Genomic DNA, 227255 nt, shown 5'->3' with positions numbered 1-227255 from the left:
CGCTAATCTGCGATGAACCTTTTTTTTACCAGCGCGTGCGCCAGAGCGAAAACCGGCTGCGTGAGTACGCGGCCCGCGACGCACTCACCGGCCTGTTCAACCGCCGTTATCTGCTCGAACTCGCCGGGCGCGAACAACGTAGAGCGGAGCGCGAGAACACGGGCCTGTCGCTGGCGATTGCCGATATTGATCACTTCAAGCAAATCAACGACAGCCACGGACACGAAACCGGGGATCAGGTGCTCGTACATGTCGCCGGCATTCTCGAACGATGCTGTCGGGCCGGCGATACCGTGGCCCGCTGGGGCGGCGAAGAATTTCTGTTCCTGCTGCCCAATACCAACGCCGACGAAGCCGCCCTGTTCGCCACGCGCGTGTGCGAAACGGTGGCCGGGCAGCCGCTGCCACGCAACGGCCAGCCGCCGCTGGCATCCACTCTGTCGCTGGGCGTGGCCTGCCTGAGCACCGATGAAACGCTCACCGAAGCCCTGGCCCGCGCCGATGCCGCGCTCTATCAAAGCAAGGCGGCCGGTCGAAACCGGGTGACCGCCCACGGCCCCGCAAACGCGCAGCCAGCCCGACGGGTATAGTGGGTCGCCGTCGTCCCCGTACCTTGGCGGCGCAAGACTGCGGCTTGCAATAGCCTTCTCCCAGCCGGCCAGTACAACGCCGCGCCTGCACCCGCCCCGGCACACGCCCCGGCATGTCGCGGCGCGGCGCCGCTGCCGATCTTCAACCTAAGGCAAGCGCCCGTCCGACGCCCAGGCGCGTTGGCTGCCGCGCGATACCCGATGGTTTATATTCGCGGGCGCTCTCGCCGGCTGCTTACCGCCATGACCGTCTCATTGCCTGCCCTGACCCGCACCGTCGTCGCCGGATTTCTCGCGCCCGCGGCCTGTATCGTGCTTGGCATCATGGCCTGGCTGTACGCGGCGCCGGCGCCCGACGTCACCCCGGCTGTGGCCGCGAACGGTTTGCACTACGTCCAGGCCGTGGCGGCTGTCTCGATGACGCTATTTGCCGTTTTCTGGCTGGTATGCAGCCTGTATCTGCTGGTCGCCGGGCACCGGCGTGCCCTGCAGGCGATGCGTGATCCGGCCCGTCTGATCCCCGCTGCCCGCTGGCTGCGCCAACAGCTGCCCGCCATCCTGATCACCACCACCACAGCGCTGGCGGCCACGCTGGCGTCGGCCGCCGTCTGGCTGGCCATCGCGCTGGGTGTGGCTGGCCCGTTGCACGGCGATATGCCCATGTTGCATCACGCCGCGGTCATGGCCTGTGGCGGCCTGGCGCTGTTCGCCGGCGTCGACCTGTTCCGATTCGTCGCCGGCACCCGTGCGCTGCGCCGAACGCTGGCCGGGCAACCCGTCACCCAGCTGCCCGGACAGCTGCTCACGGCGTCGGCCGCGCCAGCACTATGGCAGTTGGTGCGTGATATCGCCAAGGCACAGGACGCACGTGTGCCGGACCAGATCGTCCTCGGTTTCGTAGAAGGCGCATTCGTTACCGCCGCCCCGGTACAGGTACAACCGGCGGGTACCGAACTACAGGGCTGCACGCTGCATCTGCCGCTGCTTACGCTGGCCCATCTAGACGAAGCCGAGTGCACAGCGCTGATAGCCCACGAGCTGTCCCATGTCGCCAACGCCGACATCGAACAGGCGCTGACGCTGGCCGCCGACCAACGCGCCATCGGCCGCGGCCATGCTGTGCTCGAGCACAGCAGCGCCCGCGCCCAGCTGGAGGGCCTGCTTACACGCCCGGTCGCCTGTATTGCCGAGAGCGTGATGGCCGCCCTGGATCGCGCCGTGGCCCGGGATCGACGCGCGGCGGAATACCGCGCCGACCGGGCCGCCGCCGATGCCAGTTCCGCACAGGTCGCCGCCGCGACCGTGCTGCGCGCGGCGGCCACCCAGAACGTGGCCCAGCAGGCGATTGCGGCGTTTCAGAATGGCGGGATCACGCACCCGCAGCGGCCGTTCACCGCCGCCGATGCCTGGTTGAGGGCGAATGCCATGCCGGCCGTGGCACAGGATGCCGCCGCGGCCGATCCGCATGCACGCCATCCCGGCTTCAACGAACGACTGGCCGCACTCGACGTCGCCAACGATCGCCGCGTATACGCCCGCGCTGAACGCATCATCACGCCGGGCCAGAACGCGCTGGCAGGTTATATCGGCCCGGATGCGCCGGTGATCGAACAGGTCGATCGCGACCTCGCCAATCTGCTCACCGACGACTACGCCCGCTGGCTGCACACGCTGGTACGAGACAAACAGAACACGCCCACCGACAACATCTACTACGCCGATATGCGGTCCGTGATCGCGGTCTGTGTCGTGGTCGGTATCGCCTGCCTGCTGGGCGGGCTGTTCCTGTTCGTCTCCGGTTATGCCACCCACGATCTGTTGCTGCCCGCCATCGTTGCCCCCTGCGTCGGTGTGTTCAGCCTGGGCCTCGCGGCATGGCGACTGCTAGGCAGGCCGCCGGCCGTGGTGCAGGTCACCGACAGCGCGATCCTCAGCCGGGCTCTGTGTGACCCCATTCCGATCGATGCCGTGGACAACGTCAGCTTCGACCGGCGCAATGGCCAGCTCAGCGTTTATCTGCAGCTGCACGAACAGGCGCCGCTGCCGCACTGTGCACGCATCACGCTCGGGGCCGCCCAGTGCCATGCGTCCTCGCAGCACGTGGTGCTGAGGTTCGGGCCGCTGCGTACGAGTGCCGAACGCCTCACACACGAGCGCTTCGTCGAACGGTTCACCGCCGCTCTGCAGGGCCGGGCCGCAGGCTCCGTGCTCGACGAGCTCGGGGCTGAGGGGCAACAACGGTAATTCGCGACCGGCGCGCGACGATAGTCCGGCGTGCATGGCTCCGTGCCGCGCCCCTGCGTCCAGTCCATGAGCGCAATATCGCGGATTCAGGTTTGCGTGGCGTCGCATACCGTTGGCAACGACGGCCGGCAGACATCGGATCAGTCGTTGTACAGGCGCGGTACCGGCAAGTGCCAGCCGCGCCGCATGGCCATGTAACGCACGAAAAAACACAGCGCGGCCGCGCCGATCACGGTGGGCGCGAACGGCCAGTTGAGGGTAACGCCGGTCACGGCGACGCCCGAGCCCAGCAGCGCGGCCGTGGCATACAGTTCGGTCGGCGCCAGCACCATGGGCAGCCGGTCGATGAGCACGTCGCGCATGATGCCGCCACCAATGCCCGTGATCATGCCCATCACTGCCGCCATCACCGGCGAGATGCCGAACTCCAGCGCCCGTATCGAGCCGCCGACGGCGAACAGCGACAGCCCCGCGGCGTCGAAGACGCCCACCGGCCGGCCGATACGATCCACCCACCGATAACCGAAGAACACCACGAGCGCGGCAAGCATCGTCATCAGCCCGTAGCGCACGTCTGCAATCGCCAGCGGGGGCGTGGCGCCGATAAGCAGGTCGCGGGTGATGCCGCCTACCGTACCGGTGGCGAACGCCAGTACCGCCAGCCCGAAGATATCGAGCCGCTTCTGTGCCGCCGCCATCGCGCCGCTCAGGGCGAAAACGAACGTGCCTGCCAGTTCCAGCACGGAAAGTAACAGGTGCATAGCAGTCCAGCCGATCGGTGCATGGCGGGTGTGCAATCCCCTATGGTAATCGGCCGGCCCCGCCGAACGCTACGCCGCGGCAATATCCGGCCCGCCCTGCCGCTGGCCGGGGTGTTCAAACAAACGCAGGGCCCACCAGCAATGGTCGTGCGCGCAGCTCAGGCTAGATACGTAACAGCAGCCCGAATAACAGCGCCGCCGTAAGGCTTGCCGCCGCGGTACGCACGATGTTCCAGCCGTTCCAACGCGACTCGAAGGCATGCCGCGCCGCACGCAGCCGCTCTGGCGTCATCGTCTCTAAATCACAGGCCTGGATACGATTGTTCAACGGGATATTGATCAGGCCCGTGGGTAGCTGCACGCCGACGAGATACAGCACGGCCGCAGCCGCCAACAAGGCCAGATCTGCGCCGCCTGGCACGGCGAATCCCAACGCCAGGGCTGCCAACAGCGCCACGACCGAACCGACCCACATCAGCATGAACAACAGCGCACGGGCCTGGATCACCCCGTCGATCGCACGAAACGTTTCGAGAAAACTGCGATCGGGTAAGCAGCGAATGCCCGGCATCACCACCACGGCAAACGCAAACAAAAACCCCGCGACGAGCGAACACAGCAAAGTTGAGAGCAATACCGCCGCCGTAAAAACCGCCGACCCCATCGTGACCTCCCGTGACGCCAAGCGCACCTGATTTATAGCACGCGCTCTTTTAAGGGCCAGAGGGTGAACGCCGCGCAAGAGCACTCGGCAGTCGGAAGATCACGATAACGGAGACGTTGCTATCCGCGGGCCCGCGCAGACCGGCATGGCGCCTGGCCTCGCCGCCGCGGTCGCCGAACGCCGCGGCGGCATCCAAGACGTCTGTTGCTGCGGCCCAGATCGCCGCCGTTGGCAGTACGTGACGGGGTTAAGAACGGTCGCCTGGTTCGGCGACACGCGCACGCTGCCCAGCCAGATGCCCGCGACTCAGCGGGCTAGAGCACGCGGGCTCAGGAGGCGTCTTCAGCGCTTTGTGCGCCGAGCGGGTTGCGCAGGATGCCAGTGGTGCCGCTGTTCATGGGCGACGCGAAGGCATGGCCTTCGCTGAAAGAGCCGACGCTGTAGAACTGCGGCTCCAAGACCATGCGCCCGTGGGTATCCATGAATCCCCAGCCGAGGCGTTCGAAGTCCTTGCCCTCGTTCAGGCCACGCGCCAGCTCGACGCCAAGCAAGCCTTCGTGGAATACGTGTTTCGCATCGATCATGAACCGTCCCTCGTCATCCAGAAACGGAATCCGTGCGATGCGTTCGCCGTCGCGATCCAGCACCTCGATATACCCATCGCTGTTATCGCTGCGTTCGCCGTCCACGGCAAACATCGTCACGCGGTCGCCGTAGCCGCGGGGTTTGTGTTCATAGCGCGCCGGCACCACCACCTCGCCGCTGTCGTCGATAATGCCCCAGCGGCCATCGCGATAGAATTTCGCCCGCCCGGCGATGAACGGGCCGACGCGTTCCATATCGTCGGGAAGTGCGAAACGGATATCGCCCTCGGTATCGATGACGGCCCACTGGTAGGTCTTGGGCGTGGGCCCCGGCAGGCTGTCGTAGAGACGACTGAGTTTGTTGTCGCCCTTGGGTTCGGATACGGGCGTGGCCTGGGTGGATACCACCGCGAGCCCGTCGGAGAACGGCCCGGCCGCCGGATAGGGCGTGTCGCGCAGTTTGTGCCCGTTGCGGTCGACGAAGTTGCTGCCGCCGCGTTCATCGACGATACGAAGCCAACCGTCGTGAAAATCCCCCAACGGGTGATGCAGGTTCGGATTGTCGGCATCCACGCCGTGCCAGCGCGGATCGACCTCAAGCACGGGCTGGCCGTCGGTATCGATGAATTGCCAGTCGCCGCCCGGGGTCTTGACCGCGGCCAGACCCTCGGAGAATTCGCGGGCCTCGGCATATTGCAGATCGATCACGCGCTTGCCGTGACGATCGACATAGCCCCAGCGCATGCCGACTTCGCTGCGGTTGAAGTCGCCGACCGGTGCAAGCCCGTCATGAAAATCGCCGGCCTTGTCGTACTGCGGCTCGACGACGTATTCGCCCTGCAGGTCGAGAAAGCCGTAGCCGCCCGTGCCCCGTACGCGCGCCAGCCCCTCGGAGAAGCCGTGCGTTTCGCTCAGGCCGGTACGTGGCGCCACCGCGTAGTCCGGCTCGGCCACCACAGGCGACGTGATCGCGGCGCAAACGAGTACGAACGTAAACAGGAATAAACGGCGGGTGGCTGGCATGCGATCTTCACAGGGCAATGGCACAGGCAACGCCCTCTTACCCGAACACAGGTCAGGCAGGGGCACGCAGACCGACATTATGCCCATTCATCCACGGCCTCGCCCCGGGTCACGGCGCCGCCCGCACGCTGGGCCGGCTCCGCAAGCCCGGCGGCGCGCCGGGCGAAACCCGATCACCGCCTTGTCGGTTAGTCGTCTGCCCTTGGCTGGGGCGCTCGGTCGCGGTCGGCGTGGGTGCGTGCCTCGGCTTTCCAACGCGGTTCGGTGGGCCGCTCAGGATCGACCGGCCAGCCTTCGCGCTGGGCGCTGCGATCCCCCTCGCCCGCTTCGGTCTGGTCGTGCCAGAGCGCAACACGGGTTTCGTAGGGCATATCGATATGGGCTGCATCGAGCGCCTGCTTGATTGCCCGCACCGCCTGGGCACGCACGCGCACCACGTCCGCCCGACGGCTGTCGGTCCACCAGCGGGCGCGAATGGTCACCCAGCTGGCGGCCAGATCCCAGGTGAACGCTTCGGGCGCCGGCTCGGCCTGAATCTCGTCGACTCCGGCCAGCGCCTCGCGAATGAGTTCGCAGGCCTTGTCCATGTCGTCGCCGTAACCGATGCCGATATCGTACTGGCTACGCCGCTTGGCATGGGCGGTCTTGACCAGCACCGCGTTGGTATAGATATCGCTGTTGGGCATCACCACGTTCTGGCCGTCGTAGGTGCGGATGATCGTGGCACGCGTTTCGATGCGTTCCACCGTGCCCTCGTAGCCGTTGATCTCGATCTGATCGTTGATGTTGAACGGCTGGCGCAAAAGGATGAGCAGGCCCGCCAACCAGTTCTGCAGAATGTCCTTGAAGGCGAAACCGATCGCGATCGAGCTCACGCCCAGGCCTGCAATGAGATCGCCCGGGTGCAACGTGGGCATGACAATGGTGGCCGACAACATGAAGCCGATCACCAACGTCGTCCACTTCAAGAAGCCACCCAACACCTCGCCCAGATTCTCGCGCGAGCGGCGTACGCCCTGTCGAACCACCAGGCGCCGTGCAACCGAGGCCAGCACCATGAAAAGCAGGAACACGATGACCGCGACCACGATATTCGGCAGCAACCGTATGGCCCCGTCGAGCCAGGTATCGAGCCGCTCCACGAGCATGCCCGGGTCGATATCCAGCGTCTGCGGCTGATCGTTCGAGGAAACTTCGGGCGTTGCCATAGGCGACTCGGTTGAAAAATAAGGAAAGGCGACAAGGACGGACGCGACCCAGTGCGTCCGCGCTCGCCGTATAGATAACAGAACAGGCCGGACAGCCCCATACGACGCTTGGACCCGCGTATACCCGCTGCATGGGATTGCGTCATCGACGCCCGCAGCCGAGCCTACCCGTGGATCGATCGCACGGCCATTAAGCCCGGCTGGCTAGCACAAACGGCTTGGGTTGCCGTTCGGATGCAGACAGCACCGGCGCTAGGGCACAACGCCCCGCATAGGCCGGTCATTACGCAGCGGCCACATTGCTCTCCCCGCAATTTGAAACGTCCGTCTCGTTTCCAACAGCGCGCTATAAATTCGCCCGAAACTCGGCAACTATCGCGTTTTGAAGATATGAGCGGCGTTCAAATTTCATGCTCGACGCGCAACCGGAAGCGGCCACCCGCTGTGTTCAACTACGCAGCAACAATATCCGCGTCCCCTACCCGGATCTGGCAGATATACGCAGACAGACTGGCCTTTGATTATCTGCTTTATTAACGTGCGTGGGGCGTCGCCGCCTGCCTTGCCGTTCGGGCGGAAATACCAGACCCGAGCCGGTTGTTTCCGGAATAGCGCCGACACCGCGTAAACGTGATCATCAGCGTATCCGCAGGCGTCCTACCCGGCCTGGCATCTAGCGCACGTTTTGACACGCCCACGCCGGGTCCATAGGCTCGGTCGGCTAACACCCGCGACTACCGCATCTTGAGCCCATGCCCGAAGGCGTGTGGATCGGTGCCGTCGCGGCCATCTGTTTTATTGGGGAAAGCATGGATAAGAGCGAACGGGTCGACGAGCTCGAAGAGCGCTATGATTTCGATTACGAGATAGGTGAAGACAATATCCACCCCTGGGGGCTGGAACTGCACAACCCGGTCTTCATCTGGAGTGCCTTGCTGATACTGGTCTTCGTGATCGGCTCGATGCTCTATCCCGATATCGCCAAGAGCGGGCTATCCGGGGCCAAAAACTGGGTCATCAACAGCTTCGACTGGCTCTTTCTCAGCGCCGGTAACGTCTTCGTTCTGTTCGCGCTGGTATTGATCGTTCTTCCGCACGGGCGCATCCGGCTGGGCGGCGAAGACGCCGTACCATCTTTTTCGCGTTTATCCTGGTTCGCGATGCTTTTCGCGGCCGGCATGGGCATCGGGCTGATGTTCTGGAGCGTGGCCGAACCGGTCGGCTACTTCACGGAATGGTCCGGCACGCCGCTTAATACACCCGGCGGCGATCAGGCCTCCAAGACGGCCGCCATGGGTGCTGTGATGTACCACTGGGCGCTACACCCCTGGGCGATCTACGGCGTGGTCGCACTTTCGCTGGCATTCTTCGCCTATAACAAGGATATGCCGCTGTCGATCCGCTCGACCTTCTATCCCCTGTTCGGCGAGCGCGTCTGGGGCACCCTGGGCGACGTCATCGACACGCTGGCCGTCGTGGCCACCATCTTCGGGCTGGCCACGTCGCTGGGCTTTGGTGCCCAACAGGCCGCCGGCGGCATCGAGTTCCTTTTCGATATTCCGGCCAACCTGCCGCTGGAGATCGGCATCGTCGCCGGCGTGACCGCAGTCGCGCTGGTGTCAGTCATCCGGGGTATCGACGGCGGCGTAAAGCTACTCAGCAATATCAACATGGGCCTGGCAGGCCTGCTGTTGCTGTTCGTTATCGTCGCCGGCTCGATCGTCGCGTTCGCCGGCAACCTGCTCACCACCTATACCGGCTACGGCGAATATCTGCTGCCGCTGAGCAACCCGTTCGGCCGCGACGACGAAACCTTCTACCACTCCTGGACCATCTTCTACTGGGCCTGGTGGATTTCCTGGTCGCCGTTCGTGGGCATGTTCATCGCCCGCGTCTCGCGTGGCCGTACCGTGCGCGAATTCCTCACCGCCGTACTGATCGTGCCCACCGTGGTTACCGGCATCTGGATGAGCGCATTCGGCGGCGTCGGCGTGGACCAGGCCCTGAACGGCGTCGGCTCGCTGGCCGGCGGTATTCAGGACTCCTCGCTCACCCTGTTCCGCATGCTGGAGAACCTGCCGCTCACCAGCATCACCTCGTTCCTGGCGATCGTGCTGGTTCTGGTGTTCTTCGTGACCTCGTCCGACTCCGGCTCGCTGGTCATCGACACGATCACCGCCGGCGGCAAGACCGAAGCCCCCACCTCCCAGCGCGTCTTCTGGTGTGCTGCCGAAGGCTTCATCGCCGCTGCCCTGCTGATGGTCGGCGGCGCCGACGCACTCAGCGCGCTCCAGTCCGCCGCCGTCACAACCGGCCTGCCCTTCACGCTCATCCTGCTGCTGATGTGCTATTCGGTATTCAAAGGCCTGAACCACGAGTACAAGCTGCTCAAGCTCAAGGATGCGGAAGCGGCGACCGGCTAAGCCTTGCGCGCTAGCGCGGCAAAAACATACGGGGCGGGTGCTGTCGCATTCGCCCCGTTTTTTTAACGTGCGACATGTTGCTACAACGCAAACCGATAGAACGAGTCCAACGCTTTTTAGCCGCGCGCGGCACACAGTCGAGTGGCAGGAATAAGACGGCGACTTGGCTAACTCGCCTGCATATTACGGCGGCAGGCGGGGTGTGTTACCGGTTGATTACCGCGACCAGGACATCGTGTCGCGTGCGACAGGCGTACTGGTTGGGCGGCGAAAACGACCAATCAATCGCACATAAACGCGACGACCCGGGCGGGCGCCGCCGAAGCATCCTCAAGCCGTAACGGGAACACCGTCACGTCGAATCCATGGGACGGAAACTGGTCCAACCCACGTCATTGCCCCATTTGCCAGTAGGGCTTCTCGCGACCCACCAAGCGGCCCTCTGCCGGAACAGCGACGTATCGTTATCTTTGCGCGCCTTGGCGATCTGCATGTGAAAAGGCGGCTCCCAGCCCCATTGGTCGACGCCGATGACCTGAACGCCCTGGCCGGGAATAGCTCGTTTTTCGGTCAAGTTTCTCGCCTATTGTGTGCGTCGATAAACCTCGAAGACGTCAACTCAACTGGTCTTGCCCACCCATGGGGTTTCGGCTAGATTTGATCCTAGAAGGGGGGCGAGATGGCAAAGAAACTGTTCGTTTCGATAGGGGTCTCGCAGCCGCAGGATTTGCGGCCGCTGCCTGGCGCCATCTCCGCGGCAAAGCGAATGGCTGACTGGGCACGCGCACAAGACTATCGGACGGTGATCATCACCGACGATGGGGGCGCGCCCGTGTCGATCGCTCGTCTGCGCGAAGATGTCACTGCGGCCATCGACGAAATTCTGGAAAATGACTCAATCAGCCGGATTGTCTGGTTCTTTGCAGGTCATGGCTGCCTGATCCCACCCGAACAGCGTTTCTGGTTGCTCAGCGAATGGCGCAGCGACCCTTCAGAGTCGATCAATGTAAACAGGCTCAAGCGGGTGCTCCGATATTATGGCATCGACCAGATATCGATGATCGCCGACGCTTGCGCTGAAATCCATAATAACTTCAAGGAAGTTACCGGACATCAGGTACTAAAGCAGCCCGACGAGGCCGACCGCGAGCCGGAGTACGACCAGTTTTTCGCCTCAGCCGCCGGTGAAAAGGCGTTCATGGTCAAAGGCGAGAACGGGACCGACAATTTCTGCATTTTCTCCGAAATCGTCCTCGCGGCACTGACTGGGCAGGATGTCGGCGCGTTCGACGACCCGAACGACAGGCCCCTGAAAGTCACCAGCCAGTCCTTGGCCGCCCATATCAAAGGCGCTTTGCCACTGGCTGCAAGTACCCATTCGGTGAAGATGGAGCCGAGCCTGCTACCCGCTTTTTACACCGACCGACTTTATGCTCAGTTCGATGGCCGCGGCTCGAGGCCACCCCCTGCCGTTGACGACATCTTTCCCGTAGGACCACCCGAACTCGATTTCAGCCAGCGGATGACGCGCATCGAAGCGCCGTCGGATTCCGACTTCATGAGCGAAGACGCCGAGGGTTTTGCGGTCGAGCCATCCATCTGGCGGTTAAGCGACGAGGTGGAGGCGCGAATCGACGAAGCCGAACGCGAGCGCAACGACATTATCGATCATTTCGTCGAAGATATCGGTGCCCGCGTCCGGACGATCGGGGCCGGCGATGCGCCGGAATCGAACGTTTTCATCCAGGGCAGCGAAATATCCGACATTATCCGCTCGACCAGCAAAGAGCGATTAGCCGGGGCGCGCGAATTGCAGCTGCCGGGCACGGAGACGGAGATTCTCGTCGTTAACGGACACGGGTGCGGCTATTACCTGCCGGTCTTCCCAAAGCTGAAAAGCGTCCTGCTGCTCTACGAGAACGGCAATTCGAGCGTTTACATGACGCCCAATGCGCGATTGGTGGATTTAAACGCCGTGGAAATTCTGGGGCGGCTAGAGGCCGGTCTGCTGAGCTCAGCCGATAGCGCGTCGATGGCGGCGGTGGTGCGCGAGGGCAAGCATAGCGATCCCGTGCGCGGCTGCATCGCGGCCTATCTCTATGATGCGATCGGCGATGTACGGAACATCCGCCGGGTGGCCTCCTACTACGCACACAATAGCCAACCGGTGCCGCTCGATGTCGCCCTGTTGTGCGATGAGCAGATCTACACGGGCGAGCACGGCGAGCTGCTAGTCGATATTCCAGAGATCGAAGCAAGCAAGCCGCGAACACGAGACGAGGCGAAGCGCGGCTTCACTCACAACGCCATGGCCGCCGCGCCGCGTGTTCCGGTCGCCGGCAATGTCCCGTGGATGGCAGCCGGCTGGAGCCGGCTTGCAGACGCCCCGCTGTCCGAAACGCTGGAATCTTGGCGCGAGCAGACCACGGCGGTACGCGGGCATCTGCGCGACAGCCCGTTCACGGCAGTTGATCCGTCGGGCGTAGCGCTGCTCACCGGGGTACTGCGTCGCCGGAGCGGGATGGTCAGAGCGTAACCGTCAACAACGAAGGGGATGGCCGATGAAACTCGTGCTCGTTCACGGAATCAATCAGCAGGGCAAATCGGAAAACGTGATCCGTAATCTGTGGATGGCGGCCCTACGCACCAGCGCTGGGCAAGACGCCGGCTGGATCGACGAAAAGGTAACCGAAGTGGCCGCCCCCTTCTACGGCGACCGGCTGTTCGCACTGTCCGAGGTGAAAAAAGACTGGAGCGCTGTCGCCATGGGCAGCGACGACACATCGGACGCCTTCGCCGAATTCGCCGCCGAAGCGATACGCGAAATGGCGCTCGCCGCTGGGGCGAACGACGCGGAGATTGAGGCGGAAGCCGGCGAAACGGCGGTCGCCGCCGGAGCCGGACCGCACAAGAGATGGCTGAAGGCGGCGGCGCGCGTGCTCGAGCGCCACGCCCCGTGGCTCGCGCCGCATGCGCTGAAATTACTCGGCCAAGCGCATGCGTATCTGAAACGCCCGCATATTAACCAGGAGATCAAGGATATCGTCCGCCCCGCGCTTGAGGCCGACGAGCCCATGGTGATCATCTCCCACAGCCTGGGCACGATCGTCACCTACGAGTTGCTGCGCGAGTTCGAGGATGCCGGACGCAGCCGCAGCTGCCCGCTCTATCTGACGCTCGGCTCACCGCTCGGCATCGACGAGGTCCGCAAATCCTTCCCGAGGCCGCGCAAGATACCGGGCGGGGTCGCGCGCTGGGTCAACGGTTCCGATCCGGAAGATTTCGTCGCCCTGCATAGCAGACTCGGCCCGCCCAAATATAATGGTGATATCGAGAATATCGCTGATATCGAAAACGGCTACGACGATCCGCACGATATCCTGCAATATCTGCTAGACCCGCGCATCGTTGCTGCGGTGAAGGCCGGCTTCGCCTAAGCAACCGCGCATCTGCCGCAGTGATTGACCCGACGGGTGCGCCTGCGACGGTACGGGCCACGCGCCCGCAGGGTCGTTGGATTGAGCTTGAGAGTTCTAGTCAGCTTCTGATACCCGAGCCGCCAAGCGCCAACAATGGAGGGCGCCAGTCCGGCTCAACCGGAATCTTTCCGTCGCGGCCGTAGATCGCGCCTGGATGGGTAATATCACGTTAATCGGCTTGCCAATCGCTGGCTCTATCTGGCCTAGCGACAGGTCACACCGAGCATGAGGCGCACAGGCGACTACTCGGGTGATGCGGCCGCCGAAAGCTCCTTCAGTATGCTGAAGAAAGAACTGCTCCGGGGCCGAAGGCTTGAATCGCTATCACAGGCTAAATCAACGATTTTCGACTCCATCAGTCGCCTGGGCGTAATCGGGGCGTAATCGGGGACAGACCAGAATGGCGCTAAGTTAAGGCTGTTTTGCACGATAGCGGCTTCGGTGCGGTATCTCTTCCATTTCGTGCCTTGGCCGGGTGAGCAGTGCAAACGGCTTGGGCCTTCGCTTGACGCATCGAGGCTCTCGTCGGCCGGGTCGAGGTATAACACAGGCGTCGGCGATTGCCTCGATCAACGAGTGATCGCCCATCTTCTGCGGCGCCCACTGCCGCAGCGCTTGTAGCGTCGCCTTGAAGCTCACCCGCGCGGGCGGTGCGTTTTTGCTTTGAGCCGCTTCCCACATCAGTAGTCGTAAGGCGTTATAAACGATCCAGTGCATGCGGATTTCATTGCGCACGCCGGCCGGCGTGCGGCACCGTAAGATGTCCATGCCCATCGTGGTCTTCAGGTCACGGAAGAACAGTTCAACCTGCCAACGGCGGTAATACAGATCGGCCAAATCGGCGGCACTGTAAATCGTGGGATCGGTCAGCGTCGTGATCAGCGTATAGCCCCGTGTCCGAAAGCCAGGCGTGGTGACGTCGACACGGATTTGGCGTAGCGTCAGCTGTGCCGGCATGGCCTGCCACTCGGCTCGGCTATAACTCAGGCGCGGGTTCCAAGGCGGTTTTGGCCATTCGATCAGCAGATCGTTGTCGCCGAGAACGGCTTGGGCGTTGCTCGCGCTGACCGGCGTTCGCCGGGCCAGCGTAAACACGCTATCCACGCCGCGCTGTGCGAGTTGCCAGACATCGTAGTAGCTACAAAAGCCTTTATCGCCTAACAGGATATCGTCGCGCTTGAACGTCGCCCACTGGGCTCGCAGCAATGGCAGCTCTTGCTGTTTTCGATGGCCTAACCGATGGCTGAGCACCGCGCCGGTCGCCAGACAGAAGCATGCGCAGATGCGTGCCTGCGGAAAGCCACAACCTGGCTTCTGACTGGCCGACTGAGGCCACTGCGCTTGATTGGCCGGCGTATCCGGCATGCTAATACCGGTCCCGTCGACCACAATCACACGTCGCTGTTTCCATCGCGCTGCACGTGCGAGGCAATCGAGCCGACTGCCGGTCTGTGTCGCGATGCCTGCCAGCATCGACTCATCGAGTTTGGCTCGCGCCTGACAGTATGCGGAGGTCGATGACGACGGCATCGGCCAACCCTTGGCTACGGCATGCGCCTGGATTTTTCGAACGACTTCTCGACAACCACCGTCGGCGTCTAGAATCTGAGAGAAAAAGGCCCAGAAGGTGTTTTCCTGACTGAAAAAACGCCGCCGGCTAAAGCGCCCGGACGACTGTTGAGACAGTTGCCGCGACGGGATCAAGCGCTCGAAGCGAGCGCCCAGTACGTGCAACGAATGAGCTTTGATCCGGGCTCTTTCGTCGGCCCACTTTTGACGGGCTGAGCGCGGCGTGCGGCGTAGTGTTTGCAGATGAAAGCCGGGCAGATAGAGCGTTGGAGTGGGCATGCGATATTGTCGCTGCCCCGCCCGAAGTGGGCTACCGTTTCACGATGCTGAATGGGCTTAACTTAGCGCCATTCGGGACAGACCACGTTTAGATCGACGCGGATTACTGGCCGCGCTTAATTGCGCAGCGGTCGCACATTTCAGCCGCGATATGCATATCCGCTGGCAGCAGGCCCGTGATTTCATCGGGGGCAACCGGCGGTGCTTCTTTATCCGGAAATCGCATACGCCGCAGATAGCGCTCAATGACTTCGCTCACGCTGAGGCCATTGGCTTTCGCATACCGTTTGACGAAATCCACGTCCTCGATGGGTAAACGAATCGTGAGCTTGGTTGTTTTTATCGCCATCGTCGTGCTGCCAGTGCGCGATACGTTTGCAGTCTCGCAACCCTTACGCCATTAACGCATCCAGTTTACGCGAACGCTCCGCCGACAGGCGACGCGCCTGAATCGCGGTGTTGAGTTCACGAGCGGCGGCACTGATTTCGAGAGTAGCAGCATCCACCACATAGCCACTCTCGGCGAGCCAGGACAACGCATCCGACAAATGCCAAAGCGATGGGTTGCCTTCGTGAATCGCGGCCGGAAATGTGGAGCCGTTTTTCGTAACGATTTTGCGTAGGTTCTGACGGGACATGCCGACGTGCTCGGCAATATCGGTCAGGCCGGCGTAGTCGGGCAGAACTTCGACTAGTTCGGCGTTATCGACCGCTTTGCGTACGTCGGCGATCGCGCTTTCGAGCGCGACCGTCGCGCTGTCGGCCTCGCGCGCGAATTCCAGTGCCAACCGTCCGGATTGTCCGATACCCGGCAGGGCATCGTCGCAACCGGCATCGAACAGCCGGTCGATTAGCGATTCTTTATCACCGTCGTGGTCGTGCAAACGGTATTTGAGCGTGAAGATGTATTCCATGGCCGCCTCCACTTAGCTAGTCCGGCTCGCCTGCCCCGCCCGTGCATTTATCGACGACTCGACGTATCTGGCGCGCATGTGCTTCGGGATTTCTCGGCGTACTCCAAACACTCGTGATACAGAACTCGCCGCAGCGACAATCGCTATCGTTATGCGGACAAAACAGCCGCCCCCAGGCATGGCCGCGGCTTTTCTCGATGCGCCATCCGTGCGCTTCTGCGTGCGCAACGGCCTGCTCTATGGCTTTGTCTGGATGCCTGAAATCGCGGGCCATCCCACGGCTCCAATATCTGACATAGGACAGTAGTTGTCAACTGACAACCATTACCCTACTCCCACTCAATCGTCCCCGGCGGCTTGCCGGTCACGTCGTAGACCACCCGCGATATCCCGCTCACCTCGTTCACGATCCGTGACGAGACATGTTCGAGCAGTTCGTACGGCAGATGCGCCCAGCGGGCGGTCATGAAGTCGATGGTTTCGACGGCGCGCAGGGCGATGACGTGTTCGTAGCGGCGGCCGTCGCCGGTCACGCCGACGCTGGAGACGGGCAGGTAGACGGCGAATGCCTGGCTGACCTTGTCGTACCAGCTGGATTCGCGCAGTTCGTGGATGAAGATGGCGTCCGCCTTGCGAAGCTTGTCGGCGTATTCCTTTTTCACTTCGCCGAGGATGCGCACGCCCAGGCCCGGGCCGGGGAACGGGTGGCGCATGAGCATGTCGCGCGGCAGGCCGAGGGCCAGACCCAGCTCGCGGACTTCATCCTTGAACAGTTCGCGTAGCGGCTCGACAAGACCGAGCTTCATGTCTTCCGGCAGGCCGCCGACGTTGTGGTGGCTCTTGATGACATGCGCCTTGCCGGTGGCGGAGCCGGCGGACTCGATGACGTCCGGGTAGATGGTGCCCTGGGCGAGCCAGTCGATATTGGTGAGTTCGGCAGCGTGGGCATCGAAGACTTCGATGAAGGTGTTGCCGATGATCTTGCGCTTGGCCTCCGGGTCCGCCTCGCCTTCGAGCTTGTCCAGGAACTGGTGTTCGGCATCGGCACGGATGACGTTCAGGCCCATGTGCTCGGCGAAGGTGGCCATGACTTCGTCGCCTTCGTTGAGGCGCAGCAGGCCGTTGTCGACGAACACGCAGATGAGGTTTTTGCCGATCGCTTCGTGGATGAGCGCGGCGGTGACGGAGCTATCCACCCCGCCGGACAGGCCGAGCAGCACGCGCTGGTCACCCACCTGTTCGCGAATGCGCTCGACGAGATCTTCGATGATGTGTTCGCTGGTCCAGAGTTCGCCGCAGCCGCAGATGTCGTGCACGAAGCGCGAGAGGATGCGCTTGCCCTGGGTGGTGTGGGTGACTTCCGGGTGGAACTGGATGCCGTAGTAGCCGCGCTCTTCGTCGGCCATGCCGGCCAGCGGCGCGCCGTCGGTGGTGGCGATCACCTTGAAGCCGTCGGGCAGCGCCTTCACGCGGTCGCCGTGGCTCATCCAGACGTCGAGCAGGCCGTGGCCTTCGTCGTTGACATGGTCCTGGATGTCCGTAAACAGCCTGGAGTGGCCGCGGGCGCGTACGCGCGCATAGCCGAATTCCTTCACCTCGGAGGTTTCCACCTCGCCGCCGAGCTGGGCGGCCATCGTCTGCATGCCGTAGCAGATGCCCAGCACCGGCACGCCCAGTTCCCATACCGCGGCCGGCGCGCGCGGGCCGTCTTCGGCCGTGGCGGACTCCGGCCCGCCGGACATAATCACGCCGTTGGGGTTGAAGTCGCGCACGTAATGATCGGCCACGTCCCAGGCATAGATTTCGCAGTAGACGTTGGCCTCGCGCACGCGGCGGGCGATGAGCTGGGTGTACTGACTGCCGAAGTCTAGGATGAGGATTTTCTCGGCGTGGATATCCTGGGTCATGCGCGGTATCGGGCTCGGCTGATGGGCGGGAGATGCGACCATTGTTTCAAGGTGCGCAGGATACCGAATCGCCGCCCGCTCGGCAGCGCTCGCGCGCCTGCATGGCCGCCGGCTAGAATGACAGCCTGATGACAGGCGGCTTGTGGGCGACGCCTTCGCTGCATGGCTCGACATTCGCGCACCATCGCGCAGCGAGCCGCGCGATCCGACCACAGCATCCGACCACGGCATCCGAGGGTAAACGCGCGCTGCAAGCGGCCCGCCTGCCCCGCCATTCAAAACAAGCCCACGAACTAATCCATGGCCGACTCCGATTCATCCATCGCCGGCGCCCGCGGGCGCAACGGCTTCGATTACCGTGCCTTCCTGCGCTTTGCCATTCCCTCGCTGCTGGGCGTACTGGCGTTCCTCACGCCGTTAGTCGACGACGGCGAGATCACCATCGGCCTGGCCATTCTGTCGAACGCGCTGGCGGCACTGCTGGACGGCTGGCTTGGTCCAATCGCGGGCGTGGTGCTGAGCGTATCGGCCGTGCTGACGCTGGCCACCAGCCTCACTCGCGCCGCGCCCGAAAAGCCGGGGCTGTTCGACCAGCTGTTCAACGTAGGCATCGGCTATGCCCTGCTCCGGCTGGTGGGCGCGGTATTTGCGCTGATGACCCTGTTCGGCATGGGCCCGGAATTCGTGATCAGCGAAGATACCGGCCAGGTGGTGCTCTTTGATGTGATCGCAGCCCTTGTGGCGTTCTTCTTCTTTGCCTCCTTCCTGCTGCCGCTGCTGACGGACTTCGGCGGCATGGAATTCGTGGGCACCCTGCTGCATCGCTTCTTTCGCAAGGTGTTCGACCTGCCAGGCCGGTCGGCCGTGGATGCGACGGCCTCCTGGCTGGGCGATGGCACGGTGGGCGTGATCATCACCTCGCGCCAGTACGAAAACGGCTACTACTCGGCACGGGAATCGGCCGTGATTGCGACGAACTTCTCGATCGTCTCCATCACCTTTGCGCTGCTGGTCGCCAACTTCACCGAAATCGGCCACCTATTCATTCCGTTCTATCTCACGGTGACGGCCGCCGGGCTTATCGCCGCGGTGATCGTGCCGCGCCTGCCGCCGCTGTCGCGCAAGCCGGACAGCTACTGGCCGGCCGAAGGCCGCCAGGCGCCGGTCGACAAACCGCGCGACCTGTCGCTGTTTCGCTGGGGGCTGAACAGCGCCATGCAGCGGGCCGCCCATGCCCCGGGGCCGACCCGGCTTCTGCGCGACGGGGCCACCACCTATGCAGAAATCCTGTTCGGCCTGCTGCCGCTGATCATGGCGATCGGTACCACCGGTATCGCCATCGCCGAATACACGCCCATCTTCAACTGGCTGACGGCCCCGCTCGTGCCCGTGCTGGAAGCCATGCAGGTGCCGGAAGCCGCCAAGGCCGCGCCCGCCCTGCTGGCCGGCTTTGCCGACATGTTCCTGCCCTCGATTCTGGCCAGCTCTATCGAAAGCGAGTTCACCCGTTTCGTGATCGCCGCGCTCTCGGTCACGCAGCTGATTTATATGTCCGAAGTGGGCGCGGTGATCCTCAAATCGAAAGTGCCGCTCAACATCTTCGAACTGGGCGCGATCTTTCTGATCCGCACCGTGGTGACGTTCCCGATTATCGTGGCCATCGCGCACTTGCTGGTGTTCTAGGCGCGGTCGGCGAAGCCTGCGCCAAGCCGGCCTCGGTTGTAGTTTGACCCCACGCCGTGACGGGCCGTCGATCCAAGCTGAGCGGCGGTCGGCCGCTCGCCCGGCTCAGTACGGGGCCCGCCCATGTTTTGACAAAACCCGTACGCTTCGGCCTTATGATGCCGAGGGCCTCTTTTGCAAAGGTTGCCATGCGGTTTCGACGCGCTTTTCCTGCCGCGGTGGCCCACGGCTGGGGCAGGCCATGAACACCAACGCCCGATGCGATGAACAGCCACCCCGCTGGCTCACCGGGCCGGCGCGGCGGCACACCCGCTTTGGCGAAACGCCGGCCTTTCGTGAAGGCCTGTATGCGCTCGGCCGCCACTGCCATGCGTGGATGGTGCCGAACGGTTCCTGGGGCGAAACCAACAGCGGGCTGGTGGTCTGCGGCAACCAGACCGTGCTTATCGATACCTGCTGGGACGTACGCACCACTCAAGCCGTGCTCGACGGTGCAGCCGATCTGCTCGGCAACGCGCCCATCGAGCACGTGATCAACAGCCATGCCGACGGCGATCACTGGTGGGGGAATCAGCTGCTGGCGGGTCGCCATATCATCGCCAGCGATGCCTGTATCGCCCAGATGGACGAACTCAAGCCAAACAGCCTGCGTGCCCTGTCCACGGCCAGCCGCGGCCTTGAATTCGTGCCGGGCCTGGGGCCGTTTTCCCGCTACATGCGCGGCATGTTCGCGCCCTACAATTTTGCCGACGTGCGTCTGACCTACCCCAACGACTCGTTCAGCGGCACGCATACCCTGGACGTGAACGGGGTCACCCTCGAACTGATCGAACTCGGCCCAGCCCATACCGAAGGCGACTGTGCGGTGTTCGTTCCCGACGAGCGCGTGGTGTATGCGGCCGACGTGCTGTTCGTGGGCGCCACGCCGCTGGCCTGGGCGGGGCCGATCGCCAACGTGGTGAGCGCACTCGAACGCCTGCTGGCACTCGAGGCCGATGTGTTCGTGCCGGGCCACGGGGCCATCGCCGGCCGCGCCGACGTACAGCAGACCCTCGATTACTGGGATTTCATCCAGACCGCGCTACACGCGGAAAAAACACGGGGCCGCCCGCCGACACAGGCAGCGCACGCCGTGGCACAAAGCGCGGCCTTCAAGCGCCAGCCGTTCGCGGCCTGGGACTCGCCCGAGCGTATCGTGACCAACGCCTTCACGCTGTATCGGGATTGGGGCGTGTCGCTACGCGACCTGCCCGAGCCGCTGGGGCGGCTGAATATCCTGCGCCGCCAGGCCGATCTCGCCCGCGCCATGCCGGGCGCCTGCCCGGCCTGCATGCACGGCGCCATGAAGGCGGCGACACGAAAGCCGTGACACCGCCCCCAGGATTTTAGTCCACGCGGTAGTTGGGCGCTTCCTTGACGATATGCACGTCGTGGACGTGCGATTCCTTGACGCCGGCCGCAGTGATTTGCACGAAGTTCGGCTGGGTGCGCATTTCGCTGATGTTGTGGCAGCCGGTATAGCCCATGGCGGCACGCAGGCCGCCGATGAGCTGGTGGACGATGCCGCCCACCGGGCCCTTGTAGGGCACCCGGCCTTCGATGCCTTCCGGCACGAGCTTCTGGATTTCTTCGGAGGGGTCCTGGAAGTAGCGGTCGGCCGAGCCGGAATCGCCGCTCATGGCGCCCAGCGAGCCCATGCCGCGATAGGCCTTGTAGGAGCGTCCCTGATAAAGCTCGATATCGCCCGGCGCTTCTTCGGTGCCGGCAAACATGCCGCCGATCATCACCGCATAGGCGCCCGCGGCAATGGCCTTGGCCACATCGCCGGAGTAGCGAATACCGCCATCGGCGATCAGCGGCACGTCGGTGCCTTGCAGCGCCGCGGCCACGTTGGCCACCGCCGAAATCTGCGGCACGCCGATACCGGCCACGATACGGGTGGTGCAGATCGAGCCCGGGCCGATGCCCACCTTCACGGCGTCCACGCCGGCTTCGACCAGCGCCTTGGCGCCTTCTGCCGTGCCGACGTTGCCGCCGATAATCTGCAGATCGCCAAAGCGCTGCTTGAGCTGGCGCACGGTATCCAGCACGCCGGAGGAATGGCCGTGGGCGGTATCCACCACCACCACGTCCACGCCCGCTTCGGCCAGGGCCTGAACACGGGCGAAGGTTTCCGGGCCGGGGCCGACGGCTGCGCCCACGCGCAGACTGCCGTGGGCATCCTTGCAGGCGTTGGGGAAGTCGGAGGACTTCTGGATGTCCTTGACCGTGATCATGCCGCGCAGCTCGAAGTCGTCGTTGACGACCAGAACCTTCTCGATGCGGTGCTGGTGAAACAGCCCCAGGATTTCGTCGCGGTCGGCGCCTTCGCGCACGGTGACGAGTTTTTCCTTGGGCGTCATCACGCTGGTGACCGGGGCGTCGAAACGGGTTTCGAAGCGCAGATCACGGCTGGTGACGATGCCTACCGGCACGCCCTTGTCGACGACCGGCACGCCAGAGATGCGGCTGCGGCGGGTGAGCTCGAGAACCTCACGGATGGTGGCATCGGGGCCGGTCGTGATGGGGTCGGAGATCACCCCGGATTCATATTTCTTGACCGTGCGTACGTGCTGCGCCTGCATTTCCGGCGGCATCGATTTGTGGATGATGCCGATACCGCCTTCCTGCGCCAGCGCGATTGCCAGCCCGGCCTCGGTGACCGTATCCATCGCCGCCGAAATCAGGGGCAGATTCAGCGTGATGTTGCGGGTCAGGCGCGTGGACAGGTCGACGTGGCGCGGCAGTACGTCGGAGTAGGCGGGCTGGAGCAGGACGTCGTCGAACGTCAGGGCTTGCTCGCTGATTCTCAGGGTCATAGGCTCGCCGGCAGTGGGCGGCTTTACGTGACCCGTATCGCCGCCGCAAAGACCGCGGATTATAAAGCAACATCTGCGCCTTTCATATAAGCCGACGTCGATGCGATCGTGGCCGGATCGTGCCGACGCCCGCCGTGCCGGGGTTGGCCACAGGTACAGCCATCGTTGTACCGTCACGTTGAATTGCCCACGAGGAACCCGCGCCGCGCGGCGCGGTCCATGCCCCAACCCGGACCACCTATATTTCATGAGCCGTACCGCCTCCGATTCGCGCATTGTGTTCAGCGTCAGCGAGCTGAATGCCTCGGTACGCCAGCTTCTCGAACACAGCTACGGGCTGCTCTGGGTCGAGGGCGAGATATCCAACCTCGCCCGTCCACGCTCGGGGCATATGTATTTCAGCCTCAAGGACGGCGATGCCCAGGTGCGCGCGGCGCTGTTTCGCGGCAAGGCACGCCTGATGCGTACGCCGCTAGCGGACGGCGATCAGGTACGCGTACGTGCCCGGGTGAGCCTGTATGCCGCGCGCGGCGATTATCAGCTCATCGTCGAGCACGTCGAGCCCGCCGGCGACGGCGCACTACGGCGGGCCTTCGAGCAGCTCAAGGCCAAACTCGACGCCGAGGGCCTGTTCGCCGCGGAGCGCAAGCGTGCCCTGCCCGCGGCCCCGGCACGCATCGGCGTGATCACCTCGGCCACGGGCGCGGCCATTCGCGACGTGCTCAGCGTGGTTTCGCGGCGTTTTCCGCTGGGCGCGGTACGCGTCTATCCGGTGCCGGTCCAGGGCGATGCCGCGCCGCCAGCCATCGTGAAAGCGCTCGCTCGCGCCAGCGAACGCGCCGACTGCGACGTGCTGCTGCTGGTGCGTGGCGGCGGCTCGCTCGAGGATTTATGGGCGTTCAACGACGAAAACGTCGCCCGTGCCATCGTTGCCAGCCGCATCCCCGTGGTGTCGGGCGTCGGCCACGAAGTCGACGTGACCATCGCCGATTTTGCCGCCGACGTACGTGCTGCCACGCCCTCGGCCGCGGCCGAACTGGTCTGTCCGGATCTGGGCGCGCGCGCCCAGGCGCTGCCGCGGCTGGCCGAGCAGCTCAATCGACGCATGGCCCAGCGCCTGCACCACGCCCGACAGCAGCTGGCCGGACTCGACGCACGCCTGGCGCGCCAGCACCCACGGCGCCGCCTGGAAGTGCCCATGCAGCGTCTCGACGTGGCCGAACAGCGCCTGCACCGCGCGCTGCGCCAGCACATCGAGCAGGCCCGGCTACGCCTTGCAACGCTCACGCGGCGCCTGCATCTTGCCTCGCCGCAGCGCCAGCTCACAGCACAGCAGAGTGCGCACGATGCGCGTGAAAGACGCCTGGGCCAAGCCATGCGCAGGCGCCTGGAGCAGGCCGATAGACGGCTCGCCAATGCCGGGCGTGGCCTGCATGCCGTGAGCCCGTTGCAGACGCTCGAACGCGGGTATGCTATCGCACGCGATGACCATAACCATGTCGTTCGTTCGGCCGATACAGTCAATGCGGGCGATTCGATCCAGGTGGTTCTGGCCCGTGGTCGGCTGGATTGCGAGGTCCGCGAAATTCATACCGACTTGGGCGCGGGGATTACCTGAGTCATGCCGCAGTGTGCCGGCGGCGCGTGACGCGAGGGGTACGTGTAGGCCGGCCTTTCATAACGACCCAATACTAAATCAAGGGGTTTTCGATCTATGCTGTTACCTCCGCACGCCGCGATCCGCGGCCGCTCCTTCGCTTTCGCCGTGTGCGTTACGGCGCTGTTACTGCTCGGTGGCTGTGCCGCCGGGCCGCGTATTGTCACCCCGGAACCACCGCCCATACCGGAAGGCGGCGACGCCGTCCCCGAAAGCAACGAGATCGTGTTGGCTGACGGCACGCAGATCGTGGCCGACGCGCCCTGGGGCCGTATCAAGATCGAGGCCGGCCCGGGCCTGCGCCGCGTCTATACCTGGCGTGGCAATCGTCGCGGTGTGATTCTGGAGCCGCGCAAGGAACGCTTCGCCGGCAGCATGGGTATTCAGTACGAAGGCCAGCCGCCAGTCTGGGAAGCCGCCGACGGGATCACGAAGGTGGACGTCGAGGAAGGCCAGCGCCGCTTCGAAACCGTGGACGACGCCATGATCTGGATGCAGATCCGGCGGCTGCGCTATGCCTACACCAACGACGGACTCGTGGTCGGCTGGAAGACCAAGGACGACACGCTCACGGTTGAGGTCTGGCAGTTCTATATCGATGGTCAGAAGCCCACCACCCTGCCCGGTGCCGACAACACCCGCGTGGCCGTAGGCCCGCTCGAGGTCGTACCCCAGCAGATGAAGCCGTATCTGGTATTCGCGGACGGTCATACCGAGCCCTACAACACCGAAACGGCGGCACAGCATTCGGGTGCCCGTGCCGAGAGCAAGGCCAGCACTTCCGTCATCTCCTGTAACTGGTTCCAGCGCACCTTTACGGATTGCAGTGAGCGCGCTGAAGCCGCGGCGAAAGCAAAGGCCCAGGCTGAAGCCGAGGCAAAAGCACAAGCCGAAGCTGCGGCGGCCGCCCAAGCCGAACGCGCTGCCGCCGCCGAGGCGAAGACCCCGGCGGAGCCCGAGTATCCGTCGGCGACTATCAGCGGTAGCACGGTCAATATCCGTGACGGATCGAGCACGAATTCCAAGGTCCTGTTCCAGGCCAAGGAAGGCGACGCGGTCGATATCCTGAAAGAGGATAAAGGCTGGCGTTACGTGAAGTTCGAAGACGACCGTAAAGGCTGGGTGGCTGACTTTTTGCTCAAGAAGTAGCGAGGCAGTCATTGCACCGCCAGCAGGGCGTCAGCCTGGCTGGCAGAAAAACCCGCGTCGCGTGACGCGGGTTTTTTATTGCGGAATGCTCTGCGGGTCGAATCGCGGGAGCATTGACGATTCGAACGCATGCGATGCGCCGCCGTCGCGCTTGCGCGCTGAACAGCCGTGCCCGTGACGCCAAAGCAGAAAAACGCATCGCGGCTATCCTTCGACCGGCGCTTGTCGTCGGTCCGCCAGCGCACGGCATCGCCACGCGCCCACACCGTTCAAACAACGGCTGCGCAGAGTGACAAGGCCGCCCAAGCCGCCCTTGCGAGCACCGTGCCCCGTGCCGATCGCACAAGAAGTTTTTATCCCGGGCTGTGCGCACGCAGAAATGCGCCGATGAGGCTGGACATGGACCGTTCGATCAACCGTGGCGCAGCCGGCTGGCCGCGGGACATCATCCACTCGCGCCGATAATATCGGTCAGGAGCGTTTGCGCTTGCTGCCGCGTTGCACGTAGGGATTATCGCTGTTCTTGAACACCAGATGGATCGGTGTGCCGAACAGGTCGAACTTCTCCCGGAAACGGCGCATGAGATAGCGCTTGTACTCGTCGGATAGCCGCTGGGTCTGGTTACCGTGGATGACGATCGTCGGCGGGTTGCGCCCGCCCTGATGGGCATAGCGCAGCTTGATCCGGCGACCGTGGATCGCCGGCGGCGAGTGGGCTTCCACCGCGTCTTCGAGCGTGCGCGAGAGCGCGTTCGTGCTCAGTTCGGCAAAGGCGGCCCGATGCGAGGCCTGGATGGCGTCCATGAGGTCGCGCAGGCCGGACCCGTGCAGCGCGGAAATGAATAACAGCGGCAGATAGTCGAAGGCGCCGATGCGTTTGACCAGTTCGGCGTGCAGCTTCTCGCGCTGCTTGTCTTCGAGGCCGTCCCATTTGTTCACCGCGATCACCGCCGCACGGCCGCGTTCGACGGCCATGTTCAACAGGCGGATGTCCTGGGTCGACAGGCCGCTGGCCGCGTCGAGCATGACAATGACAACCTGGGCGGCTTCCATGGCCTGCATGGCCTTGACCACGCTCACCTTTTCCACGTCGTCGTCGATACGCGCCCGGCGCCGGATACCGGCGGTATCGACAATCACATAGGGCTTGTCGTCAAAGCTGAATTCGCTGGCCACGGCATCGCGCGTGGTGCCCGGCGCATTCTGGGTGAGCATGCGGGTTTCGCCGAGCAGGCGGTTGACCAGCGTGGACTTGCCCGCATTGGGCCGCCCCAGCAGGGCCAGGCGAATGGCGCCGCGATGATGCGGCAACACCTGCGCACGCGGCGCCGGCAGATGCTCGAAAACGTGGGCGAGCAACAGCGAGATACGATCGCCGTGCGTGGCCGAGACCGCCCAGGGGTCGCCAAAGGCCAGCGCATGGAATTCCGCGACCGCGCTGGCGCCGACCTGCCCTTCGCTCTTGTTCACGACCACATGAACCGGGCGATCGATACGGCGCAGCTGCTCGGCGATGGTCTCGTCGCCGGCCATCAGACCCTGGCGCGAGTCGACCACGAACAGCACCACGTCGGCTTCTTCCAGCGCGGCCCGGGTCTGGGCCAGCGCCTGGGCGTCGATATCCTCGTCGTCCTGGCCGATACCGCCGGTATCCACCACGATGTAACGCTGGCCGTCATAGGTCGCGAAACCGTAGTGGCGATCGCGGGTCACGCCCGGCTGGTCGGCCACCAGCGCATCGCGGGTCCGCGTGAGCCGGTTGAACAGCGTGGACTTGCCGACGTTGGGCCGGCCCACCAGCGCGAGCACCGGCAGCACCGTGGGCGCCGGTGTATCGCTGACGTCTTCGAAATCGGGTTCGTCGGTAGTAATGGCTAGCGCTCGTCGCGGGCGGTGAAGCGTAGTGCAGCGACTTCACCATTGGCGCCGACCACGATCACGCGATCCCCCACCACCAGCGGCTGCGAGCGGATCGGTTCCTTGAACGGACGCCCGCGTGCGATCACGCGGCCGTCGTCGGCCGACAGCCAGTGTACGTAACCGTCGTAGTCGCCAACTACCAGGTCACCGGCCAGAAGCGCGGGGCCGGAGAGCTTGCGATATTCGAGGCCGTCCTGCTGCCAGCGTTCGTTGCCGGTCAGGCGATTGACCGCCCAGACCACGCTGTCACGATCGACGGCGTAGATGTTGCCTTCGTCCAGCGCCAGCGCCTTTTCCGAGGCCAGCTCGTGACGCCAGCGTACGCGCCCCGACGTGGTGGCCAGCGAAGCCAGCTGCCCGCCCGCGCTCACGGCATAGAGTTCGTTGTTGACCACCAGCGGGTCGGCGTCGATATCGACGATACGCTCCAGCTCCGAGCGGCCGCTCGGAAAGGCAATGGTCTGCGACCAGCGTTCTTCGCCGGTGGCCACGTCCAGCGCCAGTACGTTGCCGTTGTCCAGGCCGGCATAGACCGTGTCGCCGACGATGACCGGCGACGACGTGCCGCGCAGGGTCAGCGTCGGCACGTTGCGCTCGATGCTCCAGCGGCGCTTGCCGTCGGCCATGTCGAGTGCCACGAGCCGACCGTCGAGCGTACGCGCTACCGCGGTGTCATCGGTGGCCGCCGGCGCGGAAATGATTTCGCTCGACAGCGCCGCGGTCCATTCGCGCTCTCCGGTCTCGGCCGACAGGGCCACGACCTGACCGTCGCGTGTGCCGAGCAACAGCCGGCCGCCGGCCAGCGACGGCCCGGAGATCAGCCGATCGCCGGTGCGTGAACGCCAGATCTTGCGGCCCGTGGCCAGATCGAGCGCCATGACGTAGCCGTCCTTGTTACCGACATAGAGGCGTTCGCCTTTGACTACCGGCTCGAAGCCGCTGACGTAGTCGCCGGCGCCCTCGCCCGCGTCGGTCTTCCAGACCGTCTGCATGCGATAGGCCGGCGACTCGAGCGTGGCCAGCGGCGTCGGCTCGGCCACGTTCGAACCGCCGCCACAGGCGGTCAGCACTGCGCTGCTCACGGCCAATACGACGGCCGCACCGGTGGTCTTGAGGAACGTATTGTTTCGATGATTCATGATGAAGCGCTGTTCGAGTCGGTCGGCGCGTCGGCGGCATCGGCCGGCGCGTTGTCGGCAATCTTGGTTTCGAGCGCCCGGGTGGCGATATCCGGCGGCAGGCTTTCCAGGGCGATCTGATACGCCTTGTAGGCGCCTTCACGATCGCCCTGGGCGGCCAGAATATCGCCGCGCGTTTCGGCATAGAGCGCATCGAAGGCCGCCGGGTGCTCGCTATCGAGCAGGCTCAATGCCTCGTCCGGCTTGTCCTGGGTCCACAACAGACGGGCCGCGCGAACGCGGGCGATATGCGCCACGCCCTCGTTGGCGGCGTTTTCGCTCACCCAGACCAGCTGCTCGCGGGCCTTGTCGTAGTCCTGCTGTTGTACGTACTGGCTGGCCAGCCGCATGGCGGCATCTGCGGCATACGGCGTGTCCGCATAGTCGTTTTTCAGGCGCTCGACGGTTTCCAGGGCCTTGTCGTCGACGCTGTCACCGGCCAGGGCCGGTTCGATCTGCTGATAGATATCGGCGGCCTTTACGGCCTGGCGATCCTGATACCACTGCCAGCCCTGCCAGCCGATGATCACCACCAGCCCGAGCACGACCCCGATTACCAGCGCCGAACCGTTGCCTGCCCAGAATCTTTTCAGGCGGCTCATCTCGTCGTTATCGAATTCGGCCATGCGTTGCGCTTTGCTTTGTTATTGATTGGAAAACACGAAGATACAGACTGCGAATCGGCGGCGTCGTTCCCGACTAGCCGGCCAGTAGCGTGGCGATACGTTCGGCTGCGGCATCGATGGCCACGCGTTCCTGTTCGCGCGCATCGGTCAGCGGCTTGATCTGGATCTCGTCGGCAGCGGCCTCGTCGTCGCCGAATATCAGCGCCAGCTGCGCGCCGCTCTTGTCGGCCCGCTTGAACTGCGACTTCATGCTGCCGCCGCCGGCGTGCACCCGCAGGCGCAGCTCGGGCAGCGCGTCACGCAGCGCCTCGGCCAGCGCCGGCACGCGTGCAGACGTGCTATCGCCGGTATGGATGAGATAGACCTGCGGCTTGAGGTCGTCCAGGGGCACGTTCTGATCGAGCATGAGCGCAATCAGGCGCTCCACACCGAGGGCGAAGCCCATCGCCGGCGTCGCGCTGCCGCCCAGCTGTTCGACCAGACCGTCGAAGCGCCCACCGGAGCAGACCGCGTCCTGGGCCCCGAGATCGGCGGTGATCCACTCGAACACCGTACGCGTGTAATAGTCCAGGCCGCGTACGAGGCGGGGGTTGATCGTGTAGTCGATACCCAGCGCTTCCAGCCCCTGGCACAGCCCCTCGAAGTGGGCACTCGACTCGGCGCCGAGATATTCGCGCAGCGTGGGTGCTTCGGCCACCAGATCGGCCATGGCCGGGTTCTTGGTATCGAGAATACGCAGCGGATTACGATCCAGGCGGCGCTTGCTGTCTTCATCGAGCCGCTCGTGATGCGCGCTGAAGTAGGCATGCAGCGCGTCGCGATAATCGGCGCGTTCTTCGGGGGTGCCTAGGGTGTTGATCTGCAGGCGCATGCCGGTGACGCCGAGCGCGGCGAACAGGCGTGCGGCCATGGCGATCTGTTCGATATCCACATCCGGCCCGATCTGGCCGAAAGCCTCGACGCCGAACTGATGGAACTGGCGATAGCGGCCCTTCTGTGGTCGCTCGTAGCGAAACATCGGGCCGGTATACCAAAGACGCTGGGTGGCGTTGTGCAACAGGCCGTGCTCGATACCGGCACGCACCGCGCCGGCCGTACCCTCGGGGCGCAGCGACAACGATTCGCCACCGCGATCCTCGAAGGTGTACATCTCTTTTTCGACGATGTCGGTCACTTCGCCCACCGCCCGCTTGAACAGGCCCGTGCGCTCCATGATCGGCAGCCGGATCTGTTCGTAGCCGTAGCCGGCGAACACGCGTGCCGCCACGCGTTCGAGGGTGGCCCAGGCGGCGTTGTCGGCCGGGAGGATGTCGTTCATCCCGCGGATGGACTGAATACGCTGGCTCATGGATCGAACGAACTTCTTTAGCTGTCGCGGGCTTCGACGGTCAGTCGGGCGGTGCTGTTGCTGGTGGTCTGCGACTTGACGTCGACGTCTTCGCCGCCGATCGTCATGGAAACCCCCGGCGCATAGCCGAGCGTGATCCGATACGGCGCTTCGCCATCGAACTCGCGGCTGTCGCCGGCATCGTAAATGCCGGTGAGCAGACGCGACCCGCTGGCATCGCGAATATCCACCCAGGAGCGGTCGGTAAAGGTCACCACCAGATGATTGGCAGCCACCTGCGGCTGCGGCGGCGGCGCCTGCTCGCGCTCACGGCGCTCGGCTTCGCGGTCAATGCCGAGCGTGTCGTTGACGTTGCGCCCGCCCATGCGCTGACCGGTGCTGGCGCCCGCAGACCCGGCGGGCGCATCGCTGCCGGAGCGCATGCCGTTGCCGGAGGCGCCGGTACCCGGCGATACGCGCAGGCTGGTGCCGGAATCACGCGAGCTGCGGGGCATGCCGCCGCCGGTCGCACTGCTGTTGCCGCTGCCCACCGTCGGGCGTTGCGTGCTTTCGGAAATACCGGCGGTGCCGGTGCCGCTGGCGGCGCCGTTTTCGTCGGGCAGATCGGCGTCGGGCATGAAGATAAACACCGCGCCGACCACGGCGAGCAGCACCACCACGCCGATCGCGCCGAAGGCGCGCCAGTTCGGCGGCGTGACGTCCTGCGGCACCACTTCCACCGCGGCCGGCTGTGCCGTGGCCGACGAGGTTTTCTTGCCGCCCCAGGCGGCATAGGCCGCCATCATGCGCTCAGTGTCGATATCCAGCACCTTGGCGCACTGACGATAGTAGCCGCCGGCGAAGATGGGCTGCGAGAGCTCATCGAACTGGTTGTTTTCCAGCGCATGGACGGCTTTCTCGGACAGCTTGGTTTCCGCGCAGAGGTCCTCTACGGACCAGTCGTGGGCAAGCCGTCCTTCGCGCAGAATCTCGCCCGGCGATTGCATGTCCGAACGGCTACGGCCGGCGCGCTCGCCTGCCTGTTCTTCGGAAGACTGTGTCGGTTCGTTCATCAGCGCGATTGCTCCAGTTGGCGCAGCGACAACGTCGCACTTGGTTCGCGGGCATTATGGCGCTCGATATAGGCTGCGGCCGCATCGCGATCGCCGAGCGCGAGTTCTATGCGCGCGGCCAGCAGCAGCTGATCGGCGTCGAGCTGGGCGACGCCGTCGGCGCGTTCGTTGAAGGCCCGGGCACGCAGGAAATCGCCCTGCTCGAACTGCAGCCGGGCCATACCCGTAAGTGCCGTGAGCTGCTCTGAATCCATGGCGAGCGCCTGGCGATAATGCTGCTCGGCGCTCTTCGCCTGCCCCGCTCGGTGCAGGCACAGCCCGGCGTTGGCCATGGCATCCGCACGCCCCGGATAGCGCTCGTCGTTTGCCGAGCGTTCGAAATAGCGAACGGCGCGATCAACGTCGCCCTGCTTGCACAGGAACGCCGCATAGCTGTTGTAGATCGCCGCATTCGGCTGCAGGCCGAGCGTTTTTTCGTAGTAGCGTTTCGCGTCCTCGTCCTCGCCAACGCGCTCGCTGACGATGGCCATGCCCCAGTTCGCGGTCGTATTGCTGCTGTCGTAATCCAGGGCGCGCTTGAAACGCGACAGGGCATTCTCGTTGTCCTGCTTGCGCAGGAAATCGGCGCCCAGGCTGGCATTGGCTTCTGCCGCACGCTGGTTGTCGACGGCGTTTTTGCCACCGGCACAACCGGCCAACGCTACGAGCACGGACAGCAGCGCGATAACCGCCCCCGAACGCAGCCTGCTCATACCGGTGTGGCCCGTTTGCTCTCGACCCGTATCGGCACGTCGCGAAAATGGCGCTTCTGCTTGCTGCGTACGCGCCCGACCAGCTGGCCGCAGGCCGCGTCGATATCGTCGCCGCGGGTGCGCCGCACCGTCGTACGCAGTCCCTTGTTGTGAAGGATGTCCTGAAACTGGCGAATACGGGCTTCGTCGGGCCGGCTGTAGCCGCTGCCTTCAAACGCGTTGAACGGGATGAGGTTGATCTTGGCCGGTCGATCGGCCAGCAGTTTGACCAGCCCGCGCGCCTGCTCGGGGTTGTCGTTCACGCCGTTGAGCAGCACGTATTCGTAGACGACGTGGGCACGACGCTGCTTGCCTTCGACATAGCGATCGCAGGCGCCCATCAGCTCGGCCAGCGGATACTTGCGATTGATCGGCACGAGCTCGTCGCGCAGCGCGTCGGTGGGCGCATGCAGCGACACGGCCAGGGCAACATCGACTTCTTCTCGCAGGCGATCCATAAACGGCACCATACCCGAAGTCGACACCGTAACCCGCCGTTTCGACAGGCCAAAGCCGTAGTCGTCGAGCAGGATGCGAATCGCCGGCACCACCGCTCGGTAGTTGGCCAGCGGCTCGCCCATGCCCATGAACACGATGTTCGAGAGTGCCCGCTCGCCGTGCACCATGCCCTGGGCACGCAGGTCATGCTCGGCCATCCACACCTGACCGACGATTTCGGCGGTGGTCAGGTTGCGGTTGAGCCCCTGCTTGCCCGTGGCACAGAACGAACAATCCAGCGCGCAGCCAATCTGCGACGAAATACACAGCGTCGCGCGATCGGCTTCGGGGATATAGACCGCCTCGATGGCATTGTCCGGGTCCAGATCCTCGGTCACCGCGAGCAGCCATTTGCGGGTGCCATCGCTGGCTTTCTGCTCGCGGATCTTGGCCGGCGGCCGAATCTCGGCGATGTCGGGCAGACGCTCACGCAGCGCCTTGGACAGATCCGTCATCGCCGAAAAGTCGGTCACGCCGCGGGCATAGATCCACTGCATGACCTGCTTGGCCCGAAACGCGGATTCGCCATGTTCACGAAAAAAGGCCGACATGGCCTCGCGATCCAGACCGAACAGGTTCACGCGCGCGGTTTTGGCCGGCGTTGTGGCAGTGTCGGTGGTGTCGCTGACGATCGTACTCATGAGCGAATAGCGCGGTTGCGAACTAGCGCGGGCAGAGGCCGTCCTGCCCGAAGAAGAAAGCGATTTCCTGTTCCGCGGTTTCCGGCGCGTCCGAGCCGTGTACGGCGTTGGCGTCGATGGATTCGGCGAAATCGCCGCGGATGGTGCCGGCTTCGGCTTCCTTGGGGTTGGTCGCGCCCATCAGGTCGCGGTTCTTGGCGATGGCGTTCTCGCCTTCAAGCGCCTGCACCATGACCGGACCGGAGATCATGAACGACACCAGGTCGTTGAAGAAGCCACGCTCGGAGTGCACGGCATAGAATTTTTCTGCGTCCTCTCGGGACAGCTGCACCATACGCGCGCCGATGATGCGCAGGTCGGCCTTCTCGAACCGGCTGAGAATCTCGCCGATTACGTTCTTGGCGACGGCATCGGGCTTGATGATGGACAGGGTGCGCTCAACGGCCATGGGTTCTCCCTAATGGAACTACAAAATCGATTAAAAACGTCGCGCCAGCAGCGCGCTGGTGCGAAAGCTAACCTCCCATTGTAGCGTTTGGAAGCGCGGCTTGTCAGGCGGACCGCGTTCGAGGCGCTATACGGTGAACGACTCGCCGCAACCGCAGGCGTTCTTGGCGTGGGGGTTTTCGAACCGAAACATGCGGTTAAGCCCTTCCGACCGAAAATCCAGCGTGGTGCCCTTGAGGACCGGCAGATGCTTGCGATTGACCACCACTTTGGCACCGTAGCCTTCGAAGACGTCGTCCTCGGCGCCGATTTCGTCGGCGTAGTCCATGGTGTACATATAACCGCTGCAACCGGACTTGCGCACACCCACGCGCAGCCCGATACCGCTGCCGCGCTTGGACAGCTGGTTTTTGATGCGCTCGGCCGCGGCCGGCGTCAGCGTGATCTCTTCGGGTTCGACTAGCGTTTCACTCATGAGCTCATCATCCCAGATAAACCAAGCATTGTTCTAGGGGCCCCAGTCCGCCAGCGCTGCGTTGAGTGCGTCGAGCACCAACAGCGCGGCATAGCGTTCGGCGGGCGCCAGGCACAGGGCCTTGTCAAAATCCTTGCTATTAAGACTTCGTGCCGTCTCGATCGTTCGGCCCTGCAACCATTCGCAGGCCCAGTCCGCGCAGGCAATCGCCACCGGCGGGCCGAACACCGCGAACGCTGCCTGCGCGATATATTCCGAGCCGGCCTCGCCCTGCGCTGCCAGAAAGAGCCGGCAATGCGCGTCCGCTGCCGGCGTATCGGCACGCCCGGAACCTTGCCATTGCATGATGACACAATCCGCCAACGCGTGCTGCGGCCTTAAAAATCGCGCCTGCCAGACCGGCACTGCCGGCTGCCTCATGCCGCGTCCGCGATACGCCGCAGACGCATCACCTCGTCGATGAATCGATTCGCGGCGGCCTCGACCTGTGCCAGCGTGGTCGATACGCCCAGCGTAAAACGAATACTTGCCCCGGCCTGACGCGGCGTACGCCCCATGGCGCGCAGCACGTACGACGACTGACCCTTGGCCGCGCTGCAGGCAGCCCCGGACGATACCGCCAGCGCGGGCGTACCGGCAGTCAGCCCCATGAGCAGCGCATCGCCGTGCACGCCGGCAACGCTGACGTTGAGAAACGCCGCAGCCGTATGGGCCGGCGCGCCGTTTCTTACAACGCCATCAATGCCGGCAAGCGCGTCGGCCAGATGTTCGCGCAGTACCGCGAGGCGCTTTTGTTCGCTATCGCGGATCGCTGCGACATGAGCCGCCGCCGCACCGAACCCGGCGATCTGATGCGTCGCCAGCGTGCCGGAACGCAGCCCGCGCTGCTGGCCGCCGCCGTGCAGCTGGGCCGCCAGGCCGGTGCGGGGGCGCACGTACAGCGCCCCGATGCCCTTGGGCCCGCCGATCTTGTGCGCAGAAAGCGACAGCAGGGCGATATTCATGGCCTTCACGTCGATGACCAGCCGCCCAAGGCTCTGGGCCGCATCCACATGCAGGGCCACGCCGTGTGCGTTGCAGCGCTCGCCCACGGCGGCAATATCCTGAATCACTCCGGTTTCGTTGTTCACGTGCATGATGGAAACCAGCGTCGCGCCGTCTGCGAGCGCTGCCTCGAGCGCGTCGAGATCGATACGCCCATCCGCCTGAACCGCCAGCCGCGTCACCCGCGTGCCGTGTTTCTCCAGCCACGCGAGCGTATCGAGAGTGGCGCTGTGCTCGGTGACCACGCTCACAATATGGGTGTCGGCACCGCCAAACGCGGCCGTGCCCTTGAGCGCGAGGTTGATCGACTCCGTGGCGCCCGAGGTCCAGACCAGATCCTTTACCTGCGCATTGATCAGCCGGGCCAGGTCTTCGGCCGCGGCATCGATCAGCCGCGCGGCGTCGCGACCGGGCCCGTGCGGTGATGCCGGGTTCGCATCCGTGGCCACCAGCGCCTGCTGCATGATTTCGATCACGCCCGGCGACAACGGCGCGGTGGCGGCATGATCGAGATAGATCGTCGAATCCGTCGTAGTCATCCCATCACGGAGGCGCTGATACGCCCCGGCATGGCACCGCCGCCGTCTGCCAGGCGACCCAGAGCGAGCAGAAACTGCTGGATTTCCGCCAGCGTGTTCTGCGGACCGAGGCTGACCCGAATGGCGCCCTGAGCCACATCCGGGGCGATGCCCATGGCCAGCAGTACCGGGCTGGGCTCGCCCGTGCCCGCCGCGCAGGCCGAGCCCGAGGACACCGCGATATCCTCGCGGTCGAGCAGCATGAGCAGCCCCTCGCCGTCGTAGCCGGCCACCGCGAACTGGCAGGTATTCGCCAGCCGTTCGGCTTGCGCCGAAAACCGGGTGATACCGGGCATGGCGTCGAGCCCGATTTCCAGCTGCTCGCGCAGATCGCGCATATGCGCGATTTCCGATGTGCGCTGGTTCATCAGGCGCGCGGCCGCCGCGCCGAAGCCGACGATGCCCGCCACGTTGTAGCTGCCCGAACGCAGGCCCTGCTCGTGGCCGCCGCCATGCACCAGCGGCGCCATGTCCATATGCTTGTCCACGATCAATGCGCCCACGCCTTTGGGGCCCTGGATCTTGTGCGACGACAGGCTCGCGCAGTGCGCGCCGCTGGCGGCAAAATCGAAATCCAGCTTGCCCATCGCCTGTACCGCATCGGTATGCAGCCAGGCACCGGCCGCGCGTACGAGGCGCGCGATCGCAGGCATGTCCTGGAGCACGCCGGTTTCGTTATTGGCGACCATGATCGACACCAGCGCGACGTCGCCGTCGTCGAGCTGATGTTTCAGGTCGGCGAGGTCGACCCGGCCCTGGCCATCGACCGCGACCCGATCGATACGCCAGCCGTCGCGCTCCAGCGCCCCCGCGGCGTCGGTGATGGCCGGATGTTCGATCGGCGAAATCAGCATCCGCCCCGGCGCACGCATGGCGGCAACGCCCTTGAGCGCCATGTTGTCGGCCTCGGTGCCGCCGGCCGTGAAGATGACCTGAGACGGATGCGCGTTGACGCAGTCGGCGACCTGGCCCCGCGCGGCATCGACGGCGGCCCGGGCTTCACGCCCGGCGCGGTGCAGCGACGAGGCATTGCCGTGGCGTTCGGTCAACCACGGGCGCATCGCCTCGAAGACCTCCGGATGTAGCGGTGTGGTCGCGTTGTGATCGAAATAAATCGTCATGACGGCTCGCGGCCTCTGCCGCGCTTTGGTCGGAAAACGCCCGTCGCGCTCAGACCTTGTCGGTCTGGCGCTCGGCCAGCTGCTCGGACAGACGTTTGGTCAGCGATTCCAGTTCGTCCTGGCGGCGCTCGAGCGAATCGATATGGTCGAGCATCGCATCGATGCCGGTGGCGACCGGGTCTGGCATGTCCTGAGATACGCCATAGGTGGAAAAACCGATTCGATCGGCGGTTTCACGGCGCCGGTCGGCCGGCGTGGCGTTCTTGCACTTGACCAGCTTGGCCGGCACGCCGACCGCGGTGCAGCCGGGCGGCACTTCCTTGACCACCACTGCGTTGGAGCCGATGCGAGCGCCGGTGCCCACCGTGAACGGGCCCAGCACTTTCGCGCCGGCGCCGACCACGACATCGTTTTCCAGCGTGGGGTGGCGCTTGCCGGGGTTCCAGCTCGTGCCACCCAGGGTCACGCCCTGATAGAGGGTGACATCGTCGCCGATGATGGTGGTTTCGCCGATGACCACACCAAAGCCGTGGTCGATGAAAAAACGCCGGCCAATGGTCACGCCCGGATGAATCTCGATCCCGGTCAGCCAGCGCGAGATATGCGATACGAAACGGCCCAGCCAGGTCAGCCGATGCGTCCAGCACCAGTGCGCCAGCCGGTGCCACCACAGCGCATGCAGGCCCGGATAAGAAAAGATCACCTCCCACACGCTACGCGCGGCCGGGTCGCGCTCGAAGATGGTGTGGATGTCCTCACGCATGCGCGAGATCATGAGATGCTCCGCGCCTGGAGGCGCCCGTCGTTATTTCGATGTGGATGCATGCCGATATCCTCGTGCCGGTCGAGCATTATTCCTGCGATATGCACTATTTCGGGTTTATACGCTAGGGATCAAGTGCCGAGTCGTCGCGCGTGTCATCGTCATTGCCAATCGCACCGCGCAGCGGGCGTCGGCGCGGATCCAGCGAGCGCAGCGCGCCACGCAGGATATTCACCTCGATACGATCCGGCGCCGCTCGATTGAACAGTCGGCGCAGTCGCCGCATGAGATGGCCGGGATTGGCCGTATCCAGAAAGCCGCTGGCGCCGAGCACGTCCTGCCAGTGGCCGAAAAGCCCTTCCATATCGGCGGTGGTCACCGGCTCGTGCGCCGGCTCGGCTTCGGGCGCGTCACCGGCGGCCATGCGCAGTTCGTACGCCACGACCTGCACCGCCGCAGCGAGATTGAGCGAGCGATACTCGGGGTTGGTCGGCACCTGCAGATGCAGCTGGCACAGATCCAGCTCCGCGTTTTCCAGCCCGCTGCGCTCGCGTCCGAACACCAGCGCCACATTTTGATCCTGGGCAAGCTCTATCGCGCGCACCGCGGCAGTGCGGGCATCCACCAGCGGCCAATGCATATGCCGCCGACGCGCGCTCGCGCCAATGGCCAGCGTGCAGTCACCAATCGCCTCTTCCAGCGTGTCGTACACCTTCGCGGCTTCGAGCACGTCATCCGCGCCCGAGGCGCGTGCCAACGCTTCCGGGTCCGGATAACGCTCGGGCGCGACCAGCGCAAGGTCGTGCAGCCCCATGACTTTCATCGCCCGCGCCGCGGCCCCGATATTGCCCGGATGCTGGGCGCCGACCAGCACGATACGCAGACGGGCCAGACGGGATTCGTCGAAAACGGGGGATTGTTGATCAGCCACCGGCACGCTCATGGTCGGCTCTCGTATCAATACGGCGTGCAGATGGTACGCTACCCGGCTTTTCATGGCTCGCCCGGCCCGATCGCGCCGGGTTCGACAAGGACTGTCCGATGCAACCGTTGACCAATGTCGCCGTTACCGCCGCCCGCCGGGCCGGCGGCGTGATTCTGGAATACTACCGGCGCGGCGATACCGGCGAAGTCACGGCCAAGAGCGGTCGCAACGACTTCGTCACCGAGGCCGACCAGCGCGCCGAGAATACGATTATCGATACCATCAGCCGGGCATATCCCGACCATGCCTTCATGGCCGAGGAATCCGGCGAAACCGGCGGCGAGTCCGATACCGTCTGGATCATCGACCCGATCGACGGCACCGCCAACTTCATGGCCGGCATCCCGCACTTCTGTGTCTCGATCGCCTGCCAGATCAACGGCGTAACCGAACACGCGGTGATCTACGACCCGGTCAAGGACGAGCTGTTCACCGCCGATCGCGGCGCCGGTGCCAGCCTGGACGGCAAGCGGATTCGTGTGACCCGTACCACGCGCCTGCGTCAGGCCCTGCTCGCCACCGGCTTTGCCTATCGCAAGAAGCAGGACATCGCCACCCATATGCCGGTATTCAACCGCCTGCTGTCGTCCAGCGCGGATATCCGTCGTGCCGGTTCGGCGGCGCTCGATCTGGCCTATGTCGCAGCCGGGCGTCTGGACGGCTTCTGGGAAATGGGGCTGTCGCCCTGGGATATGGCCGCCGGCCTGTTGCTGGTACGCGGCGCGGGCGGTATCGCCGGCGATATCAAGGATCAGGACCCGCTGAAAACGGGTAACGTGATCGCCGCCAACCCCAAGCTCTATCCGCAGCTCATCGAAAAGATCGAACGCACCCCGCAGGGCGGCAGCTAGGGCCTGTTAAAACAAGCGACAACGCAGGAGTTGATGTCCGCGTTGCCCCGCCCTGGCTCGAAAGCCGCGACAGGCGCATGATCGAACGCCGTTAAGAACACAGGCGCTAGCCCATGCGTTTCGGCTTTCTCATCTTCGACGGCATAGAAGAACTCGACCTGCTCGGCCCGTGGGAACTCGTCGGCGTGTGCAGTGAGTACTTCGACGGGCCGGACGAGCGGATGCTTGTGTGGCCGCGCAACGCGGCCCGGTGCGTTGCGCCACGGGCCTGGCCCTCGCAGCCGTATTGAGCCGCCGCGCGCTACCTACGCGCTAGAATCCCGAGCCAGGCTCCATGCGTTCTCGGCACGCGCCGTCGTTCCAAGACCATTCTTCCGACGTGATCGCATAGCGTTCGTGGTCGCGCCACTCGCCGCTGATCTTCAGGTAGCGCGGCGAATAGCCTTCCAATCGAAAACCCAGCGACTTGACCAGGCCGATAGAGCGTTCGTTGGCGGGTTGGATATTGGCCTCCAGTCGATGCAGCGCGTGAACGCCAAAGCTGCGCGACACCACGGCGGCCAAGGCGTTCTTCATGAGCCCCTTGCCTTCGTTCGGGCTGAATGCGTAGTACCCGAGGTACGCGGATTGCAAGGCACCGCGCACGATTTCGTTCAGGTTGATACAGCCCACCAGCATGCCGTTGCTGGCCATGGCCAGATAACTGCGATGCGTATCGCCTGCGTAGCGCGCCAGGTACTTCGCATATTTCTCTGGCGTGTCCGGCGGCGACACCCAGCGTTTCAGCTCGGGTTGGCTGCGCCGGACAGCGGCCAGAAACGCCGACTGGTGTTCTTCGCCGGGTGGAAAGACTTCGATATCCATTATCTTCACGATCAGCTACACGCGCATTTGTGGCGTGTTTCGATGGGGCTGGCCGCGGTTTAGGCCAACTCGTGGCGCAATGTACATCGGGCGTAGGGCTCGAAATCTAACGGTTCGGCCCACGAGCCGCGCGGCACTCACGAGTTCATCGAAGCTTTGGGTCCGCGCTGCTGTGCGACCCACTTTCGTTTGCTTGTCCAAACGAACGTAGGCAAAGGGAAAGACACCCGGGTTGCGCGTCGGCGCAATGCGCCGGACACCCTTCGGCCCTGCGCTTCTCGTTCGCTCCACACGGGATTGAATACAGCACGTGACCGTAGGGCCGAGTCGAGGCGGCTACCAACCGAAATCAGGGCACGTGGCTGCGTTCTTGTCGGCTTACGCTCCGCTAAGCCAACCTACAAAAAACCGTGACCTTGAGCGAGCGCCAGCGACGCTTGTCTGTATTCGGCCCCTTGGGCGTAGCGCCGAGCAGCGGAGGCGGCAAGCGGATCAAGCCAGCCGGATGTTTGAGCGTCAGCGAGTTTCCGGCTGGCCCGCTTGGCGCCGGAGCCGCGCAGGGAACCGATGCGCAGCATCGGCGCAAGACAGGGTGTCTTTTCGCTTGGGTACTTCTCTTTGGACAAGCAAAGAGAAGTACCTCGCGCAACAGCGCGAAACCCCAAGCTCAAATTCGCCTGCGAGTTGATTAAGACGACGACGAACGGTTCGGCCAGCGCGTGTTTACCGCACTAGCCGAACGACTAACGCGTAACCCGCGACGCCTTCTCGGCATCCTCTTCCTTGGGCGGGAACAGATCCTGACTGGTGATCTTGAGCCGCAGTGCCAGCGCGCTGGCGACGAAAATCGACGAATAGGTACCGATGAAGATACCGATCAGCAGCGCGGTGGCGAAGCCGTGGATGACCTCGCCGCCGAGGAAGAACAGCGCGAGCAGGGTCAGAATGGTCGTGCCCGAGGTCATCAAGGTGCGCGACAGGGTCTGGTTGATGGAGGCGTTGACCACCTCGGTGGGCGTGGCCTTGCGCATGCGCCGGAAATTCTCGCGAATACGGTCGAACACCACGATGGTGTCGTTGAGCGAATAGCCGATCACGGCCAGCAGTGCGGCCAGCACGGTCAGATCGAAATCCAGATGGAACAGCGAGAACACGCCCAGCGTGATGAGCACGTCATGCACCAGGGCGGCGACTGCGCCGGCAGCGAGCTTCCAGTGGAAACGCACGATGACGTAGATGAGAATCGCGATCACGGTATAGAGCAGCGCCAGCCCGCCCTTGTTGATCAGCTCGTCACCGACCTGGGGACCGACGAATTCCACGCGGCGCAGTTCCGCTGCGCTGTTGTCGGCATGCAGCGAATCCATGACGTGGGTGCTCACTTCCGAGCTGTCGGCGCCCTCTTCGCTGGCCAGCCGGATCATTACCGCGTCCGACGCGCCAAAGTGCTGCACCGTGGCACCGGGGTAGCCGCCTTCATCAAGCGCGCCCCGCACCTCGTCAAGGGCGACCGCGTCCGGATAGCCGACTTCGATGACCACGCCGCCGGTGAAATCGACGCCGAACGACAGCTTTTCCATCGAGAACGATACGAACGACACCAGAATCAGCAACGCCGAAAAGATGATGGCGTACTTGCCGTAGCTGATGAAGTCGATCGATGTGTTGGATTTGATCAGGCGCATTCGAGACTCGACATGGGGCAAAAACGCGGACGGAAAGTCCGCATGCTAGATCGACAATTTCTGTAGACGGCGTTTGCGACCGTAGACGAGATTGGCGATCGCACGGGTACCGACGATGGCCGTGAACATCGACGTGATGATGCCCAGCGACAGGGTTACGGCAAAGCCCTTGATCGGCCCGGTGCCGAAACCGAACAGCACGACCGCCGCGATCAGCGTGGTGACGTTGGCGTCGGCAATCGACGAAAACGCCTTGTCGTAGCCGGATTTGATCGCCGACTGGGGCGTGTTGCCGGCATCGAGCTCTTCACGTATTCGCTCGAAGATCAGCACGTTGGCGTCGACCGCCATACCCACGGTGAGCACGATGCCGGCAATGCCCGGCAGCGTGAGGGTGGCCTGCAGCAGCGACAGCAGCGCCACGATGAGCACGAGATTCATCATCAGCGCGGCGTTGGCGAACAGACCGAAGCCGCGGTAGTAGACGGTCATGAACACGATCACGAGCAGAAAGCCCACGATCACGGCCAGACGCCCCTGGGCGATGTTGTCCGCACCCAGGCTCGGACCGATGGTGCGTTCTTCGACGATGTTCACGGGCGCGGCGAGCGCGCCGGCGCGTAGCAGCAGGGCCAGGTCGTGGGCTTCGCCGCGTTCCAGGCCGGTGGTCTGGAAACGCTTGCCGAAAGCGCTGCGAATATTCGCGACGCTGATGACTTCCTCGACCTTCTTGCGTTCGCGGATCTCCTCGCCGTTCTCGTAGCGCGTGTCGATCCGGTTTTCGATGAACAGCACCGCCATCGGGTCGCCAACATGGGCAGAGGTGGTATCGAACATCTTGCTGGCGGCCTGACCGTCGAGGGTGACGAACACGGCCGGGCTCCCCGACTGCTGATCGAATCCCGAGGAGGCATCCACGAGCTGATCCCCGGAGGCGATCACGTCCTGCTCGAGCAGAATCGGGCGACCGTCGCGGGTGTGATAAAGCTCGGTGCCGGCGGGTATGTTGCCGGTGCGTTCTGCCGCCTGGGCGTCCTGGCCCTGGGCGACGAGACGGTATTCCAGGGTCGCGGTCTTGCCGAGCAGGCGCTTGGCTTCGGCGGTGTCCTGGACGCCCGGCAGTTCGACGACGATACGCGACTCGCCCTGGCGCTGGACCAGCGGTTCGGCCACGCCCAGCTCGTTGACGCGATTACGCAGGGTGGTGAGGTTCTGCTGCAGCGCGAAGTCGGCGATGCGCTTCTGTTCGGTTTCGGTCAGGGTGGCGACGAGCGTGTTGTCGGCGTCCGGGGCCTCGTTGAAGCGCAGCACGTCGAACTCGCTGGCGAGCGCATCGGAGGCCTCGTCCATGACCTGGGCATTGGGGAACTGCAGCCGTACCGAGTCGCCCTCGCGCGATGCGCGGCTGTAGCGAATGGATTCGTCGCGCAGAAAACGCGGAATGTCGCGCGCATAGCGGTCGTAGGTCTCGTTGAAGACCGTTTCCATATCCACTTCAAGCAGGAAATGCACGCCACCGCGCAGGTCCAGGCCCAGGGCCATCGGCTCGGCGCCGACGGCACGCAGCCAGTCGGGCGTGCTCGGCGCCAGGTTCAAGGCCACCGTGTAATCGTTGCCCAGCTGACGCTTGAGCACGCCGGCGGCTCGCAGCTGCGCTTCCGTGCTTTGGTAGAGCGCGAGCAGGCGCCCGTCTTCGAGGGTAATGTCCTCGGGGGCCACGTCGGCATCGGTAAGCGTGCTGCGCACCCGCTGTACCAGGGCCGGGGTCGCGGCCTCACCCTCGGCGTTGGACACCTGAACCGCCGGCTGCTCGCCGTAGAGGTTGGGCAACGCATACAGCACGCCTGCCGCGAGCACGAGCAGCAGCAGGAGATATTTCCATAATGGGTAGCGATTCATAGGGCCCCGATCAACGGTCTACAGCGGGCGACGGCCGCACTGGGCGGGCAGGCGTGCCGATACCGCCGCGAAAATACGCTTACAGCGAGTCCAGCGTGCCTTTGGGTACCACACTGGCCACGGCGTTTTTCTGGATGCGAATCTCCACGCCTTCCGACACTTCCACCACGATGAAGTTTTCACCCACCTGACGGATCTTGCCGGCCACGCCACCCGAGGTGACGACCTCGACGCCCTTGTCCAGGCTTTCGAGCAGCTTCTTGTGTTCTTTCTGGCGCTTCATCTGCGGGCGGATGATCATGAAATACATGAACACGAAGAACAGCCCGACCATGATCAGGGTGGGCATGATGCCGCCCGCCTGGCCGCCCGCCTGCGCATAGGCCGGCGAAATCAGAAAATCCATAATTTACCTCGATTGAAAACGGAGGTTGGCGCGTGCGCGCTCGACCGAGCGGCGTAGTATGCCACAGCAGTCGGGGCCTTCAGGACACGAGTTATACAAAGCCACGCCGGCCAGGGCGTGTCGTCATGAGATATGACGACACACCCTAGACCCCGTAACCGAAATAGGCCGCCTGCGCGGTCCCCGACCCCTCGGGCCCGGTAAAGAACTCGCGCATGAACGCTTCGTAGCGATCCGATTCGATCGCCGTGCGAATACGCTGCATAAGCGTCTGATAGTAATACAGGTTATGCCAGGTATTCAGGCGCGCGGCGAGAATTTCGCCACAGCGATACAGATGATGCAGATAGGCGCGGCTGTAGTTCTGGCAGGTGGGGCAACCGCAGTTGGCGTCGAGCGGCCCCGTATCGTGCTTGTGTACGGCGTTCTTGATCTTGACCACGCCTTGCGAGGTAAACAGGTAGCCGTTGCGGGCGTTGCGGGTGGGCATCACGCAATCGAACATATCGATACCGAACGACACCGCCGCCACCAGATCCGAAGGCGTGCCCACGCCCATGAGATAGCGCGGATAATCGCTAGGCGTGACCGGCAGCACGCCTTCCAGCACGGCGGCCTTGTCGGCCCAGGCCTCGCCTACCGAGACACCGCCGATGGCATAGCCGTCGAAACCGATATCCACCAGCGCGGCCATCGACTCGGCGCGCAGATCCGCGAACACGCTGCCTTGATTGATGCCGAAAAGCAGGTTGGCGCTGTCGCCGTGGGCGGCCCGACAGCGCGCGGCCCAGCGCATGGACAGCTGCATCGAAGCCGCGGCATCCTGCTTGGGCACCGGGTAGTCCGTACACTCGTCCAGGCACATGACGATATCCGAGTTCAGCGCGTGCTGAACTTCGATCGAACGTTCAGGCGACAGATACTGGCGCGAGCCGTCCAGCGGCGAACGAAACGCGACGCCGTCCTCGGTGAGTTTGCGCATTTCCGCCAGGCTCCACACCTGAAACCCACCCGAGTCGGTGAGGATCGGCTTGTCCCAGTGCATGAAGCCGTGCAGGCCATCATGCTGCTCGATAATCTCGGTACCCGGGCGCAGCATTAAATGGTAGGTGTTGCCGAGCACGATTTGCGCGCCGAGGCTTTCGAGTTCCTCTGGCGTCATACCCTTGACCGTCCCGTAGGTGCCCACCGGCATGAAGGTGGGGGTGTCCACCACCCCGTGCGGCAGGGTGAGGCGCGCGCGGCGCGCGGCGCCGGATTGGTTAAGCAGGTTTAGCATGGCCGCGCAGTTTAGACACGCCAACGCATGCCGTCGACGGCTGGGCCTACGGTAATCGTCAAATTGAGTCCGTACCCGCGCTGGCTCTACACTGGCGCCTTTCGTCGCGCGCTCAGGGATAAGATGTTCATCGTTCGTAACTCGGGCCGAAGCCGGTCGTCGTCCGGCCGGGTGGTCGCGACAGCGCTCATGGCCTGCCTGCTCTTCATCGCCCTGCCGGCCAGTGCGGCATCCTATCTCGATTCGTTGCGGTCGCTGTCCAGCCAGGCCCAGGTCAGCGCCATGGTGATCCGCCTCGACGACATGGCGGTCATCGACGAGATCAACGCCGACCAGCGGCTCACGCCGGCGTCGGTCAGCAAGCTCTTCGCCGCGGCCGCGGGGCTCGAGCAGTTCGGCCCGGCCCATCGCTTCACGAGCCGCTTCAAGAGCAGCGGCAGCGTCTCCGGCAATACCCTCAACGGCAACCTGGTGTTCGTGGGCGGCGGCGATCCGGCGCTCGACAATGCCCGCCTGTGGCGGCTGATCAATGGCCTGCGGGAACGCGGGATTACCCGGGTCAACGGCGACCTGGTGGTCGACGACGGTCTGTTCGGCACCGTCCCGTGCCTGACCAAGGATCGCTGCGATGCCCAGCGCGTGGCCTCGCATGCCTACAGCGCGCCGCTGTCGTCGGCAGGGGTGAACTTTGCCACCGTGCAGACCAACGTCTATGCCGGCGAACGCGCCGGCGACCCGGCCCGGGTCGCGTTGTTGCCACGTGGTCTGACCGGCTACCGCATCGCCAATGATGTCAGCACCACTCTGCCCGGTACGCGTCCGAGCCTGAGTGTCTGGCGCAGCTACGACAACGGCATGTCCACCCTGCATCTGCGCGGCTCGGTGCCGATGGGCACCGGCCCGTACAAGATCCATCGCGCAGTCACCGGCCCCGCCGAGGATACCGCGCGAGTGCTCTCGGCCATGCTCGCCGACATGGGCATCACGGTGACCGGCAGCACGCGCGTACAGGGCAATGCCGGCAACGGCGAAACACTCGCACAGGTAGAAAGCGAAACGCTGGCCGAGCAGCTGATTCCGCTCATGGCCTATTCCAACAACTACATGGCGGATGTGCTCACGCTCGATCTCGCTGCCGACAGCGGCTACAACCGGCCGCTCACCCTGCCGCTGGCCTCCCAGTCGCTGGAAGCGCTCGCCGATCGCGCGCTGCGCGAAAGCTTCCCCATGCAGGCCAATGCCGGCAACGGTGCCCTTCTCGACAGCGGCAGCGGTCTGGCGGTGAGTAACAAGCTCTCGGCACGGGACCTGGTGGCCCTGCTGTCGTATATGTACCGGCAGCCGTCGTTGTTCCCGGCGTTCTACGGCAGTATCCCGGTGCCGCTTTCGGCGCCGTCGCGCACGCTCAAGCAGGGCAACTTCGACTGGCTCACGCGTATCAACGCCAAGACCGGCACGCTCAGCGAACCGGTCACCGTGCGCGCGCTGGCCGGCTATTTCCGTCTGCAGAACGGCGGCTACGGCGCCTTCGCCTTCGTCATCAACGGCACCTCGTCGCGGCCGTCGCTGAGCTATCGCCAGACGGTAACCGCGTATCAAACCGATATGGAATCGATTCTCGCCGATTATTGAGCGCGTTCAGCACGGCCATGCATTGGTCACATGCGGCGACAGCGGTATACTGCGCGCCCATCACCTGCCCGGGTGGCGGAACTGGTAGACGCGCCGGACTCAAAATCCGGTTCTGGCAACAGAGTGCGAGTTCGATTCTCGCCCCGGGCACCATCACTCCCGCGCGCACGCCTTCATGTGCGCCGCCCTGATCGGTCGATTTTGCGCGGCGAGCTCCGCGCTGACCTCTAAGCCGCATCACGACTGTCTGCGCCCATGCATTCCGTTTTTCAGCGGACCGGGCACACACCGCATATCCGGCGACACGCACCATGGACATACCGACCGCGATCGCAAGCTTTGCTTTAGCTGCCGGGTTGATGACCCTCACGCCCGGCATCGACACCGCGCTGGTGCTACGCACGGCCGCCGTCGACAATGCCCGCGATGCGCTATGCGCGGCGATCGGCATCGTGGCCGGGGTTTTCGTTTGGGGACTGGTCGCGGCCTGCGGTCTGGGCGCGCTGCTCGCGGTGTCCGATAGCGCGTATCGCCTCGTCAAGTTCGCGGGGGCGGCCTATCTCGTCTGGCTTGGCGTCGGCATGCTGCGTTCGGCCGTGACCGGCCACGAGCGCAGCCGGGGCGATGTCCCTCATGAGCGCCGCCACTCGGCGCGCGGCTGGCTGCTGCGCGGCCTGGGCACGAACCTGCTCAACCCAAGGTGGGCGTGTTCTACGTGAGCTTTCTGCCGCAGTTCATGCCGGCAGGCGTCGACGTCGTGGCTTTCAGCACGCTATTGGCCGCGATCCATGCGGGATTGACCCTGGCTTGTTTCGTACTGCTGATCGCGGCCACGCGCCCCTTTGCCCGTGCGCTGGCAAAGCCGTCGGTCACGCGCTCGCTCGATGGCATCACCGGCACGGTGATTATCGGCTTTGGGCTGCGGCTGGCGCTTTCGCCCTCGGCACGCTGAAGCCCGTTCAGACCGCCAGGTCGGCGCCGCCGCGCGCCGGGGAATCCTTTTCCTCGGCTCTCGGGAACAGGGCCACGCCGACGGTAATCGGCCCCAGGCGGCCGATGAACATCATGGCGATCACGACCCATTTGCCGGCGACGCTGAGTTCGGCCGTGGCGCCCAGGCTTAGACCGACGGTACCGATCGCCGAGGCCGATTCGAACATGAGCATCAGAAAGTCCTGATCCTCGACCAGCATGAGCGCGGCCATGCCGACAACGAGCGCGCCGATATAGAAGCCCGCCGCTGCCACCGCCATATGAATGCGCCGACGGCTGATCGTCTCGCCCAGCAGCCGGATCGAGTCGCGCCCGGCCAGCGCGCCGCGTACCGCGCCGTAGAAGATCGCCACCGTGGTCGACTTGATACCGCCGCCCGTGCCGGACGGTGAGGCGCCCATGACCATGGCGACCAGAAGCAGCAGGATCGATGCCGAGCCCAGGTTCGCGATCGGCACCGTATCGAAGCCGACCGTGGTCATCGCCGTCATCACCTGGAAGAACGCCGCCAGCACCCGCTCATCCCACGGCATTTCGGCCAGATGGGCGTCGGTGATTGCGATCGACACGGTACCGATCAGCGCCAGCCAGAACGTCACGCGCAGGATGATGCCCGAGGTCAGCGACGGACCACGCCGCCGCGTGATCCAGCGCCACCAGTCGCTCATGACGATGAAGCCGATTGCACCCAGATAACTCAGGCTGGCGACCACAATGACGATGCCAGCGTTCGCGCGATAGTCTTCAAGGCTGGTATCGAACAGGCTGAAGCCCGCAGTACAAAACGCCGACACCGCGTGAAAGACCCCGTTCCAGACCGGATCGGGCGTACCTGCCTGCGCGAACAGCGCGGTCAACAGCACCGCACCGATGCATTCGATCGCCAGCGTGAACAGCACCACCGCCCGGATGAAGGCGCCTACGTTCATATCGCGCGGCAATACGAACGCGCTGCGAGCCACGCCTTGATGCATGGCGTCCAGGCGTTGGCGCAATGCCAGGATCACGAACGAGCCCAGCGTCATGTAGCCGATACCGCCGAGCTGGATCAGCCCGAGAATGGTCAGCTCGCCGAAAAAGCTGTAGCTGCCCGACGGACTGATGGACACCAGCCCGGTCGTGGATACGGCCGAGGTCGCCGTGAACAGATGGTCGAGCCAGGACAGGCCGGTACGTTCGTGCGCGAACGGCATGCATAACAGGGCAAAGCCGCAGGCCACGTAGAAGGCGTAACCCCAGAGCACCAGCGTGACCGGGCGGCGACGGCGCACGAACGCGGGAAGACGTAACGACCAGATCTTCAAGTAAGAGACAGGAGACCGATTTGGCGAACGCTAATAATTAAGCACAAACCGCAACGGCGCGCTACCGCGCTAGCGAAGATAAAGCATGTAGTAGGCGCCAAAGCCCGCGGCAACCAGCGCCAGCACGATCCAGAAATACCGGTTCGAAATGAAGGCGAAAATAAACATCACCACCACGACCGCAAAGCCGGCCATCAACAGGCCTGACCAGCCCCCACCCTGAATCACGTCGATCCAGCCCCTGATTGCGTCCATCGTTCCCCCGATTGAAATCTACCGGCCGCCCCTGGCCGGCCGTACCCTGTCGATCTTATACAATGAAGCGCGCGGCGCGGATAGCGCCGATCGTTTTGTACCCAGAGCCCGACCGAATGCACATCGACGAACAACTGCTGACCGACTGCCATGTACTGGGCAGCCTTGAGCGGGCGAGCGTTCTACTCCACCGCAACGCCGCCGTCGGCTGGCTGATACTGGTCGTGGATACCGCCGCCATCGACTGGCACCAGCTCGATGACGACGAACACGCGCGCGTCAGCGCCCAGGTGCGCGCCCTGTCACGCTTCGTGGCCGGCGAATTCGAGGCCGACAAGCTCAACGTGGCGACCCTGGGCAATCAGGTTGCCCAGATGCATATCCACATCATTGCCCGCCACCAGAACGACCCCTGCTGGCCGCGCCCGGTATGGGGGAATCTCGATGAATCCAGCGACTACAGCCCGACCATGATCGCCACGCTGCGCGATCGCCTGGCGGGCGACCTGGGCCTCGATCCCGCGGGGCTGGCATGAGCGCATCGAGCATCGAAACGCTGGAAATGCGTATCGCCTATCAGGACGCCACCATCGAACAGCTCAGCGATCTGGTCTATGCCCAGAGCCGCGAAATCGATCGTCTTAACGCGCGATACGAACAGCTCGAATCGCGTATGGGCGCGCTGGCAGAGTCCGAAGGCGGCGACGTCCCGAACCTGGACGAAACGCCGCCGCACTACTAGGCGTTCGCGATCGCGACTAGAACTGGATACGACCGCCGCCGCCCTGCTGGCCGCCACCAAAGCCGCCCTGGCCACCGCCGTAGCCGCCCTGGCCCGGCACCTGGATCTGCTGGCTTTGCTGGCGCTGCATTTCCTTGAGTTCCTCGATCGCGCGTTCGGCCGCGGCGTTGACCGCATCCGGGAACTGATCGATCGCGCCCGCCAGCGTGTCGGCTTCGAGTTCGAACGACAGCGGCAGGCTGCCGGCCGGCGTCATCAGGCTGGCCGAGCCTTCGTAGCGGGTTTCGCGCGAGCTGTCGTCGTCGCCTTCCTTGGTCACGGGCACCAGGCGGCGGATGCTGCCGACTTTAAGATCTGTGAAAGACTCTTCGCGATAGAGACTGTCGGCATCGACCTGGATCTCGGGCATTTCGTTTTCGGCCATGACGGTTTCCTTGGAACGTCAAAAAACAATAACGCCAAGGATAACAGCGCGCAGCGACAAGGCTAAGCGCCGGCCTCGAACGCGCCGCTACTTGAGCGCCTCTGCGTTCTGAAAGGCAGAGGCGATTCGTGTCTGCAACTCCTGCTTGAACGCCTCGCGCAGCTTTTCGCGGGCACGCGTCACGTCCGGCCCCTGGACCAGCGTCTGTTGCAAGCCGTTGTAGATGGAAAACGTCTGCGGGCCGCCGTCGCCTTCGTTGGCCGTACGCAGCAGCTCGGTCGATGCGGCCACGGCCGCGGTCACGCCGGTGTCGTCTTCCTGCTGATGCACGATATACATGATGCGCAGCACGCGCACGCCGGCAGGCAGGTCCTCGCCGGCCATGCGAATCGTGGCCTGGCGTGCATCGGACAGAGCCTCGCGGGCCAGCGAGGTGACCAGCTCTTCGGGCAGCATGGAGTAGCGCGCATCGGCCACCGGCACGATATCCAGATAGACCGGGCGCTGGGGCGGCGTATCGTCGGCGCTCGCCTGGTCACCGGCGTTCGGGTTTTGGTTCTGGGCAAAGGCGTGCGACGCAAACAGGCACAGGCACACAGCCAGATACGAGACAAGCCGCAAGGCAGGAAAAAATCGGCCGTTCATGGTTTGATTCTCACTATCGATCACGCGAAAAAGCATCAGCCAGTATTGCGCATACCGGCCGCGATCGCGTTGATCGAACGCAACACGGGGTCGAGCCATACGCGATCGCCGCCTTCACGATAACGCGTGAGCGCGGTGATCTGAATATGGTTGAGCGGGTCGAGATAGGGCCGGCGCCGGTCCAGCGAACGTTTGAGCACCGTATCGTCGTCCAGCAGCTCGGCCTCGCCGGTGATTGCGAGTATACGCTCGACGGCACGATCGTATTCGCTGCGGATGGCCTCGAATATCGCGGCCTGCTCGGGCACAAGCTCGGCATAGGTGGCCGCGATGGGCATGTCGGCCTTGGCCAGCGACATCTGCACGCTGTCGATGATGGTGCGGAAATACGCCCAGTCGCGATAGAGCGCCACCAGCTCGTCGTTGTCGATACCGGCCTCGGCCAGGGCCGTGCCCACGCCAAGCCAGCCCGGCAGGGTATGGCGTGACTGTGCCCAGGCAAACACCCAGGAAATGGCGCGAATCGAGGATTTGCCGCGGACCGCCTTGCGATGACCGGGGCGCGAGCCGATGTTCAACGCGCCGATTTCTGCGGTAGGCGTGGCGGCATAGAAATAATCGAAGAAGCCGTCGGTATCCTCGGTCAGGCGCCGATAGAACGCTTCGCCGGTATCCGACAGCGACGCGGCGATACGCGAGTGATCGGTATCGTCGGTAGCAAACCCGCTGGCCTTGAGCGTGCCGGTGATACCAAGGGTGAGCTCGTGGACCGCGGTTTCCGGGTTGCTGTACTTGGCGAAGATCATTTCGCCCTGCTCGGTGAACTTGATACGCGAGCGCACCGTGCCCGGCGGCTGCGACACGATGGCCTGATGGGTGGGCCCGCCGCCACGGCCGACGGTGCCGCCACGACCGTGAAACAGCAGGCTGTCGACGTCGTGCTTGTCGCACACGGCCACCGCCAGCTGCTGGGCTTTGTAGAGCTGCCAGCGCGACGCCATGATGCCGCCATCCTTGCAGGAGTCGGAATAGCCCAGCATGACTTCCTGACGGCGCGTGCCGTCGTGGGCCTGGGCCTCCAGGAAGGCGCGGTAGGCCGGCTGGCCCAGCAGGCCGTCCAGCACCGGCTCGATATGTTCCAGATCGGCCACCGTTTCAAACAGCGGCGCGATCGCCAGCGGCGGCGTGCCGGCGCCCGGCTCATAAACCCCCGTGGCACGCATGAGCCAGAGCAGCGCCAGCATGTCCGAGACATTGTGCGTCATCGAGATCACGTAGCTGCCGAAGGCATCGACGCCCAGCGTGCGGGTGAATTCACGCACCACCGCCAGGCTTTCGAGCGTATGGCCGACGTCCGCCGAGACATCGACCCGGGCCACTTCGGCCACCTCGTCGACGGCGAGCTGGGCGGCGAGCAGCTCGGTACGCGCGCCGTCGTCGAGCGATTCGTAGTCCGCGCAGATATCCAGCGCGGCAAACAGCTCGTGAATACACTGGGTATGCCGGGTGGATTCCTCACGCAGATCGAGCCGGGCCAGATGAAAGCCGAAGGTCTGCACCAGCCGCTGCAGGTCTTTTATCTCGTCGTCTGCGATGGCCTGGTCGCCGTGACCGGCCAGCGATTCGCGCATGATGCGCAGCTCGTCGACCAGCGCCGCTGCGCTGTCGTAGGCCAGCGGACTGCGCTCGCTGCGTTCGGCGCGCAGGCGCAGCTCGGTCTGCAGCTGATCGACCATGGCCGAAATACGCTGGCGCATCAGATAGAGCTTGCGCCGATAGGGTTCGGCCGCGAAACGTTCCGCGCGTACGCCGGTATGTGCGGCAATGCGTTGTTCGTCGTCGGCCAGGCTTTGCCAGAACGTATCGCTGGGCGCGCACCAGCGCGCCGAAAACGACAGCCGGCTGGCCAGATGATCGATCCGGCGCAGGTATTCGGAGAGCACCTCGCGGGCCTGCATGCGCAGCGCGTAGCGGGTTTCGCGCGCGGTGACATAGGGATTGCCGTCGCGATCGCCGCCGATCCAGGAGCCGAAATCCAGCACTGTCGGCGGCTCGACGCGTTCGCCGTAGGCGTTGAACAGCGCGCGTTCCAGGTTGCGATAGATCACCGGCACGCTGGAGAACAGCGACGCCCGGAAATAATAGAGGCCGTTGCGAATCTCGTCGGCCACGGTCGGGCGCGAGCCGCGCAGCTCCTCGGTCTTCCAGAGCACCTGAATGTTCTGGCGGATATGCTCTTCGATTTCGGCATGACGACGCGCGTCGGGGGTATCGAAGGCCAGCTCGCGAAACCATTCGAACAGCCGGCGCAGGGCATCCAGCACGGCGCGCGGCTTGGCTTCGGTGGGATGGGCAGTGAACACCGGCATGAACGACAGCCGCTCGAGGCGCGCGAGCGCCTGTTCCAGGCTCACCCCCTCCGCGGCCAGGTCGGTGAAGCTGCGGTTGAACGAACCGATCCACTGCGGGTTGCCCTCGGCCGCCAGCGCGCGCCGGGTACGGTGCGCATGCAGTTCTTCGAGCAGATTGGCCAGGTTGAAATAGATCGCGAAGGCGCGGGTGACCTCGGTCATGGTTTCGGCCGGCAGCCCGGCCACCAGCGCCTGCAGCTCGGCGCGCTTTTGCGCGTCGTCGTGCTCGCGCAGCGCGATATAGCCGCGCCGCAGCGTTTCCACGGTATCGAACACGCCCTCGCGTGCCTGCGATCGCAGCACGTCGCCCAGCAGCGTGCCGGCGGCGCGTACCTGTGCCCGTAGCGCTTCGTCGTGGGCAGCGACGTCGGTCGCACTCATGGCCGGGTGTTTTTCGTTGATCGACGGATTCATGTTCTCAGCCGTTGCATGGTTCGTGCCGAATCGCAGAATAGCAGCGCACGGATTACCCCTCGTTGTCTGCTAATCTTGCCCGATGCCCAAGCCCATGACGTACTGCCCCAACTGCGGCGCGCCGACCGAATTCAAGATTCCGCCAGGCGACGACCGCAAGCGCAATATCTGCACCGCGACCGGCGAGATCTTCTACGACAACCCGCGCAACGTGGTCGGCTGTATCGTCGAGCACGAAGACAAGATCCTCATGTGCCGCCGCGCGATCGAGCCGCGCCTGGGCTTCTGGACGCTGCCGGCCGGTTTTCTGGAGCTCGGCGAGACCATTTACGAGGGCGCGGCCCGCGAAACCCGCGAAGAAGCCCAGGCCGAGGTGCGCGACGCCGAGCTGTTCGCCATGATCGACGTCACCCATATCGGTCAGGTGCATATCTTCTATCGGGCGCAGCTGTCCGGCAGCCACTACGCGCCTGGCCAGGAAAGCCAGATCGTGACCCTGCAGCGCGAGGACGAAATCGAGTGGTCGCAGCTGGCGTTTCCGACCATTCATCGCGCCCTGTCGCATTATTTCGCCGATCGCGCCCGTGGGCGCTTCGAGCTGCACACCGACAGCCTCGGCGCCGACGACTGGCGCGAAATGAACCTCGATCGCGTGGCGCGCGTACAAGACGGCTCTGCCTGAGGCTGCGCGCGGGTGACCCAGATCAAGGCGCCACGTGGCGTGATCGGCTGCAATATCCGGACGCGATCTCCCGCGTTGGTCAGCGGGCGCTCGCACAGCACGGACAGCTGATAAACTGTCGGGTATCTGAGGTTTTTGTTACGAGGCTCGATCCACGATGACGTTCGTTGTCACCGAGAACTGCATCAAGTGCAAGTACACCGACTGCGTGGAAGTCTGCCCGGTCGACTGTTTCCACGAAGGCCCGAACTTCCTGGCCATCGACCCGGAAGAGTGCATCGATTGCACGCTTTGCGAGCCCGAGTGCCCGGTCGAGGCGATTCTGTCGGAAGACGATCTGCCCGCCGATCAGGCGCATTTCCTTGAGCTCAACGCCGAGCTGGCCGCCAAGTGGCCGGTGATCACCGAGATCAAGGACGCCCCGGCCGACGCCGACGAATGGGCCGACAAGCCGGACAAGCTCAAGCTGCTGGAGCGCTAGTTATCCGCCGGTGGCGCGCTCGCCGGCCTCGATGAGGTCGATATAGGCGCAGTCGACCAGCGCGTTCGGCTCGATTTTAAGCTGCTGCATGAGCTCGCGGGCTTCGGCCTCGCCGATCTCGCTCGCCTCTTCCGGCGCGAGCACTACCTCCAGCTCCATGTAGTCGCCCAGCCCGGCGACATGGTCGAGATGAATGCGCGTGCGCCCGACCCGATAAAGCGTGCGGGTCTTGATGACTTCGCCGCGCAGGCCGTTCGCCCGTTCCAGCACGCGCCGCAGGCTGTTCGGGTCGGCCACCGGACTGCGCTCGTATTCGCTTGCTTTCGGCCCCGCCGTATCCACACGGCGATAGAAGATCAGCTCCCCCTCGCCGTTGTCGAAGCAGCGCAGCTTGAGCCGGCCGTGTGCACAGTTAAAAAAGATATCGTGCTGCTCGATCAGCCAGGGCCCGTCATCGGCGAGCGCGGCGACGCGCTGTCGTAGCGACGTTGGGTCCGTCACCGCAGCCTTGATTTCGATATTGCGTGCCATCAATCAGCCTCGCGGATGGTGTTCGGCGTGCAGCGCCTGCAATCGAGCGCGTGCCACATGGGTATAGATCTGGGTGGTGGACAGATCGGCATGGCCCAGCAGCATCTGCACGGCCCTCAGATCCGCCCCGTGGTTGAGCAGATGCGTGGCAAAGGCATGGCGTAGCGCATGCGGCGATATGTCGCGGCGTACCCCGGCCTGCTCGGCATAGCCGCGAATCCGGTGCCAGACGTTCTGGCGCGTCATGCCACCGCCCCGCCCGGTCACGAACAGCGCATCGCTTTGTTTCGCGCCCAGCAGAATGCCGCGGGCTTCGCGCATGTACTGCTCCAGCCATTCGACCGCCGCCAGGCCCAGCGGCACCAGCCGCTCGCGCCCGCCCTTGCCGGTCACGCGGATCACGCCCTGACGCGTGTTCACCTGGGCGCGGGTGGCGCCTACGAGCTCCGAAACCCGCAGGCCTGCGGCATACATGAGCTCCAGCATGGCGCGGTCGCGCAGGCCGATATCGCTATCGATATCCGGCGCTCGGAGCAACGCCTCCACATCGGCTTCGGTGAGTGTTTTGGGCAGGCGTCGGCCCTGGGTGGGCATATCGATGAGCGCGGTGGGGTCTTCGTCGATCGCGTTCGCGCGCAGCTGGTAACGATAGAACTGGCGCAGACTCGACAACAGCCGTGCTGCGCTGCGGGGGCTTGAGCCCGGCGTGTTGCGCGCGGCCAGATAACTTTGTAGATCGCCGCGCTGCGCCTTCACCAGCGGTGTGCGTCGATCCAGCCACTTGGCGAAATGGGCCAGGTCGTTGCGGTAGGCGCCCAGGGTGGCATCGGAGAGCCCGCGTTCGGCCCAGAGCCCGTCGATAAAGGATTCGATGACCCGGGCGGTGTCGTCGTCGAGCGCGTCGATAGCAGCCATGGCGAGAAGCGTATAATAAACCGGTTTTAAAGCACGAGATGTTGCATGGCTGATACTGGTTTTACGGCCGACCGCGCCGCCGGCCCGCGCGCGCGCTACGACGCCGATCTCGAGCGCGAGGATTTCATCCGCGATCCCGAACAGGAAAAGGCGGTCGACGCGCTGCAATCGATCCACGAGGCGCTGCTCGACAACCCCACCAGCAAACGCCTGTTCGGCAAGGACAAGCGGGAACCGGTCAAGGGCCTCTACCTATGGGGCGGCGTCGGTCGCGGCAAGACCTATCTGATGGACTGCTTCTTCGAGAACCTGCCCTTCGAGGAAAAATCGCGGCTGCATTTTCATCGCTTCATGCAGAAGGTGCACGAGGCGCGAAAGAACTACGCGAACAAGTCCGACCCGCTCAAGCTCATCGCCAAGGAATGGGCGAGCGACCGCGTGCTGTGCTTCGACGAGTTTTTCGTCTCGGACGTGGCCGATGCCATGATCCTCGCCCGCCTGACCGAAGAGCTGTTCGAGCGCGGCGTGACGCTGGTCACCACGTCCAACGTGGACCCGGACGATCTGTACAAGGACGGGCTGCAGCGCGAGCGCTTCAAGCCGGCGATCGAGCGCATCAAAAAGTACTGCACGGTCATGCATCTCGAAGACGGCACCGATTATCGGCTGGATCGTATCGACGAAGCCGCGACCTACCAGACGCCCAGCGGCGACGAAGCCGACGCGGTGCTGGCCAGCCATTTCGAACGCCTGGCCACCGGCCGCGATGTCGAAGGCGGCAACGTGAAGATCCTGGGCCGCAAGATTCCGGTATTGCGTCGCGCCGACAGCGCGGTCTGGTTCGATTTCGAGGATCTGTGCCGCGGCAATCGCTCGGCCAACGACTATATCGAGATGGCACGCGAATACTCGACCATCATGGTTTCGAACGTGCCCGTATTCGACGACAACGAAAACAACGCCGCACGACGCTTCATCAATGCCGTGGACGAGTTCTACGACCGCCGTGTGAACCTGTTCTGTACCGCCGCGGCCGAGCCGGACGACCTGTATCAGGGCACGCGGCTGGAATTCGAGTTCGAACGCACGGCGAGCCGCCTGCACGAAATGAGTTCGAGCGAGTATCTCGGCGAGCCGCACCGCACCTGAGGCACGGCGCGGCCCGCCGGCTGATACGAATCAGCCGGGTTCGCGTCGCGCCAGCATCGAGGTCGACAAGAAGCTCATCACCACCACATCGTCCTGATTACGGGTTTCGACTTCGAACTGCACCAGCCCCATTTCGGGCCGTGATTCGGACAGGCGCTTGCTGGCCACCGTGACCTGCGCGGTGAGCTGGTCGTCCGGGTAGACCGGCTTGCGCCAGCGCAGGTTTTCGAAGCCGGGCGAGCCGAGGCTGGCCAGCGGCTCGTTGCGGCCGGTCATCATCAGCCGCATGGTCAGTGCCGCGGTATGCCAGCCGGAAGCCGCCAGGCGCCCGAAATAGGTCTTCGCCGCGCCCTCGTCGCTCAAATGAAACGGCTGCGGGTCATAGCGTTTGGCAAACGCGATCATCTCATCCGCGCTGGCGCTGGTCGGGCCCAGTTCCACCGTATCGCCTACATCCAGATCTTCGTAATGAATCATGCCGACGCGTCCTCGGCTTCGCGCCGTGCGAACAAACCGTTCGAGGCGATATCGCAGACCACCTCGTCATGCTGGTTGAGCACTTCGAAGCGGTTTTTCACCAGCCCCATCTCCGGGCGGCTTTCCAGCACGCGCTTGGATAGCGCTTGCTGGCGTACCGACAGCGTATCGCCGGCATAGACCGGTTTGAGCCAGCGCACCTGGTCCACGCCGGGCGAGCCCAGCGAGGCCGCGTCCAGCAACAGGTGATCCACCAGCAGGCGCATGAAGATCGAACAGGTCAGAAGTCCGGGCGCGGTCAGCGCGCCGTAGGGGCTGTCCTTGGCCGCTTCGGGGTCGGTATGAAACGGCAGCGGATCGTAGGCCTTGGCGAATTCGATGATCTCGGCTTCGGTCACCTCATAGGCGCCGTAGCGTTCGGTCTCGCCGACCTCGAAGTCCTCCCAGTAACGCATACGCAATCTCTTGCTGGATTATTGCGCAGCACTATACCGCGACGTGTTTGCCGCGCGCGGCTAGCGCACGGCTTTCACCAGCGCGCTGCTCGATATATGCGCGCCGAACACGCCGCCTTCGCGCTCGATACCCGCGAGTGTGGCTTCGTGCAACGCGGGCGTGGCCGCACGACAGGCGTCCGAGATCAGCAGCACGTCATAGCCGCGATCGTTGGCCTCGCGCATGGTCGAAGAGACACAGACATCGGTGGTCACGCCGAGCAACCAGAGGTTGCGGATACCGTTGGCGCGCAGGATCTGGTCGAGGTCGGTGGCATGAAAGGCGCCGTTGCCGCATTTATCGACCACGATCTCGTCGGCGACCGGCGCCATTTCGGCAACCGAGTCCCAGCCCGGCTCGCCGCGTACCAGCAGCCGCCCTAACGGGCCCGCGCTGCCGATCGGCGCGCCCATGGCCTGGGCCCGGGCACGCTTGGTTTCGTTGAGATCGGCCAGGTCGGGGCGATGCCCTTCCCGGGTATGGATCACGCGCATGCCCAGCTCACGGGCCAGCATCAATATCTGCGCGGCGGGCGCCACCGCATCGCGCAGCTCACCTGCGTTCTCGCCCAGCGCGGCGAAATAGCCGTCCGGGTCGAGAAAATCACGCTGCATGTCGATGACCAGCAGCGCGGTATCCGCGGCGCGCCAGTCGCCGCCCACCGGCCAGGCATAGGGGCAGGCGCCGGCCAGCCTCGGCAACGGCCGACTCACGGCGCGCTCTGTTTGGCCGCCTCGTCGAGCCATTCACTGGGAAAACGCAGGCGCACGTTGTCGGCATTGCCGATGATATCGCCGTGCCCGTTTTCGATGCCGATGAAATCGGCGCTCGGCAGCCCGTCGCCGAGCAGACCGTGCTTGAACGCGAACTCGGCGATACGCCGCTGCGTGGCGTCGAAATCCTCGCTTTGGATCAGCTCGATGGCCTCGTCCGGGCTGAAGAAATCGATGGTGGCGAGCTGGCTCTGGACGCTTTCGATATCGGTACTCAGCGTATCCGCGGCGACCGCCAGCAAGCGCTCGTGTTCGGGGTGTGCCGAATCCAGCGCGGCCGTGGCTTCAAACCAGGCGCCGGCCAGCGCGCGCGCAAAATCGGGGTGTTCGGCCAGCTTGTCGGTCGGCGCGATCACCACGTCGACGATCTCGCCGTAGATATCCGACGAGTCGTACACCAGATGGGTATCGTCGTACTGATCGAGAATGGTGGTGAGCTGGGGTTTCCATGTCACCACGGCCTGGGCCGAGGCATCTTCCATGACTGCGCCGATATCGGCGTCCGAGGTGTTGATGACGGTCACGTCCGGCTCGGCGAGGCCGACCGAGTCCAGCGCGCGTGCCAGCAGATAGTGCGAACCGGACAAGGCCACGAGATTGATCTGCTGGCCTTTAAGATCGGTCAGCTGCGGATCGTCGCCGCGCATGATCAGCCCGTCGCTGCCGGCCGAGGTGCTCAACGGCGCGATCACCGTCGTATCCATACCGGAGGCCGCCGGGATGGTAAGCGCATCCAGCGACATGCAGATCACGGCATCGAACTGGCCCAGCGAAAACTGGGTGACCGCTTCGATGTAGTCGTTGATCTGGACGGTTTCGATATGGATGTCGTAGCGATCCGCCCAGCGATCGAGCAGACCGGTCTGCTCGGCATAAACCAGCGGCACGGAACCGGCATAGATCGTCCATGCCACGCGGTAGGTGGGCTCGGCGCGAGCCACGCTCGGCTGACAGAAGATGGCGAGAAGCACGCCCAGCACGATGAAACGGCGCATGGATTCAGTCCGGTTTTCGAGGGTGCGTTTCACGTTAGCGCGCACGCCCAGCGGCTTACATGACGCATTCCGCAGGTTCACGTGTATCGGCCCCGCGTTCGCATAGAAGGGCCAGAAATTCGGTGACGACGGCACGCGAAGTGCTGTCGCGATGGATCGCGGCCTTGAGGGTCGAGCGGCGCGCATAACGGGCCGGATCGATGCGGCACAATGCGCCGCTTTCGACCCACGGCTGGGCATAGTGGGTCGGCATGAAGCCGACGTACTGGCCGGACAGGATCAGCGCCAGCAGCGCTTCCAGGTTGCTCGCGTGGCTGACTCGGGTACGGATATCGAGGCCGAGCAATGCGCGCTCGGCATCGTCCAGAAAACTGCGTGAGGCAAAGCGCGCGGTCGCCAGCACCTCGGCGCGCGCAGGTGCATCGTCGCCGACTGCGCAGGCGGGGTGCCGCGCCGCCGCATAGAGATAATCGGTTTCGCTGTAGAGCGGCGTGTATTCGAGCAGGTCATGCGGTGACTCGAATACGCCCAGCGCCAGATCGATGCGCTTGTCGAGAAGCTGCTTCTCCATAGCCTGGGGCGTGAGTACGTGCAGGCTGTAGTCGATATCGCGACCGGCCTGCGGCTGCATGAAATCGCGTAGCGTGGCCACTAGCGGGCACTGGTTATCGGCGACTATGTTGTCGATGATCGCCAGGCGCAGCGTGCCACCGCCAATGCCGCGCACGCTTTCGACGGTCTGTTCGAAGCCGCGGAGCGACATGAACAGTTCCCGCGCCCGGGTATGTACTGCCCGGCCCTCGGGCGTAAGCGCAAAACCTTGCCGCCCTCGTTCACACAGGCGCAGCTGCAGACGTTCTTCGAGCTGGGTGAGCGCTCGACTGATGGTCGATGCATCCTTGTTGAGCACGCCCTGCGCGTTGGCAATGCCGTTGGCCTGAACGATGGCGAAGAAAACGCGCAGCCGTTCCAGATCGCCGCTGTTGAGATTCATCGATTGCGTGGTTCGACATGGGGTTTGCCGCTACATGCCAAGGCCGTGCCAGTTGTTCAGCCGGTCGACGAAACATCACTCTCTGGCACGTTCAAGCCGCGCGTACCGCTGCGTTCGGCGCCGGCGAAATCCGTGCCCTGTATCAGCGCGCCGGTGAAATCGGCATCGGCCATCGTCGCGTCGGCGAACGTTGCGTCGCTCAGATCGGCCTGAGTGAAATCCGCCGCCGCTAGCCGCGCGCCACTCAGCTGCGTCTGCCTGAGCGTCGCTCCCGACACATTGGCATTGGAAAGATCCGCACCGGCCAACCAGGCATGGTCGAGGTTGGTACCGATCAGGCTGGCGCCTTCGAGGCACGTATTTTCCAGCCGAGCCTCGCTTAGATTCGCACCCGCCAGGTTGGCGCCCGACAGATCCATGCCGGACAGATCGAGGTAGCGCAAATCATGACCGGAAAAATCGGCCGGCTGTTCCGGCGTGGCGGCATCCAGCTCGGCCTGCACCTCATCGACGGTCAGATCGCCGGCCATTACGCCGCCGGCATGGCCGATCGCGAGCGCGGCGGAAACCAATACGGACAACAGACGTTTATTCATTGCCATACCCTTTCTTCATTCCGAATCGAGCGTTACGCATTGCGCAGACAATCGACATGCTCCGAGCGTACGCTTGAGAACGTATGGCAGCTGAACGGGTCGCCGTGTTCCGCCGACGGCCGATCAAAACCCCGTTTCACGCGGGCTCGCACGCCGCCCTGCCACCGCGGGCATTTCCAGACTGGCGTTTCGGAATATCGGTATAGGCCAACGAAGATGGACGCTGCGACCGCGCCAATGCGATGCTCGTAGAGGCAAGTAGAACAACGCCGTATACCGGCGCCAACCTTTGTTAGAGGAGATCCCATGCAATCCACGATGATGGACCGTCCGCTGCTGCTCGACGATATTCTCGAGCGCGCGGGCACGCAGTTCGGCGATGTCGAAATCGTCACCCACCAGCCGGACAAGAGCCTGCACCGCTACACCTATGCCGACATGGTCAAGCGCGCCAAGCAGCTCGCCCAGGCGCTGATCGAGTCCGGCATCAAGAACGGCGATCGCGTGGCGACCTTTTCGTGGAACACCTACGCGCATCTGGAAGCCTATTTCGGTATCCCGATCACCGGCGCGGTACTGCATACGCTCAATCTGCGCCTGCCGCCGGACGACGTGGCCTGGATCGTCAACCACGCCGAAGACCGCATCCTGATCATCGACGACGTGCTGCTGCCGCTCTACGAGAAGTTCGCCGACCAGGTGAATTTCGAAAAGATCATCGTCGTACCGCTGGCCGGCAAGCCGGTACCGGACGGCATGATCGGCTACGACGACTTCCTGGCCTCGGCCCAGGGCGAATTCGAGTATCCGGAAAAGAGCGAATACGACGCCTGCGGCATGTGCTACACCTCGGGCACCACCGGCAAGCCCAAGGGCGTGGTCTATTCGCATCGATCGAGCGTGTTGCACGCCATGGCATCGGCCACCCCGGACACGCTGAACCTGTCGTACAACGACGTGATTCTGCCGGTGGTGCCGATGTTCCACGTCAACGCCTGGGGCCTGCCCTATGTATCGACGCTGACCGGCGCCAAGCAGGTCTTCCCGGGCCCGCATATGGACGCAGAAAGCCTGCTCAATGTGTATGAATCCGAACAGGTGAACGTGACCGCCGGCGTGCCGACCATCTGGATGGGCATTATCAACGCCCTGGATGCCGAACCGAACCGCTGGAAGCTGCATCCGGAAATGCGCATGACGGTCGGCGGCTCGGCGGTGCCGGAAGCCATGATCCGGCGCTTCGACAAGTACGGGCTGACCGTGATCCAGGCCTGGGGCATGACCGAAACCTCGCCCCTGGCCTCTGCGGCACGCCTGAAACCCAAGGTGCAGAAGCGCTCGGAAGACGAGCAGTACGCGATCCGTGCCACCGCGGGTGCGCCGGTACCGTTCGTGGATACCCGCATCGTGGGCGATGAAGGCCAACCGCTGCCCTGGAACGGCAAGGAAATGGGCGAGATTCAGGTGCGCGGCCCCTGGATCACGGGCAGCTACTATCGACTGGAAAACAGCGAAGACAAGTTCACCCCCGATGGCTGGCTGCGTACCGGCGATATCGCCACCATCGACGAAGACGGCTATATCAACATCACCGACCGCACCAAGGACGTGATCAAGTCCGGCGGCGAGTGGATATCCTCGGTGCAGCTGGAAAACGCCATCATGGGGCATGAAGACGTGGCCGAGGCCGCGGTCGTTGCCCAGCCCGACGAGAAATGGGGCGAACGCCCGCTGGCGGCGGTCGTGCTGCGCGAAGGCCGCGAGCTGTCGTCCGAGGATCTGGCCAACTTCCTGCGCGAACGCATGGAAAAGTGGATGGTCCCGGAAAACTATGTTTTCGTGGACGAGATTCCGCGCACCTCGACCGGCAAGTTCAGCAAGCTGGACCTGCGTCGGCAGCTGCTCCAGAACAGCTGATCGACGACGCTTGCCGTATTGAGCCCGGCCTGCATCGCAGGTCGGGCTTTTTCGTTTGCTGCGGCGCTACGCCGGCCCCCGCGCTCGCTCACTGGATACGCGGCGGTTGACCTGCAACCGGTAACAGCCGAACGTGTCCCAGGATTTTCCACCGTGGCTTTCGGAGCTTTCGCTGCATGCGCGTATTCACCAACCCGGTCGGTTCCGGTTCACTCTGGTTCGACAACCTCACCACCGCCGAAGGCACCCCGGTCGCCTACGACCCGCAGGCACGGGCCTTCGTGCCGATGCCGCCCTTCTGTATCAACCGCGAGGTGATCGGCTGCAACTGGATCGCCCCGGAACAGGGGGCCTTCTGTCGCTCCTGTGCCATGACCGCGCTCGCGCCGGATCCGGCCATCGACGGCGCAATGGCGAACTGGGCCGAAACCGAAGCCGCCAAACGCTGGGCGCTGGATAATCTCGGGCGCTGGCACTGGTTCCGCCCGGAAGACCCCGGCACACGCCCGGTATTCCATATGCTTGCCGAAGACACGGCGCCGGTGCCCATGGGCCATGCCCAGGGTGTGGTCACCATCAGCGTGACCGAGGCCGATCCGGTGGTACGGGCCACCCGCAGTCAGGCGCTCCAGGAGCGCTATCGCACCATGATCGGCCATATGCGCCACGAGATCGCGCATATGCTGTGGTGGCGGCTGAGCCTGCGCAATGACTTCCTAGACGCATTTCGCGACATGTTCGGCGACGAACGCGCCGATTACCCCACCGCGCTGCAACGCCATTACGAAAACGGGCCGCCACCGGACTGGTCGCTGCGTTTTCTGACCACTTATGCCTCGGCACATCCGCACGAGGACTGGGCCGAAACCGTGGCCCATCTGCTGCATCTGACCGATATCACCGACAGCTTCGTGGCTGCGGGACTCTCGTCGCCGGATCTGCCCGACCGCAGCTGGGATCCGTACGCAGAGCCGGATTCCGAGCGGCTGATTCATATCGCGGCCTCGCTTGCCATTGGCGTAAACCACATCAACCGCTCCATGGGGCTAGCGGATCTGTATCCGTTCGCCCTGTCGGAGGCGGCACGGCGCAAGCTCACCTTCGTGCACGACTGGCTGCGACGAGGTGCGCAAGGGCTCTGATGTTCGAAAAGCTGCCGTGAAGGTTTGCGCGGCGGTCCGGTTGCCGCCGCCGGCCAGGCGCGCTATGAGAAAGGCCGTCGCCCTGCCGATGCAGCGAATGACGAGGCCCCGCAGGTGTCACGAGCGCAAAGCGAGCGCGCTACGGCACGTTCGATAGCCCGATGGCCGTTGACGTATTCGAATTACCGTATATTCTATATTTCGAATATACGCGAGAGCGAATACGATGGGCACGGAAAATCGACGATATAACGTGTTGTTCCTCTGCACGCATAATAGCGCCCGCAGTATCTTTGCCGAGGCGCTTGTCAACGCCATGCCCGACTGCGGCCTGGATGCGTACAGCGCCGGTAGCGAGCCGGCGGCCGACGTTCATCCGCAAGCCCTGGCGCTGCTGGAATCACTGTCCATCCCGACAGCCGGCCTGCATTCCAAGCATTGGGATACGTTCGCGACCCCGGAGGCGCCGGCCATGGATTTTGTATTCACCGTCTGCGACAAGGCGGCTCAACAGACCTGCCCGGCCTGGCCCGGCAAGCCGGTCACGGCCCATTGGGGTGTGCCCGATCCGTCTATCGTGACCGAGGACGCCGAGGCCTCGCGTAAGGCTTTTCGTCAGGCGTTTCACATGCTTCGCCACCGCATTCAGCTGTTCGCGAGTCTGCCTATCGAAGCCCGCGATCGCCTCACCCTGCAGCGCGAAGTCGATGCGATCGGTCGACAGGTGTCCAGCATCGACGACCGGCACGATCGCCCATGAACGCCGACGCCCTGGCGCCCACCGCTTCTTCTTTGTTCGTCGCCGAAGATTTCTTCCAGGCGCTTGCGGACAACACCCGCCTGCGCTGCCTGATGCTCATAGCGACGCACGGCGAGCTGTGCGTGTGTGAGCTGGTGCATGCGCTCGAGTTGTCCCAGCCCAAGATCTCGCGCCACCTGAAACTGCTGCGCGATGCCGGCGTGCTCGCCGATCGCCGCGAGCGCATCTGGGTGTATTACCGCATCCGTGAACAGCTACCGGCCTGGATCGGCGATGTGATCAACAGCACATGGCAGGCCAACGCCCAGCGCGAACCCTTCATCAGCGATACACAACGCCTGGCCACCATGGCCGATCGCCCCGGCGATCGCTGCCCCAGCTGATCGGAAATCATTACGCATGAATATTCTTTACGTATGCACCGGCAATAGCTGTCGCTCGCAGATGGCCGAAGGCTGGACCCGACACCTGGGCGGCGAACGCGTGGCCGTGCGCTCGGCCGGCCTCGAAGCCCACGGGCTGAATCCGAACGCCGTGGCGGCCATGCAGGCGGCCGGCGTCGATATTTCGGCCCAGCCCTCCTCGATTCTGGCGGATGCGGATATCGACTGGGCAGATATCGTGGTCACCGTCTGCGGCCATGCCGACGAGCACTGCCCGCTCATGCCAGCGGGTACGCGCAAGCTGCACTGGGCGTTTGACGACCCGGCCCGTGCCGAGGGCAGCCCCGAACAGATCGCACATGTCTTCGCCGCGACACGCGACGCGATTCGCGAACGCGTCGCGGCCTTGCTGGCCGAACTGCCAACCGACTGACTTGCCGCCCAAACCCGCCTGCAAAATGCTCATGGCCTCCGGCATGAGCGAAGTGCCTGCCAAACCGCCGTTTCTTGCATGACAATTCTCGCCATTCTCATCTTTGTCGCCACCCTCACACTGGTGATCTGGCAACCGCGCGGGCTAGGCATCGGCTGGAGTGCATCGGCCGGCGCGTTGGTTGCGCTGGCCACCGGCGTGGTGGATATCGGCGATATCGCCACGGTCTGGGGCATCGTCTGGAATGCGACGTTCACCTTCGTCGCCATCATCCTGATCAGCCTGGTGCTCGACGAAGCCGGTTTCTTTGAATGGGCCGCGCTGCATGTGGCGCGCCGCGGCGGCGGGCGCGGGCCGCGGCTGCTGGTTCTGGTGATGCTGCTGGGCGCGCTTGTTTCGGCGGTGTTCGCCAACGACGGGGCCGCGCTCATCCTCACCCCGATCGTGTTCGAAATGCTTTTGGCACTGGGGTTTTCTGCCGGGGCGACGCTGGCTTTCGTGATGGCCGCGGGCTTTATTGCCGATACCGCCAGCCTGCCGCTGGTCATTTCCAACCTGGTCAATATCGTCTCGGCGGATTTCTTCGGCCTGGGCTTTGGCAGCTATGCCGCGGTCATGGCGCCGGTATATATCGTGTCCGTGGTGGTTTCCATTGCGATCGTGTACGCCTATTTCCGGCGCGAAATTCCGGCGCGCTTCGACCCCGGCCAGCTGCGCGAGCCGCGCGACGCCATCAAGGACCTGGCCGTTTTCAAGGCCGGTTGGTGGGTGCTCGGCCTGCTGCTGGCAGGCCTGTTCGTTGCCGAACTGGTTGGCATACCGGTCTGCGTGGTCGCGGGTATCGGCGCGGCCGTACTGCTCGCTATCGCCCAGCGCGGGCCGGTGGTGGACAACATGAAAGTCGTTCGCGGTGCGCCCTGGGATATCGTCGTGTTCTCGCTGGGCATGTATCTGGTGGTCTATGGCCTGCAGAACGTCGGGCTGACCGCCTATCTGGCGGGTTTGCTCAACACCCTCGGCGAGCAATCGCTTTGGGTCGCCACCGTGGGCACCGGCTTTCTGGCCGCCTTCCTGTCGTCGGTGATGAACAATATGCCCACCGTGCTGGTGGTCGCGCTATCGATCGACGCCAGCCATGTCTCCGGGCTAGCCCAGGAGGCGATGATCTATGCAAACGTCGTAGGCAGCGACCTGGGGCCCAAAATCACCCCGATCGGCAGCCTGGCGACGCTACTCTGGCTGCACGTGCTATCCCGCAAAGGGCTGACCATCGGCTGGGGCCAGTATTTCCGGATCGGCATCGTGCTTACCCTGCCGGTTTTGCTGGTAACCCTCACCGCCCTGGCCGGCTGGCTGGCGCTAATCGGCCGCTGATTTCGCCTTGGAAGCTATGCAATGAATGACGATGCCCTGAACGATCTGCCGAATGTCGCCCGCGAACATCTCACCCTGCGCCCGCCCCTGCCGGCCCCGGCGCCGCGCATCCTGCTGCTGTACGGCTCGCTGCGCGAACGCTCCTACAGCCGTTTTCTGACCGAGGAAGCCGCGCGCCTGCTGCAGGCGTTCGGCGCCGAGACGCGGATATTCGACCCGCGCGGCCTGCCCCTGCCCGACGAGACCGATGCCGAGCACCCGAAGGTGGCCGAGCTGCGCGAGCTGTCGTTCTGGTCGCAAGGCCAGGTGTGGTGCAGCCCGGAACGCCACGGCAATATCACCGGCGTGTTCAAAAGCCAGATCGACTGGCTGCCGCTATCGATCGGCGGCCAGCGCCCGACCCAGGGCCGTACCCTTGCGGTGATGCAGGTCTGCGGCGGCTCGCAGTCGTTCAACGTGGTCAACAACCTGCGCATACTCGGGCGCTGGATGCGCATGGTCACCATTCCCAACCAGTCATCGGTGCCCAAGGCCTTCAACGAATTCGACGAGGCCGGACGCATGAAGGCATCGCCCTTCTACGACCGCGTGGTCGACGTCATGGAAGAGCTGATCAAGTTCACCCTGCTGCTGCGCGATCACAACGACTACCTCACCGACCGCTATTCCGAACGGGTGGAAAGCCCCGAAGCGCTTTCGAAGCGGGTCAACCAGCCTTCGCTCTGAACGCGCGCACTGCCAACGCGCCGGTCAGGCTTCGTGGGCAGATCGATGCCGATCAGAACGCGTTGAGCGGAATCTTCAGATAGGCGGTACCGTTGTCTTCCGGCTCGGGCAGCCGGCCGCCCCGGATATTGATCTGCAACGCGGCAAGCATGAGCGCTGGCAAAGGCAGCTCGGCATCGCGACGCTTGCGCAGTTCCACATAGGCGCGCTCGTCCATGTTCTGCAAATGCGGGTTGTTCGCGCGCTGTTCGGCCACGGTGGACTGCCAGCGCGGCTCGCGTCCATCCGGCATGTAGTCGTGGCCGGTAAACAGGCGCGTATCGTCGGGCAGCGCGAGTATCTGCTCGATCGAGCGATAGAGCGTGGCCGCGTCGCCGCCGGGGAAATCGGCACGGGCGGTGCCGAAATCGGGCATGAACAGGGTGTCGTGCACGAAGGCCGCGTCGCCCACTACATAGGTGATCGAGGTCAGCGTATGCCCGGGCGAGAACATCACCCGTGCGTCCAGGCTGCCGATCTTGAAACGATCACCGTCGTCGAAGAGGCGATCCCACTGGCGACCGTCGGCGTAGAAATCGTCGCCGAAGTTGTAGATGTCTTTCCAGAGCTTCTGTACCTCGACCACCTGTCGGCCGATAGCACGGGGCGCATCGAAGCGTTGCTGTAGATAGATCGCAGCCGATAGATGGTCGGCATGGGGATGGGTGTCCAGAATCCAGTCGACCGTCAGCCCGCGGCGTCCGATGAACTCAATGATTTCATCAGCCGAGTCGGTTCGCGTACGTCCGGCGTTTTCGTCGTAGTCGAGCACCGGATCGATGATCGCACAGCGATCGGTGGCAGGATCGATACAAACATATTGCACGCTAAAGGTTTTGTGATCGAAGAAACCGACTACCTCGGGTTGATCCATATCCATTGACAAGCTCGCTTCGCTGATAACATTCCGGCGCTTTAGAGCCGTTTTTAATAACTTAAAGTATTTAACTCATAACCAAACTGCAGGAATTGTAGCCCTGCATCACCCGCTCAGCAGAAGACTTCGCCATGATCGACGCCACGAATGCCCCTGCCGCCCATCACCGCGTTCTCATAGCCGGCGGGGGCACCGCCGGTCTGTCGGTGGCCTCGGCGCTGCTACGTCGCTACCCCGAACTCGACGTCAGCGTGATCGAACCGAATACCGACCACTACTACCAGCCCGGCTGGACGCTGGTCGGCGGCGGCGACATGCCGCAACGACACACGCGCCGGGCCCAGGCGGACGTAATGCCCGAAGGCGCCCGCTGGATACAGGACACGATCACCGGCTTCGAGCCCGAGGCGAGCCGCGTCACGCTGGCCAGCGGTGCCCAGCACGGCTACGACGTCCTGGTGGTCGCGCTGGGCCTGCAGTTGAACTGGGATGCCATCGACGGGCTTGTCGAAACCCTGGGGCGCAACGGCGTCACCTCGAATTACCATTACGACTACGCCCCCTACACCCACGAGCTGGCCAGCACGCTCGCCGGCGGGCGTGCGCTGTTCACCCAGCCGGCCATGCCCATCAAATGCGCCGGCGCACCGCAGAAGGCGCTTTATCTCACCGCGGATACGCTGCGCCGGCGCGGGGTGAATGCCAGCGTCGAGTTCTACAATCAGGGCGCGAGCATGTTCGGGGTTCCGGTCTATGCCCGCGAACTGGACAAAGTGATCGCCGGCTACGGGGCGACGCCCTATTTCGGCCACGACCTGATCGCGGTGGACGGCGAGCGCCAGCACGCGACGTTCAAAACCGCCGAGGGCGAGGTCACACGTGATTTCGACATGCTCCACGTGGTGCCGCCACAGTCCGCGCCCGCAGTGATTCGCGACAGTTCACTCGCAGGCGCCGCCGGCTGGGTCAGCGTGGATCGCCACCGGCTGAACCACACCGTCTACCCCAACGTCTTCGCCCTGGGCGACTGCACCGATACGCCCAACGCCAAGACGATGGCCGCCGTACGCCGACAGGTACCCACGGTGGTCGACGGCGTGTTGAACGCGCTCGAACTCGGCGGCGAAGCGCCGTTGTACGACGGCTATGGCGCCTGTCCGCTCACGGTCGAACACGGGCGCGTGCTGCTGGCGGAATTTCGCTACGACCAGGAAGTGGTATCCAGCTTTCCGCTCGACCCGCGCCAGCCGCGGCGCCTGCACTGGCTATTCAAGCGCCACGTCTTCCCGATGATGTACTGGCAGATGATGCTGTGCGGCCACGACTGGCGCCGGCCGCATCCGCGGTCACTGCCCGAACTCAGCCAGTAGCGCCTGAATCGATACAGGGCGCCGCGTGCCGGCCGATGCCTCGTGCCGGCACGCGCCCGCCCGGTCTAGAGATGGCGCTGGGCGTCGACGCTGTCGATGGCGTCCGGGCCGCCCTCGACCATGGCCGCATAGCCGCGCGCCTTGGGCAGAATCTGGCGTACGTAAAAACGGGCACAGGCCTGACGGGCTTCGTAGAAGTCGGGCTCGTCAGTGCCGTTATCCAGCGCCTTCTTCGCCACGTCCGAGATACGCGCGGCATACCAGCCGCCGAACACCGTGCCGCAGAGCATGAGGTAGTTGAAGGCATTGGCCATGGCCGCATCGCGCCCGGCTTCGAGCAGAGTGTTGGTCGCGGTTTCAAGCAGGTCCAGAGCATCGGACAAGGCCGGATGCTCGTTCGCGCCCTCGGCGCTGCCGTCAGCGGTGGCGCGTATATCGGCGATGAGCGCGCGCATGCCGCGGCCTTCGTCGCGAATAAGCTTGCGCCCGACCAGGTCGATGGCCTGAATACCGTTGGTGCCCTCGTAGATGGGCGCGATACGCGCATCGCGCAGGTACTGGGCGGCGCCGGTTTCTTCCACGAAGCCCATGCCGCCGTGCACCTGGATACCGGTATTGGCGATATCCACGCCCAGTTCCGTGCCCCAGGCCTTGACCACGGGAATCATCACGTCGGCCCGGGCCTGGGCTGCGGCGCGCTCGTCGTCGTTGTCGCTGCGCTCCGCGATATCCAGGGCGCTGGCCGAATCCAGGCACATCGCACGGAGCACGTCGGTCTGGGCACGCATGGACAGCAGCATGCGCTTGACGTCGCCGTGTTCGGCGATGGCACGCCCGCCCTGCTGGCGATCCCGGGCATAGGCCAGCGCGCGCTGGTAGGCGCGATCGGCGATGCCCAGGCCCTGTACGCCCATGGCATGACGCGCGGCGTTCATCATCGTGAACATATGCGCCAGACCCTTGTTCTCTTCGCCGACGAGATAGCCGAGCGCGCCTTTGCCCTCTTCGCCGAAGCTCATGGTGCAGGTCGGGCAGGCATGGATGCCGAGCTTGTGCTCGACCGAGGCACAGCGCATGTCGTTGCGCTCGCCGGGGTTGCCGTTCTCGTCGAGAATGTATTTCGGCACCAGAAACAGCGAGATGCCTTTCACCCCGGCGGGCGCGTCGGGCAGCCGCGCGAGCACGAAATGGATGATGTTGTCGGCCATGTCGTGCTCGCCCCAGGTGATATAGATCTTCTGGCCGAACAGCCGATAGGCGTCACCGTCGGCTTGCGCCTTGCTGCGCACCTGGGCCAGATCGGAACCGGCCTGGGGCTCGGTCAGATCCATGCAGCCGGTCCATTCGCCGGTGACGAGCTTGTCGAGATAGGTCTGCTTGAGCTCGTCGTTGCCGTGGTTTTCCAGCGCTTCGACCGCGCTTGCGGTGAGCAGCGGGCACAGGGCGAACGACATGTTGGCGGCGTTCCACATTTCCATGGCCGCGGCACCCAGCACGCGCGGCATGCCCATGCCGCCGTGATCGGCCGAGCCGGCCAGCCCGTTCCAGCCGCCTTCGACATACTGGCTGTAAGCCGCAGCAAAGCCCTCGGCCGCAGCGATGCCGTCTTCGCTCCAGTGGACACCTTCCCTGTCACCCGGCCAGTTGAGCGGCGAGAGTACGTCGGAGGCGAAGCGCGCGGCCTCGTCGAGCACGGCCGAGACGGTTTCCGGCTCGTAGTCGTCGTAACCGGGCAGGTTGCGGATGCGCTGGTCGTCCAGTACTTCGTTGAGCACGAAGAGCATGTCGCGGGTGGGTGCACGGTATTCGGCCATAGTGAGTCTCGCGGTTGAAACGAAGAAGACGACCCGCCGGCCGTCGACCAGAGCCGGCATTTTAGGGGAAAGCGCCGTTACGGGCAGCCTGTCGCAGGCGATATGACGGCGCCGCCCGCCATACGACTTGATGCGAGCCGGTCGGTTTGCGCTAAGCTATACGTATTCGAACCTGGGTTCGAGGCACGATCGGGGATCAAGACAAAGCGCGCGTCGAGCGCGTGTTCGGCTGTGCGGCTATCCATATCGCTCAGCGTGTCGCTACCAGTATCCTTGCCCGCCGGTTATCGGCGGCTTCGCCATGAGGCCGTGCCTTGCCCCGTAAACGAACCATCGCGCTGTCGCTTGCCCTTGCGCTGCTGCTGTATTTCACCCTGATCGCCGGTATCGATGCCGAGCGCACCTTCGCGGCCATGCACAAGCTGGCGGCGCACTGGTGGCTGGCGATTCTCGCCTTGTCGCTGTTCAACTATGCCCTGCGCTTCGCGCGCTGGCACGGCTATCTGTACTGGCTGGGCGACCGCGTAGGGCTTTGGCGCGACGCCTTCATCTATATCGCCGGCTTCGCGCTGACCACCACGCCCGGCAAGGCCGGCGAAGGCATGCGCTCGGTCTATCTGGTGCGTCACGGCGTGTCCTACGCCCACAGCCTGGCGGCCTTCTTTGCCGAGCGTTTCATCGATCTGCTGGCGATTGCGCTGCTTTCAACGCTGGTGCTGATCGCCTTTTCCAACTACATCTGGTGGGTCGTCGTGCCCCTGGCCGGACTGGCTGCGCTGCTGATAGCGATTCGACAGCGCCGGCTGCTCGTCTACATGCAACGGCGCACCGCCGACCCGCAGGGCAAGCTGCAGAACCTGCTGCACGGCGCGGTGTCGGCCTGGGATCAGGCCTTTGCCCTGCTCGGGCATAAACCACTGTATGTCGGGCTTTTGATAGGCCTGGTGGCCTGGGCCGCGGAAGGCGTGTCGCTGTACGTCATCGCCCATGGGCTGGATATCGAGCTGGCGTTCTTTACCGCCATCGGCATCTATGCCGTGAGCATGCTGGTGGGCGCGCTGTCGTTCATCCCCGGCGGGCTGGGCAGCACCGAGGCGGTGATGGTGCTGCTGCTCAAACTCTCCGGCGTCGATGCGACCACCGCACTGGCGATTACGCTGATCGCGCGGGTGGCCACGCTCTGGTTTGCGGTCCTGCTCGGGCTGATCAGCCTGGCCGCGATCGAACTCGACCGCCGTCGTGCGGTCTTGCCTAGCTAACCGACGCACAAAGCGCTCCATTTTTAACAGGGTCTTTCGAATGAGTTCGCAGGCTTTTTCCGAATCAGCGGCCGAAACACAGATTGCCGATATCCCGTTGGTAGTCGATATCGACGGTACGCTGGTGCATTCCGACTTGCTGGTGGAATCGGCGTTCGTGCTGGCCAAAAGCTCGCCGCAGAGCCTGGTCAGGCTGCCCGGATGGCTGCGCGCCGGCCGTGCCACCCTCAAGGCAGAAATCGCCGATCGCGCCGATCTCGGCATCGAGCATCTGCCCTACAACGAAACCCTGATCGCCTATCTGAAAGAAGAGAAAGCCAAAGGCCGGCAACTGATCCTCGCCACCGCGGCGAACGAGAAATATGCCCATCAGGTGGCCGACCATCTGCAGCTGTTCGACGTGGTGCTCGCCAGCGATGCCCGCACCAATCTGTCCGGCAAGGACAAGCTGGCGGCCATTCAGGCCGAAGTCGGCAACAAGCCGTTCGACTATGCCGGCGATCACGAAGTCGATAACGCCATCTGGGCCCATGCCCGCCAGGCAGTGCTGGTCAACGCCAGCGACAAGCTCGAGCGCAGCGCGAATGCCGCCTACGACGTCGGCGCGAGCTTTCCACCGGAAAAGACCAGTTGGCGGACGTGGACCAAGGCCCTGCGCGTGCACCAGTGGGCCAAGAACGTGCTGATCTTCGTACCGCTACTGGCGGCACATCAGTATGCAGACGTGACCATGGTCGGCATGGCGGTGCTGGCTTTCATTGCCTACAGCCTGCTCGCGTCGAGCGTGTATATCCTCAACGATCTGGTCGATCTCGGTGACGATCGCCAGCACCCGCGCAAGCGCGAGCGCCCGTTTGCCTCGGGGCGTATTCCCATCGCACAGGGGGTGATGGCGATTCCCGTATTGCTTGGCGCTGCGGTGGTGATCGCTGCGTTTCTGCCGCCGTTCTTCTGGCTGGTGCTCGGCTGCTACTACCTGGTCACCCTGGCCTATTCGCTGGGCCTGAAACAGCTGGCGCTGATCGACGTGCTGACCCTGGCCGCCCTGTATACGCTGCGCATCATCGCCGGCGGCGCGGCCACCGGCATTCCCCTGTCGTTCTGGCTGCTCGCGCTATCGATGTCCATATTCCTGAGCCTGGCCATGGCCAAACGCTGCACCGAGCTGCTGGTGATGGAAAAACACAGCGGCGATGCGCCGCTCGGGCGTGGCTATATCGCCGACGATCTGCCGCCGCTACGCAGCCTGGGCACGGCCGCCGGCTATACCGCGGTGGTCATCCTGGCGCTGTATATCAACAGCCCCGATATCACCAACCATTACGAACATCCGGCCCGTATCTGGCTGCTGTGCCCGGTGGTGCTGTACTGGATCAGCCGGATCTGGCTCAAGACCCTGCGCGGGCAGATGCACGACGACCCGATCGTATTCGCGGCCAAGGACAACGGCAGCCGTGTGTGCGTACTGCTGGGCGCGCTGATCATGTTCTCGGCGATCTGATGAACTTATAGGCTAGCGACATGACCGCATCGAGCCATCCATCCTGGGGTCGCTACCCGGCCAGCCGCCCGGCACAGGTTCAGCGGCCGGGCGCGCGCCCGTCTGTGCTGCCGGCCACGGATACGCCGTTGCTGGCCTACGGCAACGGTCGCAGCTACGGCGACAGCTGTCTGAACAACGACGGCACGCTGCTGGATATGGGCAGCCTCGACCGTTTCATCGCCTTCGATCCGGCCACGGGCGTCATCGAATGCGAGGCGGGCGTGCTGCTCGCCGATATTCTCGAACTGGTGGTCCCGCAGGGCTGGTTTCTACCGGTTACGCCGGGCACCCAGTTCGTCTCGGTGGGCGGCGCGATCGCCAACGACGTGCATGGCAAGAATCATCACGTGGCCGGTACCTTCGGCTGCCATGTGCGCGAACTGGAACTGTTGCGCTCGGATGGCAGCACGCTTGTCTGCTCGCCGGATGACAACCCCGAATGGTTCGCGGCCACCGTGGGCGGGCTGGGCCTGACCGGTCTGCTCACGCGGGCCACGATCGCGCTCAAGCGGATCGAAGGCCCGTACATGGACGTGGACACGCTGCGCTTTTCGAACCTGGACGAATTCTTCGCGCTATCCGCGGCCTCGGATCGCGACTACGAATACACCGTGGCCTGGGTGGATTGCAGCGCGCGCGGCGCCAATCTCGGCCGTGGCTGGTTCATGCGCGCCAACCACAAGCCGGCGCTCGGCCAGCAGCCGGACCCGCGCAAACGCGGCGGACCGACGTTTCCCTTCGTCACGCCGGTGTCGATGATCAATCCGCTGACCCTGCGTCCGCTCAATACGCTGTATTTCCGGCGCAAGTTCAAGGCGCGCAGCCGCGATACGCAGCACTACCAGCCGTATTTCTATCCGCTGGACGGCATCAAGCACTGGAACCGTGCCTACGGCCCGAACGGTTTTCTGCAGTACCAGTGCGTGGTTCCGCATGCGGATGCCCGCACCGCCGTGGCCGAACTGCTGGAACGTATCGCCGCCGCCGGTGCCGGGTCGTTCCTGTCGGTGCTCAAGGTGTTCGGCGATGTGCAGTCGCCGGGGCTGATGTCGTTTCCGCGCCCCGGCGTGACCCTGGCCCTGGATTTCCCCAACCGCGGACGCGAGACGTTCGAACTGCTGGAGGCACTCGACGATGTCGTGCGCGCGGCCGGCGGGGCGGTGTATCCGGCCAAGGACGCGCGCATGAGCGCGGCCGCGTTCAGCGAGTATTTCCCCAATCTGGAACGCTTCCGGGGATTCGTCGACCCGGCGTTTTCATCGAATTTCTGGCGACGCGTGACGTCGACAACAACGAGCCCTTCATGAGAAAGATCCTGATCGTCGGCGCGACCTCGACCATCGCCGAACAGACCGCCCGTCGTTTTGCCGCCAGCGGCGATGCGCTGTTTCTGACCGGGCGCAACGAAGCCCGGCTGACCGCTATCGCCGACGACCTGAAAGTACGCGGCGCATCGACCGTGGCCACGCAGGTGATGGACGCCGACGACCTGGCCGTCCATGCACCGATGATCGATGCCGCCGAGGCCGCGCTTGGCGGCCTGGATACGGTGCTGGTCGCCTATGGCACCCTGCCCGACCAGCAGGCCTGCGCGGCTGAGCCCGCCGCGGCTGTTGCCGCCTGGCATACCAATGCGGTGAGCGTTGTTGCCCTGCTCACCGATATCGCCAATCGTTTCGAGCGCCAGGGCCACGGCACGATCGCCGCGATCTCCTCGGTGGCCGGCGATCGCGGCCGCGCCAGCAACTATGTCTATGGCAGCGCCAAGGCCGGCCTGAACGCCTTCATGGACGGCCTGCGCCATCGGCTGTTCAAGGCCGGTGTGCAGGTGGTGACCATTCGCCCGGGCATGGTCGACACACCCATGACGGCCGATTTCGACAAGGGCCCGTTGTTCGCCAGCCCGGAAAAGGTCGGCGGCGATATTCACCGGGCCATCGAGAAGGGCACGGCGGTGTGCTACACGCCGGGCTTCTGGCGTTTGATCATGACCATCATCACGGCGCTCCCCCGCGCGATCTTTCATCGAACCGGGCTATGAGTGGGCCCATGAAGAAAGACGCGTTTCATTACCCGTCGACCAAGCCGGCACTCTGGCTGGTCGGCCTGTATGCGCTGTCGCGGCTTTGCTTCTACGCGGCCGGCGTGCGCTTCGACCTGGAGCCGATCGCGACCTCCTGGCAGATCCTCGATCCGGTACTGCTACGCGAGAATCTGGCCGAAAGCCTGTTCTACATGCCGGGTCAGCCGCCGCTGTACAACCTCGTCATCGGACTCGTGCTCAAGCTCGGCGACGATCCGCTCACGCTCACCATCGCGTTTCGTACGCTCTATAGCGCCCTGGCCATCGCGAGCGTGCTGCTGCTGTATTCGCTGGTACGCAAGCTCACCGACAACGCAAAGCTGGCGTTCGGCGTGGCCGCATTGTTCATGCTCACCCCGGCGCTCGTACTTTACGAAGCGATCCCCTATTACACGCTGATGATTCTGGCGCTGCTGGGCACCATCGCCTGGCTGTTTCATCTGTGCATGGAGCGCTTCACGTTCGTCCGGGCGCTGGCCATGTTCTTTGCCATGGCGGCGCTGATCTACACGCGCTCGATGTTTCAATGGCAGTGGTTCGTGGTGCTCGCCCTGTTCTGTGGCCTGGTACTGCCGGGCTATCGCAAGGCGGTGTTCGCGGCGGCGATCGTGCCGCTGGCGCTGGTGTTCGCGCTTTACGGCAAGAACGTCATGGTGACCGGTCATTTCGCCACGTCGGACTGGATGGGCATGAGCCTGTCCAAGCTCACCACGCTCGCCATCGACAAACCCGAACGCCAGCGTCTGGTCGAGGCCGGCGAACTCTCCGACATGGCGCTGATGGACTTTCCCTTCAACACCCCGGAGGCCTATGCCGACATCTTCGACGATGTGGCGCCCACCGGCATTACCGTGCTCGATCAAAGGCGCAAGTCCACCGGCCACGTGAACTACAACCACCTCGCCTATGCGGATGTATCCGAACAGGCGCTGGAAGACGCGATTGCCTCGGTACGCATCCACCCCGAGGTGTATCTGCGATCCATGGGCACGGCCTGGCTGATGTTCATGCGCCCCTCCAGCGACTACCCGTTCCTGAAGAACAACCGCGCCGCGATCGAGCCCTACAGCCGTGCGTTTTCGCTGCTGCTGGCCGGCCAGCCCGAGTACCCGGCCGAGCCGGAATTCGATCTCGAAACCGGCCAGATCGGTATCTTGATTGCCATCGGCTATACGCTGGCGGTGCTTTACGGGCTGTTCATCCTGCTGCGCTGCCTGCTGCGACGCAGGGTCAGCGCCGTGGATGCCACGCTGATCTTTCTGTGGCTGAACATCATGTACGTGAGCGTGATCGGCAACGCCTTCGAAGTGGACGAGAATCAGCGTTTTCGTTTTTCCGTGAACCCGTTCATCGCCGCCACGCTCGCGGTGATGGCCGCGCGGGCGCTGCACTGGCTGCGCGGCCGCGGGCGGCGGGAACAACCGGAACGGCTGTAGACGCTACAACGCGTCCCGGATACCAATGAAGACCGGCTTCAAGCGGTTATAGAGACCGGTGAATACGTCGCGGTAGAGGCGTTCATAGAGGGCGACCGCGCCCGGCTCGGGCTCGAAGCGCTCGCCCTCGTGCACCATCGCTCGCGCCGCGCTGGCATGATCGGCGTACCAGCCCAGGCCCACCGCGGCGTTGATCGCGGCCCCCAGGCCGCTGGTTTCATGCGTATGCGTGCGCTCGGCCGGTAATGCGAAGACGTTGGCCAGTATCTGCATGGCCTGATCGGACTGGGAACCGCCGCCGGAAACCCGCAGCCGCGTGATCGGCGTGCGGCTGCGCTTTTCGATACGTTCGCGGCCTTCGCGCAGGGCAAACGCCAGGCCTTCGAGGATTGCCCGGTAGACATGGGCACGGCTGTGGGCATCGGTAAAGCCGATGATCGCACCGCGTGCCTCGGGCCCGGGTATGCGCACACCCGGCGACCAGGTCGGCAGCACGATGAGTCCGTCGCTGCCCGGCGCGATGGGCGCGATACGCTCGTCGAGCAGCGCCTCGGCGGCGCGCTGTTCGCGGGCGGCCGCATCGACGGTATCCGGCGCGAATTCCTGCTTGAACCACGACACCAGCCAGAAGCCGCGATAAATCTGGATTTCATCGGTGAAATGGCCGGGCATGGCCGCCGGATAGGCCGGCACGAAGCGCGTGACCTCGCGATAGACGTCGCGACAGGTATTGATGGTCGCGGTGGTACCCAGCGATACGCAGGCCGTTTCAGGCGTAATGGCGCCGCAGCCAAGCACTTCGCAGGCCTTGTCGGCGCCCGCGCTGAACAGGGGCAGCCCGCGTGCAAGCCCCAGGGCCTCGGCCGCCGACGCGCTGAGCTCGCCGAGGGGTTCGCCCGGCTCGACCAGCTCGGGCAGCTGTTCTCGTTCGACGGCCACGGCCTGCCATTTCCAGTCGCGCGCGGCGGCCCAGCGTCGCCGCTTGTAGTCGAACGGCAGATAGCCCACCTGCGCGCTTACGCTATCGCGCCATTCGCCGATCAGCCGGTGGACCAGATAACCCGACAACAAGACCGCCCGGCGCGTGCGCCGATGCGCTTCCGGTGCATGCGCCGCACGCCAGTTCGCCGGGGCGGCGCGCTGGAAGGCATCGATGGTGGCAGTCAGCCCCAGGCCGGCGAACAGCCCCCGCCACAGCCACGGCAGGGACGGGACATGCGCTGCGCGACGCTTGTCGAGCCAGGAGATGGCCGGGCCGATCGGCTCGTCGTCGGCGTCCACGAACACGCTGGTGGCACGTTGCGCCGTCAGTGCGAGGCCCGCAATCCGGCCGGCGAGCGCGGGATCGTTCGCATGCAGCTGCTGGCAGGCCGAGACCATGGCCTGCCAGAAAACGCGCGCATCCTGTTCGGCATGGCCTGGCTGCGGCGCGTGATAAGGCGGCTCGATCGGGATCTGGGCACGCGCATGCAGCCTGCCCTGACCGTCGAACACCAGCGCGCGCACGCTCTGGGTGCCGACATCAATGGCCAGCAGCCGGTCGCCATTGCTCATACCGGCGCGTGTACCTGATGCCAATGGGCTCGATAGCGCTCGACTTCGTCGCTCCAGCGCGCCGCGTCCCAGCCGAGCGTATCGCACACCAGCGGTTCCAGAGCGGATAGTTGGGCGAGCCCGCCCTGGTCGAGCAGCAGCCCGGCGCGCGTACGCCGCAGCAGCAGATCGTCGAGGTGGGCGACTGCTTCGTGGCTCAACGCAAACCGCAGCTCACGAAAACGATAGTCGGTGGTGCCGAGCGCGCGCGCGTCGTCGGCGCGTGCGGACATCCCGGCGAACGCTGGGCCATGGCGCACGCCTCCGCGCGTCTGCGCGTCGGCGCCCACGGCATGGATGATCGGTGCCTTGTCGTTGCGCACGAAGCGCCGGCCGAGAGCCTGGCCGACCTGTTCGAGCACGTCGTTGGCGGTTACACGAAAGGTCGTCAGCTTGCCGCCGGTGACGGTAATCAGCCCCCGTTCGCGCTCGATCGAGGATTCGCGCGATTCCTGCGAGGCCGAGGCACCCGGCTCACCGCGCACGATCGGCCGTACTCCGGCAAAACAGGACAGCGCATCGGCTGCCTGCATATTGCGGGCAGGAAAATAATGGCGGGCGGCAGCGATCAAATAATCGGACTCGGCCGCACTCATGCGGGGCACCTCGTCCATCGGCTGCTCGTGATCGAGATCGGTGGTGCCGAACACGGTCGCACCCTGCCAGGGAATGGCGAAAAGCGGTCGGCGATCGTCCGGATGAAACAGTGTGATCGCTCGCCCGACCGGCAACACGTGGAACGGGAATACGAAATGCGATCCGCGCAGCGGGCGCAGCTGGGCCGCACCTTCGACCTGGGCACGCAGGCGATCGCTCCAGGGTCCGGTGGCATTCACCACCACCGCGGCCCGTATATCGAAGCAGCGACCGGTTTCGCGATCGGCCACGCGGGCGCCGTTGACCGTATCGCCGTCGAAAAGCAGCTGCTCGGCGCGAACGTAGTTGGCCGCCAGTACGCCGTGGCTGCGTGCTTCGATAAGTACGCGCAGAGTCAGCCGGACATCGTCGGTGAGCGCATCGCGATACACGAAGCCGCCCTTGAGGCCATCGCGGTTGAGATAGGGCATATGGGCGCCGAACTCGGCCGGCTTCATGTAATGCGAATAGCGCTTGCGCGCCATGAAGTCGTAGGCGCCCAGCGCGGCCTGCAGCGCCCAGCGCCCCGGCTTGTCGTGGGCATAGACCGGCAGCATGAAATCGAGCGGGGTGACCAGTCCCGGCAGGTCGTGCATCAGCCGCTGGCGCTCCTGCACCGACTCACGGGTGAGCCGCCAGTCGCCGCTGGCCAGATAGCGCAGGCCGCCGTGTACGAGCTTCGAAGACCAGCTCGAGGTGCCCGAGGCAAAGTCGTTCTGTTCGATCAGCACGACGCGCAGGCCGGCACGCGCAGCCTGTAGCGCCACGCCGGCGCCGGCGATGCCGCCGCCGACAATCAGCACATCGAATGCCCGCTCGGCGGCCGCCTCGAACTGCGATCGCCAGTCTTGTGTCCACATACGCTAGGCCTGTTTCGCGATCAGTTTATGCGGGTTCATCATGCCCTGCGGATCCAGTTCGGCAAGGGCGGCGCGAATCAGCTCGATACCGGCCTCGCCCTTCTCGGCGGCCAGATACGGTGCATGATCGGTGCCAACGCCGTGCTGATGACTGATGGTGCCGCCGCAATCCACGATCGCCCTGCTCACCGCCTGCTTGAGCGCACGCCAACGGCCCATATCGGTGGCGTAATCCGCGCCGCGACGCCAGACCACCGTCATATAGATACTGCAGCCGCTGCCGTAGACGTGGGACAGATGCGCGAACGCCAGTGCCCGTTCGTCGAAGGCCTGCAGCGCCGTATGCGCGGCCTGCTGCATGGCGCTCATCGTGGTCGTGGCCTGGGACCAGGGCACCGCGGTTTCCATGGTGTCGACGGCAAAGCCGGCGTCCCAGAGACCGTTGCGCAGATAGGCGCCGGCGAAGCGATTCTTCGCCCAGATACGGCCCATCCCCCGGCCCACGTGCACGCCACCGCCACGCCGGGCCAGCGCCAGCACATCGGCACGCAGCCGATGTGCCTGACGACGATCGCCGGTCACCCCGATCATCATCAGCGCCGGGCGGTTACCGATGCCGCGCACGCCAAGATAGCGGCGCAGCCAGGCGATCGCCGAATCGTGGCCGGCGATACGCAGCTGGGTATCGGTTTCTTCTTCGTTGGAAACACGCAGCATCGAGACCGGCAGCCCGGACTGGGTAATCGTGCGCGCTGCCGTGAGGGCCGTGGACCAGTCGGCAAAAAACACGGCATGAAACGCTTCACGTTCGGCCACGGGCATGATGTGCACCGCGGCTTCGGTGACGATACCCAGCCGGCCTTCGCTGCCCAGCACTAGCTGACGCAGATCCGGACCGGCCGACGATGCCACCGCCCCGCCGACGTCCAGATCCGTCGTCGGACAGACCAGCCGTGCCCCGTTGAGCAGATTCTCGATACGGCCATAGCGGCGCGACTGCTGCCCGGCAGAGCGCGTGACCACCCAGCCGCCCAGCGTGGAATAGTCGAACGACTGCGGGTAGTGGCCGAGCATGAAGCCGTGCGCGCGCAGCTGTGCTTCGAGCACCGGCCCGGCGGCCCCGGCGCCGATGCGTGCCGTTCGGTTGATGACGTCGATATCGAGCAGACGCGCATGCCGGCTCATGTCCACGCTCAGCACCGGACGCCCGTCGTCGACCACCTTCAGGTGACCAACCACGCTCGTACCGCCGCCGTAGGGAATGACCACGGCGCCGGCTTCGCGCGCGGCATCGACCACCGACCGGGTCTGTTCATGCGTTTCCGGACACGCCACCGCATCCGGAAACGGGCCGACATGACCATGACGAAGCGCGGCCCAGTCGGCAAAGCTCTGGCCGTGCGCATGGCGCAGCCGCGCCTCGGCCGAGCAGTCGAAGCCGGGAATACCCGCCAGGCGCGACTCGGGCACCTGGGCACAGGCATTGGCCAGGCTCTCGTCCGGCGGCACCTGCCCCCGCCCCAGCCGCGATTCGAGAAAAGCGCGGGCCGTGGTCGGCAGCTCCTTGGCAACGGTGTCGTCGCCCCATCCATTCCATCGCCGCATGCGAGTCGTGCCGGTTGTCGATCAATATGTCGAAAGTAGCTAAATTTCGCGTCAAAAAAATTGACTCTACACGCAACCCGGCCACAATACGCATGGCGCAAACCCGGGAACATCGCATGCCAGCCACGGTCGCCGCATCGCTGATTCGCGCCCTGCTCGATTATCTGCAAGCCCAGGGGCTCGATCGCAGCCGGCTGCTTGAACACGTCGGACTCGAGCCGACCGCGCTCGTATCGCCCCAACGCAGTATCGAGGCCGTTTACTACGAGCGGCTCCTGGCTGAGGGCATGGCACGACTGCACAACCCCCTGCTCGGGCTCGAATTCGGCATGGCCGCCGAGCCTGCCCGCTGGGGCCGCCTGGGTTTTCTGCTGCGCCATTGCGCCACCCTCGGCGAGGCATTGTCCTATCAGGCGCGGTTTGCGCACCTGGTCAACGCGATCGGCGAAGGACGTCTGCTGCAGCGCGCCAACGATGTGGTTATCGAATGGCATAGCAGCCGGCGCGTCATGCCGGCAGTGATCGAGGAAGCCTTTGCCGCCTGGTTGGGCTTCGCGCGCTGGGCACGAGGTGAAAACGAATCGCCGCAAAGCGTCGAGTTCAGCCATCGCGCCCAGGGCGATCCCGCGATTTATCGCCGATTCTTCAATTGCGAAGTGCGCTTCGACCGTGACGCCTGCCGGATCTGCTTCGATCCCGCCCTGCTGGCTCTACCGCTGCGGCGGGGCGATTCCGAACTGACCGCCCATATACGCGCCGAGTTCGACCAGAGCCTGCGCCGGGCGGCCTCGCTCGACACCCTGCAGGCGCTCAACGCCTGGTTGCAGACGCAGATCGGCTCGCCGCCGCCGACCCTCGGCGAAGCCGCCATCGCGCTGGCTCTCAACGAACGTACGCTTCAACACCGCCTGCAGCTTGAGAACACCACGTTCCGGCGCAGCCTCGACGAAGCCCGGCATACGCTTGCCCTGCGTCATATCGCCGACGCCGGGCTATGCATCGGCGATATCAGCCACCGGCTCGGATTTTCCGAACAAAGCGCCTTCCAGCGCGCGTTCAAACGCTGGACGGGCATCACGCCGCTCGCCTGGCGACGCCGCCACTGTAGGCGCAGCGCGCCGGCCTACGCCGGCGGCTGATACAGGCATTATCGAACCCATCACGGCCCCCATAACGGCAACGCATGGACCGTGCCCAGAGGCCCAGCCAGCAGCGCCAAACACAACCCGCCATACAGATACGCCGAGTGCCGCCCGTGCTGCACATAAAACTTGCCGTCGAGCAGGCGCGTGGTCACGACGACGAGCGCCAGGATCGCGATCAGCCCGGCCCATCTTGCGTAGTCGATACCAAAGCAAAACAGCGGGACAACCGCCAGCGGCGACAACAGGAACGGATCGGGCCGACGGTCGTTCGCGTACGACAGGCCGACAAGCGCAGCTGCCGTCACCAGCACCATGCCGGCCATGGCGACCAGCTCCAACGCACCGAACAGCCCATGCCCCAGCCGTGCGACCACGTATTCGGGATTTTCCAGCCCGCTGCGCAGCCAGACGTTGAGCGCGTTGTGGTTCGGATCGGCCAGACGCGGCTTGAGGCTTTCGATCAGGCGCGCGCGGCCCGGTTCGTAGCGACCGATCAGGGCGATCGTGGCCAGCGTCGTCAGCGCGGCGGCAATCGGCAGCGCCAGCCGCCGGCAGGCGGTGGTTGCCGAAGCGGCGCGATACCGCACCCAGCCATAGGCCAGCACCGGAGTCAGGCCATAGAAGAGATAGGCCTCGTGAATCAGCAGGCCGAACACACTGACCAGCGCCAGCCATATAACGCGGTTTCGATAGACCAGCCACAGACTCAACGCGAGCAGCAGCAGATTGAGCTGATCCAGGCGGGCGAAGTCGTAGCCGAAATTCAGGAACGTCCACGGCGCGGCGATCCATAGCATGGCCAGCAGCCGCAACGAATCACCGCTCATGCGACTGTGCAGCACGTGGAGCACGGCGGTGACGAGCGCGGCCAGCGCGGCGATGACCGCCCAGCCGAAAACCAGAATCGCGTTCGTGCGCGCAGCTTCGGGCACGGCCTGAAACAGCGTGCCCACGAGGGCCCGCCTGACAAAGCCATGGTCGAGATAGTTGATCTCGAAATGCAGGGCGTTGAAGCTGCTCAAGCCGATCGGCGACGGCGACAGCAGATACTGGACACCAAAGCCGGCCGCAGCGAACACGAGCATGGCGCCGAACACCAGCACCCACGCCATGCGCGAAGGCGGCGTGACTGCGGGCAGCCCGGACGCCGGCCGCGCGGAGTCGTTCAGGCAGCGCCTCCCAGGCTGGTGGGTCGGGCCGTGGCCAGCCGGGCCATATCGCGTACCGCCACGGTGAGGTGCGCATGGCCCGGCTGATCGATGGCCCTGAGCTCGTCCATACGCGCGACGATGAAGGCAAGCGTGCGCTCGTTCGCCGCCTGCCATGCGGCCAGCGGCTCGTCGCCGGCCACGTCGAGCACCTGAGCGACGATCTGCTGATGGATACGGTAGCTGTCGCCGCGCAGGCTGGTGCGTGCCAGTGCCGCCCAGCGACCGTCCGCGGGCAGGCCATGAATCGCATCCTGTAGCCAGTCCACCGACAACAGGTCACCAACCGCGAAATACAGCGCGGCCACGGATTCGATATCGCGCCCGCGCTCCTCGGCCAGCGACACCACGTCCATGATGCCGCCGCCGGCGTTGGCGCTGGCGATGCGACTCGCGAACTCGGTATCCAATCCGGTCGCGACCCAGGCATCGTGGTCGGCCTGCCAGCGTTCGGCATAGCCGCCGACCAGATAGTCCGGCAAATGCGCCAGCAGCCGACGGGCGTCGTTTTGATAGCGCGCCACCAGGCTCGACAGATCGCCGTCGATACCCGGCGTACCCAGCCACCAGCTCATCGCATGCTTGAGCAGTCCGATCACGATTCGGTGCAGGGCATACTGATGATCGGTGGCCAGACGATTGTCGAGCGACTCGATCTCGGTGAACAGGGCTTCGCCGCCCAGCCAGGCATCGGCCAGCACGTAGGCACGCACGGCCGAATCCATGCGCGAACCGAAGCCGGCCGGCAGCCGGTGCGCGGTGGCGATACCCAGGCGGTCCACCATCTGGTTGGTCAGCAGCGTGGTGATCAGCTCGCGTTTGAGCCGGTGCTGGAGAACAGCATCCGGAAACTGCTCGACCATGGCGTGCGGAAATCCCGCCTCCAGCAGCTGGGCGAACCAGGGGTCGTCGGGCAGGTCGCTGGCGAGCACGCTGTCGGCCAGGGCGATCTTGCTATACGAAATGAGCACGGCCAGCTCCGGGCGGCTCAGCCCCTGGCGATTGCGTGCGCGTTCCTCGATGGTTTCGTCATCGGGCAGGCGTTCCAGCCGTCGATCGAGCCGGCCTTCGCGTTCGAGCGCGCGCATGAAGCTGACCTGCTCATCGAAGCGGGTCAGCCCTTCGGCTTCCATGAGGCTGATCTGCTGGGTCTGCAGATAGTTGGTCGCCAGCACCAGCTCGATCACCTCCGGCGTCATGGAAGCCAGCAGCGTGTTGCGATCCTCGCGGGTCAGCGTGGCCGCCGCTTCGACCGTGCCCAGCGCGATCTTGATATTGACCTCGAGGTCGGAGGAATCCACCCCGCCTGAGTTGTCGATGGCATCGGTATTAAGACGCCCGCCGGCCAGGGCATATTCGATGCGCCCGGCCTGGGTCAGCCCCAGATTGCCGCCCTCGCCCACTGCAGCGCAGCGCAGCTCGTGCCCGTTGACGCGCAGCCCGTCGTTGGCGCGATCGCCCACGTCGGCATGAGATTCGGTGCGCGCTTTCACATAGGTGCCGATACCGCCGTTCCAGAGCAGATCGACCGGCGCCTTGAGAATGCGGTTGATCAGTTCCAGCGGGCTCAGGCGTTTGGCGTCGATATCCAGGGCAGCCCGAGCCTCGTCGGAGAGCTCGACGGTCTTGGCGTTGCGGTCGAACACGCCGCCGCCCGGCGAAATCAGCGTGCTGTCGTAGTCGCTCCAGGCCGATCGCGGCTGCTCGAATAGACGTTTGCGCTCGGCAAAACTCACCGCCGGGTCCGGGTTCGGATCGATGAAGATATGCATGTGGTTAAAGGCCGCGACCAGCTTGATCTGCTCCGACAGCAGCATGCCGTTGCCGAACACGTCGCCGGCCATATCACCAATGCCCACCACCGTGAACGGCTCGCGCTGGATATCGCGGCCCATTTCCCGGAAATGCCGCTTCACCCCTTCCCAGGCGCCGCGCGCGGTAATGCCCATGGCCTTGTGGTCGTAGCCGGCCGAACCACCCGAGGCAAAGGCATCGTCGAGCCAGAAACCGTAGGCCTGCGACAGACCGTTGGCGATATCCGAGAACGTGGCCGTGCCCTTGTCGGCGGCGACCACCAGATAGGGGTCGTCGCCGTCGCGACGCACCACGTCCGCAGGCGGCTCGATCGCCGAGCCAACGCGGTTGTCGGTGATATCCAGCAGGCCGCGAATGAATATCTTGTAGCAGGCGATGCCGCGGGCCTGGCGCATCTCGCGGGTTTCGTCGGCCGGCGCGTTCTTGACCACGAACCCGCCCTTGGCGCCGACCGGCACGATGACCGCGTTCTTGACCATCTGCGCCTTCATCAGCCCCAGCACTTCGGTACGGAAATCCTCGCGCCGGTCCGACCAGCGCAGCCCGCCGCGTGCCACCTTGCCACCGCGCAGATGCACGCCTTCGATCTCCGGCGCGTACACGAAGGTTTCGAACATCGGCAGCGGGCGCGGCAGCTCCGGCATCAAGGCCGGGTCGAGCTTGATGCTGACATAGGCCTTGAATGCGCCGTTTTCGTCGCGCTGATAGTAGTTGGTGCGCAGCGCGGCTTTCACCACGCCATAGAACGCCCGCAGCACACGGTCGGCGTCGAGGCTGGCCACCTCGTCGAGCGCGACATCGATTTCGGCCAGCCGGGCCTCGTCGTCGACCACCGCGCGCGCGGGGTCGAAACGCGCCTCGAACAGCTGCACGAACTGCTCGACCCGATCGGCATGAACGGCCAGCTGCTGCTGGATATAGTCGGGCGAAAACGGCAGCTCGGTCTGCAACAAATAACGGGTGATGGTGCGCACCAGCACCACCTGGCGCGGGGTGAAGCCGGCGCTCACGATCAGTCGGTTCAGGCCGTCGTTTTCTGCGCTGCCCGAGATGACCGCAGAAAACGCCTCGGCCACGTTGTCGCCGCAGCCGTTCTCGGCCAGCGCCTGGGCATCGGGATGGTCGGCTTCGTATTCGTGAATCCACTGTGGATCCTGGCCGGCGCGTTCCACCCGGTAGGGCCGCTGCGTATGTACCGACAGCCCGAAGTTCTCGAGAATCGGCATGGTCGCCGACAGCGGTGTTTCCTCGCCGTTGCCGTACAGCTTGAGCTGGACGGTGTCGGCATCGACGCCCACGACCCGTAACCGCGGCGCCGCTCCCGTGTCCACGCTTGAAAGAAGCATGGCATCGTCGACAGCGGTCTGGGCCGAAAAGCGTTCCCGATAGGCGCTGTCGAAAGCGCGCGCATAGGCCGGCATGATCTGGCCGCGGGCCTCCGCGGCGGCCGCAAAACGATCCGGCCAGGCGCGGGTGACGGCGATCAGGATCTGTTCGAGGCTGCGGGCGTCGGGCGTATCGCCGCTCTCGGCCTCGATCGCGATCTGGTAATGGATTCGCACCAGCGCGCCGCGCAGGAACTGGGCATCCGATTCCTGGGCACGCCCCTGCAGGCTGCGCTCGAGCTCGGCCTGGATCTGTTCGCGCAGGCCGAGCGTGTAGCGTTCCCGCGGCACATAGACCAGACAGGAATAGAAACGGGCATAGCGATCGCGGCGCATGAACAGCCGCAGACGCTCTGTTTCGCGCATGCCGAGCACGCCCATGACGGTGTTGTACAACTCCTCCTCGGAGGACTGGAACAACTCGTCGCGGGGGAAGGTTTCCAGGATGTAGCGCAGGCTCTTGGCGCTGTGCGAACGCGGTCGCAGCGCCGCTCGTGCCGCCACGTCGCGCACCTTCTGGCGCAGCAGCGGTATCTGGCGTGGGCTCATGGCATAGGCCTCGCCCGAAAACAGGCCCAGAAAACGATGGGCACCGATCACGTTGCCCATGTCGTCCATGCGCTTGATGGCGATCACGTCCATGGTTTCGGCGTGGTGGATCCACGAACGCCGGTTGGCCTTGGCCACCACCAGAATGCGCGCCGACTGGCTGTATTTATCCAGCGCCGCGGCCGGCGCGACATAGCCGTCGGGGTCGATATCCTCGCGGTCTTCGCGCAGCAGGCCGAGACTGGTGCCGGGTATATCGACCATGGTGTCGGCGTCGTCTTCGCCGATCTGTACTTCGCGCTGGCGATAGCCCAGCAGCGTGAAGTGATCGTCGGCGAGCCAGCGCAGAAAGGCCTGGGTCTGTTCGCATTCGTCGATATCCATGCCGCTGGGCACGGTATCGAGCTCGGCCACGACCTTCTGCAGCTGCCGACGCATGGCCTGCCAGTCGCCGACAACACGGGCCAGGTCGCTGAGATTGCCACGCACCCGCTCGGTCAGCGCGTCGCGATCGAGCCCCGCGGGGGCCGCGAATTCCAGGCGCAGCAAGGATTCTTCATCGCCGTGTTCGGCGCTGTCGGCCGCGCTGCGAATATCGGTGGGCACACCCTCGGCGTTGCGGCTGACCCGCAGAATGGGGTGCATCATCCAGTCGATATCCGCGCCAGCCTCGCGTACCGCCATGCTCACGGTATCGACGATAAAGGTCATGTCATCGGCGAGCACGAGCAGCGCGGTATCGCAATAACCTTCGCTGCCGTCCAGATTGCGGGCAACGACCGTGAGATCGCGCTTCTGGCGCGGCGCGCACAGCAGCTCGAACTGCTCGCAGACGGCCGCATACAGCGCCTCGACGGATCGGGCCGCCAGCTCGTCGAGGGTGATGCCCTCGAACCAGGCGTCGACGAAGCGCAACAACAGGTCGCGGCGCTCGGCGGGTTCGAAGCTGCTTGCCCGTGCCCGCACATCTGCAACTATCGTGGCTATTGTGCTCATCACCCGCCCTGACCTTCTGCATATGTCGATGCTGTCACCCTAGACCGGGGCATGCAGCATTAACAAGCACTAAGGCGCGTCCCGCGGTGCCGCGCCATAAGACGCGGCCCCACCGGGGCGCACGAGCCGGCGCTTAGCAAGCGCTGGCCGGGGCCGGTGGTGGTCGCGGATTCAGCGGGTATCGGGCTGGTTGTCCGGATCGGCGGCCTGGAACGCGGCCAGCGTCATGCAGGCACGATAGACGCGCCGAATGGTCGGGTAGTCGCTGAGATTGACGTCGTAGCGCTCTGCCATGGATACCTGCGGAACCAGACAGACATCGGCCAGGCTGGGCTTTTCGGTAAAGCAGTAGCTTTGTTCGTCGTGCTCGCGGGCATGATTGGCGAGGATCGATTCCATCGGCGCAAAAGCCTTGTGGATCCAGTGCTCGAACCATTCGCGCCGTTTTTCGTAGGGCACGTTCATGTCGTCGCGCAGATAGCGCAGCACGCGCAGATTATTCAACGGATGGGTATCCGCGATCGCCACCTGGGCGAAAGAGCGAATTCGTGCGCGCTCGGCGATATCGCCATGCAACAGCGGCCGTTCAGGATAGCGCTCTTCCAGATACTCTAGAATGGCCGAAGACTGGGAAATGACCAGGTCATCCTCGGCCCAGAGCGCGGGAATGAGCCCTTGCGGATTGACGTTGAGATAACTCAGGCGATCGCCGCGGGCATGGTCCATGTCGGTAAAGATCGACTTGTAGGACACGCCCTTGTAGTTGAGCGCGATGCGCACGCGATGCGCGGACACACTGCGATTGTGCGTGAACAGTTGAAGCATGCGGATACCGGGCGTTGAGCGTCTTGAGTATTCGCGATTCTAGCAAACAGAGGCTGCAAAACCGCGCTCTTCATCAAGTAAAACGGATCAGCCCATGAGTCAGGAACTCGACCATACCGGCGTCAGCCGGCGCGAACTCGAACGCAACGTCCTTCTGGTGACCTATGTCCTCTACGGGCTCGGTTTCTTTAACGGCCTCACCGCGGTGGCCGGCGTGATCATCAATCACGTCAAGATGCGTGACTGTCGCGACCCGGTTGCCTACAGCCACCACCGCTGGCTGATGCGCACGTTCTGGTTCACCGTGCTCTGGTCGCTGATTTGCCTGGTGCTCGTCTACGTCGTGGTCGGCTTTCTGGGCTATGCGATTCTCTGGGTCTGGGGCGTGTATCGCTTCATCCGCGGCGTGCTCGCCTTTGCCGAGCATCGGGCCATGCCCACCGCATGAATACCGCGACCGTCGAACCGGGCGCCAGCGTCACCGCCGGCTATCTCGCCGCGGGCGCCATGGTGGCGGCGCTTTGGCTGGGGGTGGGCATTCTGCTGATCCCGGTGATGGCGGTCATCGCCCTGCTGCACTGGTGGGCCGCCGCCGGGCAGAACGCCCTGCTCGCCTCGCACCATCGCTGGCTGGGCCGCCACCACGCGCTGTCGGCGATCGCTTTGCTGCTGGTTCTGCTGGCGCCACTGGCCGCCCTGCCGACGCTTTTTACCAGCGCCATGACCGTGCTCAATACCCTGGCCTACGCACCCCACCCCGCGCAGACCCTCGCAGCCGCCTGGCCCGAGCTGGGCATCGGCACGCTCATGCTGGCGGTATTCGTTGCAACCGCGGGCTGGCTTCTGGTCACGCTTTGGCTAAGTATTCGGCTGGTACGCCGCTGGCTGCGCTGGGCCGATCGGCGCCCGGCGTAAGAGCTGGCCTTTCGGCCTCAAGGCCCGATTACCTGCAAAGCCGTCGCTGCTGCGGCCGCACGCGTCTCGACACCGAGCTTCGGAAAGATGTGCTCAAGGTGTTTATTCACGGTACGCGGCTTCATATCCAGAATCTCGCCGATATCTCGGTTGGTCTTGCCGCGCGATACCCACAGCAATACTTCGGCCTGGCGCAGCGTCAGCCCGAACCGCTCGACGAAATCGTTGACCGAGGCTTCGTCATCGAATTCCACCAGCGTGAGTATCCAGCCGTCGGCCCCCGCCGGGCCCGCCAGACGAATGGACAGCCGCGCCTGCCCGTGGACGATTTCGTACGGGCGTGAAGACGGTTCCGCCTGGCGCAGCCAGCGCAGGAGTCCGCTCGGGAGCATGCCGGTCTGGGCATCGTCCAAATAGCGCTGCAAGTACGCCGCCGCCCGCGAGCTGTGCCAGCGCACACAGCCCTCGTCGTCGGCGATGATCGCCGCCCGCCCGCCGGCGTTGACCACCATATCGGCCCGGCGCTGCGCCTGGGCCCGCTTGAGATGCGCTTCCACGCGAACGCACACTTCATCCGGCTTGACCGGCTTGGTGACATAGTCGGCCCCGCCGGCCCGAAAGCCCTTGACGATATGTTCGCTTTCGGTGAGCCCGGTCATGAAGATCACGGGCACGCCGGCCAGCGATGCATCGGCGTTCATGCGCAGACAGACTTCGAAGCCGTCCATGCCGGGCATGCGCGCATCAAGCAGGACCACGTCGGGCGTGATCATGCGCGCGCGTTCAAGCGCCGAGGGCCCGTCGGTGGCGGCGATCACCGTATAGCCGGCGGCGCCCAGAACCTCGGACAGCAGCGCCAGCATCTGGGGCTGATCGTCGACCACCAGCACCACGCCGCGCACGGTACGCGGCGTGGCCGCGCCGGCATGCGCCGGATCGTCGTATTCGTAAGCCACATTCATGCCTTGTCTCCCTGCTCTGCGATCGAGCCCGATAGCGATGCCGCCAGCCGCCGCAGGCGCTCGAACTCGAAGCCGCGAGCCGCGTCACGCAGCGGCTGCAGCTGCGGCGCGGACTCCGGTTCGAGGCGTTCGATTTCGTCGAGCACCGCCACGACGCCGTCCATGATGCCGGTATCGATCGCTGCCGCCAGACGTCGGACAAGCCGTGGCGGCACAGCCGCCGCGGGCAACGAACGGGCCTCGACGTCGATGCCAGGCGCGGCCGGTTTTCCCTCGTGCACCCAATCCAGATGCAATAACGTTGCCAGGGTGGCCTGAAGACGTGCGATATCCACCGGCTTGGGCAGGAACGCATCACAGCCGGCGGCCTCGCTGCGGGCGACGTCCTCGCCATAGGCATTGGCCGAAACCACCAGAATCGGCGCTTCGCTCAGACCGCGCTCACGCACGATTCGTGCGATTTCGAAGCCGTCCATGCCGGGCATGGCCACATCCATGATGATCGCGTCGCTGCGCTCGGTCGCCAGCCAGTGCAGCGCGCTGGGGCCGTCACCGCACTCGTCGATAGCAAAGCCCAGCGGCTCGAGAAAGTCGCGCAGAATCGCGCGCTGGTCGGCCAGGTCGTCAACCAGCAATATATGGCGTCGCGGCCCGCTGTAGCCGGCGACCGTGTGGCCGGCGTTCCGACCTGCGGCCGCGTCGCCCTTTTTGCCCCGCGCCAGAAACACGCGCAGCGTGAAGTGTGTACCGCCGCCGTCTGCGGCCTTGACGGCGAGTTCACCGCCCATGAACTGGGTCAGCAGCTGGCAGATGGTCAAGCCCAGTCCGGTGCCGCTGGTCAGGCCGCTCAGGTCGGCGTCGAGGCGCTCGAAGGGCAGGAAAATCTGTTCGAGCTTGTCCTCGGCAATACCCGGACCGGTATCGATGACCTCGAATGTGGCCACCTCCCAGGCATAGCCGATACGCAGCCGCACCAAACCGGTGCGGGTGAAGCGGATCGCGTTGCCGACCAGGTTGATCAGGATCTGGCGCAGGCGCTGCTCGTCGCCGCGCACGATCTCCGGGATACGCCCCACCCGCTCGATCCGGAATTCGAGGCCCTTCGCGCGGGCCTGGGGCGCGAACATGGCATCGATCTGCTCCAGCAGCGCTGCGGTATGAATCTCGCCGATATTGAGATTGATGCGTCCGGCCTCGATACGCGCGATATCGAGCAGCCCGTCGACGAGCGCTAGCAGGTGCTCGCCGCTGCGCTGAATCGTGGCCAGCTTCGCGGACTGGGCTGCATCCAGGCGCGTATCCCGCTGCAATAGCTGGGTATAGCCAAGCACGTTGTTGAGCGGCGTACGCAGCTCGTGACTCAGACCCGAAACATAGCGGCTTTTGGCCCGGTTGGCGGCTTCGGCCTCGGTGGTCGCCTTCTGCAGCTTGGCATCGGTTTCCTTATGAGCCCGAATCTCGCGCATGAGCAGCTGGGTCTGGCGCGTGGTTTCCTGTTGGGCCACGGTGCGCGCTTCGCGGGTGAGCACCAGCCACCAGGCGAGCACGCCGGTCAGCGCGGTCATCAACAAAAAGGTGCGCAGAAAGATATCGAACAAGCGTGCCGTATCGGCCGCCGATACCAGCGGTGCGACCTGGGCATAGACCGCGACCAGCGCGCCGAACACGACCACGCTGAGCAGGCACAGCACCGCGCCGTAGCGCATCAGCCGCGTATACAGATGCGGCAGCAGGGATTTCGGCAGCGCGCGGCGAACCACGGCCGCGGCCTGTGCCGAGGCGGTGGCCTGCGGCCGGCAAAGATCACCACAGCGCATGTCGAGACTGCAGCACAACGAACAGATACTGCCGCGATAGGCCGGGCACAGCGCCATGTCATCCGTTTCGAAATGGTTGCCGCACAACACGCAGCGCGCCTGGGCGCTGCCGTCCGGCGCCAGCTGTACCGGCCGCGCCGGGGTGCGGGCGAGGTAGAAGCGCCCGCGCGTGAGCCAGGCGATCAGGGGCGCGGTAACAAATGCGCCGCCCAGGGCCAGCAGCGGCGCGGCCGCGCGTGCCGCATGGCCAAACAGGCCGGTGTAGGCGGCCAGCGACAACCCGCTTGCGAGGGTGAGCGCGCCAATGCCGACCGGGTTGATGTCGTAAAGATGCGCGCGCTTGAACTCGATACCCTTCGGCGACAGCCCCAGCGGTTTGTTGATGACCAGATCAGCTGCCAACGCACCGATCCAGGCGGCGGCGACGTTCGCGTAGAGCCCGAGCACGCCTTCGATCGCCGAAAACACGCCGACCTCGAGCAGAATCAGTGCGATGAGCACGTTGAACACCAGCCACACGACTCGCCCCGGATGACTGCGCGTGACCCGGGCAAAGAAGTTCGACCAGGCCAGCGACCCGGCATAGGCATTGGTGACGTTGATCTTGATCTGCGACACGATCACGAACGCCACGGTGGCAGCCAGCACCACGCCGGGCGAGTCGAACACATAGCCGAAGGCCACCTGATACATATGGGTCGGCTCGGTCGCCTGATCGAACGGCAGCTGGTGTTGAAGGGCCAGAAACGCCAGCAGCGCCCCACCGAACATCTTCAGCCCCCCGATGACCACCCAACCCGGCCCGGCAGCCACCACCGCAAGCCACCAACGCGTTCGATTGGCAGGCTTTTTCTCCGGCAGAAAACGCAGGTAATCCACCTGTTCGCCGATCTGGCCGATCAGCGCGAGTGCCACGCTGCAGGCGGCCCCGAATGCACTCCAGCTGAAGCTGCCGTCGTGCTGACGGCCCGTGAAGCCGGCGAAGTCGGTGAAGGTTTCGGGCCGCTCGAGAGCGATCGCGAGGTAAGGCAATACGAGCAGGATCAGCCAGACCGGCTGGGTGAACCACTGCAAGCGGTTGATCGCGGTGATACCGAAGGTCACCAGCGGAATCACGGCCAGCGCGCTGATCAGATAGGCCACTGGCAGCGACACCCCGAAATACATCGAGATCGCCTGGCCCATGATGGCCGCTTCGAGGGCGAAGAATAAAAACGTGAAGCTGGCATAGATCAGCGACGTGAACGTCGAACCCAGATAGCCGAAGCCTGCGCCGCGGGTGAGCAGGTCGATATCGACGCCGTAGCGGGCGGCGTAATAGCTGATCGGCAGGCCGACCAGAAATATGGCGGTGCAAACCGCGACGATGGCCCAGGCGGCGTTGGTGAAGCCATAGCCCATCATCAGCACCGCGCCGATGGCCTCCAGCGCGAGAAAAGAAATGCCACCCAGCGCGGTGCTGGCGATACGCAGTTCCGACCATTTGCGAAAGCTGCGGGCGGTGAAGCGCAGCGCGTAGTCCTCAAGCGTTTCGTCGCCCACCCAGCGGTTGTAGGCACGACGGATCTTGACGATGCGTTGGGGGCCGTTGTCCATGAAGCTGTCGGTTGGAAAGCGAACGGGCGATTGGGCCCGATGGTAATCACTCGCCCCTGCAGGAAACGGGCCAGCGTCTACGTCGAATGACGTAGGTCGGTGCGTTGATCGGCGTATGGGCGGCTTCGACCGGACACGCCAGTCTGGATAACGAGCGAGGCCGCCGGCATTGGCCCGGACTTTGCAAAGCCGCAGCTATCGCACCCGTTTCGTTATCCAAAGGGAGATTCTCGATGAACCTGCATACCCTGAGCCGATCGTGGCTCGCCGGCCTGACCGCGGTGACGCTGGGCGCGTCCGCGCTGTTCGGCACCGCCCATGCGGCAACCCCGCCCACCGACGAGGTCATGACCACCGGCCTGGCCGTCACCGACGACACCGTCAAGGTCGGCATCCTGCATTCGCTGACCGGCACCATGGCGATCAGCGAAACCGGCTCGATTCAGGCCGAAAAGCTCGCCATCAAGCAGATCAACGAACAGGGCGGCATCCTCGGCCGTCAGATCGAATACACCGTTGAAGACGGCGCCAGCGACTGGCCCACCTTCGCCGAAAAAGCCCGCAAGCTGCTACAGGGCGACAAGGTCGCCACCGTGTTCGGCTGCTGGACCTCGGCCTCGCGCAAGGCGGTACTGCCGGTATTCGAACAGAATAACGGCCTGCTCTATTACCCGACCTTCTATGAAGGCCTGGAACAGTCGAAGAACGTGTTCTATACCGGCCAGGAAGCCACCCAGCAGATTCTGGCCGCGCTCAACTGGGCGAACGAAGAACTCGGCGCCAAGAGCTTCTATCTGGTCGGCTCCGACTATATCTGGCCGCGCACCTCGATGAAGATCGCGCGTACCCATATCGAGAAGCATCTCGGCGGGCGCGTGGTTGGCGAGGACTACTACCCGCTGGGCAACACCCAGTTCGGCTCGCTGATCAACAAGATCAAGCTCAAGCGTCCGGACCTGGTCTTCGCCGCCGTGGTGGGTGGTTCGAACGTGGCCTGGTTCAAGCAGCTCAAGGCCGCCGGCATGACCGCTGATCGTATGCCCATGCTCACCATCTCGGTCACCGAAGACGAGGTGCTGGGTATCGGCAAGCAGAACGTCGAAGGCTTCTACTCCTCGATGAAGTATTTCCAGAGCCTGGATATCCCCTCCAACAAGGAATTCGTGGCGGCGTTCAAGAAAGAGTACGGGCAGGACGCGGTCATCGGCGACGTGACCGAATCCGCCTATCTCGGCCCCTGGCTGTGGAAGCGCGCGGTCGAAAAAGCCGGCAGTTTCGACGTCGACAAGGTGGTCGCCGCCTCCGACAACATGGAATGGAAAGAAGGCATGCCGCACGGCTACACCAAGGTCGACCCGAACCATCACCTATGGATGCGTACCCGTATCGGCCAGTGGGGCAGCGACGGCCAGGCCAAGGTGGTCTGGGAGTCCGACGTGATCGAGCCGAACCCGTTCCCGGAAGGCTACTAAGCCAACCCTTAACCGCTAAGCGCAATACCCGATTGCCGGGGCCGTGCGGTCCCGGCAATCGTCAAGGGAGCAACCATGGGCGACTTCACCGCACAGGAATTGACCGCAATCTTTGTGATGCAGGGTTTTTCAGGCCTGAGCCTGTTCTGCGTCTTTCTTCTCATGGCCCTGGGGCTGGCGATCATCTTCGGCCAGATGGGCGTGATCAACATGGCCCACGGCGAATTCCTGACGCTGGGCGCCTATATCACCTATCTCGTGTCGTACCAGGCTGCCGAATGGGGCGCGACCGCGCTCACCTGGTACTTCCCCGTCGCCATCGCTGCGGCATTCATCGGCACGTTCGCGCTCGGCTATCTGGTCGAGCGGTTCATGATCCGCTATCTCTACAACCGACCGCTGGATACGCTGCTGGCGACCTGGGGTCTGGGCCTGATTCTTCAGCAGGTCTTTCGCTCGGTCTTCGGCCCGCGCGAGAAGACCGTCACCATGCCGGACTGGCTGCTGGGCTCCTACCGCGCCACCGACATGATCGATATCCCGCTCAACGGGCTGTTCATCCTGGTGATCACGCTCGTACTCACCGTCGCCCTGTTCGCGCTGCTGTATCGCTCGCGCTGGGGCATCAAGGTACGCGCCACCACCCAGAACCGCAGCATGGCCAACGCCGCCGGCATCAATACCGACCGCGTCGATCGCCTGACCTTTGCGCTGGGCTGCGGCATCGCCGGCGTGGCCGGGGCCGCCTTCACCACCATCGCCTCCACCGGGCCGACCACCGGCTCGCTGTATATCGTCGATACCTTCCTGGTGGTCGTGTTCGGCGGCGCGGCCAGTCTGCTGGGCACCGTGGTTTCGGCGTTCGGCATCGCCCAGTCGCAGTCGATCCTGTCGTTCTTCTGGTCGGGTTCGATGGCCAAGGTCTTCACCCTGCTCACCGTGGTCGTGATCCTCATGCTGCGTCCGCAGGGCCTGTTTGCCAGCAAGGTGCGCCGCTAGGCGGCCCGGGAGAGTCATCGTGCAACGTTTCATCAAGGCATTCGGCGGCCCGACAGTGCTGATTCAGATCGCGGTCGTCGCCGCGATACTGATGGTGCTGCTGCCCGCCACCACCGAAATCTTTCGTCTGAATCTGTTCGGCAAGTACCTCACCTATGCCTTCGTGGCTGTCGGGCTGGTGCTGTGCTGGGGCTATGGCGGCATCCTGAGTCTGGGCCAGGGGGTGTTCTTCGGCCTGGGCGGCTATTGCATGGCCATGTTCCTCAAGCTGGAAGCCTCCACGCCGGAGGCCACAAAGATCCAGACCACGCCGGGCATTCCCGACTTCATGGACTGGAACCAGCTCACCGAGCTGCCCTGGTTCTGGGAGCCCTTCCACAGCTTCGCGTTTACCGTTTTCGCGGTGATCGCGGTGCCGGCCTTCTTTGCCTGGCTGATCGGCTATGCCATGTTCAAGCGCCGCGTGGGCGGCGTGTACTTTGCCATCATCACCCAGGCGATCGCGGTGATCCTGACCATTCTCATCGTCGGCCAACAGGGTTATACCGGCGGCATCAACGGCATCACCGACTTGCGCACGCTGCTCGGCTGGGACATCCGGACCGACGGCGCCAAATACCTCCTCTACTACGCCTGCTGTGTTGCCCTGCTGCTGTGCCTGCTGGTGGGCAACTTCATCATCAACAGCCGCTTCGGGCGCCTGCTCATCGCCATGCGTGACCAGGAAGACCGGGTACGCTTTTCCGGCTACGACGTAGCCAACATGAAGGTGTTCGTGTTCGTCATGGCCTCGGTATTCGCAGCGATTGGCGGCGCCTTCTTCACCCTGCAGGTGGGTTTCATGTCGCCGACCTTCATCGGCGCGGTGGCCTCCATCGAGATGGTGGTGTTCTGCGCGGTGGGCGGGCGCCTGTCGATCGTCGGTGCGGCCTGTGGCGCGTTCATCGTCAGCTGGGCCAAGACCTCGTTGTCCGACAGCTTTCCGCAGATCTGGCCGGTGGTCATGGGCGCGTTGTTCATCGGTGTGGTGATGTTCTTCCCCCGCGGTCTGGCCGGTCTCGTATCGGACTACGGCTCGAAGCTCATGCCCGGGCGTAAATCCCAATCCAAGCCGTCGACCGACAAGCCGGACACGGCCAGCCGGTCGTCTGCCGGTGCCACCCCGCAGGAGCAAGCCTGATGAGCAACGCCATGATTCTCGAGGTCGAGGACCTCGGCGTGTCCTTCGACGGCTTCAAGGCCATCGATGCACTGAATTTCTATGTCGAACGCAACGAGCTGCGGGTGGTCATCGGCCCGAACGGGGCCGGCAAGACCACCCTGCTGGATCTGATCTGCGGCAAGACCCGTGCGACCAGCGGCAAGATCAAGTTCAAGAACAAGGACCTGACCAAGCTCTCGGAGCACCAGATCGTGCATGCCGGGGTCGGTCGCAAGTTCCAGACGCCGTCCATCTACGAAAACCTGACGGTGCGCCAGAACCTGGAACTGTCGTCGCCCGGCGGGCGCACGGTGCTATCCAGCCTGTTCTTCCGGCGCACGCCCAAGCTCGTCGCCCGCATCAACGAGATCGCCGAAACCATCTATCTGGTCGACGAACTGGACATGAGTGCCGGCCTGCTCAGCCACGGCCAGAAGCAGTGGCTGGAAATCGGCATGTTGCTCATCCAGGACCCGGAGCTGCTGATGCTCGACGAACCCGTGGCCGGCATGAGCGTGCCCGAGCGTGAGGCGACCGCCGCCCTGCTCAACCGCATCAAGGAAAACCGTGCCGTGATCGTGATCGAACACGACATGGATTTCGTCAAGGACATCGGCCGCAAGGTCACCGTGCTGCATCAGGGCAAGATCCTCGCCGAGGGCCCGATGGAGAAGGTGCAGGCCGACGAGCGCGTCATCGAAGTCTATCTCGGCCACTGAGGAAACCATCATGCTCAGCACTCAGGATCTGCGCGTAAGCTACGGCATGAGCGAGGTCATCCACGGTATTTCCTTCAGCGTCGGCGAAACCGAAACCGTTGCCATCATGGGCCGCAACGGCATGGGCAAGACCACGCTGTTCAAGTCACTCATCGGCATCATGCCGGCCGAGGGCAGCATTCGTATCGGCGAGGAAGATGTGGGCAAGCGTCAGGCCTACGAACGCGTGAAACGCGGGCTGGCCTATGTGCCCCAGGGCCGGCTCGTATTCGGCACGCTCACCGTCGAAGAGAACATCACTGCCGGCCTGGAAGCCACCGGCCGACGCAAGATCCCCGGCGATATCTACGACCTGTTCCCGGTCCTGCGCGATATGCGTCGACGCAAGGCCGGCAACCTGTCCGGCGGTCAGCAACAGCAGCTGGCCATCGCCCGGGCGCTGGCCGCCGACCCCAAGGTGCTGCTGCTCGACGAACCGACCGAAGGCATCCAGCCGTCGATCATCAAGGATCTGGCCAAGACGCTCAATGAGATCAAGCGCACCCGCCAGATCAGCATCGTGGTGTCCGAACAGGTGCTGAGCTTTGCCACCGCGATCGCCGACCGGATGCTCGTGCTCGACAAGGGCAAGATTGCCCACGAGGCCGCCGGTGATGAGATTGACGCCAAGCAGATCAGCCGCTATCTGACGGTTTGATCGGGGCCGCAGCGGTTGGCTGCGGCGCGTGGCTCGCGGGGTTTCACCCTGGTTCGCAGACCGACAAACCGCACTTCGCCGAGCAGTCGACTCGGCGCAGGCGCGGTTCGAACCACGTTCCCCTCGGTACTCACGAGTTAGTCGAACCCGCGGTTTCGCGCTGTAGCGCGAGGCACGTTCGTTGCTCGTCCAACGCAAAGTTGCAAGAGGAAAGACGTCTGCTTTGCACGTCGGCGCTATGCGCCGCACACACTTAAGCCCCGTGCTTCTCTCGTCGGCTTCATGCGGGTCGCGATACACGCCGTAACCCGTAGCAAGGAGTCGCTACGACTAGACATTCGAATCCGGACGACGTGGCTACGTTCTTGTCGGAGTCCGCCTTCGACGCATCCGATCTACAAAAACGGTGGCCGTGCGCGGGCTGGTCGGCATGCCCCCGCGGGCTTCGCGCCTGGGTTTACACCCGCAAAGCCCGCTAAGGCGTTACGTCATCCGACGTATTGCTGCGAACCCTGCCACATTCAAGACTGATTCCCGACCCGCGCGAGCCGTGCTCGCCCCGCAGAAAACCGTTCGCAGGAGAACAACGCCATGACCGATACGCTCATCAAGGTCGATCTCGACACCCCGGCCACCCAGAACGAGAAGGTGCACAACCGCTGGCATCCGGATATCCCCATGGCCTGCTGGGTGAATCCGGGTGACGATTTCATCCTCGAAACCTACGACTGGACCGCGGGCGCGATCGCCAACGATGACGACGCCTCGGACGTGCGTGACGTCGATCTGTCGACCGTGCATTATCTGTCCGGCCCGGTAGGCGTGAAAGGCGCTGAAGCCGGCGATCTGCTCGTGGTCGACATTCTCGATATCGGCGCGCTGCCCGGCGCGGAATGGGGCTTCAACGGTTTCTTCTCCAAACAGAACGGCGGCGGTTTTCTCACCGAGCATTTCCCGCATGCCCAGAAATCGATCTGGGACTTCCACGGCCTGTACACCAGCTCGCGGCACGTACCGGGCGTGAACTTCGCCGGTCTCGTGCATCCGGGCCTGATCGGCTGCCTGCCCAGCCAGGACCTGCTGGATACCTGGAATTCGCGCGAAGCCGACCTGATCGCCACCGATCCCGATCGCGTGCCGCCGCTGGCCAACCCGCCGGTCGCCGAAACCGCGCATATGGGCGCGCTCTCGGGCGAAGCCCGCGACAAGGCCGCAGCCGAAGGCGCACGCACGGTGCCGCCGCGCGAGCATGGCGGCAACTGCGATATCAAGGATCTGTCGCGCGGCTCAAAGGTCTATTTCCCGGTCTATGTCGACGGTGCGGGCCTGTCGGTCGGCGATCTGCACTTCAGCCAGGGCGACGGCGAAATCACCTTCTGCGGCGCCATCGAGATGGCCGGCGGCTGGGTGCACATGAAAGTCGAGCTGATCAAGGACGGCATGAAGAAATACGGGATCAAGAACCCGATCTTCAAACCCAGCCCGATCGTGCCGACCTATAACGACTACCTCATTTTCGAAGGCATTTCGGTCGACGAATCCGGCAAGCAGCATTATCTGGATGCCAACGTTGCCTACCGCCAGGCCTGCCTGAACGCGATCGAATACCTCAAGAAATTCGGCTATTCCGGCGCCCAGGCCTATTCCATTCTCGGCGTAGCACCCGTGCAGGGGCATTTGAGCGGCGTGGTGGATATTCCCAACTCCTGCGCGACGCTGTGGATTCCGTCTGAAATCTTCGACTTCGATATCCAGCCCGGCGCCGACGGGCCGACGAAGTTCCTCGACGGCAGCGTCGACATGCCCATCGCCTACGACCAGTAGGAGACTCGTCATGCCGATGTACGAATACGCCTGTCACGACTGCGGCACCTTCAGCGCCATGCGTCGCATGGCCGAATGCAGCCAGCCTAGCGACTGCCCCGACTGCGGGGCTGCCTCGGCACGCATCATCTCGGCGCCGCGCCTGTCGCTGATCTCAAGCCACGCCCGCCTGGCCCACGAGACCAACGAACGCAGCGCCGACCGGCCGCATACGTCCAAGACCTATGACAAGCGCCATCCGGCCGGCTGTGGCTGTTGTTCGAGCAGCAGCCGCAAGGCCAGCAACACGGGGGCGCCGCCCGCAATCAAGACCAAGACCGGCCCGCGCCCCTGGATGATCAGCCACTAACACTCGCGCGAGCGAGAACGATTGCTCCCGGCGGCGTCGACCGTTTGCGAACGGCGGCGTCGCCACCTTTTCAGATCCGCGTCGCCAGAACCGGCGCGGTCAGCCGGAGAACCGAATGCGACACGGAGATATTTCCAGCAGCGCCGATACCGTCGGCGTGGCCGTGGTCAACTACAAGATGCCGCGCCTGCACACCCGTTCCGACGTGCTCGACAACGCGAACAGGATCGCGGAAATGATCCAGGGCATGAAGATCGGCCTGCCCGGCATGGATCTGGTCGTCTTCCCCGAATACAGCACCATGGGGATCATGTACGACCCGGACGAAATGATGGAAACCGCCGCCAGTATTCCGGGCGACGAAACCGCGGTATTTTCCGAAGCCTGTCGTCAGGCCAATACCTGGGGCGTGTTCTCGATCACCGGCGAGCGCCACGAGGCGCACCCCAATAAGGTGCCCTACAACACGCTGATTCTGATCAATAACGAAGGCGAAATCGTCCAGAAATACCGCAAGTGTATTCCCTGGTGTCCGATCGAGGGCTGGTATCCGGGCGACAAGACCTATGTTGTCGAAGGCCCCAAGGGACTCAAGATCAGCCTGATCATCTGCGACGACGGCAACTACCCGGAAATCTGGCGCGACTGTGCCATGAAAGGCGCCGAGCTGATCGTGCGCTGCCAGGGCTATATGTACCCGGCCAAGGAACAGCAGGTGATGATGTCCAAGTGCATGGCCTGGGCCAACAACTGCTATGTGGCCGTGGCCAACGCGGCCGGCTTCGACGGCGTCTATTCCTATTTCGGCCATTCCTCGGTGATCGGTTTCGACGGCCGTACGCTCGGCGAATGCGGCACCGAGGAAAACGGCATTCAGTATGCCCAGCTCTCGGTATCGGCGATTCGCGATGCGCGGGCCAACGATCAATCGCAGAACCATCTGTTCAAGCTGCTGCATCGTGGTTACAGCGGCACCAATGACTCCGGCGAAGGCGACAAGGGCGTCGCCGACTGCCCGTTCGAGTTCTATCGCACCTGGGTGATGGATGCGAAAAAAGCCCAGGAAAACGTGGAGGCGATGACGCGCAGCACGGCAACCACGACAGACTGCCCGGTCGGCAAACTCTCACACCCGCAGGCCGAAAAAGAAGCCGGCGCCTGAGCCATAGGCGACATGGACGTACCGGGGTGAACGCCTCGGTACGTCGGCCGAACCACGAGAGGCGTCATGCCGTTCATCAATGACATGCTCGCCGAGCACAACCAAGATTCTGCGCCCACCGCAAGCGATGCACAGACCGCATCGCCCAACCGCACATCTCGTTTTCATTTCGAGCCCGCCGTCGTCATGGGCCTGCTACGCGAGCGCATCGTCGGCCAGGCGCAGGCGCTGGATACAGTCGAAGGCGCCCTCAAGATCATCAAGGCCGATATCGGCGATCCCCAGCGACCACTGCATGTCGGCCTGTTGCTCGGCCCAACCGGCGTGGGTAAAACCGAACTCGTGCGTGTGCTTGCCGAGGCGATTCACGGTCGACGCGATGCCCTGTGTCGTATCGACATGAACACCCTCGCCCAGGAACATTATGCGGCCGCGCTCACCGGCGCGCCGCCGGGCTATGTCGGCAGCAAGGAAGGCACCACCCTGCTCGATCCCGACCGCATTGCCGGCAGCTTCGGCGCACCGGGCATCGTGTTGTTCGACGAGATCGAAAAAGCCGGTGCCGAAGTCGCACGCGCCCTGCTCAACGTTTTCGACAACGGCCAGCTCACCTTGACCTCCGGCGCCAAGACCATCGACTTTCGCAATGCCATGATCTTCATGACCAGCAATCTCGGCGCGCGCGAGATCGAGCGCTACCTGGCACGTCTGAACAGCGGCTGGCGGCGATTATGGCCGACCTGCGAACAGCGCCAGCGTCGCGGTCTGCATGAGATCGTCGACAACGCCCTGCACGCACGCTTCGACCCTGAATTCGTCAATCGTATCGATACCGTCAGCCTGTTCAACTGGATCGAACAGGACATGCTGGATGGCCTCATCGATATCGAACTGCAGAAGTTGAACAGCCGGTTGGCTCGAATCGGTCGTCGAGCCGAATTGGATCACTCGGCGCGCGCGCTGTTGCACACGGAAGGCTTCGATCGCCGCTACGGCGCCCGCGCCATGGGCCGTGCGTTCCGCCGCCATGTCGAACTGCCATTGGCCGAAGCAATCGCCGACGCAGACCTGCGTAAACGCGACCCTGACGACGTCCAGGTCATGCATGCCCATGTGGACGCACAAGGGCGACTGCATTTCTCGAACGACTGAGTTCAGCCACCGTCGTGCGCCGGCTACGGAACCTGCACGCCGGCACGAAACATCGGGCGCCCGGCCGCCCTGCTCCTCCGGCCTTCAATTGCGCTCTCGCGATTTCCTGACGGCTATTTATGTCGTGGCTCGCCGCTCGGCAAGGTTTCGATGCGTCATTTGACTTATATCAGCGCGTTCGCGCATCGCTATATTAAAAATATATGGCGCATCTCGTGCTTTTTAATCCACGGGGAAACCCGTTTTCGGATACTTGATCCATGAACCCTGTAGGGAGAGATATGAAAAATAAAGTCATGACCACGATGCCCTGCCTTGTGGCATCGTTAATCTGCGGAGCAAGCCCGCTCGCATTCGCACAAATGGCCGACGAATCGACCCGCAGTGCGCCCAACAGCGATTCACCCTCGCAAGTCCAGTACGAGTCGAGCGAGCCCTCTGGTACGGCAGACAAGATCTATGGCTCGGTCGGCCTGGACTTTGCCTCGCACTTCGTTTCCTACGGCGGTGACGTCTGGGGCGGCGGGCATGACTTTTACGGGTCGCAGTCCACCAAATTCGCCTATATCGACCTCGGCGCCGATCTGCCGAACGGGTTTGCGCTGACCTTCGGCGCATGGAGCGATATCAACAACAACGCCGACGAAGACACCATCGGCGGCAACATTCAGGAAATCGACGTCTACGGCGGTCTGACCTATACCACAGGTGCTGTAACCCTGGGCGCGATCTACCAGCAGTGGTACTACGGCGGCGACACCGAGCGTGTGCTGGATCTGAGCGTCGGTTATGACGACAGCGCCTTGTGGGGCGGCGACTTCGCGCTCAACCCGAGCTTTCTGACCCATATCCGTGTGAACGGGCAGGAAGGCCAGGACGATGGTGCTGTCTTCGTTGGCGCCATCGAACCGGCGTTCGATCTTGTAGACAGTCCCACCACCCCGGTCAGCCTGTCCATTCCGGTGAGCGTCGGCTTCATGACCGACGACTTCCAGGGTGGCGACAGCGGTTTCGGCTATGCCTCGATCGGCGCCACGGCGAGCCTGGGCCTGGGCTTCATCCCGGCCGGCTACGGCGACTGGTCGCTCGCGGTCAACACGACCTATTACCACACCGACGAAGACGTGATTCCGGGCAACCCGGAAGACGATTTCCTGACCGGCACGGTCAGCATCGGCATGGCGTTCTAAGCCTGATCCGCGCGGCAGCCGGCCGTTACGGCCGGCTGCCCGCAACGTCAAAACGCCGATACGCGGTCGCCAACAGCCCACCACCGGCCCCGTACCCGCACGCAGTAGCGATGCCCAACCGCGTATTCAGCCGCCCGCGATTTCGCCGATACATCGCTATACCAGCACTAGGCACGCGCTGTGCGCATGCTGCGCTGTGTTAACGTCCACTCTTCGATTTTTAAGCGGGCATACCATCGGTTGACCACGTTCGACCGTCGCCGAGGCGCGTTCCGACTCGCCAGACGTGCACGAGAACGGTTCGAGCGGATGCCCCGAGATGATGGTCAACGCGCCATCGAGTTCACTGGAGGGCAAACGATGGCCCAAGTCACAGTGGGCGGCCTGAGCGATCCGGCCCGCCTAGCCACGGATTTCGAACAGGTTCTGGAACGCCTTGAAGCGGCCCGTTCTTTTGGCAAGGCGATGCAGCAGCAGCAGTTGCTGGCACGCGCCCAGAAGCTGCTGCGCACGCCCGAAGGTGTGGCACATCTCTATGGGTTCGCGCCGCGCTTCGATGCGGCGGGTGTGTTTGCCAACGGCGATTGGGAACAGCCCGAAGCCCTGCAACCGGCGCTGGTGAGCACCACGTTACGTGCCGGCGGCGTGAATGCCACCCTGGAATGCCTGAGCGAGCTGCGCATGCTGGCCATCGCCGAGCATGCGATCGAATCTCCCGGCATGACCGGCGATGAGGCACGTCGCTTTCTTCAGCAGATCATGGCGAGCAACCTCGACCTGCTGTTCCCGGTGGCGACCGAAGAAACGCGCGAAGCCGATCCGGCAGCGGCCGAACGGGTGAAGAACCTGTTCGAATTCATCCTCGACCGGCTGGGTGCGGCAGCGATCCTGGATGCTCTCGTCCACGAGGCTGAGCGGGTGCTTTTACAGCGCCCGATCATGGTTCAGCGCGTCGAAGCCCTGCTGCGTGCTGCCGATCGCGCGACCACCGAGCTTGCGAACGACGACCCCTCGGTCGCACGGGCACGCGAATGGATGCACGCGCTCAACGGGCCGACACCGCTGTCGCGGATCGGCAGCCGGGAAGACTATGCCGCAGCGCTCGCGGAACTGGATATCAATGCACTGGCCGAAGAAGCCCACAACTTTGGCCAGGCCATGGCGCGCACCGGCCTGGTATCGGCCCAGCACGCGGATCTGCTGCGTCATCTGGTCGATAACGCACCCGAACTGGTCGGCCCGGCGCTGGCACTGAACGCGGTCGGCAAGGTCAGCCTCGGCGCCCATCAGACGCTCATATCCGACATCATCCGATTCGCGATCTGGCGCGAGACCGCGCGCTCGATCTATGGACTGTCGAAGCTGCTCGAACAGGGCATGACCTTTATTCGTCCGGTGCTGCCGGGCCTGCGTCGACTCATGGTGCTGGCCATCCATCCGAGCGTGGCCGAAAACCTGCGCGCGGCCAGCGAATGGCAGGATCCGCCCGATGCCAACGTGCTGCTACTGGCCGGTACCTTGTCTGTGCTGGGCCAGCCGCGCGGCGTCGATCAGGGGCATAACCCGACCTGCCAGGCAGCCCGGGCCATCAGCCTGTGGGCACAGAACGACGTGGGTTATCTGTTGGAGCTGATTGCCTTCGGCGCACGGGAGAACGAACTGCTCATGCAGTTCGAGGGCAAGACCATTCGTTCCAGCGAGCTGTCGTTCGGCCTGGCGACCAGCCTGCATACCGAGCTCGACCCGGTATCCCTGCTGCTGACACCGCATCTCGACCGCATCTATATGGAAATGAGCCGGCTCACCATCGGCCGCGCCGGCGACGGCCACCGCTGGGTGAACCCCGAGCTGCACGGCTGGTGGGTGCATCGCGGCTTCGGGGAACTGCTCGATACCGCAAATGGCAACGTCCGCGGTTTCGATGCGTTCATTCGCGATTTCTATGCCTCCTACCATCCGCTCTACAACGGCGGTCGGGATCTGGTCTATGCCCAGCCCTGCGGCATCGCCACCACCAATTTCAACGCCGAGCTGGTCGGCTGGCATGCGCTGTCGATCCAGCGGGTCGCCTACGACCCGGCCGGTGAATGGCGCGTGTATTTCTTCAACCCGAACCGCGACAAGGGTCAGAACTGGGGCCAGGATATCGTGACCTCGACCCATAGCCATGGCGAGCTCGAAGGCGAATCATCCCTGCCCTTCGAGCAGTTCGCCTCGCGGCTCTACGTCTACCATTACAAGAATCGGGAAATCGGCGATGCCAGTGCCGTACCCGACGAGGCAATCGCACGTATCCGCACCCTGGTCGCCGAAGGCTGGGCCTCGGATCGCGCCTGGGACGACTGAACACCGCCACAGGAATCGCGGCTTGTGGTGGCCCCCACCCGACCGGACGCTCGTGCGGCAACCTCGATTCAAGCAAAAAAAAGGCCGCATCGGAAAACCCGATGCGGCCTTCTTATCGTTGGCGACGCGCGCGTCGCAACGACCTAGGCGCGACTAGACATAGAAGTCCAGATCTTCCTGGTGCTTGAGCAAATCACGCAGCTGGTGCGGATTGTCGCCGAAGAAGAACACCAGACCCCAGTGGGTACCGAAGGCAGTACGCTTGGTGACCGTATCCTGCAGCGGTGCAGTCAGCTCGTGGAAATCGAAGAACGGATGCTCTTCGGTTTCCTTCGGAATCTCGAGCTTGCTGACCACGCGCTTGCGCGGGTACACGCCGAAGCAGCCCGCATAGCCCTTGGCTTCCTTGACCGGCTCGGGGAAGAACGCGTCGATCTCATCCTGCTTGGTCTTCGGATCCATGACCAGAATCGTGGCCTGATAGGCGTTGAAGCCGTAGGCACGCTCGATCAGCTCGAAGGCCTTGAAGCCCGGCGGACGATAGGCCACTTCGCCGAAGTACATGGTGCCGTCGGAGGTCACGAAGTATTCCGGATGGATCTGACCGAACTTGATGTCGAAGGTCTTGATCAGCTTCTCGATCTGTTCGGTAATCGCGTTACGCCAGCTTTCCAGCTCGGGCGTAGCCGGCACGAACACGGAATAACCCAGCGTGACGTACTCGGAAATGTTCAGGAACTGGATCTTGCCGTCCCAGATCCATGCCTCGACCGCGAATTCCCAGCCGTCGAGATGGCTTTCCATGAGCAGCGGGTATTCGCTGTCGGGAATCGAGTCGATTTCCTCGGCCGACTTGATCATGCGATGACCGAGACAGCCGGCCTTGTCGAAGGCCTTGAGATGGATCGGATCTTCCGGGTCGCCGTCGAGTTTGAGAAGGGTCTGGTTCACGCGCTTGAAGAAACGATAGACGTCGTCTTTCTCATGCGCTTCCTCGAAGATACCCACGCGGATACCGCCCAGCTGCGCACGACGCTTCATGAGCGCCTTGTCACGGAACAGCACCGCCTGACCATGCAGACGCGGGTTGTCCATGAGCACCGAGTTGATCGCGCCGGCCCATTCCACTGTTTCCTCGAACAGCGGGATAGCCACGTCTACGCCTTCTTCCTTCAGCTTTTCGGCGATTTCCAGTGAACGCTCGTTCAGGCGCTCAAAATTCCACGGGATATAAGGAATATCATGCTGCTTGCAGTAATCCTCCGCCCAATCCGGAGCGACGACCACGTAGCGCCGATCGAAACGATCCGCCGCTTCGACCGCACCCAGGGACCAACCCAGTAGGGCAACATAACCCTTTTCGGGATTCTTCTCGGCCATAAACACTCCTAATGGAGAAATACGAAATAAACGCCTTCGACTCTAGCATACCGATCGGTCGGGACCGGGCCTGATTCGCCGTAGACGCACTGTTCATGCCCTGTTAGCCGGGGTTGACACGACCGGACGTTACGGGGCTCAACGCCTGTTGTACTCCAAAATCCGATGCTTGTATCACCGTTCATCCTGCGGGGACGAAAACAGCCAAGCCCTGGAGCGACACCGGCCGTAGCCGACTCGGCTTCGCGGCGCGCCTCGAACGCGCCAGCCCCAGGCGCAAGAGTCCTGGCTATAGAGTTGGCTATCCGTCAAGCGGCCAGAGACGGGCCGCCCCGCGCACGCCGGATGCATCGCCGTGGGCGGCCGCGACCAGCGGCGTATCGATATGCTCGGCGAACGCATGCTGTGCCCATATCTTCGGCACTTCGCTATACAGCCAGCGGATCTGCGATAGCCCGCCGCCGACCACGATCACGTCGGGGTCGAGAATATTCACGATCATCGCCATCGACCGGGCCACCCGTTGCAGCCAGGACTTGAGCGTCGCCCCGGCCAAGCGCTCGCCGGCTTCGGCACGTTCGACGATCGCCTGGGCCGGTATGTTGTAACCGCCGCGCCGAACATGATCGGCGGTCATTCCGGGCCCCGAGATCCAGGCCTCCAGGCAGCTGTCCAGGCCGCACCAGCAGCTCGGCGGTTGCCGCACTTCGGCCGCGGTCGGCCACGGCAGACAGGTATGCCCCCATTCGCCGGCGAGGCCGTTACGCCCGGTGATCAATCCGCCGTCGATGACCACACCACCCCCGACGCCGGTGCCCAGAATTACGCCGAATACGTTGCGATGCCCGGCCGCCGCGCCGTCGCGCGCTTCCGAAAGCGCGAGACAGTCGGCATCGTTGGCCAGGCGTACTTCGCGTGCGAGCGCGCGCTCGAGATCGGCGCCGAGCGTACGGCCGTTCAGGCACTGGGAGTTGGCGTTTCGCAGACGCCCGGTCGCCGGCAGCACGCTGCCCGGCGTGCCCACGCCCAGCCGCAGCCCGCGTGTGCCCACCTCACCTTCCAGCGCCACGACCAGATCGATAATCGCTTCCAGCGTGGCGTTATAGCCGCTTTCCGGCGTATCGACCCGGCGTTCGGCACGTACCTGATCTTCGCCGTCGAGCACGATGCCGGCGATCTTGGTGCCGCCCAGGTCGATCCCCAGCCGCAGGCGCGTGTTGTCCTTATGTTCGTTCATGTCACGCTCGCGTCAACAAACGAGCGCAGACTCGTTCTCACGAGGCCGGGTGAAACGACACGCGTATTCGGAGATAGACTCATGATTCGCCAGCAGCTCAGATTGGTCGGCTATATTATCGTGACACGACTCGTCGTGGGGGCCGTGCCCTTCGGCCAGGTGGATGCCCTGCCCGAGGCGCAGCGATAACGCCACTGCAGGGCATTCTCGACGCGTCTTCAATCGATAGCCGTCGCCAGTAACGCGGCACAATCGTCGTCGAGCTTGTGCGTGATCAGATCATCCGCGCGCGTACGTCCCTGATTGATCGCCATGATCGGCAGGCCGCGTACCGCGGCCTCGCGCACGAAGCGAAAGCCCGACCACACCATCAACGACGAGCCGACAACCAGTACGGCTTCGGCACGGGCAAGCCCGGCCCAGGCCCGTGCGACCGTCTTTTTTGGCACCGCGCCGCCGAAGAACACCACGTCCGGCTTGAGGATGCCGCCACAGACCGGGCAGTCGGGCACGACAAAACGATCGTAGTCGACGTCGCCCAGTTCGATATCGCCGTCCGGACGAATGGCGTCGCTGTCGTGCAGCCAGCCGGCATTGGCTTCGATCAGCATTTCCTGCACGCGATTGCGCGACAGGCGCGTATCGCAGGCCAGGCAGACCACGCGGTCGAGACGTCCATGCAGATCGATCACCCCGCGATTGCCCGCCGCCCGATGCAGGCCGTCGACGTTCTGGGTCAGCAGCGTGCCGATATGGCCGGCCGCCCCGAGGCGGTAAATCGCATGATGGGCCGCATTCGGCTGCGCGCGCGCTACCGCGGGCCAGCCGGCCATGCTGCGTGCCCAGTAGCGCCGCCGCTTGGAGATCTGACCGACGAACGCCGCGTGCTGAATAGGCGTCGCCCCTTTCCAGCCGCCGTCGCGATCGCGATAGTCGGGAATACCCGAATGCGTGCTGATACCCGCACCCGTTAATACGAACAGTCGGCGGTTGGCACCCACGAACGCACGCAGCGCGTCCACGTGATCGGCGCGCGGCGCCTGTTCGGTCGCCGCGCGCAGTTCGTTAGGCATGTTCATGTGCTGACTTCCACGCCGAGCGTTGCGAGGTCTTCACGCAGGCGATCGATACCTTCGAAACGTAGCGCTTGCCAGCCGGCCGCCTGCGCGCCATCGACGTTGATCTGGCGGTCGTCGATGAGCAGGCAGGCAGCAGCCGGCGCGCCGAGCTCGGCCGCGACATGGGCAAAGCCCTGCGGATCGGGCTTGGCATAGCCGATTTCCTGCGAGGCAAAGGCGTGTTCGAGCACATCGAAAAAACGAAAATGCTGCTGCATGTAGCGCCAGTGCACGGCATTGGTGTTGCTGTAGCAGGCAAGCCTATGGTGGCGCGACAGCTGCTGCATGAAGGACACCATCGCGGCGCTTTCGCCCTGCAGCATTGCTTCCAGTTCGCCCGTGAGCGTGCCCGCGTCGAGGCCTCGGTTCAGGCTGTCGTTGAGCGCGGCATGAAAACCGGCCTCGTCCAGTTCGCCGGTCTGGAAGCGCTCGGCGATCGAATACGGCCGCTCGGTGAAGCGCTCCCTGAGCGGCTCTGCGAGCTGCGGCATGGGGGTTTCGCTAAGGCGCGACAGTTTGTCGAGGGTGATCTCGGCAGGCTGAACGTCGACCACGACGCCGCCCAGGTCGAACACCAGCCAGTCAATCCGATATCTCATTGCGCTGAGTTTACGCAAATCCTCATGACGTCGATGCGTCATTTTCAAACCACCCTAAAAACGGATTGTTCGGGTTGATGATGCGCGTAGGTGCAACGTCCAAAGGCCGAGAAGCCATTGCACAACGAACGGCTGACAGCGGCCGGCGTTTGGTTTTTCGATGGCGCGCAAAACATCTCACCCGGTCCGCTGTTTTGGTACCTTTTCCATACGTTCGGGTACAAGCTGGGCTGATGTCCACATGCCACGTTGTCACAACCGTGCTGATCGCAGCCGCCCTGGTCGGTGGCTGCAGCCTGCGCCCGTCTACGGCGGGCGACGCGCTTGCGGTCGGCAGTCGGCTTGAACTCACCCGCGATCTGCAGGTGCCGCCACGACGCTGGAGCGTTTATTTTCAGGAGGGTCAGGCGCTGCGTTTTGGCGGCATCGACACCTGGCGCGGCTATTGCGAACTCAAGGTGCACGGCCCGATGCCCCGAGCGCAGACGATCAAGGCCGGTGTCTTCGAGGTGACTGCAAGCGAGCAGTTCATTGACCGTACCGCGTCGCGCGAGATACACGTTGCGGCCAGCGCGCCGGTCCAGCTGGCGCTGGGCGAACGCCAGGACTGGAACTACGTCACCGAGCTCGCGCTGGCGAGCCGCGACCAAGCCGATATCCGTGCCTTCACCTGTACCCGTCGGCAGGAGGCCCGGCTCGGCCGCTATATGTCGCTGGCCGAGACGCGGGCCGCCGTAGGCGATTGGCTGAAGCTGAAACCGGCCTCAGCTGTCGGCGTCGAGCAGTGAATTGACCTTATCGATATAGGCCTGCATGGCGGTATCGGTATCCATGCCCTTGAGTTTGGCCCAGGCGTCGTATTTGGCGCGGCCCTTGAAATCGGTCATGCCCGGGCGTTTGCCCTCGACATCGCCGACCGTGGCCTGCTTGTAATGCGCATAAAGCGCGAGCAGATCATCGTTCTTGGGCCGCGACGACAGCGTCTCCACATCTTTCTGGGCCTGCTCGAAACGCGACTTGAGGTCTTCTGCCATGCTTATCTCCTTAAGGCCGGCACTATAGGCGGTTACACCGCGCTCACGCCTGCGATCCTGCCCGTGCAAGACCCGACGCGTGCGGTTATCCAATGCTACACGAGCAGCGGGCCAGGCCGTATATCAAACGGGCGGTTCCATGCGGCTTACGACAGACTAGACGACCACCGGATCACGGGATCGTTGAAGCACATGCGCGCGAACGCGCACGGGCCGGCTAGACTTGCTCGCGACGCTGCCAGGTCATGAAGCGATGGGCGGGCGTATCGGCGCTGGCCTCTACGCGCTGTTCGTACACAAGCTGCCAGCTGTCCCAGTCGATGGCCGGGAACCAGGTGTCGCCGTCATAGCGGGCCTCGATCCGCGTAAGTTGCAGGGTGCTGGCCCGCGCGATGGTGAGCCCGTAGACCTGGGCCCCGCCGATCACCATCAGCTCGACTTCACCATCGGCGGCGGCGATATCGATGGCCTGTTCGACATCGCCCACCCGCTCGACGCCCCGGGCATGAAAACCGGCATCCCGCGTGAGCACGAGGTTGCGACGCTTGGGCAACGCGCGACCGATGGATTCGTAGGTACGCCGACCCATCAGAATGGGCTTGTTCAACGTTTGCTGCTTGAACCAGCGCAGGTCGTCTGGAATATGCCAGGGCATGCCGCCGTCGGCGCCGATCACACCGGCCTGATCCATGGCTGCGATCAGGCTCAGGCGAACGTCGGCGGGCGATACAACGTGTGCGGTGGACATCTCGTGCTCAGTGGAATTCGAAACAAATGGTGCGTGGCCGCGACTCGGCCAGGGCTCACTCCGGGTCAGCACCCTCGGCTTCGGGCAGGCTCCTGAGCTGCAGGATAAACCGGGTGCCGGTGGCATCGGTATGCTCGATGTGCAGATCGCCGCCATGCCGGCGACAGATACGACGGCACAACGACAGGCCGATACCGGTGCCATTATCGCCGCTGTCGGCATCGCGTCGAAACGGCTGGAAGACCAGCGCCTGGGACTCGATGCCGCGGGCGTTGTCTTCGTAGTGGATGATCGTCGTATCGTCAGTGGCCCGGTCGGCATCGACGCGGATACGGATTACGGGCGCCACATCCGCTCGGCGATAGCGAATGCTGTTGTCGATGAGGTTCTGGAATAGTGCCCGCAGCTGCGCGCCTTCGCCTCGTATCGTGCCCAGCCTTTCGATATCGAACTCGGCGCCGTGCTCCTCGATGAGCAGCGCCAGATCGGCGCGCACATCGTCGATCAACGTATTCAAATCCAGGTATTCGGTTGCCACCGGCGCCGTGTCGATACGCGCCAGGCGCAGCATGCCGCCGATCATGTTCTGCATGCGATCGGCCGCCGAGCGCAGTGCCACGAGCTGCTTGCGGCCGTCCTCGCTCATGCGCGGCGCTTCGGTGGTTTGTAGCTGGCGTGCGCTGTGCTGCATCTTGCGCAGGGGTTCGCGCAGGTCATGCGCCGCTGCGAGTACGCCGGCCCGGTCGCTGGCACGATCCAACGGTACCCGCGGTGAGATGGTATCCGGATCCGGCGCCGGCTGGGTATCGAATACCTCGATAAGCAGGGTGAACCCGTTCAATCGACCGCCCGCGCCACGCAAGGGCAGCAAGCGTGCGGTACGTACCGGCGCCGCGGTGCCGACCGGCGTGACGTCCAGACTGATCGGCGCCGTCGAGCGCACGGCCCGATGCAGCACCACGGGCCAGGTCGAGCCGTCGCGCAGCTCGACGCAGCGCGCAATACCGCGACCGAGGGTATCTTCGGCATCACAGTCCAACCAGCGCGCCGCGCCCTCGCCCACGCCGGCGATACGACCGGCCAGATCGATACCCATCCAGGCCGGCTCGTCGGTGGCACGGGTCAGATTGAGCCGATGCGCGGCCAGCAGGTTCTCGTTCGCGCTGACCGCATCGGTGGCTGCCCGCGGCCCGGTTGCGCGCAGCAGCACGATGAAGCCGACGACGTCGTCATCGCCATCGGTACGCGGGCACAGATCGAGGGTACAAAGCCGGCGCTGGCCGATTCGGGTGATTAACGCCGCCTCGAAACGAGCGCGCCCCCGAGCACTGGCTTCAAACAACGCACGCGGCAACTCGGCCTCGAAACGCCGCTCCTCGGGCAATAAGGTTTCGAGACGCTGGCCTTCCACCTGGGCCGCCATATGGCCGAGCAGCATTTCGGCGCTGCTATGCCACCGTTCGATCACGCCTGCGCTATCGAGCAGGCATAGCGCCGCATCCGGCATCTGTTCGAGCAATAGCGTAAGCGCTGCCGCGCCCACAGACGGATCGCTCGAATCGGTTTCGCCGCTGCCTGTCGGCGTCACGCGACACCATCCCTGCCGAAAAAACGGTCGTTAGTGATAGAGAGCGCTCGCCGGCATGGCGTGCTGCAGCAGGCGCGTACAGTCCGCGACCGCCAGCCCGGGCGCGTAGAAAAAGCCTTGCCCGAACGTGCACTTGTTGTCCATGAGGAACTGCCGCTGGGCGCTGGTTTCCACCCCCTCGGCGACCACGCGCAGGCCGAGGCTGGCGCCCAGGGCGATAATCGCCCGCGCCATGGCACGATCGCGGCTGTTGTCGGATACGCCATGCAAAAAGCTCAAGTCGATCTTGAGTGAATCCACCGGCAGCCGGGTGAGATAGCTCAAGGAGGAATAACCCTTGCCGAAGTCGTCTATAACGACCTGAACACCCAATCGCTTGAGTTGTTCGACCAGCGGATTGGTATCGTCCGGGCCGAGGATGAGCGCGTTTTCGGTAAATTCGAGTTCGAGCAGTTCGGCCGGCATGGCCATGGTTTCGATGACTTGTCGCACCATGGGCAGGAAATCCTCGTCACGGGCATGCTGCGAGGACACGTTGACCGCCAGCACGACGTCGTTGTCCAGCACCCCGGCATCGCGCCAATTCAGGTACTGACGACAGGCCGTGGTCAATGCCCAACGGGTAAACGCGCGAATACAGCCGCGGGATTCCGCCATGGGCACGAACTCGTCGGGCGAAATCGGCCCCAGCCGCGGATGATTCCAGCGTGCGAGCGCTTCCAGACCCACGATCCGGCCCGAACCGAGATCGAACTGCGGTTGATAGACCAGATGCAGTTCGCTGGCCTCGATCGCGGCATGCAACTCGTTGTCCAGACCGGGGCGCGCCCGGGCACGGGCATCGTTTTCGCCGTCGAACCAATGCACGGTATCGCGCCCACCCTGCTTGGCCAGATACATGGCGGCATCGGCATTGTTGATCAGGGTGCCGGCATCCTTGCCATCGTGAGGATACATCGCGACACCGATGGAAATCGTGACGAAGATGCGATGCGTATCGATGACGATGGGCTCGCGAAACGTTCGCAGCACGGCCGCGACCAGTGCCTCGACTTCGCTGCGGTCGTCACTGTCGATAACGGCGACAAATTCGTCGCCGCCGATGCGCGCCAGCAGTGGATGACTGTCGCAGACGCTTTTCAGACGGCCGGCCGACGTATAGAGCGCCTGATCGCCGATACCGTGGCCGAGGCTGTCGTTGATCGATTTGAAGCCATCGAGATCGAAATAGATCACGGCAAAGGGGTGGCGCTCCGATGCCGGTCGTTCCAGCATATAGCGCAGGCGTTCGAGCAGCACGGCCCGATTGAACAGACCCGTTACCGCGTCGTGACGCGCGAGATAGCTGAATTTGCGCTGGTTTTCGTAATGCTGGAGCAGATAGCGAATCGTACGCTCGAGCAGGGTCGCGTTGATCTCGCCCTTGGGCAGAAACTCCGCGGCGCCGGCTTCCATGACCGCGACGTCGATCTCGTAATCGTCGTGACCGGTGAGCACCACGATGGGTGCATTCAGCGCGGCGGCTGCCGGGCTGCGCAACAGATCGAGCCCGGTACGGCCACCGAGTTGATAGTCGAGCAGGCAGATATCGAAGCCGCCCCTGCCGAGCGCCGCCAACCCCTCCTCGTAGCTGCATGCCGTGGTCACGGCATAGCGATGCCGGGGGCCGGAATGAAGAAGGTCCGCCAGCCACGCACGATCCTCGGGATCGTTGTCGATGAGAAGCACGCGTACGGTTCGAGATCGAGACATCAACTCATGTCACTTTTTTAGGCGATATCGCCGCGCCCTAGCGTATCGAAACTCCAAGTAAGCGGCGTTTCAAGCACGATATGATAGCCGTGCGGGCATTCGCGGTACCCGGCATCTAGCCGCTGCGGCGCTCTTGTGAGCGGCTGGATAATCCGCTGCTCGACAAGTCAGCGCTTGATTATGCATGAAACGCAGCTGGCTTTTCTCTAGGGCCTGTCGTCACGAGATATGACGACACGCTAGGGCGTGTCGTCATAAGATAAGGCGGCGCATCGGCGGCCAAGCCGCGGCAAGACAAGGCATCGCGAGCGTCGCGTGGTTGTTCCACGTAAGCGAGCCCCTGAAAATCGACTATGGCGCAGGATTGCCGGGGCTTGGCCGTCGACCGATCGTTATTCGTTGGGGGTTGCCCGCGCCGGACGCGCCATGCGGCGTTGCGGACCTTGACCGTGGGCCCGCCACGCTCGGCGGCCCGCGCCTTGCCTGACACGCCCGGCGCGGGCAATGCGACGTCATATCTTATGACGACACGCCCTAGGATCTATACAGCGACCGGGGCGCTGATTCGGGCATGACTCTCGTAGCCTTCGAGTCGAATATCGTCGAAGCTGAACGCGAAAAGATCGTTTACGTCAGGATTCAGCCACAAACGCGGGGCCGGATACGGCGTGCGCGCGAGCTGTTCGTCGGCCTGCTCGAGATGATTCAGATACAAGTGCGCATCGCCCAGGGTATGCACGAACTCGCCGACCTGCAGCCCGCAGACCTGCGCGATCATATGCGTGAGCAGCGCATAGGACGCGATATTGAACGGCACGCCCAGAAAGATATCCGCGCTGCGCTGGTAGAGCTGGCAGGACAAACGGCCGTCGGCCACATAGAACTGGAACAGCAGATGACAGGGCGGCAGCGCCATATCGTCGACCTGCGCCGGATTCCAGGCGGTCACGATATGCCGGCGCGAATCCGGGTTGTGCTTGATCGAGTCCACGACCTTGGCTAGCTGATCCACCGAGGCCCCGTCGGGCGCGGGCCAGCTGCGCCATTGATAGCCATAGACCGGGCCGAGATCACCGTTTTCGTCCGCCCATTCGTCCCAGATGCGAACACGGTTGTCCTTGAGATAGCCGATGTTGGTATCGCCGGCGATGAACCACAGCAACTCGTGGATGATCGCGCGCAGATAGAGTTTCTTGGTCGTGAGTACCGGAAACCCCTGTGTCAGATCAAAGCGCATCTGGCGCCCGAACACCGACAGCGTACCGGTGCCGGTACGATCGCCCTTGGGCGTGCCGTGCTCGCGCACCTCGCGCATAAGATCCAGATACGGCTGCTCGAGTGCCGCTCTCGCCGTGCCACTCATGGCGTCACCGGCTTATGCCGATAAGCCAGAGCGAGCAACAGAATGCCGCCCAGGATCATCGGCGTACACAGCACCTGCCCCATGGTCATCCAGTCGAAGGCGACGAAGCCGAGAAACGAGTCCGGCTGGCGGAAGAACTCGGCAAAGAAACGCAGACAGCCGTAGCCGATCAAAAACAACCCCGAAACAGCCATGCGCGGACGCGGCTTGCGGGCAAACAGCCACAGAATCGCGAACAGCAGCAGACCTTCGAGCCCGGCTTCATAGAGCTCGGAGGGATGGCGCGGCGCCATGTCGACATGCGGGTAGATCATGGCCCAGGGCACGTCCGTCACCCGGCCGATCAGCTCGCCGTTGATGAAGTTGGCGATACGCCCGAAGAACAGGCCGACCGGCACGATGGGCGCCACGAAGTCGGTGATATCGAAAAACGCACGCTGTGTACTGCGCGCGAACCAGCCGGCCGCGGCGAATACCCCGAGCATGCCGCCATGAAAGGACATGCCGCCCTGCCAGATATAGAACAGCTGCAACGGGTTATCCAGCAGCAGACTGGGCTGGTAGAACAGCATATAGCCGACGCGCCCGCCCACGACCACGCCGAGCACCACATAGAACAGCAGATCGCCGACTTCTTCGCGCTGCCAGTGGATATGCGCCTGCTTCGTGCGCACGATGCCCAGCCCCCAGCCGATGAGAAAACTCAGCAGATACATCAGGCCGTACCAGTGCACGGCAAGCGGGCCGATGGCTACGGCGACGGGGTCGATATCGGGATGCACGAACATGGCGAAGAATTCTAGGTCGTGTTGACGTTTGTTGCGAGCACCGCACGGGCGAGCGCGCACCTGTAAACCGAGCCAGGCGGCGCCCCGAAGGGGATGCCGACCTGATACAAGCCCCGCGCCCGTACGGGCGTTGGCGGTTCAGACTTGCTGAATGGGCGCTATCTTATGGCAATTGCGCGTTGCAGCGCTGTTACGCAATACGCCAAGGGCGTTGGCCGTAGTCCGCCAACGGCAGGACCTCGCCGCAGCGGGCCATCAAAGCGCGGCGCCCGACGGCAAAAATCAACCGGTCGATCACCGCGTCCAGGCGTACATGAACACATCGCGCGGCCCGTTGCGCCGGTCGGCATGATTCGGCCGCGGCGACCAGCGCTGCAAACAGCCTTCGTAGACCATGCCCAGGGCTTCGAGAATGCGCTTTGAGGCCGCGTTTTCGGTATCGCAGGTCGCCCAGATTCGATAGAGGTCGTCGATGGATTGCGCGGCATCGAAGACCGCGGCCGCGGCCTCGCGGCCAAAGCCCTCGCGCCAGGCCGAACGGGCGAGCACATAGCCGATCTCGGCCCCGTGCTCGCTGAACGAACAGGCCACCGTGCCGATGCCGCCACGTTCGGCATGCTCGATGAGCCAGCAGTAGTCTTCACCCGACGACCAGCCCTCGGCCACGTCGTCGAGAAAGTCGCTGCTGTCGTCGAGGTCGACATGCTGCGCCCAGGTCATGAACCGGGTGACCTCGGGATCGCTTGCGAACGCGAAGATCGCGTCGGCATCGCCGCCATGGGGCACGCGCAGCGTCAGCCGCGGCGTGCTCAGGCGCTGGGGCATGCTGATCATCACGGCCTCGCTGGCAGTATTCAGCCCAGTTCTTGCTCGAATTCTTCCTTGTAGCGCGCCTTGAACTCATCCATGGTGAAGCGATGGTTCTGGGTGCCGGGGCGCTCGATCTTGATCGTGCCCATCAGCGAGGCCACGCGGCCGATCGTCGGCCAGTCCAGGCCCTGCTGCAGCCCCCAGATCAAACCGGCACGAAAGGCATCGCCACAGCCGGTCGGGTCGGCCAGCGCGGTAGGCGAGCCGGCAGGAATCTTGAACTGTTCGCCGTCGGCGTGAATCACCGACCCCTCCCCGCCCTTGGTCACGATCATGGCCTTGAGGTTTTTGGCCATCTCGGCGACCGACAGGCCGGTGCGATCGCTCATCAGCTCGGCTTCGTAGTCGTTGACCGCGACATACGCCGCCTGGCCAAGAAAGCGCTTGAGCTCTTCGCCGTTGAACATCGGCAGGCCCTGGCCCGGATCGAAGATGAAATCGATGCCGGCCTCCGCGAACTGGGCCGCGTGCTGGACCATGCCGTCCTTGCCGTCGGGGGAGACGATGCCCAGCGTGATGCCCGCGTCGCTGGGCACCTGCTGCTCGTGGGCATAGTTCATCGCCCCCGGATGAAAGGCGGTGATCTGGTTGTCGTCCAGGTCGGTGGTGATATAGGCCTGGGCGGTATAGGCATCGTCCACGCCCTTGATGTAATCACGGCTGATGCCGTGCTCGTCCATCCAGGCGGCATAATCGTCGAAGTCGGTGCCGACCGTGCCCATGGGCATGCCTTCACCGCCCAGCAGCTTCAGCGAATAGGCGATATTGCCGGCACAGCCGCCAAACTCGCGCCGCATCTCCGGCACCAGAAACGACACGTTCAGCATATGCACGCGATCCGGCAGGATCTCGTTCTTGAAGTGGCCTGTGTAGACCATGATCGTGTCGTAGGCGAAAGATCCGCAGATCAGAGCTGACATAGCTTGTCCTTTATTCGATGAGATTCGGTACGCGCCGAAGGCACGTCACACGAAGGTCAGCCGCCCATCATGCCATAGCCATGGCATACAGCCGGCGAGTTCGGTCGGCGGCCGTGACTCAGGCGCCGGCCGCGGTGGCGGATTCGTGCTTCAGATCCAGGTTCTTGGCGGCAGCGACCTCGTCCAGACGCCGCACCGGCAGCTTGACCGGCGCCTCTTTCAAGGTCGTGGCATCGGCCTTTGCTTCTTCCCAGATCGCGACCATGGCGTCGACGAAGGCATCCAGGGTTTCCTTGGATTCGCTTTCGGTCGGCTCGATGAGAAAACACTCGGGCACGAGTAGCGGGAAATAGATGGTCGGCGCGTGAAAACCGTAGTCGAGCAGCCGCTTGGCGACGTCGGTCGCACTGACATCCAGCTGCTGCTTCTGGCGCTTGAGGGTGACGATGAACTCGTGGCTGGCACGCCGCTCGGGAAAGGCCAGATCGAAGCCGGCCGCGCGTAGCCGCGCCATCAGATAGTTCGAGTTGAGGGTGGCAAATTCGGCCACCCGGGTCATGCCGTCACGCCCGAGCAGCCGGGCATAGACATAGGCCCGCAGCAGCACGCCGGCATTGCCCATGAACGCGGACAACCGCCCGATCGTATTCGGAATGTCCTTTTCGCTCAGCCAGCGATAGGTCGCATCATCGCCCTCGCCGTCGCGCCCGACCACCGGGATGGGCATGAAGTCGCGCAGCCGTTTACCGACGCCCACCGCGCCAGAACCCGGCCCGCCGCCGCCGTGCGGCGTGGAGAAGGTCTTGTGCAGATTCATGTGGATGACGTCGAAACCCATATCGCCCGGGCGCACCTTGCCCAGAATGGCGTTGAGGTTGGCGCCGTCGTAGTAGAGCAGCCCGCCTGCGCCATGCACGATTTCGGCGATTTCGAGAATGTCCTGTTCGAACACGCCGAGCGTCGAGGGATTGGTGAGCATGATGCCCGCGGTACGGTCGGACACGGCATCGCGCAGTGCGGCGATATCCACGTCACCGTCGGCATCGGTCGGAATTTCGACCACGGTGCAGCCACACATCACGGCCGTGGCCGGGTTGGTGCCATGGGCGGCATCGGGTACCAGGATCTCGTTGCGTGCGCTGTCGCCGCGTGCGTCGTGGTAGGCCTTGATCATGGCCACGCCCGTGAATTCCCCCTGGGCCCCGGCCATCGGCGTGAGCGAGACGGCTTCCATGCCGGTCACCGTGGTCAGCATTTCCTGGAGCTCGTACAGGCACGCCATCATGCCCTGCCCATGGCTGGCCGGCGCCAACGGATGCCGATTGAGAAACCCCGGTAGCGAGGCGAGCGTGTTACAGGCCCGGGGGTTGTGCTTCATGGTGCACGAGCCCAGCGGGTAGAAATGCGTATCGATGGAAAAATTAAGCTGCGATAGCCGCGTGTAGTGGCGCACCACGTCCATTTCCGAGGCTTGCGGCAGGCCCACCGGCGACTCGCGCCGCAGTGCGGCCGGGATATCGTCGATGGCGGGCGCCTCAGCCGGCGCCTGGGCCAGCGCACGACGGCCGGGCCGGCTGTGTTCGAAGATGAGCTTTTCGGTCATGGCGTGACTGCTTGCGGTGTTCGGGTTGTTCAAGACGAAACCATTGGCATCGTCCCGCGAGGGCTCGGACTCAGACCTTGAGTGCGGCCAACGCGTCTTCGTAATTCGGCTCCTGGCCGATCTCGGGCACCAGTTCGCTGTGCAGCACCATGCCCTGTTCGTCGGCAACGATCACCGCACGCGCACACAGTCCTGCCATGGGCCCGTTGGCGATCAGCACGCCGTAATCCTTGGCGAAACGCTTGTCGCGCATCATCGACAGCGTGGTGCCGTTTTCGAGCCCTTCGGCGGTGCAGAAACGCGAATGCGCAAACGGCAGATCCGCGGACACCTGCAACAACGCGATATTGTCGAGCGCATCGACTTCGGCATTGAAACGCTTGACCGAGATCGCGCAGGTGGGCGTATCCATGCTCGGAAAGATATTGAATATCTTGCGCTTGCCCGCGAAGTCCGCGAGCGTGACATCGCGCAGATTAGCGCCGGTCAGGCTGAACTCCGCCAGGCTGTCGCCGGGCGACGGCAGCTGGCCGTCGACATCGGTGGCATTACCTTTGAGCGTGATTTGCTGGGTCATCGTCAGTCCTTGGATACAGCGGAAGAAATAAATGGCCGGCGCCGGCCCTCAAGCCGCTTCGGCCTGCGCGGCGATCACGTCGCGCAGAGCGTCGGCATAGGTTTCGAGATCGGCCTCGGTCTTGGTTTCGGTGGCACAGACGAGCACCGTGTTATCGAGCCCGTCATAGAATTCGGCCAGGGCCAGCCCGCCGAACACGCCGCGTTCTGCCAGTGCCGCGAGCGCCTGCTCGGCGTCGACCGGCAGCCGCAGCACCGTTTCATGAAAGGCCGGGCTGTCGAAAACCGCCTCGACCCCGTCTATCGCGGTAAGCCGGTCGACCAGCGCACGGGTATTGGCGATACAGGTCGCGGCGGTATTCTCCAGCCCCCGCGACCCGAGCAGGCTCATATGAATGGTGGCCGCGGTCACCAGCAGGCCCTGGTTGGTACAGATGTTGGAGGTCGCCTTGGAGCGACGAATATGCTGCTCGCGCGGTTGCAGGGTCAGTACATAACCCGTGCGGCCATCCATATCCTGTGTTCGACCCACCACGCGGCCGGGCATCTGGCGGACGTGCTTCTTGCGACAGCACAAAATGCCGAAATACGGCCCGCCCGAGGCCAGCGGCGCGCCTAGCGGCTGGCCCTCGCCGACCACGATATCGGCCCCCTCGCCCGTGCCCCAGCGGCCGGGTTCCTTGAACACCGCCAGCGACAACGGATTGACCAGGCCGATAGCCAGTGCGCCGTTGTTCTGGGCCCAGTCGGTGAGCGTATCCACGTCTTCGAGCACGCCGAAGAAGTTCGGCTGCGGGATCACCAGCGCGGTTACATCCTCTTTGGCCCAGCGCGTAAGCGCCGCCTCATCGATACGCCCGGTGGCCCGGTCGTAGTCGATCGCTTCGAAGGTGATGCCCTGGTTCGCACAGATATTGCGCGCGACCTGGCGATAGAACGGATGCACGCTCGCCGGCATGAGGATACGCGCCGATTTGGAGCGGCGATTGGCGCGTACCGCCATGAGCACCGCCTCGGCCAGCGCCGAGGCGCCGTCATAGAGCGACGCGTTGGCCACGTCCATGCCGGTCAGGCCCGTCATCATGGTCTGGTATTCGTAGACTACCTGCAGCGTGCCCTGGCTGGCCTCCGGCTGATACGGCGTATAAGCGCTATAGAACTCGCCCCGGGTGGTCAGCTCCCAGACCGCCGCGGGAATATGGTGCTCGTAAGCGCCCGCGCCGATGAAGCACAAACCGCCGGCATCGCGGGCCGCGCGTTCGCCCATGAGCCTGGTCACGGCCTGTTCGCTGGCCCGTTCCGGTATCGAATCCAGGCGCACGTCGCGCAGGCTGGGGTCGATCTCATCAAACAGATCGTCGATGTGATCGACGCCGATCGTTGCCAGCATCGACTGGATATCGTCTTCGGTATGCGGAATGAAAGGCATGGGTCCTCGCAGAACTTGAATACGGCCGGCTGCTTGCAAGCGCCAGGCAAACCCCCGGCGCTTGCCGTGACCGCTAGTCTTCCTCTTCTTCGACGATGCCTTCGTAGGCATCGGCATCGAGCAGTTTCTCGACCTGTTCCGGATCGGAAACCGTCATCTTGAACAGCCACCCTTCGCCAAACGGATCTTCGTTGACCAGCTCCGGCGAATCCTCGAGTTGTTCGTTGATCTCGGCGATTTCGCCGTCGAGCGGCGCATAGATATCCGAGGCCGCCTTGACCGATTCCACCACGGCCACCGCATCGCCGGCGCCCACCTTGGTACCGGCGTCGGGCAGTTCGACGAATACCAGGTCGCCGAGCGAGGACTGCGCATAGTCGGTGATGCCGACCGTGCAGGTGCCGTCGCCGTCGTAGTCGATCCATTCGTGGGTCTTGGTATAGGACAGATCCTTGGGTACTTCGCTCATGGGGCTCCCCTTGCAGCAGGTTGGCGCGGTGCGCGCGATGGTTCGGTGGATTAAAGGCTACTGAGAAAAACGCTCAGTCGTCGAGGCGGCTCTCGCCATTACGCACGAACGGATAGCGAACGATGCGCGCAGGCTGCCACTTGCCGCGCAAACACACTTCGACGCTGTGTTCCCAATCGGCGGGCACTCGGGCGAGCGCGACCGAGCACGACAACGTCGGCGCATAGCTGCCGCTGGTGATTTTGCCCTCGGCATGTTCTTCCTCGACATCGCTGTCGACGGCACGCACCGCGGTCTTGCTGCGCATCACGCCACGCCCTTCCAGCACCAGCCCAACCAGCTTTTGGTCGACGCCCTGTGCGCGCATGTGCTCCAGCGCCGAGCGGCCAACAAAATCGCGCTCTTCGGGCTTGAAGGCCACGGTCCAGGCCAGGCCCGATTCCAGCGGGGTGCGGTCTTCGTCCATATCCTGGCCATAAAGATTCAGGCCCGCTTCCAGGCGCAGCGTGTCGCGCGCGCCCAGGCCGATGGGCGCTACGCCCTTGTCGCGCAGCGTCTTCCATGCGTTCACGGCCTCGTCGGCCGGTAGTACGAGCTCGAAACCGTCTTCGCCGGTATAGCCGGTGCGCCCGATCGAGCGATCATCCTGCGCGACCACGCGAAACGGCTTTAGCTTGAGCGCAGCGGCCTTCAAATCGTCGTCGAACAGCTCGGCGGCGATGTCGCGCCCGCGCGGGCCCTGCACGGCGATAATGGCCAGATCCTGGCGGTGCTCGATCGACACGTCGTAATCGCGGGCCTGACTGCCGATCCAGGCCAGATCCTTTTCCGTGGTCGCTGCATTGACCACGACGCGATACAGATCGTCACTCAGGTGATAGACGATGAGATCGTCGATCACGCCGCCGCGGGTGTTGAGCATGCAGGTATAGAGCGCGCGCCCGGCCTCGTCGATCTTGGCCACGTCATTGGCCAGCAGCCAGCGCAGGAATTCGCGCGACTCTCGACCGCGGATATCGACGACGGCCATATGCGACACGTCGAACATGCCCACGCTCTCGCGTACGGCGTTGTGTTCGGAGATCTGGGAGCCGTAGTCGATCGGCATGTCCCAGCCGGCGAAATCCACAAGCTTGGCGCCGTCGGCGACATGTGCGTCATAGAGCGGGGTGCGTTTGGCCATGACAATCTCTTTGCAGATGAATCAACAGAATACGGGCCGGCCCGGGCTTTCGCCTGCCGCCCCTCTGTCCTGGCACCTGAGAGATTCGCCCCTTCGGTGAGCCGTGGTTCACACGACTGCTCTCCAGAGTCGATCAAGCCGGCGCGTCATGACGCCGGCGCGCGCGTGGTTCGGGTACCTGAGCGTTTCCGGGCGGAAATTTGCGCCTTCGGTGACGGGCGATGGCCCGTTCTCTCCCACGCGGTTATTGACCGTGGCCTCGACTATACCGGCGCGATCCATACAGGCCAAGCGTCGGCCCCGGAACCGCTTTTCACTGCAAAATACAGGCGTTTTGCGTTATTGCAGCAGCCGCGGGCCGTTGTCGGACAGACCCACCGCATGGTGAATCATGATCTGGCGAACCGGGGCAAGGTTCGCTGCCGCCGCGATCGCGCTCTGGCGCAGGTTGCGCAGCAAGGGGTTGGCGCTGCCATAGACGCGTTTGAAGGCGTCGGTGATGCCCAACATCATCAGGTTCTCGGCCATGCGCGCACGCTGATAGCGGCGCAGGTAGGTCATGTCGCCGGCATCGCGACCGGCCGCGCGCCCGGCTTCGAGCGCTTCGACCATGCCCGCCACGTCGAGAAGGCCAAGGTTGACCCCCTGACCCGCCATCGGGTGCACCACATGCGCGGCATCGCCGGCCAGCGCCACCCGCGGACGACAATATTCGCGGGCATGCTGGAGCTTGAGCGGGAAGGACGCCCGCCGATCCATATGCTCGATTTCACCCAGCACATGCCCGCTGGCTTCGCTCAGGCGTGCACGAAACGTCTCGTCGTCGAGTTCGGCAAGCTCCGCGGCGAGCGCATCGTCGGCGTGCCAGGCGAGCGAGCAACGACCGTCCGAAAGCGGCAGAAACGCCACCGGCCCGGTTTCGGTAAAGCGCTGCCAGGCGATATGGCGATGATGCCGCGCCGGGGTGACCGTACCGACGGTACAACGCTGGCCGTACGACCAGCCCGTGGTTTCTATGCCGGCCGCTGCCCGCACCGGGGAATTCGCGCCTTCCGCGCCAACCACGAGCGCCGCGCTCACGGTCGTCCCGTCGTCGAGACGCAGTCGGGCGGCATCCGGGTCGAAGGCCAGGCTTTCCATCTTCGCCGGGCAGTAGATATCGACATCGGTGAGCGCCTGCCACGCGCTGTCGACGATCAGGTTGTTTTCGACGATATGCCCGAGCTCGGGCAGCCCCACCGCGGTATGTTCGAGAAACAGCTCGCTGGCGCCGCCGGCCTCCCAGACCTTCATGCCGGTGAACGCGCAGCAGCGCCGGCGCTCGACCGAGGCCCACAGGTCGAGATTCTCGAGTACGCGCCGCGTGCCTGGCGCAATCGCCGACACGCGCAGCCCGTAGTCCTGGCTGGTATCGAAACGCGGCGGGCGTTTGGCTTCGACCAGTGCCACCGAGAAATCGGCACGCGACAGCGCCACCGCGAGCACGGCACCGACCATGCCGCCGCCGACGATGGCCACGTCATAACGCGGATTGTGACTACTCATGAGCTTGCCTTGCGAATACGCGCCGGGGCCAGGGCCAGCCCCATGCTGCGCCGGGCCATGTCGTCGCGAATCGACGGCATCAGCGACAGACCGAACAAACCCGCGCCGCGGGCATGGTCGAGCATGGGAATACGGTTGGAAAACAGGCGCACGATGGCGTCGGTGAAATTGGCCACGCGATGCTGGTCCGGGCGCCGAGCCTCGGCCCAGGCGGCCAACAGATCGCCGTCGCCGGGATCGAAATCGGGATTGGCGGCGAGGCGCTCGCGCAGCATCGCGGCCAGCAGCAGCGCATCGCGAATCGCCAGATTGAACCCCTGGGCGGCCGCCGGATGCAGGGCATGGCCGGCATTGCCGATAAGCACGGCGCGATCGACCGCGGCCCGGTCGCACAGCACCCGCGCCAGCGGATAGCTGCCGCGCGGCCCGGCCAGCTTGAGCTGGCCCAGACGCTGGCCGAAGGCCGCCTGCAGGCCGTCGATGAATTCGTCATCGCTGACCGCGCACATCTGCTCGGCGCGTTCGCTGGGCAGCGTCCATACCGCGGCACAGCTGGCCCGTGTACAGGGCAGCAGGGCCACCGGCCCGTCCGGGGTGAAGCGCTCGTAGGCACAGCCGCCGTGGGCGCGTTCGGGCTCTACGAAGGTAACGATGGCACGCTGCTGATAATCGTCGGTGCGCGCGCCGATACCCAGCGCGCCGCGTACCGAGGATTGCGCGCCGTCGGCGCCGACCAGCAGGCGGGTACTCAATGTCCGGCTTTCGCCGTCGCCGACCGCACAGGTCAGTTCGATGCGTTCGCCCGCGGCGTCGCGGGTGAGCGATTTGAAGCGTGCCGGGGCAATCACATCCACCTGGCTCATCTGCGCCAGCCGGGCGCGCAGCGCCTCGATCATGGTGAGGTTGGGCAACACATAGCCCAGTGCCGGCAGATCGTAGTCGGCGGCATTCACCCGCACGCTGCCGAAACGGCCCTTTTGGGATACGTGCAATCGTTTGATGGGCGCGGCGTCGTGGGCGATATCGGCCCACAGATCCAGCGCCTCGAACATCCCCCGGGTACCGGCCGCGATCGCGGTGGTGCGCGCTTTCATGTTCTCGTCGGCCGGCGCATCGAAGGCCACGGCCTCGACCAGCGCGATTTTCAGCCCGGTATCGGCCAGCGCGCAGGCAAACGTCGCGCCGGCCAGGCCACCGCCCACTACGGCAATGTCGTACTCGCCGCTCACGGGGTTTCGCTCCGATAGGGTTTGGCCATCAATGCCTCGATCTCGTCGGCGTCCTTGGGCACGTCGGCCGTGAGCACTTCACAGCCGGTTTCGGTGATGACGATATCGTCCTCGACCCGGATACCGATATCCGCAAAGCGCGACGACGGGTTGTCCTGGCCCCGGACATACAGTCCGGGCTCCACGGTCAGCGCCATGCCGGGTTCGAGCAGGCGCCATTCTCCATCCACTTTATAGTCGCCCACGTCGTGGACGTCCATGCCCAGCCAGTGGCTGGTGCCGTGCATGAAATAGGCGCGGTAGCTTTCGGCGGCGATGACCTCGTCGACCGTACCTTCGAGCAGGCCGACATCAATCAGCCCCGCCACCAGCACTCTTAGCGCCGCCTGATGAACGGCGTTCATCGGCTGGCCGGGTCGGGCGGCCTCGATCGCGGCCCGGTTGGCCGCGAGCACGATGTCGTAAAGCTCGCGCTGGGCATCGGAAAAACGCCCGTTCACCGGAAAGCTGCGGGTGATATCGCCGGCGTAGCCGCGATATTCGGCGCCGGCATCGATCAACACCAGGTCGCCGTCGGCCATGGGCGCGCTGTTTTCGATGTAGTGCAGCACGCAGGCGTTCTCGCCCGCCCCGACAATGCTCGGATACGCCCAGTGCGTGCCGTCGCTTTCGAAGGTGTAATGCAGCACGGCGGCGAGCTGATACTCGTACATGCCGGGACGTACCGCCTGCATGGCCGCGCTGTGCGCACGCGCCGAGGTGGCAGCCGCCTGGCGCATGAGTGCGACTTCGTGTTCGGACTTGCGCAGGCGCATGTCGTGGAGCAGGCCGTCGAGGGCCACGATTTCGCGCGGCGGCACGCCGCCCCGCCCCTGGCTGCGCATACCGCCGAGCTGATCGAGCACGCTCTGCTCGAATTCGGGATGCGTGCCGAAAGACAGATAGAGCCTGCGACGGCCGTCCAGCAGACGCGCGAGCCAATCCTCGAATTCGTGGATGGCAAAGGCCTGATCGGCGCCGTAGTCGGCCATGGCGCCGTCCGGACCGGCCCGCCGGCCGATCCAGACCTCCTGATCGGCGTTGCGGGCACGACAGAACAGGATGTAATCCCCGGCCTCGAAGCCGGGCGCGATCACCGCGATCGCCTCGGGCTCGCAGAAGCCGGTCAGATAGCGAAAATCGCTGTTCGGCCGATAGGGATAATCGACATCGTTATTGCGGTTGCGCTCGGGGGTGGCCGCGATCATCGCCACGCCATCCGGGCCCACGATATCCGCGATGCGCGCACGACGGGCTGCATGAATCGCCGGCTCGTCGCTGTGCTGCAGATGCGATTGGTCTCTCATCCGATCCCTCGTCCAAGCCTTTCAAGAAAACAAACCGAACCCGTCATCGCGATTGCTAGTGCAGCGACTCGCGCCGCGTGGGCCCTTCGCGCCCGGGCTGAAGCTCGAGGAAGACCATCTGTACGCCGACCCGCACGTATTCCACCAGCTCGGCATAGTCGGCTTCGGCCGATTCGTTGTCCGCGTCTTCGGCGGTCAGGCCCGCGCGCGACAGCTCGGTGAGGTCGTTGACCACCTCGCGGACTTCGCCGGAGAGGTTGTTGATATCGAAGCTGCCGTCGGCGCTCAGGCCATAGAGAAAACCGGCACACCAGCGTGCGAGCGCCTGCACGCGCCGTTCCAGATCGACATCGTCGGCCGGCAGCAGTGGCTGAAAACTCAGGTCCGGATCGAACAGGCCTTCCAGGGTCATCTCGCGCAGCGCGTCCAGCGCGCCTTCGATCTTGTCGTTCTTGACGTCTTCGACCGCGCGCGCGCCGCTGATTTCGTTATCGACACAGAGCATGCCGGTGAGCGTGCCGTGCACCTCGCCCGGCGTCTGTACCGACTCGGCCTGGGTCAGGCCTATCTGGAGGGCATCGAAGATGTTGTTCTGGCTGTTGCCTTGGCTCATGTCGCGCTGCTTTTTTGCAATACGCCATGGTAGCAAAGCCGACTATTGACCCGGCGCATCGAAGTTCGTGGGCGACTGTGCTTGGCCGGACCTTGGCCGGGCTGGGGCGCCGCCCTCGTATCAGCCCCCGGCCTCTAAACAACGCCCAGGCAGCAGAAATAGATGAGGTTATAGAAGGCATGCACGCTCGCCGGCGACCAGAGCCTGGCATGCCGTTCCCAGAGCACGCCGAATACGAGCGCGGGGAAAAAAGTCGCCAGCGCCCAGGCCGGCGGATGGGCCAACAGATGCGCGCCGGCAAACAGCACGGCAGTCAGGAGATTGGCCGCGCTCAGCGGCCCCCAGCGCCTGCGCATACGGCCACGCAGCCAGTCGTGCACGCCGAGCCGAAACACTATTTCTTCGAGCAGGGGCAGTACGACGACCGCCAAGACGAAGACCTGTGTGCCCGGCCAGCGCAGTAGAAACTGCGCTGGCGTGGCGAGCGTGATCAGCCAGAGAGCGGGCACGGCGGCGACAAGCGCCGCCGCATAAACCGGGTCGCCCCAGGGGGATCGCGGTGTCGGCTCAGACGAGCCGACGACGGCGACCCACCCCAACCGCGGCCGCTGCGAGCAGCAGGACCCAGAGCGGGTCGAAACGACCTTCGCCGGTCAGCGTACAGCCGCCGCCGCTGCTGCCGCTGCTGCTGTCCGAACTTGAAGAACCACCCGTGCTCACCACCGGTTCGGTGACGGGTTCGGCAGGTTCTTCCTCGGTGTCGTCGTCAGGCTCGGCGATGGCCTGATCGGCCTCGTCCGGGCAACGCGCGCCGTTAGCCAGCGTCCAACCGATGTCTTCAAGCACGCAGGTGGTCAGACCGATGCCGCTGGCGACATTGTCGTTGCCGGTGGCAAAAGGCTCCATGATCTGGTCCGGAGAAAGCGACTCGTCCCAGTGCGAGATCGAGCTGCCGGGACTGACAGGCGACGGCGCATACAGCATCACCCGGCCCTCCTTAAGACCGTCGGTGAGAATACTGGCCGCGCGGCTGCCGGTATTGATATCGCTCCAGACCACGTTTTCGCTGTTGGTCAAGGACTGGGCACGCTGCTCGTCGGTGAGCTCGGTCCAGAGCGGGTCGCCGGGGAAGGACAGATCCTGGATGAAGGTGCTGTAAATATCGGGCAAGCGTGCGCCGCCGTCGCTGGTCTGCGGAAACTGCCCGGCTCGCGAGTTGGCGTTGTCGATGAGCGCGACCAGCGATATGAAGCCCACGCCGTGCGTGAGTTCGTGTTCTACCGTGCTTACGAAGCTCGGGCGGTCGCTGGGCGTTACGCCGTTGATGCCGTAGTACCAGCTGGCACCCTTCAGGCAACCGGTGCCCTCGTCGAGAGTCGGATTGAACGTGGCACGGATATCGTTTGCCGTATCCGGCACCCGCGAACCACGCAGGGCGTTCGCCAGCGCCAGCGGATAGAAGACGTTGCTTCGCGCGCGGCTGGTCGTGGTGAAATTGGCGACGTAGCTTATCGGCCCGGCCGCGCCCAAGGTCGCGCTCTCTGGGTCGCAGCTCAACGTCTCGTCGAAGTCGGCGACGATGCGAATCGGAACCCTGCTGTCAATTCGGCTGCCCAGGATATCGGCGGCGTACTGGAAAGCGATGCGGCGCTGCTGTCCCAGCGTGGCGCCGTTATTGCCACCTTCCGGTGCGACCGGCGTGGGGTCGTTGAAGCCGCTGTCGGGGCCGTCGTTGACGACCAGCACCATGTCGGCGGCGCTGGCGGTCGAGGCCGTGCCGAACAGCAGGGCCATGCCGAGCGTTGTGGCTCCGGCTAACGATCGTGCGTAGCGCATAACGCCTCCGTGCCATCGCTGGCTTCGTCGTGGCCAACGTGGCCCATATGCAGACTGCCGTCCGCACAACGCACCGCGCGCGTGCGCGGCGCGGATTCAAAACGGGGGGTCAACATCTGTGCGCCTTCGCTGTTGGTCCAGGCCTTCGGCGCCGGGGCGCGCGTCTTCTGGGCGGCCTCACCCGGTTTCGGGGCTTCCCGCTTTTCCGCCGGCGGCGCGACGATTTCGCCGCTTTCCGGGTCGATGAAGATCTTCTGCTCGGCCGCGAACACGGCCGTCGAACCGGCCACGCCGAGGCTGGCGGCAAGCAGCCATGCCACTACCGGTGTTTTCAACAATCGCATTGGTTTCGTCATGGTTGCATGACCCTCATACGTGGATAGTCGACCTGGCTTACGCCACTCGACTTCATCAAGTTTCGAACCGCGGGTATACCATGCGGTGTTCCGACGATATACAGGCCGGCGCAGGCCGACCATACAAACCGAATATGACAGTACTCGACTGGCAACAAACCCTGGCCACGCTGATCGGGCATCGCACCATCAGCAGCGACAACCCGAGCCTAGACTGCGGCAATCGCGCCGCCGTCGAAGACCTGGCCGACGCACTCGAACAGGCCGGTTTTGCCTGCACGATCACGCCCATGCCTGAGCGCGACGACAAGGTGAACCTGGTCGCGCGCCTGGGCACGGCCGAGCAAGCCAGCGAGCACGGACTGGTGTTCGCCGGCCATATCGATACCGTGCCCTATGACGATAACGGCTGGCACAGCGACCCCTTTAGCCTCACCGAGCGCGACGGCAAGCTCTACGGCCTGGGCAGCTGCGACATGAAAGGCTTTATCGCGATCGCCGCCGCCGTGGCCAGCGAATACGCGGCCGAAAAATTGTCCGCACCCGTGAGCCTGCTGGTATCGGCCGACGAGGAATGCGGCATGGACGGCGCCCGGGCCCTGCTCGACGCGCACCGCGAAAACGGCCAGCGGCCGGGCCGCTACTGCGTGATCGGCGAGCCCACCAATCTGGTGCCGATTCGCCAGCACAAGGGTATTTTCATGGAAACGCTGGAGGTGCACGGTGCCTCCGGGCATTCCAGCAATCCTGCCCTCGGCGCCAACGCCATTGAGGGCATGTATCGCGCGCTCACCGCGATTCGCGCCCTGCGCGACGAACTGGTCGAGCGCCAGCGCATCGCCGGTTTCCCCGTCCCCCATGCCACTCTCAACCTGGGCGCGATCTCGGGCGGCGACAACGCCAATCGCATTCCGGCCCGCTGCCGACTCGATATGGACCTGCGTTTTCTGCCCGGCATGACCAGCGACGGACTGCGCGCCGAACTGCATGAACGCGTGGCCGACGCGCTCGCCGACAGCGACTGCACGATTCATTTCCGTGAGCTGTTCACCGGCACGCCGGCGTTCGAGACCGCCGGCGACTCGCCGATCGTCACCGCCTGCGAGGAGTTGTCCGGACAGGCCGCAGCCGCCGTGGATTTCGGTACCGAAGGTTCGTTCTACAACGCCATGGGCATGGACAGCGTAGTGCTCGGCCCGGGCGATATCGCCCAGGCGCATCAGCCCAACGAATATCTGGCCGTCGAACGCGTCGCGCCGATGCAGCGCATCCTGCACGGGCTCATCGAGCGCTTCTGCCTCGCCCGCTAGCCGCGACACCCGCATAATATTCGGATGAACCAGACGCACACTGCCTCGCAGCCGCTCGCCCCCGCGGGCAACGCCGAACCGCGCCATCCCGACATGGTCGCCTCGCTGCGTGCGAGCGCGCCCTATGTGCATGCCCATCGCGGGCGTACGTTCGTTATCCATGTGCCGGGCGAGGCCGCAGCATCCCCGGCCTTTGCCGATCTGGTATACGACATCGCGCTGCTCGCCAGCCTGGGCGTACGGCTGGTCATCGTGTTCGGCGCGCGCCCGCAGATCGATGCCGCGCTGGCCGATGCCGGTCTTTCGACCCGCTTCGTCGACGGCGTACGCGTGACCGACAGCGCCGCACTTGCCTGCGTGAAACGCGCGGTCGGCAGCCTGCAAATGGATATGGAAGCGCTGTTGTCGACCAGTCTGGCGAGCACGCCCATGGGCGGCGCCCGCATCGTGACTGCCAGCGGCAATCTGGTCACGGCCCGTCCGGTAGGCATCGCCGGCGGTATCGATCATGGCCATACCGGCGAAGTCCGGCGTATCGACGTGGCCAGCATCAACGCGCATCTGGAGCGCGGCACCATCGTGTTGATGTCCTGTGTGGGCTATTCGCCGTCCGGCGAAATCTTCAACCTGTATGCCGAAGAGGTCGCCACCGCGACCGCCACGGCGCTGGCCGCCGACAAGTTCGTCGTGCTGCACCCGGGCGCGTCCCTGCACGAACGCTTTGCCGATACGCCGGCAGAGCTGGATATCCAGACCGCACGCCGGCTGCTGGCGACCGAATCCGCGCCGTTACAGGCCGCCGATCGGGCTCGCCTGCAGGCCGCGATCAACGCGTGTCAGGCCGGCGTGGCGCGCGCCCATCTGGTGAGCTTCGATACCGACGGCGCCCTGCTCAGCGAGCTGTATTCGCGCGACGGCGCCGGCACCATGATCGCCGCCGACACCTACGACATCACCCGCACCGCGACCGCCGATGATCTCGGCGGCGTGCTCGCGCTCATCGAGCCTCTGGCCGAGGCGGGTATTCTCGTGGCGCGTTCGCGCGAACAGATCGAGCTGGATATCGGCCATTACGTGGTGCTCGAACGCGACGGCCTGATCACCGCCTGCTGTTCGCTCATGCCCTATGCCGAGGAAAGTGTGGGCGAGCTGGCCTGCGTGGCCGTACATCCGGACTATCGCGGCCAGGACCGGGCCGAACGTCTATTGGTGGAGGTCGAACGCCGGGCGCGCGCCGCCGGTTTGGCACGTATCTTCGTGCTCACCACCAAAACACCGCACTGGTTCGTCGAACACGGCTTTGCCCCGGCCGACCTGGGTGCACTGCCGTTGGCCAAGCGCGCGCTCTACAACTACCAGCGCAACTCGGCGGTGCTGATCAAGGAGCTGGCATGAGTCGCCGGGCCCACGTTCCGCGGGTATTCGTCGAGAGCCCTTTGGCGGTCGGCGAGGCGATCGAACTGGCCGACGCCAAGCGTCATCACCTGGCCACCGTTCTGCGCCTGGGCGCGGACGCCCCGGTCACGCTGTTCAACGGCGACGGTCATGAATACGGCGCGCGTATCGTCCAGGCCGAGCGCAAGCGCATGACGCTCGCCGTGGAAACCCAGCATTCGCCAGAGCGCGAATCGTCGCTGTCGATCACCCTCTATCAGGCCATCGCCCGCGGCGATCGCATGGACTTTGCCCTGGCCAAGGCCGTGGAGCTGGGCGTGACCGCCATCCGCCCTGTGTTTACCGAACGCGGCAAGGTCAAGCTTGAAGGCGACCGGCTGGCCAAGAAACAGGCGCACTGGCAGGCGGTGGTCGAATCCGCAGCCGAACAGAGCGGCCGGCTCGTATGCCCGCCGCTTCATCCCGCCACCCACCTGGCACAGACACTCGATGAAGACGCGCATACCGACGGCCTGCGACTGATGCTCGCCCCTACCGCCACCACCGGCCTGACCGCGCTGGCGAAAAACACGCGCACGACGCTGCTCATCGGCCCCGAATCGGGCCTGTCCGAGGCCGAAATCTCCAGCGCCGAAGCCGCCGGCTGGCAGCCCATCACCCTCGGTCCGCGCGTGCTGCGTACCGAAACCGCGGGCATGGCGGCACTCGCCGCGCTGCAGTCGCTCTGGGGCGATCTGGCCGGCTAGGCACGCCGCCCGGCCCGGCGGCGGCCAGCACGCCGCGCCCATATTCCTGCCGCTTTCCAGACATTCATTCGCGGCCGCTACGACTTGCGCCCGCGGTTGCCGAACCGACCTGCGTTGCATGCCGGCCGATCGGCCATCCGCGGTCTGCGCGCGAAAGCGGATCATGCAGCGACCGCCGCGCCACGCCCACGCGGCTGACGCAGGTAAAACGATCGTTTTACCTTGGGCTCATGGATATTGACCAACAGCTGCTGGCGGCTGCAGAACGCCTGTTCGATCGCAACGGTTTCAATGCCACGGGCATGGGCAAACTGGTTCGCGAAGCACGGCTTTCGAGCCGAACCGTCTACAAGCATGCGGGCAACAAGAATGCGTTGATGGCGCGGGTACTGTCCGAACGCCACCGCCGTTTCTTCGAGCACACCGATTTCAGCACGACGACCGCGCTGTTCGACTCGCTGGCCGAATGGTTTGCCGCAGAGGGCATACGCGGCTGCCTGTTTTTCCGGGCCGAAGCCGAAACCGGCGGCGACATACCCGAGATCGCCGCCGAGGTCGCCGCCTACCATCAGCAGTTGATCGAACACATCGCCGAACTGGTCGTGCGCGAAACCGGCCAGGCGGATACACAACTGGCCGATCAGATTCTGGCGCTGTTCGAAGGCGCAACCACGGCTGCCACCTACCGCGGCGCGGCGGTAATCGATGCCGCACGCAGCTGTGCCTGCCAGCTGGTGAACGCACGGACCCGGCCATGACGCCCGCGCTTCGTATCGGCGCGACCGGCTTCGGGCTGATCGCGGTCTGCTACGGCTTTGCCCGCTTCGCCTTCGGCCTGTTCCTGCCCGAGATCCGTAGCGACCTTGGGCTGTCCACCAGCCTGGCCGGCGTCATATCCGGCGGCGCCTTTGCCGCCTACTGTGTCGCCATCATCGTTTCGGCCCGCTGCTCGGAGCGTTTCGGCGCGCGCGTCGTCGCGGTCGCCGCCGCGACCGTGGCCGCGGCCGGGCTGCTCGGCATCGCGCTTTGTACATCGCCGGTATGGCTGGCGGTATTCGTAATTCTTGCCGGCGCCAGCACCGGCCTGGCCTCGCCGCCATTGGCCGACGCGGTGTCGTATGCGGTGGCCCCGGCGCGTCGCGATCTCACCAACACGATCATCAACGCCGGCACCAGCGCCGGCGTGGCGCTGTCGGGGCCGTTCGCGCTGGGACTCGGTGAGCAGTGGCGCCTCGTTTTCATGATTTTCGCCGCCACGGCCGCCGCGCTGGGGGTCGCCTCGTACCTGGCCTTGCCGGCCGACGGCTCGAAAAACGGTCGTATCGACGGGCTGGGTATGCCGCCGTTGCACGCCAACCTGCTACGGCTGGTCGCGGCGTCGTTTCTCATGGGCGCCTCCAGCACCGCGCTCTGGTCGTTTGGCGGCGAGATCGCACAGGCACGGCTCGACTGGTCGACTCGGCTGACCGGCATGCTGTGGATCGCGATCGGCGCGGCCGGCATTCTGGGCGCGGCCGCCGGTTGGATGGTCGCGCGCCTGGGCATCAATACCGTACATCGATTGTTCCTGGTGGCGCTCGTGGCCGGTATAGCCATGACCGGACTGGCGTTCACCACGCCCACCTTCACGCTCTTCGGCGGCGCGCTGTTCGGCGCAGCCTACGTCATGCTTGCCGGCGTCTATCTCATCTGGGGTACCACGACACTGCCCGACCGGCCCGGTACCGGCCTGATGGTCGGGTTTCTCACGATCGCCGTCGGCCAGACCGCGGGCGCGCCGGTGTTCGGGGTGCTTATGAGCCAGGCATCGTTACAGACGGCGGTATGCGTTTTCGCGGGCCTGGGGCTGACGCCCGCGCTGTTCCGGTTTCGTGCGATCGCCGACTGCCTGACAGGCTCGCCCAAGCCCCTTGGAGCGCGCCTTTGAGTTCATTTAATCCGGCTATCGGACTGCCACGAAAATTTAATTTACCAAGTACTTCAGAAGCGCTTGCAAGCGCCGTAATATACCGTCTCAAAGCCCACTCGGCGCCCGCCGCGTGTCGTTCATCAGCCTTAAGTAGTCGCCGTGAAAGCGCTGATTTCTCTCGGATTTTTGATTCGTCGCGATTATGCGTCGATGGTTGTGCGTTTGTCGCGTCTGCGCGCCACGCTCGCGTGGTGGTGGATGCTGCGTTCACGCCGCTATATCGTGCTGCGTAATCTGGCGGTCCAGACCCCGAGCGCGCTGATACATCTGGGGCTGGTGGTGGTGAGCACCCGCGGCTTGTTCATCATCGAACCGCTCGATGCGAGCATCGCCCACGACCTGGGTTCCACCGACTGGCCCGAGCGACCCATGCCGAACGCCGCCAACGACGATAATCCCGTCGATCGTTGCGAGCAGCAGGCCCGCGAAGTGGCCGAATTGCTCGAGGAAAACCGCAGCTTCGTCAGCCCGGTACTCGTTACCGTCGGCAGTCTGCCGATCGAGCGGCCGCCCAATCTCGTGTATGGCCCGGCGCTCGCCGAGTACATCCGCAGTTACCGGGTGGAAGTGTTTTCCACACGCCGCCTGCAGCAGATCGTCGCGCAGCTGTCCGGACAGACACCGGCCAAACTCCAGGCCGCCGCCTGAGCGCATAGCCGGGCAAAAGCCCGGCGGCGGCCGCATTGGCCCCGTTTGACTAAGGCCTAACGATCCGCCAACAGGAAACGCAGATTCCCTTGCGGCCAGTCTCGTCTTTCCAGACAAGACAGGATCCCAAGATTTCGCAGATCTACACAGATTCCGTGACAGGCCGTTTCGTACAACGTCGACGTGCACGATGTTGGAAGCGAGCATAGGGGCCGAACACGCCCCATTCTTCAATCCCTCAAATCTGCGTGATCTGCGGTTGCCTTCAAGAACGAAGCCGTACTGACCAATCGCAGTCATGCGTTCGCAGAAAACGCGGCGACTTCAGCTTGCCTGAACGAAAGCCAGGCACGGCACGCCTGCGCTACCATGCGCGCTTATTCGACAATCGCTGGGGCGCGGCAATCCGCGTCCCGTATCAGGAGCTGCGGCATGGCCACCCGTCTCGGCGTCGTGATGGATCCCATCGCGGATATCACCCCTTACAAGGACACAACCCTCGCCCTGTTGCTCGAGGCAATGCGACGCGATTACGAGATCGTGTATTTCGAGATGTCCGACCTGTTCGTACGCGACGGCGTGGGCTACGGCACGGGACGCCGTCTGGAAGTGTTCGACGACAACGACGACTGGTATCGCTTCACCGGCGAGTCCGAGATTCTGCCCCTGGCCGATCTCGATACCATCCTCATGCGCAAGGATCCGCCGTTCGATACCGAATACATCTATGCCACCTATATTCTTGAGCTGGCCGAGAACGAAGGCACGCTGGTGGTCAATCGCTGCGATGCGCTGCGCGACGTCAACGAAAAGATGTCGATCAACCGGTTTGCCCACCTGACCGCGCCCACGCTTGTTGCCCGCCGCAGCGCCGACTTCAAGCGCTTCATCGCCGAGCATGGCGACGCGGTGATCAAACCGCTTGATGGCATGGGCGGCTCGCGCATCTTCCGGGTCAAGACCGGGGACGACAATATTTCCGTGGTGCTGGAAGTGCTTACCGAGCACGGCAGCCGCTATGCCATGGCCCAGGCCTATCTGCCGGCCATCAAGGAAGGCGACAAGCGCATTCTGGTGGTCGACGGCGTGCCGGTGGACTACGCGCTGGCACGCGTGCCGGCGGAAGGCGAACTGCGCGGCAACCTGGCCGCCGGCGGGCGCGGCGTGGGGCGGCCGCTCACCGATGCCGACCGGGCGATCGCCGAGGAGATCGGCCCCTATGTGCGCGAAAAAGGCCTGTTGTTCGTGGGCCTGGACGTGATCGGCGACAAGCTCACCGAAATCAACGTGACAAGTCCTACCTGCGTACGCGAGCTGGACAAGCAGTTCGGCATCAATATCGCCGCAAAACTGTTCGACGCGATCGAGCGACGGCTGGCCTGATACCGGCATGTCCAGCGTTCGCGCGCGGTTTTGTTTTTCCCTGGCGATCGCGCTGATCGTGCATGCGCTGCTGCTGGGCTGGTCGAGCCGTTCCTCGCAGGCCGACCCGGACGACGCCCGCCTGCTTTCGGCCACGCGTAGCGTGGCCGATGCGGCTGCAAACGCGCCGGATACGTCGATCCGCGCGAGCCAGAACCAGCAGGGCGACGACCGCGCTTCGCAACAGGCACAGCTGGCCAATACGCCCTCGCAAACCCCGCCGCATACGCGTTTTCAGCCTCCCGGCGACCGCACCCTGACCCGCTTCGTGGCGGTCGCGGAACCCGAACCAAGGCCGCAAGAGCCAATCCCGGAGACGCCCGCCACACCCAACGCCGCGATCGAGATCATCCGCAAGCCCCGCCCTGCCCAGATCTCGGCGGCCGCACAGGATGCACGGGCAGCTTATCTCGAGCTCTGGCAGGAACGAATCGAGGCGCGTGGCAGCCGTCGCTATCCGGCCGATCTGCTGGACGCCGCGCGGCCGCGACGCTTGACCATGGCCGTGCGCGTACGAGCCGACGGCACGTTGCTTGCCGTGCGCGTACTGCGTTCTTCCGGCAACAACGCGCTCGACAACGCTGCGCTTGCGATCGTGCGCGGGGCGGCGCCCTATCCGCCTTTTGCCGAGCCGCTCAAGGCGCTCACCAACGAACTGAGCTTCGCCTACGACTGGCTTTTCGAGGCAGGCAACTCGAACGAGATCAGCAGCAACGATTAGGGTCTATCGGCACTGGCTATAGGCGTGTCAGGCAAGACGCGGGCCGCCGAGCGTGGCGGGCCCACGGTCAAGGCCCGCAACGACGTATGGCGCGTCCGCAACGGGCAATTCCCAACGAATAACGATCGGTCGGCGCCCAAGCCACGGCAATCCGGCGTTATGGTTCATGGGTTGGCTCGCTAACGTGGAATAACCACGGGCCACTCGCGATGCCTTGTCTGGTCGCGGCCTGGTCGCCGATGCGGCGGTGGCCTATCTCTCGACGACACGCCCTAGCCCGCCATCAAAGCAGCTGACCGGGTCGAACGCCGGCACCTGTCCGTCGTTTCTTCCAGGGCCTTCACGGCCGTTCGCCGTGGCGCGCGTGCTTTCGCGAACACGCGTTATCAACCCGAAACCTGTCCATGAAATAAGCTATTTTCGGGCCGGATGAATAATCACGCGGGCAATCATTTGCCCGTATGCGAACGCTCGGCGGATAATGACGCCATGACACATGGAATATTCCGTAACCAGTTCCTGCTCGCCATGCCGGGCCGTGTCGGCGGCGATTTCGCCGATAGCGTGACCTTCATCGCCGAGCACAACGACGATGGCGCCATGGGGCTGGTGATCAACAAACCCAGCGATCTGTCCGTGCACGACATGCTCGCGCATATGGACATCGAAGCCCAAGTGCCGGCCAAGCAGCCGGTCTACTGGGGCGGCCCGGTACAGACCGAGCGCGGCTTCGTACTGCATCGCGACGAGGGCCACTGGGAATCCACCCTCAAGGTGGGCGGCGGCCTGGCCCTGACCACCTCGCGCGACGTGCTGGAAGCCATCGGCAACGGCTTCGGGCCCAGCGAGTATCTGATCACCCTCGGCTATGCCGGTTGGGGCGCGGGCCAGCTCGAAGACGAAATGCTGGCCAACAGCTGGCTGAATACACCGGCCAGCGACCCGATAATATTTTCCACGCCGGTGGAGACGCGCTGGGCCGCAGCGGCGCGCCTGCTTGGCCTGGAAGCCCATCAGCTATCGGGCCTGGTCGGCCATGCCTAGCATCACGGAGCACGCCCATGGCCGGTGACGCAAACGTATTGCTGGGCTTCGATTTCGGCACCAAGCGCATCGGTGTGGCCGTGGGCAATGCCATTACCGGTAATGCCCAGGCGTTGACCACGCTGCACCACAGCAACGCCGGCGGCGGCCCGGACTGGCAGGGGCTCACCCGTATCGTGGCCGAATGGCGCCCGGGCGGGCTGGTGGTCGGCCTGCCCCTGGCCAACGACGGCTCCAGCCAGCCCATGACCGAAAACGCACAAGAGTTCATGCGCCAGCTCGGCGAGCATTTCGATATTCCCGTGCACGCCATGGACGAGCGTTTTTCCACCATAGAGGCCATGGAACGCCTGCGTACCGCGCGTGCCAGCGGTAGCCGCGGCAAGCGCCTGGCCAAGGGCGATTCCGACTCCATGGCCGCCCAGGTCATACTAGAAGGCTGGCTCGCCAACGGTGGCCCGTCGTAATGCGTTCCTTGTGCCCCTGTTTCCCGATGCCGCGAGCCATGCCATGACGCCTACCGATAGCCCATCGTCCCGAACCTTCGACGTGGATGCCGCGATCGCGGCCCTGGAATCGGCCCTGGCGCCGATCATCGCGGCCGATCCGGCGGCGGTGATGGTCGGCGTGGAAACCGGCGGCGCCTGGATCGCCGAGCGGCTGCACCGTCATTTCGCCCTGGCCGCACCGCTGGGCACGCTCAATATCAGCTTTTATCGAGACGATTTCTCTACCATCGGCCTGCACCCCAGCGTGGGGCCCTCGCGTATCGATGCCGATATCGACGGCAAGACGGTGATCCTGGTCGACGACGTGCTTTATACCGGGCGGACCGTGCGGGCCGCGCTCAACGAACTGTTCGACTACGGTCGCCCTGCCGCGGTGAAACTCGCCGTGCTGGTCGATCGCGGTGCGCGTGAGCTGCCCTTCGCGCCGGACGCGGTCGGCCTGCAGCTGGATATCGCCAAGGGCGAACGCATCAAACTCACCGGCCCCGAGCCGCTGCGTCTGATCATGCAGTGAGCCCGGCGCAGCGCGGCCGCGACGACGGCGAACGCGATCTCGCCCGGCTTTTGAGCGGGCTACGCCCCGAGCGCCAGGCCGGCGTCTATCGATTCGCAAGCGCCGCCCGTATCGACGATATCGACTTCGAGCGAGTGCTGTGTTTCATGCACGAACCCGAGGGCATCTCGATCGTGGCACAGGAATCGGCCGTACCGCCCACGGCCTGCCTCAGCGAGCTGCGCTGCTGCTGGATCACCCTCAAGGTGTACTCGTCGCTGGCCGCGGTCGGCCTGACCGCTGCCGTGGCCGACGTGCTTGCCGAGGCGGATATCGCCTGCAACGTCGTGGCCGGCACGCGCCACGATCATCTGTTCGTGCCGCTGGATCAGGCCGATCAGGCGATGGCCCTGCTTGAGGCACTGCAGCGCCGATCCGCCGCTGGTTTAAACGACGGAGCCCGTTCATGAGCCCGGATATTCAGCTCGATTCCAACGGCGGTCTGCGCCATCTGATCACCACCGAAGGCCTGCCGCGCCCCCTGATCGAACAGATTCTGGACACCGCCGAGACGTTCGTACCGGCGCCCGGCACATCGCCGAAGAAGGTGCCGCTGCTGCGCGGCAAGACGGTGTTCAACCTGTTCTTCGAGAACTCCACGCGTACGCGTACCACGTTCGAGCTGGCGGCCAAGCGCCTGTCCGCCGACGTGATCAATATGGACGTGGCCCATTCCTCGCGCTCCAAGGGCGAGGACGATCTCGACACGCTCTATACCCTGCAGGCCATGGGCGCGGACATCTTTGCCATTCGTCATCCGGAAAACGGCGCGGCCGCGCGTTTTGCCGCCCATGCCGCCAACCACGTCGCCATCATCAACGCCGGCGACGGCAGCCATGCCCACCCTACCCAGGCGCTGCTCGACGTCTTCACCATTCGTCGCCACCGCCCCGATTTCGCCAACCTGCGTGTGGCGATCGTGGGCGACGTACGCCACTCGCGGGTGGCCCACTCCACCATTCATGCGCTGCGCACGCTCGGCACCACCGATATTCGCGTGGTCGGCCCGACGCACTTCCTGCCGGCGGACGCCGATGCGCTCGGCGTAGCGGCCAGCGGCGATATCGCGCACGGCCTGGCCAATGCCGATGTGGTCATGGGGCTGCGCATCCAGCGCGAGCGTATCGAGGGCGATGCCCTGGCCGGAGTCGAGGATTACCACCAGCAGTTCGGCCTGACCGCGGCCAATCTCGCCCATGCGAAAAACGACGCACTGATCATGCACCCCGGCCCCATCAACCGCGGCGTGGAAATCAACGCCGATATTGCCTACGGCCAGCAGTCGGTGATTCTGGAACAGGTGACCAACGGCATTGCGATCCGCATGGCGGTGATGGCGATCATCGCCGGCAACCGCAACGCGCGCTGACCCCTTCGAGGGCGGTTGGCGACGGTCTGACCAGGCGACTTAGAGCGTGCGCCACACGGCCGGGCCCGGCGAGTCCAGCCGCTCGCGAATCGTGGCCAGGGCCCGTTCCAGTGCCTCGCGATCGCTTGCTGCGCTAATACAGATACGAATCGCTTGTGGCGCCGGCTCGCTGCCCACGCAGAACGGCTCCGCGGGCGTCACGCGTACCCCGCTTTCGGCCAGCTCATCGACAAACCCGTTCGCGCGCCGACCGGCCGGCAAACGAAGCCAGATATAAAAACCGTCCGCCCGGCCGCTGTATTTATAGCCGGACAGATACCTTTCGACCAGCGCATGGCGCGCGGCCATTTCCTCGCACTGCCAGTCCAATAGGCGATCGGCATCGCCGCTCTCGATCCAGCGACAGACCAGGCTGGCGATCAGCGGCGGCGGCATCCAGCTTTGGTTACGCAGTGCTGCGGCCATGCGCGAGCGTAACGTCGCCGGTACGCGAATGACGCCCGATCGCATGCCGCCACCGAGCATCTTGGCTACCGAAAACAGATAGACCGTACGCTCGGGCGCGATTTGATAAAGCGGCGTCGCCCGCTCGCGGATGTATTGAACGCCGTCCTCTATCAGCCAGAAATCGCGTTCGCGGGCGAGCGCTACGAGCGCCTGACGGCGCGACTCCGACAGGGCCACGGTGGTCGGATTCTGATGCTCGGGCATGACATACAACGCCGCGAAGGGCTGGCGTTCGTGGCGCATGGCCAGCGCGTCGATATCGATGCCCTGTTCGTCGTGCTCGACCGCGACCGTGCGTATGCCCAGCTGCTGGGCAACGCTGATGAGGCCGGGATAGGTGAGCATCTCGGCGGCCAGGCGTTCGCCCGGCGCGAGCAGGGTCGACAGGCTCAGAAAGATCCCGTTCATGCCACCCTGGTCGATGAGCAGCTCATCGGCGGCCATGGGCAGGCCCAGCTGCGTGAGCCATCGTGCATAGACGCGACGGTGCATATCCAATCCGCCTTCGGGCTGATAGTCCATGGCATGCGTGAGCGCCGATACGTCGATCTGCAGCGCGGCCATGGCACGACCCAGCCCCTGCGCGCGCAAGTCACAGGGTGGCGGCAGGGACAGCGACAGATCGACTTGCCCGGCATCACCCTCGGGTCGAACGTGCGTGAATGTGTCCGGCACCGAGGCGCACACATACGTACCGCTGCCTACACGGGCCTGCACGAAGCCACGCCGCTCCACTTCGGCGTACGCACGCGTAATGGTGCCGGTGGTGACCCCCAGCGCATGGGCCAATCGGCGCTGGGGCGGCAGCTTCTCGGCCTCCGCCAATTCACCGGCGCCGATGGCGGCCACGATGGCATCGGCGACCTGGCGGTAGCGTGGCCCCTCGCCGGTTAGCACGGGCACCCAAATTGTCATGGTGACAATAAAAACATTGACGCTAATCCCATGCGTTATAAAGTTCGAATAAGCGACACAAATCGGACCGAACCGCTACTTTGTACCCATACAATTAAGCAGAAATCATGTTCACGCGCAATACGTTTCGCCGGCATGTCGCCGGACGTCACCTCCGACCCAAGTCATGACCACGTTCAACGGACTGCTATCGATCGCCCTGTTCAGCGTGGCCATGTCCGGCACGCCGGGGCCGAACAACCTGATGCTGACCGCCTCGGGCGCGCGCTATGGCTATCTCCGTACACTGCCCCATATCGCCGGCATCCTCGGCGGCTGCGTAGTGCTGTTCATGGCTATCGCGCTGGGGCTGGGCGCCGTATTCGAACGCTACGAAAGCGTGCAATGGGTATTGCGGCTCGCCGGCAGCGCCTATCTGCTCTATCTGGCCTGGCGTATCGCCACGGCGCCCCCGCCGAATCTAGATACGACGCATTCCGCGCGGCCGCTCAACGCGTGGGAGGCCGCCGCCTTTCAGTTCGCCAACCCCAAGGCCTGGATCATGGGACTGACGCTGACGGCTTCATTCCTACCCGCCGAGGGCTCGCTGATGGTTAACGCCCTGTTGCTGGCGCTGCTCATGGAAGCCGTTGCCTTTCCCTGCGTGTCCTTCTGGGCGTTGTTCGGTCGTACGCTGGGCGCGCGGCTGCGCTCGCCCCGGTCGTGGCGGGTGTTCAACGCGCTTATGGGGGCGCTGACCGCGGCCTGCGTGGTGCTGATCTTCAGCGACTAGGTACGGTGTGCTGGCGGGCTGCTATACGATCGGCGGCTCGCCCGATTCGCCGCGGTCGTCGAAACCGTCCGGTTCATTGTCGGACTGGTAGGCCTCGACCCGGCTGGCCAGCTTCTGGGCGCCCTTGACGCGGGCGACGTGGTACAGAGCGTCGCCGGCATGGGCCAGCGGCAGGTAGGAGCGCCCGATCACGATGCCGGGGTGCTCCGAGGTCACGGCCACCTCGGTTTCGCCGAACGGGTCGGCAATATAGGCCAGAACCTGGTCCTTGCTGACGTACTCGCCGAGCTCGACCAGCGAACGCAGAATGCCGGACTCCGGGGCACGCTCCCAGTTGGAATCGAGGGCAACCACCGATTTGTGCGGCGCGCGTTTGCCGCGCATGGGCAGCATACCCAGTTCGCGCATCACGCCGGAAATGCCGCGTACGCCGGCACGAATGGAAAACTCGTCGAAGCGCAGCGCCTCGCCCGCCTCGTAGAGCAGCAGAGGCACGCCCTTTTCGTTGGCGTGCTCACGCAGCGAGCCTTCACGCAGGCTGGCATCGATGAGCAACGGGCAGCCAAAGGCCTCGGCCAGCCGGCGGGTTTCGTCGTTGGACAGATCGGCCCGAATCTGCGGCAGATTGGCGCGATGGATGGCACCGGTGTGCAGATCGATGCCGTAGTCGGCCTTCGCCAGAATCTCGTCGACGAAGACCTTGGCCAGACGCGAGGCCACCGACCCCTTCGCCGAGCCCGGGAACGAACGGTTGAGATCACGTCGATCCGGCAGGTAGCGCGAGTGGCGCAAAAAGCCGTGTACGTTGACGATCGGCACGGCGATCAGCGTGCCGCGAATCTGTTTGAGTCCGCGCAGCTTGAGCAGTCGTCGGATGATTTCCACGCCGTTGAGTTCGTCGCCGTGTACCGCGGCCGAAACGAACAGCGTTGGCCCCGGGCGCCGACCGCGGATGACGTTGACGGGCATGGTGAGCTTGGCGTGGGTATAGAGATCGGTCACCGGCAGATCGATCGTCGTTCGCGTACCGGCTTCGATGGTCTGACCGCCAATTTCAAGTGCGTCGAAGGCGCGATACTCGTCGGCAGCGGTTTGTTTTCTGTTGTCGTCGCTCATACGCAGGCTCGATATTCCTATTGATTCGGCACCCGGCAGCCGAAATTTTCAGCAGTTGTCGACGCCCATCGAAAAACGGCAGCGCCGAGAACGCTGCCGTTTTCTATATCGCGGCTCGCAGCAGGGCGATAATCAGCCGCCGCCGCGAGTACGGGTCTTGCCGCGTTTGGAGTAGGTTTCGATAAAGCCGATGATCTGGCCGGCCACATCCTTGCCCGTGGCCGTCTCGATGCCTTCCAGCCCGGGGGAGGAATTGACCTCCATGACCACCGGACCGTGGTTCGAACGCAGCAGATCCACACCGGCCACGTTGAGGCCCATGATCTTGGCGGCGCGCACCGCGGTCGAACGCTCTTCCGGGGTGATCTTGATCACCGACGCGGAACCGCCACGATGCAGGTTGGAGCGAAACTCGCCTTCCTTGCCCTGGCGTTTCATCGACGCCACGACCTTGTCGCCGATCACGAAACAGCGCACATCCGCGCCCTTGGCTTCCTTGACGAACTCCTGCACCAGAAAGTGCGCATCCAGGCCACGAAAGGCGTCGATGACCGACTCCGCCGCACCGCGGGTTTCGGTGAGCACCACGCCCTTGCCCTGGGTGCCTTCGGTGAGCTTGATCACGTACTGATTGCCGCCCACAAGCTCAAGCAGATCGTCGGTGTCGTCCGGGGAATGCGCAAAACCGGTCACCGGCAGGCCAATACCCTTGCGACACAGCAGCTGCATGGAGCGCAGCTTGTCGCGCGAGCGTGAAATCGCCACGGATTCGTTGAGCGGATAGACGCCGATCATCTCGAACTGGCGCAGCACCGCTGTCGCATAGAACGTAATGGAGGCACCGATACGCGGGATGACCGCGTCGAAGCCTTCCAGGCGCTTGCCCTTGTAATGAATTTCCGGCGCATGCGGAACGATGTTCATATAGCAGCGCAGCGGGTCGATCACCGTGACCTCGTGACCGCGCGACTTGCAGGCCTCGATCAGACGACGCGTGGAATAGAGGTTGCGGTTACGCGACATTATTGCAATTTGCATAGCGATCAGCCTTCCGGCGGCCGGCCGGTGATAAAGGAAGCGAGGGGGTCGACCCGAAGATAGCGCATGGCCGTTCGACCGAGCAGCATGCGGAACAACATTGTATCGCGCGCGGTCAATGTAATCTCGATTGGCCACTCGCGCTGGGCCATGCGCACCGGCGTTTCAATGACGAACCGCCATTCCTGGTGGCCGCCGGAGTCGCGCACGCTGCGCTCGTCCACCACCGACGCGCTGCACCAGGTAATCGTGTCGCTATCGCGCTGAAACGGATGCACCCCAAAACGCGCGAGCTTGGCACCATGCTCGTGGCCCACATCGAGCTGGAAGGTATGCAGTGCCGAGGTGCGGGCGCCGGTATCGATCTTGGCCTTGATCCAGTCAATGCCCAGCTCGGGCAGGCTGACCCATTCGCGCCAGCCGATCACGGCCTTGTCTTCGCTTTCGGACGCGGCGCCCGTGTTGGGCGGTTGCGAACTCATCCACCATCCCGTTTAACAAGGAGCGCCAATCCTCGCCGCAATAGGGCTGCTCTGGCAAGGCGCCGTCGCGGCAAGCCTTGCTAGGGACGCTCTGCACAAACTCTCGCGGTTCGCGTTCGAGTCCTCAAATGCGTTGCGACAAGGCGTGCGAGCGCAGCGCCTGCCTCATTGGCAGGTCAAGCTCGCACAACGCAGTCGCGGCGTCTGTCAGGCCGAACACCTTCGAGGCCCGGGCTTTGCGCGCGTTTGATCGGCGTCAGTGTTCGCTACCGTGCACTTGTTATTCGCTTGGGCACGCTACGCTCTCACTTGTCTGCCAATCGCGCGCAAAGCACCCGGCGCGACCGTGACAGGTTGTGCAGAGCTTGCCTACAGATGCTCGAACGCCATGCGACTTTGCAGATTCTCGCGCGAATCTGCATAGGCCAGCGCCTGTTCCTGACTGATCTGGCCCTCGCGCACCAGCGCCAGCAAGGAATCGTCGAACGTGGCCATGCCTTCGCCGCCATCGCCTTCCGACATGGCTTCGCGCACCGAGTCGATACGACCCTGGCGGATGAGATCGGCGATATAGGGCGTATTCAGCAGAATTTCGAATGCGGCGACCCGCTTGCCGCCCACGCCTCGTACCAGACGCTGCGAGATGATCGCGCGCAGGTTCAGCGACAGATCCATGAACAACGCTTCACGCGCAAATTCCGGAAACAGGGCGATCAGGCGCTGCAACGCCTGATAGGCGTTATTGCCGTGCAGGGTGGTCAGCGCCAGATGCCCGGTACCCGCCAGCTGGATGGCCGCCTCGGCAGTGGCCAGGTCGCGGGTTTCGCCAATCTGTACCACGTCCGGGGCTTCACGCATGGCGCTGCGCACGGCCCGCGCGAAATCCAGCGTATCGGTACCCAGCTCGCGCTGATTGACGATGGAGCGCTTGTGCCGATACATGAATTCGATCGGGTCTTCGATGGTGAGGATATGCCCGTTCGCGCTCTCGCTGCGATGGTTGATCATCGCCGCCAGCGTTGTCGACTTGCCTGAACCGGTCGCGCCCACCACCATGATCAGGCCACGCTTTTGCATGGCCAGCCGCTTGAGCACGGGCGGCAGGTCGAAGGTGTCGAAATCCGGCACGTTGCCGATATTGCGCAGCACCATCGCAGCCGATCCGCGCTGGCGGAATACGTTGACACGAAAGCGGCCCTGCAGCCCGAAGCGATAGGCGAAGTCCACTTCGTGATGCTGTTCGTAGTGGGCCTTCTGATCGTCGGTCATGATGCTGAGCACCAGGGCTTCCACGCGATGCGGGGTCAACGGCTCACGGGTTTTGCTCTTGACCGGATAGATTTCGCCTTCCACGCGCAGCATGACCGGCGCATGGGTCGTGAAATACAGGTCCGAGGCGTTCTTGTCGATCGCCAGCTGCAGATACGGCTCTACCGCCTCGAGGGCGTGATCGGTGTCTTGCGCGCTATCACTCATCGCGGTACATCCCCTCGTCGGCGGCCTCGTCTTCTTCGTCGTTGTGAACCGACAGCGAATTCACGCCAGCGTCATCACGCAGATCCTGACGTACGCGCTTGCTGTTGAGCTTGATATTCAGCCGCAGCTCGTTTTGCGAGTCGGCATGCCGCAGCGCCTCGCCATAATCGATTTCGCCGGCTTCGAACAGCTTGAACAGGCTCTGGTCGAAGGTGATCATGCCCTGCTCGTTGCCGCGCGCCATGACTTCCTTGAGTTCGCCGACCTTGCCCTTGAAGATCATGTCGGCCACATGCGGCGTGTTGAGCAGAATCTCCATCGCCGCGCAGCGCCCGCCGCCTTCCTTGCGTACCAGCCGCTGCGACAGCAGCGCGCGCATATTCAGCGACAGGTCCATGAGCAGCTGTTCGCGCCGGGCTTCGTCGAAGAAGTTGATGATGCGATCCAGCGCCTGGTTCGCCGAGTTCGCGTGCAGCGTGCACAGCACCAGATGGCCGGTTTCGGCGAAGTTGATCGCGTATTCCATGGTTTCGCGGGTTCGCACTTCGCCTACGAGAATCACGTTTGGCGCCTGGCGCAACGTGTTCTTGAGTGCGTTTTCCCAGGACTGGGTATCCACGCCTACTTCACGCTGGGTCACGATCGATTTCTTGTGCGGATGCACGAACTCGATCGGATCCTCGATGGTGATGATATGGCCGGCCGCGTTGTTGTTGCGATGGCCGAGCATCGCCGCCAGCGAAGTCGACTTACCCGAGCCGGTCGCACCCGCCATGATCACCAGGCCGCGCTCGCCCATGACCACATCCTTGAGCACCGGCGGCAGGCCCAGCGCATCGAAGTCCGGAATTTCGGTATTGATCACGCGGATGACCGCGCCGACCCGGCCCTGCTGCACGAACGCCGAAATACGAAAACGCCCGGACGGTGGCGAAATTGCGAACTGACATTCCTTGTACTCGTCGAATTCGCGGGCCTGGCGATCGTTCATGATCGAGCGCACGATCAGCGACGACTGCTCGTGGGTAAGCGGTCGCTCCATGAGCGGAGATATCTGGCCGTCGTGCTTGATCGCCGGCGGAAAGCCGGCGGTGATGAACAGATCCGATCCGCCCTCGGCTACGAGCCGCTCGAGCAGGACGGTGAGAAGTTTTGTTGCCTGTGCACGATCCATGACCGACGCCCCTAGCTATTGCTGCCCAGCGACTCGCGATTGACCGCCTTGCGGCCGGCCTCGTCGCGGGTCACCACGCCACGGCGCACCAAATCCTGCAGGCACTGGTCGAGGGTCTGCATGCCCGCCGACTGGCCGGTCTGGATCGAGGAATACATCTGCGCGATCTTGCCTTCGCGAATCAGGTTACGAATCGCCGGCGTGCCCATCATGATTTCGTGGGCCGCGACACGGCCGCCGGCCTTCTTCTTGAGCAGGGTCTGCGAGATCACCGCGCGCAGCGATTCCGACAGCATGGCCCGCACCATGTCTTTCTCCGCGCCGGGAAACACGTCGATGATACGGTCGATGGTCTTGGCCGCCGACGAGGTATGCAGGGTGCCGAACACCAGGTGGCCGGTTTCGGCCGCGGTCAGTGCCAGCCGGATGGTTTCCAGGTCGCGCAGCTCGCCCACCAGGATAGTGTCCGGATCCTCGCGCAGGGCGCTGCGCAGCGCCGCCGCGAAGGAATGGGTGTCGCGCTCGACTTCACGCTGGTTGACCAGGCATTTCTGAGAGCTGTGCACGAACTCGATCGGGTCCTCGATGGTGAGGATATGCCCGAGTTCGGTTTCGTTCTTGTGGTTGACCATGGCAGCGAGCGTGGTCGACTTACCTGAACCGGTCGGCCCGGTCACCAGCACCAGCCCGCGCGGCAACGCTGCGATATCGCGAAAGACCTTGGGCGCATCCAGCTCTTCGAGTGTCAGCACCTGGGAGGGAATGGTACGAAACACCGCTGCCGCGCCGCGGTTCTGGTTGAACACGTTGACACGAAAACGCGCGAGGTTCGGGATCTCGAACGAAAAGTCTGTTTCCAGGTGCTCGTCGTAGGCCTTGCGCTGGCGATCGTTCATGATGTCGTAGACGAGATCGAACACTTCCTTGTGTTCGAGCGGCGGCAGATTGATGCGCCGCATATCGCCGTCCACCCGGATCATCGGCGGCAAACCGCCCGACAAATGCAGATCCGAGGCATTCTGTTTGACCGAAAAGGCCAGTAACTGGGAAATATCCATAGGTCCCCGACGTGCTCCCTGCTAGGCCGGCCGCGTTATCCTAATCCTAACCCAACGCAGCCGAACGAAAACTGTTTCCATGCCGACCGATTCAACCCCATCCATCGCCGACGCCCTCGATCGCGTGCGCGATCGCATTGCCCAGGCCGCCCAGGCCGCGAACCGCGACCCGGCCGATATCACCCTGGTCGCCGTATCCAAGACCAAACCGGTCGACCGCGTACGCGATGCGCTCGATCACGGCCAGCGCGATTTCGGCGAAAACTATCTCCAGGATGCGCTCGCCAAGATCGGCGCACTGACCGAGCGCGAACCTCTCTGGCACTTTATCGGCGACATTCAGTCGAACAAGACCCGTGATATCGCATCAAATTTTGCCTGGGCCCATGCCATCGACCGTTTCAAGATCGCGCGCCGGCTCTCCGATCAGCGCCCGGAAGGCCTGGCGCCGCTGAATCTGTGTATCCAGGTCAATATCGATGGCGAGGCCAGCAAGTCCGGCCTGGCCCCCGACGCCGTCGTCGAACTGGCCGACCAGATCGTCGAACTCGACCACGTGCGGCTACGCGGGCTGATGACCATTCCCGCGCCCCGCGACGATGAAGCCGGCCAGCGCAAACCCTTTGCCGCGCTGCGCGATCTCATGCAACGACTCAATGACCGCGGCCACGCCCTCGACACGCTGTCGATGGGCATGAGCACCGATCTCGAAGCCGCGATCGCCGAGGGTGCGACGCATGTACGTGTCGGCACCGATATATTCGGCGCGCGCGACCACTGATTTTCAGCGCTTATTCTTTTTCGACATCGCAGCAGGAAAGCTTTAATGGGCAAACAGGACGATCTCAAACGCGCCGCGGCCGAAGCCGCCTACGAATACGTCAACGACGGCGAGTATCTCGGCGTGGGCACGGGTTCGACGGTCAACCACTTCATCGACGTGCTCGCCGAGCGCGAGCCGGATATCCCCGGCTGTGTATCCAGCTCGAAAGCCACCACCGAACGCCTGCGCGCAGCCGGCTTCGATGTGGTGGACCTCAACACCGCAGGCGCGCTGGGCGTGTATATCGACGGCGCGGATGAAGCCAACGAGCATCTGGAGTTGATCAAGGGCGGCGGCGGCGCGCTTACCCGCGAAAAGATCATCGCCGGCGCGGCGCGCACCTTCATCTGCATGGTCGACGCCTCCAAGCAGGTCGATCTGCTGGGGCGCTTTCCGTTGCCGGTGGAGGTGATCGAAATGGGGCGCTCGAGCGTGGCGCGGGCCCTGGTCAAACTCGGCGGCGAGCCGGAGCTGCGCATGGGCTTCCTGTCCGACAACGGACACCCGATTCTCGATGTGCATAACCTCGAGATCATGAACCCGATCGAACTGGAGGACGCTATCAACGCCATTCCCGGCGTGGTGACGGTCGGCCTGTTCGCGCGCCGCCCGGCCGATGTGCTGGTCGTGGCCGCCGACGGCGGCGTGCAGACGCACCGGCGCTAACGCTTGTCGCCCTGCGGCCTGTTGATGTGTAAACAGGCCCTAAGATCCGTCCGGCGCCCGCGGTAGCGTCAGCCGTGCCGACAGCCCGCCGAGCTCGGCGTCTTCAAGCCGCAGGGTGCCGGTATAGGCGTCGGCCAGATCGCTGACGATGGCCAGGCCAAGCCCGGAGCCGGGCACGGCCTCGTCGAAACGCTGGCCGGGCCGTATCGCCTGGCTGCGCTGCTCGGCGGGCAGCCCCGGCCCGTCGTCGTCGACCTGAACGACCAGCGACGCGGCCCGGTCGGCAACGCGCACCTCGACCACGCCGCGGGCCCACTTGCAGGCGTTTTCCATCAGGTTGCCCAGCATCTGCTCCAGATCGCGCTGCTCGCCGGCGAAGCGGATCGTGTCGGGCGAATCGATATCGATGACCAGACCGTTGGCGCCGTAGAGGCGTTGCAGCGTGCGTTGCAGCCGGGCCAGCGCCTCGGCCACCGATGTGGCCTGCCGGCTACCGCCCTGCCCGGCGATACGGGTGCGCGCCAGATGCCAGTCGATATGGCGCTGCATGGCCGCGACTTCGTGCTGCAGACGCTCGGCGCGCCGGCTTTGACCGTCGGCGCCCAGGCGGGCCGCCTCGTTACCGATGACCGACAGCGGCGTTTTCAACGCATGGGCGAGATTGCCGGCCTGGCGGCGCGCGCGCTCGATCAGGGTTTCGTTATGGGCGAGCACGCTGTTGAGATCGGCCACCAGGGGTTCGACCTCGAGCGGGTAATCGCCCGACAGTCGGGTCGCCCGCGAATCGCGGATCGTCGCGAGCTCGCCGCGCAGCTTGCCGAGCGGGCGCAGTCCCAGGCGCACCTGCAGGGCCGCCGCCAGAATCAGGCCCGCGGCCAGCACGCCGAGTGCGATGAGCGTGGTACGCCGAAACTCGGCCACGGCCGCGTCCACCGGCGCGAGACTGGCGGCCACGGTCAGACGCAAGGGCTCGGCCACGTTCGGCACGGTGATATTGCGCACCACGGCCAGCAGTGGCGCGTCGCGCGGGCCCGCCAGGCGCACCCGCGCGCCGGTCGTGTCTTTGCCCGGCTCCAGAGTGGCATCCCAGAGCGAGCGCGAATGCAGGCTCACCACGCCGTCGCGCTCGATCTGCCAATAGCGCCCGGAGAGGACACGCTGATAGAGCGGGTCGCTCATGGCCACCGAATGCAGCAGTCGGCCCTGGCCATCCACATCGAACTGGGACACCAGCTGAAGAAAATCGGCGTCCAGGCGCCGGGCCAGATCGTTTTCCAGATGGTTGCGAAACAGCACCGACAGCAACAGTGCGGTGGTCGCGAGCGCGAGTAGGATCCAGATCGCCGCACCGAGAAACAGGCGCCGCTGTAGCGACATGCGTGCCATGGATGCTCAGCTACCCGCGCTCGCATCGAAGCGATAACCGAAACCGCGCACGGTCACGATCGCGTCGTTATCGAGCTTCTGGCGCAGCCGCCGGATAAACACTTCGATCGTATTCGAGTCGCGATCGAAATCCTGTGCATAGATATGCTCGATGAGTTCGCTGCGCGAGACCACTTCGTCGGCATGGTGCATCAGATAAGCCAGCACACGGTATTCGTGACCGGTGAGTTTGACCGGCCGCCCTGCGACCGCGACCCGCGCGCTGCGCGTGTCGAGGCTGACTTCGCCCACCTCGAGCACCGGCGAGGCCATGCCACTGGCACGACGGATCAACGCCCGCAGTCGGGCCAGCAGTTCCTCCATTCGAAACGGTTTGGCCAGATAGTCGTCGGCGCCGGCGTCCATGCCGTCGACCTTTTCGTGCCATTCGCCGCGGGCGGTGAGGATGAGTACCGGCACATTCACGCCCTCGACGCGCCAGCCGCGCAGCACGCTCAAGCCGTCGAGGCGCGGCAGGCCCAGATCGAGCACGATCGCGTCGTATGGCTCGGTGGCACCGAGATAGGCTCCGTCCTCGCCATCGACGGCGATATCCACGGCATAGCCCGCCTCGCCGAGCGCCTCTTCGAGCTGTTCGCACAGGGTGGGCTCGTCTTCAACAACCAGCAGTCTCATAGGCACAATTCTTGGAATCAGTCCGGGGTGCCGGGCGGCACGCATTCGAGTGCGTCGAGTCCCTTGCCTTCGGCTTCGAGCAGGCGCAGGTCGGCCGCATCGTATTCAAGTTCGGCCACATCCCCGCCCGGGCCGATGAGCTTGATCTCGTAGGTCCAGCGGCCGTCGTCCTCCTCCAACTCCATTTCAACGAAGCGGCCACGACACTCCCGCTCAACCTTGTCGAACAGGCTGCGCAGCGGCGCGATCTTGCCGGCATCACGCGCACGCCGGGCACCTTCGGCATCGACGTCGTCGGCGTGCAGCGCCGCGCTGCCCCCGATCAACAGGCAACCCAGGCACAACCACGGCAAACAGGAAATTAAGGAGCGCGACATGCAGCTATTGTCCGTGCTGCGACGATGAATTGACGATGAACACGCTATTCACAACGTATTCGGAGGCTGGCGACCACACTCGGCGCCGAACTCAACCCAAGGAGGACGCATGTCCCACTTCAACAGCCGTATCGCCCCCCTCGCCCTGGCCGCCGCACTGACCGCGGGTCCGGCGATTGCATTCGCCCAGAACGATGCCGGCGCGAGCGCCGATTCGAACATGAAATCGCTCGTCGATGTCGTGCAGATGCTGGAGAGCCAGGACTATACCCAGATCGATGAAATCGACCGCGATATGGATCGCTACGATGTCGAGGCCACCGACCCGGCCGGCCAGCGCGTCGAGCTCACCATCGACGGCAAAACCGGCGAAATCCTGCGCAGCGAACGCGACGACGACTGATCGATCGTCCGGTCGGCGTTCGCGCCGACCTGCCGTGCGTCGGCAGCCCAACCCGCCTGTGCTCAGGCGGGTTTTTTTGTCTCCATTCACAGAGCAAGGCCACCGGCTACGGCCCCGAACATGGCACGGCCGGGTAAATCAGACCTCGACGCGCACCACGCGGAAGCCATGCACCCTCGGTGCAGCTATCGAACAGTCCGCGCCGGGAAATACGGGTTCAGTCAGCGCAAAAACACACCTGTGCACAATACAGCGTTAGAATCCGCTGCCTTTTCTCGAACCCACTGCCGCTGTGACGAACGAACATACCGAGCTCACGCCGTCGGCCCCGCTGGCCTGGCTGATGGCCGTGGCCTGCGGCCTGTCGGTCGCCAACATTTATTACGCTCAGCCCCTGCTCGATCTGCTCACCCGCAGCTTCGATATCTCGTCGGCGGGCGCCACCACCATCATCACCGTCACCCAGCTCGGCTATGCCGCCGGCCTGGTGTTCATCGTGCCCGTAGGCGATTTCTTCAATCGCCGTCGGCTGATCGGTGTCGTCTGCCTGGTGACCGCGCTGGCCCTGGCCGCGGCCGCGCTGGCCCCGGCCTTCGGCTATTTCGTGCTGGCCAGCTTCGTGATCGGCCTGGCCGCCACCTCGGCCCAGATCATGGTGCCCATGGCCGCCACCCTGGCCGCGCCGGCCCAGCGCGGCGCGGTGGTCGGACGGGTGATGAGCGGGTTGCTGATCGGCATTCTGCTGGCTCGTGCGTTTTCCGGCATCGTCGCCGATATAGCCGGCTGGCGGGCCGTATTCGGCTGTGCCGCGATCGCCATGCTGGCCCAGACAATCCTGCTCTGGCGGGTACTGCCGAACAACGCGCCGCCAGTGAATACGCTGCGCTACGGCCAGGTGCTGCGCTCGGTAGGCGCGCTGCTGGTCGAGGAACCGGTGCTGCGACGGCGTATCGTCTACGGCGCCTTTGGCTTTGCCGGCTTCACCATCACCTGGACGGTACTGCCCTTCCTGCTCGCTGGCGCGCCCTACAACTACAGTGAAACCACTATCGGCCTATTCAGCCTGTTCGGCGCGGCTGGCGCGCTGGGTGCATCGCTGGCCGGGCGTTTTCACGACAGTGGCTACGAACGCTGGGCAACCGGCGCTTTCCTGTTGCTCGCCTGCGGCTCGTTCGTGTTCATGGGCTTCAACCCGCATAGCCTGACCGCGATCATCGTCGGACTGCTGCTGATGGATCTGGGCGTTCAGGGCGTGCAGATTCTCAACCAGAGCACGATCTATACCCTGCGTCCGGATGCCCGCAGCCGGATTACGACCGCCTATATGGGCTGTTTCTTTCTGTTCGGCGCGCTCGGTTCGCTCGTCTCGGGCATCGCCTACGAACTCGGCGGCTGGCCGGGCGCGCTCGCGGTGGCGGCCGTACTGGAGGCCAGCGCGCTGGCGTTCTGGTGCACGGGCGCAGGCCGCACGACGGCCCGCGCTAACGACGACTGATCGCGACGCCGAGCCGTCGGCGATTGCCCCGGTCGCAACCACCCTCTAGCCTTGCGTATTGCATTTCTGCCGTGACCCGATCATGAGCGATTCGATTACCGTCCATGCCGAATGTTTCGGCCAGCTTGCCGCGCTGATGGGCGCCGACACGGTGGCCCTCCGCCTCGGCACGCCGTTCACGCCCGCCCAGCTTATCGACTGCGCACAGCAGCAGTATCCAAGCGCGCGTGATCTGCTCTCACGCACGGCCTGCGCACGCGGCGATACCCTGCTGGCCAGCGATACCCCGTTGGCCGATGGCGACAGGGTCGCGCTGATCCCGCCGGTGTCCGGCGGGCAGGCGGATTCACTCCGCCATCTGACCGACGACCCCCTGGACCTCGACGCGCTGATGGCGGAAACCGCAGACGATCGTTGCGGGGCGCTGGTGGTCTTCGGCGGCACCGTGCGCCTGAACAACGCCGGCCGCGAGGTGGAGTCCATGGATTATTCGGCCTATGGCCCGCTCGCGGCCCGCACGCTGGCCGATATCGAGGCCGAGACCATGGACAAATTCGAGGCCCACGCCTGCCGGATACAGCACCGTACCGGCCGCCTGGGCCTGGGCGAGGTGAGCGTCTACGTGGTGGTACGCGCCGTGCACCGCGACGCCGCCTTCGAAGCCGCACGCTATGCGCTTGAGGAACTCAAGGCACGCGTGGCGGTATGGAAGAACGAATTCTATGCCGACGGCAGCAGCGCCTATCTCGAAGGCACGGAAGTGCCCCGCCCGGAACGCCCGCGCGACGCAGACAAAGCCCGCGAATCAGGACCACAGTCATGAAAGATGTCGGCATGAAGCCCGAGACCCTGCGCTCGGCGACCGCTACAACGAGTTTCCATGCGCCCGGCCATTGCCTGCAGCGTATCGCCGATCGCGACACCGAAAAAGGCGACCCCCAGGCCAGTGCCCGTATTGCCGGCATTCTCGCCGCTAAACGCACGGATGAACTGCTGCCGCTGTGTCACCCGCTGCCCATCCATGCCGCCGAGGTGCATTTCCATATCGAGGCCGAGCGCGTGGTGATCGAGGCCGAAGTCCATACAATCGGCCCCACCGGTGTCGAAATGGAAGCCCTCACTGCCGCCAGCATGGCCGCGCTTACGCTTTACGACATGCTCAAGCCCTATGCCGAGGCCGAAGAGCTGGCCATTGGCGAAACGCGGCTGCTCGACAAGACCGGTGGCAAGAGCCACTTCACGCGAACGCTCAAAAAACCGTTGTCGGCGACCGTACTGATGGTCTCGGACCCGGTGGCCGACGGCCACAAACCGGATACCGCCGGTCGCCATGTGCTCGAAGGCCTGGAGAAAGCCGGCTTCGCGCCGGTCGACTATCAGCTGCTGCACGACGATGAAACACAGGTCCGCAAAGCGCTCGACGCCGCGATCGCAGCCGACGCCCAGCTGATCGTCACCGTCGGTGGCACCGGCATCGGCCCGAAGGACCGGGTGGTGGAAGCGGTCGAACCGTTGTTGACCACGCCCATGCCGGGGCTGATGGAAGCCGCGCGCGCCTTCGGCCAGCGGCGTACCCCCTATGCGGTGCTCTCGCGCGGCGTATCCGGCTTTGCCGGCAATTCGCTCGTGCTGACCTTCCCGGGCAGCCGCTCAGGCGCACAGGAAACGCTGGCCGCGCTGCTACCCAGTATCGTTCATGTGCTGGAAATCCATCAGCGCTTCGCCGCTCACGCCGGCTGAGATCGACTGACACGGCGCGGCCAGGAACCCGCCACCCCGGCGCCTGCGGTTGCTGCGCATTAGAGTCCGCCCAGCCGCTCCCACGCCTGTTCAGCCAGGGCCAGACTCTTGACCACGGCATGGATGGTCTGGCCGGGGACAAGGACCAGCGACTCGGCCGAGCGCCGGGTGATACGGGCTTCCAGCGGTTGCTCGCCCACCCGCATATGGACATTCACTGCATAGTCGCCGTCGGCGACGAGCTGTTCGATACGGGCTTCGAGCACGTTCAAGGCGCTGATATCCTGCGGGCGCTGGCACGCCAGCATGACGTCGCGTGCCCGTACGTGCAGGGTAATCGCAGACCCCGCCGGATGCGCCACATGCGGCACGAACAAAGATTGCCGACCGCAGGCGATCTCGGTCAGCCCGTCACCGGACCAATGCGCGATGATTTTACCGCGCAACAACACCCCGGCATCCCCGGCCTGCTCAGCGCCCAGCAGCGACGGCTGTGCCAGAAACTCGGCGGTCGGACCGCTGAACGTCACCCGGCCGTCGCGAACGGCCACAACCCGCCGATTGGCCAGGCGCAGCAATTCGTCCAGCTGATGGCTCACGAACACGATCGGCAGCTCGGACTCCGCGCTCAGACGTTCGATATACGGCAGCACTTCCTGGCGCCGTGCAACGTCCAGCGAAGCCAGGGGTTCGTCCAGCAGCAGCATGGCGGGGTTCGATAATAATGCCCGACCGATGGCCACCCGTTGCTGTTCGCCCCCGGACAAGCCGGTAACGCGGCGATTGAGCAGCGGCCCGATATCGAGCATGTCGACCACCTGCCGGAAACGCGCACGACCCGGTTTTTCGCGGGCGAACCAGGCCCCGTAGCCCAGGTTGTGGCGTACGTTCAGATGCGCGAACAGGCGCGCGCGCTGGAACACGTAGCCAATACGACGCCTGTGCGCCGGCACGTGCACCCCGGCCCGGCTATCGAATACGCAGCGCCCGGCCAGTTCCACTCGGCCCCGGTCGGGCCGCACCAGCCCGGCAATGATACGTAACAGAGTGCTCTTGCCCGCGCCCGAGGGCCCGAACAGACCGGTCACGCGGGCATCGCTGTCGAAGGCGCATTCAAGCGAGAAATCGCCCTGGCGATGTGCGATATCGATCGACAGCATCAGGCAATCGCCTGTAATCGTTTCACCCGGCGGGCGATCAGCTCGGAAACCACCAGCGCCGCCAGCGATACCGCTATCGACACGAGAATGAGCTGGGCCGCCCGGCCTTCCCCGCCAGGTACCTGGATGAAGGTATAGATCGCGATCGGCAGGGTGCGGGTTTCGCCCGGGATATTGGAGGCGAAGGTGATGGTCGCGCCGAACTCGCCCAGGGCGCGGGCAAACGCCAGCACCAGCCCCGCGATCACCCCCGGCAGGGCCAGCGGCAAGGTCACGGTCAGCGCCACCCACAGCGGCGATGCGCCCAGCGTGGCCGCCGCGGACTCCACGCGCGTATCGATGGCTTCCAGCGACAGGCGGATCGGGCGAACGAGCAGCGGAAACCCCATGATCGCGCCGGCCAGCGCCGCGCCGGTCCAGCGAAAGGCGAACACCAGCCCGAAGGTATCGGCCAGCCAGCCGCCCACGAGGCTGTTGCGGCCCAGACCGATCAGCAACAGATAGCCGGTAACCACAGGCGGCAGGATCAGGGGCAGATGCACGAGCGCATCGACCACCATCTTGCCGCGCCAGCGCGAGCGGGCCAGAAACCAGGCCACCCACAACGCCAGCGGCAGGCTGAACAGCACGGCCGCCGTGGCCACCCACAAACTCAGCGACAGGACCTCGAGCATGGCGGGATCGAACATGATGCGCTTCAGTCGTGGGCGACGACTGCGAATCCCCAGCGCTTGAACACGGCGCGTGCCGCATCACTGCGCATGTAAGCCAACAGCTGCTCGGCGGCCGGGTTATCGACACCGGCCCGCAGGGCCGCCGGATAGACGATCGGGTCGTGGCTGTCGGCAGCGAATTTTGCCACCACCCGGACTTTCTTCTCGGCAACCGCGTCGCTGGCGTACACCACGCCCAGCGGCGCCTCGCCGCGCGCGACCAGGGCAAGCGCGGCGCGTACGTCCTCGGCCTGGGCGATACGGCCCTGCAAGCCGGGCCACAGACCCAGCCGTTGCAACGACTGACGACCATAGATACCGGCCGGCACTGCATCGGTATTGGCCATGGCCAGATAGCCGTCGTCGCCGAGCACAGACCGTAGCTCGCCGGGCCGATCGAGCGCGATGCGGTTATCGCTGTTCGCGGGCGCCACCAGCACCAGCGTATTGCGCAGCAGGTCGAAGCGCGACGAGGCACGAATCATGTCACGTGTCTCGAGCCGATCCATCCAGTTCTGATTGGCGGATACAAAAACATCCGCTGGCGCGCCCTGCTCGATCTGGCGAGCGAGCGTCGAGCTGCCGGCATAGCTGACCCGTACGCGGGTGGGGTTGTGACGTTCGTAGTTGCCCACCACTTCGTCCATCGCATTCTTGAGGCTGGCGGCAGCGAAGACCATCACCGAGTCGCTGTCCGCCAGGGCGGCAGGCGCCACCGCACCGAGTGCCATTGCCAACACCCACCCGATCGCAAGTTTTTGCAGACACCGTATCGCTCTCATCGCTATTCCTTCTGGCCGCTCCCTGCGCGATATTGTCGATGACGGACCATCATTACCGCCTATTTCAAAAACCATTAGCTGTGGCAACAGGTGTTTGCGCGCTAAAACCAGCGTGACGACACGTATCGCTCGGGCTGCGGGTAATTGCGGATATCGCGCCCCGAGCTCGGCACCATAGTATTTTCCCAGACGCGTTTTTACGGTCGCTGCCGTTCAGGCGCCATTCGAAAAACGTCATTAGGCTGCAGTTTCCGGCTACCCATTTTCCAGTCCGGAAAAGAACACCACAGGAGTTGCATTATGCATCCCATTTCCAAGTTTACCCCGTCCGTCCTGACCGCATTGGTCGTTGCCGGCGCCGTAACGTTCACGCCGGCGGCGTTCGCTGCCGAATCGGCTGGCAGCGCCTCCGGCAACACCAGCAGCACCATGTCCAGCGAGAGCGGCATGAGCAGCGACAGCGACATGGCCGGCGGTAGCGGGATGTCCAGCGACGGTACCGTCAAGAGCCAGAGCCACGCCCGCGACGACAGCTATGGCAGCACGGACGGCCAGCGGGACAGCCAGGACTACGATGCCGAGCGCTCCAACGAAGGCGCGATGTCGAACGACAACGGCATGCAGGGCCAAGGCTCGATGTCCAACGACGGTTCGATGAGCCAGGACACCATGTCCGGCGGCAACAGCATGGGCGACGGCAACAGCGCCGACGGCGACACCGGCATGGGTCAGCGCGATCCGTCCAGTCCGGAAGAGCTCAACCAGCAGCGCGATTCGGATATGTAATCCCCTGGGTGCGACCGTATCTGGCCGCTACCAGCGAGGGCAGCTTTCGAGCTGCCCTTTTTTTATCCAGACCAGATCGGCTGCTCCGCGCGGCCACCGCGTCCGAGCCGCTCACGACATCGGCCCGCATGGATGCCGAGGCCCCTACGTACCGCGTAGATCGCGCCAACGTGGTCTTCAAGCGCGTACCGCTTATGTTCGGGACCACTGACGCCGTCGCTCGCCCATAGCAGGCCGCGACTGCCGCGTCTCACCATTACTCGGCCGCGCACATCGCGCACGCTCGAGCATACCTGGCGGAGCCGCTACTGCACTGAAATCCGCGGACAGGGCCGCGCGGCTTGCCCGCCTGGCCGACTACGATATTCCTGCCAAAAAGCGGCTTTCCCGATATCGTCGGCCAGACGCGGCGTATCGGCACGTACGCGGATCGCTTCAACCCTTGCTTTCCACCCGACACGCGCCGCGTTATCAAGAGCGCGCTGACCCATGCATAGCGCGCTACGCGACTGCTGCGCGCCTCTTTTTCTGCTGGCACGGGCTTTGCTGTGCTTCGGCTTCGCTTCCAACTGAAGGATAATGCCGCGCCGGGTTGCGCCGTTTGGGTGCAGCCGCCTGTCGCCGATCGCGCGCCTTTTGTCCTCGCTCCACCGTATATCGACCGATGCCGCAATCCGAACACGATTTCCAGGACTTTGAATTCTCTGCCGTTCCCGAAAACGCGCGTCGCGGTTTCTGGACCATGCTCGCCGTCATGCTCGGCTTTACCTTCTTCTCGGCCAGCATGTGGGCCGGCGGCACGCTCGGCCAGGGCCTGACGCTGCTGGAGTTCGCCGCGATCGTGATGGCGGGCAATCTCGTGCTCGGGCTGTATGCCGTGGCGCTGGCCTTCATCGCCAGCCGTACCGGCCTGTCCACGCATCTGCTCAGCCGCTATGCCTTCGGCGTGCGCGGCTCGTGGCTGCCGTCGTTTCTGCTCGGCGGCACGCAGGTGGGCTGGTTCGGCGTGGGCGTGGTGATGTTCGCCCTGCCCATCCAGGCCGCAACCGGATTCAATATCTATGCCTTGATCGCCATTGGCGGCGTACTCATGACCGCCACCGCCTGGGTCGGTTTCAAGGCCCTGACGATCCTGAGCTTCATCGCGGTACCGGCGATCTTCGTACTCGGCAACATGTCGGTGGCGATGGCCGTGGGCGAAGCCGGTGGCCTCGACGCGCTGGCTTCCATCATCCCGGACGAGCCGATCACCCTGGCCGTGGCGCTCACTGCCTGTATCGGATCGTTCATCAGCGGCGCGACCCTGACGCCGGACTTCGTGCGCTTTGCTCGCAATCCAACAGTGGGCGTGAGCACGACGCTGATCGCCTTCTTTCTGGGCAATTCGCTGATGTTCACTTTTGGTGCAGTGGGTGCGCTGGTCTACAGCGAAGCCGACATCTCCCAGGTCATGTTCGCCCAGGGGCTGATCCTGCCCGCGATTCTGGTCCTCGGGCTCAATATCTGGACGACCAACGACAACGCGCTGTATGCCGCCTCGCTCGGCTTTGCCAATATCACCCGTCTGCCCAAGCACTGGATCGTGATTTTCAACGGCTTGATCGGCACGCTCGCCGCCCTGTGGCTGTACAACAACTTCGTTGGCTGGCTGTCGTTTCTCAGCTCGGCCCTGCCGCCGATCGGCGCGATCCTGATCGCCGATTTCTTCATCGTGGCACGCCGCCACTATCCAACGCTCGAGCAGGCCGCGCTCAGACAGGTGAACTGGATAGCCGTCGGCGCCTGGGCGGTCGGCTTTGCAGCCGCCAACCTGTTGCCCGGTATTCCCCCCGTCAATGCGGTCATCAGCGCGTTGGTAGCCTATGTCGCGGCCAGCTACGGCTTCGCCCAGGTCGCGTCGCGACGCGCCGTGACAGCGAAATAGGCCGTGGCTGCCCTGGCCGTCGTTTCCATACGCGGTGCTCGTCGCGTCCAACCGGACACGAACGAACACCGTATGCGACGGCCAAGGCCGATGACCCGTTGGCCTGGGCCTTAGCGCGCGAGGAAATCGCCTATTTCTCTATAGGTCTGGGCGCAGGCCTCGGGTACCAATGCTTCGAGGTTCAGATAGGCATGGATCATGTCGGCGAAGTGCCGATGCCGACAGGTCACGCCGCCGGCAGCCAGACGCTGCGCATAAGCGAACGCCTCGTCGCGCAGCGGGCAGTAGCCGGCGCTGATCACCAGCGTCGGCGCCAGCGTTGGCGTGACCGGCATGTACAACGGCGACACGGCAAGACGGTCTTCCTGACCCTGAAAATAGCAATCGAAATACCAGCCGATACGCGCCTGTTCTAGTAGATAACCGCGACCGTTGTCGTACACGGACCGGTGGTTCAGCGTGTAATCGAGGCTGGGATAGATCAATACCTGCGCATCGACTGCCAGCGAGGCATCGGTCTGGGCGCGGGCGCTGATCGTTGCGGCCAGCGCCGCGCCGCCGGAATCGCCCACCAATACGAGACGTGGTTCAAACAGCCGCTGCGCCGATTCCAGCAGCGCCCGGACATGCCGGACCACGTGCAGGCAATCCTCGAGGCCCTGCGGATAGGGATGTTCGGGCGCGAGCCGATAATCGACCGACACGACCAGCCCGCCGCTGGCTTCGGCAAGACGTCGACAGATCGGGTCGTAAACGGCAACGCTTCCGGCCATATGGCCGCCGCCATGAAAAAACAACAAGACAGGCTTCGCGCGCTGCGGCGCGGGATCGTACAACCGCACGTCGACCGACTGGCCTTCGGCTTCGACTACACGGTCGGCCACCCATGAAACGCCAGGCCCGGGGCTTACGAACTGCGCCGTCATGGCGGCCAGGTTGCTGCGCACTGCCGCTGGGTCGGCCGCGATTTCCGGGTCGTCCGATTCCGCCGTCCGCTGATTGACTTGCTCCAGCCAGGCGCCAAGGCGTGCATCTAGCATCGGATCAACACGCAAAAAGAACCAGCGCGCGACCGGAACAAATCGTACGGCCCTCGCTACCCGTACACGTGGTATCAAGATCGACCAGGGCCTCGTCGCGGCGCAGGCGGCTTACGCAGACCTCGACGGTGAGTTCCTCGCCAACACACGCCGCGTGCTCGAATTGCATCTCCTGTTTGAGGTAGTTCGTGCCGTGCCCCGGCAACTGCTCGCCCAGCAGATACGAAAACAGCGCAGCGATCAGCGGTTCGGGCACCTGTTCGGGAGCCTTCGTGACCGACATCATGTCGCACCAGCGGGCCATGTCGGCGTCGCTGAAAGATCGGGTCGTGGTCGCACGGTCGCCAACGGCCAGCGCATCGAAGCGTGGAATCTGTTCGCTCATGAGCCATTCCCGGTTGCTGTCCGAACGCGACACATACCGTCCAGGCATAGCTGGCCGTCCAGCTTCACCACCCGTGTCGCCAGTGCCAGAACACCGTCGCACGCATCGCCCTGGCCGACGAGTTCGATACGCAGCGGCTCTTCGGCATAGGCCGGCGTCGGAAATTTGAGTGTTTGTGCCTGCAACCCTCGGTCCGCGAATACACAGCCCACGAATTCGCGCACCGCGGCGAACAAAAGCATGCCGTGCGATACGGTCGCACCGAAACGGGTGCGTGCAGCATAGGCCGGGTCGACATGGATCGGATTGTGGTCACCGCTCAACGCGGCAAACCGATCGAAATCCGCCTGCGTGAGAATGAGCTCGCGCTCGATGGGCCGGCCGGCATGGAAGTTTTCGAGCGCGTGATCGCGCCCGGCGTCATGAATTTTCACGCAGCACCTGCTTGGTGACCTTGCCGAGCGCGTTTCGCGGCAGCGCATCGACCTGGATGAATTTGGCGGGCACCTTGTAACCGGCCAGTCGCTCACGGCAGAACGCGCGCAGCGTATCGACTTCCGGCGGCGGTGCGTCCGGCCGTAGCCCATAGAACGCGGTACCGACTTCACCCCAGTGCTCGTCCGGGGCGGCGACCACGGCCACTTCTGCAATCGCCGCATGCTGGCCGAGCACGTACTCCACTTCTGCGGGATAGACGTTTTCACCACCCGAGATATACATATCCTTCAGGCGATCGACGATGTAGTAATCGCCCTGCGCATCGCAGCGGGCGATGTCGCCGCTGTGCAACCAGCCCTGTTCGTCTATGGCCTGGGCGGTGGCATCGGGCTGGCCCCAGTAACCGGGCGTGATATTCGGCCCGCGGATCCATAATTCGCCGGCCTCGCCGCAGTCGACGTCATCCCCCACCAGGTCGACGATGCGCACCTCGGTGAGCAGCTGCGGACGGCCGATAGAGCCGATCTTTTCGAGCACCTTATCTTCGTCGAGCAGGAAAACCGTCGGGCCGGTCTCGGTCATGCCCATGCCGGTACGCACATGAATGCCGGCATCGACATACTGCTGTGCAACCGTCAGCGACAGCGGCGCACCGCCGCAGCCCCAGGAGCGAACCCGCTGCAACCGCTCACCGCTGAAGCCCGGCTGGGCAAGCAGGGCCTGATAGACCGCAGGCACACCGAAGAAAACCGTGGCTCTGTGCTCGAGCACCTGCAACGCCTGATCCGCATCGAAACCGCGCGGCACCAGCACGCAGCCGCCGGCCAGAAATACCGCCGATGAATAGAGATTGATGCCGGCGGTATGAAACAGGGGCAGCACGTTGAGCAATACGTCGCTGCTGGTGAGCTCCACCGCGAGGCCGATGTTGAAATAGTTGGCCATCATCATGCGAAAGGTCTGGATCACGCCCTTGGGCTTGCCGGTGGTGCCCGAGGTATAGAGCAGATACCACGGCGTATCGGGATCCTTGTCAGGATGCGCGCTCAGAGCCGGCTCGGTATCGGCCAGGTCGTGCCCATAGTCGCGCTGCCCCTGTGCGGGCGCGTCCAGCGCGATCAGGGTCAAACCCCGCTGTTTTTTCGCGAGCGTCGCCGCAGCTTCGGCAAACTCGGCGCCGAAGATCAATGCGCGCGGCGTGCAATCGGCCATCAACACGGTGAGTTCCGGTACCGCCAGGCGCCAGTTCAATGGCACGAGGATCAGACCGGCCTTGGCACAGCCGAACAACATGGCGAAGAACTCTGCGCGGCTGTGACCCAGCCAGGCGATCCGATCGCCCTCTTCAAGTCCCCAGTGCTGTCGGGCTGCGGCCGCCAGACGAGCCGCCCGCTCGTTCAAGCCGGCGTAGTCATAGCATTCGCCGCTGTCCAGATCCTCCAATGCAGGTCGGTCCGGCGTTACCCGCGCCCGATGACCCAGCAGGTCGAACATCTGCATTTCTGCCTCCGTCGTCGTTATTCTTGTTTATCGCGGCTCGCGGCCAGCACGGCTGATGCAACGTGACCATCTGGCGCGGCAATCGCAGCAATAGCCGTCATCGCTTTATAAAGGCCGCCATGCCCCGGTCGGCCTCGTCGCTGACGATTTGTTCGAGAAAATGCCGGTATTCGGCTTCCAGCCCGGCGGCCACGGTGGTTCTATCCGGCCGGGTCAGCGCCAGGGTGTGGGCGACGCTGCCGGCACGCGCGGCGCGAATGACGCGTGCCACTTCGAGCGCGCGTATGCCGGTGTCGTGGGCGCCGGCTCGATACTGGGCCAGCCCCAGACGATAGGCCTCATCGGCGTCCAGGCGCCGATTGGTCAGCTGTATATCCAGCGCTCGGGCGCGGCCAATGCGTTCAGGCATGAGCGTCGTCCAGCCACCGTCCGGGCTGAAACCCACCACCGTGTACCAGGGCGCAAAGCTCGCGCCATCGCCCACCACGGCGATATCGCAGGCCAGCACCAGACCCACCGAGCCGCCGGTCACCATGCCGTGTACGGCGACCACGGTCGGCATGGGCATCTCGAGCAAGTCCAGCAGCGTCGCGTTGAGTTCGCCGACCACCTGCTGGGCATAGGCTTTTCGATCCGAGCGCGCGGTATCGGCGAAAGCGGCCACGTCCCCGCCGGTGGAAAAAGACGGCCCGCTGGCGTCCAGAATCAACACGCGCGCATCGGATGCACGGATCTCGGCGAGCGCGGCGCGCAGACCGCACAGCAATTCCGGCACAAGTGCGTTATGGCGTTCGGGACGATCGAGCGTCACGCGCGCGATACGATCTTCGATACCGCTGCGCACGGCACTCACGGCTTTCGATCCAGGCCGTCGATCGCCAGCCCATGGCGAAACAGATCGGAGATCGTGGTCACGATTTCGTCGAACGAAACGTCGTCCTCCCAGAGCGCATAGCGCAAGCCCAGAAAGTTCGACATCCCCATCAGCGCCCATACCCGGACTTCGTTATTGCCCGAGCGAATCTCGCCCTTGCGGGTTGCGTCGGCGAGCATGCGCAGATAACCGCGCCCGAACGCCTCGTAGTATTCGCGGTAAATCGACTCATCGACGAACTGCGCTTCCTGCAGCACGCGATAGAGGAACGGGTTGTCGTGCAGATATTCGAGAAAGGCACGCAGGCCTTTTTCTTCTGCCTCGAGACGATCGCGTGCATTGACGACTTCGGCGGCCAGACGTGCACGCACCTGATGGCCCATATCCCGCACCAGTTCGCGAAGAATTTCTTCCTTGCCCGCGAAGTAGTTATAGAAGGTGCCCTGGGCAACGCCGGCATCGCGGGTGATATCGCTGATGCCGGCGCGGTGATAACCCAGCGTGCCGAACGTCGCTTCGGCCGCCTTGAGTATGCGCGCACGCGTACGCGCGCCACGCGCCGTCTTGGGCGCGCCCGGCCCCGGGTCGACTATGGCATTGGCATTGGGGGCAGACATGGCACAAACCTCATCGACTGAATACTGACTCACTAGTCAGTTATAAACTAATTCAGCGACTTCAACCACGTCAATAAAACAACCAACCAATACCGAGAATCCGGCTGATTATCTATATATTCTATTTTATTCAGATACTTAAAACGCTCATGGCAAGCAGTGCCATACAGCAACAAGATGGCCGAAAATGCTTGCCCAAAGGTGAACTAGGTGTCATATTCAGCCTCAGCGCTTTTCGATATAACACAGCGCCCCGAGCGGGGCCGATAATCCAGGAGATCCGATGAAGCGTCCTATCACAGCGATTGCATTCGCCCTCGCCACGATCGTCGCCGCGCCTGCCTCGCTGGCGGCCGACTCCATTCGTATTGCCCATGTCACCGGATTTACCGGGCCGTTATCGGCCTATGCCGAGCAGCTGCGCGTGGGCATGAAGATGGGCTTTGAATATGCCACCGACGGCTCAATGGAAATCGAGGGTCGACCCATCGAGATCATCGACAAGGACACGCAGCTCGATCCGGCCCGGGCACGCGCGCTGGTGGAAGAAGCCTATGCAGAAGACGATGCCCATATCGTCGTGGGGCCGGTTTCTTCCGGCGTCGCGCTGGCCACGCTGCCGATCGCACAGATGTACGAACGCGTGATCATGCCCGAAGGCGTGGCCGACGCGATCACCGGCAAGGACTGGAACCGCTATGTCTTCCGCGTGGGCCGCAACTCGTCGCAGGACGCGGTTTCCAATGCGGTCGCACTGGGCGCGCCGGGCGTGTGTGTGGCAACGATTGCTCAGGACTATGCATTCGGGCGCGACGGCGTGGCGGCCTACAAGGAAGCCATGCAAGCCGAAGGCGGCGCGGTCGTGCACGAAGAGTATCTGCCCACCGACGCAACCGATTTCACCGCGGCCGCACAACGGCTTTTCGGTGCGCTCAAGGATCGCGACGACTGTGACAAGGGCAAATACATCTTTGCCATCTGGGCAGGCAGCGCCAACCCGCTCAGCCGTATCCAGGATCTCAAGCCCGGCCGCTTCGGTATCAAGCTCGCCACCGGCGGCAACATCCTGCCGGCGCTGGTCAGTTATTCCGAATTTCCCGGCATGGAAGGCGCTGGTTTCTACTATTTCGAATCGCCGGATAACGAAATCAACGACTGGTTTGTCGCCCAGCACTTGAAGCGTTTCGACGCCGCGCCGGATTTCTTCACGGCACAGGGTTTTGCCCAGGCCATGGCCATTACCGCAGCCATCCGCAAGACCAACGGTTCCACCGATACGGAAGACTTGATCGAAGCACTGGAAGGCCTGGATTTCGATACCCCCAAGGGCCCGATGAATATCCGTGCTGCCGATCATCAGGCCATGCAGCAGATGTATCACTTTCGTATCAAGGTCGAAGACCGGGACGACTGGTTTGCCGATCGCGAAGTCACGGCCGGCGTACCGACGCTGGTACGCGTGATCGACACGGACGAATTGGATATCCCGGTTCGTAACGGTCGCTGAAACGGCATCGCCGCAACACCCCAGGGGCGAAGGCGTCGGCATGACGTCTTCGCCTGGCGATACGACTATCGACAGGCCAGGCATGCAACAAAACGGTTCTGACGGCGCGCACGATGCAGCGACTGCCGACGCGCCCTCGGCGGCGGATCAGGCCGGGCTGGAAATCCGCGATCTGAGCATCACGTTTGGCGGGCATACCGCGGTCAACAAGGTGTCCTGCGCATTTCATCCCGGCACGCTGACCTCGATCGTGGGCCCGAACGGCGCCGGCAAGACGACGCTGTTCAACCTCATTTCCGGGCAGCTGTCCGCCACCGCCGGCAGCGTGCGCCTGTTCGGCGAAGACCTGACGTCACTCGGCGCCCCGGCGCGAGCCGACAAGGGGCTGGGGCGCGCGTTCCAGCTCACCAATCTGTTCCCCGGGCTGAGCGCGCTGGAAAACGTGCGCCTTGCCGTGGCCTCACGCTATCGAATCGGCCATATCTTCTGGCAAAGGGCCGCAGCGCGACGCGATATCACCGATCGCGCAGCGGCCTATCTTGAGCAGGTCAACCTGGGCAAACGCGCTGATACGCCGGTGGCCAATCTGCCCCACGGCGACCAGCGCAAGCTGGAGGTGGCACTGCTGCTCGCGCTCGAACCCAAGGTCTTCATGTTCGACGAACCCACCGCCGGCATGAGCGTGGACGAAGTACCGGTCATCCTCGACCTGATCGCGGATATCAAGAAACAGCAGGACCGGATCATCCTGCTGGTCGAACACAAGATGGATATCGTGCGTTCGTTATCGGATCGCATCGTGGTTCTGCATAACGGCGAACGGGTGGCCGACGGTGAACCGGCAGCGGTGATCGCATCGCCTGTCGTACAACAGGTCTATCTGGGCGCGAGCCCGGAACAGCCCGCCGCAGCCGGGAGCGCACAGTCATGAGCGAGACGCTGCTTTCACTCGACCAGGTCTGCGCGGATATCGACCAGTACCACATCCTGCACGGCGTCGACCTCGTCGTGCCCAAGGGCGAACTGACGATGCTGCTCGGGCGCAACGGGGCCGGCAAGAGTACGACGCTGCGCACGATCATGGGGCTGACCACGGTCACCGGCGGGGATATTCGTTTTCACGACCAGTCCATCACCGGCCAGAGCACGCCGCGTATCGTGCGCCGCGGCATTGCCTTCGTGCCCGAGAACATGGGCATCTTCAGCCTGTTGACGGTACGCGAGAACATGATGCTTGCTGCGGTCAGCGGTGCGATGGACCCGGCCCGGCTCGACTGGATCGTCGACCTGTTCCCGCCGCTCAAGCGGTTCTGGGACAAACCGGCCGGCAACCTGTCAGGCGGTCAGAAACAGATGCTGGCGATCGCCCGCGCCATCATCGAGCCGCGGGAACTGCTGTTGATCGACGAACCCACCAAAGGGCTCGCGCCGGCGATTATCGACGATCTGGCCGACGCCTTCGAACAGCTCAAAAGCCAGCAGGTCACCATCCTGCTGGTCGAACAGAACTTCAATTTCTCGCGTCGGCTGGGTCAATCGGCGGCGGTCATGAACGACGGTCGCGTGGTCTGGTCCGGGTCCATGGCCACCCTCGCCCACGACGACGATCTCCAGCACCAGCTCTTGGGGCTGGGCATGGGTGAACATCAATGAACACAGGAGCCTGAGCATGGCCGCGGATGACGTGCGCATCGACGAACCGACCGGGCCCACGGGTGCAATCGCGCGCTTCAATGCCTTCCGGCATGACAAGCCGCATATCTTCATCCTGCTGACCATGATGCTGGCCGCCCTCGCCCTCATGGAGCCACGGGTATGGGTCGTGCTGACCATCAGCGGCCTGGCGATGGGCGCGATGGTGTTTCTCATGGCATCCGGCATGACGCTGACCTTCGGCCTGATGAACGTGCTCAATCTGGCCCACGGCGCCTTCATTTCGCTGGGGGCGTTTGCCGGCGCCAGCGTGCTGATCTGGCTGGGCGCACAGGCCGATCAGCCGTCGTTGTGGGTGAATCTGATCGCGATCGTCCCCGCATTCGGCTTCGCGCTACTGGTCGCGGGCCTGCTCGGGCTGGTGTTCGAGCGCCTGATCATCCGGCCGGTCTACGGCGATCATCTCAAGCAGATCCTGGTCACCGTCGGCGGCTCGATCATCATCATGGAACTCATCCAGGTGGTGTGGGGCTCGAACGAACTGCCGGTACCGCGCCCCGACGCCCTCAAGGGCGCAGTGTTCCTGCCGGAGTGGCTGCCGATCGCCGGCGGCATTGCGCTTGAAAAATACCGCCTCATCGCCGTGGTGCTGGGGCTGGCGATCTACGCGCTGTTGAGCTGGATCATCGAACGTACGCGCGTGGGCATTCTCATCCGTGCCGGGGTCGAAAGCCGCGAAATGGTGGAGATTCAGGGCTATCGCATTCGTCTGCTGTTTCTGGGCGTGTTCATCGCGGGCTCGGCGCTGGCAGGACTCGGCGGCGCCATGTGGGCCATGTACCGGGAAATCATCACCGCGCATATGGGCGACGAACTGATGATCTCGGTGATCGTGGTCATCATTCTCGGCGGGCTGGGCTCGATCAAGGGCTGTTTCTACGGCTCCGTGCTGGTCGGGCTGGTCAATCTGTATGTCGGCTATCTGGAACCCCGGCTGGCCGCCGTGGCCACGGTCGCGCTCATGGTGGCCGTGCTCATGTGGCGCCCGCAGGGCCTGATTCCGGTCATCAAACTCTAGAGGAGCCGCCGTTTTGAACCGCTTGTTTTCCGGCGACTACCCGCGCAGCCCTGTGCTGAGCGCGGCGCTGCTGCTCATATTCCTGGGGCTGGCTCTGGGGCCGTTCCTGTTCGACGGCATCCGCACGTTTTCGATGCTGGGCATGATGTGCGTGTTCATCATCGTGGTTGCATCCTACGACCTGATGCTCGGCTATACCCATGTCGTATCGTTCGCCCATACGATGTTCTTCGGCATCGGGGCCTACGGTATCGCCATCGCCAGCGATCATTACGGCAGCGGTTACGGCGCCCTGCTGATCGGTATTGTCGGCGCGCTGGTGGCAAGTTTGCTGCTCTCACTCTTGCTCGGCCTGCTGTCGCTGCGCGTCAAGGCCATCTTCTTCGCACTGGTCACGCTGGCCGTGGCATTCGCCTTCATGAGCCTGGTGACCCAGCTCTACAACGTAACCGGCGGTGAAGACGGTCTGGCCGTACGCAGCCCGCGCGAACTGGGCCCGGCTTTCCGCCCCTTCGACTTCAAGCTGCCCGGCTTCAACCTGTTCGGCTTTATTGCGGCCGTCCTGTCGAGCCCCGGCGAAATCGGACAGGCCTTCGATGAGGCGCTGTTCAGCGTACGCCTGAGCGGTCGACACCTGACCTACTACATCGCATTCGCAACCATGATCGCGGTATTCATCTTCCTGCTGCGCATGGTCAATTCGCCGTTCGGGCGGGTACTGCAGGCCATTCGGGAAAACGAATTCCGAGCCCAGGCACTGGGCTATCGCACCGTGCTGTATCGCACCGCCGTGGTCGTTGTGTCTGCACTGCTGGCCACCGTCGCCGGGGTGCTGTTCGCCTTGCTGAATCGCTATGTGAACCCGGAAAACACGCTCAACTTCGAGCTGATGATCTTCATTCTGCTGATGTGCGTCATCGGCGGTATGGGAACGCTTTATGGCGCGGTCATCGGCACGGTGCTTTTTCTGCTGGCACAGAACTATCTCCAGGACCTGCTCAAGCAACTCGACGCGCTCGTACCAGCCGATACGCTCATCGCCGAACTCATCAACCCGGATCGCTGGCTGCTGTGGTTCGGGCTGCTGTTCATCCTCAGCGTCTATTTCTTCCCGTCGGGTATCGTCGGCCAATTGCGGATCTGGTCCGCTAAGCGCTCGTCAGCCCAGGGCTGAACATCGGCGATGCCCGGTCGCCACAGCCGGCGAGGCGTTTGCCGACCAACGCGCGTTTGACAAAAGGCCGGGCGCTTGGCTCCAGGGCGCGCGCATGTCTGACGCAATTCCTGCCACCCGTACCCAACCCATGCGGCCTTCGGCGGCGACAAGCAATCCGGCTTCGGCCGCGAGACCCACAAGATGATTCTGGATCATGACCAGCAGACCAAGAACCTGCGGGTGAGTTATTCGCCCCAGGCCCAGGGTCTGTTCTAGCCCCTGTTACGATCGCGCCCCGGCGAGCGGCGGTGCAACGCCCAGGCGGGCCGAACGCGGCAACGGCTGCCGACACGACATCCATACGCTAGACTGGCGCGCCTTTCGTAACCCGGCGCCTCGTCGCCCGTTCGCCCATGTTTGGTCTGTTCGAACGCCTGGTCGCGCCCTTTCCGGACGACGGCCGTACGCCGCCCCGCGACAGCCTGCTGCGCTATATCGCTTTCTATGCGAAGCCGGTGTGGCCGTTGCTGCTGGCCATGGCGCTGCTGACCGCAGCCATTTCGGTTATCGAAGTCTCGCTGTTTGCCTTCCTCGGCCATATCGTCGACTGGTTCGCGACATCGCCGCGCGAGACGTTCCTGGCCGACAACGCGCTCGCGCTGACCGGCATGGCGTTCGTCATCCTGGTTGTGCTGCCGCTGCTGGTATTCATCGAAGGGCTGGTGACGTTTCAGGCGTTGTCGGGCAATTTTCCGATGCGGTTTCGCTGGTCGGTGCATCGCTGGCTGCTCAGCCAGTCGTTGACCTTCTTTCAGGACGAGTTCGCCGGGCGGATCGCCACCAAGCTCATGCAGACCGCGCTCGCGGTACGCGAAACGGTGATGAAGTTTCTCGACGTCATGCTCTACGTGGCGGTGTCTTTCACCGGCATCGTGGTGCTGGTCGCCGGCGCAGACTGGCGGCTGGCCGTGCCGTTTTTGTTCTGGCTGGCCGGCTATATCGCGCTGCTGCGTTATTTCGTGCCGCGCCTGGGCCGGGTGGCCGAGCGCCAGGCCGATGCCCGCGCGGCGATGACCGGGCGCGTGGTCGATGCCTATACCAATATCGCCACGGTCAAGCTGTTCGCCCATACCGAACGCGAAGGCGACTACGCACGCCAGAGCATGCAGACCTTCCTGAGCACGGTCTATGCGCAGATGCGCAAGGTCAACGGCTTCTATGCCAGCCTGTATCTGCTCAATTCGCTGCTGCTGATTGCAGTCGCAGCGCTCGGCATCACCCTGTGGCAATCGACATTGATCAGCGCCGGCGCGATCGCGGCCGCGCTGGGCCTGGTGCTGCGCATCAACGGCATGGCGCAATGGATCATGTGGGAAGTCTCGCAGCTGTTCGAGAACATCGGCACGCTGCGCGACGGCATGGCCACCTTCTCCAGGACCCAGGCGCTGGTTGACGCCCCCGACGCGACGCGCCTGACCGTTCGCGAGGGCGCGATCGCCTTCAATAACGTCGGCTTTCACTATGGCCGGGGCACAGGCGTGATCGAGAATTTCTCGCTTGCCGTCGCCCCCGGCGAAAAGATCGGCCTCGTCGGCCGGTCCGGCGCCGGTAAGTCGACGTTGCTGTCGTTGCTGCTGCGTTTTCACGATGTGGAATCCGGCACTATCACCATCGACGGCCAGGATATTTCGGCGGTCACCCAGTCCTCGCTGCGCGAGAACATCGGCATGGTCACCCAGGACACGGCGCTGCTGCACCGCTCGGTGGGCGACAACGTACGCTATGGCCGGCCCGATGCCACCGACGCCGAGGTGGACGCCGCGCTCATTGCTGCCCATGCGCGCGATTTCATCGACGATCTGGTCGATGCCCAGGGCCAAAGCGGTCTGGACGCCATGGTGGGCGAGCGCGGCGTGAAACTTTCCGGTGGCCAGCGCCAGCGTATCGCCCTGGCCCGCGTCATGCTCAAGAACGCACCGATCCTGCTGCTCGACGAGGCCACCTCGGCGCTGGATTCCGAGGTCGAGGCTGCAATCACCGAAAACCTACATCGCCTGATGGACAACAAGACGGTGATCGCGATCGCGCATCGCCTGTCCACCATCGCCGAACTCGACCGGCTGATCGTCATCGACGAAGGCGCGATCGTGGAAGCCGGTACGCACACCGAATTGCTGGCCGCGGGCGGGCTGTATGCACGCCTGTGGCAGATGCAGTCCGGCGGTTTCCTGGCTGACGAGAGGGCGAACAGGAACGACCCGCAAACCCCGCAAACCGTGCACTGATGCCCGGCGTCGCCGCCAAGAAAGCCGCGCTGGCCTATCCGTTGCTCGTGGCCACCACCCTCGCCTGGGGGCTGAATGCGGTGGCCGGCAAGTTCGCGGTCGGCCATATCAGTCCGTTGCTGCTCACGCATCTGCGCTGGGGCGGCGCGTTCATTGCCGCCGTGCCCTTCGCCTGGCCCTATCTCAAGCAGGACTGGCCGGTTATTCGTCGCCATGCGCCGTTGCTGATCGGCTACGGCGCGATCGGGTTCGCCGGCTTCAATGCCGCGCTCTACAGCGCGCTCAATCATACGAGCGCGATTAATGTCGTGATCGAGCAGGCCGGCATGCCGGGGGTGATCTTTGCGCTCAACTTTCTGCTGCTGCGGGAATACATCACCGCGCGCCAGCTGCTGGGTTTCGTGATCACCGTGGCCGGCGTGGCATTGATCGTATCCGGCGGCCAGCTGTCACGACTGCTCGCGCTGGATCTCAACCGCGGCGATGCGCTGATGCTGGTGGCCATCACCTGTTACGGCGGCTATACCGCAGCGCTGCGGATCAAACCGCTCATGCACTGGCTGAGCTTCATCGCGGTGATCTCCGCCACTGCCTGGGCGGGCTCACTGCCCTTTGCGGCCTGGGAATTTGCCAGCAACACGATCATCTGGCCGGATGCGATCGGCCTGTCCGTGGTCGCGTTTGCCGCCCTGGTGCCCGGGCTGATCGCCCAGACCGCCTTCATTCGCGGCAACGAGCTGATTGGCGGCAACCGCGCCGGCATTTTCCTGAACCTGGTGCCCATATTCGGCACGCTGTTGTCGGTCGCGCTGCTGGGCGAGCATCTGCATGTCTTTCATGTGGTCGCACTCGCGCTGGTGCTGGGCGGCATCGCGCTGGCCGAGCGCGGCGGGCGTTGAGCGGCATGCGACCTATTGTCGCAGCACCGCCGCGCGGCGCCGCCGGCCGTTATGCTGGGCGGTCGATCCGACCGATCTGAGTGCATGCAGGCTGTTTTCCGACTCACGCCCATCCGGCTGCTGACCTGGCTGCACTGGCTGCGCTGGGGCGCGATTGCCTGCGTACTGTCGGCGGTGGCCGTCGCGGCGACATTATCGCAAATCAGTGTCGACACCGACGCGCTGCTCGCAGTCAGTGCGGTGGTCGCCGCGATCAATGCACTGATTGGCTGGAGCCTGCGCCGGGCCCGCCCGGCCACCCAGGCCGAACTACTCGCCCATCTGGTGCTGGACGTGGCCGCGCTCACGGCCTGGCTTGCCTGTACCGGCGGCTCGTCCAGCGCCTTCGTGTCGCTGTATCTGCTGCCGGTGGCGATCGCAGCCGCCGCATTGCCACGCTCTCAGGCCTGGCTGGTGGCCGCACTCGCCGGCGGCGCATATACCGCGCTACTGCTGCGCTTTCTCTATCCGCAGTCGATGGCCGGTCATCACGGCGATTTCACCCTGCATGTCCTGGGCATGTGGGCCACTTTCGTCGTCAGCGCCGCCCTGCTGGTGGTGTTCGTGGGCAGCATGGCGTCGGCGGTCCGCCGGCGCGACCGCTCACTGGCGGCCGCGCGCGAGCAAATGCTGCGCAACGAGCAGATCACCGCCATCGGCGCACTCGCAGCCGGCGCGGCACACGAACTGAGTACGCCAATGTCGACGATGTCGGTGATCGTATCGGAGCTGCGCGACACCGAGGCGCGCGATACGCCGTTGCAGGCCGACCTTGCCGTACTGGAACAACAACTGGCGCTGTGTGCATACCAGATCGACCAGTTACTGGGTGCCGCCGAGCCGGCTCGCGGTGCGACCCATACGCCGGTAGCCGTGCCCACAGCGCTGGATCGTATCGTGTCGCGCTGGCGGCTGATGCGTCCGGAGATACAGGCCACGGTCACGATCGACCCGGCCCTGGACTCGGCGACGATCGACGACGACGTGGCCTTTGCCCAGGCATTGACCAACGTCCTCAACAATGCCGCCGACGCCTCCCGCGACAACGCCAGCAACCGGGTCGACATCACAGCACGGCGTCACGAGCACGGTCTGGCTATGACGATCGATGACGAAGGCACCGGTATTGCCGATGCCGATACCGCCCGGGCCGGCCGTCTGCGTTTTTCCACCAAGCGCGAAGGGCGCGGGCTGGGCCTGATCGTGTCGCATGTGAGTCTCGAGCGTCTTGGCGGCGAAATCAGCCTTAAGCGCCGGCCCGAGGGCGGCACGCGCACACATGTGCTCGTACCGCTGTCAGCGTCAGGAACCCAGCCGTGAGCCCTGCAGGGGATGCGCCCATGCGCGTACTGATGATCGACGACGACCCGGTATTCGCGGCCACGCTGGCGCGCGCGCTGGGCCGGCGCGGTATCGAAACGGCACTCGCCCATACGGCCGATAGCGCGCTGGAAAAGGCCGCGCATTGGCAACCCAGCCACGTGCTGCTCGACCTGAACCTGGGCGGCGATATTTCCGGGCTGGATCTGATCGCACCGCTGTGCGAGCGCGTCGCCGGCGTGCAGATCACGGTACTGACCGGCTATGCCAGTATCGCGACCACCGTGACCGCCATGCAGCGCGGCGCCACGGGCTATCTGGCCAAACCGGTCGATGCACCCACGGTGCTTGCCGCCCTGGCGGGCGACAGCGAGGCCACATCGCACGCCATGCCCGGCGAGCGCATGTCATTGAAACGACTGGAATGGGAGCATATCCAGCGCGTGCTCGCCGAACACGACGGCAATATCTCGGAAGCCGCCCGTGCGCTGGGGCTGCATCGGCGCACGCTCCAGCGCAAGCTCGACAAGAAGCCGGTCAGATTCTAGACCTGCTAGGCCGGGCGCAACGTCTGCCATAACCGGTCCGCGATCAGAACGCAGAGCAGGCTGGCACCAGCCAGCGGAAACAGCACGGCCATGGTGATGACGATCGCGCCCAGATAGCGCATTCGTAGCTGCGCACGGCGTGGCGGCGCGCCTAGCTTGCCGGCCGGGCGGCGGCGCCACCACATCACGAAGCCGCTCACCACGAGCAGGACGATCGCGATACAGGTCGTGAGCATGACGAGCTGGTTGGCCAGGCCAAAATAATTGCCCATATGCAGGGCCACGCCCAGCTCGATGGCCTTGCCCGCCACGCCGTAATCGCCAAACGTGATGTCGCCCAGCACCGCGCCGCTGTAACGGTCGATAAATAGCGTGCGCTGACCCTGGGGGCGATCGGGATAGGTCTGGGCCTTGTAAACGCCCGCCGCGCCCGCCGGCAACATCAGCCAGTAGTCCTGGGCCAGGCCCTGTTCGGTAATGATCTGACGAACGCGATCCACGCCGATATCCGGCGCGGCCAGTGCGCTTGCATCGTGCGAAGCGCGACCGCCGTGATGGGCATGCCCGCCCGATGAGTTCGGCGGTGCCACGTTTTCGAGCGCCCAGGGAATACCGCGGCCGCGTTCGGCGGCCGTCGTCTGCGGCGCCAGGGCGACCGAGGCCGGCGGCGTGCGCGCCCCGGAATAACCCAGGCCCAGCGCGTCCACGGCCGGCGTGAACAGCTGGCCGCCCCAGATCCCGGCCCAGGGCAAGCCGGTAAACACAAGAAACAGAATGAGCGCGGCCACGTACAGGCCGGTCGTGGCATGCACGTCGCGCCAGAAACGTCGGCCACGCGCAGCCAGCCGTGGATACCACACCCCGGCCCGGCCGCGACGACGGGGCCACCACAGATACAGCCCGGTCACGATCAGAATCGCGGCCCAACAGGCCGCCAGCTCGACGATCGCATCGCCGACCCAGCCCAGCATGAGCGACCCATGCACGGTATCGGCGATGCCCACGAGCGTGCGCTCATAGACGAACGAACCCAATACCGCGGCGGTTGCTGGGTCCACGAATACGCGCCGCGGCATGCCCTGTGCCGGCGTGACGAACAGCATGGCACTGCGCCCCACGCCGGGCGGCATATTGATACGTGTCACCCGCCCACCGGGAAAGGCCTGCTCGGCACTGGCCACCCAATGGCTGGCCGGCATCGCCGGGCCGCTGCTGTCGACGAACATCAGATCCGGATAGATGGCGTCGTTGAGCTCGGTATTGAACAGATAGATCGCGCCCGTCACCGCCAGGATCAACAGAAACGGTGCCACCACCAGGCCGGCATAGAAATGCCAGCGCCAGACGGTCGCATACCAGCGCCCGGCCGGACGTACTTTCGATGCCGGCGCAGCCGCCTCTGGCTGACTGGTCGTGCTCAAAACGTCCCCGTCCAGGCGAGCTCCACGCTGCGCGGCGCACCGATATAGATCTGGCTCGAGCTATAGCCCGACCATTCGCCATAGAACTCGTCGGTGAGATTGCGCCCGCGCAGGGTCAGCGTACCGTCTGCGCCGAACGTATCAAGCGGCATGCTGATCCAGGCACCCAACACCGTATGCCCATCGACGCGAATGGTATTGGCCTGGTCGGTATAGAAATCGCCGGCATGCTGCACATCCACACCGACGGTGAACGGCAGCCGGGCGAGCGTGTAATAGCTGCTGAGATTGGCCACGCGCTCTGGCACGTTCACCGGCGTATTGCCGGACAGATTGCGTCCGCTGGCGTCGACGAGCGTGGCGTATTCCGCGTCGAGCACCGCCAGATTGGCATCCAGTTGCCAGCGCTCGGTCAGTGCCAGCCCCACATCCAGTTCCACGCCGCGCGATTGCAGGCTGCCGCCCTGCAGTGTCTGCTGCGGGTTGTTCGGGTCCTGGGTGAGGATATCGTTCTGCTTGATCTGGTAGAGCGATGTGGTCAACGTGGCGCGATCGTCCCAGAAACGGTTACGCATGCCGATTTCGATGGCATCGCCTTCCGACAGATCGAACGCCACACGGGCGGTATTGGAGAGCAACAGACTGCCGATCGGCGATACCGCATGGTTGAACTGGGCATAAAGCTGGTCGCTGGCGCTGAGTTCATACACCGCGCCGATACGCCAGGACACCGGATCGAAGGAGCGACCGAAGGTCGTGCTCGTATCGGCGGCGAGGTCGTCGATACGCCGATCCAGATCGATATGCTCGTAGCGTACGCCGGCCACGACAATGAAGTCTTCGGTGAGGTTGAGCGCGTTCTCGGCGAATACGCCGACCGTATCGACCTGGCTGTCGTAGTTCACGCGCGTGCCGAAGTTGGCCGCGCTATCGCCCGGCACATGGCCACGATCCGGGTCCGCGACCGTCACCGACGTCGCGCTGCCGAAACGCCGCGGGGTGGTGAAGTTGCTGTGCTTGTATTCGCCACCGAGGGTGAAGCGGTTGCGATGCCCGGCCAGTTCCCCATCGAAGTGGGTATAGGCACGTTCGCTGACGAAATCCTGGTCGTGGGCGATACGGCCGGTCGAGCGATCGAGCAGCCCGGTGGCTGGATTGAATGTATAGCTGTCGGTTTCCACCCAGTTGCGGTCGGCCGTGTAATAGGCCAGCTCGTTGATGAATTCCCACCGATCATCAAGCGTGTAGGCGGCACGTGTGCGCAGCCAGTGACTGTCCGATTCCATCATCGAATTGAGCGGGTTGTAGTTGGTATCGCGCTCGGCCTTGTCGAGCACTAGATCGCCCGGGGCATGGACAATGTCGGCGGGATCGCGCGCCGCCGAACTCGCGACCAGCGGCGCGCCGTAGTACGAGGCCGCATAGTTGTCGCGAAAATAATCGTAGGAGGCCGACAGCGACAGCCGATCGGTCGCCTGAAACAGCACGCCGGTGGTGAGCTGGGTCGTACGCGAGTCGTTGTCGTCGATGAAGCCGTCCGAACGGCGATGCGACAGATCCGCGCGTACCGCCACACGATCCGAGAGGACGCGATTGCCACCGATGCCGGCACGCAGCGTATCGAAACTGCCCACACTCGCCAGCGCTTCGGCGCTGTTGGCCTCGAGCGTGGGTTTCTTGGTCACCAGGTTTACGCTGCCCGCCAGCCCGCCGTCGCCGTGCAGAACCGAGGCCGGGCCCTTGAGAATCTCGATACGCTCGAAGTTGAAGGTATCGAAATCGCGGACGACCAGCTCGGAATCCGCGGCGCGCATGCCATCGAACAGATAGTTGACGTTGCCGCGCGGAAATCCGCGCATCGACAACGACGCCGGCGAGCCGGGAATATTGCCGTCGGTGACACCCGGCAGCGTACGCGCGGCTTGCGTGAACGTCTCAAGGCCGCGGCGCTGCATGGTGTCCTGGGTCAGCGTCTCCACCGTGGCCGGCGATTCCTCGGGCGCCAGGTTCAGACGATTGCTGACTTCGGTTTCGCCAGCGATCGCCGGCACCAGCGCGCTGTCCTCGATCGTCAACGGTGACAGCGTTTCATTGGCCTGACCGCCAGGCTGGGCCATGCTCGGCGCCGCGACAAAAGACAGGCCAATGGCCAGACAACCGGCACGCGGCAGTGCCGCCACGATACGAATCCGCATGAGTCATTCCCCTGAGCAAGCGCCGGCAAGCTTAGGGTCGCCACACGTCGTTGCCCATGAGACATATTGTCGCAGGCGAGCTACAAACGACTGATCCGGCTGAAAAAACCGCCTTGAAATCCAGCGGTTGATCAGCCGTGCGGGGCGATTCCGCTGTCGCCGAGGGTGACCACATCGGTAATACGCTCGCCGTCCCAGATATAGCCGAAATGCCGGCCCTGTACGGCAGGCGATAACACCCGGGCCCGCATGGCCGCCACGCATTCGCCGCCGGGGTCGCGCACGCTGGGATAGACGATGCCGCTTTCGCCGGCGGCATATACCTGCACGCCGTAGTGCTGTGCAGCGACATAGCTGTGGGCATCGAGCAACGGCTGTGCCGCGGCCTCGTTGCGCAGGTCGCGCAGACGGCCGTCGAGCGCGACCTGATAGACCCGCATTTCGATGGTCATCGGGGGTTGTGCGCTGTCGGCCAGAAAGCACTCGCGATGAAACACCGTCTCGCGCACCGCGGTGGCTTCGCTTTTTGCCGCATAGAACACGCCAAAGCTGCCATCGGAAAACCGCGAACCGGCCGGATTGACGTGCGTGAATGCGGCCATAACGGGGGTCGAACCGGGTCCGCTCATGCGCTCGTTGGCCGGTACCCGCGACAACTCGCCCACCTCGTCTCGCAGGCGGTCGTTGGTGAGCGATTCGACGGCAAAGGTGGCCTCCAGATCGGCCGGGTCGGCCACCCGATCGAACAGACCGCGGGGCGGGAAGCGCGACGGCACGATGCGGTAGCTGGGCCGCCAGCGCACGCGCCGGCGCTCGAAGCTGTCGACAGAAAGCCCGCTCACGCCCAGCCGCCCCGTTCGGCGTCCAGATGACGCCGCACTACGGACAGATCCTCGATATGCCCGGCCAGCATGCGTTCCAGCGGCGTCTGGCCACCGAACAGCGCGTTGCGGTTGGGCTGCTTGATCCAGCCGTCGGCCGCATCGGCGCGTGGCAACAGCATTTCCAGGCTCTTGTAGATGCCCAGCAGCAGCGACAGCCGCTCCATCTGGCCGACGTCGAGGGTGATGTCCGGCGCGCGTTTCCAGCGCCGATAGGTGCTCACCGGCGTACCGAGCAGGCGCGCCGCCTGTACATCGGTCAACGCCCACTGCCGGGCGATACCGAACCAGCTGCGCAGCGCGCCGCGGCTGATACGCCGACGCAGTTCGGCGTCGTGAATATCCGCACGCGCATCGTGCTGGGCAGCGGCAGCTGATGTCATGACCGGCTCCGAGTAATCATATGATCACTTTATAATATTTTACGATCATTTGATACTTGCCCGCGCATCGACGTCGTTTGGCCTGTATGCGCCGCTGCCCGATAATGCCCGTCGTTGCATGAGCCAGGCAGTATTTATGAGCACCCACACGATTCAGATCGATGCCCCCGACGGCAGCCGTTTCAGCGCCTATCGCGCCCTCCCGGAAGCCGGCCACGGGCCTGCCGTGATCGTGCTTCAGGAAATCTTCGGCGTGAATCGCCATATCCGCGAAGTGTGCGATTTCTATGCCGAAGAAGGCTATGTCGCCATTGCGCCCGATCTGTTTCATCAGTTCGAACCGGGCATCGAACTGGGTTACAGCCCGGAAGACTTCGAACAGGCCTTCGGCTATTTCCAGAATCTGGATATCGACCGCACCATGGCCGATATCGGCGCCACCGTAGCCGCCGCGCGGGCCATGGATGAAGTCGTGGCCGAACCCGGGCGCGGCGATGTGGGCGTGGTCGGTTTCTGTCTGGGCGGCAAACTCGCCTATCTGGCGGCGGCTCAGTGCGACGTGGATTGCGCGGTCGGCTACTACGGCGTGGGCATCGACGAGTCGCTGGACCTGGCCGAGGCCATCGAATGCCCGATGGCGCTGCACTTCGGCGGGCTGGACAAGTTCTCGCCGCCGGAGACCATCGAAAAGATTCGCAGCGTCTTTGCCGGCAACCCGGACGTGCAGGTGTTCGTCTACGACAACGCCGATCATGCCTTCAACCGCTGGGGCAACGACCACTACAACCCCGGTGCCGCCAGGTTGGCGCATACGCGCACCCTGGCCGTGCTGCGCGCCGCACTCGGCCCGCGCTACGATCTGGCCGCTATTGCGGACCACCATTTCGAGCTGGAATTTGCCGCCCGCGACGTCGACGCAACCATGAAGACCATGGTCGCCGAGCCCTATGTGAACCATGTGCCGACCATGACCGGCGGCACCGGCCACGACTATCTCAAGCGCTTCTACAAGCACCACTTCATCCCGAAGAATCCGGCCGACCTGCAGATGAAGCCGATCTCGCGCACGGTGGGCGTCGATCGCATGGTCGACGAATTCATACTCTGCTTCACCCACGACTGCGAGATGGACTGGCTGCTGCCCGGCATCGAGCCGACCGGCCGATATGTCGAAATTCCGTTCGTGGCGATCGTGGCGTTTCGCGGCGACAAGCTCTACAACGAGCATATCTACTGGGATCAGGCCTCCCTGCTGGTACAGATCGGCAAGCTCGACCCCACCGGCCTGCCCATCGCCGGCGTCGAAACCGCGCACAAGCTGCTGGACAAGAACCAGCCCAGCAACGACCTGATGGGCAACTGGGCCACCAGCGCCGATCTCGACTGATGACCACAAGCCGTTGCCGCTGCTCCCGCCCAAGCCCCTGACCGGATCGACCTGATGCTGGCCCGTGCCCTGCCCCTGTTCTTCGTGCTGATCTGGTCGACCGGCTTCATCGCCGCACGCCTGGTCGCGCCCTATTCCGATCCGCTGACGTTTCTGTGCTATCGCTACGCGCTCACGGTCGTCGCGTTCGTGCTCATCGCGCTCGCCGTGGGTGCGCCCTGGCCGCGCGGCCTGCGGGCCTGGGCCAACGCGTTGATTGCCGGCGTGCTGTTACAGGGCATTTATCTGGGCGGGGTGTTCTGGGCGGTCAACGACGGGCTACCGGCAGGCGTTGCCGCCCTCGTGGTCGGCCTGCAGCCGCTGCTGACCGCGGCGCTGGCGTTTCCGCTGCTCGGCGAAACCGTGGGCGCCCGCAAATGGGTGGGCATCGCACTGGGCTTTGGCGGTGCGGTGCTGGTACTCGAACCGCGCCTGGCCGTGGATATGGCCGAACTCAGCGTCGGCCCGCTGCTGGCCGTGTTCGCGGCCATGCTCGGCATCACCCTGGGCACGATCTGGCAGAAACGCACCGGCGCGGCCGCCGATATTCGCACCAACGCGGCCGTGCAATTCATCGGCGCGGCCATCGTGACCGTGCCGGTCGCGCTGTGGCTCGAAAGCGGGCGTTTCGAAATGACCTGGCAGGCCTGGACCGGCTTGCTGTGGTCGTCGCTGGGGCTGTCCGTCGGCGCGATTTCGCTGCTGCTGTTTCTCATCCGCCGCGGCTCGGTGGCCAGCGTGGCCTCGCTGTTCTATCTGGTGCCGCCGGTGGTCGCGATCCTCGCCTATATGTTGTTCGGCGAAACGCTCAATACCCTGCAGATTGTCGGCATGGGCGTAGCCGTCGCGGGCGTGGCGATTGCCAGCCGAAGCGGGCGTGCGGCCGGGGCCTAGCGGGCAGCGCGGGGCACCGGTCGAACACGGCAGCCCGACCAACGCATGCACTATGCAAATGGTATCGTGCCGCGCCTTGAAACCATGACCCGGAGCAATTCATGAAAACGGTTTTTCTCGGCCTGGGCACGATGGGCGCGCCCATGGCCCGCAACCTTCTGGCCGGTGGCGCGGATCTGACCGTCTGGAACCGTTCGCAACCGGCGCTCGATTCGCTGCGCGAGGCCGGTGCCAATACGGCCGATTCACCCGAAGCCGCGGTGGCGAATGCCGACGTCGTATTTTCGATGCTTGCCGACGACGCCGTCAGCGAACAGGTGGTGGTCGACTCCGGCGCGCTGGCGGCGATGAAACCCGGCGCGATCCACGTGAACATGGCAACCGTGTCGGTGCCCTTTGCCAAACGCATGGCTACCCTGCATGCCGAACACGACGTGACCTATGTGGCGGCGCCGGTGATGGGCCGTGCGGATGTGGCCGCCGCTGCAAAGCTGAATATTCTGGCCGCCGGCGACACCCAGGCCATCGATACCGCGACCCCGCTGTTGGAAACGATGGGCCAGAAGGTCTGGCCGGTGGGCGAATCGGCCGAGATGGCGAACGTGGTCAAGATCCAGGTCAACTTCATGCTGGCCGTGGCGATCGAGTCCATGGGTGAGGCCTGTGCGCTGGGCGAGGTCTACGGCATCGAAACGGGCAAGTTCCTGGATATCGTGACCAACACGCTGTTCGCCTGCCTGGGCTATCAAAGCTATGCGGGCCTGATTCGCGAATCCAAGTACAAGCCGGCCAACATGCCGGTGACCCTTGGCAACAAGGACGTCGGGCTGGCCCTGTCGGCCGCCAACGACCGCCAGGTGCCGCTGCCGCTGGGCGGCGTGGTGCGCGACAGCCTCAACGAGATCATCGCCAACGGCGACGGCGACAAGGACTGGGGCGCGCTGGCCGAATATGCGGCCAAGCGCGCGCGTATTGATCGTTCGCGAGACGCCTAGCCATCAAGGCACGCCGGCGCGCGTTCAACTACGAGCGAGCGCCAGCCAGACGCTCAAGCAACCGGTCGGCTTCGGCCTGTAGCGAGGCGCGCTGGCCGGCCAGCTGGCGGCGCTCGGCCGCGTCCTCGAGTCCGTCGATGTTGGTATCCACGTTGATCAACACCATCGACAGGCCGGCATGGACGAGCTGTGCGCCGGCCCGCGCATCGCTTTGCAAGGCGGGCTTGATTTCGTCAATGGCCTGCTCGCTGTATTCGAGTGCAGCGAGACAGCAGCGTGCCGTATCCAGCGGCACCTGATTGATACGTTCCACGGCCTCGTCCAGCGCCGTGTTCGACTCGTGTCCATGGGCCTGCTTTTTCGCGGCCAGATAGGCCTTGAAGGCGGCAATATCTTCGTCGGCATAGTCGCCGAGCTGCGCTACCAGCCGTTGTGCCTGCTCGATCAAGCGTTGCCCTGGCCCGTCGTCATCGTTCGTGCCGGTGAGCCGCAGCCCCTTGAGCACGAGCGAAAGACCGTCGGCCGCGGCGTTGGCGGCCACCGCGCCACAGCCGGGCATCGGGCGGGACTGAATATCGTCGCGAAACGCGCCCAGCGTCAGCCGGGAGATAGAGGCTTTGGACATGACGACCGGCACTTATCGAGGGATGAGCCGAGTGTCGCACGCCGCGTTGCCCACCGCTGATAGGCAAACCCTCAACGGTACGCAGAACATCTTTGATAGCGTGGCTGCTCATTTGTAGAGCAGGAGACGAACCATGCTGCGTATTGCCCCGTTCAAGCCCGATGTCGACTATGTCGTGCCGATTGAAATCGACGGCGAAATCAATTCCCGCGATTTTTCGAATGTGCTCGCCAAGATGGAAGAACAGCTGGCCAAGCACGACAAGCTGCGCCTGTATGTCGAGATCAAGTCGCTGGGCGGCATGTCGGCCTCGACCGCGTTCAACGAGCTCAAGGACGCGATCAAGCACTGGGAGCGCTTCGACAAGCTGGCCGTGGTCTCGGATGTGGAAGGTATTCGTACCGCCACCACGGTGATCGACAAGCTCTCGCCGAATACCGAATGCGAAACCTTCCGTGCGGCCGATCGCGACTCGGCCCAGGCCTGGGTGGCCTGAGCCGTTTAGTGCGTTTTCGCCGGCCGGCGGCTAAGCCGGCGGCCGTGCGATCGGGTTGGCCAACGTACCCGCGAACTGCAGGTTGCCCGCCGGGTCGTCCAGATCGATCATCTGAGCGTTGTTGCGCAGCTGCAGCCGGTTCAGACAGGAGCGCTTGAACTCCGGCGCGAACAGATCGTAACGCTCGAACTTTTCTGAAAACTGCGGATGGTCGGCCTGATAGGCCTGCACGCAGTTGGCCACCTGCTGCCAGAAACTCGCCTGCGGATAGCCGCGTTCGGTATGCAGAATCGCGCCGATATAACGAAAGATCAGGTCGAACAGATCGGTGAACAGGCTGAGCACCTTCAGCTCTTCGGGCACTTCGACGGATAGCCTTGCGACCTCGCCGGGCAGCTCGACCTCGGTGTTCATGATGCCCACCTCTTCGGCGATATCCTTCATGATCGCGCGTACCGGCACGTTGTCTTCCAATACCAGAATGATGTTCTCGCCGTGCGGCATGAACACCAGATCGTGGGCATAGAAACAATGCAGCAGCGGGCTCATATAGGCATCCAGATAGCGGGCCAGCCAGGCATCCGTATCCAGCGGTGATGCATCGATGAGCGCGCCGATCACCGAGGCGTCGGCGGCGTCGCGATGCAGCAGCGCGGCCATGGTCATCAGGCGCTGCCTGGGCTCGATCTGGTTGAACGGGCTTTCCCGCCACAGTGCCGCCAGCATCTTGTTGTAGGCATCGGTCTTGGGTGCCGCGGCTTCGAACTGCGGGTGCCGATAGCCGATGGAGGCGACCTCGCGCAGGATGGAAAAACCCTTCGACCCTAGATAGGCATCGCCGCGTACCAACGCGTCGATCCAGTCGTTGATTTCGGGCGTGCCGCGCATGTAATACGGCGACAGGCCCCGGGTGAAGCCCATGTTGAGGATCGATAGCGCCATCTTCACGTAGCAGCGCGCCGGATTATCGCGGTTGAACAGGGTACGAATCGACTGCTGGGCCTGATAGGTATCCTGGCCGAAACCCAGATACACGAGATGCCCGGTGGCGATTTCGCCAGCAAACAGATAGACCAGCTTGTTGTGCCACTGCCAGGGATGCACGGGCATGAAGCGATAGTCGGCCGCGTCCAGGCCGCGGTCGGTCAGGCGCGCGGTGAAGGCGTCATGGGTGGCCGCGTCCAGCTCGGCGGCCATATGTTCGGCGTAGCTGCGGTCCGCGCTGCAGGCGAACTCGGCCCGGCTGCGATGGACCGCGACCCAGACGAGCCGAATGGGCGCCGCGGCTTCCGGCGTATAGGCGCGATAGTCCACGCTGTCGAAGCCGATACGTCCGCTGTTGGCGCAGAACGCCGGGTGGCCTTCGGTCATGGCCGCTTCGATACGCTGAAAATCGCCGTCGACGAAATCGGCAGCCGCTGGCCCGCCGTGGGCGATCTTGTAGGCGATGCTGTAGAGCGTGGCGGTGATTTCTTCCAGATAGATCGGCAGCGCCGCCGGGCCAATGCCGAGCACGTCGCGCAGTTCGGTGATCAGCGTGACCGCATCCACCGCGACGGGCACGCCGTCGACGGTCTTTTCCAGGGTGCCGGGTTCGATATGCCAGTGCTCGAGTTCGAGCAGCCGTGCGGTGAACCGATACTGCACGCCGTGCTGCAGGGACAGCGTATAGACGTCGGCGTCAGCGCTCGCGCGCGCCGGCGTGATCAGCAATTCATGGCTGAATTCGCTGAGCATCTTGGTGACCATACGGGTATTGGCGGCGGCCCAGGTGTCGGCATCGAGATGGGCGATGGCCTGTTCGGTCGCAGTCATGGGCATACGGGTCATCAGGCGAAATCCTTGGTCAGATAATCTTCGAGCGCGTGCGCGTAGTCGGCACGCGTACAGCTGGCGAACCAGGCGGTCTTGCCGGGTAGCTCGACCTGTCGGTGATAGACAAAGCCGGCCCGGCGGTTGATTGGATGAATGGCCTCGTTGGTGACGTCCGGCTCGACCACCACCCGCTCGACGCGGGCGTCGCTGAACAGAAAATCCATGATCTGAACGAACACGGCCCAGGTGAAGCCGGGAATACGCTGTTCGGCGGACGCCACCAGCACATGCATGCCGACATCGCCGGGCTCTACCTGGTAGTGCTCGCCGATGGCCTCGGCCGCTGGCGCATAGCGCTCCATCAGAAACATCGGTCGATCGTCGTGCAGGCCGATGAAGGCATCGAAATCGGGCGATGCAGCCAGCTCGGTGAAGTAGTCGCGAACCTGCTGCGCATCCAGCGACTGCATGCCCCAGAAGCGGGCATGGTCACTACGCAGCCAGGCATGGGCGGTGGGCACATGGCGCTCGATATCGAAGGGCGTGATCGCCAGTTCGCCGATACCGGGGATCACGCGTGCCTGAAGAACGGGGGTATCGCTCACGCAGCTTTCCTTGGTGGAAGTTGAAAGATCGAAGTCGGCCGACGTGCGCCCCTCACGCGGGGGCACGGCGTCGACCTGCGGCCGGCGCGTCGGGCGTATCGACCGCGAAATGCTGGAAGGCGATGCGCTGCTCGATCGGGTAGTGCTCGACGCCGGTCAGCGCCCGCAGGATGCAGGCGTTGCGATAACAGGCCATGCCCAGGTCGGGGGTCACGAAACCGTGGGTATGGATTTCGGCGTTCTGGACGAAAATCTCGGCGTTGTCGTGGTCCACCGCGTAGTAGCGCGACGCGTCGAAGCGCCCCTGGGCATCCCAGCGGATGCGATCGGCAATGCCGTGGATATAGTCCGGCACGCGATAGGCAAAGCCGGTGGCCAGCACCACGCTGTCGCTTTGATGGGTAAAGCCGGCGCCCTGCTCGTGCTGGAAGAAGTCCAGCTCGATGCCACGGCCATCGGCGGTATTGCGAGCAGCGCGTAGCTCCACGTTGGCCTGCAGGCCGACGTCGAGCGTGCCGGCAACATCGCGCTCGTACATGAGATCGTAGATGGCGTTGATCAGCGATTCGTCGATGCCCTTGTAGAGCGCCTTGTGTTCCTCGCCGAGCTTGTGCCGCCGGTGCTCGGACAGGCCATGGAAATAGTCCACATACTCCGGCGAGGTCATTTCCAGGGTGAGCTTGTCGTAGTTCAGCGCAAAGAAGCGCGGCGAGCGGGTGAACCAGTCCAGCCGATAGCCGTGGCGTTCCTGCTCCAGCAGCAGGGCATGAAAGACCTCGGCTGCGCTCTGGCCACTGCCCACCACGGTGATCGAATCGCTGACCTGAAGGCGCTCGCTGGCCGGGCCGAATTCGCAGGCATGGATCGCGTGCTGGCCCAGATCGCGACAGCACTCCGGCACGTACATACTCGGGCCGCTGCCCAGCACCAGCGCCCGGGCGCGCAGCTCGCGGCGCTCGCCGCTGGCGGTGTCCTCGAGGGTGAGCACGTAGCAGGCGTTGGCGTCGTCGTAGTCGGTGGCCACCACCCGCGTGGCGAAGACGAGGTTATCCAGACGCTCGGCGACCCAGCGGCAATACTGGTTGTATTCGGCCCTGAGCATGAAGAAGTTCTCGCGAATATAGAACGCGTAGATCCGCCCGGTGTGCTTGAGGTAGTTGAGAAAGCTGTATTCGCTGGTCGGGTCGGCGAGCGTGACCAGATCGGCCATGAACGGCGTCTGCAGGGTCGCGCCGTCCAGCAGCAGGCCCGGATGCCATTCGAAGCGTTCGTTTTCGTCGATGAAGACGGCGTCGAGGTCGTCGATAGGCGCAGCGAGCGCGGCCAGGCCGAGATTGAACGGGCCGATCCCGATACCGGCCACGTCGTGGATGCGGTTGTCTGGCTTATAGTCTGGCTTATCCATGACGGCGCACCCGTTCGTTTGCGGCTGCGGCCGGCGTCTGGGCAAGCGCTGAAGCCGGTGCCGGCGTGCTGCGCTCGATCGCCATGCCATAGGCCAGAATCAGATCGACGATTTCGCCCATCTGCTCGACCGTGGTGGCCGGATTGAGCAGCGTGAACTTCAGATAGCGACGCCCATCGACCTTGGTGGCCGCGATCATGGCCTCGCCGTCGCGGGCCAGCTGCGAACGAATCGACGCGTTTAGCGCATCCAGCTCGGCTTCGGAGGTGGTCAGGCACGGCCGGTAACGAAACACGATCGTGCTGAGTTCGGGGCGGTGCAACAGTTCCAGCCGCGGCTCGGCAAGCATGAGTTCGTAGGTCGCACGGGCCAGCGCGACCGCGCCATCAAACGCCTCACCGATCGCGCCGGCGCCGATGGTGCGCAGCGTCAGCCAAAGCTTGAGCGCATCGAAACGCTTGGTGGTCTGCAGCGATTTGTTGACCTGGTCGGGCGTGCCGGCAGCCGCTGCTTCGGCCGGATTCAGATAGTCCGCGTGGTGGGTAATCAGGCCCAGGTTGGCGCCATTCTTTACGATGAACGCACTGCAGCTGACCGGCTGGAAGAACGACTTGTGATAATCCACGGTCAGCGAATCGGCGTGTTCGATACCGGCGCACTTGTGACCGTGTTTATTCGAAACCAGCAGGCCGCAACCATAGGCCGCGTCGACGTGCATCCAGAGATGCTCGTTACGACAAACCGCCGCAATCGCGTCCATGTCGTCGATGCTGCCGAAGTCGGTGGTGCCACAGGTAGCGGCCACTGCGATTGGGATATTGCCCGCGGCCCGACAGTCGGCGATCGCGCTCTTCAAGGCCGCGATATCCATCCGCCTGGCTTCGTCGCAGGCCACGCCCACTACCGCATCGTGGCCCAGACCGAGAAGCGCCGCGGCCTTGGACAGGCTGAAATGGCTGACTTCGGACACGAATACCCGCAACTTCGACGCCGCGGCCGGCAGGCCCTGCTTCTGCACGGCGCCATGACCGTATTGGCGTGCGCACCAGGCGTCGCGCATGAGCAGCATGGCCATCAGGTTCGACTGGGTGCCGCCGCTGGTGAAAACGCCGTCGGCGCCCTCGCCCAGACCGGCGCGACCGGCCGTCCAGGCAATGAGCTTTTGTTCGATGAATGTGCCGCCGGCGCTCTGGTCCCAGGTATCCAGCGAGGAGTTGATGGCGCTAAGCACCACCTCGGCCGCGATCGAGGGCACCAGCACCGGACAGTTCAGATGCGCCGCATAGCGCGGATGGTGGAAATACACCGCATGGTCGAGATAGAGCGGGCGCAGCTCGGCCAGTGCATCGGCCATGTCGCCGCTGGGCTGGTCCAGATCCACGGCTTCGAAATCGGGCGCGAGTTCGCTGGGGCTGACCCCGCTATGCACCTGCCTGGCGCGCCGCACGGCGGCCGCGACCGCATCGGTGGCCTGCTCGACCTGATCGCGATAGAGGTCGAGATTGTGTTCGTTGAATAACTGCGCCCGGCGGGCGATATCGGCGAAGTCCTCGGGTGTGTCGGCTTGCCGGGTTGCGGCTTCGTTCGAGGTGCGCATGGCGCGGCCCTCCGTGTCGAGATAAAAACGCACTGCGTTCGTACACGCCCGTGCACGAACTCCTTCCCCTCGCTTTTATTTCGATGCGTCGGCGGCCCGTCGCTCTCGCGACGGGCCGAACGCGTTTTTTCTAGAACTGATAATCCAGCGTGGCAATCACCTCGCGGGCATAGCCGTAGTAGCAGTTGTTGGTGCTGAAGCAGGCCTCGACATATTCCTTGTCGAACACGTTGTTGGCATTCAGCCGCAGGGTGGCGCCGTCCAGCGACGGCGCGAACTCGCCCAGCTTCACGCTGACCATGGCGTCGGCCAGGGTGTAATCCGGCACTTCCACGGTGTTCGCGGCATCGGCATAGCTTTCGCCGACATAACGTACGCCAGCGCCCACATCGATGGCGGAAGTCAGGTCGTATTTCGCCCAGGCCGAGGCCAGCTGATCCGGCGTACGGGTGAAGGTATTGCCGGCGATTACGCCCTGATCGGGGAAGTTGTCCTGATATTCAACATCGCTGTTCGAGTAGGACGCGATCACGTTGAGCCGGTCGGTAATATCGGCGCGTGCGGATAACTCGATGCCTTTCGATTCGACATCGCCTACGCTGTCAAAGCGTGCCGGTCTCACACCGAATCGCTGCAACACGTTCTCCTGGGTCAGGTTGTAGACGGCCAGCGTAAACATGGCGTCGACACCCGGCGGCTGGTACTTCAGGCCGGCTTCATACTGATGGCTCTTGACCGGCGGTGCGACCTCGCCGCTGGCATCGCCATCGGCATCGGTATACGCGGTCGGATTGAAGCCCTCGCTGTAGGAAACATAAGGCGACAGACCGAAACGGGATTGATAGAGCAACGCGGCACGGCCGGTAAACGCGTCATCGCTACGATCAGCACGGTCACCGGTCGTGCCGTTGGTGTATTCGCGCTTGAGGTAATCCTGGCGACCGCCGAGTACGAGATGGAAGCGGTTCCATTCCATCTGGTCCTGCAGATAGAAGCCCACCTGGCGAGTCTTTCGGTCGTTGGGCGCCAGCAGGCTGTCATCGTCGAGAATCGGATTACCGCCGTAGTCGGGGTCGAACGGATCCAACGGGGTCGCCTGGAAGCCGCCCGCATACCGTACCGTGTTGTCGCGCTCCTCGTAGCCAAAGCCGACGACCATGCGATGTTCGATATCGCCGGTATCGAATTCCACTTCACCGTAATTATCGAAACTCAGGGATTTGAGATTTTCTTCGGCACGGGAATAAAACCGCGTGAGCGTGGCCGGCGCATCGGTCGTGTCCGGCGTGAACCCGTTCTGGTAGACCTGCTTGAGCGAGGTATCGACGTCCGCGTAGCGGCCTTTCGAGGTCAGGGTGACGTTGCCGTTGACCTCGTGGTCGAGCTGATACGAGAACAGGTTGATATCGCGGTCGAAATCTTCGTAGTTGCGTGCGCTGTCGACCCATTCGTCGTCCACCGTGCGGCCGAAGCGGTCATCCTTCACGCTGATGTCGTAGGGCACGGAACCGTGGAAGCCGCCTTCCGGGTCGCGCTGGACATAGGCCTGCAGCAGCAGCGACGTATCGTCGGCCAGATTGAAGCTGACCTGCGGCATGATCGTGAAGCGTTCGCGCTCGACCACGTCGTACTGCGTATCGCTGGTCTCGCCGCTGACGGTCACGCGATAGTTGCCGATCTCGGGGTTCGGCAACGGCCCGGTCAGATCCAGTCCGGCACCGTAGGTGCCAAAGCTGCCGCCATAGACGCTGACCATTCGTCGCTGCTCATCGAGCGGTTTCTTGGTCACGTAATTGACCAGCCCGCCCGGTTGCGCGAGACCGTAGAGCGCCGACAGCGCGCCCTTGATTACGTCGATACGCTCGATGAAGAACGGGTCGATCTGAATATTTGAATAGCCACCCGGATCATTGGCAAGGCGCAGCCCGTCCATGAAGGTGTTGTTCACGTCGCCGCCCGGGAAGCCGCGCAGCGCGATGGTGGTCTGTCGCGACGAGGAACCGGCCAGCCCGGTGAACACGCCCGGCGTATAGCGCAGCGCGTTGTTCACAGTGCGCGCGCCCTGGTCTTCGACCTGCTCACGCGGCACGACATCGATGGCCTGCGGCGTGGTAATCAGCGGCGTGTCCGTCTTGGTGGCGGCGCGCGTGGCATCGGCCGAATAACCGACCGTTGGCGCGTCCGCGCTGTTGATTGCCTCGCCCTCCACCATCAGCGGTGCCAGCGTCTGCGACCCCAGGCGCTCGTTGCGCTCGCGTTCCGGTGACGCACCCGCATCGATCATCGGCAGCGATTCCGTCTGCGGGTCGCCCGATGCGCCCTCGGCGGCTTGCGCCAGCGCAATCGACGGCAACCACGACATGCTCAAACCCAGCGCGCTGCACACCGCAATACGTGTCCACACGCGACTGTTCAAGCGCTCACGCGCCCCATTGAATTCAAACTTGGACATCCCCCACCTGCTCCCTGACGAAATGAACACGGACCCCGTGCCAGCGATACGACACGAATTGTAATGAGAATGATTTTCATTTATAAATTGATCGACGTCAATTCCTTTGACCCATAAGGCACGCATAAAAAACCCGGCACCGCTTTTCGCGAGCGCCGGGCTTGGTTTGTATCGCGGCGACGAATACGGGCAGACCCGCCTTCGTCGAGCGCCTGGCCGTCAGGTATTGAGGATCACGCCGCCGTTGAGGTGAAGCGTCTGGCCACTCATGTAGGACGACTCCTCGCTGGCGAGATAAACATAGGCAGGGCCGATTTCGCTGGGCTGGGCGGCACGGTCCATGGGCACCTGGCCGCCGAAATGCGCGGTCTTTTCGGCATCGAAACTGGCCGGTATCAGCGGCGTCCAGACCGGGCCGGGGGCGACCGCGTTAACGCGGATACCGCGGCCCACCAGCGACTGTGCCAGCGAGCGTACCAGCCCCTGAATCGCACCCTTGGTGGCGGAATAGTCGATGAGCGTGTCGTTGCCCTTGAAGGCATTGACCGAGGAGGTGGCAATAATCGTATCGCCCTCGCCCATCTGTGCCGACAGCGCCTTGCACAGATAGAAATGACTGAAGATGTTGGTTCGAAACGTGCGCTCGAGCTGGTCGTCCGGAATTTCGGTGATGTCGTCCCAGTCGTACTGCTCGGCTGCGTTGTTGACCAGAATATTCACGCGCCCGAACGCCGCGAGCACCTCGTCGGCGAGCTGATAGCAGAACGTCGCCTCGCCCACGTCACCGGCATACACCTCGCAGCGCGCGCCGCGGGCCTCCACCAGGCGTTTCGTCTCGGCTGCGTCGTCGTGCTCTTCAAGATGCACGATCGCCACGTCGGCGCCCTCGGCGGCGTAATGTACCGCCACCGCACGGCCAATGCCGCTGTCGCCGCCGGTAATGAGGGCGACCCGGCCCTTGAGCCGGTCACTGGCACGATAGCTGTCGCGAATATATTCCGGCTCCGGGCGCATGGCCGATTCGTCGCCGGGCTGTTCGGACTGGGATTGCTTGGGTTGTTTCTGATCGCTCATGGCGGCAGAACTCCTCGGGGAATAAACGCCCCGACTCTAGTTCTGGCGCTCGGCTGCAACCATCCGGTTTAATGCCGAGACCACGGCACGAGCGGCCGCCCTGCGGACAAGCCCCGGCCAGGAACACGATCCCCGGCGCCGTTTGACCGGCGCCGGGGTCGGTGCCGGTCAGCGTGTCGGAAACACGCTGCCGCCGTGGATCGACGGCCCGGCCAGCTGGAAGTTCAAAAGACCGCTATCCACCCGGGCTTTGGCCGGCAGCAGACCCAGCGCGGTCGCCGACAGCTCGAAGGCGTTGGTGTTTATGACCGAAATCACCAGACGCCCATTCTGCTGGAAGCTGACCGGGCCGAACACGTTCACGTCGATCGCCTGCTGGGCGAGCGCGATACCCTGCCCATCCGGCGCGTTCGCGGTCAGCTGCAGCGCGGCGGCAAAACAGGGCGCGTAGTCGTAGCGCTGGCCGCTGATCGTGCCCTGGCAACGCTCGACGATATAGCCGGTCTGCGGCCGAATCCGGCCGGTGCCCGGCAACGGCTGATAGCGCAACAGAATGCGCCCGGTCTGCAGTTCGGCATTGGGGATTCCGATCAGATCCTCGAGAACGAGATCCACGATTTCGCGCACGAGCGTGCTGTCTTCGATCGCGTCGCCGGCATCGCCGAGCAGATCGGCCAGGGAGCGGCCGATATCGATGTTATCGAACAGGTCGCGGAAATCCCGGTCCAGCACGCTGCCGTTGGGCAGCAGGTCAAGCAGGCGACCGCGCGGGTTGAGGATATTGTCGAAATCCAGCGAGCCATCCGCCATATCGCCGTCGAGCACGCCGACGACCGCCGTCGACAGCCGATCCACGATCTCCTGCATCTCGGCGGGGGATCGGGTGGCCTGCAAGGTGGCCATCGACTGCACGCGCCCCTGCTCGTCGACCAGCCCCAGTTCGTCGATAAGTTGTTCGATCGCGTTGCCCACGATACTGACGAGCTGTTCGCTACCGAGCGTGAGTCCGGTCAGATCCGTGAAGCCGCCGGGCGGCAACGATACCGGCACGCAGCTCGACGATGTGGCCACCGGGCTCTGGGTGTCGTCCACGACGTTGGTCAGGGAACTGGCACAGCTAGCTACAGCCGGGCCGATGACCACCGGCCGGCCCTGCGACAGATAGGCGTTGAAGCGATCCTCGGTCGGCGTGGCCGAGATCGGAATACCCAGCGATGTGAGCAGGATCTGGGCGCGATTGCCGGGCTGCTCTATCTCGCCCGTGTCGAACTGGCCGTTGCCGTTGCTGTCGGCGGCCGGCAGCGTGTCGAACGTCGCGTAGTAATCCTCGCTGGGTGTCGTCGCCTCGAAGGGCATGACGATTGCGGGACCTCCCGCGGCGTCACCGGCCGCCGAAGCGGTCGACGAGCCCGAACCGGTCAGCGGATCGGTATTGAGCGCGTAGCCGTCCACGTCCACGACGGTCGAGCGGCAGTTGTCGCCGCTACCGCAGATCACCAGCGCGTAATACGAGCCCACGCTAAGCGCCTGACTCGGCCGTACGCTGAAACCGTTGACCAGCTCGGCGTCGCCCTCGGCGAACGCCAGAGCCGCGTCCACCACGCCCAGGCACTGGCCCGCCTCGCTCATGCGCTGCAGGGCAACCGTGGCCGCGCTGCTGGCACTGGGGCCGGCGCCGGCCAGACAGCCGTCGGCGAGCACCACGCTGTCACGACGTACCGGCTTGGAAAACCCGGCCTCGATGGCCTTGTTGGCCGGGAACACGAAGATGCCGAGATCCGAACCGCTATCGCCCACGCAACGCCCGCTGGTGCCGGACGCATCGCCGCCGGTCAGGGCACAGGGCAGGCCCGGCGTGAGCGTGGCGACATAGGCCGGCGCAGGACTGGTGTCCACACGCGGTGCGGTGGTGAAACGAATACGCCCGGTCGAGCCCGTGCCGTTATCGAGGATCAGCGTATTGTCGGCGAAATCGCGTACCCGATCGCTACCTTCGTTGAGACGAATCTCGTACTCGGTCGCCGGCTCGAGCGGCGCAACCGGATCGATGACGATCGAAAAACCTTCCGTTCGATAGTTCGCTTCGATCTGACGGCCATCGCCGAACAAGGCCACGCTATCGGCATTCACCGACCGCGGCTGTACCGGCGAGTCGAGCAGCAGCGTCGGACTGTCCTGCACCGGGAAACTGTTGAGCGCGGACGCGCCGGCAATACCGGTACAGGCGCTCTCGTCGAACGACGTGGCCGCGAGCGGGCCCGATGCCGCAAAGCCCGGATTGCCGAACGCATACAGGCAGGCGCTGGGCGAACGCGCGATCAGGCGCGGCGGCGTTTCGTCGGGCACGACCTGGTCGCGCGGAAACAGCGGATTGTTGGTCAGCAGCTTGAGCGCCAGGGTCAGCTCGAAGTCGACATTGGCCTCGTCGGTGCGATTGACCGTAATGGGGAACGAGCCGATGGTCGCGATATCGATATCGCCGTCGAGCTGGGGTATCGCAAGCCCGGCCGCCTGCACGTTGAGCACGGTCTGATTGATCACGCCGTTGGCGAGCACGCTGCGGGCATATTCCTGGAACGCGCTGGTCCCCGGCTGGCCGGCCGCGGCCTTGAGCAGCGATCCCAGCGCGACGTCGAAGCGCAGCCGTACGGCGATCGGCGCTTCGATGTTGGGGAATTCGTTGCCCATGATCGATACGTTGACGTCGCTGATGAAGTTGACGTCGATCGGCCCGCTCGGGTTGATGGGCGTGGGCACTTCGCCGCCCAGGGCCAGACGCAGCCCGGTGGTCTTGAACGACTGGCCGGCCCGGATCGTGCCCGGTATCGACGAGTCGAGGCCGTCGAGGGTGGGCAGCGCAATGGTGGCTTTCAGCACGTTCTGAATGCCGCGGTAGTCCGGATCGGCGACGTCGTTGGCGCTGACCACCGGCAACAGATTTCTGCCGACCAGTTGTGAACCCAGCGAGACGGCATTCACCGCCCGGCCGTTGAGCACGTTGTCGGGCAGATTGGCGGCATCGGCCGCGGTCGGGGTAATCAGCAAGTTGGTATCGAGCGTGTTGTACGCCGGATTGTCGAGAATGCCGCCGCCCACCGCACGCACGCGGCGGTTCACCGAACCGCTGGCCAGGGCATTGCCGAACACCGAGCGGATATCCGACGTCCAGCTGATCTTGTAATCGCCGCCTTCAAGGTCGTTGACCGGATCGAACACGATATAGCGACCGAGGGCGGTGACGTTCGCCGGGGTAACGACGCCCGACGGGCCGCGCACGATAAAGCTATCGGCCGTAACCGTGGCCGGATCCACCGGTTCGGACAGCACCACGCGAATCGGATTGAAGCCTACGAATACCGAGGTGGTCTCGAGCTGGGCGTTGTATTCGCCCGGCGTGACTTCCTGAACCTTGAAGCCGCTCTCCGCCGGCCGCGAGCCGTCGGGCCGCGTGGTGAACCCGTACAGCACGTTGCCCGGGTTGAATCCGGTATAACCGCCGTCCTGCCAGCCGCCGTCCAGGCGCTTGGTCGCGACAACGCGATACTGGGTATCCGGCTTGAGCGGCCCCTGGGTTTCGATTCTGAGAATACGCGGCTGATTGTCGTCGCGAACGACGGTGAGCGCCGGGCCGATACGCCGACCGGCGGCGTCCCGCAGCTCCAGCGAATCGCGCGAGGCATCGGGCAGATCGCTGGCGAATTTCACCACCAGCTGGCTGTTCAGCGGCACATCGGTCTGGCCGTTGTACGGGAACGTGAAGGCCAGGCCACGCGGCATGATGGAATGCAGCGTTTCGGCATCGCTGCGAGCGCTGGCACCGCCTGCGGTGATCGGGCTGGTCGATGACGAACCCGAGCCGCCACCGTCATCACTTCCGCCGCCGCTGCCGCCACAGCCGGCCACACTCAGACCCAGCAGCAATGCTATGCATAGCCGGCTGCCACTCGTACGTTTCGCAAACCCGATGATCGCCATGGTCCCCTCCCCGTTATTGTTTTCGCCTTACGCCGGTCGCCGATGACGACCGCCGCGCAAGCGCCCCAGGAGGCTGTATTTACTAAATGCCGAGCGCGGCGCGCAACCGCAATCCATGGCAATTCAAGGCCTGCCGCCGCGCGTGTGCGGCAAGCTACTGAAACAGTGAAAATTATTATTTTCTCAACTGGCCAACATTAATCTGCTTATGGGCCGATAGAGTCCTGTTGGCCGCCGCACGAGGCGATTACTGCGCAAACGCCAGCATCCCGGCAGCGGCCCAACCTAGCGCGTGTCCGCACCAGACATGATGTGCTATTGCACGCAGGGTCGATGACCAGGCCCTGGCGATCCGGCGTTATCGCTCGTGCGGCATGCCCATGCCGCACTCGCGATGCCTTGCTACCGCCTGGTCATCGGTGCGCGGCCTTAATGTTGTGGCCACCGCCCTACGCAAAGATCGCGACATTCTGGCGCCCGACAATCACCGGCTTGCCGGCGCTGTTCCATACATGCATGGCCTGGGAGGAGTAACCGTCGGCGCTGTGATTGGCCACGCTCTGGCTCAGCCACCAGCCGTCCTCGGTTGCCGGGTCGTCGTCAAGCACGTCGAACATCCAGGTCATGGTGCTGATCGGCGCGATTTCGGAGAAACTGGCCATCGCGGCCGGCGGTAGTGCATCGGCCAGCGCCGCCAGGCCAACCACTACCGGCGCGATCTCGCGGTCGCGGTGACGAATCCAGACGACATATCGTGGATCGTCGGATTGGGTGACCGGCATCGAGCCACCGGCGAAACGGCCTTCGAAATGCTGGGTGAAATTGGGCGCGGTCTGCCCGGGGCGCTGAAAGAACGAGTCGCAGGCATCGGGCGTGGCGACTGCGGGCGCATCGAGATGCGCATGGGCAACCCGCGAATCCCGTGCCTTGCCGAAACAGAAGGTGGCACGAGCCGCCATCTTGTCGTCGCTGAGCATATCCACGGTGATGAACGCGGTGGACTTGCCTTGCCGCACCACGACCGGGCGCAGGGTGACATCCGGGCCGGCCGGGCCGATGAAACTCAGCAGTGCGCTACGCAGCGGCGGCAGCTCCGAGCCGTGCTGGTCGTAGATCGACTGCAGGCACAGCGCGGCGGTCAAACCACCATAGATAGCGCGCCCCTGCAGCCAGTCATCCGGCACATGCACATGGCATATGTCGTTCTCGCAGGTCATGCTGGCCAGCAGCTGCGACAGCGGCGTGCGCGTATCGGCATCGGTCATCTTCGTAATCCTTGTGAATACAAAGCATGAAGACTAGCGCAATACGCCGGCGTATGGGCAAATGACGGCCCCTCAGGCACGACAGGCGAGCAACGTCTGCTGCAGGTCGGCCAGCGTGGGAAAATAATAGTCGGGGTCTTCGGCCACGAGTTCCTCACGGCTGCCGTAGCCGTAGCCGACCGCTGCGTTTGCCACCCCGTTGTGGCGCGCCCCGATCAGATCGAAGCAGCGGTCGCCGATCATCAGCGCATCGGTCGGGTCGATGCCCTCTTCGCGCAGAATATGCGCGATCAGGGCGTGTTTTTCGGTTCGCAGGCCGTCGAGTTCGCTACCGTAAACGCTGCAGAAATAGCGATCCAGTTCGAAATGCTGCACGATCGGGCGGGCATAGAACCACGGCTTGGAAGTGGCCACGAACAGCTGTCGGCCGCTGCTCTTGAGGGCGCAAAGCAGTTCCACGATCCCTTCGTAGAGGACGTTCTCAAACATGCCGATACGCCCGAAACGCACACGGTAGTCGTCCACCGCGGCCTGTGCCTGCTCGGCGCTGAAACCATAGAACTCGATGAACGACTGCTTGAGCGGCGGCCCGATGAAACATTCCAGCCGGCCCAGATCGTCGACCTGAACCCCCTGGCGCGACAACGCATACTGTACGCAGCGGGTGATGCCTTCACGCGGATCCGTCAGCGTGCCGTCCAGATCGAACAGCAAAACCTTGTGACGCATAATTCAAACTCTCCTACCCTCGCACCTCATGATCGACCATGCGCGCCGCCCCCCAAACGGCGCCTGTACGGGATATGCAAGAACCCGGCCGTGTCGCGACGCTGGGCGCCGATCAGCCTTATTGTCGCGTGCGTTACCGCCCTGTTGCTCAGTGGTTGCGCCGGCCTGCGCACGCCAGGCGGCGTCTATCAACGCGGCGAGGCCGCCTATTATGCGAGCAGCTTCGACGGCCGCCGTACCGCGAGCGGTGACCGCTTCGATTCGAGGCGCCTGACCGCGGCCCATCGACGCCTGCCCTTCGGCAGTCGCGTCGAAGTCACCAACGAGAACAACGGCCGCAGCGTTATCGTGACCATCAACGACCGCGGACCCTATACGCGCGGGCGCATCATCGACCTGTCGCGTCGCGCGGCCGAAAAGATCGACATGATTCGTAGCGGCGTCGCACCTGTGACGCTACGCGTGCTGGACTAGGGAAGCTCTGAATAACCTCTCGCGGTTCGCGTTCGAGTCCTCACAGACGGTGCGGCAAGGCGTCCGAGCGAAGCGCCTGCCTCATTGGCAGGTCAAGCTCGGCAACGCAGTCGCGGCGTCTGTGAGGCCGAACCCCTTCGGGGCCGGGGCTTTGCGCGCGCTTGATCGGCGTCAGTGTTCGCTACCGTGCAGCAAGCACGCTACGCTCTCACTTCCTTGTCAATCGCGCGCAAAGCACGCCGGCGCGACCGCGACAGGTTATTCAGAGCTTCCCTAGATCTGGGCGGCCGCATGCCGGCCCGCACAGCGCCCGGAATAGATACAGCCGCCAAGAAACGTGCCTTCCAGCGCGTTATAGCCGTGATAGCCGCCGCCACCGAAACCCGCCACCTCACCTGCGGCATACAGGCCGGCAATCGGCTCGCCCGCCGCATCGAGCACCTGGCCGTTCAGATTGGTATGCAGCCCGCCCAGCGTCTTGCGGGTGAGGATATGCAGGCGTACCGCGATCAGCGGGCCGTTGGCAGGATCGAGCATCTTGTGCGGCGTGGCGGTACGAAACAGCTTGTCGCCGAGGTACTTGCGCGCGCCGTGAATGGCGGTGACCTGCGCGTCCTTTGAATAGGCGTTGTCGATCTGGGCATCGCGGGCGACGATCTGGGCTTCGAGCGTGGCGCGATCGACCAACTCGTTGCCGGCCAGCCGGTTCATACCGGCGACCAGCGCGTCGAGGTTGTCGGCCACGACGAAGTCCTCGCCGTGCTGTTTGAAGGCCTCGACCGGCGGCGGCGCGCCTTTTGACAGCCGGCTCTTGAGCACTTCGCGCCACTGCTGCGAGGTCATGTCCGGATTCTGTTCCGAGCCGGACAGCGCGAACTCTTTTTCGATGATCTTCTGGGTGAGCACGAACCAGGAATAGTCGTGGCCGGTCGCCAGAATCTCGCGCAGCGTCGACAGCGTATCGAAGCCCGGCAAGCACGGCGCCGGCAGACGCCGCCCCGTGGCATCGAACCACAGTGAGGACGGTCCCGGGATGATGCGAATGCCGTGCATGGGCCAGATCGGGTCCCAGTTCTTGATGCCTTCCGTGTAGTGCCACATGCGATCGCTGTTGATGATCGCCGCCCCCGCGTCGTGCGTAATATCCAGCATGCGTCCGTCCACGTGATGGGGCACGCCCGAAATCATGTGTGCGGGGGCGGGTCCGAGCCGCTCGACCGGCCAGTTCGCACGCACGCGATCATGATTGCCGCCGATACCGCCGGCCGTGACCAGCACCGCCCCTGCGCTGAATTCGAACTCGCCCGCGATATCGCGGCTGGATTGCTGGCCGCGCTCGACCGTGCTCGGCGCAAGAATCTCGCCGGCCACGCCGGTCGCGGCACCGTCGGTCATCACCACGCGGCTGACCTGGTGGCGACACTTGAGGGTGATACGCCCCGTAGCCATATGTTCGCGTACGCGTCGCTCGAACGGAGCGACCGTGCCCGGACCGGTGCCCCAGGTCAGATGGAAACGCGGCACCGAGTTGCCGTGTCCGTTGGCCAGCGAACCGCCGCGCTCGGCCCAACCCACGACCGGAAACCAGCGCATGCCCTGCTCGTACAGCCAGGGCCGCATTTCGCCGGCGGCGAATTCGATGAAGGCTTCGGCGACCTTGCGCGGCCAGTAATCCTCGTCGCGATCGAAACCGGCTGAACCCAACCAATCGTTGAGGGCGAGTTCCGGGCTGTCCTTGATGCGCATGCGCCGCTGTTCGGGCGTATCGATCATGAACAACCCGCCGAGCGACCAGAAGGCTTGGCCGCCGACCGAATTCTCGCCTTCCTGTTCGACGATGAGCACCGACTTGCCGGCATCGGCCAGCTCAGCGGCTGCGACCAGCCCGGCCAGGCCCGCGCCAACCACGATACTGTCTGCTCTTTGAGTCATCCGCTGCTCCTCGTCGCACAGGCCCGTGTTACACGCGCGATCGAAATCGCTGTTGTGCATTCGAGTGTAGCCACCCGGCCCATAGGCGGCCAGTCGATTGCGCCCGGCCGGCCCGCGTCGGGCGCGGCGTCGTCAATCCCGGGCGATCAGCCAGTCAGCGATCTCGCCCCAGGTTTCGGTCAACGCGGTTTCGCTGGACACGATGCCGACATGACCGCCGCGGATGGTACGGCAGGTTACATCGTCGCTGGCCACGAATTTCGTCATCGCCTGACTGCAGGACGGCGTAACGATCGGATCGCCGCGGCCGCTTATATTGAGAATCGGCGCCTGCACGTTCGACAGATCAGCCGGCGGATCGGACATGGGCAGACGCCCCTCGCCCAGCACGTTGTCGATCCACAGATAATCGATGAAGTCGGCCACTACGCCGCCCGGGTAAGCCACCATGTCGTCCAGAAACGCGGCGTTGGTCGCATGGTTGCTCACATACGCCTCGTCATGGAGATTCGCCGCCAGCCCGGCATAGCTGCGAACCGCTGCCATCGGGCTGGTGGCCTTGAACACCAGCGAATTGAGCACGCCGGGCGAGCGCAGCAGCGTCGGCGGTATGTGGTGGGCGGTCAGCCCGGTCTTGTCGTGCGTCCAGTGGCCGGCACGGGCGAGCGCCTTGTAGCGTTCACCGAGCACGCCGTTGTCGTGATAGTCCACGGGCGCGCCCACCAGCACCAGGTTGGCGATACCTTCTGGCGCGATCGCCGCATGGCACAGGCTGAACAGCCCGCCGAAGCTCCAGCCGTGCAGGTTCAGGCGCTCTACCCCGCTGTGTGCGCGCACGCGATCGAGGGCAGCCGGCAGGAGGCGATCGAAATAATCCGCCAGCTGCAGATCATCCTGGGCACGGCGGGGCCGGCCCCAGTCGACCAGATACAGCTCGAAGCCGCGGGCGCGCAGATACCGCACAAGGCTGCGCTCGGGAAACAGGTCGTAGATGAGCATGTTCACGGCGAGCGGCGGCACGATCACCAACGGCGTGCGCTGGGTCGTTTTCGCGACCTCGACGCGGCTGCCGTCGGCCAGCTCGATTTCGCTTTCCGCAAGCGGCGGGTAATAGCGCAGCGACACCAGGCCATCGTCATGGAGGACGTCGAACGGGGTTTGGCCTGCCTGCACCAGCGCCTGCCGATCGAAAACGCGCTGGCGCAGATGCCGCAGGCGGGCGCGACTGCGGGCGAGTTCGCGGCCGACACGGTCGCGGGTGGCGGATAGCAGGGACATGGACGTAACGCCTCGATCTCGAAGGAGGCCGAAGTCTAGGCGATTCTGCTGCGCCGCAACAACTCGATAACGAAGCAGAAATCGGGTTTGAAACCCGGCTCGTCATACCAAACTTCAGCTTACATCTATAGACGGAGCCCGCCATGCAGTACCGCACCCTCGGCAACAGCGGCCTGAAAATCTCCAAGCTCACCCTCGGCACCATGACCTTCGGCGGCGAAGGCTTCATGTCCAAGCTGGGCAACACCGGCGTCGATGAAGCCCGCCGGCTCATCGACATGAGCATCGATCACGGCGTCAATCTTTTCGATACCGCCAATATGTATTCGGCCGGCGTCTCCGAGGAAATCCTCGGCAAGGCGCTGGGCGACAAGCGCAACGACGTACTCGTGACCACCAAGGTGCGTTTTCCCATGGGCGACGGGCCCAACGAAGGGGGCCTGTCGCGCCTGCATATCCGCGAACAGGTCGAAGCCAGCCTCAAGCGGCTGAATACCGAGCATATCGATCTCTACCAGCTGCATATGTGGGACGGCACCACGCCGCTGGAAGAGACGCTGCAGCTCATGGACACGCTCGTCGGCCACGGCAAGATCCGTTACTACGGCACCTCCAACTTCTCGGCCTGGCATGCGATGAAGGTGATGCAGGTTTGCGAACGCGAGGGCTTTACCAAGCCGATCAGCCAGCAGATTCACTACACGCCGCAGGCGCGTGAAGCCGAATACGAGCTCATGCCCATGGCCCACGATGCCGGCCTGGGCACCATGATCTGGAGCCCGCTGGCAGGCGGTCTGCTCTCGGGCAAGTATCGCCGCGACAAGGATGCGCCCGAAGGCACGCGCTTTTCCGAAGGCTGGCAGGAACCGCCGATCCACGACGAAAAACGGCTGTTCGACCTGATCGAAACCCTGGTCGAGGTCGGCGATGCCCACGGCGTATCCGCTGCCCAGGTGGCACTGGCCTGGATCACCGAACGCCCCGGCGTTACCACGGCGGTGATCGGCGCCCGCAAGGCCCACCAGCTGGAAGACAACCTCGCCAGCGCACAGCTCGAACTGAGCGCCGACGAGCATGCAGCGATCGAACGCGTGAGCCGGCCGCAGCTGATCTACCCGTACTGGCACCAGGCCATGGCCGCCAGCGACCGCTTCGGCGCGGCCGACTGGGTGCTGCATGCCGATCACGCCGAGGATTATCAGAAGTGATAGTCGGTAGACTCGCCTGAGGATCGGCCGTGAATTACGGCCGACAGACTGCCCCGCGGCATGGGAACGTGCCGTGGGGTTTTTTGTTTCAGTCACCGTCTCGGAGCGGGATGCTCGCCGCACGTTCCCCATCGACGCTGAGTTCAAGCTGAGATGGGTTTTCCTCGCTGCGCCGCGGGAAAAATTCGAGCAATGGGTCAAGGCTTGAAGACTTAAAATCCGAACCGTTCGCTTGCGGAATCGACGTTGCGGGTTAATTTCGGCTTGGGGTTTCGCGCTGCTGCGCGAGTGACTTCCATTTGCTTGTCCAGGTAAGTAACCAAAGCAAAGGACACCCTGTCTTGCGTCGGCGCTACGCGCCGATACCCTCCCATCGCAGCCGGCAAGCGGGACGGCCGGAAACTCGCTGCGCTCAAACATCCGGCCGTCTTTTCCGCTTGCCGGCTGCGCTGCTCGGCGCTGCGCCCAAGGGGCCCTAATACAGGCAAGCGTCGCTATCGCTCGCTCAAGGTCACGTCTTCTGTAGGTCAGCTTAGCGAAGCGTAAGCCGACAAGAACGCAGCCACAGCCCCAGCATCAAGTACATGGTTGTATGGACGCCGCGCTACGGGCTAGCTGCCTGTACTCGGGCCCCGTGTGTAGCGAACGAGAAGCGCAGGACCGAAGGGTGTGCGGCGCACTGCGCCGGTGCGCGTAGCGTGTTAGAGGATCGCCAAAGCGATCCGAGTTCTGCGCGCATCCCTTCGGACCGAGCACCGCAGTGGTTCGGCGCGCAGCGCCGACGCGTAACCCGGGCGTCTTTTCCTTTGCTTCCTTTCGTTTGGACGAGCAAACGAAAGGGAGTCGCGCTGCAGCGCGAAACGAAAGGTTCGACGAACTTGTGAGCGCCGAAAGACGCGCGGCCCTATCCGTTCACATCGTCAATCAACTCGCGGCGAATTCTTGCTTGAGGTTTCGCATCGCTGTCCATGCGACCATACAACCCGTGATCGATCTACACTCCCATTCCACCCGCTCGGACGGTCGCCTGACACCGACCGAACTCGTCGCCCGTGCCGCCGAAGCCGGAGTCGAAACTCTGGCGCTAACCGACCACGACACCATCGACGGCCTGGCCGAAGCCCGCGTGGCCGCGCAGGCCCACGGTATCCATCTGATAAACGGCGTCGAAATTTCGGTGACCTGGCAAAAACGCACGCTGCATGTCGTGGGCCTGGCCTTCGACGAAACCGACGCCGGTCTTGCCGGTGGTCTGGCCGCCCTTCAACAGGTCCGGCGTGAACGGGCCGAACGCATCGCCGCCAAGATCGAGAAACAGGGCGTTGCGAACGCGCTCGGTCGCGCCCGGGCGCTGGCCGGCGACGGTCAGATCACGCGCCCGCATTTCGCCCGACTGCTGATCGAAGACGGCATCTGCCGCGATAATGCCCAGGCGTTCAAACGCTATCTACGCCCCGGCCGCGACGCCCATGTATCCGTGGAATGGACCACGCTGATCCGTGCCGTGCAATGGATTCAGGGCGCCGGCGGTATTGCGGTACTGGCCCACCCGTTCGGCTATAACTTCTCGGGCGCATGGCGCCAGCGCGCGGTGACCGCCTTCGCCGCAGCCGGCGGCGACGGGCTGGAAATCTGTACCGGCACCACCGACCGTCAACAGGAAGTCACCGCCGCACGCGATGCCGACCAACACGGTCTGGCCGGCTCCGTTGGCTCCGATTTCCATGCGCCCGAACAGTTCTGGCTCGCCCTTGGCCGGCTGCGCGCGCTGCCGGGCGGCATGCACAGCGTCTGGGACGACCCGCGCTTCGATAACTGAACTCAGTACACGTCGCGTAGATAGCGATGCTCGGAGGCCAACGTCTCCACATAGCGTTTGGCCTGGGCCTCGTTCATCTGGCCCTGCTCCATCACGATATCGTGCAGGGCCGTGTCCACGTCCTTGGCCATGCGCTCGGCATCGCCGCAGATATAAATCACCGCGCCCGCTTCCAGCCAGGCCCAGAATTCGCGTGCCTGTTCGCGCATGCGGTTCTGAACGTACACCTTCTCCTTCTGATCGCGCGAAAACGCCAGCGTCAGCCGGCTGATCAGCCCCTCGCTGCGCCATTTTTCCAGCTGATCCTTGTAGATATGGTCCTTGGCCGATTCCGGGTTGCCGAAGAACACCCAGTTTCGGCCCGCATCACCGCGGGCTTCGCGTTCCTGCAAAAACGCCATGAACGGGGCGATGCCGGTGCCGGGGCCGATCATGATGGCCGGGTGGTCGCCATCGGCGTTCACCCGAAATTCCTGGCTCGGCTGGATATACATCGGTACTTCGCCGTGGCGCGACAGGCGCTTGGCCAGAAAGGTCGATGCCACACCCTTGTAACCACGCCCATAGACAGCCGTTTTCACCACGGCGACGGTGGTATGAATTTCGTTGGGATACTGGCGCGACGACGAGGCAATCGAATACAGCCGCGGCTGGAGCGGGCCTAGCGCATCGACCAGATCCTGCAGCTTCGGCCGCGCGCTCGGATAGACGCGTACGATCTCGAGCAGCGTCTGGCCCTCTTCCACGCCGCGCTCGGCGAGCATGCGCAGATCCTCGGCCTCGTCGGCGTCGGTGGCGGCTTCTGCCAACACCGACACCGCGTCGTCGGTCGGCTTGGTGATATCGACGTCCTTGAGCAGCACCTGTCGCAGCAGCTTGTTTTCGCCGTCGTGGGATTTGACCTTTTCGCCGCCCGAGGCATCGATATCCGCGAGAATCGCGTCCACCGTGCGCGGGTCGTTCTCGGGATAGATGCCCATGGAGTCGCCGGCCTCGTACTCGACGCCGGAATTCCCGAGGTCGATCACCACATGGCGGGTGTCCTTGCTCGAGCCCTCGGCATTGAGCGGCGTGCTCGACTTGAGCTTGGCCATGTAAGGGTTGTCGCGGGTGCCCAGCGGCGCTTTTTTCTTCGGCTTGGGTTCCGGTTTGGGCGTGTCCTCTTGTTCGGCCGCGCCGCCCTTGGCCGCTTCCTGTTCGGCCACCAGCTCCTTGAGCTTGCGTTCGGTTTCCTTGGCGCCCGGCACGCAGCGATTCAGATCCTCGCCTTCGAAGGCGATGGCTTCTGCATAGGTCTTGCAAAGATAGCCGCACTGCCCGCAGTCGAGCTGGGCCATGGCGGCCATGAGCTGGCGCTCGTGGGGCTTGCCTTCCGCCAGCTCCATGCGCTCTTCCATTTCCATGCCCGGGTCGTGCCAGGGAAAGGATTCCTTGGCCTCGCCGCCGCCCTGCTCGGCGCCGCCGAGCGAGCCTTCCCAGCCAGCCAGCGCCGATATCAGGCCATTGAGCCATTCGCGCTGTTCGGCTTCGAAGGGTGCGTCTTCGGGAATCAAATCAACTTGTGTGGGCATGTGCTACCTCGTGCTCGTTCGGACTGCTACGTCCTTCTCAAACGACTTTTCGCCAACGAATGGTTTCGAAACGACAGAACCTCAGCCCGTGCGCTGCCCGTCCTGAGCGGCTTCGGCCTCTTTGGGCGTGCGGTCGTAATCGTCTGTGGCGGCCTCGTCGCGTTCGGTTTTGACCTCTTCCGGCGTGTCGGCCTGTGCCTCGGCTTCGGAATAGGCTTTTTCCTCGGATTCGGCTTGCGCTGCTGCTGCTTTATCCGAACGCTCGGCCAAACGCTTGCGAAGATCATCAATCTCCTGGCGGCGCGCGAAGGCAACGAAGCGCTCGCCGTCGTGGCGTTCTTCCAGATACAGCCCCAGCAGGTTTTCCAGATAGGCGTTCAGGTGTACGACCGGAATCGAGGTCGCCAGCTCGCGGGCGATGCCTTCCTCGCTTTCATAGCCGCCGCCGATATAGACATGAAAACCGTCGACCTGGTCGGCCTCTTCCGGATCGTCGGCCTCCGGGTCGGCTACGCGCGCACCGAGCAGGCCGATATCGCCCACGTAGTGCTGGGCACAGGAGTTCGGACAGCCGGTCATATGAATATTGAGCGGCTCGTCCAGATCGAGCGTGGCTTCGAGATGGTCGACCAGCTTGAGCGCGTTGCCCTTGGTTTCGGCATTGGCGAACTTGCAGCCGAAGCTGCCGGTACAGGCCACCATGCCGGTACGCGCGGGGCTGGCGTTGACGTGCAGGCCAAGTTTCTCGATAGCGCTGACCAGCGCGTTCATGTCGGACTTGTCGACGTTGCCCAGCACCAGGTTCTGCCAGACCGTCGTGCGCATCTTGGAATCGGCATAGCGGTCGGCGAGATCCGCCAGGCCGTGCATCTGGGGAATGGTCAGCTTGCCGACCGGCAGCACGATGCCGACATATTGCTTGTCGTCGCCGTGATCGTGGATACCGATATGGCCGGCTTTTTCGACCGGGTGCCGGGCCTCGCAGCGCGACAGCGGGTAGCGCCGCAGCGTGAACGGCAGCTGCTTCTGCACTTCGCGCATGAACTTGTCAAAGCCCCAGCGATCAAGCACATACTTCAGGCGGGCCTTGTCGCGGCTGGTGCGATCGCCGTTGGCCAAAAACACGTGGAGCACGGCATGGGCCACGGCCACGCATTCCTCGGGCTTGAGCATGACGCCGGTATCGCGGGCGAAATCCTTGTGCCCGGTGATCCCGCCCAGGCCCATCCGGAAATAGGGCCGGCGTGGGAGCGGGCCGTCGGCTTTCGGCAGCACGGCCGAAAAGCCGATGTCGTTGGTGCCCTCGAGCGCGCTGATACGGCCACCGCCGTCGAAGGCGATATTGAACTTGCGCGGCAGCCCGTAGAGCTCGCGATGGTTGAGAATGTGGTGGTGCATCTGCTTGCAGTACGGCGTGACATCGATCAGCTCGTCCGGGTCGATGCCGGCCAGCGGGCTGCCGGTGATGTTGCGGATGTTGTCGCCGCCCGAGCCCTGGACCACCAGGCCGACATCGGCGAGACCGGTGAGCACGTTGATCGGGTCCTTGGCGCCGATCTCGCGAATTTGCAGATTGGCGCGGGTGGTGACGTGGGTATAGCCGCCGCCGTAGGTTTCAGCCAGGTCCGCGACCGCGCGGAACTGGTGCGACGAGAAAATACCGCCCGGCATGCGCAGCCGGCACATATAGCTGTCCTGATTGGGCGCGACATAGAACATGCCGCGGCCCTTCATGAGGAACACGTCGTCGCCTTTCGGGTATTCCCCGGCGTTGGCCAGCGACACCATCTCGTTCCACATGTCGTTGGGGTTGAGATCGGCCTTGGCCTGTTCCTGGCTGGTCAGCTCGCCCCCCATCGCCTGCGCACGAATACGCGCCTGGGAATGGAAGTCATCCGGGCGCAGGCGTTTACCCGCGGTCAGCCCGGTCATACCCGGCACGCCCCGGGCAATATGCAGCCCGGCGGTCACGCCCTTGAGATAGCGCTGCTGTTCGTCGTCAAAACTTTGGTCGGTCATATCGAACTCCGGTTCTCGATCCGGCTTTGAGTCGTAAACGGAAGCGATCCGCACTGTGTGAATGGTGTTGTCGCGCCCAACGGCTGTGCTTGCCCTGCGTGCATCTGCGCCAACCGGCAAGCGTGCGTGTCGGTGCTATTCATCTGCCTGGGCCTCGGCGATGAGCGACGCGATTTCGGGCTTGCAGGAACCACAGTTGGTGCCGGCATCGAGTGCCTTGCCCACGGCCGCCACCGAGTCCAGGCCCTGCTCGTCGATCGCACGTAGGATCGTGTTGCGCCCGACGCCGAAGCAGGAACACACCTGCGGACCCGGATCGGCGCCCGGGTCGGCCGGGCGGCCGGCCAGCAGACCGATACGCTCGGCCTCGTCGACGGTTTCGCCGGTGAACAGCCCGGCCAGCCAGCTGCGCTCTGGCAGCGCCGCGGGTTCGGGGGCGACGAATACACAGGCATCGATATGGCCGGCGTCCATATGCGCGGCGCGATAGCGCCCGGCTGCCGGGTCGGCGGCTTCCAGCCAGTCGGTGGTGCGCCGGTCGATGCCGATCCAGCGACGGGCCTTGTCCGCCAGGTCCTCGGGCGCCTGCAGGCCGGCGATTTCGTAGCGATAGAAACGCTCGCCGGGTATCTTCACCCAGTAGTCGATATCGGACTCGCCGGCCAGCCGTAACGGTCGGCTGGCGAGGATGAAGCCATGCCAGGCCGCATCGAAGGGCGCGATCGCAGCCGGCGTGTGCTTGAACTCCGGCTCGCCGGAAATCGGGCAGACCGCCGGATTGGCGAGCGCGCCGACGCGTGCACGGGCAGCAAACTGATCGTTCCAGTGCATAGGCACGAACAGCGTGCCTTCGCGCTGCCCGTCGGTGACGATCACGCGCACATGCGCTTCGCCCAGCGCGGTCGATACGGTCGCGATGGCGCCGTCGATCACTCCGTAGCGTTCGGCATCGCTCGGATGCACTTCGACGAACGGCTCGGGGATATGGGCCGACAAACGCGCAGACTTGGCGGTCCGCGTCATCGTGTGCCAGTGATCGCGTATCCGCCCGGTATTGAGTGCCAACGGGTGTTGATCACTCACCGCGTTGGCCGGTCCGCGCGGCGTGACCGCCACCAGATGGGCCCTGCCGTCGCTCGTCGGGTAGACGCCGTCGACAAACAGACGCCGACTGTCTTGCGGTGTCGGCATGGCCCCGACCGCACGCAACGGTTTGTCGGCACGAACAGGCCAACGAAGCGGCTCGAGTCGGTCGTACGCCTGATCGGTGAGTTCAGCCAGCCCTTCGAGATTGAGCACACGCTCGCCGTCGTTCTCGAAGGCGGTGAGTGCGGCATGCTCGCGAAATATCGACGCGGCGCTGTCGAAGCCGAAACCGTCACCAAAGCCCATCCGGCGGGCCACATCGCAGATGATGTCCCAGTCGGCGCGCGCAGCGCCGGGCATCGGCAGGAACGAACGCTGACGCGAGATGATGCGTTCGGAGTTGGTCACCGTGCCGCTTTTCTCGGCCCAGGCCGCGGCCGGCAGCAGCACATGGGCACGGTCGACCGTATCGGTATGGCGCATGCAGTCCGACACGGCCACGAATTCGCAGGCTTCGAGCGCGCGCCGGGCGCGATCGGCATGCGGCAGGCTCACCAGCGGGTTGGTCGCCATGATCCAGACCGCCTTGATCTCGCCGCGCTCGATCGCCTCGAACAGCTCGACGGCCTTGAGCCCCGGCTCGCTCGCGATCGCCGGCGAATTCCAGAAACGCTGCACCCGCTCTGCCGCATCGAAGCCCATGTGCGCGGCCAGGGTGCTCGACAGTCCGCCCACCTCACGCCCACCCATGGCATTGGGCTGGCCGGTGATAGAGAACGGGCAGGCACCCGGCTTGCCGATACGGTCGGTCAGCAGATGGCAATTGAGAATGGCGTTGACCTTGTCGGTGCCCGCCGAGGATTGATTCACCCCCTGGGAAAACACCGTCACCGTGCGCTCGGTATTGGCGAACAGCTCGAAAAAGGCGGCGACGGCGTCACGAGCCAGGCCGCAGGCCTCGGCCACGGCGTCGATATCGCCGATCTTGCGCGCCTCGGCGACGGCGTCCTGCGTGCCGGGTAGATCGCTGGTCACACCGTGCTCGGCCAGATAGGCCAGCAGGCCGTTGAACAGATGCACGTCCGTACCCGGCGCCAGCGGCAGATGCAGATCGGCGCCTTCGGCGGTGGCCGTACGGCGCGGGTCTATCACGACGAGTTTCTTGTTCGCATCGTTTTCCTGTGCCGCGACGATGCGCTGATAAACCACCGGATGACACCAGGCCGTGTTCGAGCCGACCAGCACTACCAGATCGGCGAGCTCCAGATCCTCGTAGCAGCCCGGCACCACGTCCTCGCCGAAGGCCCGCTTGTGACCGGCCACCGCCGACGACATGCACAGGCGCGAGTTGGTATCGATATTCGCCGAGCCGATATAGCCCTTCATCAGCTTGTTGGCGACGTAGTAGTCCTCGGTCAGCAGCTGACCGGATACATAGAACGCCACCGCCTCGGGGCCGTGCTCGGCGATGATCTCGCCAAAGCGTGAGGCAACCTCGTCCAACGCCTCGTCCCAGCTGGCCCGGCGGCCGTCCACCATGGGATACAGCAGCCGATCACTCAGGCCTACGGTATCGGCCAGGGCCGTGCCCTTGGAGCACAGCCGGCCCTGATTGGAAGGATGCCTCTCGTCGCCGGCCACGCGCACGGCGTCGTTCTCGAGCACGGCGTTCACGCCGCAGCCGACGCCGCAGTAGGGACAGGTCGTGCGAGTGGTCGTCGTTTCCATCACGCCGCCTCCGCCTCGTTTGCAAGCTCAGGGGGCATATAGGCCTGGCCGAACAGCAGCAGATCGCGAACGTTGGATATGTCCACGCCTTCGCGCATGAGCTTGAAATACCAGCCGCCGTCGCGGGTATCGCCATAGAGCACCACGCCCACGATGCGGTCCTCGCGCAGCACGACGCGCTTGTACACACCCCGGCGGACGTCCGAGAACACCAGCGCTTCGCTCCCCTCACCGTCGGAAAAATCGCCGGCCGAATAAACGTCGATGCCGGTGACCTTGAGCTGGGTCGCGGTGACCGAGCCTTCATAATGGGTATGGCCCCGATGGGCCAGATGATTGGCACAGACCTCGGCCTGGTCCCACAACGGCGCCACCAGGCCATACACGGCGTGGCGATGTTCGACGCATTCGCCCACGGCATAAATGCGCGGATCATAGGTTTGCATGGTGTCGTTGACGACCACGCCCTTTTCACAGTGCAGGCCGGCCTTGTCGGCCAGTTCCACGTTGGGCCGGATGCCCACTGCCATGACCACGAGATCGGCCTTGATCTCGGAGTCGTCGGCGTCGTCGAAACGCAGGCCGATCACCCGGTCTTCGTCATCGCCGAGGATGGCCGCGGTCTTCGCGCCCATACGAAACGACAGCCCGCGCTGGGCCAGGGAATGCTGCAGCAGATCGGCGGCGATCGGGTCGAGCTGGCGCTCCATGAGCGTTTCCATCAGATGCACGATGGTTACGTCCATGCCCCGCTTGTGCAGGCCATAGGCCGCTTCCAGGCCGAGCAGGCCACCGCCGATGACTACCGCCTTGCCGCCGTTCTTGCTGGCTTCGACCATGCGCTCGACGTCGCCGATAGCACGGAAGCTGATCACGCCGTCGAGCGTATGGCCCGGCACCGGCAGCATGAACGGCGTGGAACCCGTAGCCAGCAGCAGCCGGTCGTAGCCGGTTTCGCGTCCCGATTCGGAAATGACCATGCGCCGGCGCCGATCAATAGCCGTAACCGCCTCACCCGTATGCAGCACGATGTCGTTGTCGACATACCAGCTGCGGTCGTGGGTTTCGATTTCGGCAAAATCCTTGTCCCCGGCCAGCACCGGCGAGAGCATGATGCGGTTATAACTCGGATGCGGCTCGGCACCGAACACGGTGATGTTGTAGCGCTCCGGCGCGGCTTCCAGCAGCTCCTCGATCACGCGCACGCCGGCCATGCCGTTGCCGATGACCACCAGATCGAGTTTGGGCTGAGTCGTATTGTCGCTCACGAAACTGCTCCTACGCCGGTTCCGGCGAATCGCTGCCACGGGCCTTGATCGGGTCATCGCCGGCCGAGGCGGTATCGAAGGCGGCTTTTTCTTCGGCCAGCACCTCGGCCGAGAAACGCACGAAAAACGCGAAGAACGAACACACCAACACGGCACAGCCAAGAATCAGCAACCCCTGCCCGTAAGACAGCGATTCGCTCTTGAACAGAAAACCGGCCAGCACCGCGCCGGCGTTACCGCCCGCCCCGACGATGCCGTTCACCCCGCCCAGCGCTTTCTTGTTCATGAACGGCACAAGGCCGAAGGTCGCGCCTTCCGACATCTGCACGAACAGGCTGAACACGATCATGGTCGCGATGGCGGCAGGCAGCACTTCCATCTGCGAAAACGCGATCAGGGCAATGCCTTCGATGAACATGGCCGCGAAAAGAAACCTCACCCGCCCGTTCAGGCCCATGTAGCGGGCCGACAGATCGGAAAAGAAACCACCCATGGTGCGCGCGAAGATATTCATCAGACCGAACAGGCCGGCGATCAGCCCGGCGGTCTTGAGATCGACCTCGAAGTTGTCGAAGAAATAGATCGCGGCGACGTTGTTGATGGTCAGCTCAACGCCAAAGCAGCCGGCATAGACCACGAACAAGGCCCAGACACGATAGTCCTTGGCGGCATTGCGAAAGCTCGACCAGCCGCTGTTTTCGTTCTTGGCCTCGGGAATCTTGCCGGCAGCCCGCAGATCGGCATAGTTGCCATCCGGGGCGTCCTGGGTGAACTTCCAGTAGGCGATGCCCAGCAAGAACAGAATGATGCCCGGCACGACCATGGCCAGGCGCCAGCCCAGCGTCTCGCTGATGCCCAGCGAAACGATGGCCGCAAAGATCAGCGGCATGACGATCTGGGTGGTGCCGCCGCCGAGATTGCCCCAGCCGGCCGTGGTGGCATTTGCCGTGCCCACGATATTGGGCGCGAACATCACCGACGTGTGGTACTGGGTGATCACGAACGCCGCGCCGATGGCACCGATACACAGGCGCGCAAGCAGAAAGGTCTCGAAGCTGTTGGCAAAACCGATACACATCACCGGTATCGAGCCGAGAATGAGCAGGGACGAGTAGGTCTTGCGCGGGCCGAACTTGTCGCATAGCGGGCCGATGAGCAGGCGCACCAGCACGGTGATCGCAACCGAGGCGATGATGGTCGAGCCGACCTGCGACTTGTCGAGGCTCAAATCCTCCCGCACCACGGCCATGAGCGGCGCGATGCCGAACCAGCCGAAAAAGCACAGATGAAAGGCCAGCCAGCTCATGTGGAAGGCACGCATCTGTACCGATTTGAAATCGAACAGGCGAATGCGGGTCGCTTTATTGGCAAGTTCCATGGTTCAGGCGCTCCTGCAGATAAATTCGGTAACCAAAGTCAATGAATCGAGCCGTTGCATCACCCGGCGCGGGCAATGCGACGTCATATCTCATGACGACACGCCCTAGCACGCGAGAACGCCGCGGCCGGCGCCCACAACCGGCGCATCCAGCGTGGCGTTGACCGTTTCGAGGCGGCGATAGAGCGTCGGGCCGAGCCGTGCGCGATCCGGCGTGAAATAAGCCATGACGTTGCTCGGGTCGAAGATCGCGCCGTCGAGGAAACGATCGGCCGCCATGGCGATCGATCGACCGTCGACCGCCGCCAGCGACCACGGTCCGTCGTGGACGCCCTCGGTCTTGTGATCGGCGCCCGGACAGGCCACGCCGAGCGGCTCGACCGCGGCGCGATAGATATCCGGGCGATAAACATGGTCGGCGGTCGCGGCGATATCGATCGCCTCGCCGATCTGGCCCCAACGCAGCATCTGGGCGATGAACCACATCGCATGCGAGCGCCAGGCGAAGGTGGCCGCATGACGATGAAAGACGTTGAAGTAAGGCGCCGGCCGCGGGGCCGCACCGGGCTGGTAGCAAAAGCGCCCGGATAACGTGCGGCGGATAACCTCGGCGGGCGCATTCACGTAGTCGGGCGCGGCAACCGTATCGGCCGCGAGCTCACGGTTTTCCTGGCTATCGAGCCAGGCCGCGGTACGAACGATCGCCCGTACCAGCGCCCGGTGAGTGCGCGGATAAGCCTCGGCCCATTCGCGGGTCACGCCCAGCACTTTCTCGGGGGCGTTATTCCAGATTTCGTAGCCGGTGATCAGTGCCCGGCCCAGACCGGCGCGCACCGCCATCTGGTTCCACGGCTCGCCCACGCAATAACCTGCCAGGCGCCCTGCCTCCAGGTTGGCCACCATGCGTGCCGGCGGCACGACCACCAGCCGCACATCGCGATCGGGGTCGATACCGGCTGCGGCGAGCCAGTAGCGCAGCTGATAGTTGTGGGCCGAGGTCGGATGCACCATGCCGAAGGTCAGCGGCGCAAGGCCGGCTTCGCGATCGGCTTGGATGACCTTGCGTAGCGCCTGGGCGCTGCAGGGGCGCGCGGCCGCCGCCTGGGGGTCGAGTTCGACCATACGCTCGTAGAGCGCTTTGGATACGGTGATGGCGTTGCCATTGAGGCCCAGCGATACCGCCGTGACCATGGCATGTGGTGCCGCGCCCACGCCCAGGGTGGACGCAATCGGCATGCCGGCCAGCATCTGGGCGCCGTCGAGCAGCCCGAGCGCGACCTTGTCGCGAATCGACGCCCAGGAAGATTCGCGCGAAAGCGTCACATCCAGCCCTTCGGCCGCGAAAAAACCGGCCGCGCGTGCCATGACCAGCGGCGCACAGTCGTTGAGGGCGATGAACCCCAGTTTCAGCCGCGGCCGCTCCACGGCCGGGTCGACCGCATGGGGCCTGCGTCCAAACGTTGCTTCGTGCCAGGTCGTCATCGCATCGCTTCCTGTGTTGCCACCGCCGGTTTCGTCCACAAAAAAAGCCCGGCCGCCCACCGGTGCGATTCACCCAGGGCGTTGCCGGACTTCGTTGTCCTGATCGGGTTGTGTCGTGCGCCGCCCCGCCGTCGGCCTGTGGCCGTCACGATCGGCGAGTTGATCGCACTCGGTTATTGTTTAGCCAGAACCGTGCCAGCCCTCCATCCAACGATGAATCTTTCGGCCAAACATGCACTTACGCGCGATCGACTCTCCACACGGCAGCGCGGGCGCGCGCTCGACGCCATTGCTGCGTCGCTGCAGTGCAGCATTGCACTTAATTCGTGCAGGTCGCTATTCATTGGCCGCAAGAACCATGAGCTGACGCGCGATTTCCGGCAGCGGCAGGCCGCGATCCATCGCCGTCTTGCGAAGCCGCGTGTACGCCTGTTTTTCGCTGATCGCACTGCGTTCCATGAGCAGGCACTTGGCCCGATTGATCGCCTGTCGATCGGCCAGCGTTTCCCGCGTTTCGGCGAGTTCGCGCTTGAGCGACTCCATCTGCTGGTACTGGCGCATCGCCACATCCACGAGCGAACGCACCAGCGCGGGGGAGAGCCCTTCCATCACGTAGGCGCTGATGCCGGCCTCGGAGGCCTGGGCCATCAGCTGGCGGTCGTCTTTCGAAGACAACATCAACAAGGGTTTGGGATAGCGCTCCCCGAGGATCGCCAGGTCTTCGAGCACGTCGCGCGACGGCGAGTCGGCACCCACCACGATGGCATCCGGCGCAAGTCGATCGACGGCGCCATACAGGTCCACGTCCTCGTCGAGCACATCGACGACCTCGAACCCGGCCTGCTCGATCACGGCCCGAAGCGCCGCCAACCGGGCGGAATGACGATCTACGAGCAACACACGCATGTCCGTGCCTCATGGAAGATCTACATCCTCAGTGGCGCAACAAACGTGCCATGGGCCGCCCGCCAACGGCGTTATTTGCGTACGGACTTGCGCTATATCAGCTCGGCTCCGTTCAATCTGGCAGCCTGTCAACCGACGGATTATTCGTGCGCTCATGCTCGCTCACACCTTCCGGGCCCGTGGCGCTGCGCGCCCCGGTTCTCGCGAGCGGTGCTCGCTCGTCGAACCGAGGGGGTCGAACCAAGACCTCTCCCCAGCCAGCACCCAAAAAAA

At 64.1% G+C, this 227255-nt stretch carries 202 protein-coding genes, 1 tRNA gene, 2 pseudogenes and 2 riboswitches; of the genes and pseudogenes, 85 read left to right on the top strand and 120 right to left on the bottom strand.

The window, feature by feature from the left end; translation table 11 throughout:
• Both C84B14_RS07455 and C84B14_RS07450 read left to right on the top strand, forming a co-directional pair.
• Positions 1 to 590: GGDEF domain-containing protein (locus tag C84B14_RS07455; protein ID WP_353223008.1), on the top strand; the 590-nt coding region annotated here is incomplete at its 5' end.
• A 243-nt stretch (positions 591 to 833) separates the two neighbouring features.
• Entirely contained in the window at positions 834 to 2834 is a 2001-nt protein-coding gene (locus C84B14_RS07450; RefSeq protein ID WP_353223006.1) for a M48 family metalloprotease, read from the top strand.
• 140 nt (positions 2835 to 2974) lie between these two features.
• Here the strand turns inward: C84B14_RS07450 and C84B14_RS07445 are convergent, their stop codons facing one another.
• From C84B14_RS07445 to C84B14_RS07430, 4 genes are all read right to left on the bottom strand, one after another.
• Positions 2975 to 3595, bottom strand: a complete 621-nt coding sequence (locus tag C84B14_RS07445) for a trimeric intracellular cation channel family protein (RefSeq protein WP_353223004.1) — start codon at positions 3593 to 3595, stop codon at positions 2975 to 2977.
• Positions 3596 to 3758: 163 nt separating this feature from the next.
• The gene (locus tag C84B14_RS07440) at positions 3759 to 4259 is read right to left on the bottom strand and encodes an anthrone oxygenase family protein (protein ID WP_353223002.1); all 501 of its coding nucleotides are present in this window, start codon (positions 4257 to 4259) and stop codon (positions 3759 to 3761) included.
• A 329-nt stretch (positions 4260 to 4588) separates the two neighbouring features.
• Positions 4589 to 5866: a WG repeat-containing protein gene (locus tag C84B14_RS07435; RefSeq protein ID WP_353223000.1), complete on the bottom strand. Its 1278-nt coding sequence runs from the start codon at positions 5864 to 5866 to the stop codon at positions 4589 to 4591.
• Between the two features lie 188 nt (positions 5867 to 6054).
• Positions 6055 to 7074, bottom strand: a complete 1020-nt coding sequence (locus C84B14_RS07430) for a mechanosensitive ion channel family protein (protein ID WP_353222998.1) — start codon at positions 7072 to 7074, stop codon at positions 6055 to 6057.
• Between the two features lie 809 nt (positions 7075 to 7883).
• On the opposite strand from C84B14_RS07430, the gene C84B14_RS07425 reads away from it, so the two are divergent.
• On the top strand, positions 7884 to 9497 hold the full coding sequence (locus C84B14_RS07425; RefSeq protein WP_353222996.1) for a BCCT family transporter: 1614 nt from the start codon (positions 7884 to 7886) through the stop codon (positions 9495 to 9497).
• A 352-nt stretch (positions 9498 to 9849) separates the two neighbouring features.
• Here the strand turns inward: C84B14_RS07425 and C84B14_RS07420 are convergent, their stop codons facing one another.
• A complete protein-coding gene (locus C84B14_RS07420) occupies positions 9850 to 10071 on the bottom strand; it encodes a hypothetical protein (protein WP_353222994.1) in 222 nt (73 codons plus the stop codon).
• A gap of 105 nt (positions 10072 to 10176) precedes the next feature.
• On the opposite strand from C84B14_RS07420, the gene C84B14_RS07415 reads away from it, so the two are divergent.
• On the top strand, positions 10177 to 12033 hold the full coding sequence (locus tag C84B14_RS07415; RefSeq protein ID WP_353222992.1) for a hypothetical protein: 1857 nt from the start codon (positions 10177 to 10179) through the stop codon (positions 12031 to 12033).
• Positions 12034 to 12058: 25 nt separating this feature from the next.
• Positions 12059 to 12934: a hypothetical protein gene (locus C84B14_RS07410; protein WP_353222991.1), complete on the top strand. Its 876-nt coding sequence runs from the start codon at positions 12059 to 12061 to the stop codon at positions 12932 to 12934.
• Positions 12935 to 13387: 453 nt separating this feature from the next.
• Here C84B14_RS07410 and C84B14_RS07405 read toward each other — a convergent pair whose 3' ends face one another.
• From C84B14_RS07405 to guaA, 5 genes are all read right to left on the bottom strand, one after another.
• A complete protein-coding gene (locus C84B14_RS07405) occupies positions 13388 to 14824 on the bottom strand; it encodes an IS4 family transposase (protein WP_353222989.1) in 1437 nt (478 codons plus the stop codon).
• A gap of 103 nt (positions 14825 to 14927) precedes the next feature.
• Entirely contained in the window at positions 14928 to 15173 is a 246-nt protein-coding gene (locus C84B14_RS07400; protein WP_353222988.1) for a DUF6364 family protein, read from the bottom strand.
• Positions 15174 to 15216: 43 nt separating this feature from the next.
• Positions 15217 to 15738 (bottom strand): DNA-binding protein, encoded by a 522-nt coding sequence (locus C84B14_RS07395; RefSeq protein WP_353222986.1) that lies wholly within the window; start codon positions 15736 to 15738, stop codon positions 15217 to 15219.
• A 16-nt stretch (positions 15739 to 15754) separates the two neighbouring features.
• Positions 15755 to 16012 (bottom strand): hypothetical protein, encoded by a 258-nt coding sequence (locus C84B14_RS07390; RefSeq protein ID WP_353222984.1) that lies wholly within the window; start codon positions 16010 to 16012, stop codon positions 15755 to 15757.
• A gap of 55 nt (positions 16013 to 16067) precedes the next feature.
• Complete coding sequence (gene guaA / locus C84B14_RS07385; protein WP_353223017.1) at positions 16068 to 17645, bottom strand: glutamine-hydrolyzing GMP synthase; 1578 nt, start codon at positions 17643 to 17645, stop codon at positions 16068 to 16070.
• A gap of 300 nt (positions 17646 to 17945) precedes the next feature.
• Between guaA and C84B14_RS07380 the strand changes: the two genes are divergently transcribed.
• Both C84B14_RS07380 and C84B14_RS07375 read left to right on the top strand, forming a co-directional pair.
• Entirely contained in the window at positions 17946 to 19328 is a 1383-nt protein-coding gene (locus C84B14_RS07380; RefSeq protein ID WP_353222982.1) for a YjiH family protein, read from the top strand.
• Between the two features lie 241 nt (positions 19329 to 19569).
• Complete coding sequence (locus C84B14_RS07375; RefSeq protein WP_353222980.1) at positions 19570 to 20697, top strand: MBL fold metallo-hydrolase; 1128 nt, start codon at positions 19570 to 19572, stop codon at positions 20695 to 20697.
• 16 nt (positions 20698 to 20713) lie between these two features.
• Here the strand turns inward: C84B14_RS07375 and guaB are convergent, their stop codons facing one another.
• Positions 20714 to 22180 carry an IMP dehydrogenase gene (gene guaB / locus C84B14_RS07370; protein WP_353223015.1) on the bottom strand — a complete coding sequence of 489 codons (1467 nt, stop codon included), beginning with the start codon at positions 22178 to 22180 and terminating at the stop codon, positions 20714 to 20716.
• Positions 22181 to 22433: 253 nt separating this feature from the next.
• Between guaB and xseA the strand changes: the two genes are divergently transcribed.
• A complete protein-coding gene (gene xseA, locus C84B14_RS07365) occupies positions 22434 to 23804 on the top strand; it encodes an exodeoxyribonuclease VII large subunit (RefSeq protein ID WP_353222978.1) in 1371 nt (456 codons plus the stop codon).
• A 96-nt stretch (positions 23805 to 23900) separates the two neighbouring features.
• Entirely contained in the window at positions 23901 to 24992 is a 1092-nt protein-coding gene (locus tag C84B14_RS07360; RefSeq protein WP_353222976.1) for an SH3 domain-containing protein, read from the top strand.
• Positions 24993 to 25463: 471 nt separating this feature from the next.
• Here the strand turns inward: C84B14_RS07360 and der are convergent, their stop codons facing one another.
• From der to C84B14_RS07290, 14 genes are all read right to left on the bottom strand, one after another.
• Entirely contained in the window at positions 25464 to 26810 is a 1347-nt protein-coding gene (der, locus tag C84B14_RS07355; RefSeq protein ID WP_353222974.1) for a ribosome biogenesis GTPase Der, read from the bottom strand.
• Positions 26811 to 26866: 56 nt separating this feature from the next.
• A complete protein-coding gene (gene bamB, locus C84B14_RS07350; RefSeq protein ID WP_353222972.1) occupies positions 26867 to 28051 on the bottom strand; it encodes an outer membrane protein assembly factor BamB in 1185 nt (394 codons plus the stop codon).
• On the bottom strand, positions 28048 to 28716 hold the full coding sequence (locus C84B14_RS07345) for a tetratricopeptide repeat protein (protein WP_348764927.1): 669 nt from the start codon (positions 28714 to 28716) through the stop codon (positions 28048 to 28050). The genes bamB and C84B14_RS07345 overlap by 4 nt, the downstream gene beginning before the upstream one ends.
• Before the next feature lie 73 nt (positions 28717 to 28789).
• Complete coding sequence (gene hisS, locus C84B14_RS07340) at positions 28790 to 30064, bottom strand: histidine--tRNA ligase (RefSeq protein WP_348764926.1); 1275 nt, start codon at positions 30062 to 30064, stop codon at positions 28790 to 28792.
• 17 nt (positions 30065 to 30081) lie between these two features.
• Positions 30082 to 31116, bottom strand: a complete 1035-nt coding sequence (locus C84B14_RS07335; protein ID WP_353222970.1) for a helix-turn-helix domain-containing protein — start codon at positions 31114 to 31116, stop codon at positions 30082 to 30084.
• Positions 31116 to 31868, bottom strand: coding sequence for a type IV pilus biogenesis/stability protein PilW (gene pilW / locus C84B14_RS07330; protein ID WP_353222968.1), 753 nt, complete (start codon positions 31866 to 31868; stop codon positions 31116 to 31118). Before pilW ends, C84B14_RS07335 begins: the two co-directional genes overlap by 1 nt.
• Positions 31865 to 33046, bottom strand: coding sequence for a dual-specificity RNA methyltransferase RlmN (gene rlmN / locus C84B14_RS07325; protein ID WP_348764923.1), 1182 nt, complete (start codon positions 33044 to 33046; stop codon positions 31865 to 31867). The genes pilW and rlmN overlap by 4 nt, the downstream gene beginning before the upstream one ends.
• Before the next feature lie 22 nt (positions 33047 to 33068).
• Positions 33069 to 33494 (bottom strand): nucleoside-diphosphate kinase, encoded by a 426-nt coding sequence (gene ndk, locus C84B14_RS07320; protein ID WP_348764922.1) that lies wholly within the window; start codon positions 33492 to 33494, stop codon positions 33069 to 33071.
• A 126-nt stretch (positions 33495 to 33620) separates the two neighbouring features.
• Complete coding sequence (locus tag C84B14_RS07315) at positions 33621 to 33968, bottom strand: HesB/IscA family protein (RefSeq protein WP_348764921.1); 348 nt, start codon at positions 33966 to 33968, stop codon at positions 33621 to 33623.
• 33 nt (positions 33969 to 34001) lie between these two features.
• Entirely contained in the window at positions 34002 to 34313 is a 312-nt protein-coding gene (locus C84B14_RS07310; RefSeq protein WP_353222964.1) for an iron-sulfur cluster assembly scaffold protein, read from the bottom strand.
• 71 nt (positions 34314 to 34384) lie between these two features.
• Positions 34385 to 35551 carry a cysteine desulfurase family protein gene (locus C84B14_RS07305; protein WP_353222962.1) on the bottom strand — a complete coding sequence of 389 codons (1167 nt, stop codon included), beginning with the start codon at positions 35549 to 35551 and terminating at the stop codon, positions 34385 to 34387.
• Entirely contained in the window at positions 35548 to 36711 is a 1164-nt protein-coding gene (locus C84B14_RS07300; protein WP_353222960.1) for a cysteine desulfurase family protein, read from the bottom strand. Before C84B14_RS07300 ends, C84B14_RS07305 begins: the two co-directional genes overlap by 4 nt.
• A gap of 49 nt (positions 36712 to 36760) precedes the next feature.
• Entirely contained in the window at positions 36761 to 37486 is a 726-nt protein-coding gene (cysE, locus tag C84B14_RS07295) for a serine O-acetyltransferase (protein WP_353222958.1), read from the bottom strand.
• Between the two features lie 112 nt (positions 37487 to 37598).
• Positions 37599 to 38417, bottom strand: coding sequence for an RNA methyltransferase (locus C84B14_RS07290; RefSeq protein WP_348764916.1), 819 nt, complete (start codon positions 38415 to 38417; stop codon positions 37599 to 37601).
• A 98-nt stretch (positions 38418 to 38515) separates the two neighbouring features.
• On the opposite strand from C84B14_RS07290, the gene C84B14_RS07285 reads away from it, so the two are divergent.
• Both C84B14_RS07285 and C84B14_RS07280 read left to right on the top strand, forming a co-directional pair.
• Positions 38516 to 39310: an inositol monophosphatase family protein gene (locus C84B14_RS07285; RefSeq protein WP_348764915.1), complete on the top strand. Its 795-nt coding sequence runs from the start codon at positions 38516 to 38518 to the stop codon at positions 39308 to 39310.
• A gap of 113 nt (positions 39311 to 39423) precedes the next feature.
• A complete protein-coding gene (locus C84B14_RS07280; protein ID WP_353222956.1) occupies positions 39424 to 39600 on the top strand; it encodes a hypothetical protein in 177 nt (58 codons plus the stop codon).
• A 22-nt stretch (positions 39601 to 39622) separates the two neighbouring features.
• Here C84B14_RS07280 and C84B14_RS07275 read toward each other — a convergent pair whose 3' ends face one another.
• The 6 genes from C84B14_RS07275 to tgt all read right to left on the bottom strand — a co-directional run bounded on the left by C84B14_RS07275 (position 39623) and on the right by tgt (position 45443).
• Positions 39623 to 40174: a GNAT family N-acetyltransferase gene (locus C84B14_RS07275; protein WP_353222954.1), complete on the bottom strand. Its 552-nt coding sequence runs from the start codon at positions 40172 to 40174 to the stop codon at positions 39623 to 39625.
• Between the two features lie 398 nt (positions 40175 to 40572).
• Positions 40573 to 40800, bottom strand: coding sequence for a hypothetical protein (locus C84B14_RS07270; RefSeq protein ID WP_353222952.1), 228 nt, complete (start codon positions 40798 to 40800; stop codon positions 40573 to 40575).
• A gap of 117 nt (positions 40801 to 40917) precedes the next feature.
• A complete protein-coding gene (gene secF, locus C84B14_RS07265) occupies positions 40918 to 41859 on the bottom strand; it encodes a protein translocase subunit SecF (RefSeq protein ID WP_293624237.1) in 942 nt (313 codons plus the stop codon).
• Positions 41860 to 41904: 45 nt separating this feature from the next.
• Positions 41905 to 43758 carry a protein translocase subunit SecD gene (gene secD, locus C84B14_RS07260; RefSeq protein ID WP_353222950.1) on the bottom strand — a complete coding sequence of 618 codons (1854 nt, stop codon included), beginning with the start codon at positions 43756 to 43758 and terminating at the stop codon, positions 41905 to 41907.
• A 79-nt stretch (positions 43759 to 43837) separates the two neighbouring features.
• Positions 43838 to 44164: a preprotein translocase subunit YajC gene (yajC, locus tag C84B14_RS07255; RefSeq protein WP_006913368.1), complete on the bottom strand. Its 327-nt coding sequence runs from the start codon at positions 44162 to 44164 to the stop codon at positions 43838 to 43840.
• A 145-nt stretch (positions 44165 to 44309) separates the two neighbouring features.
• Positions 44310 to 45443: a tRNA guanosine(34) transglycosylase Tgt gene (gene tgt / locus C84B14_RS07250; RefSeq protein WP_353222948.1), complete on the bottom strand. Its 1134-nt coding sequence runs from the start codon at positions 45441 to 45443 to the stop codon at positions 44310 to 44312.
• A 123-nt stretch (positions 45444 to 45566) separates the two neighbouring features.
• Here tgt and dacB point away from each other — a divergent pair, with 123 nt between their 5' ends.
• From dacB to C84B14_RS07235, 3 genes and pseudogenes are all read left to right on the top strand, one after another.
• Complete coding sequence (gene dacB / locus C84B14_RS07245; protein ID WP_353222946.1) at positions 45567 to 47075, top strand: D-alanyl-D-alanine carboxypeptidase/D-alanyl-D-alanine endopeptidase; 1509 nt, start codon at positions 45567 to 45569, stop codon at positions 47073 to 47075.
• Positions 47076 to 47141: 66 nt separating this feature from the next.
• A tRNA-Leu gene (locus tag C84B14_RS07240) sits at positions 47142 to 47228 on the top strand.
• 158 nt (positions 47229 to 47386) lie between these two features.
• Positions 47387 to 48027 (top strand): annotated as a pseudogene (locus tag C84B14_RS07235) (LysE family translocator).
• A gap of 7 nt (positions 48028 to 48034) precedes the next feature.
• Here C84B14_RS07235 and C84B14_RS07230 read toward each other — a convergent pair.
• On the bottom strand, positions 48035 to 49339 hold the full coding sequence (locus C84B14_RS07230; RefSeq protein WP_353222944.1) for a TrkH family potassium uptake protein: 1305 nt from the start codon (positions 49337 to 49339) through the stop codon (positions 48035 to 48037).
• 102 nt (positions 49340 to 49441) lie between these two features.
• Positions 49442 to 49627 carry a hypothetical protein gene (locus C84B14_RS07225; protein WP_293624288.1) on the bottom strand — a complete coding sequence of 62 codons (186 nt, stop codon included), beginning with the start codon at positions 49625 to 49627 and terminating at the stop codon, positions 49442 to 49444.
• Positions 49628 to 49743: 116 nt separating this feature from the next.
• On the opposite strand from C84B14_RS07225, the gene C84B14_RS07220 reads away from it, so the two are divergent.
• The gene (locus tag C84B14_RS07220; RefSeq protein ID WP_353222942.1) at positions 49744 to 50163 is read left to right on the top strand and encodes an HIT domain-containing protein; all 420 of its coding nucleotides are present in this window, start codon (positions 49744 to 49746) and stop codon (positions 50161 to 50163) included.
• Positions 50160 to 50369 (top strand): SlyX family protein, encoded by a 210-nt coding sequence (locus C84B14_RS07215; RefSeq protein WP_348764907.1) that lies wholly within the window; start codon positions 50160 to 50162, stop codon positions 50367 to 50369. The genes C84B14_RS07220 and C84B14_RS07215 overlap by 4 nt, the downstream gene beginning before the upstream one ends.
• 16 nt (positions 50370 to 50385) lie before the next feature.
• On the opposite strand, the gene C84B14_RS07210 is transcribed toward C84B14_RS07215, so the two are convergent.
• The 3 genes from C84B14_RS07210 to ppc all read right to left on the bottom strand — a co-directional run bounded on the left by C84B14_RS07210 (position 50386) and on the right by ppc (position 54263).
• The gene (locus C84B14_RS07210; protein ID WP_348764906.1) at positions 50386 to 50793 is read right to left on the bottom strand and encodes a hypothetical protein; all 408 of its coding nucleotides are present in this window, start codon (positions 50791 to 50793) and stop codon (positions 50386 to 50388) included.
• 87 nt (positions 50794 to 50880) lie between these two features.
• Entirely contained in the window at positions 50881 to 51438 is a 558-nt protein-coding gene (locus C84B14_RS07205) for a hypothetical protein (RefSeq protein WP_348764905.1), read from the bottom strand.
• 35 nt (positions 51439 to 51473) lie between these two features.
• A complete protein-coding gene (ppc, locus tag C84B14_RS07200) occupies positions 51474 to 54263 on the bottom strand; it encodes a phosphoenolpyruvate carboxylase (RefSeq protein ID WP_353222939.1) in 2790 nt (929 codons plus the stop codon).
• 94 nt (positions 54264 to 54357) lie between these two features.
• Between ppc and C84B14_RS07195 the strand changes: the two genes are divergently transcribed.
• Together C84B14_RS07195 and fdxA are read left to right on the top strand one after the other, a co-directional pair.
• The gene (locus C84B14_RS07195) at positions 54358 to 54945 is read left to right on the top strand and encodes an NUDIX hydrolase (RefSeq protein ID WP_353222937.1); all 588 of its coding nucleotides are present in this window, start codon (positions 54358 to 54360) and stop codon (positions 54943 to 54945) included.
• Positions 54946 to 55102: 157 nt separating this feature from the next.
• On the top strand, positions 55103 to 55426 hold the full coding sequence (fdxA, locus tag C84B14_RS07190) for a ferredoxin FdxA (RefSeq protein WP_293624302.1): 324 nt from the start codon (positions 55103 to 55105) through the stop codon (positions 55424 to 55426).
• Here fdxA and C84B14_RS07185 read toward each other — a convergent pair whose 3' ends face one another.
• Both C84B14_RS07185 and xerD read right to left on the bottom strand, forming a co-directional pair.
• A complete protein-coding gene (locus C84B14_RS07185) occupies positions 55427 to 55957 on the bottom strand; it encodes a class IV adenylate cyclase (protein ID WP_353222935.1) in 531 nt (176 codons plus the stop codon). It abuts the gene before it with no gap.
• Positions 55958 to 55960: 3 nt separating this feature from the next.
• Positions 55961 to 56872, bottom strand: a complete 912-nt coding sequence (xerD, locus tag C84B14_RS07180) for a site-specific tyrosine recombinase XerD (protein WP_353222933.1) — start codon at positions 56870 to 56872, stop codon at positions 55961 to 55963.
• 45 nt (positions 56873 to 56917) lie between these two features.
• Between xerD and zapE the strand changes: the two genes are divergently transcribed.
• Complete coding sequence (gene zapE, locus C84B14_RS07175) at positions 56918 to 58021, top strand: cell division protein ZapE (protein WP_353222931.1); 1104 nt, start codon at positions 56918 to 56920, stop codon at positions 58019 to 58021.
• A 30-nt stretch (positions 58022 to 58051) separates the two neighbouring features.
• Here zapE and C84B14_RS07170 read toward each other — a convergent pair whose 3' ends face one another.
• Genes C84B14_RS07170 through C84B14_RS07145 form a run of 6 tightly spaced genes read right to left on the bottom strand, consistent with a single transcriptional unit; the run spans position 58052 to position 62285 of the window.
• Positions 58052 to 58498 (bottom strand): MaoC family dehydratase, encoded by a 447-nt coding sequence (locus C84B14_RS07170; protein WP_353222929.1) that lies wholly within the window; start codon positions 58496 to 58498, stop codon positions 58052 to 58054.
• The gene (locus C84B14_RS07165; RefSeq protein WP_353222927.1) at positions 58495 to 58953 is read right to left on the bottom strand and encodes a MaoC family dehydratase; all 459 of its coding nucleotides are present in this window, start codon (positions 58951 to 58953) and stop codon (positions 58495 to 58497) included. The genes C84B14_RS07170 and C84B14_RS07165 overlap by 4 nt, the downstream gene beginning before the upstream one ends.
• Positions 58954 to 59013: 60 nt before the next feature.
• Positions 59014 to 59706 carry a cysteine hydrolase family protein gene (locus C84B14_RS07160; RefSeq protein WP_353222925.1) on the bottom strand — a complete coding sequence of 231 codons (693 nt, stop codon included), beginning with the start codon at positions 59704 to 59706 and terminating at the stop codon, positions 59014 to 59016.
• Positions 59703 to 60761 carry a putative urea ABC transporter substrate-binding protein gene (locus tag C84B14_RS07155; RefSeq protein ID WP_353222923.1) on the bottom strand — a complete coding sequence of 353 codons (1059 nt, stop codon included), beginning with the start codon at positions 60759 to 60761 and terminating at the stop codon, positions 59703 to 59705. Before C84B14_RS07155 ends, C84B14_RS07160 begins: the two co-directional genes overlap by 4 nt.
• A 55-nt stretch (positions 60762 to 60816) precedes the next feature.
• The gene (locus C84B14_RS07150; protein WP_353222921.1) at positions 60817 to 61755 is read right to left on the bottom strand and encodes a LysR family transcriptional regulator; all 939 of its coding nucleotides are present in this window, start codon (positions 61753 to 61755) and stop codon (positions 60817 to 60819) included.
• Between the two features lie 56 nt (positions 61756 to 61811).
• Complete coding sequence (locus tag C84B14_RS07145; protein ID WP_353222919.1) at positions 61812 to 62285, bottom strand: pentapeptide repeat-containing protein; 474 nt, start codon at positions 62283 to 62285, stop codon at positions 61812 to 61814.
• Positions 62286 to 62657: 372 nt separating this feature from the next.
• On the opposite strand from C84B14_RS07145, the gene C84B14_RS07140 reads away from it, so the two are divergent.
• The 7 genes from C84B14_RS07140 (at position 62658) to arsH (ending at position 69086) form a co-directional block, all read left to right on the top strand.
• On the top strand, positions 62658 to 64268 hold the full coding sequence (locus C84B14_RS07140; RefSeq protein WP_348764894.1) for a long-chain fatty acid--CoA ligase: 1611 nt from the start codon (positions 62658 to 62660) through the stop codon (positions 64266 to 64268).
• Between the two features lie 176 nt (positions 64269 to 64444).
• Complete coding sequence (locus C84B14_RS07135) at positions 64445 to 65410, top strand: zinc-binding metallopeptidase family protein (RefSeq protein ID WP_353222917.1); 966 nt, start codon at positions 64445 to 64447, stop codon at positions 65408 to 65410.
• A 226-nt stretch (positions 65411 to 65636) separates the two neighbouring features.
• Positions 65637 to 66170, top strand: coding sequence for an arsenate reductase ArsC (locus C84B14_RS07130; RefSeq protein ID WP_353222915.1), 534 nt, complete (start codon positions 65637 to 65639; stop codon positions 66168 to 66170).
• Entirely contained in the window at positions 66167 to 66553 is a 387-nt protein-coding gene (locus tag C84B14_RS07125) for a metalloregulator ArsR/SmtB family transcription factor (RefSeq protein WP_353222913.1), read from the top strand. The genes C84B14_RS07130 and C84B14_RS07125 overlap by 4 nt, the downstream gene beginning before the upstream one ends.
• A gap of 16 nt (positions 66554 to 66569) precedes the next feature.
• A complete protein-coding gene (locus tag C84B14_RS07120) occupies positions 66570 to 66986 on the top strand; it encodes an arsenate reductase ArsC (protein WP_353222911.1) in 417 nt (138 codons plus the stop codon).
• Positions 66987 to 67064: 78 nt separating this feature from the next.
• Entirely contained in the window at positions 67065 to 68360 is a 1296-nt protein-coding gene (locus C84B14_RS07115) for an arsenic transporter (RefSeq protein WP_353222909.1), read from the top strand.
• Positions 68361 to 68381: 21 nt separating this feature from the next.
• Positions 68382 to 69086: an arsenical resistance protein ArsH gene (arsH, locus tag C84B14_RS07110; protein ID WP_353222907.1), complete on the top strand. Its 705-nt coding sequence runs from the start codon at positions 68382 to 68384 to the stop codon at positions 69084 to 69086.
• Between the two features lie 52 nt (positions 69087 to 69138).
• Here the strand turns inward: arsH and C84B14_RS07105 are convergent, their stop codons facing one another.
• Positions 69139 to 70005: an MBL fold metallo-hydrolase gene (locus C84B14_RS07105; protein ID WP_353222905.1), complete on the bottom strand. Its 867-nt coding sequence runs from the start codon at positions 70003 to 70005 to the stop codon at positions 69139 to 69141.
• A gap of 128 nt (positions 70006 to 70133) precedes the next feature.
• On the opposite strand from C84B14_RS07105, the gene C84B14_RS07100 reads away from it, so the two are divergent.
• Entirely contained in the window at positions 70134 to 71372 is a 1239-nt protein-coding gene (locus C84B14_RS07100; RefSeq protein ID WP_353222903.1) for an NAD(P)/FAD-dependent oxidoreductase, read from the top strand.
• A gap of 65 nt (positions 71373 to 71437) precedes the next feature.
• Here the strand turns inward: C84B14_RS07100 and C84B14_RS07095 are convergent, their stop codons facing one another.
• On the bottom strand, positions 71438 to 73186 hold the full coding sequence (locus C84B14_RS07095) for an acyl-CoA dehydrogenase (RefSeq protein WP_353222901.1): 1749 nt from the start codon (positions 73184 to 73186) through the stop codon (positions 71438 to 71440).
• A gap of 314 nt (positions 73187 to 73500) precedes the next feature.
• Between C84B14_RS07095 and C84B14_RS07090 the strand changes: the two genes are divergently transcribed.
• From C84B14_RS07090 to C84B14_RS07070, 5 genes are read left to right on the top strand one after another with little or no spacing between them, the layout of a single operon-like run.
• On the top strand, positions 73501 to 74445 hold the full coding sequence (locus tag C84B14_RS07090) for a lysylphosphatidylglycerol synthase transmembrane domain-containing protein (RefSeq protein ID WP_353222899.1): 945 nt from the start codon (positions 73501 to 73503) through the stop codon (positions 74443 to 74445).
• 40 nt (positions 74446 to 74485) lie between these two features.
• Positions 74486 to 75946 carry a UbiA family prenyltransferase gene (locus tag C84B14_RS07085; protein WP_353222897.1) on the top strand — a complete coding sequence of 487 codons (1461 nt, stop codon included), beginning with the start codon at positions 74486 to 74488 and terminating at the stop codon, positions 75944 to 75946.
• Between the two features lie 20 nt (positions 75947 to 75966).
• Complete coding sequence (locus tag C84B14_RS07080; RefSeq protein ID WP_353222895.1) at positions 75967 to 77295, top strand: FAD-binding oxidoreductase; 1329 nt, start codon at positions 75967 to 75969, stop codon at positions 77293 to 77295.
• The gene (locus tag C84B14_RS07075) at positions 77292 to 78029 is read left to right on the top strand and encodes an SDR family oxidoreductase (RefSeq protein WP_353222893.1); all 738 of its coding nucleotides are present in this window, start codon (positions 77292 to 77294) and stop codon (positions 78027 to 78029) included. Before C84B14_RS07080 ends, C84B14_RS07075 begins: the two co-directional genes overlap by 4 nt.
• A gap of 8 nt (positions 78030 to 78037) precedes the next feature.
• On the top strand, positions 78038 to 79507 hold the full coding sequence (locus C84B14_RS07070; protein ID WP_348764881.1) for a glycosyltransferase family protein: 1470 nt from the start codon (positions 78038 to 78040) through the stop codon (positions 79505 to 79507).
• A gap of 3 nt (positions 79508 to 79510) precedes the next feature.
• Here C84B14_RS07070 and C84B14_RS07065 read toward each other — a convergent pair whose 3' ends face one another.
• The 3 genes from C84B14_RS07065 to C84B14_RS07055 are packed head-to-tail and all read right to left on the bottom strand — an operon-like array spanning position 79511 to position 84201.
• Positions 79511 to 81061: an FGGY-family carbohydrate kinase gene (locus C84B14_RS07065; RefSeq protein WP_353222891.1), complete on the bottom strand. Its 1551-nt coding sequence runs from the start codon at positions 81059 to 81061 to the stop codon at positions 79511 to 79513.
• Positions 81058 to 82596, bottom strand: coding sequence for a glycerol-3-phosphate dehydrogenase/oxidase (locus C84B14_RS07060; RefSeq protein WP_353222889.1), 1539 nt, complete (start codon positions 82594 to 82596; stop codon positions 81058 to 81060). The genes C84B14_RS07065 and C84B14_RS07060 overlap by 4 nt, the downstream gene beginning before the upstream one ends.
• Before the next feature lie 3 nt (positions 82597 to 82599).
• The gene (locus C84B14_RS07055; RefSeq protein ID WP_353222887.1) at positions 82600 to 84201 is read right to left on the bottom strand and encodes an FAD-binding oxidoreductase; all 1602 of its coding nucleotides are present in this window, start codon (positions 84199 to 84201) and stop codon (positions 82600 to 82602) included.
• A 116-nt stretch (positions 84202 to 84317) separates the two neighbouring features.
• Here C84B14_RS07055 and C84B14_RS07050 point away from each other — a divergent pair, with 116 nt between their 5' ends.
• Entirely contained in the window at positions 84318 to 85340 is a 1023-nt protein-coding gene (locus C84B14_RS07050) for an AraC family transcriptional regulator (protein ID WP_353222885.1), read from the top strand.
• 20 nt (positions 85341 to 85360) lie between these two features.
• Here C84B14_RS07050 and C84B14_RS07045 read toward each other — a convergent pair whose 3' ends face one another.
• The 3 genes from C84B14_RS07045 to maiA all read right to left on the bottom strand — a co-directional run bounded on the left by C84B14_RS07045 (position 85361) and on the right by maiA (position 92124).
• Entirely contained in the window at positions 85361 to 86458 is a 1098-nt protein-coding gene (locus tag C84B14_RS07045; protein ID WP_353222883.1) for an Rv1490 family membrane protein, read from the bottom strand.
• Positions 86459 to 86511: 53 nt separating this feature from the next.
• The gene (locus C84B14_RS07040) at positions 86512 to 91299 is read right to left on the bottom strand and encodes an NAD-glutamate dehydrogenase (protein WP_353222881.1); all 4788 of its coding nucleotides are present in this window, start codon (positions 91297 to 91299) and stop codon (positions 86512 to 86514) included.
• A gap of 171 nt (positions 91300 to 91470) precedes the next feature.
• Positions 91471 to 92124 (bottom strand): maleylacetoacetate isomerase, encoded by a 654-nt coding sequence (gene maiA / locus C84B14_RS07035; protein ID WP_348767126.1) that lies wholly within the window; start codon positions 92122 to 92124, stop codon positions 91471 to 91473.
• Between the two features lie 94 nt (positions 92125 to 92218).
• Between maiA and C84B14_RS07030 the strand changes: the two genes are divergently transcribed.
• A complete protein-coding gene (locus C84B14_RS07030; protein WP_353222879.1) occupies positions 92219 to 92572 on the top strand; it encodes a DUF4870 family protein in 354 nt (117 codons plus the stop codon).
• Entirely contained in the window at positions 92569 to 93039 is a 471-nt protein-coding gene (locus tag C84B14_RS07025) for a hypothetical protein (protein WP_348767124.1), read from the top strand. The genes C84B14_RS07030 and C84B14_RS07025 overlap by 4 nt, the downstream gene beginning before the upstream one ends.
• 17 nt (positions 93040 to 93056) lie before the next feature.
• On the opposite strand, the gene C84B14_RS07020 is transcribed toward C84B14_RS07025, so the two are convergent.
• Both C84B14_RS07020 and C84B14_RS07015 read right to left on the bottom strand, forming a co-directional pair.
• Positions 93057 to 94001, bottom strand: a complete 945-nt coding sequence (locus C84B14_RS07020) for a response regulator (RefSeq protein WP_353222877.1) — start codon at positions 93999 to 94001, stop codon at positions 93057 to 93059.
• A complete protein-coding gene (locus C84B14_RS07015; RefSeq protein ID WP_353222875.1) occupies positions 93998 to 97414 on the bottom strand; it encodes an ATP-binding protein in 3417 nt (1138 codons plus the stop codon). The genes C84B14_RS07020 and C84B14_RS07015 overlap by 4 nt, the downstream gene beginning before the upstream one ends.
• A gap of 233 nt (positions 97415 to 97647) precedes the next feature.
• Here C84B14_RS07015 and urtA point away from each other — a divergent pair, with 233 nt between their 5' ends.
• The 11 genes from urtA to C84B14_RS06960 all read left to right on the top strand — a co-directional run bounded on the left by urtA (position 97648) and on the right by C84B14_RS06960 (position 110525).
• The gene (gene urtA, locus C84B14_RS07010) at positions 97648 to 98886 is read left to right on the top strand and encodes an urea ABC transporter substrate-binding protein (protein ID WP_353222873.1); all 1239 of its coding nucleotides are present in this window, start codon (positions 97648 to 97650) and stop codon (positions 98884 to 98886) included.
• A 75-nt stretch (positions 98887 to 98961) separates the two neighbouring features.
• Complete coding sequence (gene urtB / locus C84B14_RS07005; RefSeq protein WP_353222871.1) at positions 98962 to 99885, top strand: urea ABC transporter permease subunit UrtB; 924 nt, start codon at positions 98962 to 98964, stop codon at positions 99883 to 99885.
• A gap of 16 nt (positions 99886 to 99901) precedes the next feature.
• A complete protein-coding gene (gene urtC, locus C84B14_RS07000; protein WP_502949897.1) occupies positions 99902 to 101065 on the top strand; it encodes an urea ABC transporter permease subunit UrtC in 1164 nt (387 codons plus the stop codon).
• On the top strand, positions 101065 to 101805 hold the full coding sequence (urtD, locus tag C84B14_RS06995) for an urea ABC transporter ATP-binding protein UrtD (RefSeq protein WP_353222869.1): 741 nt from the start codon (positions 101065 to 101067) through the stop codon (positions 101803 to 101805). Before urtC ends, urtD begins: the two co-directional genes overlap by 1 nt.
• 10 nt (positions 101806 to 101815) lie before the next feature.
• Entirely contained in the window at positions 101816 to 102502 is a 687-nt protein-coding gene (gene urtE, locus C84B14_RS06990) for an urea ABC transporter ATP-binding subunit UrtE (RefSeq protein ID WP_353222867.1), read from the top strand.
• 591 nt (positions 102503 to 103093) lie between these two features.
• Entirely contained in the window at positions 103094 to 104326 is a 1233-nt protein-coding gene (gene fmdA / locus C84B14_RS06985; protein ID WP_353222865.1) for a formamidase, read from the top strand.
• 10 nt (positions 104327 to 104336) lie between these two features.
• Entirely contained in the window at positions 104337 to 104675 is a 339-nt protein-coding gene (locus C84B14_RS06980; protein ID WP_353222864.1) for an FmdB family zinc ribbon protein, read from the top strand.
• A 115-nt stretch (positions 104676 to 104790) separates the two neighbouring features.
• On the top strand, positions 104791 to 105837 hold the full coding sequence (locus C84B14_RS06975) for an aliphatic amidase (protein WP_353222863.1): 1047 nt from the start codon (positions 104791 to 104793) through the stop codon (positions 105835 to 105837).
• A gap of 66 nt (positions 105838 to 105903) precedes the next feature.
• The gene (locus tag C84B14_RS06970; RefSeq protein ID WP_353222861.1) at positions 105904 to 106989 is read left to right on the top strand and encodes an AAA family ATPase; all 1086 of its coding nucleotides are present in this window, start codon (positions 105904 to 105906) and stop codon (positions 106987 to 106989) included.
• 362 nt (positions 106990 to 107351) lie between these two features.
• Complete coding sequence (locus tag C84B14_RS06965; protein WP_353222859.1) at positions 107352 to 108179, top strand: hypothetical protein; 828 nt, start codon at positions 107352 to 107354, stop codon at positions 108177 to 108179.
• Positions 108180 to 108539: 360 nt separating this feature from the next.
• Complete coding sequence (locus tag C84B14_RS06960) at positions 108540 to 110525, top strand: hypothetical protein (protein ID WP_353222857.1); 1986 nt, start codon at positions 108540 to 108542, stop codon at positions 110523 to 110525.
• A 153-nt stretch (positions 110526 to 110678) separates the two neighbouring features.
• Here the strand turns inward: C84B14_RS06960 and C84B14_RS06955 are convergent, their stop codons facing one another.
• From C84B14_RS06955 to C84B14_RS06940, 4 genes are all read right to left on the bottom strand, one after another.
• The gene (locus C84B14_RS06955) at positions 110679 to 111905 is read right to left on the bottom strand and encodes an ATP-grasp domain-containing protein (RefSeq protein ID WP_353222856.1); all 1227 of its coding nucleotides are present in this window, start codon (positions 111903 to 111905) and stop codon (positions 110679 to 110681) included.
• A gap of 301 nt (positions 111906 to 112206) precedes the next feature.
• Positions 112207 to 113142, bottom strand: coding sequence for an ROK family protein (locus tag C84B14_RS06950; RefSeq protein ID WP_353222854.1), 936 nt, complete (start codon positions 113140 to 113142; stop codon positions 112207 to 112209).
• Positions 113143 to 113360: 218 nt separating this feature from the next.
• On the bottom strand, positions 113361 to 114221 hold the full coding sequence (locus tag C84B14_RS06945; protein WP_353222853.1) for an NAD-dependent protein deacetylase: 861 nt from the start codon (positions 114219 to 114221) through the stop codon (positions 113361 to 113363).
• Positions 114218 to 114859 carry an HAD-IA family hydrolase gene (locus C84B14_RS06940; protein WP_353222851.1) on the bottom strand — a complete coding sequence of 214 codons (642 nt, stop codon included), beginning with the start codon at positions 114857 to 114859 and terminating at the stop codon, positions 114218 to 114220. The genes C84B14_RS06945 and C84B14_RS06940 overlap by 4 nt, the downstream gene beginning before the upstream one ends.
• A 233-nt stretch (positions 114860 to 115092) precedes the next feature.
• Between C84B14_RS06940 and C84B14_RS06935 the strand changes: the two genes are divergently transcribed.
• Entirely contained in the window at positions 115093 to 115647 is a 555-nt protein-coding gene (locus C84B14_RS06935) for a hypothetical protein (protein WP_353222849.1), read from the top strand.
• Here the strand turns inward: C84B14_RS06935 and C84B14_RS06930 are convergent.
• From C84B14_RS06930 to C84B14_RS06835, 20 genes are all read right to left on the bottom strand, one after another.
• The gene (locus C84B14_RS06930; protein ID WP_348767078.1) at positions 115624 to 115893 is read right to left on the bottom strand and encodes an acyl-CoA-binding protein; all 270 of its coding nucleotides are present in this window, start codon (positions 115891 to 115893) and stop codon (positions 115624 to 115626) included. The two genes, C84B14_RS06935 and C84B14_RS06930, sit on opposite strands and share 24 nt — an antisense overlap.
• Positions 115894 to 116110: 217 nt before the next feature.
• Positions 116111 to 116641 (bottom strand): dihydrofolate reductase, encoded by a 531-nt coding sequence (locus C84B14_RS06925; RefSeq protein WP_353222847.1) that lies wholly within the window; start codon positions 116639 to 116641, stop codon positions 116111 to 116113.
• A 55-nt stretch (positions 116642 to 116696) separates the two neighbouring features.
• Positions 116697 to 118229 (bottom strand): ATP-binding protein, encoded by a 1533-nt coding sequence (locus tag C84B14_RS06920; RefSeq protein WP_353222845.1) that lies wholly within the window; start codon positions 118227 to 118229, stop codon positions 116697 to 116699.
• 30 nt (positions 118230 to 118259) lie between these two features.
• A complete protein-coding gene (locus tag C84B14_RS06915; RefSeq protein WP_353222844.1) occupies positions 118260 to 119981 on the bottom strand; it encodes a putative bifunctional diguanylate cyclase/phosphodiesterase in 1722 nt (573 codons plus the stop codon).
• A gap of 541 nt (positions 119982 to 120522) precedes the next feature.
• On the bottom strand, positions 120523 to 121344 hold the full coding sequence (locus tag C84B14_RS06910) for a thymidylate synthase (protein ID WP_353222842.1): 822 nt from the start codon (positions 121342 to 121344) through the stop codon (positions 120523 to 120525).
• Positions 121341 to 122132: a prolipoprotein diacylglyceryl transferase gene (gene lgt / locus C84B14_RS06905; RefSeq protein ID WP_353222840.1), complete on the bottom strand. Its 792-nt coding sequence runs from the start codon at positions 122130 to 122132 to the stop codon at positions 121341 to 121343. The genes C84B14_RS06910 and lgt overlap by 4 nt, the downstream gene beginning before the upstream one ends.
• Before the next feature lie 294 nt (positions 122133 to 122426).
• Positions 122427 to 122966 (bottom strand): GNAT family N-acetyltransferase, encoded by a 540-nt coding sequence (locus tag C84B14_RS06900; RefSeq protein ID WP_353222838.1) that lies wholly within the window; start codon positions 122964 to 122966, stop codon positions 122427 to 122429.
• A gap of 20 nt (positions 122967 to 122986) precedes the next feature.
• Positions 122987 to 123922 carry a carbohydrate kinase family protein gene (locus C84B14_RS06895; protein ID WP_353222837.1) on the bottom strand — a complete coding sequence of 312 codons (936 nt, stop codon included), beginning with the start codon at positions 123920 to 123922 and terminating at the stop codon, positions 122987 to 122989.
• A 118-nt stretch (positions 123923 to 124040) separates the two neighbouring features.
• A complete protein-coding gene (gene gcvPB / locus C84B14_RS06890; protein WP_353222835.1) occupies positions 124041 to 125525 on the bottom strand; it encodes an aminomethyl-transferring glycine dehydrogenase subunit GcvPB in 1485 nt (494 codons plus the stop codon).
• 70 nt (positions 125526 to 125595) lie between these two features.
• A complete protein-coding gene (gene tpx, locus C84B14_RS06885; RefSeq protein ID WP_353222833.1) occupies positions 125596 to 126102 on the bottom strand; it encodes a thiol peroxidase in 507 nt (168 codons plus the stop codon).
• A gap of 48 nt (positions 126103 to 126150) precedes the next feature.
• On the bottom strand, positions 126151 to 127530 hold the full coding sequence (gcvPA, locus tag C84B14_RS06880; protein WP_353222831.1) for an aminomethyl-transferring glycine dehydrogenase subunit GcvPA: 1380 nt from the start codon (positions 127528 to 127530) through the stop codon (positions 126151 to 126153).
• 73 nt (positions 127531 to 127603) lie between these two features.
• Entirely contained in the window at positions 127604 to 127999 is a 396-nt protein-coding gene (gene gcvH, locus C84B14_RS06875) for a glycine cleavage system protein GcvH (protein WP_348764959.1), read from the bottom strand.
• 73 nt (positions 128000 to 128072) lie between these two features.
• On the bottom strand, positions 128073 to 129182 hold the full coding sequence (gcvT, locus tag C84B14_RS06870; RefSeq protein WP_348764960.1) for a glycine cleavage system aminomethyltransferase GcvT: 1110 nt from the start codon (positions 129180 to 129182) through the stop codon (positions 128073 to 128075).
• 54 nt (positions 129183 to 129236) lie between these two features.
• Positions 129237 to 129319, bottom strand: a riboswitch (glycine riboswitch).
• Positions 129320 to 129338: 19 nt separating this feature from the next.
• Positions 129339 to 129431, bottom strand: a riboswitch (glycine riboswitch).
• Positions 129432 to 129521: 90 nt separating this feature from the next.
• Positions 129522 to 130727, bottom strand: a complete 1206-nt coding sequence (locus C84B14_RS06865) for a UbiH/UbiF/VisC/COQ6 family ubiquinone biosynthesis hydroxylase (RefSeq protein WP_348764961.1) — start codon at positions 130725 to 130727, stop codon at positions 129522 to 129524.
• The gene (ubiH, locus tag C84B14_RS06860; RefSeq protein ID WP_348764962.1) at positions 130724 to 131956 is read right to left on the bottom strand and encodes a 2-octaprenyl-6-methoxyphenyl hydroxylase; all 1233 of its coding nucleotides are present in this window, start codon (positions 131954 to 131956) and stop codon (positions 130724 to 130726) included. The genes C84B14_RS06865 and ubiH overlap by 4 nt, the downstream gene beginning before the upstream one ends.
• Entirely contained in the window at positions 131953 to 133302 is a 1350-nt protein-coding gene (gene pepP, locus C84B14_RS06855; RefSeq protein ID WP_353222828.1) for a Xaa-Pro aminopeptidase, read from the bottom strand. Before pepP ends, ubiH begins: the two co-directional genes overlap by 4 nt.
• A 55-nt stretch (positions 133303 to 133357) precedes the next feature.
• Positions 133358 to 133915, bottom strand: a complete 558-nt coding sequence (locus C84B14_RS06850) for a UPF0149 family protein (RefSeq protein ID WP_348764964.1) — start codon at positions 133913 to 133915, stop codon at positions 133358 to 133360.
• A gap of 134 nt (positions 133916 to 134049) precedes the next feature.
• Positions 134050 to 134424 (bottom strand): JDVT-CTERM system glutamic-type intramembrane protease MrtJ, encoded by a 375-nt coding sequence (gene mrtJ / locus C84B14_RS06845; protein ID WP_348764965.1) that lies wholly within the window; start codon positions 134422 to 134424, stop codon positions 134050 to 134052.
• Between the two features lie 58 nt (positions 134425 to 134482).
• Positions 134483 to 135751: a JDVT-CTERM domain-containing protein gene (locus C84B14_RS06840; protein ID WP_353222826.1), complete on the bottom strand. Its 1269-nt coding sequence runs from the start codon at positions 135749 to 135751 to the stop codon at positions 134483 to 134485.
• On the bottom strand, positions 135730 to 136086 hold the full coding sequence (locus C84B14_RS06835; protein ID WP_348764967.1) for a post-PEP-CTERM-1 domain-containing protein: 357 nt from the start codon (positions 136084 to 136086) through the stop codon (positions 135730 to 135732). Before C84B14_RS06835 ends, C84B14_RS06840 begins: the two co-directional genes overlap by 22 nt.
• 155 nt (positions 136087 to 136241) lie before the next feature.
• Between C84B14_RS06835 and argE the strand changes: the two genes are divergently transcribed.
• The 13 genes from argE to C84B14_RS06770 all read left to right on the top strand — a co-directional run bounded on the left by argE (position 136242) and on the right by C84B14_RS06770 (position 147793).
• On the top strand, positions 136242 to 137417 hold the full coding sequence (gene argE / locus C84B14_RS06830; RefSeq protein WP_348764968.1) for an acetylornithine deacetylase: 1176 nt from the start codon (positions 136242 to 136244) through the stop codon (positions 137415 to 137417).
• A gap of 24 nt (positions 137418 to 137441) precedes the next feature.
• The gene (gene argA, locus C84B14_RS06825; RefSeq protein WP_348764969.1) at positions 137442 to 138812 is read left to right on the top strand and encodes an amino-acid N-acetyltransferase; all 1371 of its coding nucleotides are present in this window, start codon (positions 137442 to 137444) and stop codon (positions 138810 to 138812) included.
• Complete coding sequence (locus C84B14_RS06820; protein WP_348764970.1) at positions 138809 to 139558, top strand: 16S rRNA (uracil(1498)-N(3))-methyltransferase; 750 nt, start codon at positions 138809 to 138811, stop codon at positions 139556 to 139558. Before argA ends, C84B14_RS06820 begins: the two co-directional genes overlap by 4 nt.
• A 230-nt stretch (positions 139559 to 139788) precedes the next feature.
• Positions 139789 to 140316 carry a TetR/AcrR family transcriptional regulator gene (locus C84B14_RS06815; protein ID WP_348764971.1) on the top strand — a complete coding sequence of 176 codons (528 nt, stop codon included), beginning with the start codon at positions 139789 to 139791 and terminating at the stop codon, positions 140314 to 140316.
• Positions 140313 to 141485, top strand: a complete 1173-nt coding sequence (locus C84B14_RS06810; RefSeq protein WP_348764972.1) for an MFS transporter — start codon at positions 140313 to 140315, stop codon at positions 141483 to 141485. Before C84B14_RS06815 ends, C84B14_RS06810 begins: the two co-directional genes overlap by 4 nt.
• Before the next feature lie 141 nt (positions 141486 to 141626).
• On the top strand, positions 141627 to 142175 hold the full coding sequence (locus C84B14_RS06805) for a hypothetical protein (protein WP_353222822.1): 549 nt from the start codon (positions 141627 to 141629) through the stop codon (positions 142173 to 142175).
• Between the two features lie 432 nt (positions 142176 to 142607).
• Positions 142608 to 143558 (top strand): glutathione synthase, encoded by a 951-nt coding sequence (gene gshB / locus C84B14_RS06800; RefSeq protein WP_348764974.1) that lies wholly within the window; start codon positions 142608 to 142610, stop codon positions 143556 to 143558.
• Between the two features lie 7 nt (positions 143559 to 143565).
• Positions 143566 to 144318: an energy transducer TonB gene (locus tag C84B14_RS06795; protein WP_348764975.1), complete on the top strand. Its 753-nt coding sequence runs from the start codon at positions 143566 to 143568 to the stop codon at positions 144316 to 144318.
• 489 nt (positions 144319 to 144807) lie between these two features.
• Positions 144808 to 145362, top strand: a complete 555-nt coding sequence (locus C84B14_RS06790) for a YqgE/AlgH family protein (RefSeq protein ID WP_348764976.1) — start codon at positions 144808 to 144810, stop codon at positions 145360 to 145362.
• Positions 145363 to 145379: 17 nt separating this feature from the next.
• Positions 145380 to 145829, top strand: coding sequence for a Holliday junction resolvase RuvX (ruvX, locus tag C84B14_RS06785; protein WP_353222819.1), 450 nt, complete (start codon positions 145380 to 145382; stop codon positions 145827 to 145829).
• A gap of 43 nt (positions 145830 to 145872) precedes the next feature.
• Positions 145873 to 146385, top strand: a complete 513-nt coding sequence (gene pyrR, locus C84B14_RS06780; RefSeq protein ID WP_353222817.1) for a bifunctional pyr operon transcriptional regulator/uracil phosphoribosyltransferase PyrR — start codon at positions 145873 to 145875, stop codon at positions 146383 to 146385.
• Entirely contained in the window at positions 146382 to 146834 is a 453-nt protein-coding gene (locus C84B14_RS06775) for an ACT domain-containing protein (protein WP_348764979.1), read from the top strand. Before pyrR ends, C84B14_RS06775 begins: the two co-directional genes overlap by 4 nt.
• A complete protein-coding gene (locus C84B14_RS06770) occupies positions 146831 to 147793 on the top strand; it encodes an aspartate carbamoyltransferase catalytic subunit (protein ID WP_348764980.1) in 963 nt (320 codons plus the stop codon). The genes C84B14_RS06775 and C84B14_RS06770 overlap by 4 nt, the downstream gene beginning before the upstream one ends.
• A 39-nt stretch (positions 147794 to 147832) precedes the next feature.
• Here the strand turns inward: C84B14_RS06770 and C84B14_RS06765 are convergent, their stop codons facing one another.
• Positions 147833 to 149215 carry an aminotransferase-like domain-containing protein gene (locus tag C84B14_RS06765; RefSeq protein WP_348764981.1) on the bottom strand — a complete coding sequence of 461 codons (1383 nt, stop codon included), beginning with the start codon at positions 149213 to 149215 and terminating at the stop codon, positions 147833 to 147835.
• A gap of 166 nt (positions 149216 to 149381) precedes the next feature.
• On the opposite strand from C84B14_RS06765, the gene C84B14_RS06760 reads away from it, so the two are divergent.
• Positions 149382 to 149987: a LysE family translocator gene (locus tag C84B14_RS06760; RefSeq protein WP_348764982.1), complete on the top strand. Its 606-nt coding sequence runs from the start codon at positions 149382 to 149384 to the stop codon at positions 149985 to 149987.
• 21 nt (positions 149988 to 150008) lie between these two features.
• Here the strand turns inward: C84B14_RS06760 and C84B14_RS06755 are convergent, their stop codons facing one another.
• From C84B14_RS06755 to C84B14_RS06730, 6 genes are all read right to left on the bottom strand, one after another.
• Complete coding sequence (locus C84B14_RS06755) at positions 150009 to 151103, bottom strand: succinylglutamate desuccinylase/aspartoacylase family protein (RefSeq protein WP_353222814.1); 1095 nt, start codon at positions 151101 to 151103, stop codon at positions 150009 to 150011.
• 132 nt (positions 151104 to 151235) lie between these two features.
• Entirely contained in the window at positions 151236 to 152141 is a 906-nt protein-coding gene (gene rimK, locus C84B14_RS06750; RefSeq protein WP_348764984.1) for a 30S ribosomal protein S6--L-glutamate ligase, read from the bottom strand.
• Between the two features lie 5 nt (positions 152142 to 152146).
• Positions 152147 to 152623, bottom strand: coding sequence for an ATP-dependent zinc protease family protein (locus C84B14_RS06745; protein WP_348764985.1), 477 nt, complete (start codon positions 152621 to 152623; stop codon positions 152147 to 152149).
• A gap of 369 nt (positions 152624 to 152992) precedes the next feature.
• On the bottom strand, positions 152993 to 154099 hold the full coding sequence (locus C84B14_RS06740; protein ID WP_353222812.1) for a PilT/PilU family type 4a pilus ATPase: 1107 nt from the start codon (positions 154097 to 154099) through the stop codon (positions 152993 to 152995).
• A complete protein-coding gene (locus tag C84B14_RS06735; protein ID WP_353222810.1) occupies positions 154092 to 155273 on the bottom strand; it encodes a PilT/PilU family type 4a pilus ATPase in 1182 nt (393 codons plus the stop codon). The genes C84B14_RS06740 and C84B14_RS06735 overlap by 8 nt, the downstream gene beginning before the upstream one ends.
• A gap of 11 nt (positions 155274 to 155284) precedes the next feature.
• Complete coding sequence (locus C84B14_RS06730; RefSeq protein ID WP_293623959.1) at positions 155285 to 156331, bottom strand: type IV pilus twitching motility protein PilT; 1047 nt, start codon at positions 156329 to 156331, stop codon at positions 155285 to 155287.
• Between the two features lie 79 nt (positions 156332 to 156410).
• Between C84B14_RS06730 and C84B14_RS06725 the strand changes: the two genes are divergently transcribed.
• Both C84B14_RS06725 and rpiA read left to right on the top strand, forming a co-directional pair.
• The gene (locus C84B14_RS06725) at positions 156411 to 157112 is read left to right on the top strand and encodes a YggS family pyridoxal phosphate-dependent enzyme (RefSeq protein WP_353222808.1); all 702 of its coding nucleotides are present in this window, start codon (positions 156411 to 156413) and stop codon (positions 157110 to 157112) included.
• Between the two features lie 45 nt (positions 157113 to 157157).
• The gene (gene rpiA / locus C84B14_RS06720) at positions 157158 to 157820 is read left to right on the top strand and encodes a ribose-5-phosphate isomerase RpiA (protein WP_348764990.1); all 663 of its coding nucleotides are present in this window, start codon (positions 157158 to 157160) and stop codon (positions 157818 to 157820) included.
• A gap of 39 nt (positions 157821 to 157859) precedes the next feature.
• On the opposite strand, the gene C84B14_RS06715 is transcribed toward rpiA, so the two are convergent.
• Genes C84B14_RS06715 through C84B14_RS06705 form a run of 3 tightly spaced genes read right to left on the bottom strand, consistent with a single transcriptional unit; the run spans position 157860 to position 160258 of the window.
• Positions 157860 to 159206, bottom strand: coding sequence for a sensor histidine kinase (locus C84B14_RS06715; protein WP_353222805.1), 1347 nt, complete (start codon positions 159204 to 159206; stop codon positions 157860 to 157862).
• Between the two features lie 6 nt (positions 159207 to 159212).
• A complete protein-coding gene (locus C84B14_RS06710; protein WP_353222803.1) occupies positions 159213 to 159881 on the bottom strand; it encodes a response regulator transcription factor in 669 nt (222 codons plus the stop codon).
• A gap of 17 nt (positions 159882 to 159898) precedes the next feature.
• On the bottom strand, positions 159899 to 160258 hold the full coding sequence (locus C84B14_RS06705; RefSeq protein ID WP_348764993.1) for a PepSY domain-containing protein: 360 nt from the start codon (positions 160256 to 160258) through the stop codon (positions 159899 to 159901).
• A 109-nt stretch (positions 160259 to 160367) separates the two neighbouring features.
• On the opposite strand from C84B14_RS06705, the gene C84B14_RS06700 reads away from it, so the two are divergent.
• The 4 genes from C84B14_RS06700 to moaCB all read left to right on the top strand — a co-directional run bounded on the left by C84B14_RS06700 (position 160368) and on the right by moaCB (position 163896).
• Positions 160368 to 160661, top strand: coding sequence for a PepSY domain-containing protein (locus C84B14_RS06700; RefSeq protein ID WP_353222801.1), 294 nt, complete (start codon positions 160368 to 160370; stop codon positions 160659 to 160661).
• 292 nt (positions 160662 to 160953) lie between these two features.
• Entirely contained in the window at positions 160954 to 162156 is a 1203-nt protein-coding gene (locus tag C84B14_RS06695; RefSeq protein WP_353222799.1) for an MFS transporter, read from the top strand.
• An 82-nt stretch (positions 162157 to 162238) separates the two neighbouring features.
• Positions 162239 to 162979, top strand: coding sequence for a molybdenum cofactor biosynthesis protein (locus tag C84B14_RS06690; protein ID WP_353222797.1), 741 nt, complete (start codon positions 162239 to 162241; stop codon positions 162977 to 162979).
• Positions 162976 to 163896: a bifunctional molybdenum cofactor biosynthesis protein MoaC/MoaB gene (gene moaCB / locus C84B14_RS06685; RefSeq protein WP_348764997.1), complete on the top strand. Its 921-nt coding sequence runs from the start codon at positions 162976 to 162978 to the stop codon at positions 163894 to 163896. Before C84B14_RS06690 ends, moaCB begins: the two co-directional genes overlap by 4 nt.
• Before the next feature lie 59 nt (positions 163897 to 163955).
• Here the strand turns inward: moaCB and modC are convergent, their stop codons facing one another.
• From modC to modA, 3 genes are read right to left on the bottom strand one after another with little or no spacing between them, the layout of a single operon-like run.
• Positions 163956 to 165056 (bottom strand): molybdenum ABC transporter ATP-binding protein, encoded by a 1101-nt coding sequence (gene modC, locus C84B14_RS06680; RefSeq protein WP_353222795.1) that lies wholly within the window; start codon positions 165054 to 165056, stop codon positions 163956 to 163958.
• Positions 165056 to 165745 carry a molybdate ABC transporter permease subunit gene (gene modB, locus C84B14_RS06675; protein ID WP_353222793.1) on the bottom strand — a complete coding sequence of 230 codons (690 nt, stop codon included), beginning with the start codon at positions 165743 to 165745 and terminating at the stop codon, positions 165056 to 165058. The genes modC and modB overlap by 1 nt, the downstream gene beginning before the upstream one ends.
• An 8-nt stretch (positions 165746 to 165753) precedes the next feature.
• Positions 165754 to 166551: a molybdate ABC transporter substrate-binding protein gene (gene modA, locus C84B14_RS06670; protein ID WP_353222791.1), complete on the bottom strand. Its 798-nt coding sequence runs from the start codon at positions 166549 to 166551 to the stop codon at positions 165754 to 165756.
• A gap of 300 nt (positions 166552 to 166851) precedes the next feature.
• Between modA and C84B14_RS06665 the strand changes: the two genes are divergently transcribed.
• Positions 166852 to 167337 (top strand): hypothetical protein, encoded by a 486-nt coding sequence (locus C84B14_RS06665; RefSeq protein WP_353222789.1) that lies wholly within the window; start codon positions 166852 to 166854, stop codon positions 167335 to 167337.
• Positions 167338 to 168001: 664 nt separating this feature from the next.
• Complete coding sequence (gene codB, locus C84B14_RS06660; RefSeq protein WP_353222787.1) at positions 168002 to 169261, top strand: cytosine permease; 1260 nt, start codon at positions 168002 to 168004, stop codon at positions 169259 to 169261.
• Between the two features lie 110 nt (positions 169262 to 169371).
• Here codB and C84B14_RS06655 read toward each other — a convergent pair whose 3' ends face one another.
• The 6 genes from C84B14_RS06655 to C84B14_RS06630 all read right to left on the bottom strand — a co-directional run bounded on the left by C84B14_RS06655 (position 169372) and on the right by C84B14_RS06630 (position 174115).
• Positions 169372 to 170301: an alpha/beta hydrolase gene (locus C84B14_RS06655; RefSeq protein ID WP_353222785.1), complete on the bottom strand. Its 930-nt coding sequence runs from the start codon at positions 170299 to 170301 to the stop codon at positions 169372 to 169374.
• A 4-nt stretch (positions 170302 to 170305) separates the two neighbouring features.
• A complete protein-coding gene (locus C84B14_RS06650; RefSeq protein ID WP_353222783.1) occupies positions 170306 to 170686 on the bottom strand; it encodes a hotdog family protein in 381 nt (126 codons plus the stop codon).
• Positions 170683 to 171120, bottom strand: a complete 438-nt coding sequence (locus C84B14_RS06645; RefSeq protein WP_353222781.1) for a MaoC/PaaZ C-terminal domain-containing protein — start codon at positions 171118 to 171120, stop codon at positions 170683 to 170685. Before C84B14_RS06645 ends, C84B14_RS06650 begins: the two co-directional genes overlap by 4 nt.
• A complete protein-coding gene (locus tag C84B14_RS06640; protein ID WP_353222779.1) occupies positions 171107 to 172624 on the bottom strand; it encodes an AMP-binding protein in 1518 nt (505 codons plus the stop codon). The genes C84B14_RS06645 and C84B14_RS06640 overlap by 14 nt, the downstream gene beginning before the upstream one ends.
• A 97-nt stretch (positions 172625 to 172721) precedes the next feature.
• Complete coding sequence (locus tag C84B14_RS06635) at positions 172722 to 173477, bottom strand: enoyl-CoA hydratase/isomerase family protein (RefSeq protein ID WP_353222777.1); 756 nt, start codon at positions 173475 to 173477, stop codon at positions 172722 to 172724.
• Complete coding sequence (locus C84B14_RS06630) at positions 173474 to 174115, bottom strand: TetR/AcrR family transcriptional regulator (protein WP_353222775.1); 642 nt, start codon at positions 174113 to 174115, stop codon at positions 173474 to 173476. The genes C84B14_RS06635 and C84B14_RS06630 overlap by 4 nt, the downstream gene beginning before the upstream one ends.
• A 283-nt stretch (positions 174116 to 174398) precedes the next feature.
• On the opposite strand from C84B14_RS06630, the gene C84B14_RS06625 reads away from it, so the two are divergent.
• The 9 genes from C84B14_RS06625 to C84B14_RS06585 all read left to right on the top strand — a co-directional run bounded on the left by C84B14_RS06625 (position 174399) and on the right by C84B14_RS06585 (position 184600).
• Positions 174399 to 175622, top strand: coding sequence for a substrate-binding domain-containing protein (locus tag C84B14_RS06625; RefSeq protein WP_353222773.1), 1224 nt, complete (start codon positions 174399 to 174401; stop codon positions 175620 to 175622).
• A gap of 82 nt (positions 175623 to 175704) precedes the next feature.
• A complete protein-coding gene (locus tag C84B14_RS06620) occupies positions 175705 to 176553 on the top strand; it encodes an ABC transporter ATP-binding protein (RefSeq protein ID WP_353222771.1) in 849 nt (282 codons plus the stop codon).
• Entirely contained in the window at positions 176550 to 177275 is a 726-nt protein-coding gene (locus C84B14_RS06615) for an ABC transporter ATP-binding protein (protein WP_353222769.1), read from the top strand. Before C84B14_RS06620 ends, C84B14_RS06615 begins: the two co-directional genes overlap by 4 nt.
• A 16-nt stretch (positions 177276 to 177291) precedes the next feature.
• Entirely contained in the window at positions 177292 to 178353 is a 1062-nt protein-coding gene (locus C84B14_RS06610; RefSeq protein WP_353222767.1) for a branched-chain amino acid ABC transporter permease, read from the top strand.
• A gap of 13 nt (positions 178354 to 178366) precedes the next feature.
• The gene (locus tag C84B14_RS06605) at positions 178367 to 179527 is read left to right on the top strand and encodes a branched-chain amino acid ABC transporter permease (protein ID WP_353222765.1); all 1161 of its coding nucleotides are present in this window, start codon (positions 178367 to 178369) and stop codon (positions 179525 to 179527) included.
• Between the two features lie 395 nt (positions 179528 to 179922).
• On the top strand, positions 179923 to 181794 hold the full coding sequence (locus tag C84B14_RS06600) for an ABC transporter ATP-binding protein (RefSeq protein WP_353222763.1): 1872 nt from the start codon (positions 179923 to 179925) through the stop codon (positions 181792 to 181794).
• Entirely contained in the window at positions 181794 to 182693 is a 900-nt protein-coding gene (locus C84B14_RS06595; protein WP_353222761.1) for a DMT family transporter, read from the top strand. Before C84B14_RS06600 ends, C84B14_RS06595 begins: the two co-directional genes overlap by 1 nt.
• Before the next feature lie 84 nt (positions 182694 to 182777).
• Positions 182778 to 184052, top strand: coding sequence for an ATP-binding protein (locus C84B14_RS06590; protein WP_353222759.1), 1275 nt, complete (start codon positions 182778 to 182780; stop codon positions 184050 to 184052).
• Positions 184053 to 184072: 20 nt separating this feature from the next.
• The gene (locus C84B14_RS06585; RefSeq protein ID WP_353223011.1) at positions 184073 to 184600 is read left to right on the top strand and encodes a response regulator transcription factor; all 528 of its coding nucleotides are present in this window, start codon (positions 184073 to 184075) and stop codon (positions 184598 to 184600) included.
• A 5-nt stretch (positions 184601 to 184605) separates the two neighbouring features.
• Here C84B14_RS06585 and C84B14_RS06580 read toward each other — a convergent pair whose 3' ends face one another.
• The 4 genes from C84B14_RS06580 to C84B14_RS06565 all read right to left on the bottom strand — a co-directional run bounded on the left by C84B14_RS06580 (position 184606) and on the right by C84B14_RS06565 (position 189480).
• Positions 184606 to 186021 carry a PepSY-associated TM helix domain-containing protein gene (locus C84B14_RS06580; RefSeq protein WP_353222757.1) on the bottom strand — a complete coding sequence of 472 codons (1416 nt, stop codon included), beginning with the start codon at positions 186019 to 186021 and terminating at the stop codon, positions 184606 to 184608.
• Positions 186018 to 188216, bottom strand: a complete 2199-nt coding sequence (locus C84B14_RS06575) for a TonB-dependent receptor (protein ID WP_353222755.1) — start codon at positions 188214 to 188216, stop codon at positions 186018 to 186020. Before C84B14_RS06575 ends, C84B14_RS06580 begins: the two co-directional genes overlap by 4 nt.
• Positions 188217 to 188347: 131 nt before the next feature.
• Positions 188348 to 189058 (bottom strand): RES family NAD+ phosphorylase, encoded by a 711-nt coding sequence (locus C84B14_RS06570; protein WP_353222753.1) that lies wholly within the window; start codon positions 189056 to 189058, stop codon positions 188348 to 188350.
• A complete protein-coding gene (locus C84B14_RS06565; RefSeq protein ID WP_353222752.1) occupies positions 189055 to 189480 on the bottom strand; it encodes an antitoxin Xre/MbcA/ParS toxin-binding domain-containing protein in 426 nt (141 codons plus the stop codon). Before C84B14_RS06565 ends, C84B14_RS06570 begins: the two co-directional genes overlap by 4 nt.
• Before the next feature lie 136 nt (positions 189481 to 189616).
• Between C84B14_RS06565 and C84B14_RS06560 the strand changes: the two genes are divergently transcribed.
• The 3 genes from C84B14_RS06560 (at position 189617) to C84B14_RS06550 (ending at position 192795) form a co-directional block, all read left to right on the top strand.
• Positions 189617 to 190867 (top strand): dienelactone hydrolase family protein, encoded by a 1251-nt coding sequence (locus C84B14_RS06560; RefSeq protein ID WP_353222750.1) that lies wholly within the window; start codon positions 189617 to 189619, stop codon positions 190865 to 190867.
• A gap of 54 nt (positions 190868 to 190921) precedes the next feature.
• Positions 190922 to 191800: a DMT family transporter gene (locus tag C84B14_RS06555; protein ID WP_353222748.1), complete on the top strand. Its 879-nt coding sequence runs from the start codon at positions 190922 to 190924 to the stop codon at positions 191798 to 191800.
• 101 nt (positions 191801 to 191901) lie between these two features.
• Positions 191902 to 192795 carry an NAD(P)-dependent oxidoreductase gene (locus C84B14_RS06550; RefSeq protein WP_353222746.1) on the top strand — a complete coding sequence of 298 codons (894 nt, stop codon included), beginning with the start codon at positions 191902 to 191904 and terminating at the stop codon, positions 192793 to 192795.
• A gap of 28 nt (positions 192796 to 192823) precedes the next feature.
• Here the strand turns inward: C84B14_RS06550 and C84B14_RS06545 are convergent, their stop codons facing one another.
• The gene (locus C84B14_RS06545) at positions 192824 to 193420 is read right to left on the bottom strand and encodes a cyclodeaminase/cyclohydrolase family protein (protein ID WP_353222744.1); all 597 of its coding nucleotides are present in this window, start codon (positions 193418 to 193420) and stop codon (positions 192824 to 192826) included.
• Between the two features lie 133 nt (positions 193421 to 193553).
• On the opposite strand from C84B14_RS06545, the gene C84B14_RS06540 reads away from it, so the two are divergent.
• A complete protein-coding gene (locus tag C84B14_RS06540; protein ID WP_348767692.1) occupies positions 193554 to 193916 on the top strand; it encodes a SpoIIAA family protein in 363 nt (120 codons plus the stop codon).
• 30 nt (positions 193917 to 193946) lie between these two features.
• On the opposite strand, the gene C84B14_RS06535 is transcribed toward C84B14_RS06540, so the two are convergent.
• The 9 genes from C84B14_RS06535 to C84B14_RS06495 form a co-directional block, all read right to left on the bottom strand.
• Entirely contained in the window at positions 193947 to 195746 is a 1800-nt protein-coding gene (locus tag C84B14_RS06535) for an IucA/IucC family protein (RefSeq protein WP_353222742.1), read from the bottom strand.
• Entirely contained in the window at positions 195746 to 196336 is a 591-nt protein-coding gene (locus C84B14_RS06530) for a GNAT family N-acetyltransferase (protein WP_353222740.1), read from the bottom strand. Before C84B14_RS06530 ends, C84B14_RS06535 begins: the two co-directional genes overlap by 1 nt.
• A gap of 52 nt (positions 196337 to 196388) precedes the next feature.
• Positions 196389 to 197741 carry a lysine N(6)-hydroxylase/L-ornithine N(5)-oxygenase family protein gene (locus tag C84B14_RS06525; protein WP_353222738.1) on the bottom strand — a complete coding sequence of 451 codons (1353 nt, stop codon included), beginning with the start codon at positions 197739 to 197741 and terminating at the stop codon, positions 196389 to 196391.
• Complete coding sequence (locus C84B14_RS06520; RefSeq protein WP_353222736.1) at positions 197734 to 199338, bottom strand: pyridoxal phosphate-dependent decarboxylase family protein; 1605 nt, start codon at positions 199336 to 199338, stop codon at positions 197734 to 197736. Before C84B14_RS06520 ends, C84B14_RS06525 begins: the two co-directional genes overlap by 8 nt.
• Positions 199339 to 199468: 130 nt before the next feature.
• Complete coding sequence (locus C84B14_RS06515) at positions 199469 to 201790, bottom strand: TonB-dependent siderophore receptor (RefSeq protein ID WP_353222734.1); 2322 nt, start codon at positions 201788 to 201790, stop codon at positions 199469 to 199471.
• Positions 201791 to 202009: 219 nt separating this feature from the next.
• Entirely contained in the window at positions 202010 to 202864 is an 855-nt protein-coding gene (locus tag C84B14_RS06510; protein WP_353222733.1) for an SDR family oxidoreductase, read from the bottom strand.
• A 168-nt stretch (positions 202865 to 203032) separates the two neighbouring features.
• On the bottom strand, positions 203033 to 206839 hold the full coding sequence (locus C84B14_RS06505; RefSeq protein ID WP_353222731.1) for an Ig-like domain-containing domain: 3807 nt from the start codon (positions 206837 to 206839) through the stop codon (positions 203033 to 203035).
• A 449-nt stretch (positions 206840 to 207288) separates the two neighbouring features.
• Entirely contained in the window at positions 207289 to 208104 is an 816-nt protein-coding gene (locus C84B14_RS06500; protein WP_353222729.1) for a thioesterase family protein, read from the bottom strand.
• 72 nt (positions 208105 to 208176) lie between these two features.
• Positions 208177 to 208833 carry an HAD hydrolase-like protein gene (locus tag C84B14_RS06495; RefSeq protein WP_348767711.1) on the bottom strand — a complete coding sequence of 219 codons (657 nt, stop codon included), beginning with the start codon at positions 208831 to 208833 and terminating at the stop codon, positions 208177 to 208179.
• 90 nt (positions 208834 to 208923) lie between these two features.
• Here C84B14_RS06495 and C84B14_RS06490 point away from each other — a divergent pair, with 90 nt between their 5' ends.
• On the top strand, positions 208924 to 209307 hold the full coding sequence (locus C84B14_RS06490) for a septal ring lytic transglycosylase RlpA family protein (protein WP_502949896.1): 384 nt from the start codon (positions 208924 to 208926) through the stop codon (positions 209305 to 209307).
• A gap of 273 nt (positions 209308 to 209580) precedes the next feature.
• Here C84B14_RS06490 and C84B14_RS06485 read toward each other — a convergent pair whose 3' ends face one another.
• Together C84B14_RS06485 and C84B14_RS06480 are read right to left on the bottom strand one after the other, a co-directional pair.
• Entirely contained in the window at positions 209581 to 211239 is a 1659-nt protein-coding gene (locus C84B14_RS06485; RefSeq protein WP_353222727.1) for an FAD-binding dehydrogenase, read from the bottom strand.
• A gap of 132 nt (positions 211240 to 211371) precedes the next feature.
• On the bottom strand, positions 211372 to 212517 hold the full coding sequence (locus C84B14_RS06480) for an alpha/beta fold hydrolase (RefSeq protein ID WP_353222725.1): 1146 nt from the start codon (positions 212515 to 212517) through the stop codon (positions 211372 to 211374).
• A gap of 143 nt (positions 212518 to 212660) precedes the next feature.
• Between C84B14_RS06480 and C84B14_RS06475 the strand changes: the two genes are divergently transcribed.
• Positions 212661 to 213725, top strand: a complete 1065-nt coding sequence (locus C84B14_RS06475; protein ID WP_353222723.1) for an aldo/keto reductase — start codon at positions 212661 to 212663, stop codon at positions 213723 to 213725.
• Positions 213726 to 214710: 985 nt separating this feature from the next.
• Complete coding sequence (locus C84B14_RS06470) at positions 214711 to 215544, top strand: PHP domain-containing protein (protein ID WP_353222721.1); 834 nt, start codon at positions 214711 to 214713, stop codon at positions 215542 to 215544.
• Positions 215545 to 215546: 2 nt separating this feature from the next.
• On the opposite strand, the gene C84B14_RS06465 is transcribed toward C84B14_RS06470, so the two are convergent.
• The 7 genes and pseudogenes from C84B14_RS06465 to C84B14_RS06435 form a co-directional block, all read right to left on the bottom strand.
• Positions 215547 to 217115: a sulfite reductase subunit alpha gene (locus C84B14_RS06465; RefSeq protein WP_353222719.1), complete on the bottom strand. Its 1569-nt coding sequence runs from the start codon at positions 217113 to 217115 to the stop codon at positions 215547 to 215549.
• 81 nt (positions 217116 to 217196) lie between these two features.
• A complete protein-coding gene (locus C84B14_RS06460) occupies positions 217197 to 219134 on the bottom strand; it encodes a NirA family protein (protein WP_353222717.1) in 1938 nt (645 codons plus the stop codon).
• A 135-nt stretch (positions 219135 to 219269) separates the two neighbouring features.
• Complete coding sequence (locus C84B14_RS06455; protein WP_353222715.1) at positions 219270 to 221948, bottom strand: molybdopterin-dependent oxidoreductase; 2679 nt, start codon at positions 221946 to 221948, stop codon at positions 219270 to 219272.
• A 35-nt stretch (positions 221949 to 221983) separates the two neighbouring features.
• Positions 221984 to 223216 (bottom strand): annotated as a pseudogene (locus tag C84B14_RS06450) (NAD(P)/FAD-dependent oxidoreductase); the annotation flags it as partial.
• Positions 223217 to 223226: 10 nt separating this feature from the next.
• Positions 223227 to 224594 carry an MFS transporter gene (locus C84B14_RS06445; RefSeq protein ID WP_348765813.1) on the bottom strand — a complete coding sequence of 456 codons (1368 nt, stop codon included), beginning with the start codon at positions 224592 to 224594 and terminating at the stop codon, positions 223227 to 223229.
• Positions 224595 to 224699: 105 nt separating this feature from the next.
• A complete protein-coding gene (locus tag C84B14_RS06440) occupies positions 224700 to 226076 on the bottom strand; it encodes a CmpA/NrtA family ABC transporter substrate-binding protein (RefSeq protein ID WP_353222713.1) in 1377 nt (458 codons plus the stop codon).
• A gap of 336 nt (positions 226077 to 226412) precedes the next feature.
• Positions 226413 to 226982 (bottom strand): ANTAR domain-containing response regulator, encoded by a 570-nt coding sequence (locus C84B14_RS06435; RefSeq protein ID WP_348765811.1) that lies wholly within the window; start codon positions 226980 to 226982, stop codon positions 226413 to 226415.
• Between the last annotated feature and the right edge of the window lie 273 nt (positions 226983 to 227255).

The organism is Salinisphaera sp. C84B14, assembly GCF_040361435.1.
Taxonomy (GTDB): Bacteria; Pseudomonadota; Gammaproteobacteria; order Nevskiales; family Salinisphaeraceae; genus Salinisphaera.
This window is presented reverse-complemented; position numbering and strand designations above follow the sequence as displayed.

Bases quoted from the DNA above. Each gene is read 5' to 3' on its own strand.
- C84B14_RS07450 (WP_353223006.1), top strand. From the start codon at position 834: ATGACCGTCTCATTGCCTGCCCTGACCCGCACCGTCGTCGCCGGATTT.
- C84B14_RS07445 (WP_353223004.1), bottom strand. From the start codon at position 3,595: ATGCACCTGTTACTTTCCGTGCTGGAACTGGCAGGCACGTTCGTTTTC.
- C84B14_RS07440 (WP_353223002.1), bottom strand. From the start codon at position 4,259: ATGGGGTCGGCGGTTTTTACGGCGGCGGTATTGCTCTCAACTTTGCTG.
- C84B14_RS07435 (WP_353223000.1), bottom strand. From the start codon at position 5,866: ATGCCAGCCACCCGCCGTTTATTCCTGTTTACGTTCGTACTCGTTTGC.
- C84B14_RS07430 (WP_353222998.1), bottom strand. From the start codon at position 7,074: ATGGCAACGCCCGAAGTTTCCTCGAACGATCAGCCGCAGACGCTGGAT.
- C84B14_RS07425 (WP_353222996.1), top strand. From the start codon at position 7,884: ATGGATAAGAGCGAACGGGTCGACGAGCTCGAAGAGCGCTATGATTTC.
- C84B14_RS07415 (WP_353222992.1), top strand. From the start codon at position 10,177: ATGGCAAAGAAACTGTTCGTTTCGATAGGGGTCTCGCAGCCGCAGGAT.
- C84B14_RS07410 (WP_353222991.1), top strand. From the start codon at position 12,059: ATGAAACTCGTGCTCGTTCACGGAATCAATCAGCAGGGCAAATCGGAA.
- C84B14_RS07405 (WP_353222989.1), bottom strand. From the start codon at position 14,824: ATGCCCACTCCAACGCTCTATCTGCCCGGCTTTCATCTGCAAACACTA.
- C84B14_RS07400 (WP_353222988.1), bottom strand. From the start codon at position 15,173: ATGGCGATAAAAACAACCAAGCTCACGATTCGTTTACCCATCGAGGAC.
- C84B14_RS07395 (WP_353222986.1), bottom strand. From the start codon at position 15,738: ATGGAATACATCTTCACGCTCAAATACCGTTTGCACGACCACGACGGT.
- C84B14_RS07390 (WP_353222984.1), bottom strand. From the start codon at position 16,012: ATGGCCCGCGATTTCAGGCATCCAGACAAAGCCATAGAGCAGGCCGTT.
- guaA (WP_353223017.1), bottom strand. From the start codon at position 17,645: ATGACCCAGGATATCCACGCCGAGAAAATCCTCATCCTAGACTTCGGC.
- C84B14_RS07380 (WP_353222982.1), top strand. From the start codon at position 17,946: ATGGCCGACTCCGATTCATCCATCGCCGGCGCCCGCGGGCGCAACGGC.
- C84B14_RS07375 (WP_353222980.1), top strand. From the start codon at position 19,570: ATGAACACCAACGCCCGATGCGATGAACAGCCACCCCGCTGGCTCACC.
- xseA (WP_353222978.1), top strand. From the start codon at position 22,434: ATGAGCCGTACCGCCTCCGATTCGCGCATTGTGTTCAGCGTCAGCGAG.
- C84B14_RS07360 (WP_353222976.1), top strand. From the start codon at position 23,901: ATGCTGTTACCTCCGCACGCCGCGATCCGCGGCCGCTCCTTCGCTTTC.
- bamB (WP_353222972.1), bottom strand. From the start codon at position 28,051: ATGAATCATCGAAACAATACGTTCCTCAAGACCACCGGTGCGGCCGTC.
- C84B14_RS07345 (WP_348764927.1), bottom strand. From the start codon at position 28,716: ATGGCCGAATTCGATAACGACGAGATGAGCCGCCTGAAAAGATTCTGG.
- hisS (WP_348764926.1), bottom strand. From the start codon at position 30,064: ATGAGCCAGCGTATTCAGTCCATCCGCGGGATGAACGACATCCTCCCG.
- C84B14_RS07335 (WP_353222970.1), bottom strand. From the start codon at position 31,116: ATGAACGAACCGACACAGTCTTCCGAAGAACAGGCAGGCGAGCGCGCC.
- pilW (WP_353222968.1), bottom strand. From the start codon at position 31,868: ATGAGCAGGCTGCGTTCGGGGGCGGTTATCGCGCTGCTGTCCGTGCTC.
- rlmN (WP_348764923.1), bottom strand. From the start codon at position 33,046: ATGAGTACGATCGTCAGCGACACCACCGACACTGCCACAACGCCGGCC.
- ndk (WP_348764922.1), bottom strand. From the start codon at position 33,494: ATGGCCGTTGAGCGCACCCTGTCCATCATCAAGCCCGATGCCGTCGCC.
- C84B14_RS07315 (WP_348764921.1), bottom strand. From the start codon at position 33,968: ATGAGTGAAACGCTAGTCGAACCCGAAGAGATCACGCTGACGCCGGCC.
- C84B14_RS07310 (WP_353222964.1), bottom strand. From the start codon at position 34,313: ATGCAATGGCAAGGTTCCGGGCGTGCCGATACGCCGGCAGCGGACGCG.
- C84B14_RS07305 (WP_353222962.1), bottom strand. From the start codon at position 35,551: ATGACTACGACGGATTCGACGATCTATCTCGATCATGCCGCCACCGCG.
- C84B14_RS07300 (WP_353222960.1), bottom strand. From the start codon at position 36,711: ATGACGATTTATTTCGATCACAACGCGACCACACCGCTACATCCGGAG.
- cysE (WP_353222958.1), bottom strand. From the start codon at position 37,486: ATGATCTCGCGCATGCGTGAGGACATCCACACCATCTTCGAGCGCGAC.
- C84B14_RS07290 (WP_348764916.1), bottom strand. From the start codon at position 38,417: ATGAGCGTGCCGGTGGCTGATCAACAATCCCCCGTTTTCGACGAATCC.
- C84B14_RS07285 (WP_348764915.1), top strand. From the start codon at position 38,516: ATGCAACCGTTGACCAATGTCGCCGTTACCGCCGCCCGCCGGGCCGGC.
- C84B14_RS07280 (WP_353222956.1), top strand. From the start codon at position 39,424: ATGCGTTTCGGCTTTCTCATCTTCGACGGCATAGAAGAACTCGACCTG.
- C84B14_RS07275 (WP_353222954.1), bottom strand. From the start codon at position 40,174: ATGGATATCGAAGTCTTTCCACCCGGCGAAGAACACCAGTCGGCGTTT.
- secF (WP_293624237.1), bottom strand. From the start codon at position 41,859: ATGCGCCTGATCAAATCCAACACATCGATCGACTTCATCAGCTACGGC.
- secD (WP_353222950.1), bottom strand. From the start codon at position 43,758: ATGAATCGCTACCCATTATGGAAATATCTCCTGCTGCTGCTCGTGCTC.
- yajC (WP_006913368.1), bottom strand. From the start codon at position 44,164: ATGGATTTTCTGATTTCGCCGGCCTATGCGCAGGCGGGCGGCCAGGCG.
- tgt (WP_353222948.1), bottom strand. From the start codon at position 45,443: ATGCTAAACCTGCTTAACCAATCCGGCGCCGCGCGCCGCGCGCGCCTC.
- dacB (WP_353222946.1), top strand. From the start codon at position 45,567: ATGTTCATCGTTCGTAACTCGGGCCGAAGCCGGTCGTCGTCCGGCCGG.
- C84B14_RS07225 (WP_293624288.1), bottom strand. From the start codon at position 49,627: ATGGACGCAATCAGGGGCTGGATCGACGTGATTCAGGGTGGGGGCTGG.
- C84B14_RS07220 (WP_353222942.1), top strand. From the start codon at position 49,744: ATGCACATCGACGAACAACTGCTGACCGACTGCCATGTACTGGGCAGC.
- C84B14_RS07215 (WP_348764907.1), top strand. From the start codon at position 50,160: ATGAGCGCATCGAGCATCGAAACGCTGGAAATGCGTATCGCCTATCAG.
- C84B14_RS07210 (WP_348764906.1), bottom strand. From the start codon at position 50,793: ATGGCCGAAAACGAAATGCCCGAGATCCAGGTCGATGCCGACAGTCTC.
- C84B14_RS07205 (WP_348764905.1), bottom strand. From the start codon at position 51,438: ATGAACGGCCGATTTTTTCCTGCCTTGCGGCTTGTCTCGTATCTGGCT.
- ppc (WP_353222939.1), bottom strand. From the start codon at position 54,263: ATGAATCCGTCGATCAACGAAAAACACCCGGCCATGAGTGCGACCGAC.
- C84B14_RS07195 (WP_353222937.1), top strand. From the start codon at position 54,358: ATGACGTACTGCCCCAACTGCGGCGCGCCGACCGAATTCAAGATTCCG.
- fdxA (WP_293624302.1), top strand. From the start codon at position 55,103: ATGACGTTCGTTGTCACCGAGAACTGCATCAAGTGCAAGTACACCGAC.
- C84B14_RS07185 (WP_353222935.1), bottom strand. From the start codon at position 55,957: ATGGCACGCAATATCGAAATCAAGGCTGCGGTGACGGACCCAACGTCG.
- xerD (WP_353222933.1), bottom strand. From the start codon at position 56,872: ATGGCTGCTATCGACGCGCTCGACGACGACACCGCCCGGGTCATCGAA.
- zapE (WP_353222931.1), top strand. From the start codon at position 56,918: ATGGCTGATACTGGTTTTACGGCCGACCGCGCCGCCGGCCCGCGCGCG.
- C84B14_RS07170 (WP_353222929.1), bottom strand. From the start codon at position 58,498: ATGATTCATTACGAAGATCTGGATGTAGGCGATACGGTGGAACTGGGC.
- C84B14_RS07165 (WP_353222927.1), bottom strand. From the start codon at position 58,953: ATGCGTTACTGGGAGGACTTCGAGGTCGGCGAGACCGAACGCTACGGC.
- C84B14_RS07155 (WP_353222923.1), bottom strand. From the start codon at position 60,761: ATGCGCCGTTTCATCGTGCTGGGCGTGCTTCTCGCCATCTTCTGTCAG.
- C84B14_RS07150 (WP_353222921.1), bottom strand. From the start codon at position 61,755: ATGAATCTCAACAGCGGCGATCTGGAACGGCTGCGCGTTTTCTTCGCC.
- C84B14_RS07145 (WP_353222919.1), bottom strand. From the start codon at position 62,285: ATGGCCGGCGATCTGACCGTCGATGAGGTGCAGGCCGAGCTGGATGCC.
- C84B14_RS07140 (WP_348764894.1), top strand. From the start codon at position 62,658: ATGCAATCCACGATGATGGACCGTCCGCTGCTGCTCGACGATATTCTC.
- C84B14_RS07135 (WP_353222917.1), top strand. From the start codon at position 64,445: ATGCGCGTATTCACCAACCCGGTCGGTTCCGGTTCACTCTGGTTCGAC.
- C84B14_RS07130 (WP_353222915.1), top strand. From the start codon at position 65,637: ATGGGCACGGAAAATCGACGATATAACGTGTTGTTCCTCTGCACGCAT.
- C84B14_RS07125 (WP_353222913.1), top strand. From the start codon at position 66,167: ATGAACGCCGACGCCCTGGCGCCCACCGCTTCTTCTTTGTTCGTCGCC.
- C84B14_RS07120 (WP_353222911.1), top strand. From the start codon at position 66,570: ATGAATATTCTTTACGTATGCACCGGCAATAGCTGTCGCTCGCAGATG.
- C84B14_RS07115 (WP_353222909.1), top strand. From the start codon at position 67,065: ATGACAATTCTCGCCATTCTCATCTTTGTCGCCACCCTCACACTGGTG.
- arsH (WP_353222907.1), top strand. From the start codon at position 68,382: ATGAATGACGATGCCCTGAACGATCTGCCGAATGTCGCCCGCGAACAT.
- C84B14_RS07105 (WP_353222905.1), bottom strand. From the start codon at position 70,005: ATGGATATGGATCAACCCGAGGTAGTCGGTTTCTTCGATCACAAAACC.
- C84B14_RS07100 (WP_353222903.1), top strand. From the start codon at position 70,134: ATGATCGACGCCACGAATGCCCCTGCCGCCCATCACCGCGTTCTCATA.
- C84B14_RS07095 (WP_353222901.1), bottom strand. From the start codon at position 73,186: ATGGCCGAATACCGTGCACCCACCCGCGACATGCTCTTCGTGCTCAAC.
- C84B14_RS07085 (WP_353222897.1), top strand. From the start codon at position 74,486: ATGAGTTCGCAGGCTTTTTCCGAATCAGCGGCCGAAACACAGATTGCC.
- C84B14_RS07080 (WP_353222895.1), top strand. From the start codon at position 75,967: ATGACCGCATCGAGCCATCCATCCTGGGGTCGCTACCCGGCCAGCCGC.
- C84B14_RS07075 (WP_353222893.1), top strand. From the start codon at position 77,292: ATGAGAAAGATCCTGATCGTCGGCGCGACCTCGACCATCGCCGAACAG.
- C84B14_RS07070 (WP_348764881.1), top strand. From the start codon at position 78,038: ATGAAGAAAGACGCGTTTCATTACCCGTCGACCAAGCCGGCACTCTGG.
- C84B14_RS07065 (WP_353222891.1), bottom strand. From the start codon at position 81,061: ATGAGCAATGGCGACCGGCTGCTGGCCATTGATGTCGGCACCCAGAGC.
- C84B14_RS07060 (WP_353222889.1), bottom strand. From the start codon at position 82,596: ATGTGGACACAAGACTGGCGATCGCAGTTCGAGGCGGCCGCCGAGCGG.
- C84B14_RS07055 (WP_353222887.1), bottom strand. From the start codon at position 84,201: ATGCGGCGATGGAATGGATGGGGCGACGACACCGTTGCCAAGGAGCTG.
- C84B14_RS07050 (WP_353222885.1), top strand. From the start codon at position 84,318: ATGCCAGCCACGGTCGCCGCATCGCTGATTCGCGCCCTGCTCGATTAT.
- C84B14_RS07045 (WP_353222883.1), bottom strand. From the start codon at position 86,458: ATGGCGTGGGTGCTGGTGTTCGGCGCCATGCTCGTGTTCGCTGCGGCC.
- C84B14_RS07040 (WP_353222881.1), bottom strand. From the start codon at position 91,299: ATGAGCACAATAGCCACGATAGTTGCAGATGTGCGGGCACGGGCAAGC.
- maiA (WP_348767126.1), bottom strand. From the start codon at position 92,124: ATGCTTCAACTGTTCACGCACAATCGCAGTGTGTCCGCGCATCGCGTG.
- C84B14_RS07030 (WP_353222879.1), top strand. From the start codon at position 92,219: ATGAGTCAGGAACTCGACCATACCGGCGTCAGCCGGCGCGAACTCGAA.
- C84B14_RS07025 (WP_348767124.1), top strand. From the start codon at position 92,569: ATGAATACCGCGACCGTCGAACCGGGCGCCAGCGTCACCGCCGGCTAT.
- C84B14_RS07020 (WP_353222877.1), bottom strand. From the start codon at position 94,001: ATGAATGTGGCTTACGAATACGACGATCCGGCGCATGCCGGCGCGGCC.
- C84B14_RS07015 (WP_353222875.1), bottom strand. From the start codon at position 97,414: ATGGACAACGGCCCCCAACGCATCGTCAAGATCCGTCGTGCCTACAAC.
- urtA (WP_353222873.1), top strand. From the start codon at position 97,648: ATGAACCTGCATACCCTGAGCCGATCGTGGCTCGCCGGCCTGACCGCG.
- urtB (WP_353222871.1), top strand. From the start codon at position 98,962: ATGGGCGACTTCACCGCACAGGAATTGACCGCAATCTTTGTGATGCAG.
- urtD (WP_353222869.1), top strand. From the start codon at position 101,065: ATGAGCAACGCCATGATTCTCGAGGTCGAGGACCTCGGCGTGTCCTTC.
- urtE (WP_353222867.1), top strand. From the start codon at position 101,816: ATGCTCAGCACTCAGGATCTGCGCGTAAGCTACGGCATGAGCGAGGTC.
- fmdA (WP_353222865.1), top strand. From the start codon at position 103,094: ATGACCGATACGCTCATCAAGGTCGATCTCGACACCCCGGCCACCCAG.
- C84B14_RS06980 (WP_353222864.1), top strand. From the start codon at position 104,337: ATGCCGATGTACGAATACGCCTGTCACGACTGCGGCACCTTCAGCGCC.
- C84B14_RS06975 (WP_353222863.1), top strand. From the start codon at position 104,791: ATGCGACACGGAGATATTTCCAGCAGCGCCGATACCGTCGGCGTGGCC.
- C84B14_RS06970 (WP_353222861.1), top strand. From the start codon at position 105,904: ATGCCGTTCATCAATGACATGCTCGCCGAGCACAACCAAGATTCTGCG.
- C84B14_RS06965 (WP_353222859.1), top strand. From the start codon at position 107,352: ATGGCCGACGAATCGACCCGCAGTGCGCCCAACAGCGATTCACCCTCG.
- C84B14_RS06960 (WP_353222857.1), top strand. From the start codon at position 108,540: ATGGCCCAAGTCACAGTGGGCGGCCTGAGCGATCCGGCCCGCCTAGCC.
- C84B14_RS06955 (WP_353222856.1), bottom strand. From the start codon at position 111,905: ATGGCCGAGAAGAATCCCGAAAAGGGTTATGTTGCCCTACTGGGTTGG.
- C84B14_RS06950 (WP_353222854.1), bottom strand. From the start codon at position 113,142: ATGAACGAACATAAGGACAACACGCGCCTGCGGCTGGGGATCGACCTG.
- C84B14_RS06945 (WP_353222853.1), bottom strand. From the start codon at position 114,221: ATGAACATGCCTAACGAACTGCGCGCGGCGACCGAACAGGCGCCGCGC.
- C84B14_RS06940 (WP_353222851.1), bottom strand. From the start codon at position 114,859: ATGAGATATCGGATTGACTGGCTGGTGTTCGACCTGGGCGGCGTCGTG.
- C84B14_RS06935 (WP_353222849.1), top strand. From the start codon at position 115,093: ATGTCCACATGCCACGTTGTCACAACCGTGCTGATCGCAGCCGCCCTG.
- C84B14_RS06930 (WP_348767078.1), bottom strand. From the start codon at position 115,893: ATGGCAGAAGACCTCAAGTCGCGTTTCGAGCAGGCCCAGAAAGATGTG.
- C84B14_RS06925 (WP_353222847.1), bottom strand. From the start codon at position 116,641: ATGTCCACCGCACACGTTGTATCGCCCGCCGACGTTCGCCTGAGCCTG.
- C84B14_RS06915 (WP_353222844.1), bottom strand. From the start codon at position 119,981: ATGTCTCGATCTCGAACCGTACGCGTGCTTCTCATCGACAACGATCCC.
- C84B14_RS06910 (WP_353222842.1), bottom strand. From the start codon at position 121,344: ATGAGTGGCACGGCGAGAGCGGCACTCGAGCAGCCGTATCTGGATCTT.
- lgt (WP_353222840.1), bottom strand. From the start codon at position 122,132: ATGTTCGTGCATCCCGATATCGACCCCGTCGCCGTAGCCATCGGCCCG.
- C84B14_RS06900 (WP_353222838.1), bottom strand. From the start codon at position 122,966: ATGATCAGCATGCCCCAGCGCCTGAGCACGCCGCGGCTGACGCTGCGC.
- C84B14_RS06895 (WP_353222837.1), bottom strand. From the start codon at position 123,922: ATGTCAGCTCTGATCTGCGGATCTTTCGCCTACGACACGATCATGGTC.
- gcvPB (WP_353222835.1), bottom strand. From the start codon at position 125,525: ATGACCGAAAAGCTCATCTTCGAACACAGCCGGCCCGGCCGTCGTGCG.
- tpx (WP_353222833.1), bottom strand. From the start codon at position 126,102: ATGACCCAGCAAATCACGCTCAAAGGTAATGCCACCGATGTCGACGGC.
- gcvPA (WP_353222831.1), bottom strand. From the start codon at position 127,530: ATGCCTTTCATTCCGCATACCGAAGACGATATCCAGTCGATGCTGGCA.
- gcvH (WP_348764959.1), bottom strand. From the start codon at position 127,999: ATGAGCGAAGTACCCAAGGATCTGTCCTATACCAAGACCCACGAATGG.
- gcvT (WP_348764960.1), bottom strand. From the start codon at position 129,182: ATGGCCAAACGCACCCCGCTCTATGACGCACATGTCGCCGACGGCGCC.
- C84B14_RS06865 (WP_348764961.1), bottom strand. From the start codon at position 130,727: ATGAGTAGTCACAATCCGCGTTATGACGTGGCCATCGTCGGCGGCGGC.
- pepP (WP_353222828.1), bottom strand. From the start codon at position 133,302: ATGAGAGACCAATCGCATCTGCAGCACAGCGACGAGCCGGCGATTCAT.
- C84B14_RS06850 (WP_348764964.1), bottom strand. From the start codon at position 133,915: ATGAGCCAAGGCAACAGCCAGAACAACATCTTCGATGCCCTCCAGATA.
- C84B14_RS06840 (WP_353222826.1), bottom strand. From the start codon at position 135,751: ATGCGCTACGCACGATCGTTAGCCGGAGCCACAACGCTCGGCATGGCC.
- argE (WP_348764968.1), top strand. From the start codon at position 136,242: ATGACAGTACTCGACTGGCAACAAACCCTGGCCACGCTGATCGGGCAT.
- argA (WP_348764969.1), top strand. From the start codon at position 137,442: ATGAACCAGACGCACACTGCCTCGCAGCCGCTCGCCCCCGCGGGCAAC.
- C84B14_RS06820 (WP_348764970.1), top strand. From the start codon at position 138,809: ATGAGTCGCCGGGCCCACGTTCCGCGGGTATTCGTCGAGAGCCCTTTG.
- C84B14_RS06815 (WP_348764971.1), top strand. From the start codon at position 139,789: ATGGATATTGACCAACAGCTGCTGGCGGCTGCAGAACGCCTGTTCGAT.
- C84B14_RS06810 (WP_348764972.1), top strand. From the start codon at position 140,313: ATGACGCCCGCGCTTCGTATCGGCGCGACCGGCTTCGGGCTGATCGCG.
- gshB (WP_348764974.1), top strand. From the start codon at position 142,608: ATGGCCACCCGTCTCGGCGTCGTGATGGATCCCATCGCGGATATCACC.
- C84B14_RS06795 (WP_348764975.1), top strand. From the start codon at position 143,566: ATGTCCAGCGTTCGCGCGCGGTTTTGTTTTTCCCTGGCGATCGCGCTG.
- C84B14_RS06790 (WP_348764976.1), top strand. From the start codon at position 144,808: ATGACACATGGAATATTCCGTAACCAGTTCCTGCTCGCCATGCCGGGC.
- ruvX (WP_353222819.1), top strand. From the start codon at position 145,380: ATGGCCGGTGACGCAAACGTATTGCTGGGCTTCGATTTCGGCACCAAG.
- pyrR (WP_353222817.1), top strand. From the start codon at position 145,873: ATGACGCCTACCGATAGCCCATCGTCCCGAACCTTCGACGTGGATGCC.
- C84B14_RS06770 (WP_348764980.1), top strand. From the start codon at position 146,831: ATGAGCCCGGATATTCAGCTCGATTCCAACGGCGGTCTGCGCCATCTG.
- C84B14_RS06765 (WP_348764981.1), bottom strand. From the start codon at position 149,215: ATGACAATTTGGGTGCCCGTGCTAACCGGCGAGGGGCCACGCTACCGC.
- C84B14_RS06760 (WP_348764982.1), top strand. From the start codon at position 149,382: ATGACCACGTTCAACGGACTGCTATCGATCGCCCTGTTCAGCGTGGCC.
- C84B14_RS06755 (WP_353222814.1), bottom strand. From the start codon at position 151,103: ATGAGCGACGACAACAGAAAACAAACCGCTGCCGACGAGTATCGCGCC.
- rimK (WP_348764984.1), bottom strand. From the start codon at position 152,141: ATGCAAATTGCAATAATGTCGCGTAACCGCAACCTCTATTCCACGCGT.
- C84B14_RS06745 (WP_348764985.1), bottom strand. From the start codon at position 152,623: ATGAGTTCGCAACCGCCCAACACGGGCGCCGCGTCCGAAAGCGAAGAC.
- C84B14_RS06740 (WP_353222812.1), bottom strand. From the start codon at position 154,099: ATGAGTGATAGCGCGCAAGACACCGATCACGCCCTCGAGGCGGTAGAG.
- C84B14_RS06735 (WP_353222810.1), bottom strand. From the start codon at position 155,273: ATGGATCGTGCACAGGCAACAAAACTTCTCACCGTCCTGCTCGAGCGG.
- C84B14_RS06730 (WP_293623959.1), bottom strand. From the start codon at position 156,331: ATGGATATTTCCCAGTTACTGGCCTTTTCGGTCAAACAGAATGCCTCG.
- C84B14_RS06725 (WP_353222808.1), top strand. From the start codon at position 156,411: ATGCCGACCGATTCAACCCCATCCATCGCCGACGCCCTCGATCGCGTG.
- rpiA (WP_348764990.1), top strand. From the start codon at position 157,158: ATGGGCAAACAGGACGATCTCAAACGCGCCGCGGCCGAAGCCGCCTAC.
- C84B14_RS06715 (WP_353222805.1), bottom strand. From the start codon at position 159,206: ATGGCACGCATGTCGCTACAGCGGCGCCTGTTTCTCGGTGCGGCGATC.
- C84B14_RS06710 (WP_353222803.1), bottom strand. From the start codon at position 159,881: ATGAGACTGCTGGTTGTTGAAGACGAGCCCACCCTGTGCGAACAGCTC.
- C84B14_RS06705 (WP_348764993.1), bottom strand. From the start codon at position 160,258: ATGTCGCGCTCCTTAATTTCCTGTTTGCCGTGGTTGTGCCTGGGTTGC.
- C84B14_RS06700 (WP_353222801.1), top strand. From the start codon at position 160,368: ATGTCCCACTTCAACAGCCGTATCGCCCCCCTCGCCCTGGCCGCCGCA.
- C84B14_RS06690 (WP_353222797.1), top strand. From the start codon at position 162,239: ATGAGCGATTCGATTACCGTCCATGCCGAATGTTTCGGCCAGCTTGCC.
- moaCB (WP_348764997.1), top strand. From the start codon at position 162,976: ATGAAAGATGTCGGCATGAAGCCCGAGACCCTGCGCTCGGCGACCGCT.
- modC (WP_353222795.1), bottom strand. From the start codon at position 165,056: ATGCTGTCGATCGATATCGCACATCGCCAGGGCGATTTCTCGCTTGAA.
- modB (WP_353222793.1), bottom strand. From the start codon at position 165,745: ATGTTCGATCCCGCCATGCTCGAGGTCCTGTCGCTGAGTTTGTGGGTG.
- modA (WP_353222791.1), bottom strand. From the start codon at position 166,551: ATGAGAGCGATACGGTGTCTGCAAAAACTTGCGATCGGGTGGGTGTTG.
- C84B14_RS06665 (WP_353222789.1), top strand. From the start codon at position 166,852: ATGCATCCCATTTCCAAGTTTACCCCGTCCGTCCTGACCGCATTGGTC.
- codB (WP_353222787.1), top strand. From the start codon at position 168,002: ATGCCGCAATCCGAACACGATTTCCAGGACTTTGAATTCTCTGCCGTT.
- C84B14_RS06655 (WP_353222785.1), bottom strand. From the start codon at position 170,301: ATGCTAGATGCACGCCTTGGCGCCTGGCTGGAGCAAGTCAATCAGCGG.
- C84B14_RS06650 (WP_353222783.1), bottom strand. From the start codon at position 170,686: ATGAGCGAACAGATTCCACGCTTCGATGCGCTGGCCGTTGGCGACCGT.
- C84B14_RS06640 (WP_353222779.1), bottom strand. From the start codon at position 172,624: ATGCAGATGTTCGACCTGCTGGGTCATCGGGCGCGGGTAACGCCGGAC.
- C84B14_RS06630 (WP_353222775.1), bottom strand. From the start codon at position 174,115: ATGTCTGCCCCCAATGCCAATGCCATAGTCGACCCGGGGCCGGGCGCG.
- C84B14_RS06625 (WP_353222773.1), top strand. From the start codon at position 174,399: ATGAAGCGTCCTATCACAGCGATTGCATTCGCCCTCGCCACGATCGTC.
- C84B14_RS06620 (WP_353222771.1), top strand. From the start codon at position 175,705: ATGCAACAAAACGGTTCTGACGGCGCGCACGATGCAGCGACTGCCGAC.
- C84B14_RS06615 (WP_353222769.1), top strand. From the start codon at position 176,550: ATGAGCGAGACGCTGCTTTCACTCGACCAGGTCTGCGCGGATATCGAC.
- C84B14_RS06610 (WP_353222767.1), top strand. From the start codon at position 177,292: ATGGCCGCGGATGACGTGCGCATCGACGAACCGACCGGGCCCACGGGT.
- C84B14_RS06600 (WP_353222763.1), top strand. From the start codon at position 179,923: ATGTTTGGTCTGTTCGAACGCCTGGTCGCGCCCTTTCCGGACGACGGC.
- C84B14_RS06595 (WP_353222761.1), top strand. From the start codon at position 181,794: ATGCCCGGCGTCGCCGCCAAGAAAGCCGCGCTGGCCTATCCGTTGCTC.
- C84B14_RS06590 (WP_353222759.1), top strand. From the start codon at position 182,778: ATGCAGGCTGTTTTCCGACTCACGCCCATCCGGCTGCTGACCTGGCTG.
- C84B14_RS06585 (WP_353223011.1), top strand. From the start codon at position 184,073: ATGCGCGTACTGATGATCGACGACGACCCGGTATTCGCGGCCACGCTG.
- C84B14_RS06575 (WP_353222755.1), bottom strand. From the start codon at position 188,216: ATGCGGATTCGTATCGTGGCGGCACTGCCGCGTGCCGGTTGTCTGGCC.
- C84B14_RS06565 (WP_353222752.1), bottom strand. From the start codon at position 189,480: ATGACATCAGCTGCCGCTGCCCAGCACGATGCGCGTGCGGATATTCAC.
- C84B14_RS06560 (WP_353222750.1), top strand. From the start codon at position 189,617: ATGAGCACCCACACGATTCAGATCGATGCCCCCGACGGCAGCCGTTTC.
- C84B14_RS06555 (WP_353222748.1), top strand. From the start codon at position 190,922: ATGCTGGCCCGTGCCCTGCCCCTGTTCTTCGTGCTGATCTGGTCGACC.
- C84B14_RS06550 (WP_353222746.1), top strand. From the start codon at position 191,902: ATGAAAACGGTTTTTCTCGGCCTGGGCACGATGGGCGCGCCCATGGCC.
- C84B14_RS06545 (WP_353222744.1), bottom strand. From the start codon at position 193,420: ATGTCCAAAGCCTCTATCTCCCGGCTGACGCTGGGCGCGTTTCGCGAC.
- C84B14_RS06540 (WP_348767692.1), top strand. From the start codon at position 193,554: ATGCTGCGTATTGCCCCGTTCAAGCCCGATGTCGACTATGTCGTGCCG.
- C84B14_RS06535 (WP_353222742.1), bottom strand. From the start codon at position 195,746: ATGACCCGTATGCCCATGACTGCGACCGAACAGGCCATCGCCCATCTC.
- C84B14_RS06525 (WP_353222738.1), bottom strand. From the start codon at position 197,741: ATGGATAAGCCAGACTATAAGCCAGACAACCGCATCCACGACGTGGCC.
- C84B14_RS06520 (WP_353222736.1), bottom strand. From the start codon at position 199,338: ATGCGCACCTCGAACGAAGCCGCAACCCGGCAAGCCGACACACCCGAG.
- C84B14_RS06515 (WP_353222734.1), bottom strand. From the start codon at position 201,790: ATGTCCAAGTTTGAATTCAATGGGGCGCGTGAGCGCTTGAACAGTCGC.
- C84B14_RS06510 (WP_353222733.1), bottom strand. From the start codon at position 202,864: ATGAGCGATCAGAAACAACCCAAGCAATCCCAGTCCGAACAGCCCGGC.
- C84B14_RS06505 (WP_353222731.1), bottom strand. From the start codon at position 206,839: ATGGCGATCATCGGGTTTGCGAAACGTACGAGTGGCAGCCGGCTATGC.
- C84B14_RS06500 (WP_353222729.1), bottom strand. From the start codon at position 208,104: ATGACCGATGCCGATACGCGCACGCCGCTGTCGCAGCTGCTGGCCAGC.
- C84B14_RS06495 (WP_348767711.1), bottom strand. From the start codon at position 208,833: ATGCGTCACAAGGTTTTGCTGTTCGATCTGGACGGCACGCTGACGGAT.
- C84B14_RS06485 (WP_353222727.1), bottom strand. From the start codon at position 211,239: ATGACTCAAAGAGCAGACAGTATCGTGGTTGGCGCGGGCCTGGCCGGG.
- C84B14_RS06480 (WP_353222725.1), bottom strand. From the start codon at position 212,517: ATGTCCCTGCTATCCGCCACCCGCGACCGTGTCGGCCGCGAACTCGCC.
- C84B14_RS06475 (WP_353222723.1), top strand. From the start codon at position 212,661: ATGCAGTACCGCACCCTCGGCAACAGCGGCCTGAAAATCTCCAAGCTC.
- C84B14_RS06465 (WP_353222719.1), bottom strand. From the start codon at position 217,115: ATGCCCACACAAGTTGATTTGATTCCCGAAGACGCACCCTTCGAAGCC.
- C84B14_RS06460 (WP_353222717.1), bottom strand. From the start codon at position 219,134: ATGACCGACCAAAGTTTTGACGACGAACAGCAGCGCTATCTCAAGGGC.
- C84B14_RS06455 (WP_353222715.1), bottom strand. From the start codon at position 221,948: ATGGAAACGACGACCACTCGCACGACCTGTCCCTACTGCGGCGTCGGC.
- C84B14_RS06445 (WP_348765813.1), bottom strand. From the start codon at position 224,594: ATGGAACTTGCCAATAAAGCGACCCGCATTCGCCTGTTCGATTTCAAA.
- C84B14_RS06440 (WP_353222713.1), bottom strand. From the start codon at position 226,076: ATGACGACCTGGCACGAAGCAACGTTTGGACGCAGGCCCCATGCGGTC.
- C84B14_RS06435 (WP_348765811.1), bottom strand. From the start codon at position 226,982: ATGCGTGTGTTGCTCGTAGATCGTCATTCCGCCCGGTTGGCGGCGCTT.